The 230,686-nt window shown below is 72.1% G+C and carries 209 protein-coding genes and 6 tRNA genes (2 of these 215 cut by a window edge); 83 read left to right on the top strand and 132 right to left on the bottom strand.

What is annotated here, in order from left to right; all coding sequences use genetic code 11:
* A protein-coding gene (locus J2X26_RS13175; RefSeq protein ID WP_307492904.1) for an aspartate aminotransferase family protein crosses the window boundary here: on the top strand, nt 1-483 show its final stretch. It extends 894 nt beyond the left edge of the window; only the last 483 of its 1,377 coding nucleotides appear in the window; its start codon lies beyond the left edge, outside the window; it ends in the stop codon at nt 481-483.
* Entirely contained in the window at nt 480-1,835 is a 1,356-nt protein-coding gene (locus J2X26_RS13170) for an NAD(P)/FAD-dependent oxidoreductase (RefSeq protein WP_307492902.1), read from the top strand. Before J2X26_RS13175 ends, J2X26_RS13170 begins: the two co-directional genes overlap by 4 nt.
* Nucleotides 1,836-1,839: 4 nt before the next feature.
* Here the strand turns inward: J2X26_RS13170 and dxr are convergent, their stop codons facing one another.
* Nucleotides 1,840-3,006, bottom strand: coding sequence for a 1-deoxy-D-xylulose-5-phosphate reductoisomerase (gene dxr / locus J2X26_RS13165; RefSeq protein ID WP_307492901.1), 1,167 nt, complete (start codon nt 3,004-3,006; stop codon nt 1,840-1,842).
* A 31-nt stretch (nt 3,007-3,037) separates the two neighbouring features.
* Between dxr and J2X26_RS13160 the strand changes: the two genes are divergently transcribed.
* The 3 genes from J2X26_RS13160 (at nt 3,038) to J2X26_RS13150 (ending at nt 5,579) form a co-directional block, all read left to right on the top strand.
* Complete coding sequence (locus J2X26_RS13160; protein WP_307492899.1) at nt 3,038-3,715, top strand: PadR family transcriptional regulator; 678 nt, start codon at nt 3,038-3,040, stop codon at nt 3,713-3,715.
* A gap of 65 nt (nt 3,716-3,780) precedes the next feature.
* The gene (locus tag J2X26_RS13155) at nt 3,781-4,767 is read left to right on the top strand and encodes an ATP-binding cassette domain-containing protein (protein WP_307492898.1); all 987 of its coding nucleotides are present in this window, start codon (nt 3,781-3,783) and stop codon (nt 4,765-4,767) included.
* A complete protein-coding gene (locus J2X26_RS13150; RefSeq protein ID WP_307492896.1) occupies nt 4,764-5,579 on the top strand; it encodes an ABC transporter permease in 816 nt (271 codons plus the stop codon). Before J2X26_RS13155 ends, J2X26_RS13150 begins: the two co-directional genes overlap by 4 nt.
* Nucleotides 5,580-5,730: 151 nt before the next feature.
* Here J2X26_RS13150 and J2X26_RS13145 read toward each other — a convergent pair whose 3' ends face one another.
* The 7 genes from J2X26_RS13145 to rpsB form a co-directional block, all read right to left on the bottom strand.
* The gene (locus tag J2X26_RS13145) at nt 5,731-6,285 is read right to left on the bottom strand and encodes a DivIVA domain-containing protein (protein ID WP_307492895.1); all 555 of its coding nucleotides are present in this window, start codon (nt 6,283-6,285) and stop codon (nt 5,731-5,733) included.
* A complete protein-coding gene (gene rlmN / locus J2X26_RS13140; protein ID WP_307492893.1) occupies nt 6,282-7,409 on the bottom strand; it encodes a 23S rRNA (adenine(2503)-C(2))-methyltransferase RlmN in 1,128 nt (375 codons plus the stop codon). Before rlmN ends, J2X26_RS13145 begins: the two co-directional genes overlap by 4 nt.
* A gap of 44 nt (nt 7,410-7,453) precedes the next feature.
* A complete protein-coding gene (locus tag J2X26_RS13135) occupies nt 7,454-8,296 on the bottom strand; it encodes a phosphatidate cytidylyltransferase (RefSeq protein WP_307492891.1) in 843 nt (280 codons plus the stop codon).
* Nucleotides 8,296-8,853: a ribosome recycling factor gene (gene frr / locus J2X26_RS13130; RefSeq protein WP_307492889.1), complete on the bottom strand. Its 558-nt coding sequence runs from the start codon at nt 8,851-8,853 to the stop codon at nt 8,296-8,298. The genes J2X26_RS13135 and frr overlap by 1 nt, the downstream gene beginning before the upstream one ends.
* A gap of 54 nt (nt 8,854-8,907) precedes the next feature.
* Complete coding sequence (gene pyrH / locus J2X26_RS13125) at nt 8,908-9,651, bottom strand: UMP kinase (protein WP_055922247.1); 744 nt, start codon at nt 9,649-9,651, stop codon at nt 8,908-8,910.
* Between the two features lie 84 nt (nt 9,652-9,735).
* Nucleotides 9,736-10,581, bottom strand: coding sequence for a translation elongation factor Ts (tsf, locus tag J2X26_RS13120; RefSeq protein WP_307492888.1), 846 nt, complete (start codon nt 10,579-10,581; stop codon nt 9,736-9,738).
* A gap of 109 nt (nt 10,582-10,690) precedes the next feature.
* On the bottom strand, nt 10,691-11,716 hold the full coding sequence (rpsB, locus tag J2X26_RS13115) for a 30S ribosomal protein S2 (protein ID WP_307492887.1): 1,026 nt from the start codon (nt 11,714-11,716) through the stop codon (nt 10,691-10,693).
* A 428-nt stretch (nt 11,717-12,144) separates the two neighbouring features.
* Between rpsB and J2X26_RS13110 the strand changes: the two genes are divergently transcribed.
* Nucleotides 12,145-12,696 (top strand): peptidoglycan DD-metalloendopeptidase family protein, encoded by a 552-nt coding sequence (locus tag J2X26_RS13110; protein ID WP_307492886.1) that lies wholly within the window; start codon nt 12,145-12,147, stop codon nt 12,694-12,696.
* 185 nt (nt 12,697-12,881) lie between these two features.
* On the opposite strand, the gene whiG is transcribed toward J2X26_RS13110, so the two are convergent.
* The 32 genes from whiG to J2X26_RS12950 form a co-directional block, all read right to left on the bottom strand.
* On the bottom strand, nt 12,882-13,820 hold the full coding sequence (gene whiG, locus J2X26_RS13105; RefSeq protein WP_307492884.1) for an RNA polymerase sigma factor WhiG: 939 nt from the start codon (nt 13,818-13,820) through the stop codon (nt 12,882-12,884).
* Nucleotides 13,821-13,840: 20 nt separating this feature from the next.
* Nucleotides 13,841-14,089 carry a hypothetical protein gene (locus J2X26_RS13100; protein WP_307492883.1) on the bottom strand — a complete coding sequence of 83 codons (249 nt, stop codon included), beginning with the start codon at nt 14,087-14,089 and terminating at the stop codon, nt 13,841-13,843.
* Nucleotides 14,090-14,287: 198 nt separating this feature from the next.
* A complete protein-coding gene (gene dprA / locus J2X26_RS13095) occupies nt 14,288-15,493 on the bottom strand; it encodes a DNA-processing protein DprA (protein WP_307492882.1) in 1,206 nt (401 codons plus the stop codon).
* Nucleotides 15,490-17,013, bottom strand: coding sequence for a YifB family Mg chelatase-like AAA ATPase (locus J2X26_RS13090; RefSeq protein WP_307492880.1), 1,524 nt, complete (start codon nt 17,011-17,013; stop codon nt 15,490-15,492). The genes dprA and J2X26_RS13090 overlap by 4 nt, the downstream gene beginning before the upstream one ends.
* On the bottom strand, nt 17,014-17,370 hold the full coding sequence (locus J2X26_RS13085) for a YraN family protein (RefSeq protein WP_307492878.1): 357 nt from the start codon (nt 17,368-17,370) through the stop codon (nt 17,014-17,016). It lies immediately after the preceding gene.
* Between the two features lie 145 nt (nt 17,371-17,515).
* Nucleotides 17,516-17,839, bottom strand: coding sequence for a DUF2469 domain-containing protein (locus tag J2X26_RS13080; RefSeq protein ID WP_055922267.1), 324 nt, complete (start codon nt 17,837-17,839; stop codon nt 17,516-17,518).
* 58 nt (nt 17,840-17,897) lie between these two features.
* Nucleotides 17,898-18,683: a ribonuclease HII gene (locus J2X26_RS13075; protein WP_307492875.1), complete on the bottom strand. Its 786-nt coding sequence runs from the start codon at nt 18,681-18,683 to the stop codon at nt 17,898-17,900.
* Entirely contained in the window at nt 18,680-19,525 is an 846-nt protein-coding gene (lepB, locus tag J2X26_RS13070) for a signal peptidase I (RefSeq protein ID WP_307492873.1), read from the bottom strand. The genes J2X26_RS13075 and lepB overlap by 4 nt, the downstream gene beginning before the upstream one ends.
* Nucleotides 19,526-19,722: 197 nt before the next feature.
* On the bottom strand, nt 19,723-20,091 hold the full coding sequence (rplS, locus tag J2X26_RS13065; RefSeq protein ID WP_307492871.1) for a 50S ribosomal protein L19: 369 nt from the start codon (nt 20,089-20,091) through the stop codon (nt 19,723-19,725).
* Nucleotides 20,092-20,329: 238 nt separating this feature from the next.
* Nucleotides 20,330-21,100 carry a tRNA (guanosine(37)-N1)-methyltransferase TrmD gene (trmD, locus tag J2X26_RS13060; protein ID WP_307492869.1) on the bottom strand — a complete coding sequence of 257 codons (771 nt, stop codon included), beginning with the start codon at nt 21,098-21,100 and terminating at the stop codon, nt 20,330-20,332.
* Nucleotides 21,101-21,102: 2 nt separating this feature from the next.
* The gene (gene rimM / locus J2X26_RS13055; RefSeq protein ID WP_307492868.1) at nt 21,103-21,651 is read right to left on the bottom strand and encodes a ribosome maturation factor RimM; all 549 of its coding nucleotides are present in this window, start codon (nt 21,649-21,651) and stop codon (nt 21,103-21,105) included.
* Nucleotides 21,652-21,737: 86 nt separating this feature from the next.
* Nucleotides 21,738-21,977 (bottom strand): RNA-binding protein, encoded by a 240-nt coding sequence (locus J2X26_RS13050; protein ID WP_055922281.1) that lies wholly within the window; start codon nt 21,975-21,977, stop codon nt 21,738-21,740.
* On the bottom strand, nt 21,977-22,402 hold the full coding sequence (gene rpsP / locus J2X26_RS13045) for a 30S ribosomal protein S16 (RefSeq protein WP_055922285.1): 426 nt from the start codon (nt 22,400-22,402) through the stop codon (nt 21,977-21,979). The genes J2X26_RS13050 and rpsP overlap by 1 nt, the downstream gene beginning before the upstream one ends.
* Before the next feature lie 174 nt (nt 22,403-22,576).
* Nucleotides 22,577-23,680: an amidohydrolase family protein gene (locus J2X26_RS13040; RefSeq protein ID WP_307492864.1), complete on the bottom strand. Its 1,104-nt coding sequence runs from the start codon at nt 23,678-23,680 to the stop codon at nt 22,577-22,579.
* A gap of 6 nt (nt 23,681-23,686) precedes the next feature.
* On the bottom strand, nt 23,687-25,279 hold the full coding sequence (ffh, locus tag J2X26_RS13035) for a signal recognition particle protein (protein WP_307492863.1): 1,593 nt from the start codon (nt 25,277-25,279) through the stop codon (nt 23,687-23,689).
* A 24-nt stretch (nt 25,280-25,303) separates the two neighbouring features.
* Nucleotides 25,304-27,100: a [protein-PII] uridylyltransferase gene (locus J2X26_RS13030; protein WP_307492862.1), complete on the bottom strand. Its 1,797-nt coding sequence runs from the start codon at nt 27,098-27,100 to the stop codon at nt 25,304-25,306.
* Nucleotides 27,101-27,122: 22 nt separating this feature from the next.
* Nucleotides 27,123-27,464 (bottom strand): P-II family nitrogen regulator, encoded by a 342-nt coding sequence (locus J2X26_RS13025; protein ID WP_307492861.1) that lies wholly within the window; start codon nt 27,462-27,464, stop codon nt 27,123-27,125.
* Nucleotides 27,464-28,771, bottom strand: coding sequence for an ammonium transporter (locus tag J2X26_RS13020; protein WP_307492860.1), 1,308 nt, complete (start codon nt 28,769-28,771; stop codon nt 27,464-27,466). Before J2X26_RS13020 ends, J2X26_RS13025 begins: the two co-directional genes overlap by 1 nt.
* A 270-nt stretch (nt 28,772-29,041) precedes the next feature.
* On the bottom strand, nt 29,042-30,223 hold the full coding sequence (gene ftsY / locus J2X26_RS13015; protein ID WP_307492858.1) for a signal recognition particle-docking protein FtsY: 1,182 nt from the start codon (nt 30,221-30,223) through the stop codon (nt 29,042-29,044).
* Nucleotides 30,224-30,306: 83 nt separating this feature from the next.
* A complete protein-coding gene (locus J2X26_RS13010; protein WP_307492856.1) occupies nt 30,307-30,636 on the bottom strand; it encodes a hypothetical protein in 330 nt (109 codons plus the stop codon).
* A gap of 100 nt (nt 30,637-30,736) precedes the next feature.
* Nucleotides 30,737-34,303 (bottom strand): chromosome segregation protein SMC, encoded by a 3,567-nt coding sequence (gene smc / locus J2X26_RS13005; RefSeq protein WP_307492854.1) that lies wholly within the window; start codon nt 34,301-34,303, stop codon nt 30,737-30,739.
* Nucleotides 34,304-34,365: 62 nt separating this feature from the next.
* Nucleotides 34,366-34,923, bottom strand: coding sequence for a HEAT repeat domain-containing protein (locus J2X26_RS13000; protein ID WP_307492852.1), 558 nt, complete (start codon nt 34,921-34,923; stop codon nt 34,366-34,368).
* A gap of 4 nt (nt 34,924-34,927) precedes the next feature.
* Complete coding sequence (ndk, locus tag J2X26_RS12995; RefSeq protein ID WP_307492851.1) at nt 34,928-35,362, bottom strand: nucleoside-diphosphate kinase; 435 nt, start codon at nt 35,360-35,362, stop codon at nt 34,928-34,930.
* 22 nt (nt 35,363-35,384) lie between these two features.
* Nucleotides 35,385-35,789, bottom strand: a complete 405-nt coding sequence (locus J2X26_RS12990; RefSeq protein WP_307492849.1) for a DUF4233 domain-containing protein — start codon at nt 35,787-35,789, stop codon at nt 35,385-35,387.
* A 9-nt stretch (nt 35,790-35,798) separates the two neighbouring features.
* On the bottom strand, nt 35,799-37,499 hold the full coding sequence (locus J2X26_RS12985) for an MDR family MFS transporter (RefSeq protein ID WP_307492848.1): 1,701 nt from the start codon (nt 37,497-37,499) through the stop codon (nt 35,799-35,801).
* Between the two features lie 49 nt (nt 37,500-37,548).
* Entirely contained in the window at nt 37,549-38,160 is a 612-nt protein-coding gene (locus J2X26_RS12980) for a TetR/AcrR family transcriptional regulator (protein WP_307492846.1), read from the bottom strand.
* A 71-nt stretch (nt 38,161-38,231) separates the two neighbouring features.
* Nucleotides 38,232-38,936 (bottom strand): dihydroxyacetone kinase phosphoryl donor subunit DhaM, encoded by a 705-nt coding sequence (gene dhaM / locus J2X26_RS12975; protein ID WP_307492845.1) that lies wholly within the window; start codon nt 38,934-38,936, stop codon nt 38,232-38,234.
* Complete coding sequence (dhaL, locus tag J2X26_RS12970; RefSeq protein WP_307492844.1) at nt 38,933-39,565, bottom strand: dihydroxyacetone kinase subunit DhaL; 633 nt, start codon at nt 39,563-39,565, stop codon at nt 38,933-38,935. Before dhaL ends, dhaM begins: the two co-directional genes overlap by 4 nt.
* A 52-nt stretch (nt 39,566-39,617) precedes the next feature.
* A complete protein-coding gene (dhaK, locus tag J2X26_RS12965; protein ID WP_307493175.1) occupies nt 39,618-40,607 on the bottom strand; it encodes a dihydroxyacetone kinase subunit DhaK in 990 nt (329 codons plus the stop codon).
* A 187-nt stretch (nt 40,608-40,794) separates the two neighbouring features.
* Entirely contained in the window at nt 40,795-42,183 is a 1,389-nt protein-coding gene (locus tag J2X26_RS12960) for a bifunctional folylpolyglutamate synthase/dihydrofolate synthase (RefSeq protein ID WP_307492842.1), read from the bottom strand.
* Nucleotides 42,180-45,413, bottom strand: a complete 3,234-nt coding sequence (gene ileS, locus J2X26_RS12955; RefSeq protein ID WP_307492839.1) for an isoleucine--tRNA ligase — start codon at nt 45,411-45,413, stop codon at nt 42,180-42,182. The genes J2X26_RS12960 and ileS overlap by 4 nt, the downstream gene beginning before the upstream one ends.
* A 235-nt stretch (nt 45,414-45,648) precedes the next feature.
* Nucleotides 45,649-47,397, bottom strand: a complete 1,749-nt coding sequence (locus J2X26_RS12950) for a glycoside hydrolase family 9 protein (RefSeq protein WP_307492838.1) — start codon at nt 47,395-47,397, stop codon at nt 45,649-45,651.
* 65 nt (nt 47,398-47,462) lie between these two features.
* On the opposite strand from J2X26_RS12950, the gene J2X26_RS12945 reads away from it, so the two are divergent.
* The 6 genes from J2X26_RS12945 (at nt 47,463) to J2X26_RS12920 (ending at nt 54,612) form a co-directional block, all read left to right on the top strand.
* Complete coding sequence (locus J2X26_RS12945) at nt 47,463-48,134, top strand: HAD hydrolase-like protein (RefSeq protein WP_307492836.1); 672 nt, start codon at nt 47,463-47,465, stop codon at nt 48,132-48,134.
* Between the two features lie 52 nt (nt 48,135-48,186).
* Complete coding sequence (locus J2X26_RS12940) at nt 48,187-48,942, top strand: MerR family transcriptional regulator (RefSeq protein WP_307492834.1); 756 nt, start codon at nt 48,187-48,189, stop codon at nt 48,940-48,942.
* 125 nt (nt 48,943-49,067) lie between these two features.
* Entirely contained in the window at nt 49,068-51,131 is a 2,064-nt protein-coding gene (locus J2X26_RS12935) for a PQQ-dependent sugar dehydrogenase (protein WP_307492832.1), read from the top strand.
* Nucleotides 51,132-51,243: 112 nt separating this feature from the next.
* A complete protein-coding gene (locus J2X26_RS12930) occupies nt 51,244-51,927 on the top strand; it encodes a hypothetical protein (protein WP_307492830.1) in 684 nt (227 codons plus the stop codon).
* 82 nt (nt 51,928-52,009) lie between these two features.
* On the top strand, nt 52,010-53,965 hold the full coding sequence (locus J2X26_RS12925) for a sensor histidine kinase (RefSeq protein WP_307492828.1): 1,956 nt from the start codon (nt 52,010-52,012) through the stop codon (nt 53,963-53,965).
* Complete coding sequence (locus J2X26_RS12920) at nt 53,962-54,612, top strand: response regulator (RefSeq protein WP_307492827.1); 651 nt, start codon at nt 53,962-53,964, stop codon at nt 54,610-54,612. The genes J2X26_RS12925 and J2X26_RS12920 overlap by 4 nt, the downstream gene beginning before the upstream one ends.
* Nucleotides 54,613-54,618: 6 nt before the next feature.
* Here J2X26_RS12920 and J2X26_RS12915 read toward each other — a convergent pair whose 3' ends face one another.
* From J2X26_RS12915 to J2X26_RS12865, 11 genes are all read right to left on the bottom strand, one after another.
* Nucleotides 54,619-56,442: an ABC transporter ATP-binding protein gene (locus tag J2X26_RS12915; protein ID WP_307492825.1), complete on the bottom strand. Its 1,824-nt coding sequence runs from the start codon at nt 56,440-56,442 to the stop codon at nt 54,619-54,621.
* The gene (locus J2X26_RS12910) at nt 56,439-58,304 is read right to left on the bottom strand and encodes an ABC transporter ATP-binding protein (protein WP_307492824.1); all 1,866 of its coding nucleotides are present in this window, start codon (nt 58,302-58,304) and stop codon (nt 56,439-56,441) included. Before J2X26_RS12910 ends, J2X26_RS12915 begins: the two co-directional genes overlap by 4 nt.
* Nucleotides 58,305-58,347: 43 nt before the next feature.
* Complete coding sequence (locus J2X26_RS12905) at nt 58,348-59,106, bottom strand: SDR family oxidoreductase (protein WP_307492822.1); 759 nt, start codon at nt 59,104-59,106, stop codon at nt 58,348-58,350.
* 39 nt (nt 59,107-59,145) lie between these two features.
* Nucleotides 59,146-60,450, bottom strand: a complete 1,305-nt coding sequence (locus J2X26_RS12900; RefSeq protein ID WP_307492820.1) for an aspartate aminotransferase family protein — start codon at nt 60,448-60,450, stop codon at nt 59,146-59,148.
* 68 nt (nt 60,451-60,518) lie between these two features.
* Complete coding sequence (locus J2X26_RS12895) at nt 60,519-61,682, bottom strand: ABC transporter substrate-binding protein (RefSeq protein WP_307492818.1); 1,164 nt, start codon at nt 61,680-61,682, stop codon at nt 60,519-60,521.
* Between the two features lie 66 nt (nt 61,683-61,748).
* On the bottom strand, nt 61,749-62,510 hold the full coding sequence (locus J2X26_RS12890; protein ID WP_307492816.1) for an ABC transporter permease: 762 nt from the start codon (nt 62,508-62,510) through the stop codon (nt 61,749-61,751).
* Nucleotides 62,507-63,301 (bottom strand): ABC transporter ATP-binding protein, encoded by a 795-nt coding sequence (locus tag J2X26_RS12885; protein WP_307492814.1) that lies wholly within the window; start codon nt 63,299-63,301, stop codon nt 62,507-62,509. Before J2X26_RS12885 ends, J2X26_RS12890 begins: the two co-directional genes overlap by 4 nt.
* Nucleotides 63,298-64,233: an ABC transporter permease gene (locus tag J2X26_RS12880; RefSeq protein ID WP_307492813.1), complete on the bottom strand. Its 936-nt coding sequence runs from the start codon at nt 64,231-64,233 to the stop codon at nt 63,298-63,300. The genes J2X26_RS12885 and J2X26_RS12880 overlap by 4 nt, the downstream gene beginning before the upstream one ends.
* Nucleotides 64,230-65,246: a TIGR03842 family LLM class F420-dependent oxidoreductase gene (locus J2X26_RS12875; protein WP_307492811.1), complete on the bottom strand. Its 1,017-nt coding sequence runs from the start codon at nt 65,244-65,246 to the stop codon at nt 64,230-64,232. The genes J2X26_RS12880 and J2X26_RS12875 overlap by 4 nt, the downstream gene beginning before the upstream one ends.
* A 13-nt stretch (nt 65,247-65,259) precedes the next feature.
* Nucleotides 65,260-66,678 carry a dihydropyrimidinase gene (gene hydA, locus J2X26_RS12870; RefSeq protein WP_307492809.1) on the bottom strand — a complete coding sequence of 473 codons (1,419 nt, stop codon included), beginning with the start codon at nt 66,676-66,678 and terminating at the stop codon, nt 65,260-65,262.
* Between the two features lie 16 nt (nt 66,679-66,694).
* Complete coding sequence (locus J2X26_RS12865) at nt 66,695-67,543, bottom strand: nitrilase-related carbon-nitrogen hydrolase (protein WP_055922380.1); 849 nt, start codon at nt 67,541-67,543, stop codon at nt 66,695-66,697.
* A 224-nt stretch (nt 67,544-67,767) separates the two neighbouring features.
* Here J2X26_RS12865 and J2X26_RS12860 point away from each other — a divergent pair, with 224 nt between their 5' ends.
* On the top strand, nt 67,768-69,141 hold the full coding sequence (locus J2X26_RS12860; protein WP_307492805.1) for a PLP-dependent aminotransferase family protein: 1,374 nt from the start codon (nt 67,768-67,770) through the stop codon (nt 69,139-69,141).
* A gap of 26 nt (nt 69,142-69,167) precedes the next feature.
* Here J2X26_RS12860 and J2X26_RS12855 read toward each other — a convergent pair whose 3' ends face one another.
* A complete protein-coding gene (locus J2X26_RS12855) occupies nt 69,168-69,644 on the bottom strand; it encodes a DUF6223 family protein (protein ID WP_307492804.1) in 477 nt (158 codons plus the stop codon).
* 190 nt (nt 69,645-69,834) lie between these two features.
* On the opposite strand from J2X26_RS12855, the gene J2X26_RS12850 reads away from it, so the two are divergent.
* From J2X26_RS12850 to cofD, 7 genes are all read left to right on the top strand, one after another.
* Nucleotides 69,835-70,959, top strand: a complete 1,125-nt coding sequence (locus J2X26_RS12850; RefSeq protein ID WP_307492801.1) for a sensor histidine kinase — start codon at nt 69,835-69,837, stop codon at nt 70,957-70,959.
* Nucleotides 70,956-71,618, top strand: a complete 663-nt coding sequence (locus tag J2X26_RS12845; protein ID WP_307492800.1) for a response regulator — start codon at nt 70,956-70,958, stop codon at nt 71,616-71,618. Before J2X26_RS12850 ends, J2X26_RS12845 begins: the two co-directional genes overlap by 4 nt.
* Before the next feature lie 219 nt (nt 71,619-71,837).
* Complete coding sequence (locus J2X26_RS12840) at nt 71,838-72,260, top strand: HIT family protein (RefSeq protein ID WP_307492798.1); 423 nt, start codon at nt 71,838-71,840, stop codon at nt 72,258-72,260.
* Nucleotides 72,261-72,468: 208 nt separating this feature from the next.
* A complete protein-coding gene (locus tag J2X26_RS12835; protein WP_307492796.1) occupies nt 72,469-73,452 on the top strand; it encodes a putative F420-0 ABC transporter substrate-binding protein in 984 nt (327 codons plus the stop codon).
* Nucleotides 73,449-74,468 carry a putative F420-0 ABC transporter permease subunit gene (locus tag J2X26_RS12830; protein WP_307492795.1) on the top strand — a complete coding sequence of 340 codons (1,020 nt, stop codon included), beginning with the start codon at nt 73,449-73,451 and terminating at the stop codon, nt 74,466-74,468. Before J2X26_RS12835 ends, J2X26_RS12830 begins: the two co-directional genes overlap by 4 nt.
* On the top strand, nt 74,459-75,229 hold the full coding sequence (locus tag J2X26_RS12825; RefSeq protein WP_307492793.1) for a putative F420-0 ABC transporter ATP-binding protein: 771 nt from the start codon (nt 74,459-74,461) through the stop codon (nt 75,227-75,229). The genes J2X26_RS12830 and J2X26_RS12825 overlap by 10 nt, the downstream gene beginning before the upstream one ends.
* On the top strand, nt 75,226-76,182 hold the full coding sequence (gene cofD, locus J2X26_RS12820) for a 2-phospho-L-lactate transferase (protein WP_307492792.1): 957 nt from the start codon (nt 75,226-75,228) through the stop codon (nt 76,180-76,182). Before J2X26_RS12825 ends, cofD begins: the two co-directional genes overlap by 4 nt.
* Here cofD and J2X26_RS12815 read toward each other — a convergent pair.
* Together J2X26_RS12815 and cofC are read right to left on the bottom strand one after the other, a co-directional pair.
* The gene (locus tag J2X26_RS12815) at nt 76,179-77,228 is read right to left on the bottom strand and encodes a zinc-binding metallopeptidase family protein (protein WP_307492791.1); all 1,050 of its coding nucleotides are present in this window, start codon (nt 77,226-77,228) and stop codon (nt 76,179-76,181) included. The genes cofD and J2X26_RS12815 overlap by 4 nt on opposite strands.
* A 9-nt stretch (nt 77,229-77,237) precedes the next feature.
* Nucleotides 77,238-77,840: a 2-phospho-L-lactate guanylyltransferase gene (cofC, locus tag J2X26_RS12810; RefSeq protein WP_307492790.1), complete on the bottom strand. Its 603-nt coding sequence runs from the start codon at nt 77,838-77,840 to the stop codon at nt 77,238-77,240.
* Nucleotides 77,841-77,876: 36 nt separating this feature from the next.
* Here cofC and J2X26_RS12805 point away from each other — a divergent pair, with 36 nt between their 5' ends.
* The gene (locus tag J2X26_RS12805; RefSeq protein ID WP_307492789.1) at nt 77,877-78,455 is read left to right on the top strand and encodes an HhH-GPD-type base excision DNA repair protein; all 579 of its coding nucleotides are present in this window, start codon (nt 77,877-77,879) and stop codon (nt 78,453-78,455) included.
* Here the strand turns inward: J2X26_RS12805 and J2X26_RS12800 are convergent.
* Genes J2X26_RS12800 through J2X26_RS12785 form a run of 4 tightly spaced genes read right to left on the bottom strand, consistent with a single transcriptional unit; the run spans nt 78,439 to nt 85,432 of the window.
* Complete coding sequence (locus tag J2X26_RS12800) at nt 78,439-79,206, bottom strand: coenzyme F420-0:L-glutamate ligase (protein WP_307492786.1); 768 nt, start codon at nt 79,204-79,206, stop codon at nt 78,439-78,441. The genes J2X26_RS12805 and J2X26_RS12800 overlap by 17 nt on opposite strands.
* Nucleotides 79,203-80,219 carry a TIGR03557 family F420-dependent LLM class oxidoreductase gene (locus tag J2X26_RS12795; protein WP_307492784.1) on the bottom strand — a complete coding sequence of 339 codons (1,017 nt, stop codon included), beginning with the start codon at nt 80,217-80,219 and terminating at the stop codon, nt 79,203-79,205. The genes J2X26_RS12800 and J2X26_RS12795 overlap by 4 nt, the downstream gene beginning before the upstream one ends.
* Nucleotides 80,220-80,273: 54 nt before the next feature.
* On the bottom strand, nt 80,274-81,596 hold the full coding sequence (locus J2X26_RS12790; protein WP_307492782.1) for a M1 family metallopeptidase: 1,323 nt from the start codon (nt 81,594-81,596) through the stop codon (nt 80,274-80,276).
* On the bottom strand, nt 81,593-85,432 hold the full coding sequence (locus tag J2X26_RS12785) for a Pls/PosA family non-ribosomal peptide synthetase (RefSeq protein ID WP_307492781.1): 3,840 nt from the start codon (nt 85,430-85,432) through the stop codon (nt 81,593-81,595). Before J2X26_RS12785 ends, J2X26_RS12790 begins: the two co-directional genes overlap by 4 nt.
* Nucleotides 85,433-85,605: 173 nt before the next feature.
* On the opposite strand from J2X26_RS12785, the gene valS reads away from it, so the two are divergent.
* A complete protein-coding gene (valS, locus tag J2X26_RS12780; protein ID WP_307492779.1) occupies nt 85,606-88,233 on the top strand; it encodes a valine--tRNA ligase in 2,628 nt (875 codons plus the stop codon).
* 1 nt (nt 88,234) lies between these two features.
* Complete coding sequence (locus J2X26_RS12775) at nt 88,235-90,037, top strand: AMP-dependent synthetase/ligase (RefSeq protein WP_307492777.1); 1,803 nt, start codon at nt 88,235-88,237, stop codon at nt 90,035-90,037.
* Nucleotides 90,038-90,176: 139 nt separating this feature from the next.
* Here the strand turns inward: J2X26_RS12775 and J2X26_RS12770 are convergent, their stop codons facing one another.
* The 6 genes from J2X26_RS12770 to tig form a co-directional block, all read right to left on the bottom strand.
* Entirely contained in the window at nt 90,177-91,373 is a 1,197-nt protein-coding gene (locus J2X26_RS12770; protein WP_307492776.1) for a baeRF2 domain-containing protein, read from the bottom strand.
* Between the two features lie 203 nt (nt 91,374-91,576).
* Nucleotides 91,577-91,891 (bottom strand): chorismate mutase, encoded by a 315-nt coding sequence (locus J2X26_RS12765; RefSeq protein ID WP_307492774.1) that lies wholly within the window; start codon nt 91,889-91,891, stop codon nt 91,577-91,579.
* A 31-nt stretch (nt 91,892-91,922) separates the two neighbouring features.
* Nucleotides 91,923-93,203 carry an ATP-dependent Clp protease ATP-binding subunit ClpX gene (gene clpX, locus J2X26_RS12760; protein ID WP_307492772.1) on the bottom strand — a complete coding sequence of 427 codons (1,281 nt, stop codon included), beginning with the start codon at nt 93,201-93,203 and terminating at the stop codon, nt 91,923-91,925.
* Nucleotides 93,204-93,436: 233 nt separating this feature from the next.
* Nucleotides 93,437-94,138, bottom strand: coding sequence for an ATP-dependent Clp protease proteolytic subunit (locus J2X26_RS12755; RefSeq protein ID WP_307492770.1), 702 nt, complete (start codon nt 94,136-94,138; stop codon nt 93,437-93,439).
* A 36-nt stretch (nt 94,139-94,174) separates the two neighbouring features.
* On the bottom strand, nt 94,175-94,774 hold the full coding sequence (locus J2X26_RS12750; protein WP_307493173.1) for an ATP-dependent Clp protease proteolytic subunit: 600 nt from the start codon (nt 94,772-94,774) through the stop codon (nt 94,175-94,177).
* Between the two features lie 223 nt (nt 94,775-94,997).
* On the bottom strand, nt 94,998-96,407 hold the full coding sequence (gene tig, locus J2X26_RS12745) for a trigger factor (RefSeq protein WP_307492768.1): 1,410 nt from the start codon (nt 96,405-96,407) through the stop codon (nt 94,998-95,000).
* A gap of 456 nt (nt 96,408-96,863) precedes the next feature.
* Here tig and J2X26_RS12740 point away from each other — a divergent pair, with 456 nt between their 5' ends.
* Complete coding sequence (locus J2X26_RS12740) at nt 96,864-97,889, top strand: O-antigen ligase family protein (RefSeq protein ID WP_307492767.1); 1,026 nt, start codon at nt 96,864-96,866, stop codon at nt 97,887-97,889.
* Here the strand turns inward: J2X26_RS12740 and J2X26_RS12735 are convergent.
* The gene (locus J2X26_RS12735) at nt 97,876-99,666 is read right to left on the bottom strand and encodes a DUF4012 domain-containing protein (RefSeq protein WP_307492765.1); all 1,791 of its coding nucleotides are present in this window, start codon (nt 99,664-99,666) and stop codon (nt 97,876-97,878) included. The two genes, J2X26_RS12740 and J2X26_RS12735, sit on opposite strands and share 14 nt — an antisense overlap.
* A 146-nt stretch (nt 99,667-99,812) precedes the next feature.
* On the bottom strand, nt 99,813-100,613 hold the full coding sequence (locus tag J2X26_RS12730) for a glycosyltransferase (protein WP_307492764.1): 801 nt from the start codon (nt 100,611-100,613) through the stop codon (nt 99,813-99,815).
* An 805-nt stretch (nt 100,614-101,418) separates the two neighbouring features.
* Here J2X26_RS12730 and J2X26_RS12725 point away from each other — a divergent pair.
* Nucleotides 101,419-102,594 carry a hypothetical protein gene (locus tag J2X26_RS12725; RefSeq protein WP_307492763.1) on the top strand — a complete coding sequence of 392 codons (1,176 nt, stop codon included), beginning with the start codon at nt 101,419-101,421 and terminating at the stop codon, nt 102,592-102,594.
* Here J2X26_RS12725 and J2X26_RS12720 read toward each other — a convergent pair.
* From J2X26_RS12720 to J2X26_RS12665, 12 genes are all read right to left on the bottom strand, one after another.
* Nucleotides 102,585-103,832 (bottom strand): lipopolysaccharide biosynthesis protein, encoded by a 1,248-nt coding sequence (locus J2X26_RS12720; protein ID WP_307492761.1) that lies wholly within the window; start codon nt 103,830-103,832, stop codon nt 102,585-102,587. The genes J2X26_RS12725 and J2X26_RS12720 overlap by 10 nt on opposite strands.
* Nucleotides 103,829-104,980 (bottom strand): non-hydrolyzing UDP-N-acetylglucosamine 2-epimerase, encoded by a 1,152-nt coding sequence (gene wecB / locus J2X26_RS12715; RefSeq protein ID WP_307492760.1) that lies wholly within the window; start codon nt 104,978-104,980, stop codon nt 103,829-103,831. The genes J2X26_RS12720 and wecB overlap by 4 nt, the downstream gene beginning before the upstream one ends.
* Nucleotides 104,980-106,071 (bottom strand): polysaccharide biosynthesis C-terminal domain-containing protein, encoded by a 1,092-nt coding sequence (locus J2X26_RS12710; RefSeq protein WP_368671706.1) that lies wholly within the window; start codon nt 106,069-106,071, stop codon nt 104,980-104,982. The genes wecB and J2X26_RS12710 overlap by 1 nt, the downstream gene beginning before the upstream one ends.
* The gene (locus tag J2X26_RS12705) at nt 106,068-107,102 is read right to left on the bottom strand and encodes an SDR family NAD(P)-dependent oxidoreductase (RefSeq protein ID WP_307492757.1); all 1,035 of its coding nucleotides are present in this window, start codon (nt 107,100-107,102) and stop codon (nt 106,068-106,070) included. The genes J2X26_RS12710 and J2X26_RS12705 overlap by 4 nt, the downstream gene beginning before the upstream one ends.
* Nucleotides 107,099-108,265, bottom strand: coding sequence for a glycosyltransferase family 4 protein (locus J2X26_RS12700; RefSeq protein WP_307493171.1), 1,167 nt, complete (start codon nt 108,263-108,265; stop codon nt 107,099-107,101). The genes J2X26_RS12705 and J2X26_RS12700 overlap by 4 nt, the downstream gene beginning before the upstream one ends.
* A 62-nt stretch (nt 108,266-108,327) precedes the next feature.
* A complete protein-coding gene (locus J2X26_RS12695) occupies nt 108,328-108,966 on the bottom strand; it encodes an acetyltransferase (RefSeq protein WP_307492756.1) in 639 nt (212 codons plus the stop codon).
* Nucleotides 108,963-109,589, bottom strand: a complete 627-nt coding sequence (locus J2X26_RS12690) for a sugar transferase (RefSeq protein WP_307492755.1) — start codon at nt 109,587-109,589, stop codon at nt 108,963-108,965. The genes J2X26_RS12695 and J2X26_RS12690 overlap by 4 nt, the downstream gene beginning before the upstream one ends.
* On the bottom strand, nt 109,586-110,665 hold the full coding sequence (locus J2X26_RS12685; protein ID WP_307493170.1) for an aminotransferase class I/II-fold pyridoxal phosphate-dependent enzyme: 1,080 nt from the start codon (nt 110,663-110,665) through the stop codon (nt 109,586-109,588). Before J2X26_RS12685 ends, J2X26_RS12690 begins: the two co-directional genes overlap by 4 nt.
* Nucleotides 110,666-110,676: 11 nt before the next feature.
* A complete protein-coding gene (locus J2X26_RS12680; protein ID WP_307492754.1) occupies nt 110,677-112,443 on the bottom strand; it encodes a polysaccharide biosynthesis protein in 1,767 nt (588 codons plus the stop codon).
* Between the two features lie 180 nt (nt 112,444-112,623).
* Nucleotides 112,624-113,916: a glycosyltransferase gene (locus J2X26_RS12675; RefSeq protein WP_307492752.1), complete on the bottom strand. Its 1,293-nt coding sequence runs from the start codon at nt 113,914-113,916 to the stop codon at nt 112,624-112,626.
* A gap of 75 nt (nt 113,917-113,991) precedes the next feature.
* Nucleotides 113,992-114,954, bottom strand: a complete 963-nt coding sequence (locus tag J2X26_RS12670; protein ID WP_307492751.1) for a DUF389 domain-containing protein — start codon at nt 114,952-114,954, stop codon at nt 113,992-113,994.
* A gap of 63 nt (nt 114,955-115,017) precedes the next feature.
* Nucleotides 115,018-115,091: transfer RNA gene (locus tag J2X26_RS12665), tRNA-Pro, on the bottom strand.
* A 106-nt stretch (nt 115,092-115,197) separates the two neighbouring features.
* Here J2X26_RS12665 and J2X26_RS12660 point away from each other — a divergent pair.
* From J2X26_RS12660 to J2X26_RS12620, 9 genes are all read left to right on the top strand, one after another.
* Nucleotides 115,198-115,268 (top strand) — tRNA-Gly (locus J2X26_RS12660).
* A 420-nt stretch (nt 115,269-115,688) separates the two neighbouring features.
* Nucleotides 115,689-116,681 (top strand): LacI family DNA-binding transcriptional regulator, encoded by a 993-nt coding sequence (locus J2X26_RS12655; protein WP_307492749.1) that lies wholly within the window; start codon nt 115,689-115,691, stop codon nt 116,679-116,681.
* 89 nt (nt 116,682-116,770) lie between these two features.
* Entirely contained in the window at nt 116,771-118,438 is a 1,668-nt protein-coding gene (locus tag J2X26_RS12650) for an ABC transporter substrate-binding protein (RefSeq protein WP_307492748.1), read from the top strand.
* Between the two features lie 100 nt (nt 118,439-118,538).
* Entirely contained in the window at nt 118,539-119,516 is a 978-nt protein-coding gene (locus J2X26_RS12645; protein ID WP_055921620.1) for an ABC transporter permease, read from the top strand.
* A 19-nt stretch (nt 119,517-119,535) separates the two neighbouring features.
* Nucleotides 119,536-120,549 carry an ABC transporter permease gene (locus J2X26_RS12640; RefSeq protein WP_307492746.1) on the top strand — a complete coding sequence of 338 codons (1,014 nt, stop codon included), beginning with the start codon at nt 119,536-119,538 and terminating at the stop codon, nt 120,547-120,549.
* Complete coding sequence (locus J2X26_RS12635) at nt 120,546-121,487, top strand: ABC transporter ATP-binding protein (RefSeq protein WP_307492745.1); 942 nt, start codon at nt 120,546-120,548, stop codon at nt 121,485-121,487. The genes J2X26_RS12640 and J2X26_RS12635 overlap by 4 nt, the downstream gene beginning before the upstream one ends.
* On the top strand, nt 121,484-122,545 hold the full coding sequence (locus J2X26_RS12630; protein ID WP_307492743.1) for an ATP-binding cassette domain-containing protein: 1,062 nt from the start codon (nt 121,484-121,486) through the stop codon (nt 122,543-122,545). The genes J2X26_RS12635 and J2X26_RS12630 overlap by 4 nt, the downstream gene beginning before the upstream one ends.
* Before the next feature lie 63 nt (nt 122,546-122,608).
* Entirely contained in the window at nt 122,609-124,015 is a 1,407-nt protein-coding gene (locus J2X26_RS12625) for a glycoside hydrolase family 32 protein (RefSeq protein WP_439897859.1), read from the top strand.
* Nucleotides 124,016-124,149: 134 nt separating this feature from the next.
* Entirely contained in the window at nt 124,150-125,097 is a 948-nt protein-coding gene (locus tag J2X26_RS12620; protein ID WP_307492740.1) for a PfkB family carbohydrate kinase, read from the top strand.
* A gap of 278 nt (nt 125,098-125,375) precedes the next feature.
* Here the strand turns inward: J2X26_RS12620 and J2X26_RS12615 are convergent, their stop codons facing one another.
* Nucleotides 125,376-126,584 (bottom strand): vanadium-dependent haloperoxidase, encoded by a 1,209-nt coding sequence (locus J2X26_RS12615; protein ID WP_307492739.1) that lies wholly within the window; start codon nt 126,582-126,584, stop codon nt 125,376-125,378.
* A gap of 172 nt (nt 126,585-126,756) precedes the next feature.
* On the opposite strand from J2X26_RS12615, the gene J2X26_RS12610 reads away from it, so the two are divergent.
* Nucleotides 126,757-127,443 carry a helix-turn-helix domain-containing protein gene (locus tag J2X26_RS12610; protein ID WP_307492738.1) on the top strand — a complete coding sequence of 229 codons (687 nt, stop codon included), beginning with the start codon at nt 126,757-126,759 and terminating at the stop codon, nt 127,441-127,443.
* Nucleotides 127,444-127,602: 159 nt separating this feature from the next.
* Here the strand turns inward: J2X26_RS12610 and pflA are convergent, their stop codons facing one another.
* On the bottom strand, nt 127,603-128,487 hold the full coding sequence (gene pflA, locus J2X26_RS12605) for a pyruvate formate-lyase-activating protein (RefSeq protein WP_307492737.1): 885 nt from the start codon (nt 128,485-128,487) through the stop codon (nt 127,603-127,605).
* Nucleotides 128,488-128,503: 16 nt separating this feature from the next.
* Complete coding sequence (gene pflB, locus J2X26_RS12600; protein WP_439897852.1) at nt 128,504-130,759, bottom strand: formate C-acetyltransferase; 2,256 nt, start codon at nt 130,757-130,759, stop codon at nt 128,504-128,506.
* Between the two features lie 171 nt (nt 130,760-130,930).
* On the opposite strand from pflB, the gene J2X26_RS12595 reads away from it, so the two are divergent.
* Both J2X26_RS12595 and J2X26_RS12590 read left to right on the top strand, forming a co-directional pair.
* The gene (locus tag J2X26_RS12595; RefSeq protein WP_307492736.1) at nt 130,931-131,713 is read left to right on the top strand and encodes an SDR family NAD(P)-dependent oxidoreductase; all 783 of its coding nucleotides are present in this window, start codon (nt 130,931-130,933) and stop codon (nt 131,711-131,713) included.
* Between the two features lie 57 nt (nt 131,714-131,770).
* The gene (locus J2X26_RS12590) at nt 131,771-132,769 is read left to right on the top strand and encodes a tetratricopeptide repeat protein (RefSeq protein WP_307492734.1); all 999 of its coding nucleotides are present in this window, start codon (nt 131,771-131,773) and stop codon (nt 132,767-132,769) included.
* A gap of 2 nt (nt 132,770-132,771) precedes the next feature.
* On the opposite strand, the gene J2X26_RS12585 is transcribed toward J2X26_RS12590, so the two are convergent.
* Both J2X26_RS12585 and J2X26_RS12580 read right to left on the bottom strand, forming a co-directional pair.
* Nucleotides 132,772-134,301: an alpha-N-arabinofuranosidase gene (locus J2X26_RS12585; protein WP_307492733.1), complete on the bottom strand. Its 1,530-nt coding sequence runs from the start codon at nt 134,299-134,301 to the stop codon at nt 132,772-132,774.
* 85 nt (nt 134,302-134,386) lie between these two features.
* Nucleotides 134,387-135,385 (bottom strand): LacI family DNA-binding transcriptional regulator, encoded by a 999-nt coding sequence (locus J2X26_RS12580; protein WP_307492732.1) that lies wholly within the window; start codon nt 135,383-135,385, stop codon nt 134,387-134,389.
* Nucleotides 135,386-135,705: 320 nt separating this feature from the next.
* On the opposite strand from J2X26_RS12580, the gene J2X26_RS12575 reads away from it, so the two are divergent.
* The 5 genes from J2X26_RS12575 (at nt 135,706) to J2X26_RS12555 (ending at nt 141,361) form a co-directional block, all read left to right on the top strand.
* Nucleotides 135,706-137,376: an ABC transporter substrate-binding protein gene (locus J2X26_RS12575; protein WP_307492731.1), complete on the top strand. Its 1,671-nt coding sequence runs from the start codon at nt 135,706-135,708 to the stop codon at nt 137,374-137,376.
* A gap of 68 nt (nt 137,377-137,444) precedes the next feature.
* Complete coding sequence (locus J2X26_RS12570) at nt 137,445-138,479, top strand: ABC transporter permease (protein ID WP_307492730.1); 1,035 nt, start codon at nt 137,445-137,447, stop codon at nt 138,477-138,479.
* Nucleotides 138,473-139,405: a carbohydrate ABC transporter permease gene (locus tag J2X26_RS12565; RefSeq protein ID WP_439897851.1), complete on the top strand. Its 933-nt coding sequence runs from the start codon at nt 138,473-138,475 to the stop codon at nt 139,403-139,405. The genes J2X26_RS12570 and J2X26_RS12565 overlap by 7 nt, the downstream gene beginning before the upstream one ends.
* A 133-nt stretch (nt 139,406-139,538) precedes the next feature.
* Nucleotides 139,539-140,669: an ABC transporter permease gene (locus J2X26_RS12560; RefSeq protein ID WP_307492728.1), complete on the top strand. Its 1,131-nt coding sequence runs from the start codon at nt 139,539-139,541 to the stop codon at nt 140,667-140,669.
* Nucleotides 140,666-141,361, top strand: a complete 696-nt coding sequence (locus J2X26_RS12555; protein ID WP_307492727.1) for an ABC transporter ATP-binding protein — start codon at nt 140,666-140,668, stop codon at nt 141,359-141,361. Before J2X26_RS12560 ends, J2X26_RS12555 begins: the two co-directional genes overlap by 4 nt.
* A gap of 42 nt (nt 141,362-141,403) precedes the next feature.
* Here the strand turns inward: J2X26_RS12555 and J2X26_RS12550 are convergent, their stop codons facing one another.
* The gene (locus J2X26_RS12550) at nt 141,404-141,991 is read right to left on the bottom strand and encodes a TetR/AcrR family transcriptional regulator (RefSeq protein WP_307492725.1); all 588 of its coding nucleotides are present in this window, start codon (nt 141,989-141,991) and stop codon (nt 141,404-141,406) included.
* A gap of 120 nt (nt 141,992-142,111) precedes the next feature.
* Nucleotides 142,112-143,740 carry a GH39 family glycosyl hydrolase gene (locus J2X26_RS12545; protein ID WP_307492723.1) on the bottom strand — a complete coding sequence of 543 codons (1,629 nt, stop codon included), beginning with the start codon at nt 143,738-143,740 and terminating at the stop codon, nt 142,112-142,114.
* Nucleotides 143,741-143,873: 133 nt separating this feature from the next.
* On the opposite strand from J2X26_RS12545, the gene J2X26_RS12540 reads away from it, so the two are divergent.
* The 5 genes from J2X26_RS12540 to J2X26_RS12520 all read left to right on the top strand — a co-directional run bounded on the left by J2X26_RS12540 (nt 143,874) and on the right by J2X26_RS12520 (nt 148,197).
* A complete protein-coding gene (locus J2X26_RS12540; RefSeq protein WP_307492721.1) occupies nt 143,874-144,914 on the top strand; it encodes a LacI family DNA-binding transcriptional regulator in 1,041 nt (346 codons plus the stop codon).
* 27 nt (nt 144,915-144,941) lie between these two features.
* A complete protein-coding gene (locus tag J2X26_RS12535; protein WP_307492719.1) occupies nt 144,942-145,358 on the top strand; it encodes a nitroreductase/quinone reductase family protein in 417 nt (138 codons plus the stop codon).
* A gap of 53 nt (nt 145,359-145,411) precedes the next feature.
* The gene (locus J2X26_RS12530) at nt 145,412-146,152 is read left to right on the top strand and encodes a GH25 family lysozyme (protein WP_307492718.1); all 741 of its coding nucleotides are present in this window, start codon (nt 145,412-145,414) and stop codon (nt 146,150-146,152) included.
* Between the two features lie 389 nt (nt 146,153-146,541).
* The gene (locus J2X26_RS12525) at nt 146,542-146,781 is read left to right on the top strand and encodes a VOC family protein (protein ID WP_307492716.1); all 240 of its coding nucleotides are present in this window, start codon (nt 146,542-146,544) and stop codon (nt 146,779-146,781) included.
* 423 nt (nt 146,782-147,204) lie between these two features.
* Nucleotides 147,205-148,197, top strand: coding sequence for a hypothetical protein (locus J2X26_RS12520; protein WP_307492714.1), 993 nt, complete (start codon nt 147,205-147,207; stop codon nt 148,195-148,197).
* Nucleotides 148,198-148,344: 147 nt separating this feature from the next.
* Here the strand turns inward: J2X26_RS12520 and J2X26_RS12515 are convergent, their stop codons facing one another.
* Nucleotides 148,345-148,545: a hypothetical protein gene (locus tag J2X26_RS12515; RefSeq protein WP_307492712.1), complete on the bottom strand. Its 201-nt coding sequence runs from the start codon at nt 148,543-148,545 to the stop codon at nt 148,345-148,347.
* A gap of 345 nt (nt 148,546-148,890) precedes the next feature.
* The gene (locus J2X26_RS12510) at nt 148,891-149,973 is read right to left on the bottom strand and encodes a winged helix DNA-binding domain-containing protein (RefSeq protein ID WP_307492710.1); all 1,083 of its coding nucleotides are present in this window, start codon (nt 149,971-149,973) and stop codon (nt 148,891-148,893) included.
* Nucleotides 149,974-150,048: 75 nt separating this feature from the next.
* Between J2X26_RS12510 and J2X26_RS12505 the strand changes: the two genes are divergently transcribed.
* From J2X26_RS12505 to J2X26_RS12470, 8 genes are all read left to right on the top strand, one after another.
* Nucleotides 150,049-150,465 carry a VOC family protein gene (locus J2X26_RS12505; RefSeq protein WP_307492708.1) on the top strand — a complete coding sequence of 139 codons (417 nt, stop codon included), beginning with the start codon at nt 150,049-150,051 and terminating at the stop codon, nt 150,463-150,465.
* A gap of 59 nt (nt 150,466-150,524) precedes the next feature.
* Nucleotides 150,525-150,749 (top strand): hypothetical protein, encoded by a 225-nt coding sequence (locus tag J2X26_RS12500; protein ID WP_307492707.1) that lies wholly within the window; start codon nt 150,525-150,527, stop codon nt 150,747-150,749.
* 392 nt (nt 150,750-151,141) lie between these two features.
* The gene (cysK, locus tag J2X26_RS12495) at nt 151,142-152,077 is read left to right on the top strand and encodes a cysteine synthase A (protein ID WP_307492705.1); all 936 of its coding nucleotides are present in this window, start codon (nt 151,142-151,144) and stop codon (nt 152,075-152,077) included.
* A gap of 49 nt (nt 152,078-152,126) precedes the next feature.
* Nucleotides 152,127-152,714 carry a serine O-acetyltransferase EpsC gene (gene epsC, locus J2X26_RS12490; protein WP_307492704.1) on the top strand — a complete coding sequence of 196 codons (588 nt, stop codon included), beginning with the start codon at nt 152,127-152,129 and terminating at the stop codon, nt 152,712-152,714.
* A 44-nt stretch (nt 152,715-152,758) separates the two neighbouring features.
* The gene (locus J2X26_RS12485; protein ID WP_307492702.1) at nt 152,759-153,109 is read left to right on the top strand and encodes a GntR family transcriptional regulator; all 351 of its coding nucleotides are present in this window, start codon (nt 152,759-152,761) and stop codon (nt 153,107-153,109) included.
* A gap of 93 nt (nt 153,110-153,202) precedes the next feature.
* A complete protein-coding gene (locus J2X26_RS12480; RefSeq protein ID WP_307492700.1) occupies nt 153,203-154,246 on the top strand; it encodes an LLM class F420-dependent oxidoreductase in 1,044 nt (347 codons plus the stop codon).
* Nucleotides 154,247-154,253: 7 nt separating this feature from the next.
* Complete coding sequence (locus J2X26_RS12475; protein ID WP_307492698.1) at nt 154,254-154,586, top strand: MGMT family protein; 333 nt, start codon at nt 154,254-154,256, stop codon at nt 154,584-154,586.
* 104 nt (nt 154,587-154,690) lie between these two features.
* Nucleotides 154,691-156,595, top strand: coding sequence for an acyltransferase family protein (locus J2X26_RS12470; protein ID WP_307492696.1), 1,905 nt, complete (start codon nt 154,691-154,693; stop codon nt 156,593-156,595).
* 2 nt (nt 156,596-156,597) lie between these two features.
* On the opposite strand, the gene J2X26_RS12465 is transcribed toward J2X26_RS12470, so the two are convergent.
* Nucleotides 156,598-157,689 carry a PP2C family protein-serine/threonine phosphatase gene (locus J2X26_RS12465; protein ID WP_307492695.1) on the bottom strand — a complete coding sequence of 364 codons (1,092 nt, stop codon included), beginning with the start codon at nt 157,687-157,689 and terminating at the stop codon, nt 156,598-156,600.
* Nucleotides 157,690-157,796: 107 nt separating this feature from the next.
* On the opposite strand from J2X26_RS12465, the gene J2X26_RS12460 reads away from it, so the two are divergent.
* Complete coding sequence (locus J2X26_RS12460) at nt 157,797-159,065, top strand: GNAT family N-acetyltransferase (protein WP_307492694.1); 1,269 nt, start codon at nt 157,797-157,799, stop codon at nt 159,063-159,065.
* Nucleotides 159,066-159,072: 7 nt separating this feature from the next.
* On the opposite strand, the gene J2X26_RS12455 is transcribed toward J2X26_RS12460, so the two are convergent.
* Nucleotides 159,073-159,522, bottom strand: a complete 450-nt coding sequence (locus J2X26_RS12455; protein WP_307492692.1) for a ribose-5-phosphate isomerase — start codon at nt 159,520-159,522, stop codon at nt 159,073-159,075.
* A 114-nt stretch (nt 159,523-159,636) separates the two neighbouring features.
* Between J2X26_RS12455 and J2X26_RS12450 the strand changes: the two genes are divergently transcribed.
* On the top strand, nt 159,637-161,625 hold the full coding sequence (locus tag J2X26_RS12450; RefSeq protein ID WP_307492691.1) for a M13 family metallopeptidase: 1,989 nt from the start codon (nt 159,637-159,639) through the stop codon (nt 161,623-161,625).
* Nucleotides 161,626-161,656: 31 nt separating this feature from the next.
* Here the strand turns inward: J2X26_RS12450 and J2X26_RS12445 are convergent, their stop codons facing one another.
* The 3 genes from J2X26_RS12445 to J2X26_RS12435 all read right to left on the bottom strand — a co-directional run bounded on the left by J2X26_RS12445 (nt 161,657) and on the right by J2X26_RS12435 (nt 164,542).
* Complete coding sequence (locus tag J2X26_RS12445) at nt 161,657-162,187, bottom strand: DUF6636 domain-containing protein (RefSeq protein ID WP_307492689.1); 531 nt, start codon at nt 162,185-162,187, stop codon at nt 161,657-161,659.
* A 122-nt stretch (nt 162,188-162,309) separates the two neighbouring features.
* Nucleotides 162,310-162,930 (bottom strand): mycothiol-dependent nitroreductase Rv2466c family protein, encoded by a 621-nt coding sequence (locus J2X26_RS12440; protein ID WP_307492688.1) that lies wholly within the window; start codon nt 162,928-162,930, stop codon nt 162,310-162,312.
* Nucleotides 162,931-162,997: 67 nt separating this feature from the next.
* On the bottom strand, nt 162,998-164,542 hold the full coding sequence (locus J2X26_RS12435; protein ID WP_307492686.1) for a phytoene desaturase family protein: 1,545 nt from the start codon (nt 164,540-164,542) through the stop codon (nt 162,998-163,000).
* An 84-nt stretch (nt 164,543-164,626) separates the two neighbouring features.
* Here J2X26_RS12435 and pepN point away from each other — a divergent pair, with 84 nt between their 5' ends.
* Nucleotides 164,627-167,227, top strand: a complete 2,601-nt coding sequence (gene pepN, locus J2X26_RS12430) for an aminopeptidase N (protein WP_307492685.1) — start codon at nt 164,627-164,629, stop codon at nt 167,225-167,227.
* 52 nt (nt 167,228-167,279) lie between these two features.
* On the opposite strand, the gene J2X26_RS12425 is transcribed toward pepN, so the two are convergent.
* Both J2X26_RS12425 and malQ read right to left on the bottom strand, forming a co-directional pair.
* Nucleotides 167,280-167,822 (bottom strand): toxin, encoded by a 543-nt coding sequence (locus tag J2X26_RS12425; protein ID WP_307492683.1) that lies wholly within the window; start codon nt 167,820-167,822, stop codon nt 167,280-167,282.
* Nucleotides 167,819-169,957, bottom strand: a complete 2,139-nt coding sequence (gene malQ, locus J2X26_RS12420) for a 4-alpha-glucanotransferase (RefSeq protein ID WP_307492681.1) — start codon at nt 169,955-169,957, stop codon at nt 167,819-167,821. The genes J2X26_RS12425 and malQ overlap by 4 nt, the downstream gene beginning before the upstream one ends.
* A 100-nt stretch (nt 169,958-170,057) precedes the next feature.
* Here malQ and J2X26_RS12415 point away from each other — a divergent pair, with 100 nt between their 5' ends.
* Nucleotides 170,058-172,199, top strand: coding sequence for a prolyl oligopeptidase family serine peptidase (locus tag J2X26_RS12415; RefSeq protein ID WP_307492679.1), 2,142 nt, complete (start codon nt 170,058-170,060; stop codon nt 172,197-172,199).
* Entirely contained in the window at nt 172,196-173,323 is a 1,128-nt protein-coding gene (locus J2X26_RS12410; RefSeq protein WP_307492678.1) for a mechanosensitive ion channel family protein, read from the top strand. Before J2X26_RS12415 ends, J2X26_RS12410 begins: the two co-directional genes overlap by 4 nt.
* A gap of 4 nt (nt 173,324-173,327) precedes the next feature.
* Here the strand turns inward: J2X26_RS12410 and J2X26_RS12405 are convergent, their stop codons facing one another.
* From J2X26_RS12405 to J2X26_RS12395, 3 genes are read right to left on the bottom strand one after another with little or no spacing between them, the layout of a single operon-like run.
* The gene (locus J2X26_RS12405) at nt 173,328-173,897 is read right to left on the bottom strand and encodes a dihydrofolate reductase family protein (protein WP_307492677.1); all 570 of its coding nucleotides are present in this window, start codon (nt 173,895-173,897) and stop codon (nt 173,328-173,330) included.
* Nucleotides 173,898-173,957: 60 nt separating this feature from the next.
* On the bottom strand, nt 173,958-174,419 hold the full coding sequence (locus J2X26_RS12400; protein WP_307492675.1) for a PTS sugar transporter subunit IIA: 462 nt from the start codon (nt 174,417-174,419) through the stop codon (nt 173,958-173,960).
* A 28-nt stretch (nt 174,420-174,447) separates the two neighbouring features.
* Nucleotides 174,448-174,678: a glucose PTS transporter subunit EIIB gene (locus J2X26_RS12395; RefSeq protein ID WP_055921493.1), complete on the bottom strand. Its 231-nt coding sequence runs from the start codon at nt 174,676-174,678 to the stop codon at nt 174,448-174,450.
* 151 nt (nt 174,679-174,829) lie between these two features.
* Between J2X26_RS12395 and ptsP the strand changes: the two genes are divergently transcribed.
* From ptsP to J2X26_RS12370, 5 genes are all read left to right on the top strand, one after another.
* Complete coding sequence (gene ptsP / locus J2X26_RS12390; RefSeq protein ID WP_307492674.1) at nt 174,830-176,521, top strand: phosphoenolpyruvate--protein phosphotransferase; 1,692 nt, start codon at nt 174,830-174,832, stop codon at nt 176,519-176,521.
* Between the two features lie 21 nt (nt 176,522-176,542).
* Nucleotides 176,543-176,926 carry a globin gene (locus J2X26_RS12385; protein ID WP_055921487.1) on the top strand — a complete coding sequence of 128 codons (384 nt, stop codon included), beginning with the start codon at nt 176,543-176,545 and terminating at the stop codon, nt 176,924-176,926.
* Between the two features lie 62 nt (nt 176,927-176,988).
* Nucleotides 176,989-177,858 carry an acyl-CoA thioesterase gene (locus J2X26_RS12380; protein WP_307492671.1) on the top strand — a complete coding sequence of 290 codons (870 nt, stop codon included), beginning with the start codon at nt 176,989-176,991 and terminating at the stop codon, nt 177,856-177,858.
* 46 nt (nt 177,859-177,904) lie between these two features.
* Nucleotides 177,905-178,909: a DNA topoisomerase IB gene (locus J2X26_RS12375; protein ID WP_307492669.1), complete on the top strand. Its 1,005-nt coding sequence runs from the start codon at nt 177,905-177,907 to the stop codon at nt 178,907-178,909.
* Between the two features lie 52 nt (nt 178,910-178,961).
* Nucleotides 178,962-180,575, top strand: coding sequence for an SDR family oxidoreductase (locus J2X26_RS12370; RefSeq protein WP_307492667.1), 1,614 nt, complete (start codon nt 178,962-178,964; stop codon nt 180,573-180,575).
* On the opposite strand, the gene J2X26_RS12365 is transcribed toward J2X26_RS12370, so the two are convergent.
* The 7 genes from J2X26_RS12365 to J2X26_RS12335 form a co-directional block, all read right to left on the bottom strand.
* Nucleotides 180,553-181,047, bottom strand: coding sequence for an acyl-CoA thioesterase (locus J2X26_RS12365; protein ID WP_307492665.1), 495 nt, complete (start codon nt 181,045-181,047; stop codon nt 180,553-180,555). The two genes, J2X26_RS12370 and J2X26_RS12365, sit on opposite strands and share 23 nt — an antisense overlap.
* Nucleotides 181,048-181,067: 20 nt before the next feature.
* Nucleotides 181,068-182,717, bottom strand: a complete 1,650-nt coding sequence (locus J2X26_RS12360) for a GTPase (protein ID WP_307492664.1) — start codon at nt 182,715-182,717, stop codon at nt 181,068-181,070.
* Complete coding sequence (locus J2X26_RS12355; RefSeq protein WP_307492662.1) at nt 182,693-184,540, bottom strand: dynamin family protein; 1,848 nt, start codon at nt 184,538-184,540, stop codon at nt 182,693-182,695. Before J2X26_RS12355 ends, J2X26_RS12360 begins: the two co-directional genes overlap by 25 nt.
* 110 nt (nt 184,541-184,650) lie before the next feature.
* Nucleotides 184,651-186,333 (bottom strand): energy-dependent translational throttle protein EttA, encoded by a 1,683-nt coding sequence (gene ettA / locus J2X26_RS12350; RefSeq protein ID WP_307492661.1) that lies wholly within the window; start codon nt 186,331-186,333, stop codon nt 184,651-184,653.
* A gap of 175 nt (nt 186,334-186,508) precedes the next feature.
* Entirely contained in the window at nt 186,509-187,024 is a 516-nt protein-coding gene (locus tag J2X26_RS12345) for a single-stranded DNA-binding protein (protein ID WP_307492660.1), read from the bottom strand.
* 131 nt (nt 187,025-187,155) lie between these two features.
* Nucleotides 187,156-188,643 carry a GTPase gene (locus J2X26_RS12340; RefSeq protein ID WP_307492659.1) on the bottom strand — a complete coding sequence of 496 codons (1,488 nt, stop codon included), beginning with the start codon at nt 188,641-188,643 and terminating at the stop codon, nt 187,156-187,158.
* Nucleotides 188,640-190,406, bottom strand: a complete 1,767-nt coding sequence (locus J2X26_RS12335) for a GTPase (protein WP_307492657.1) — start codon at nt 190,404-190,406, stop codon at nt 188,640-188,642. Before J2X26_RS12335 ends, J2X26_RS12340 begins: the two co-directional genes overlap by 4 nt.
* 119 nt (nt 190,407-190,525) lie before the next feature.
* On the opposite strand from J2X26_RS12335, the gene J2X26_RS12330 reads away from it, so the two are divergent.
* A tRNA-Arg gene (locus J2X26_RS12330) sits at nt 190,526-190,598 on the top strand.
* Nucleotides 190,599-190,790: 192 nt separating this feature from the next.
* On the opposite strand, the gene J2X26_RS12325 is transcribed toward J2X26_RS12330, so the two are convergent.
* The 3 genes from J2X26_RS12325 to J2X26_RS12315 form a co-directional block, all read right to left on the bottom strand.
* Nucleotides 190,791-191,330, bottom strand: a complete 540-nt coding sequence (locus J2X26_RS12325; protein ID WP_307492655.1) for a hypothetical protein — start codon at nt 191,328-191,330, stop codon at nt 190,791-190,793.
* Nucleotides 191,331-191,710: 380 nt separating this feature from the next.
* Complete coding sequence (locus tag J2X26_RS12320; RefSeq protein ID WP_307492653.1) at nt 191,711-192,292, bottom strand: DUF6318 family protein; 582 nt, start codon at nt 192,290-192,292, stop codon at nt 191,711-191,713.
* 105 nt (nt 192,293-192,397) lie between these two features.
* Complete coding sequence (locus J2X26_RS12315) at nt 192,398-193,693, bottom strand: APC family permease (RefSeq protein ID WP_307492651.1); 1,296 nt, start codon at nt 193,691-193,693, stop codon at nt 192,398-192,400.
* Between the two features lie 209 nt (nt 193,694-193,902).
* Between J2X26_RS12315 and J2X26_RS12310 the strand changes: the two genes are divergently transcribed.
* Both J2X26_RS12310 and J2X26_RS12305 read left to right on the top strand, forming a co-directional pair.
* Nucleotides 193,903-194,094 (top strand): hypothetical protein, encoded by a 192-nt coding sequence (locus J2X26_RS12310; protein WP_307492650.1) that lies wholly within the window; start codon nt 193,903-193,905, stop codon nt 194,092-194,094.
* Nucleotides 194,095-194,220: 126 nt separating this feature from the next.
* Nucleotides 194,221-194,469, top strand: a complete 249-nt coding sequence (locus tag J2X26_RS12305) for a hypothetical protein (protein ID WP_307492649.1) — start codon at nt 194,221-194,223, stop codon at nt 194,467-194,469.
* Here the strand turns inward: J2X26_RS12305 and J2X26_RS12300 are convergent.
* On the bottom strand, nt 194,466-195,179 hold the full coding sequence (locus J2X26_RS12300; protein WP_307492646.1) for a phosphatase PAP2 family protein: 714 nt from the start codon (nt 195,177-195,179) through the stop codon (nt 194,466-194,468). The genes J2X26_RS12305 and J2X26_RS12300 overlap by 4 nt on opposite strands.
* Before the next feature lie 71 nt (nt 195,180-195,250).
* Here J2X26_RS12300 and orn point away from each other — a divergent pair, with 71 nt between their 5' ends.
* On the top strand, nt 195,251-195,922 hold the full coding sequence (gene orn, locus J2X26_RS12295; protein WP_307492644.1) for an oligoribonuclease: 672 nt from the start codon (nt 195,251-195,253) through the stop codon (nt 195,920-195,922).
* A gap of 21 nt (nt 195,923-195,943) precedes the next feature.
* A complete protein-coding gene (locus tag J2X26_RS12290) occupies nt 195,944-198,190 on the top strand; it encodes an FUSC family protein (protein WP_307492642.1) in 2,247 nt (748 codons plus the stop codon).
* Here J2X26_RS12290 and J2X26_RS12285 read toward each other — a convergent pair.
* The 3 genes from J2X26_RS12285 to J2X26_RS12275 all read right to left on the bottom strand — a co-directional run bounded on the left by J2X26_RS12285 (nt 198,169) and on the right by J2X26_RS12275 (nt 200,307).
* A tRNA-His gene (locus tag J2X26_RS12285) sits at nt 198,169-198,244 on the bottom strand. The two genes, J2X26_RS12290 and J2X26_RS12285, sit on opposite strands and share 22 nt — an antisense overlap.
* 102 nt (nt 198,245-198,346) lie before the next feature.
* On the bottom strand, nt 198,347-199,270 hold the full coding sequence (locus tag J2X26_RS12280; protein WP_307492641.1) for an ATP-grasp domain-containing protein: 924 nt from the start codon (nt 199,268-199,270) through the stop codon (nt 198,347-198,349).
* Complete coding sequence (locus J2X26_RS12275; protein ID WP_439897850.1) at nt 199,267-200,307, bottom strand: ABC transporter ATP-binding protein; 1,041 nt, start codon at nt 200,305-200,307, stop codon at nt 199,267-199,269. The genes J2X26_RS12280 and J2X26_RS12275 overlap by 4 nt, the downstream gene beginning before the upstream one ends.
* A 75-nt stretch (nt 200,308-200,382) precedes the next feature.
* Here J2X26_RS12275 and J2X26_RS12270 point away from each other — a divergent pair, with 75 nt between their 5' ends.
* From J2X26_RS12270 to J2X26_RS12260, 3 genes are all read left to right on the top strand, one after another.
* Nucleotides 200,383-201,057: an ABC transporter permease gene (locus tag J2X26_RS12270; protein ID WP_307492639.1), complete on the top strand. Its 675-nt coding sequence runs from the start codon at nt 200,383-200,385 to the stop codon at nt 201,055-201,057.
* Nucleotide 201,058: 1 nt separating this feature from the next.
* Nucleotides 201,059-201,835: an ABC transporter permease gene (locus J2X26_RS12265; RefSeq protein ID WP_307492638.1), complete on the top strand. Its 777-nt coding sequence runs from the start codon at nt 201,059-201,061 to the stop codon at nt 201,833-201,835.
* 66 nt (nt 201,836-201,901) lie between these two features.
* Nucleotides 201,902-202,909 (top strand): glycine betaine ABC transporter substrate-binding protein, encoded by a 1,008-nt coding sequence (locus J2X26_RS12260; protein ID WP_307492636.1) that lies wholly within the window; start codon nt 201,902-201,904, stop codon nt 202,907-202,909.
* Between the two features lie 49 nt (nt 202,910-202,958).
* Here J2X26_RS12260 and J2X26_RS12255 read toward each other — a convergent pair whose 3' ends face one another.
* The 4 genes from J2X26_RS12255 to J2X26_RS12240 form a co-directional block, all read right to left on the bottom strand.
* Entirely contained in the window at nt 202,959-204,443 is a 1,485-nt protein-coding gene (locus tag J2X26_RS12255) for a dihydrolipoyl dehydrogenase family protein (RefSeq protein WP_439897849.1), read from the bottom strand.
* A 141-nt stretch (nt 204,444-204,584) separates the two neighbouring features.
* A tRNA-Lys gene (locus tag J2X26_RS12250) sits at nt 204,585-204,660 on the bottom strand.
* Nucleotides 204,661-204,726: 66 nt separating this feature from the next.
* A complete protein-coding gene (locus J2X26_RS12245) occupies nt 204,727-204,942 on the bottom strand; it encodes a hypothetical protein (RefSeq protein WP_307492633.1) in 216 nt (71 codons plus the stop codon).
* Nucleotides 204,943-205,053: 111 nt separating this feature from the next.
* Nucleotides 205,054-205,350 (bottom strand): GroES family chaperonin, encoded by a 297-nt coding sequence (locus J2X26_RS12240; protein WP_307493164.1) that lies wholly within the window; start codon nt 205,348-205,350, stop codon nt 205,054-205,056.
* 87 nt (nt 205,351-205,437) lie between these two features.
* Here J2X26_RS12240 and bcp point away from each other — a divergent pair, with 87 nt between their 5' ends.
* The 5 genes from bcp (at nt 205,438) to J2X26_RS12215 (ending at nt 211,464) form a co-directional block, all read left to right on the top strand.
* The gene (bcp, locus tag J2X26_RS12235; protein WP_307492632.1) at nt 205,438-205,905 is read left to right on the top strand and encodes a thioredoxin-dependent thiol peroxidase; all 468 of its coding nucleotides are present in this window, start codon (nt 205,438-205,440) and stop codon (nt 205,903-205,905) included.
* A gap of 22 nt (nt 205,906-205,927) precedes the next feature.
* Nucleotides 205,928-206,010, top strand: a tRNA-Leu gene (locus J2X26_RS12230).
* A gap of 287 nt (nt 206,011-206,297) precedes the next feature.
* Nucleotides 206,298-208,346, top strand: coding sequence for a family 43 glycosylhydrolase (locus tag J2X26_RS12225; protein ID WP_307492630.1), 2,049 nt, complete (start codon nt 206,298-206,300; stop codon nt 208,344-208,346).
* Between the two features lie 68 nt (nt 208,347-208,414).
* Nucleotides 208,415-209,902 carry an endo-1,4-beta-xylanase gene (locus J2X26_RS12220; RefSeq protein WP_307492628.1) on the top strand — a complete coding sequence of 496 codons (1,488 nt, stop codon included), beginning with the start codon at nt 208,415-208,417 and terminating at the stop codon, nt 209,900-209,902.
* A 71-nt stretch (nt 209,903-209,973) separates the two neighbouring features.
* Nucleotides 209,974-211,464, top strand: coding sequence for a non-reducing end alpha-L-arabinofuranosidase family hydrolase (locus J2X26_RS12215; protein ID WP_307492627.1), 1,491 nt, complete (start codon nt 209,974-209,976; stop codon nt 211,462-211,464).
* A gap of 58 nt (nt 211,465-211,522) precedes the next feature.
* Here the strand turns inward: J2X26_RS12215 and trxA are convergent, their stop codons facing one another.
* A complete protein-coding gene (gene trxA, locus J2X26_RS12210) occupies nt 211,523-211,894 on the bottom strand; it encodes a thioredoxin (RefSeq protein ID WP_056591845.1) in 372 nt (123 codons plus the stop codon).
* 146 nt (nt 211,895-212,040) lie between these two features.
* On the opposite strand from trxA, the gene J2X26_RS12205 reads away from it, so the two are divergent.
* Together J2X26_RS12205 and J2X26_RS12200 are read left to right on the top strand one after the other, a co-directional pair.
* Nucleotides 212,041-212,595 carry an NUDIX hydrolase family protein gene (locus tag J2X26_RS12205; RefSeq protein ID WP_307492625.1) on the top strand — a complete coding sequence of 185 codons (555 nt, stop codon included), beginning with the start codon at nt 212,041-212,043 and terminating at the stop codon, nt 212,593-212,595.
* Nucleotides 212,592-213,236 carry a Pr6Pr family membrane protein gene (locus tag J2X26_RS12200; RefSeq protein WP_307492624.1) on the top strand — a complete coding sequence of 215 codons (645 nt, stop codon included), beginning with the start codon at nt 212,592-212,594 and terminating at the stop codon, nt 213,234-213,236. Before J2X26_RS12205 ends, J2X26_RS12200 begins: the two co-directional genes overlap by 4 nt.
* Here the strand turns inward: J2X26_RS12200 and J2X26_RS12195 are convergent.
* From J2X26_RS12195 to clpS, 7 genes are read right to left on the bottom strand one after another with little or no spacing between them, the layout of a single operon-like run.
* Nucleotides 213,226-214,872, bottom strand: coding sequence for an ABC-F family ATP-binding cassette domain-containing protein (locus J2X26_RS12195; protein WP_368671707.1), 1,647 nt, complete (start codon nt 214,870-214,872; stop codon nt 213,226-213,228). The genes J2X26_RS12200 and J2X26_RS12195 overlap by 11 nt on opposite strands.
* A 30-nt stretch (nt 214,873-214,902) precedes the next feature.
* Nucleotides 214,903-215,517, bottom strand: a complete 615-nt coding sequence (gene rdgB / locus J2X26_RS12190) for an RdgB/HAM1 family non-canonical purine NTP pyrophosphatase (protein ID WP_307492621.1) — start codon at nt 215,515-215,517, stop codon at nt 214,903-214,905.
* On the bottom strand, nt 215,514-216,308 hold the full coding sequence (rph, locus tag J2X26_RS12185) for a ribonuclease PH (RefSeq protein WP_307492619.1): 795 nt from the start codon (nt 216,306-216,308) through the stop codon (nt 215,514-215,516). Before rph ends, rdgB begins: the two co-directional genes overlap by 4 nt.
* Nucleotides 216,309-216,366: 58 nt before the next feature.
* Nucleotides 216,367-217,155, bottom strand: coding sequence for an MBL fold metallo-hydrolase (locus J2X26_RS12180; RefSeq protein ID WP_307492617.1), 789 nt, complete (start codon nt 217,153-217,155; stop codon nt 216,367-216,369).
* A complete protein-coding gene (murI, locus tag J2X26_RS12175; RefSeq protein WP_307492616.1) occupies nt 217,152-217,967 on the bottom strand; it encodes a glutamate racemase in 816 nt (271 codons plus the stop codon). The genes J2X26_RS12180 and murI overlap by 4 nt, the downstream gene beginning before the upstream one ends.
* 25 nt (nt 217,968-217,992) lie before the next feature.
* A complete protein-coding gene (locus J2X26_RS12170) occupies nt 217,993-218,643 on the bottom strand; it encodes a DUF2017 domain-containing protein (RefSeq protein WP_307492615.1) in 651 nt (216 codons plus the stop codon).
* Nucleotides 218,643-218,936, bottom strand: a complete 294-nt coding sequence (clpS, locus tag J2X26_RS12165) for an ATP-dependent Clp protease adapter ClpS (RefSeq protein ID WP_307492614.1) — start codon at nt 218,934-218,936, stop codon at nt 218,643-218,645. The genes J2X26_RS12170 and clpS overlap by 1 nt, the downstream gene beginning before the upstream one ends.
* Nucleotides 218,937-219,175: 239 nt before the next feature.
* Between clpS and J2X26_RS12160 the strand changes: the two genes are divergently transcribed.
* Entirely contained in the window at nt 219,176-220,519 is a 1,344-nt protein-coding gene (locus tag J2X26_RS12160) for a nicotinate phosphoribosyltransferase (RefSeq protein WP_307492613.1), read from the top strand.
* Between the two features lie 39 nt (nt 220,520-220,558).
* On the opposite strand, the gene J2X26_RS12155 is transcribed toward J2X26_RS12160, so the two are convergent.
* The 3 genes from J2X26_RS12155 to J2X26_RS12145 all read right to left on the bottom strand — a co-directional run bounded on the left by J2X26_RS12155 (nt 220,559) and on the right by J2X26_RS12145 (nt 223,174).
* Nucleotides 220,559-220,714 carry a hypothetical protein gene (locus J2X26_RS12155; protein ID WP_307492611.1) on the bottom strand — a complete coding sequence of 52 codons (156 nt, stop codon included), beginning with the start codon at nt 220,712-220,714 and terminating at the stop codon, nt 220,559-220,561.
* Between the two features lie 262 nt (nt 220,715-220,976).
* Entirely contained in the window at nt 220,977-222,833 is a 1,857-nt protein-coding gene (locus tag J2X26_RS12150; protein WP_439897848.1) for a DEAD/DEAH box helicase, read from the bottom strand.
* Complete coding sequence (locus J2X26_RS12145) at nt 222,794-223,174, bottom strand: DUF3039 domain-containing protein (RefSeq protein ID WP_307492607.1); 381 nt, start codon at nt 223,172-223,174, stop codon at nt 222,794-222,796. Before J2X26_RS12145 ends, J2X26_RS12150 begins: the two co-directional genes overlap by 40 nt.
* A 110-nt stretch (nt 223,175-223,284) precedes the next feature.
* Between J2X26_RS12145 and J2X26_RS12140 the strand changes: the two genes are divergently transcribed.
* A complete protein-coding gene (locus J2X26_RS12140) occupies nt 223,285-223,689 on the top strand; it encodes a PadR family transcriptional regulator (RefSeq protein WP_307492605.1) in 405 nt (134 codons plus the stop codon).
* A complete protein-coding gene (locus tag J2X26_RS12135; protein ID WP_307492603.1) occupies nt 223,689-224,441 on the top strand; it encodes a hypothetical protein in 753 nt (250 codons plus the stop codon). Before J2X26_RS12140 ends, J2X26_RS12135 begins: the two co-directional genes overlap by 1 nt.
* A gap of 4 nt (nt 224,442-224,445) precedes the next feature.
* Here the strand turns inward: J2X26_RS12135 and nagB are convergent, their stop codons facing one another.
* The 6 genes from nagB to J2X26_RS12105 form a co-directional block, all read right to left on the bottom strand.
* Nucleotides 224,446-225,228, bottom strand: coding sequence for a glucosamine-6-phosphate deaminase (nagB, locus tag J2X26_RS12130; RefSeq protein ID WP_307492601.1), 783 nt, complete (start codon nt 225,226-225,228; stop codon nt 224,446-224,448).
* Nucleotides 225,228-226,217, bottom strand: a complete 990-nt coding sequence (locus J2X26_RS12125) for an ROK family protein (protein ID WP_307492599.1) — start codon at nt 226,215-226,217, stop codon at nt 225,228-225,230. The genes nagB and J2X26_RS12125 overlap by 1 nt, the downstream gene beginning before the upstream one ends.
* A 1-nt stretch (nt 226,218) precedes the next feature.
* The gene (locus J2X26_RS12120) at nt 226,219-227,037 is read right to left on the bottom strand and encodes a carbohydrate ABC transporter permease (RefSeq protein ID WP_439897858.1); all 819 of its coding nucleotides are present in this window, start codon (nt 227,035-227,037) and stop codon (nt 226,219-226,221) included.
* 101 nt (nt 227,038-227,138) lie between these two features.
* On the bottom strand, nt 227,139-228,077 hold the full coding sequence (locus J2X26_RS12115) for a carbohydrate ABC transporter permease (RefSeq protein ID WP_307492595.1): 939 nt from the start codon (nt 228,075-228,077) through the stop codon (nt 227,139-227,141).
* Between the two features lie 156 nt (nt 228,078-228,233).
* Nucleotides 228,234-229,559, bottom strand: coding sequence for an extracellular solute-binding protein (locus tag J2X26_RS12110; RefSeq protein WP_307492593.1), 1,326 nt, complete (start codon nt 229,557-229,559; stop codon nt 228,234-228,236).
* 86 nt (nt 229,560-229,645) lie between these two features.
* Nucleotides 229,646-230,686, bottom strand: the 3' portion of a protein-coding gene (locus J2X26_RS12105; RefSeq protein WP_307492592.1) for an ROK family transcriptional regulator. The gene runs 135 nt beyond the window's last position; 1,041 of the gene's 1,176 nt are visible here — the last part of the coding sequence; its start codon lies beyond the right edge, outside the window; its stop codon occupies nt 229,646-229,648.

Below are 230,686 nucleotides of genomic sequence, written 5' to 3'. Positions count from 1 at the left end.
GCCCTGATCGCCAGCGACAAGCTCTACGAGCCGTTCGCGACGGGCAACGCGTCGTTCGCGCACGGCTACACGTTCGGCGGTCACCCGGTGTCCGCGGCCGTCGCCAACGCGAACCTGGACCTGTTCGAGCGCGAGGGCATCACCACGCACGTCAAGGAGTCGGCCCCCGCGTTCCGCCGCACCCTCGAAGGGCTGCTCGACCTGCCGATCGTCGGCGACGTCCGCGGCGAGGGGTTCTTCTACGGGATCGAGCTGGTCAAGGACAAGGTCACGCGGGAGACGTTCGACGACGACGAGAGCGAGCGCCTGCTGCGCGGGTTCCTGTCGGGTGCCCTGTTCGAGGCCGGGCTGTACTGCCGCGCCGACGACCGCGGCGACCCGGTCATCCAGCTCGCCCCGCCGCTGACGTGCGGGCAGGCCGAGTTCGACGAGATCACGGGCATCCTGCGCAGCGTGCTCACCGAGGCCTGGGCGCGTCTGTGACGGGACGGTCGCTCTGGTCCGACCAGGTCGAGGAGCGGGCAGCGCTCGACCCGCTCGACGGGGACGCGCAGGCCGACGTCGTCATCGTCGGCGCGGGCCTGACCGGGCTCTGGACCGCGTACTACCTGCTCGAGGCCGACCCGTCGCTCGACGTCCTCCTCGTCGAGGCGCAGGTCGCGGGCTTCGGGGCGAGCGGACGCAACGGCGGCTGGTGCTCTGCCCTGCTGCCGGTCTCGGCCGACGAGCTGGCCCGCCGGCACGGTCGCGACGCCGCCCTGGCGATGCGCGCCGCGATGCGCGACACGGTCGTCGAGGTGGGCGGGGTCGCCGCCGCGGAGCTGATCGACTGCGGGTTCGCCTTCGGTGGGACGGTCACCGTCGCCCGCAACCGCCCGCAACTGGAGCGCGTGGCCGACGACGTCGCCGCCGACGCCCGGTGGGGCGACGAGTCGCACCTGCTCGACGCCCCCGGGGTGGCCGAGCACGTCCGCGCCGACGGTGCGGTCGGCGGCTCGTTCACGCCCGACTGCGCCCGCGTGCACCCGGCACGGCTGGTCCGCGGGCTGCTGGACGTCGTCCTGTCCCGCGGCGCCCGGCTGGCCGAGGGGACGCGCGCCCTGCGCCTGTCCCCCCGTGCGGTCGTCACCGACCACGGCATCGTCCGCGCCCGCTGGGTGGTCCGTGCGACAGAGGCCTGGACCGCGCACCTGCCCGGGTCGCGCCGCGACGTCGCCCCCGTGTACTCCCACATGATCGCCACCGAGCCACTACCGCCGGAGGTCTGGGCGCAGATCGGGCTCGACCGCGCACAGACGTTCACCGACGCGCGCAACCTCGTCGTCTACGGCCAGCGGACCACCGACGACCGCCTCGCGTTCGGCGGGCGGGGTGCGCCGTACCACCTGGGCTCCGCCATCCGGCCCGCGTACGACCAGGCCGACGCCACCGCCGCACACCTCGGGCACGCGCTCGTCGACCTGTTCCCGGTGCTCGAACGGGCCGAGATCACGCACCACTGGGGAGGTCCGCTCGGGGTACCGCGCGACTGGCACCCGTCCGTCGGGCTCGACCCCGAGACCGGGATCGCCTGGGCGGGCGGGTACGTCGGCGACGGCGTCGCGCTCACCAACCTCGCGGGCCGGACCCTCGCGGACCTGATCACGGGGGCGGACAGCGCCCTGGTCCACCTGCCGTGGGTGGACCATCGCTCCCCCGCCTGGGAGCCGGAGCCGATCCGGTGGGCCGGCATCACGGCGACCCGGCGGGCGACCGCGTGGGCCGACCGCACCGAGTCCCGGACCGGTCACCCCAGCCGTGTGGGCGGCCTCCTGAGCCAGGTCCTCGGGCACTGAGCCGTCAGGCGCGCGCGAGGATCTCCTGCGCGCGGGCCCGCGCCCAGACCTCGGCGGCCAGCACCGCGTCGAGGCTCAGGTCCTCCGGCGTCGTGCCGTCGTGCTCGCCCAGCACCCGCTCGACCGTGGTCACGATGTCGAGGAACCCGATCCGGCCGGTCAGGAACGCCTCGACGCACTCCTCGTTCGCCGCGTTGTAGACCGCCGGGTGCGTCGCGGAGGTCGCGACCGCCTCACGCGCCAGCCGGACCGCCGCGAAGACGACCTCGTCCAGGGGCTCGAACGTCCAGGCCGTGGCCTGCGTCCAGTCGCACGGCGGCGCGACCTGCGGCACCCGGTCCGGCCAGGACAGCCCGAGCGCGATCGGCAGCCGCATGTCCGGCGGCGACGCCTGCGCCAGCGTGGAGCCGTCGACGAACTCGACCATCGAGTGCACCACCGACTGCGGGTGCACCACCACGGTGATGTCCTCGACCGCCACGTCGAACAGCAGGTGGGCCTCGATCAGCTCCAGGCCCTTGTTCATCAGCGTCGAGGAGTTGATGGTCACCACCGGCCCCATCGACCACGTCGGGTGCGCCAGGGCCTGCTGCGGCGTGACCGTCTTGACGTCGTCGTGGGACCAGCCGCGGAACGGCCCCCCGGAGGCGGTCAGGATCAGCCGTCGGACCTCGGGGTGGGTGCCGCCGCGCAGCGCCTGGGCGATGGCCGAGTGCTCCGAGTCGACCGGCACGATCTGGTCCGGGCGCTGCCGCGCGGCGTGCACCAGCCGGCCGCCGACGACGAGCGACTCCTTGTTGGCCAGCGCGAGCGTGCTGCCCGCGCCCAGCGCAGCGAGCGTCGGCCCCAGCCCGACCGAGCCCGTGACGCCGTTGAGCACGACGTCGGCGCCGCGCCCGGCGAGCTCGGTCGACGCCTGCGGTCCGACCAGCACCTCGACCCCCGGCAGGGCCTCGCGCAACGGCGTCGCCGCGCGCGGGTCGGCGACGGCCACCGTCGACACGCCGAGCTCGCGGGCCTGCCGGACCAGCAGGTCGACGTCCCGGCCGCCTGCGGACAGACCCGTCACGGTGAACCGGTCGGGGTTGCGGGTGATCACGTCGACGGCCTGGGTGCCGATGGACCCGGTGGACCCGAGGAGGACGACGCTGCGCTGTGTCACGCTGCCCATCTTCGTGCATCGCCCGTGGCAGGATCGCCGCATGTCCGCTCCTGCGACGCCCCAGGGGTCCTCGACGCGCCTGCTCGTGCTCGGCTGCGTGCGGATCTTCCAGCCCGTGCACGGCTATTTCCTGCGCCGTGAGCTCGTCAGCTGGGAGGTCGACCAGTGGGCGCACGTGCACCCCGGGTCGATCTACAACGCGCTCAAGTCCCTCACGCGTTCCGGGCTGCTGGAGGAGGTGGGGGTCGTCGCCGCCGGTCCCCGACCGCCGCGCACCACCTACCGGCTCACCGACGCCGGCGAGGACGAGTTCCTGACGCTGGTCCGCGCCGGCCTGCTCACCATCGACGACCCGACGCTCTTCCTCACGGCCGTGAACATGGCGTTCGCCCTCCCCCGCGCCGAGGTCGTGCAGGCGGTGCGCACACGCGTCGCCCTGCTGGAGGAGTACCTCGTCGTCCTCGCGACGCAGATCGAGCAGATCCTCGGGACCAAGGACACCCCGGACACCGCGACGGAGGTCCCGCGCCTGATCAGCGCGAGGACCCGGGGTGAGCTGGAGTGGGCCCGCGACTACCTCGACCGGCTGGCGGCCGGCGCCTACGCGTTCCAGGACGAGGCACCGCTCTGGACGCCGACGCCCGAGCAGGTCGAGATCGCGCGCGCCGCCGGGGTCGGGCCGGGCGTGGTCCTCGCCATGGCCGAGGAGAACACGTAATAGTCAAGGTTGACGAGTAATAGTCCATCTTGAATACTGGGGTCTCCACTCGAAGGAGACCCCGCATGATCCATGCCCGCGGCCTGGCCCGCACCTACAAGACCCGACGCGGAGACGTCGACGCCGTGCGCGGCGTGGACCTCGACGTCGACGCCGGCGAGATCGTCGGCTTCCTCGGCCCCAACGGCGCCGGCAAGACGACCACGCTCCGCATGCTCACCACCCTCCTGCGGCCCACCCGCGGCGAGGCCACGGTCGCCGGCGCCGACCTGCGCCGGGACCCCGGCGCCGTCCGCCGCCGCATCGGCTACGTCGCCCAGTCCGGCTCCACGTCGGGCGAAGCGCGCGCCGGCGAGGAGGTCGTCGACCACGCCCTGCTCTACGGCGTCGAGCGCTCGGTCGCCACCGCCCGTGGCCGCGTCCTGTTCGAGCAGCTCGAGCTCGACGGCCTCTGGGACCGCAAGTGCTCGTCCCTGTCCGGTGGCCAGCGCCGCCGGCTGGACATCGTCACCGGCCTGATCCACACGCCGCGGCTCGTGTTCCTCGACGAGCCCACCACCGGTCTCGACCCGCAGGCGCGCGCCAACCTCTGGACGCACGTGCGCGGCCTGCGCGACGAGCGCGGCAGCACCGTGTTCCTCACCACGCACTACCTCGACGAGGCCGACGCCCTGTGCGACCGCATCCTCGTCATCGACCACGGGCAGATCGTCGCCCAGGGCTCGCCCGAGGAGCTCAAGCAGCGGGTCAGCGGCGACGCGGTCCTGCTCAGCGCCTCCCAGCCGACGGACGTCGCCCGCATCGCCGCCATCGCCGCGCAGCTCCCCGGCGCGGACGTCCCGACCGTCGACGGCCACCTCGTCGAGGTCCGCGTCCCCGCCGGTCGCACCCTCCTCGCCGGCCTCCTGCGCTCGCTCGACGCCGAAGGCATCGAGCTGGCCGGCGTCGAGCTGCGTCGCCCCACGCTCGACGACGTCTTCCTCACGCTCACCGGCCGGTCCCTCCGCGACGGCGAGAGCCCGGCGCAGCCCTCCGAAGGAGCCGCAGCATGACCGCCGCCACCGCCACCCCGTCCACGTTCACCGACGAGCAGAGCGGCCGGAGCACGTTCGTCCGCGACGCGCTCACCGTCTTCCGCCGCGCCATGCGGATCTCGCTCCGGAACCCCGTCTGGGCCGTCATGGGTCTGCTCCAGCCCGTGCTGTACCTCTCGCTGTTCGGGCCCCTGCTCGAGCCGCTCGCCCCGCAGCTGGGAGCGACGAACGCCTACCAGCTCTTCGTCCCGGGCCTGCTGGTGCAGCTCGGCATGTTCGGCGCGCTGTTCGTCGGCTTCGGGCTCATCGGCGAGTGGCGCGACGGCGTCATCGAGGCCGAGCGGGTCAGTCCCGCACCCCGGTCGGCCCTCGTGGTCGGACGCGTGCTCCGCGACGTCATCGTCGTCGCGGTGCAGGGTGTCGTCCTGGTGTCCGTGGCGTTCCTGTTCGGGCTCGAGGCGCCCTTCTGGGGCATCGTGCTCGGCATCGTCACCGCCGCGCTGCTCGCCGCCGCGTTCGCCTCGGCGTCCTACGCCGTGGCGCTCACGCTCAAGAGCGAGGACGCCCTGGCTCCCCTGATGAACGGGGTCGCCCTGCCGCTGCTGCTGCTGTCCGGGATCCTGCTGCCCATCACGGCCGCCTCGGCACCTGCCTGGCTCAACACGCTGTCCAACCTCAACCCGATCAAGCACGTGGTCTCCGGCATCCGCGCGCAGTTCGACGGCGACATCGGCAGCGCCACGGCCCTGTGGGGCTCCGCGCTGACCATCGTGCTCGCGGCCGTCGGCCTCTGGTTCGGCGCCCGCACCTTCAAGCGCGAGGACGGCTGAGGCATCCGTGAGCGCTGGGCTGTAGCGCAGCGGAGGGTGGGGGCGCGCCAGGGCACCCGCCCGCAGCGCAACGCAAGGCCAGCGCGAACAGAGGGCTCAGACAGCGACGGCCGCGCTCCAGGTGGGAGCGCGGCCGTCGTGCCGTCTGTCCCTACTCGACGCCGAGGAGCACCTCGACCGCGCGGGACAGGAAGGCGTCGACGGGCCCCTCGGCGTACGCGTTGTGACCCTTGCGGCGGCGGAACGTCGCGGACCGGACCTCGGCGGCGGACAGCGGGGTGCCCTTGTCGAAGTAGGCGACGAGGCGCTGGCACAGCTCGTCGACGTCGGCCGGCTCGTAGCCCTGCTGTCGACCGTGCGGAGCGGCGAACCGGTCCCCGTCGGGGCGACCCAGGCGGCCGTAGAGCGTGCGGGCCTGCTCGCTGAGGTGATCCATCCACCCCTGCTGGCCCTGCGTCGCGACGAACTCCGCGCGGGACCGGGCCACGAACGCGGCCTCCAACCGGTCGAGCGCCGCGTCGACCGCGGCGGTGACGTACCCGCCCCGCACCATGTCGAACGCGACGCTGCGGACGTCCTTGCTGGCCAGCGCGGCGGCGGGGCCCTGCTCGTAGACGGCTCGTGCGTGGGAGAAGAAGTCGTCGACCTCGTCCGGGTCGTATCCCTGCTTCAGACCTGAGACGGTCCGGAACATCCCGTCACTCACTCGTCCTCCTCCGCTGCCAGCTGTCCGCAGGCGCCGTCGATCTCACTTCCGCGGGTGTCCCGGATCGTCGTCGGGATCCCGTGCGCACGCAAGCGTGCCACGAACTCCTGCTCGACCCGGGGATCGCTCGCGGTCCACTTCGAGCCCGGCGTCGGGTTCAGCGGGATCGGGTTGCAGTGCACCCAGCCGCGGCCCCGGGCGTTGAGCTTCTCCCCGAGGAGGTCCGCGCGCCAGGCGTGGTCGTTGATGTCCCGGATGAGCGCGTACTCGATGGAGACGCGCCGGCCGGTGACCTCGAAGTAGCGGTGTGCGGAGTCGAGCGCCTCGTCGACGCTCCACCGCGTGTTCACCGGGACCAGCTCGCTGCGCAGCTCGTCGTCCGGTGCGTGCAGGGACAGCGCGAGGGTCACCGGGATGCCCTCCTTGGCGAGGCGGTCCATCGCCGGCACCATCCCGACGGTCGAGACCGTGACGTTCCGCGCGGACATGCCGAGGCCGTCGGGCGCGGGGGCCACCAGGCGCCGGACCGTCTCCATCACGGACTTGTAGTTGGCGAGCGGCTCACCCATGCCCATGAAGACGACGTTGCTCAGGCGGGTCGGCCCGCCCGGCACCTCACCGTCGGCCAGCGAGCGCGCGGCGGCGCGGACCTGCTCGACGATCTCCGCCGTGGACAGGTTCCGCGTCAGGCCGAGCTGGCCCGTCGCGCAGAACGAGCACGCGAGCCCGCAGCCCGCCTGGCTGGAGACGCAGAGCGTGGTGCGGTTGGCGTACCGCATGAGGACGGACTCGACCTTGGCGCCGTCGAACAGGTGCCACAGCGTCTTGACCGTCGTGCCCTTGTCCGCCGTCTGCGTGCGGTGCGCCGTGAGCAGCTGCGGGAAGAGCCCCTCGACCAGCTTGTCCCGCGTCGCCTTCGGCAGGTCGGTCATCAGGGCCGGGTCGTTGGTGAGGTGCGTGAAGTAGTGCGTCGCCAGCTGCTTGGCGCGGAACGGCTTCTCACCGAGCTCGGTGACGGCCTCGATCCGCTGCTCGGGCGTGAGGTCGACGAAGTGCTTGGGCGGCTTGCCCCGAGGTCCCCGGCTGGGCGAGGACAGGTCGAGGCGCACGGGTGTACCGGTCATGGCCGTATACCCCCTCTCGGGTCGGGCTGCCATGAGAAGCAGGGTCAGGCGGGCTGGAACACCGTGAGGACCACGTACACGGCGGGGGCGGTCAGGACGAGCGAGTCGAGCCGGTCCAGCAGGCCGCCGTGGCCCGGCACCAGCCGGCCCATGTCCTTGAGCTCGAGGTCACGCTTGAGCATCGACTCGGCGAGATCCCCGAGCGTGGCGGTCACGACGGTGGCCAGGCCGAGGATGACGCCGACGAGCGGCTCCCCGTCGAACGCGAGCTGCACACCCACCACGCCCACGACGCACGCGAGGACCAGCGAGCCGGCGAGACCCTCCCAGGTCTTCTTCGGGCTCACCGACGGGGCGAGGGGATGCCTGCCGAGCAGGACGCCCACGGTGTAGCCACCGACGTCGCTGGCGACGCACAGGAGGATGAAGAGCATCACGCGGGCCGCGCCGTCAGGCTCGGCGAGCATCATCATCACGAACCCGCCGAGGAACGGCAGGTACGCCGCAGCGAACGCACCCGCGGTCGCATCCCGCAGAGCCGGCTGGCCGCTCCCGTCGAGCACGCGCCAGACGACGACACCGCCGACGGTCAGCATGAACGCGACGAACAGCGCCTCCGGGCCCGCCGTGTAGGCGGACACGAGGATGCCGATCGAGCCGACCAGCAGCGGGAGGAGCGGCAGGTGGATGTTGCGGCGCGTGAACGCCTGCGCCAGCTCCCAGAGCCCCGCACTCACCGCCAGGACGGCGACGACCGCGAAGGCTTCCTTGCGGATGAACAGCGACGCGACCACCGCGACGAGCATGGCGACGCCGACGACGATCGCGACCGGAAGGTCACGACCGGGGCGAGGGGTCCGGGTGGCGGCGATGGCAGTCTGGCTCATCAGACCTCGAGGAGCTCGTTCTCCTTGGACGCGAGCAGGTGGTCGATGAGGTCCACGTGCTTCTTCGTCAAGGACTCGAGCTCCTTCTCCGCACGACCGACCTCGTCCTCGCCGGCCTCACCGTCCTTGACGATGCGGTCCAGCTCCTCCTTGGCCCGGCGCCGGACGTTGCGCACCGACACGCGGGCGTCCTCCGCCTTGCTCTTGGCGAGCTTGACGAAGTCCTTGCGGCGCTCCTGCGTGAGGGCGGGCAGGACGATGCGGATGACGTTGCCGTCGTTCGTCGGGTTCACGCCCAGGTCGGATTCGCGCAGCGCCTTCTCGATCGCGGCGGTCGACGACTTGTCGAACGGCGAGACCAGGATCGTGCGCGCCTCGGTGACGTTGAACGACGCCAGCTGCTGCAGGGGCGTCGGGCTGCCGTAGTAGTCGACGAACACCTTGGAGAACATCGCGGCGTTGGCCCGACCGGTACGGATCGTCGAGAAGTCCTCCTTGGCGACCTCGACGGCCTTGTCCATCTTCTCTTCAGCCTCGAAGAGGGTCTCGTCGATCACCGGAGCTCCTTCGTGCGTGGGTCGTGTTCCTGCAGGGTCGTGCGGACAGGCCGTTCAGCTGGCTGTGATCAGCGTGCCGATCTTCTCACCCCGGAGCGCCCGCGTGACGTTGCCGGCCTCCTCGAGCCCGAAGACGCGCATCCGCACGTCGTTGTCACGGCAGAGGCTGAGCGCCGAGCCGTCCATCACGCCCAGGTCGTTGACGAGTGCGTCCGTGTACGTCAGGTGGTCCAGCTTCACGGCGTCCGGGTTGGTGCGCGGGTCCGCGGAGTACACCCCGTCGACACCGTTCTTGCCCATGAGGACCTCGTGGCAGTGCGTCTCGAGGGCGCGCTGCACGCTCACGGTGTCCGTCGAGAAGTACGGCATGCCGGCGCCGGCGCCGAAGATGACGACGCGGCCCTTCTCCAGGTGCCGGATGGCGCGCAGCGGGATGTAGGGCTCCGCCACCTGGCCCATCGCGATCGCCGTCTGCACGCGGGTGCTCACGCCGGCCTGCTCGAGGAAGTCCTGGAGCGCCAGGCAGTTCATGACCGTGCCGAGCATGCCCATGTAGTCGGCACGCGCCCGGTCCAGGCCGCGCTGCGAGAGCTCGGCGCCACGGAAGAAGTTGCCGCCGCCGACGACGATCGCGACCTGCACTCCGGCCCGGACCGCGACGGCGATCTCGGCGGCGACGCGCTGGACGACGTCCGCCGCGAGGCCCACGTCACCGCCACCGAACGTCTCGCCGGACAGCTTGAGCAGGACGCGCCGGTCCGGCACCGCTCCGCGGGTCGACTCGGGGTCCAGGGTCACGGTGCCTCCACGAGAGTTGGATCGGGCTGGTTGCGACGGTGGCCCCGACCCCGCAGGGCCGGGGCCACCGTCGATCACCTGAGGTCAGGCTCCCACGCGGTAACGGACGAAGCCCGTCAGCGTGCCGCCGGCCTCGGCGAGGACCTGCGCGACCGTCTTCTTGTTGTCCTTGGCGAACGCCTGCTCGAGCAGCACGTTCTCCTTGAAGAAGCCGTTCAGGCGGCCCTCGATGATCTTCGGCAGAGCAGCCTCGGGCTTGCCCTCGTTGCGGGCCGTCTCCTCGGCGATGTGGCGCTCGTTCGCGACGACGTCGGCCGAGACCTCCTCGCGCGTGAGGTACGTGGGCGAGAACGCCGCGATGTGCGTCGCGATGTCCCGGGCCACGCCGGCGCCTGCGGCGTCGGTGGCGACCAGCACGCCGACCTGCGGGGGCAGGTCCTTGCTGACCTTGTGCAGGTAGACCTCGACGTGCTCGCCGGCCACGCGGGCCAGGCGGCGCACGACCACGCGCTCACCCAGGGTGGCAGCGGTCTCGTCGACGATCGTCTGGACGCTCGTGCCGTCGACCTCGGTGGCCAGCAGCGCGTCCGCGTCGCGGGCCGGGGAGTCGACCGCGGCCGCGAGGACGCGGGCGGCCAGGGCCACGAAGTTCGGGCTCTTCGCGACGAAGTCGGTCTCCGAGTTGATCTCGACGAGCACGCCCGTCTGGCCCTCGCCGTCGGCCGTCGGGGCGACGTGGGCGGCGACGAGGCCGTCCGAGGCCGAGCGGCCCTCGCGCTTGCCGACGCCCTTGAGGCCCTTGACGCGAATGAGCTCGAGCGCCTTGTCGGTGTCGCCCTCAGCCTCCTCGAGCGCCTTCTTGACGTCCATCATTCCGGCACCGGTCTTCTCGCGCAGCGCCTTGATGTCTGCGAGCGAGTAGTTCGCCATCAGTCGTGTCCGTTCCTCGTGTGTCGTGACGTTGATGCGGGACCTCAACGGTCCGGTGACGTGCCGCGGTGCCGACGGCCCCGTCGAGGGGCCGCCGGCACCGGCAGGATCACTTGGAGTCGGCGTCGCCCTCGGCGACAGCCTCGTCGGCGGCAACCTCGGTCGCGGCCTCCTCGGCGACGACCTCCTCGGCCGCAGCCTCGGCGACGACCTCCTCGGCAACGGCCTCGGCGACGACCTCCTCGGCAACGGTCTCGGTGGCGGCCTCGTCGGCTGCGACCTCCTCGGCGATCTCGGTCTTCGCCTCGGCGACGGCCTCGGTCGCGTCGGCCGCGACCTCGGCACCGGCCAGGTCGGCCTCGGCGCCGGCGAGCAGCTCGCGCTCCCACTCGGCGAGCGGCTCGGCGTCGGCCGGGGCGCCCTCGGCGGCCGCGGTGCGACCCGAGTGACGCTTGAGCAGACCGTCGGCAGCGGCGTCGGCGATGACGCGGGTCAGCAGCTGGACGGCGCGGATCGCGTCGTCGTTGCCCGGGATCGGGTAGTCGACGACGTCGGGGTCGCAGTTGGTGTCCAGGATCGCGACGACCGGGATGCCGAGCTTGCGCGCCTCGTTGACCGCGAGGTGCTCCTTGTTCGTGTCGACGATCCAGACGGCCGAGGGAACCTTGGCCATGTCACGGATGCCACCGAGCGTCTTGGCCAGCTTGTCCTTCTCGCGGCGCAGGACGAGCAGCTCCTTCTTCGTGAGGTTCGAGCCCGCCACGTCGTCGAAGTCGATCTGCTCGAGCTCCTTGAGGCGCTGGAGACGCTTGTGCACCGTGCTGAAGTTGGTGAGCATGCCACCGAGCCAGCGCTGGTTGACGTACGGCATGCCGACGCGGGCGGCCTGGTCCGCGACCGGCTCCTGCGCCTGCTTCTTGGTGCCGACGAAGAGAATGGTGCCGCCGTGCGCGACGGTCTGGCTCACGAAGTCGTAGGCGTTGTCGATGTACGACAGCGACTGCTGCAGGTCGACGATGTAGATGCCGTTGCGCTCGGTGAAGATGAAGCGCTTCATCTTGGGGTTCCAGCGGCGGGTCTGGTGTCCGAAGTGGACACCGCTCTCGAGCAGCTGGCGCATGGTCACGACGGCCATGGCACGTCCTTCCGGCGCGCACCGCGAGGTGCACGCGTCAAGGCGGACCCATCCGTGCGGGCCCGCATCTCGGTTGTCGGCTCCGACCAGCTGGCCGGCGCCCCTGGCGTCATGTCGTCGTCCGCTCCGGTACCTGCCACGTGGGCAGATGCTCGGACCGCTGCGGAGATCGACCCCGTCCTGGAGCTCGCCGGCGCTGGGCCGAAGGTCCGGTGATCGGGTGGATGACGCGCGAAGTCGACCGGTACGGACCGGTCGCACTCGAAGTCTAGCCGATCGCCGCCCCTGCTCCGACCGCGGCCGACCGTTCGCACGCCCACACCCGCGTCTCCCGCGGCGACCCGACCACAGCCCGGTGTTCGGCAGGGTCGTCCACAGAGCTGCCCAGGCCGCCCACCACCACCTTCGGCTCCGCCCACCATCACGGCATGACTCGAGGAACCCGCACCGCTCGCCTCGTCACCGCGCTGGGCACCGTCGTGGTGCTGCTCAGCCTGATGGTCGTCGCTGCCGGACCGGCTGGATCCGCCGGTCCACCCGGCTCCCCGTCACCTGCCGGGACCTACCGACTGCCGCTGGCGGGGTCGGCGGACGTGGTGCGCGCGTTCGAGCCACCGCCTGCGCGCTGGGCCGCCGGCCACCGCGGGATCGACCTGCGATCTGCACCCGGCACCGAGGTCGTCTCCCCGGTCGACGGTGTGGTGACCTATGCCGGCGCCGTCGGCGGTCGACCCGTCGTGACCGTGACCGACGTCGAGGGGCGCCGCTCGAGCGTCGAACCGCTGGTGCCTGCCGTCGGGATCGGCACCCTCGTCACGGCGGGCGCGCGCCTCGGCACGCTCGTCGCCGAGGGCTCCCACTGCGCGCCGAGCGCGTGCCTGCACTGGGGCGTGCGCGTCGGGGACGACTACGTCGACCCGCTCGGCCTGCTCGCCGGTGCGGGACCGGCGGTCCTGCTCCCCCTCGACACCGCGGGGTGAGCTCGGTCGGACCCGCCGCAGGCAGCGCTCCGAGCATGTCGCGAAGCTCGGGGCAGGGTCAGACGAGGCGGCCCGGCATCGGTCCGCGTTGGCCGCGGTCAGGCAGAATCGAACGGTCGCACCCGGACGACGTCAGCCCGACATCGGGCCCAGCGTCGGGTCGGCGCCCGGCCGGGCCGGATCGGTCAGGCGCGCTCGGCCTCGACCAGGCGAGTGCGGAGCCGGACCATCGCTGCGGTGTGCATCTGCGAGATGCGCGACTCGGTGACACCGAGGACGCGACCGATCTCGGCGAGCGTCATGCCCTCGTAGTAGTAGAGGACGACGACGATGCGCTCGCGCTCACCGAGGCACTCGATCGCGCGGGCCAGGAGGAACTTGGTCTCCGCTGCCTCGATCGAGCTGGCGGGGTCGAGCGTGCGCTCGTCGCCGAGCGTGTCGCCGAGCGAGACGCCGCCGGGGCGGTCGTCGCCGCCGCCGAGCAGCTCGTCGAGCGCCGCGACGTTCACGGTCGAGAGCTGCGAGTAGATCGCGCGCAGGTCCTCGACGGGCATCTCGAGGTGCTGGGCGACCTCGTCCTCGGTCGGGGTGCGGTGCAGCTTGGCCTCGAGCTCGGCGTACGCGCGGTCGACGGAGCGGGCCTTCGTGCGGACCGAGCGCGGGACCCAGTCCATCGCGCGCAGCTCGTCGATGATCGCGCCGCGGATGCGGGACGAGGCGTAGGACTCGAACTTCACCGAGCGGTCCGTCTGGTACTTCTCGATGGCGTCGATCAGGCCGAACATCCCGTAGGAGACGAGGTCGGCCTGCTCGACGGTGCTCGGCAGGCGCATCCCGACACGGCCGGCGACGGCCGACACGAGCGGGGCGTAGTGGAGGATCAGGCCCTCACGAGCACGTGCCGACGGCGCCGCCTTGTAGTCCTCCCACAGGGCCTCGACCTCCTCGACCGAACGGCTCGGCGCCACCGGGGTCCGGGGGGCAGGCACACCGCGCGTGATCGGGACCGACGCGGGTGCCAGCACGTCCACCTCGGCCGACCGGGGCTGCGGGATGACGCCCTCGGGCGCCGTGCTGGTCAGACGGGTGTGCACCGGGAAGGCGGCGTCCAGCTGCGTCGTCATCGTCGACTCCATTGTCTTCGTCATGCCTCGGGGTGCACGTGCTGAAACGTCGAGCGGACGCGCTCGGCGGAAACGTGGATGGAACGCTGCGTCGTGGCGAGGCTCGCGTCACCGTGCCGGAAGCCATCCTCGAGAAGCAGGAACAGATCGCCGAGATATGCACGGTTCGTGCATGTCGACATTCCCCGCCGGACGCCCCCGCGCACCGAGAACTCCGACTGCAGGAGCGCCCGACCGGGCGTCCTCGTCTCGATCTCGGTGGTGTTCATGTGAGTACGGTGACCTGAAACACAGCAGGTCACAAGCAGCACTTTCACCTACCCGGCCTAACGCTGGGCGAATCCCGGCACAATGTCCGATTCGCCGACGAACAATGGCCCGATTGCGCGAGTTTTTCACCCGCGCATCCCCTCACCCCAACTCATCCCTGAGCCCTTCCGGCGCGCCTTCTGGACACGGGCGCGCGGTCATGATGTGGCGATTCTCACCGCGACCCAGCCGGTACCCCGGCGGACCACCCACCCGGAGAGCTCGAGGAGGCCCACGACACCGCGCGCCTCGGCGACGGTGACACCGGCGAGGCTCGCGACCCGGTCGACGTCCGTGGGCACGCGACGTGAGAGGGCGTCGAGGACGCGCGACGACACCGGGTCGAGCGAGTCCTGGTGCCGGGCAGCCCGACCGTCGGCCGAGCGGGCTGCGTCCGCCGCGGCCTCCAGCCCGGAGCCGATGACTCCTGCGAGCTCTCGCACCTCGGCCGCATCGGTGACGCACACCGCGACGCCCTCCCGCAGCAGCCGGTGACAGCCGGCCGAGGCCATCGAGGTCACCGGACCCGGCACGGCCCCGACGGGTCGCAAGAGCCGGGCCGCATGGTGCGCGGTGCTCATCGCGCCCGAACGCCACGCGGCCTCGACCACCACCGTGGCCCGACCGGCCGCGGCGATCAGCCGGTTCCGCTGCAGGAATCGGCTCTTGGTGGGCAGGCTGCCCGGTGGCACCTCCGACACGAGCGCTCCCCCGGCCCCCACGACCGCCTCCAGCAGTCGCGCGTTCCCCGCCGGATAGGCGCGGTCGACCCCGCCCGCGAGGACCACGAGCGTCCGCCCGCCGCGCGCGACGGCCCCGCGGTGCGCCGCCGCGTCGATGCCGTAGGCGCCGCCCGAGACCACGCACAGGCCCTCTGCCGTCAGTCCGTCGGCGAGGTCGAACGCGACGCGCTCCCCGTAGGACGTCGCCGCCCGCGACCCGACGACGGCAACCGACGGCGCGAGCACGGCTCCGAGATCCGGCTCGCCACGGACCCACACACAGAACGGCGCCTCGGACCCGAGATCGTCGAGCGCGGACGGCCATCGAGCATCTCCCGGCACCAGCAGCGTGCCGCCCAGTCGGTCGAGGTGCTCGAGGTCACGGCGAGCGTCACAGTCGGGCAACCGGACGGCCCACCGCGCGACTGCCTTGGCGACACGCCTCCGGTCGGCGTCGTCGAGCGGACCATGGCGTTCCTCGAGCCCGGCGAGGTCAGGCCCGCTCCGGACAGCCGCCCGGACCCACTCAAGGGCTCCCACGGCACCCAGCAGGTCCACGACCGTCCCGGCGACGACGTCGCCCGGCTCCACCAGGGCGCTCCACGTCGCGCGTGCCAGCATCTCGGCGCCGTCGCCGCTCATGCGCCGTTCCCCCGCGTCCGCAGCAGGAGAGCGCGCCCCACGTCGGCGCGCACCGGCGCCGCCCGCCCGGCCAGGTCGGCCAACGTCCACGCGACCCGGAGCACCCGATCGACCCCGCGCAGGCTCAGGGTGCCGCGATCGAGCGCGCGGTCCAGGTCCGCGACGAGACTGCGATCGGGCCCCAGCCGCTCCCGCAGCCAGCTGCCCGGGACGTCACCGTTGGTGCGCCACGGCGTCCCCACGAGCCGGAGCGCCTGCGCGGCACGTGCGTCGAGCACCCGCGCAGCCACGACGGCCGACGACTCCCCCGCGCCGCCGCCCGCCCGCGCCGGGCTCAGCTCGACCTGGAGGTCCACCCGGTCCAGCAGCGGCCCCGACAGCTTGCCGAAGTACCGGCGCCGCTGCTCGCTGCGGCACGTGCACGCGAGCCCCTTCCCGACCGCCTGACCGCACGGGCACGGGTTCGCGGCGAGGACCAGCTGGAAGCGGGCCGGGTACCGGGCCGTCCCCGCGGCCCGGTGCAGCACGAGCTCACCGTGCTCCAGCGGCTGCCGCAGCGTCTGCAGCACGGCCGTCGAGAACTCCGGTGCCTCGTCGAGGAACAGGACGCCGCGGTGCGCCCGCGAGGCCGCCCCCGGTCGCGGGACGCCCGACCCGCCACCCACGACGCTCGCCGGTGTCGCCGTGTGGTGCGGGTCCTCGAACGGCGGACGACGGAGCAGGCCGTCGCCGGGGTCGAACGCGCCCGCCACCGAGTGGACCGCGGTGACCTCGACGGCGTCGGCCTCGGACAGGTCGGGCAGCAGGCCCGGCAGGCGGGCCGCGAGCATCGTCTTGCCGGTGCCGGGCGGCCCGACCATCAGCAGGTGGTGCCCACCCGCGGCGGCCACCTCGAGGCACGCCCGGGCGTCGTCCTGACCCACGACGTCCGCCAGGTCCAGCGCCGAGACCCCGGGAGTGCGCGGCACGGCCTCCGGGGCCACCGGCGCGACCTCGGGCACGTCGACGGTCGCCCCGTAGCCCGCTGCGACCTCGGCCAGGCTCGTCGCTCCCACGACCTGGGCACCGGGCACGAGCCGCGCCTCCGCCGCGTTGGCCTCCGCGACGACCACCCGGCACCACCCTGCGGCGACGGCGGCCGCGACGGCGGGCAGCACCCCGCGCACGGGGCGGAGCCGGCCGTCGAGGCCCAGCTCACCGAGGTGGACGACACCGCGCGGCGCGGCCGAGTCGATGGCCTCGGCACCTGCCAGCGTCGCGACGGCGATCGCCAGGTCGAAGCCCGAGCCGGACTTCGGCAGCGTGGCCGGCGAGAGGTTCACGGTGATGCGCCGGTTGGGCCACGCGAGCCCGGACGACGTCACCGCGGCCCGCACCCGGTCACGCGACTCGGCCAAGGAGGCGTCCGGGAGCCCCACGAGCGTGAACGCCGGCAGCGAGGGCGCCAGGTGCGCCTCCACGTCGACCACGTGCCCGGTCAGCCCCACGAGCGCGACCCCGAGCGTCCGGCCGAGGACCATCTAGAGCACCCCCACGAGGTGGTCCACCTGTGCAGCGCCCCGGGCGGGCAGCAGCACCGCGATCACGTCGACCCGCACCGACCGCGGGTGCACGTCGTGCGCGGCGAGCCACTGCGCCGCAAGCCGGCGCACGCGTGCGAGCTTGCGGGCGGTCACCGCCTCGGCGGGATGCCCGTACGCGACCGACCGACGCGTCTTGACCTCGACGACGACCAGCTCGTCGCCGTCGAGCGCCACGAGGTCGAGCTCACCGTCCCGGGTCCGCCAGTTCCGGTCCAGGACGTCCCATCCGCGGTCCCGGACATGGGCTTCTGCCACGTCCTCCCCGTACCGCCCCACTGCGTCCTTCGCGCGCACCGGACCACCTCCGGGCACGACGCTGCCAGCGGGGTGCGGTGAGAGGGACCACAGCGGACGTCCTCGTGGACGCCGTCACGTCTGTGCGGGCTGTGGGCGGCTCGACACGAACCGCGCTGCGCCGAGGCCTGCCGGGCTCGAGCCGTCAGCGGGCGAAGCCTGCGCTGCCGCCCAGGTCGAGCTCTGCCTTCGCCAGCTCCTCGACGTTCACGTCCTTGAACGTCACGACGCGCACGGACTTCACGAACCGGGCGGAGCGGTAGACGTCCCACACCCATGCGTCGGCGAGCGTCAGCTCGAAGTAGACCTCGCCGGCCGCCGAACGGACCTGCAGGTCCACCTGGTTGGCGAGGTAGAACCGCCGCTCGGTCTCCACGACGTAGGAGAAGAGCCCCACGACATCGCGGTACTCGCGGTACAGCGCGAGCTCCATGTCGGTCTCGTAGTTCTCCAGGTCCTCCGCGCTCACCGGGACATCATCCCCCATGCGTGCAGCCGGGGCCGCGCGACGCCACGAGAGCGAACGGTCAGACCACCCCGTCGAGAGCAGTCGCCTGCTCGAGGAGTACCTCGTCGACGATGTCGTCCTCGTCGACCACCAGCACCTCGCCCGTCCCCGGCAGCCGCCAGGAGCGGCGATGCAGCACGCTCGGACCGAGCTCGCGCAGCGCCGCCATGTGCTCGGGCGACGCGTACCCCTTGTTCTCGTCCCAGCGGTAGGCGGGGTGCTCCGCGGCCAGGTCGACCATCATCGCGTCCCGCTCGCACTTGGCGAGGACGCTCGCCGCCGCGACGGAGGCGCACGTCCGGTCCGCCTTGACGCGCATGTGCACGCGCGGCGCGGGCACGGCGGGGTCGTCGTCGACCGTGAAGAGATCGGCCTGTGCTGGGCGGCTGAGCCAGTCGTGCGACCCGTCCAGCAGCACGACGTCGACGGGTCCGACGGTCGCGGCGACGGCAGCCAGGGCGCGCGTACCCGCGAGGCGTAGGGCCGCGATGATGCCGACCTCGTCGATCTCCGCAGCGCTCGCGTGCCCGACGGCACGGGCGAGCCCCCAGCGACCGAGGGCGGGCAGCAGGCGGGTGCGCGCCGCGGGTGCGAGCAGCTTGGAGTCGGCGACGCCCTTCGGCGCGGACTTCGTCGTGACGTCCACGACGACGACACCGACGCTGACCGGACCCGCGAGCGAGCCTCGACCCACCTCGTCCATGCCGGCCAGGAGCCGTGCACCGTCCCGCAGGAGCACCCGTTCGTGGCGCAGGTGCGGTGCGACGCGCGGCGCGGTCGCCCTCGGTGCGGCGAGCAGGGTCACGGCTGGTCGGGCACGTCCGCGAACGTGCTGGTCGGGTTGCGGAGCAGTCCCATGCGCTCGATGGGCCACACCGTCACGAACGCCATGCCGACGACGTTGTCGATGGGCACCGACCCGCCGCCGGGGTTGCCCTGGTTGTAGCGCGAGTCCGACGAGTGGGACCGGTTGTCACCCATCACCCAGATGCTGTTCGGGGGCACCGTGATGTCGAACGCGATGTCGCTGGGCTGCACCCCCGCCGCCAGGTACGGCTCGTCGAGCGGCTCGCCGTTGACCACCACGGGCCCACCAGCCACGGCGGAGACGTGGTCGCCGGGAAGCCCGATGAGGCGCTTCACCAGGTGCTCGTTGGCGTCGGCCGGGTAGAGCCCGATGAACGTGAGGGCAGAGTTGATCGCACCCCGCACCGGACCCGGGTCCGGGGCGGCGTCGGACGGGAGCCAGCCGCCGGGGTCCTTGAACACGACGATGTCACCGCGGCGCAGGTCGAACGGGCCGGGTGTGAGCTTGCTGACCAGGATCCGGTCGTGCTCGATGAGCGTGTCGTGCATCGACTGGCTCGGGATGAAGAACGCCTGCACCAGGAACGTCTTGACCAGCAGCGAGAGGACGATCGCGCTGACGAGGATGATCGCCGTCTCACGCAGCAGGGACCCTGCGCCGCTCGGGCGGCGGCCGGCGGCGTGCCGGCGGGTGGCCGAGTGGTGCGCGGACTGGTCGTCGTCAGGCACGGTCACGTCCGGCATCCGGGGCCCGGCACCGGCTCCGTCGGGCGACTCCTGGCCCGGCCACGACGTGGGCGACGAGTCTTCGTCGAGGTCGCGGGGAGGTCGGTCGATCACTCGCACACTCTCGCACGCGCCAGGCCCGGACGCGCACACGACCAGCCCCCGAGATCGCGCGTCGTGACCGGGTCATCGTCGCCGTGACCCGACGCTGTGACCGCCACGCCTCTGACCAGCACGTGGGCCTCCCGGGGACGCCGACGGGCGGCCACCGGAATCGGTGACCGCCCGTCGGGACAGCTGTGCGAGGAGGCTCAGGCCTTCTTCGCGGCGGGGGTGAAGTCGCGCTTCTCCTTGATCTTGGCCTTCTTGCCACGGAGCTTGCGCAGGTAGTACAGCTTCGCGCGGCGCACGTCACCGCGCGTCACGACCTCGATCGACTCCAGGCTCGGGGAGTGCACGGGGAACGTGCGCTCGACGCCGACCTGGAAGCTGACCTTGCGGACGGTGAACGTCTCGCGGATGCCGTCACCCTGGCGACCGATGACGACACCCTGGAACGCCTGGATGCGAGAGCGGTTGCCCTCGACGACCTTGACGTTGACCTTGAGCGTGTCGCCGGCGCGGAACTCCGGGATGTCGGACCGCAGCGATGCTGCGTCGACCTGGTCCAGCGTGTGCATGTGATGTCACTTCCCCGCCCTGCCACAGGTCAGGAACGTCGTCGAGGGCGTCACGGCCGCCCTGTGCAGGGCAGGACCGGCGTCCTTGGTCTGATGGTCCGGTGCGTCCGGGTCCGAAAGCCCGGGTGGTCGTGAGTCGTCTCCCCTGTGGCAGAGACGCAACCTGCGCGCACCAACGGGCAAGTCTGCCACACCGGCCGCACCCACGGTAAATCGCGTGCTGAACCTCACGCGGCCGTCACGCTCGCGCGAGACGTCCGTCCACGGGCTGCCAGCCGAGCGTCGCGAGCAGGGCGAGGTCGTGCTTGTCCAGCTCATCGACGGGCAGCGCCTCGATGAGGTCGGGCCGACGGGCCGCCGTCCGCTCGAGCGCGGTGTCCCGGCGCCACCGGGCGATCCGTGCGTGGTGCCCGGACAGGAGAACCTCGGGGACCTCCAGCCCGGCCCAGGCCGGCGGCTTGGTGTAGACGGGGTACTCCAGCAGCCCGGCGGCCCCGTGCGACTCCTCGACCAGCGACTCCGGGTTGCCGACGACGCCGGGCAGCAGGCGCGCGACAGCCTCGACCACGACCAGCGCAGCCACCTCGCCGCCGTTGAGCACGTAGTCGCCGAGGGAGAACTCGGTGACGCGTCCCCGCGCGCGGTAGTGCTCGGCCACCCGGGCGTCGATCCCCTCGTACCGACCACAGGCGAGCACCAGGTGGCGCTCTCCGGCGAGCGCCTCGGCGGTGCGCTGCGTGAACGGCTCCCCCGACGGCGTCGGCACCAGCAGGTGGGCGTCGTCATCGAGCAGCTCGTCCAGCGCGGTCCCCCACACGTCGGGGCGCATCACCATGCCCGCGCCGCCGCCGAACGGGGTGTCGTCGACGGTCCGGTGCCGGTCCGAGGTCCAGTCCCGCAGGTCGTGCACGCGCAGGTCGAGCAGCCCGCTCGTGCGCGCCTTGCCCACGAGCGAGAGCTCGAGCGGTGCGAGGTACTCGGGGAAGATCGAGACGACGTCGATGCGCACGGTCAGTCGTCGTCCCCGACGGTCTCCTCGGACACGACCAGGTTGGCGGCGTCGGAGGCGAGCAGCCCACCGGGCGGGTCGAGGACCACGCGACCGCCGGCCACGTCGACGACCGGCACGATGACCTTGACGAACGGGATCAGCGTGCGGGCGCCGTCGGGCTCTCGCAGGACCAGCATGTCGTGGGCCGGCAGGTGCTCGAGGCCGATGATCTCGCCGAGCACCCGACCGTCCACGTGCTCCGCGCGCAGCCCGGCGAGCTCGTGCGGGTACCAGGCGTCGTCCTCGTCGGACGTGTCCTCCTCGACCACCAGCTCGGTGCCGCGCATCGCCTCGGCCGTCGTCCGGTCGGTGATCTGCGCGAACGTCACGTACCAGCGGTCCTGCTGGGTGCGCGTGCTCACCACGGTGAGGGGTCCGCGCGCCGCCGGCTCGGTGGCGAGCACCGCGCCGACGCCGAACCGGTCCTCGGGGTTGTCGGTGCGCAGGTCGAGGGCGACCTCTCCGCGCAGGCCGTGTGCACGGCCGATCCGCGCGACGGTCAGCTGCATGAAGGGTTCCTCACATCGGGGCACGGTTGTTTGGTCATGGCGAAGGCCCGGTCCCCAGGTTAGGGGACCGGGCCTTGCGCGATCGTTCAGCGTCGGTCGACGTCCACGACGTCGACGCGGACGGCGCCGTCCGTCGAGAGCGCGCCGACGACGGTGCGCAGCGCACGAGCGGTCCGACCGCCACGGCCGATGACGCGGCCGAGGTCGTCGGGGTGCACGCGCACCTCGAGGAGGTCACCACGGCGCAGCGTCGACGCGTTCACGCGGACGTCGTCCGGGTGGTCGACGATGCCACGCACCAGGTGCTCGAGAGCGTCGGCGAGCATCAGGCCTGCTCGTCCTCGGCGGGAGCCTCGGCAGCAGCGGCCTTCTGCGAGGCAGCCTTCTCGGACGCCTTCGCCTTGGCCTTCTCGGCGTCGAGCGCGACGGCGTCGATGGCGGCCTTCGGGTCGACCTTGTCGGCCTTGGTGCGCAGGGTGCCCTCCTGGCCGGGGAGGTTCTTGAACTTCTGCCAGTCACCCGTGATCTTGAGGAGCACGGCGACCTGCTCGGTCGGCTGCGCGCCGACGCCGAGCCAGTACTGCGCACGCTCGGAGTTGACCTCGATGAACGAGGGCTCCTCGGTGGGGTGGTACTTGCCGATCTCCTCGATCACGCGGCCGTCGCGCTTGGTGCGCGAGTCGGCGACGACGATGCGGTAGTACGGAGCGCGGATCTTGCCGAGACGCTTGAGGCGGATCTTGGTGGCCACGGTGTGGTCTTCTCCTGATGTCTGCTGTGGGTGACCTCTCCGCGCATTGCCCGTGGGGTGGGCGCGCCGGGAAGGTCGGGGACACGACGAACGCAGGTAGAGGGGCTGCGGACGCCGGGTACAGCCGACCATTGTGCCAGATGTGCACGGTCGGTCCCAACCATGTCGCACACGTCACCGACGCCCGGCGACGACCTCTCCTCGCAGCACCACGGCACGCGGAGCGGCGAGCGCCTCGATGTCCTGCCGCGGGTCCGCTCCGAAGACGACCAGGTCCGCCGACGCACCCTCGTCGAGGCCCTCGGCGCCGAGCCACGCACGGGTGCGCCAGCTGGCCGCGGCCACCACGTCGAGGGCGGGGATGCCGGCGCGGACCAGCTCCGCGGCCTCGTCGGCGATCTTGCCGTGGGCGATGGTTCCGCCGGCGTCCGTGCCGACGAGCACCGGCACGCCGGCCTCGTGCAACTCCCGGACGAGTGCGTAGCGGTGGGCGTGCAGCGCGCGCATCCGTGCGGCGAACACCGGATAGCGCGAACCCTGAGCGGCGATGGCCTCGAACTGCCCGATCTGGAGCAGCGTCGCGGTGACCGGGATCCCGGCGGCGGCGATCCGGTCGATGTGGTCGGGTGTCGCACCCGTGGCGTGCTCGAGGCAGTCGATGCCGGCGTCGAGGAGCGCGTCGAGAGACTCCGTCGCGAAGGTGTGGGCGGTGACCCGGGCGCCCGCCGCGTGCGCCTCGGCCACGGCGGCGGCCAGGACGTCCGCGGGCCACAGCGGGCGCAGGTCACCCTCGTCACCCAGGTCGCGGTCGATCCAGTCCGCGACGAGCTTGACCCAGCCGTCACCTCGGGCCGCCTCCTCGCGGACTGCCGCAGGAAGCTGGTCGACGGACTCGAGCTCGCGCCCGTAGTGCCGCAGGTACCGCTTGGGACGGGCGAGGTGCTGTCCGGCGCGGATCAGGCGCGGCAGGTCGTCGCGGTCGTGCACCCACCCGGTGTCCGCCGGTGATCCGGCGTCCCGGACGAGCAGCACCCCCGAGTCGCGGTCCGCGAGGGCCTGCTTCTCGGCCGTGCCGTCGTCCACGGGGCCGTCCGACGCCAGGCCGATGTGGCAGTGCACGTCGACCAGCCCGGGCAGGACCCAGCCCTCGAGCACCGTGTCCTGCGCGTCCCGCGCGGACGACGGGCGCTCGAACGTGATCCGGCCGCCGACGACCCACGCCTCGCCGACCTCACGCTCGTCGTCCAGGACGATCGTGCCGCGCAGGTGCAGGACCACGAGGGCTCAGCGTCCGCCGAGGAAGCGGTCCAGACCGGCGGGGAGCTCGATCTCCGTGGGCGCAGCAGGCTCAGCCTTGGGCGCGATCCCGAACGCCGAGCCCTGCGGTGCGGCCGGCTTGCTCGTGATGCCGCGTTCCTGCTCGGCGCGCTTCGCCGGGTTGCCCGACTTGCCCTTGACCTTGCGCACCGGCGCCGCAGAGCGGCCGCGCGACTTCTTGCCACCCATGCCGGGCAGGTTCCCCATGCCGGGAGGCATGCCGGGCACGCCGCCGCCCTTGGCCATCTGGCGCATCATCTTCTGCGCGCCGTCGAAACGCTCCAGGAGCTGGTTGACGTCGCTGGGCTTGGTGCCCGATCCCGCGGCGATGCGCGAGCGGCGCGAGCCGTTGATGATCTTCGGCGTGCGGCGCTCCGCGGGCGTCATCGAGCGGATGATCGCCTCGATGCGGTCCACCTCGCGCTCGTCGAAGTTGTCGAGCGCCTCCCGCATCTGCCCCATGCCGGGCAGCATTCCCATCATCTTCTTCAGCGGTCCGGCGTTGCGCAGCTGCTGCATCTGCGTCAGGAAGTCCTCGAGCGTGAGGTCCTTCCCGGACGCCAGCTTGTCCACCATCTCCTCGGCCTGGCCGGCGTCGAACGCCTTCTCGGCCTGCTCGATGAGCGTGAGGATGTCGCCCATGTCGAGGATCCGCGACGCCATGCGGTCGGGGTGGAACACCTCGAACTCGGTGAGCTTCTCACCGGTGGACGCGTACATGATCGGCTTGCCGGTCACGCTGGCGACCGACAGCGCCGCGCCACCGCGGGCGTCACCGTCGAGCTTGGACAGCACCACGCCGGTGAACCCGACACCGTCCGCGAACGCCTGCGCGGTGGTGACCGCGTCCTGGCCGATCATCGCGTCGATCACGAAGAGGATCTCGTCCGGGTCGAGTGCGTCGCGGATGTCGGAGGCCTGCTGCATGAGCTCGGCGTCGACACCGAGACGGCCGGCGGTGTCGACGATGAGGACGTCGTGCAGCTTCGTCTTGGCCGTCGCCAGACCCTCGCGCGCGACCGCGACGGGGTCCGCGCCGAACGGCAGGAGGTCCTCGCTGCCTTGGTTGCCGGGGTGCGGGGCGAACACGGGCACGCCCGCGCGCTCCCCCACCACCTGGAGCTGCGTGACGGCGTTCGGCCGCTGGAGGTCCGCCGCGACGAGCAACGGCGTGTGGCCCTGACCCTTCAGGTGCAGCGCGAGCTTGCCGGCGAGTGTCGTCTTGCCCGCACCCTGCAGACCCGCGAGCAGGATCACCGTCGGCGGGTTCTTGGCGAGGTTCAGCGTGCGCGTCTGGCCACCGAGGATGGCGACGAGCTCCTCGTTGACGATCTTGACGACCTGCTGCGCCGGGTTCAGCGCTCCGGACACCTCGGCGGACAGCGCGCGCTCGCGGACGGCACCGGTGAACGAGCGCACGACCGGGACGGCGACGTCGGCGTCGAGCAGGGCCCGGCGGATCTCGCGCACGGTGGCGTCGATGTCCGCCTCGGACAGCCGCCCCTTGGTGCGCAGGTTCTTGAAGGTCGACGTCAGTCGGTCGGACAGGGTGGCGAACACCTGCGGGTCCTCACGCTTCGGGTTTCACGGACGTCCTAGGGTACCTGCCAGCTCCCGGGTGGCCCGTGCCGTCAGGTCGTCGACGAGGGTGGCGCGCCACGTGCTCCACGCCTGCGGGCCGGCCGCGCCGGCGTCCGCCTCGGTCAGGGCACGCAGCAGCGAGAGCAGGTCCGGGCGGTGGTCGACGGCGTCGAGCAGCCGGGTCAGCGTCGCGGGATCGTCGTGGTCTGCCGTCGTGGCCAGCTCGGCCAGCGTCAGGTGCTCCCGCACGAGGCGCACGACATCGGCCGCCACCTGCTCGTCGAACCCCATCCGCAGGACGATCGGACCCGCCAGCCGGGCCCCCTCGGTCGAGTGGTCGCCGGCGCCCGCCCGCTTGCCGATGTCGTGCAGCAGCGCCGCGAGCAGGAGCGTGTCGCCGTGCTCGACGACCCGCTTGTCGCGTCCGGCACGCGCGACGGTCTCCACCAGGTGACGGTCGACGGTGTGCCGGTGGATCGCCGACCGCTGCGGCCGGTTGCGCACGCCCGCCCACTCGGGGATCCACGTGGTCACGACGCCCGCCAGGTCGAGGGCCTCCCAGATGGGCACCTGCGCCGGGCCGGAGCCCAGGAGTTGCAGCAGGTAGCCGCGCGCGGCCTTGGGCCAGGGAGTCGGCAGCGGCGGGGTGGCCGTCAGGCTCGCGACGGTGACGGGCGAGAGGCTCAGCCCCGTCCGGGCGGCCGTGGCCGCCGCCCGCAGCGACAGCAGCGGGTCCTCGGCCGGTCGCGCCTCGACGGCGAGCACGATCTCGCCGTCGTGCTCGACCAGGTCCTCGGCGATCGTCCGCAGCCGCGGGGCCGTGCGCCGGCCGCGCACGAGCATGGTCGTGCGGGCCGGTCGCTGCAGGGCCTGCCGCGCGTTGCGCACGGTGGTGTCGAGCGCGTAGGAGATGACGCGCGCGGCCTCGGCGATGCTCGCCAGCAGGTCGTCACGGTCGTCGAAGCCGACGAGTGCCGCGACCTCGTCCTGGTCGGCGAGCAGCAGCCGGTTGGTGTGCCGGCGCGTCACCACCTGGACCGTGTCGCGCACGTCGAGGAGGTGGGCGTAGGCCATGTCGACCGCGCCGTGCGGGCGGTCGGTGAGCCAGGTGGCGGCGAGAGCGCTGAGCACGACCGCGTCGCGGATGCCGCCGCGCGACTCCTTGAGCTCCGGCTCGATGAGGTAGGCCAGCTCACCGTGGCGCTCGGCGCGCTGACGCGTGGAGGCCAGGAGCTCCGGCAGGCGACGGCGCGCGGCCGACCGCCAGTCCTCCAGCAGCGCGGACTTGGCGCGGGCGATGACGACGGCGTCGCCCGAGACCGGCTGCAGGTCGAGGAGCCCGACGGCTGCCGGGAGGTCCTTCGACGCGACCTGACGGCACTGCGCGAGCGAGCGGACCGAGTGGTCCAGGTCGAGGCCCGCGTCCCAGATGGGGTACCAGAGCTTCTGCGCGAGCGCCGAGAGCGCCTCGGTCGAGTGGCCGCGGCCCTCGTGCACGAGCAGCAGGTCGAGGTCGCTGACCGGGCTCGCGTCGCCGCGCCCGACGCTGCCGACGGCCCCGAGCGCGATGCCCGAGACGTCCTCACCGTCGGTCGCGAGCTCCCACTGCTCGCGGAGCCGACCCACGACGAGCTCGACGATCGCAGCCCGCCGGGCGATGCCGTCGGAGCCGGGCCCGGTCAGGCCGGCGGCGAGCTCGAGCCGCTCAGAGCGGAGGTCCCGCACCCCGATCGCGGGGTGCGGGACCTCGGGCGACCCGTTCGCGGCCGCGCCCCCCGCGGGCGGCCGTTCCTGTGTCATGTGTGTCTGGTGACCGTCCTGATCAGAGGGCGTCGTCGCCGTGCTCACCGGTGCGGACGCGAGCCACGTCCTCGACCGGCACGACCCAGACCTTGCCGTCGCCGATCTTGCCGGTCTGCGCCGCCTTGACGATGACCTCGGTCACGCTGGCCGCGTCCTCGTCGCTCACGAGCACGTCGATCTTGACCTTGGGGACCAGGTCGACCGTGTACTCCGCGCCGCGGTAGACCTCGGTGTGACCGCGCTGACGGCCGTAGCCGCTGGCCTCGCTCACGGTCAGACCACGGACACCCGCGGCCTCGAGGGCCGACTTGACGTCGTCCAGCCGGTGCGGCTGGATGACCGCCGTCACGAGCTTTGTCATCACTTCACCTCCGTCACGACGCGGGCGCCGACGCCCAGCGTCTCGTATGCGGTCTCAGCGTGGACAGCCAGGTCGATACCGCCGACCTCGGCCTCGTCGGACACCCGCAGACCGATGGTGGCCTTGAGGATGAGCGCGATGACGTACGTCGCCGTGAAGCTGAACAGCACCGCGGCGAGCGCCACGATCGTCTGCGTGGCCAGCTGAGTGACGCCCCCACCGTAGAACAGACCGTTCTGGGCCCCGTCCGGGTACCAGGCGCTGTTCGTGTCGGTGGCGAAGAAGCCGATGAGGATCGTGCCGACCAGACCACCGACGAGGTGGACACCGACGACGTCGAGCGAGTCGTCGTAGCCGAACTTGAACTTCAGGCCGACGGCGAGGGCGCAGAGCACACCCGCGACGACGCCGATCCCGATCGCACCCCAGGTGTCGACCGCGGCAGCGGCCGGCGTGATGGCGACGAGGCCCGCGACGACGCCGGAGGCGGCACCGAGCGACGTGGCGTGACCGTCACGCACCTTCTCCGTGGCGAGCCAGGCGAGCATCGCGATGCCCGTGGCGAGGAGCGTGTTGAGCCAGGCGCGACCGGCCGTGCTGTCCGCGGCGAACTCCGAGCCCGCGTTGAAGCCGAACCAGCCGAACCACAGGAGCGCGGCACCGAGCATGACGAACGGCAGGTTGTGCGGCCGCATGGCCTCCTTGCCGAAGCCGCGGCGCTTGCCGAGCACGAGCGCCAGCACCAGGCCGGCGGTACCGGCGTTGATGTGGACGACCGTTCCACCGGCGAAGTCGATGGGGGTCGACAGCCCTTCGGTGAGGCCGGTCGCGCTGAGCAGACCGCCGCCCCACACCCAGTGGGCGAGCGGCAGGTAGACCACGGTGACCCAGACGGCCGTGAACGTCAGCCACGCACCGAACTTCATGCGGTCGGCCACAGCACCGGAGATCAGCGCGACCGTGATGATCGCGAACGTCGCCTGGTAGCCCGCAGCCACCAGGAACGGCACACCCGACGCGGCCATCAGGCTCTGGTCGTCGGTGGCGCCCTGCAGGCCGAAGAACTCGAACGGGTTGCCGAGCCACCCGCCGCCGAGGTCTCCGCCGAAGACGGCCGAGTAGCCGTACAGCACCCAGATGAGCCCGGCGACGCCGATCGCACCGAAGCTCATCATCATCATGTTGAGCACGCTCTTGCCGCGCACCATGCCGCCGTAGAAGAACGCCAGCCCCGGCGTCATCAGCAGCACGAGCGACGCGGCGGTGAGCATAAACGCCGTGTTCCCGCTGTCCAGCTCGAATTCCATCGAGATCGCCTCTCCACTCGCCAGCCGGGGGTGGCTGGTCCGGGGATCACAGTCGACGAACGGCGTTTCCGTCAGGGGCGAAGCACGTTACGTCGGTGTGACAAGCCTCACCCGCACGTAAACGTTCGGTTTCGTGGTGAGCGGACGTCCAGGTCGATCAGCCCTGGTTCCCACGGTCGGGGCGGGCCTGCGCTCCGCTACGAGCGCGTGCCGCTGGCGCGTCGGGCCTGCCATCGCTGGCGCGACCCACACCCTCCGCTGCGCTCCGGCTCACCCCTCCAGAAGGGCGTCGACGAAGGCCTCCGGGTCGAACGGCGCCAGGTCGTCCGGGCCCTCGCCGAGGCCGACCAGCTTGACCGGGACGCCCAGCTCGCGCTGCACGGCGACCACGATCCCGCCCTTGGCGGTGCCGTCGAGCTTGGTCAGCACGATGCCGGTGACGCCGGCCACCTCGCTGAACACACGCGCCTGGTTCAGACCGTTCTGGCCCGTGGTCGCGTCGAGGACCAGCAGCACCTCGGACAGGGGCGCCTCGCGCGTGATGACCCGCGTGATCTTGCCCAGCTCGTCCATCAGGCCGGCCTTGTTCTGCAGGCGTCCGGCGGTGTCGACGAGCACCACGTCGATCCCCTCGGCGCGGCCCGTGCGGACCGCGTCGAACGCGACTGCGGCCGGGTCGGCGCCGTCGCGGTCCGAGCGGACGGTGTGCACGCCGACGCGCGAGCCCCAGGTCTGGAGCTGGTCGGCGGCGGCGGCGCGGAACGTGTCCGCGGCACCGAGCACGACGGTCCGGCCGTCGGCGACGAGCACGCGCGCGAGCTTGCCGACCGTTGTCGTCTTCCCGGTCCCGTTGACGCCGACGACGAGCACGACCGCGGGGAGGCGAGAGCCGTCCGCCGCGGCACCGGGCGCGGTGTGCAGGCTGCGGTCCAGCGTCGGGTCGACGAGCGCGATCAGCTGCTCGCGCAGGAGCGCGCGGACCTGGGCCGGGTCCTTGAGGCCCTCGACGCGGACGCGGGTGCGCAGCGCGTCGATGAGCTCGCCGGTCGGGCCGGCGCCGACGTCGGCGAGCAGGAGCGTCTCCTCCAGCTCGTCCCAGTCGTCCTCGGTGAGGTGGTCCTTGGACAGCACCGCGAGCAGCCGCGCACCGAGCGGCGAGCCGGACTTGGAGAGCCGGTCGCGCAACCGGGCGAGCCGACCGGCGACCGGCGCGGGCACCTCGAGGACGGACGGGGCCTCGGCCTCCTCGGGGAGCACCTCCACCGGGGGCGCGGGCGCCTCGACGGTCTGCTCGACCTCCGGTGCGGGCACGACGACCGGCTCGTCGAGGGCGGTGGGGGCCTCGTCCGTGTCCGGACCGCGGCGCCGCCGGACGAGCAGCGTCGTCACGGCGACGACGATGGCCAGCGGGATGCCGGCCGCCAGGAGGATCTCGAGCGTCTCGTTGGTCACCGGGACAGTCTGTCTGGCGGCGGGCTCACGACGCGAATGGGCGCGTCAGCGCGGGAGGTCGAGCGCGTCAGGGAATCGAGCCGTCAGCGGTCGCGATGCCCGGGCAGGACGCCGGTGGCCTTGTCCTTGGCGCGCTGGAGGGTGGCTGCCAGGTCGTCCACCTGGAGGTACGCCTCGCCCTCGTCGACGGTCTCCCGCAGGAACTGGGCGAGCGAGAGGTCGATGGGCTCGACGGCGGCCCACGCAGCCGCGGCCCGCTGGTCGGCATCGGGGTTCTTGCGGCCCGCCCACCCGCTGCGGAACGTGGCGAGCGGCGACTCCCACTTGTCCTTCGCTGACGAGAACACGCTGGCGGCGACCAGGACGGCTGCGGCGACGAGGACGGCAAGGAGGATCGCGACGAGGACAGCCATGGCACCAGTGTCCGTGCCCGTCGGCGGTCAGTCGTCGCTCGACGCACAGGGAGCGGTAAACGGCACACAATCTCCACAGGCGCACCCCGGGACGGCCAGGTCAGACGGCGACGTCCTCGCGCATGCGCTGGCTGATGACCGTGGTGACGCCGTCGCCGCGCATCGTCACGCCGTAGAGGGCGTCGGCGATCTCCATGGTGCGCTTCTGGTGGGTGACGACGATGAGCTGGGAGTCCTCCTGCAGCTCGCGGAAGATCTCGAGCAGCCGGCCGAGGTTGGCGTCGTCGAGGGCTGCCTCGACCTCGTCCATCACGTAGAACGGGCTGGGCCGCGCCTTGAAGATGGCCACCAGCAGGGCCACCGCGGTCAGCGACCGCTCGCCACCCGACAGCAGCGACAGGCGCTTGACCTTCTTGCCGGCCGGCCGCGCCTCGACGTCGATGCCGGTGGTGAGCATGTTGTCGGGGTCGGTGAGGACGAGCCGGCCCTCGCCGCCGGGGAACAGCCGCGGGAACACGACGTCGAACGCGGCGGCGGTGTCGCGGTAGGCCTCGGCGAACACCTGCTCGACGCGCTCGTCGATCTCCTTGACGATCTCGAGGAGGTCCGCGCGGGACTTCTTCAGGTCCGCGAGCTGCTCGACCAGGAACTGGTGGCGCTCCTCGAGGGCAGCGAACTCCTCGAGCGCGAGCGGGTTGACGCGACCGAGCAGCGACAGCGCCCGCTCCGCTGCCCGCAGGCGCTTCTCCTGCTGCTCGCGCACGTACGGGACCGCGGTCGGGGCCTCCGGGTCGACCTCGGCACCCGGGAGCGGGATCACGGGCACGTCCTGGTGCGGGCCGTACTCCTCGAGCAGGACGGCCGGGTCGAGACCCAGGTCGTCGACGGCGCGCGACTCGAGCGCCTCGATCCGCAGGCGCTGCTGCGTGCGGGCGACCTCGTCACGGTGGGCGACGTCGGTGAGCTGGGCCAGCTCGGCGGCGCGGACGTCGACCTCGGCACGGGCGGCCGCGACGTCGCGGTCCCGTTCGCCGCGGGCCATCTCGGCAGCGTCGCGCTCGGCCGACGCGCGGCGCAGCGACTCGTCGAGCACGACCAGCGCGCGGGTGGCGCCGTCGCGGACGGCCTGGGCGACCGTCGCCTGGCGCGACCGGGCACGCTCGCGCTCGGCGGCCCGCTCGCGCGCGACCCGCTCGGTCTGGGCGGCTCGCTCGAGGGACTCGGCGCGGCCGGACAGCGCCCGGGCCCGCTCCTCGCCGGTGCGCAGGGTCAGCCGCGCCTCGGTCTCCCGGGCGCGCGCGCCGGTGGCGAGCTCGGCGAGCCGGTCCCGGCGGGCGCTGCCCTCGACGATCGCGGCCTCGCTCTCGGCGGGCTCCACCTCGGCTGCCGCGAGGCGCTCGGCGAGCTCGGTGAGCTCGGCCGTGTCGGCCTCCAGCGTCCGCGACGCGGCTTCCAGCGACTGCTGCAGCCGTGCGGCCTCGGCGTTGGCGGCCCGGGCCGCGGAGCCGAGGTGGCCCAGCTGCTCGGCCACCGCGGCGAGCGCGGCGTCGGACTCGTTGAGCCGGTCGAGGGTGCGCTCGTGCGCGTCACGCGCGTCGGTCAGGGCCTGCGTGGCACCCGTGAGCTCGAACCGGACGCGCTCGCCGTCCGCGGTCGCCTTCGCCGCTCCGGAGCGGGCCTGGTCGAGCGCCGACTGCAGGTGCAGGGCGCTCGGCGCCGTGGCGGACCCGCCCGACGCGCGGTGCCGGGACAGCACGTCACCGGTGCGCGTAGCGACGACGAGGTCGGGGCGAGCGGCGACGATCGCGCGCGCTGCCGCGAGGTCGTCGACGACGACCACGTCGGCGAGCAGGGTCTCGACGGCCGCCCGGACGTGCTCGGGCGCGCGGACGAGGTCGACCGCGCGTGCGGCGCCGGCCGGGAGGTCAGTCAGGGGCGAAGAAGGGCTGGACGAACCGCTGACCAGCAGCGTCGCGCGGCCGGCGTCCTCGGTGCGCAGGTAGCGGATCGCGTCGACGGCCGCGTCGACGGAGTCGACGGCCACGGCGTCGGCCACGGCGCCCAGGGCGGCGACGATCGCCTCCTCGTTCTCCGGGTCGACGGCGAGCAGCGCCGCGACCGACCCGACGAGGCCGGGCTGGCCGTCCGCGGCGAGCAGCGCACCGACACCGTCCTTCCGCGTGAGGCTGAGCTCGAGCGTCTCGGCGCGGGACTCCAGGGCGGCGCGCTCGCGCTCGGCGGCGCTCAGCTGCTCCTGCAGTGCGGTGAGCCGCTCGGTCGCGCGCTCGAGGGCCTCGACGGCGGCCTCGTGCTCGGCGTCCAGCCCCTCCTCGCCCTCCTCGACACCCGCGACCTGCGACTCGAGGACCGCGAACTGCGTCGTCGCCTCCTGGCCACGCTGCTCGGCGGCGGCCAGGGACTCACGCAGACGTCCGAGCTCGGCCTGCGTCGCCTCGACCCGGCTGCGGCGGGCTGCCACCTGACCGGCGAGCCGGGCGACGCCCTCGCGGCGGTCGGCGGCTCCGCGCAGGGCGGTGGCGACCTCCTTCTCCGCGGTCGTCGCTTCGGTCTCGGCCTCCTGCCGGGCGGTCACGGCCGCCTCGAGGGCGGCACGGGACAGCTCGACCTCGCTGGCCAGCTCGGCCTCGGCCGAGCGGACGCGCTCGGCCTGGGCGGCCAGGTCGTCGGGGTCGGAGCCGCCGGTGCGCTCCTGCCCGGCGCTGCCGAGCAGGCGGACCCGGTCGGCGGCCAGGGACGCGGTGCCCCGCAGGCGCTCGCGCAGGGACGAGAGCCGGTACCAGACCTCGCTGGCCTCACTCAGGGCCGGTGCCGCCTCGGCGGCCTCGCGCTCGAGCGTGGCCAGGCGGGCGCGGGTGGCGGCCAGGGCGCCCTCGACCTCCTCGCGACGGACGCGCAGCGCGCTCTCGTCGGCGATCTCCTGCTCGAGGGTGGAGGTGAGCTGCGCGAGGTCGTCGGCGAGCAGCCGGGCGCGGGAGTCGCGCAGGTCCGCCTGGACGACCGCGGCCTTGCGGGCGACCTCCGCCTGCCGGCCGAGCGGGCCGAGCTGACGTCGGATCTCCCCCGTCAGGTCACCGAGACGGGTGAGGTTGGCCTGCATCGCCTCGAGCTTGCGGAGCGCCTTCTCCTTGCGCTTGCGGTGCTTGAGGACGCCCGCGGCCTCCTCGATGAACCCGCGGCGCTCCTCGGGCGTCGCGCGCAGCACCGCGTCGAGCTGGCCCTGCCCGACGATGACGTGCATCTCGCGGCCCAGGCCGGAGTCCGACAGCAGGTCCTGGATGTCGAGGAGCCGGCAGCCCTGCCCGTTGATCGCGTACTCGGACCCGCCGTTGCGGAACAGCGTCCGCGAGATGGTGACCTCGGAGTACTCGATCGGCAGGGCGCCGTCGGAGTTGTCGATGGTCAGCGCGACCTCGGCGCGGCCCAGCGGCGGGCGGCCGGCGGTGCCCGCGAAGATGACGTCCTCCATCTTGCCGCCGCGCAGCGACTTGGCGCCCTGCTCCCCCATCACCCAGGCCAGGGCGTCGACGACGTTGGACTTGCCCGAGCCGTTGGGCCCGACCACGCAGGTGACGCCCGGCTCGAAGTTCAGGGTCGTCGCCGAGGCGAACGACTTGAACCCCCGCAGGGTGAGGGTCTTGAGGTGCACCCACGAAGCGTAAGGCGCGCGCGACGCACCCCCGGGGACGTCCACCCGCTCGGCGGTGCGGCTCAGCGCTCCCCGGCGGCGGGGTCGGGCAGGTCGAGACGCTCGGCGAGGTGTCGTCGTGCGACGTCGCGGGCACGCCGGACGGACGCGTCAGGCTCGTCCCCGGTCGCGAGGGCCTCCAGGTCGTCGTGCTCGCCGACGACGGCCAACGCGCGCGCGGCGGCGATGCGCACGCGCGGCACGTCGTCGTCGAGCAGCCCGCGCAGCGCGCCCGCAGCCTCCCCCAGCTCGTGCACCCGGGTCAGGGCAGCGGCCGTCTCCCGCACCCTCCACGCGGGGTCCGACAGCGCGGAGACCACCGCCGCGTGCACCCCGGGGCCGTCGTGCCAGGCGTACCGCAGCGCGCGCGCCGCCCACACCCTCGGCCAGTAGTCGGGCGTGCCCGGGGTGTGCACGTAGCCGTCGACGAGCGCCGCTGCGCCCGGCCCACCGATGCGGTCGAGCGACGGACCGTCCTCTACCGGAGCTCCGCCGAGCAGCCCGACGCACCAGGCGACGACCGCGTCCGCGCCCAGGTCGGCGCAGGCGTCGGCCACCCAGTCGGCGGGGCGCCCGGTCATCTGCTCAGAGCGCGGGGAACCAGAGGGCGATCTCGCGGGCGGCCGACTCCTCGGAGTCCGAGCCGTGCACGAGGTTCTGGATGACCTTCAGGCCCCAGTCGCGCCCGAGGTCGCCGCGGATGGTGCCGGGTGCGGCGACGGTGGGGTCGGTGGCGCCGGCCAGCGAGCGGAAGCCCTCGATGGCCCGGTGGCCCTCGGCGACGACCGCGAGGACCGGGCCGGACCGCATGAACTCGATCAGCGGCGTGACGAACGGCTTGCCGGCGTGCTCGGCGTAGTGCTCGGCGAGCAGGGCCTCGGACGGCTCGCGGAGCTCGACCGCGACGAGCGTGTAGCCCTTGGCCTCGATGCGGCGGACGATCTCGCCCGACAGTCCGCGGCGGACGCCGTCGGGCTTGACCAGGACGAGGGTGCGCTGCGTGGTGGGTGCGTCAGTCATGGGCGCAACCCTAACGTCGGACCTACGGCCCGACCGCCCCCGGGTGGGCAGCGTCGTACTCGGCCCGCTCGCGGTCGATCCGGCCCCCGAGTCGCAGCGCGACGACCCACAGGACGACGAAGATCCCGCCCACGACGAACATCATCGGCACGAAGAACCCCACCGCCAGCACGAGGCCTTGCACCACGCTGCCGGCGATGTAGCCACCGGGGCGGGTCATAAGACCCGAGAGGACGATCAAGGTCAGGGAGAGGGTCCCACCGACCCACCAGATGGCAGCGGGCTCGGCGAGCCGCAGACCGTACGCCACGAGCGTCGCGAAGAACACCAGGACGGCCTCGAGGACGAGGATCGTCTGGGTGAACTGGGGCTTCGCGGGGCGCTTGCGGCGTACGGTCTGGCCGCCGTCCGGGACGGTGGAGCTCATGGGTGAAGGTTACCGGCGGGCGCCGGCGTCCACGTCCTCGCGCGCGCTGTCGCGCTGCGTCGGGAGCTCCCCGGCCGAGAGGTCGTCGACGACGATCGCCCCGTCCACGGTCTCCGAGGCGATCCCGGAGCCGTCGGCCGCGAGGGCCTCGCCGCGGGCGACCATGCCGGCCACGTCGGACAGCTTGACCTCGCGCAGGAACAGCGCGAGGACGAAGCCGACGGCGATCACGGGCACGAGGTACCAGAACGACGGTGCGAGCGCGTTGGTGAACGCGTCGATGACGCCGGTCTTCAGCGGCTCGGGCAGGGCCTGGACCGCGGCCGGGGTGAGGCTGGACGCCTCGCCGCCCGAGCCGGCGGGAGCCCCGGCGAAGACGCCGGCCAGGTTCTCGGCCAGCTTCGTGGTGAACATGGTGCTGAACAGCGCCGTGCCGACCGCCGCGCCGATCTCGCGGAAGAAGTTGTTCGTGCTGGTGGCCGTCCCGATCTCGTGCGGGTCGACCGAGTTCTGCACGGCCAGCACGATCGTCTGCATGACCAGGCCCATGCCCGCACCGAGCACGAAGATCATGGCGCCGAAGAGCCACATCGACATGTCGCCGGTGATCTGCGTGAGCCACGCGACGCCGCCCGTGGTGATGGCCAGGCCGACCACCGGGAAGATCTTGTAGCGGCCGGTCTTGGTGATCGCGATACCCGAGCCGATCGCGGTGATCATGACACCGACCATCATCGGGAGCAGGAGGAAGCCGGACTCGGTGACGCCCGCGCCCGTCGACATCTGCAGGAACGTCGGCAGGAACGCCAGGGCGGCGAACATGCCCATGCCGAGGATGAGGCCGATCGCCGTGGCGATGGTGAACGTCGGGTTCTTGAAGAGGCGCAGCGGCAGGAGCGGCTCCTCGGCACGCAGCTCGACCATGATGAACGCCGCGATCGAGAGGACCGTGCCGATCACGAGGGCGAGCAGGGCCGGGTCGGTCCAGTCGTAGCCGGACTTGCCTGTCCAGCTGCTCCAGCTGGTGGCCAGCACGAGGCCGGACGTGGCGACGACCATGAAGAAGATGCCGGCGACGTCGATCCTCTTGCCGGAGCGGTGCGTCGGGAGCTTGAGCGTGAACCACGCGATGGCGAAGGCCGCCAGGCCGATGGGGATGTTCAGCCAGAAGCACCAGCGCCAGTCGGCGTGCTGCGTGAAGAACCCACCCAGGAGCGGGCCGATGACGGCCGAGATGCCGAACAGCGCACCCATCGGGCCCATGTACTTGCCGCGGTCCTTGGCGGGCACGATGTCCGCGATGATCGCCTGCGACAGGATCATCAGACCGCCGCCGCCGAGGCCCTGCACGCCGCGCCAGAGCACGAGCTCGCCGAACGACTGGGCGAACCCGGCACCGGCGGAGGCGACCGTGAACAGGCCGATGGCGATGAGGAACGGCCACCGCCGGCCGAAGAGGTCACCGAACTTGCCGTAGAGCGGCATGACGATCGCGATCGCGAGGATGTAGGCCGTCACGACCCAGCCCTGGTGCTCGACCCCGTTGAGCTCGCCGACGATGGTGGGCATCGCGGTGCCGACGATCGACTGGTCGAGCGAGGACATGAACATGCCCGCCATGAGCGCGCCGAAGATGAGCCAGACGGTCTTGGGGGTCAGGTGGATCAGCGGCTTGTCGACCGCTGGTGCCTGAGGTGTTGCGGTGGCCATGCGAGAGGACCTCGTTCTGGGGGTGGGGACGGGGGCGTTGGTTCGGGGGTCAGTCGGCGAGGATGGAGCGCAGGTCGGCGACGACGGCGGTGATGTGCTCGTCCGCGCTGCCGGTCCCGCCGGCGGCGTCCCAGCGCATGAACGTCGCGTGGGTCAGGAAGAGCAGGGTCGCGCCGACGATCTCGGAGGAGTACGGAGCGTCCTCACCCAGGCGCCGCTCGACCAGTGCCGAGAGCTGGCCCTTGTGCTGCTCCATCCACGCGAGGTGGCGGGCGAGCAGACGCGGCTCCTTGGCGGCGAGCTCGAGGGCGCGCGTCAGTCGCTGCCGACCGATCGGTGCGTCGGTGAGGAACGAGGTCACGAGCGTCTGGAGGTCGGCGAGCAGGTGACCCGTGGGTCCCCCGGTCGCGAACGTCTCGGCGGCGTCCGAGTCGAGCGGCCACGGGGTGTGGCCGAGCACGGCGTCGTCCTTCGTCTCGAAGTAGTTGAAGAACGTGCGTGCGGAGACTCCGGCCTCCTCGCAGATGGCCTCGACCGTGACGGCGTCGAGGCCGTGCTCGGCGACGAGGCGGTGGGTCGCGTCGATCAGCGCCTCGCGCCGGGCGCGCTTCTTGCGCTCACGCAGCCCGAGGGCGGGCTCGTCGACCACTGAGTTCTGCACGAGGTGCAACTTTACACACACTGCAACTTTGCACTGGACGCACGTTCATGTGCAGTTGATCACAGCAACGATCAGACTTCGCCGAATCCGCCCTCGACCGCCGCGACGAGCGCGTCCCGGGCCTCGGCGGCCTGCGGTCCCTCGGTCTCGATCTGCAGCTCGACGCCCTGCTTGGCCCCGAGCTTCATCAGCTCGAGCACGCTCGCCGCGTTCGCCCCGTTGACCCGTACCTTCGCGTCGTACGCCGCCAGCATCCGGGCGACGACCGCCGCGGGCCGAGCGTGCAGGCCGAGCGGGTTGCGCAGCACGGCGGTCGCCCGCAGCACGCCGTCGTCCGACGCCGCTGCGACCGTCGGCTCGCCGTCCGCGCTGCCGAACGTCGAGCCCGCGTGCACCGCGGACGCCAGGACCGCCGCGAGGTCGGCGCCGCCGTGCGCCGTGACGGCCGCCGCGACCGCCCCCTCGACGAACGGCGCGTCCGCGATCCGCACGCGCGCCGCCATGTCCTCGTCGAGCAGGTCGAGCACCGACTCGGCCGTGAGCACCGCCGAGCCGAGGTCCGTGAGCACGACCGCGGAACGGCCGTCCTGCGTCGCCTCGACGACGGCCTCCTCGACCGTGTCGTAGCTGGTCCCGAGACCGCCGTCCTGCATCCCGCCGGCCGCGATCAGCAGCACCCCCGGCGCCATCTGGGCCGCCAGCTCGACCGCGCCCAGCGCGAGCCCGCGCGAGTGGGACACCAGGACGAGCGCGACGGGGGCAACCTCGCGCGTCACGCCGCCGCCTGGGCGGCAGCCCGCAGGATCAGCTCGGTCGACCGGGCGCCCGGGTCGAGGTGCCCGGCGGACCGCTCCCCCAGATAGCTCGCGCGGCCCTTCGTCGCGACGAGCGGGATGGTGGCCTCGGCCCCCACGCGCGCGGCGTCGGCCGCGGCGACGAGCACCTCTGCCGGCGACGCTCCCCCGTCGGCAGCCGCCACGGCCGCCTCGGTGGCGGGTGTCCAGGCGTCGACCATCGTCTTCTCGCCGGTGGTGGCCTTGCCGCGGGCGACGATGCCCTCGAGCGCCGCCTCGAGCAGTGCGACCACGCCCTGGCTGTCGAGCTGCGCGACGCCCGTGGCCTTGGCGGCGCGCAGGTAGGCCGTGCCGTACAGCGGGCCGGCGGCACCGCCGACGGTCGACATCAGCGTCGTCGCGACGAGCTTGAGGACCTCACCGATGTCGGCCGGCTCGGCGGGAAGCGCATCGAGCTTGGCGATGACGGCCGAGAAGCCGCGGAACAGGTTCTCGCCGTGGTCACCGTCGCCGATCTGCCGGTCCAGCTCGATGAGCTCCTGCCGGTGCTCGGTCACGGTCTGCGCCGACAGGCGCACCCAACCGATCGCCCACGCGACGTCCAGCGTCATGCCCACGCTCCCTCGACCTGTTGGATCCCCGTTCCGGCCGCGACCCTCGCAGTCACCACCGCAGGGCGGTCGTGTGCACAGGTGCGTCCCAGAGCGCGGTCAGCTCATCGTCCAGACGGAGGACGGTGACCGACGCGCCCTGCATCTCCAGCGATGTCACATAGTTGCCGACGAGCGACCGGGTCACCTCGACCCCCCGCTCCTCCAGCAACGCGCGGGCCCGACGATAGACCACGTAGAGCTCGGAGGCGGGCGTGCCGCCCATGCCGTTGACGAACAGGAGCACCTTCTCGCCGCCGGTCAGTCCCAGGTCGTCGGCGACCGGGGTGAGCAGCATCTCCGTGATCTCGTCGGCGCCCGCGAGCGGGATGCGGCGACGACCCGGCTCGCCGTGGATGCCGATGCCGATCTCGATCTCGTCGTCGGGCAGGTCGAAGCTCGGCTTGCCCGCGTGCGGGACCGTGCACGCCGTGAGCGCGACGCCCATCGACCGCACGTTCGCGATGACCTTCTCGGCGACGGCCACGACCGCGTCGAGGTCGTCCCCGCGCTCCGCGGCCGCGCCCGCGATCTTCTCGACGGCGACCGTGCCGGCCACGCCGCGGCGCCCCGCCGTGTACAGCGAGTCCTCGACGGCGACGTCGTCGTTGACCACGACGGTCCGCACGGACGTGTCGTCGGCCACCTCCGCGGCCATCTCGAAGTTCAGCACGTCGCCCGTGTAGTTCTTCACGATCGCGAGCACACCGGCGCCCGCGTCGGCCGCCTGCAGCGCGGGGGCGATCTGGTCCGGGGTGGGCGACGTGAACATCGCGCCAGGGACGGCCGCATCGAGCATGCCGACGCCGACGAACCCCCCGTGCAGCGGCTCGTGCCCGCTGCCGCCCCCGCTGACGAGCCCGACCTTGCCGGCCGTCGCGCCACCGGCGCGCGTGACGAACCAGGGGTCGCTATGGATCGCCACCACGTCCGGATGGGCCGCCCCGAACCCCTCGAGCGACTCGGCCACGACGGTCTGCGGGTCGTTGATGAGCTTCTTCACTGCAGCCATCCCTTCCACCGGGCACCCACGGCGGGCCCCGCACGTCCGTCGCGACCTCGACGTCCCGACAGGTCTCACCATGTTGTTGCTGCGAGGGGTCGTCAAGGGGAGGACGTGCGCCGTCGGTGCACGTTCGTGCAGAGGGCCCGCGCGCCTCGCGGGCCTCACCCGGACGGGTGACCAGGAGTCAGGGGCGACCGAGCAGCCGGCGCGCCTCCGCGACGAGCAGGATGGAGCCGGTGACGAGGACGCCGGACCCGCGCTCGACCTCGCTCTCCGCACGGGCGACCGCGAGGTCGAGGGCGTCGTTCAGGCGCTCCGCCACGTGCACCCGGTCCTCACCGAAGATGTCGATCGCCACCTCCGCGAGGTCCTCGACCTCGAGAGCGCGGGTGTTCGACGCACGGGTGATCACCACCTCGGCGAGCATCGGCTCGAGCAGCGAGAGCATCCCCTCGGGGTCCTTGTCCGCCATCACGCCGACGATGCCGACGAGCCGGTGGAACTCGAACGCCTCCTCGACCGCGGCGACGAGCGCCTCGACGCCCGCCGGGTTGTGCGCGCCGTCGACGATGATCGTCGGGCTGGAGCGCACCACCTCGAGCCGGCCCGGGGAGTCGACGTCGGCGAACGCGACCTCGACGACCCCGGGGTCGAGCGCCCGGCCTCCCGTGAGGAGCGCCTCGGTCGCCGTGAGGGCGAGCAGGGCGTTGTGCGCCTGGAACTCGCCGTGCAGGGGCAGGAAGATCTCGGTGTACGTGCCACCCAGCGTCTGCAACGTGATCAGCTGGCCGCCGACCGCCACCTGCCGCTCGCCCACCTCGATGTCGACGCCCTCGCGCACCACGCGGGCGCCCTTCTCCGCCGCCGCGGCCAGGACCACACCCTCGACGTCCTCCTGCTGGGCGGCCAGGACCAGCGTCGCGCCGTCCTTCACGATCCCCGCCTTGACCGACGCGATGTCGAGCAGCGTGTCGCCCAGGTAACGCTCGTGGTCCATCGAGATCGGCGTGATGATCGCGACCTCGCCGTCGGCGACGTTGGTCGAGTCCCACAGCCCACCCATGCCGACCTCGACCACCGCGACGTCCACCGGTGCGTCCGCGAACGCCGCGAACGCCATCACCGTGAAGACCTCGAAGAACGACAGCTGCGGCTTGCCCTCCTGCGCGGAGCGCTGGTCGACCAGGTGGATGTACGGAGCGACGTCCTGCCACACCTCGACGAACCGCTCGTCGCTGATGGGCTCGCCGTCGATGACGATGCGCTCGTTGACGCGCGACAGGTGCGGGCTGGTGAACCGGCCCGTGCGCAGGCCGTGCTCGCGGACCAGCCGCTCGACCATGCGCGACGTCGACGTCTTGCCGTTGGTGCCCGTGACGTGGACGACCCGGTACGCCTTCTGCGGGTCGCCCAGCAGCTCCATGACGGCGAGCGTCCGGTCGAACGACGGGTCGATCTCGTGCTCGGGCGCGCGCGCGAGGATCCCGCGGTAGACCTCGTCGGCGGCCGCCCTGGCCTCCTTCTCGGCCTGCTTGCGCAGGTGCTCGGACCCTCCGTGCTCGTGCGGGCTCATGCCTCGTACCCTCCGGCGTCGACGGCTTCCACGGTCGCCTGCAGCGCGGGCCCCGTCTCGATCTCGACCGACAGCGCCAACGTCTCGCGCGCGATCGTGTCGCGGTGCTGCTCGACGGCGGCCACGTGCTCCGTCGGGACGTCCAGCGTGAGCAGGATCCGGTCCCCCACCTGCAGGCCGGCGGCCTTGCGGGCGTCCTGGACGACGCGGACGACGTCCCGGGCGTAGCCCTCGGCGCGCAGCTCGTCGTCGAGGGTCAGGTCCAGCACGACGAATCCGCCGCCCGGCAGGACCGCGGCCGCTCCACCCTCGGCACCGACCACCGTCGTCAGCTCGTACTCGCTGGGCTCGAGCGCCACGTCGCCGTCGTCGGTGGTGACCACGACCGTGTCCCCGTCGACGCGCCAGGCCTCGGCACGCGCGGCCTTGATGACCGCCTGCACCCCGCGACCCAGCCGCGGGCCTGCCGCCCGGGCGTTGACCGCCAGGCGCTGCGTGATGCCGAAGCGCTCCGCGGTGCCGGCGTCGGCCGTGACCAGGTCCACGCGCTTGACGTTGAGCTCGGCAGCGAGCAGGTCGCTGTACGGCGCCAGGGCGTCCGCGTCGTCGACCGCGACCGTCAGCGTGTGCAGCGGCTGCCGGACGCGCACGCCCGCGGCCTTGCGCAGACCGAGCGCCGTCGACGTCACGGCTCGGACCTGGTCCATCGCGGCGACGAGCGCCTCGTCCGCAGCCTCGTCCTGCGCCGTCGGCCAGTCGGTGAGGTGCACGCTGCGACCGCCCGTCAGCCCGCGCCAGACCTCCTCGGTGACCAGCGGCGCGAGCGGCGCCATCACGCGCGTGAGCACCTCGAGCGAGGTCCACAGCGTGTCGAAGGCGTCGGCGTCCTCGGCCCAGAACCGGTCGCGCTGCGTGCGCACGTACCAGTTGGTCAGGACGTCGAGGTGCTCGCGCACGCTCTCGCACGCCGCCGAGATGTCGTAGGCGTCCAGCTGCTCCGTGGTGCGCGCCACCAGATCCCGCGTGCGCGCCAGGACGTATCGGTCCATCGGCGCGAGCGTCGCCGCACGTGCGGCGTCGACCGGCTTCGCGAGGTACCCGGCACCGCTGTCCGCGGCGCCGGCGTAGAGCGAGAAGAAGTAGTACGTGCTCCACAGCGGCAGCAGCACCTGGCGGACGCCGTCGCGGATGCCCTCCTCGCCGACGATGAGGTTGCCCCCACGCAGGATCGAGCTCGACATGAGGAACCAGCGCACGGCGTCGGAGCCGTACAGGTCCCACATCTCCGCGGGGTCGGGGAAGTTCCGCAGCGACTTGCTGGCCTTGCGGCCGTCGTCGCCCAGCACGATGCCGTGGCACAGGACGTTGCGGAACGACGGGCGGTCGAACAGCGCCGTGGCCAGCACGTGCAGCGTGTAGAACCAGCCGCGGGTCTGGCCGATGTACTCGACGATGAAGTCGCCCGGGTAGTGGTGCTCGAACCAGTCGGCGTTCTCGAACGGGTAGTGCACCTGGGCGAACGGCATCGAGCCCGAGTCGAACCAGACGTCCAGCACGTCCGGGATCCGGCGCATGGTGGAGGCACCCGTCGGGTCGTCCGGGTTCGGGCGCGTCAGCTCGTCGATGAACGGTCGGTGCAGGTCCGGCTCGCCCACCTCGTTCGTCGGCACCCGGCCGAAGTCGGCCTCCAGCTCGGCCAGCGAGCCGTACACGTCGACGCGCGGGTGCGCCGGGTCGTCCGACACCCACACGGGGATGGGCGTTCCCCAGTAGCGGTTGCGGCTGATCGACCAGTCGCGCGCGCCCGCCAGCCACTTGCCGAACTGGCCGTCCTTGATGTGCTCCGGTGTCCAGGCGATGTCCTGGTTGAGCTCGACCATGCGGTCGCGGAAGTCGCTCACGCGCACGAACCAGCTGGTCACCGCCTTGTAGATCAGCGGGTTCCGGCAGCGCCAGCAGTGCGGGTAGGAGTGCTCGTACGTCTCATGGCGCACCAGGACGCTGCGCTGGTCGTCGGCGACGCGGGCGAGCGGGCCGGTGCCGGCCTTGAGGTCCGCGATGATCGGCTTGTTGGCGTCGAACACGAGCTGGCCGACGTAGTCCGGCACCTCGGTGGTGAACTTGCCCTGCGAGTCGACGGGCACGACGGGTGCGATGCCGACGGCCTCGCACGCGACCATGTCGTCCTCACCGAATGCGGGCGCCAGGTGCACGATGCCCGAGCCGTCCTCGGTGGTCACGAAGTCGCCGAGCAGCACCTGGTGGGCGTTCTCCCGGCCGGCGAAGTAGTCGAACGGCGGCGTGTAGCGACGGCCCGCGAGGTCGCGGCCCTTGACCGTGGCGACGACGGTCGCCTCGCCGAGCTCCTTGGCGTAGGCGCCCAGGCGTGCGGCGGCGAGGACCACCAGCTCGCCCTCCAGAAGGCTTCCCGGCCCCGGCTCCACGGTGACGTAGTCGACGTCCGGTCCTACTGCGATCGCGAGGTTGCTCGGCAGCGTCCACGGGGTCGTCGTCCAGATGAGGGCCAGCTCGCCGGTCTCCAGGCGCAGTCCGACCGTCAGCGCGGGGTCCTGGCGCGACTGGTAGACGTCGTCGTCCATCCGCAGCTCGTGGTTGGACAGCGGGGTCTCGTCGCGCCAGCAGTACGGCAGCACGCGGTAGCCCTCGTACGCCATGTCCTGGTCGTAGAGGCGCTTGAACGCCCAGATGACCGACTCCATGAACGTGACGTCGAGCGTCTTGTAGTCGTGGTCGAAGTCTACCCAGCGGGCCTGGCGCGTCACGTACTCGCGCCACTCACCCGTGTACCGCAGCACCGACTCGCGGCACGCCCGGTTGAACGCGGCGAGCCCCATCTCCTCGATCTGCGACGTGTCCGTGATGCCGAGCAGGCGCTGCGCCTCGAGCTCGGCGGGCAGCCCGTGCGTGTCCCAGCCGAACCGGCGCTCGACGCGGTGGCCGCGCATCGTCTGGTAGCGCGGCACGACGTCCTTGGCGTACCCGGTGAGCAGGTGGCCGTAGTGCGGCAGGCCGTTGGCGAACGGGGGGCCGTCGTAGAAGACGTACTCGTTGCTGCCGTGCTCGCCGGCCTCGCGCGCGTCGATCGACGCCTGGAACGTGCCGTCCTCCTCCCAGAAGGCGAGGACGTCCTTCTCGAGGGCGGGCAGGTCCGGCGACGCGGGCACGGACGAGGCGGGGCGGTGCAGCGGGTAGCGCGGTGCGGCAGTCACCGTCGGTTCTCCTGGTCGATCTCGCTCACGGCCGCGAGGACGACCAGCCCCGGGACGGGGACGACCGCGGTACCACCTCGCTTGCCGGCGTCCCCGGGGGGTCGTCGACCACTCTCTGCGGCTGTGACGGGCCTGCCCCGTCCGGTTCTACTGAGGCCCGTTGCGCGGCCCGTTCTTCCGGAGGCTCACCGGTGATGGCCGGGTCGACGCCTGTGCGCCCAGGATACCCGGACGTCTAGCTGTTTCCCGTCGAGAGGTAGGACGCGACCCACGCGAGCGCCGAGTTCCAGTTGATCGTCATCTCGTTCACGCCGTACGCGCCGATGTCGTCGACGAAGCAGCACTGCGCCGGGCTGCCCGCGAGCGCCGCCGAGACGGGGTCCGGGCAGTCGGAGTTCGGGCCTCCGGAGACCGTGCCGCGCGGCGGGTGCGGCAGGGTCGGGTCGAGCTGGTGGGCGTACCAGCGGCTGTGCTGGTTCCGGACGTCACGCGTGCCGTAGCCGGTCACGTACGAGACGCCGAGGGCGTTGCGGCCGAACAGGTAGTCGACGCCGGAGAGGACCGCGTCGCGGTACGCCTGGTCTCCGGTGATCTCGTGCGCTGCTGCCAGCACCGCGAGGTTGTTGAGGAGCAGCCCGTTGGAGCCCCAGTCGTACCGGCCGGACGTCGGCACGTACGGGTGGCCGAAGGGCTGCGTGGCCTGCTGTGCCCGGAGCGCGTCGGCGGCCTCGACGACGGAGGCACGGACGGTGTCCCGCTCCGGCAGCGCGCTCGCGACCGTGGCCAGCTGGAGGCGCGACCACGCCGCGACGTGGTTCCAGTCGAACCCTTCGGGCCGGAACAGGGGCGCGTACCGGTTGGCCCGCAGGTCGTCGGCGTACCGGTCGTCGCCCGTGGTCAGGTACAGCTCGGTGGCCGCCCACAGGCGGTCGTCCTCGATGTCGGCGTCGTCGTAGGGCCCGGACCCTGCGTTCGCGAGGACGTTCGTGTCGGGCGCGAGGAGCACCGGGTGCTCCTGGGCGGCGTCGTACGCGTCGCGTGCCGCGGTCCGCAGTAGTGCCGCGAAGGCCTCGTCGTGCGGCGCGAACAGCCGGGCGCCCTGGGCCGCGACGGCCGCGAGGTTGAGCGTCGCCGCGGTCGACGGCCGGTGCAGGTAGCGCGGCTGCGGGTCGTCGGTGGGCAGCATCGGCAGCGGCACCCACCGCTCGTCGGACACCTTGTGGTGCACCAGCCCTGCGAACGGCTCCCCTGCCGGGACGCGCATGCGCAGCATCCACTCCAGCTCCCAGCGCACCTCGTCGAGCACGTCCGGCACGCCGTTGCCCCGCTCGGGGACGCGCAGCGAGCCGTCCCCCAGCGCGCCCGCCGTCCCCGTGCGCAGCGCGCGCTCGTACAGGCCGAGCAGCTGCGCGACGGCGATGCCGCCGTTCACCACGTACTTGCCCTGGTCGCCCGCGTCGTACCAGCCGCCCGTCGCGTCGAGGGTGTAGCCGCCGGTCCAGCCGTCGTACAGGTCGACGCCGTCCGCCGTCGTCGCGTGCACGGCCGGGAGGCACCGGACCGCGCCGTCGCCGCGGTTGGGGACGACGTCGACGTGACCGGCGGCGCGCCCGTACCCGGGGCCGAGCAGCGCCTCGTCGATCGCGATGCCGCTGCGCTGGCCGTAGAACACGACGAGGGAGTCGACGCGCAGGTCGTCGTAGAGGTCCTGTGCCAGAGCGAACGGGTCGGACATCGCACCGTCGGCCTCCAGCACGAATCCGTGGCCCGTCGCCCGCACCTCGTCGAACGAGACGACGTGGACGTCCAGCCCCGCCGACGGGTCGTGGCCGCGCGGCTGCGACTCCCCCTCCGCGACGACCGTCCCGCCCTGGTGCAGCCGCCACCGCACCGGAGCGGTCGCGTCAGTGACGAGCGTGGCCGTCTTGGGGCCGTCGGTCAGGTAGCCGACCTGGTTCACGCGAACCCGAGGTGCGTCGGTCATCGATCCTCCCAGCGGGCCCTGGCTCACGAGCGCACACCCTACGGCCGTGGGAGAGGATCGAGGGCGTGACCTCACCCCTCGTCCTCCTCGACCTCGACGGCACGCTCATCGACTCCATCCCTGGCATCACCGCGTCCCTGGCCGTCGCGTTCCGCCGGTGCGGCCTGCCCGTCCCGACGGCCGCCGAGCTCCGGTCGTTCGTCGGGCCACCGATCGGCGACAGCATGCGCGCGCACGGCGTCCCCGAGGACCGCATCGAGGAGGTCGTCCGGGCGTACCGCGAGGACTTCGGGGCGACAGGCATGCACGACGCGACGGTCTTCGACGGCGTCCCCACGCTGCTCGCCGACCTGCGTGCCGCGGGGTGCCGCCTGGTCGTGGCGACCTCCAAGCCGGAGGTCTTCGCGGTGCCGATCTGCGCCGACCACGGGCTCACCCCGCTCCTCGACGGGATCTTCGGGGCGCAGCTCGACGAGTCCGGCACCAAGGCGGACGTGATCGCCCGGGCTCTGAGCGCCGAGCCGCACCCACCCGTGGCCGCCCTGATGGTCGGGGACCGCGAGCACGACGTGCACGGCGCCCGCGAGAACGGCCTCGACTGCGTCGGGGTGACCTGGGGGTACGCGGCACCCGGCGAGCTGGCGACCGCCGGCGCGGTCGTCGTCGTCGACACCGTGGACGAGCTGCGGCACACCGTTCTCGCGCGCCTCGACGGGTTGGTCTCGCGCCGGGCTTGACCTTGACGCTGCGTCAACTCCTACCGTGGATCAGGAACGAGAGGAGGGGCGCATGGAGGCCTCGATCCAGGAGGTGGCCCGGCTGACGGGCACCACCAGCCGCACCCTTCGGCACTACGACGCGATCGGGCTGCTCGAGCCCAGCCGCGTCGGCGACAACGGGTACCGCTGGTACGACGACCGCGCGCTGGTGCGGTTGCAGCGGATCCTGCTGCTGCGCGGGCTCGGGCTCGGCCTGCCGGACATCCGGCGCGTGCTCGAGCGCGAGCAGGACGAGACCGCCGCCCTGCGTCACCACCTCGACTGGCTGCGCAGCGAGCAGCGACGACTGGAGCGGCAGGCCGCCTCGGTCGAACGAACGATCACCGCACGGGAGAACGGAGGGCCACTCGTGGCCGAGAACATGTTCGACGGGTTCGACCACAGCCAGTACAAGGACGAGGTCGAGCAGCGCTGGGGCGCGGACGCGTACGCGTCGTCCGATGCCTGGTGGCGCGGGATGAGTGACGACGAGCGCGCCGCGTGGAAGGCGACGACCGCGCGGCTCGCCACCGAGTGGGGCGAGGCGGCCGCGGCCGGCACGGACCCCGTGTCCGACGAGGCGCAGGAGCTCGCCCGGCGGCACGTCGCGTGGCTGAGCGGCATCCCGGGAACGCCTGGGCACGGCGCGACGCCGGTGAAGGAGTACGTGCTCGGCCTGGCCGACATGTACGTCGCCGACGAGCGGTTCGCGGCGAACTACGGCGGCGTCGGCGGTGCGACGTTCGTGCGTGACGCGCTGCACGAGTACGCAGCCCGGCACCTGTAGGAGGCGTGGGGAGGCCCGTCGGGGCCTCCCCACGTGCGTGTTGTCCCGGTGTGCGACAGAGTGACACCCGGCGATGACTGGACCGTCGCCCAGCACCTCCCCGACGGCGCGGCAGGAGCAGACCCATGCGATGGAACCCCCTACGGATCCCCGCGGCGGTCGTCGCCGCGCTCGTGCTCGTCATCACCCTGGCAGGACCCGCCCCGGCCGCGGTCGTCGCCGGGCCGGCCGCCATCACCGGCGTCGGGTCGGGCCGTTGTCTCGACGTCAACGGTGGGGCGCGGACCGCGAGGACGGGCGTCGCGATCCGCGACTGCACCGGCGCCGCCAACCAGGCGTGGACGCTCACGACGAACGGCGAGCTGCAGGTCTACGACGCCGCCACGTGCCTGGACGTCGCGGGCCAGGACACCACCGCACCCGCGGTCGTGCAGATCTACCCCTGCAACGGCGGCGCCAACCAGAAGTGGCGGCTGCAGACCAACGGCACGATCGTCGGCGTGCAGTCCGGGCTGTGCCTCGACGTCACCGGACGCGGCACCGCGAACGGGACCGTGGTCGGGATGTGGACCTGCAACGGCCAGACGAACCAGAGCTGGACCACGTCGCTGCGCACCGCCGACACGACCGCGCCGACGGTGCCGGGCAACCCGCGGGTCAGCAACCTGACGTGCAGCACCGTGACGTTCGCCTGGAACGCGTCGACGGACGCGGTCGGCGTGGCGTTCTACGACATCTACCACGACGGCCAGCTCATGACGTCGGTGAGCGGCAGCACGCTCTCGACCAGCCTGCCGGTCGTCGCGGGCGCCGTGTGGGGCCTGTACGTCAACGCCCGCGACGCGGCCGGCAACGTGTCGCAGGCCAGCACGACCGTGACGATCACGGTCCCGCAGTGCCAGGCGGACACGCAGGCACCGACGGCACCGGGCAAGCCCACCGCCGCGGTGTCCGGCACGACGGTCACGCTCACCTGGGCGGCGTCGACCGACAACGTCGGCGTGCGCACGTACGAGGTCCGGCGCGGCGGCACGGCCGTCGGCACCGTGACCGGCACTCCCCCTGTCACCACGTTCATCGACAGCGGGCTGGCCGCGGCCACCACGTACTCGTACGCGATCGTCGCGCGGGACGCCCAGGGCAACACGTCGGCCGCGAGCGCGTCGACGTCCGTGACCACGGGCGCGGCCTGCGGGACCGCCGTCTGCGGCGTCACCCAGGTGGGCACCGAGACGGACATCCCGTGGGGCCTCGACACGCTCCCCGACGGGACGGTCCTGTACACCCGGCGTGACGCGCACGACGTGATCCGGCTCGACCCGGCCACGGGCGCGAAGAAGAACGTCGGCACCGTGCCCAACGTGCAGAGCACCGACGGCGAGGGTGGGCTGCTCGGTCTGGCCCTCTCCCCCACGTTCGCCACCGACCAGTGGGTGTACCTGATGCACACGTCCCCCACGGACAACCGGATCGTGCGGATCAAGCTGGTGGACAACGCGCTCGTCACCGGCACCGAGCAGGTGCTGCTCAGCGGGATCCCGCGCAACAAGTTCCACGACGGCGGGCGCCTCCGCTTCGGCCCGGACGGGAAGCTCTACGCAGCCACCGGCGACGCCCAGAACGGCGACTACGCGCAGAACACGTCGAACCTCGCCGGCAAGATCCTGCGGCTCAACCCGGACGGGACCGTGCCGTCGGACAACCCCTTCGGCAACTACGTGTGGAGCTACGGTCACCGCAACCCGCAGGGCATCGCGTTCGACTCCCAGGGCCGGCTGTGGGAGCAGGAGTTCGGCAACTCCGTGATGGACGAGACCAACCTCATCGTCAAGGGCGGCAACTACGGCTGGCCCGCGTGCGAGGGCACGTCCGGCACGTGCGGCACCGCGGGGTTCATCGCCCCCAAGCGCACCTACCCGACGTCGGAGGGGTCGTGCTCCGGCATCGCGATCGTCCGCGACGCCCTCTACGTGGCCTGCGCCCGCGGCGCCCGGATGTACCGCGCCGTCATCAGCGGGAGCTCGCTGACCAACGTGCAGACGTTCTTCAGCGGGACGTACGGGCGGCTGCGGACCGTCGAGCCCGCGCCCGGCGGCGGGCTGTGGCTGACCACGACGACCACCGGCGACAAGGACAGCGTCCCGAACAACAGCAACGAGCGGATCTTCCGGGTCACGCTCGGCGGCTGAGCATCTGCCCGGCTCGGCGGGCGCGGGGCCCTGGTGCCCGGGACGCGCGCCCGCCGACGCTCGTCGGGAGATCGCCGGTGACCACCACCGGCGCCGACCCGAAGGAGCACCGATGTCCAGCACCACCGTCGAGCCGTCAGCCGGCCAGACCCGCCGATCCGTCCCCGGCACCAGCCGCGCCTGGGCCTGGACCGGCGTCGCCGCCGGCGCGCTCGGCCTCGCCACCATCCAGGCGTCGCTCGCCGCGTCCGTCGACTGGGAGAACACCCAGGGCGACGCCGCCGCGATGCTCGCCGACGCCGCCGGCAAGCAGTCCTCGTTCCTCGTCTTCCACCTGCTCGCCGCCGCGTGCGCCGTGGTGATCCCCGTGTTCGCCGCCGGACTCAAGCGCCGGATCGACCAGCGCACCCCGGACGCGTCCCTGCTCGGGACCGTGGCGGCCTGGGGGCTCGTCCTCGTGTCCGTCGCGCTCCTGCTCGGCAGCGGCCTCGACACGCAGTTCTCGCTGGCCCTGTCCGACCCGGACGTGCTGGTGCCCGAGTCCGCGGCGTTCTACACCGACTGGGTGGCGACCATCCCATGGCTCTGGCTCGGTGCCGGGCTGTCGGGCATCGCGCTGGCCGTCGCCGCGTTCCGGCACTCGGCCACGCCGCGCTGGATCGGCGCCGTCAGCGTCGTCCTCGGCGGGCTCACCCTGATCGCCGGGCTGTCGCCGCTGCAGTACATGGCGGGCTTCACCGGGCCGGTCTGGCTGCTGGTCGTCGCGCTCGGGTTCGCCCTCGGCGACCGTCGCTGAGGTGGACGCGAGGCACGCCCCCGCGAGGTTCACCCTCGCGGGGGCGTACCGCGTCGGCGGGGGCAGCCCCTACGGTGGCGCCATGACGGTGGCCGCCGACGACGCCCGGCGCACCGGGCACCCTCGGCTCGCCATGGTCGTCGCCGTCGTGACCTGGGTGGTCACGCTCGCCTCCGTCGTCCTGCGGGTCGCGGCGCGCGTGCCGATGGACCCCGACCTGCTGTTCTTCGTCGTCGACGCGATGGTCGGCGTGGTCTACGGGACCGTGGGCGCCGTCATCCTGGCCCGTCGCTCGCACCCCGTCGGCTGGCTGGTCGCGCTGGCGGGTGCCGGTGGCGCGCTCGCCGCGCTGGGCAGCGCCTGGGGGACGTACCAGTCCGGGCACCCGACGCTTCCTGCGCTGCCGGTGCTGACCGCGACCGTCAGCTGGGCCTGGGTGCCCGGCACGCTCGCGCTCTTCCTTGTCGTGCCGTGGCTGGTGCGCGACTCCCGACTGTCCGGCGGCGCCTGGGCGGGGGTGGTCGCGGGGTCCCTGCTGACCCTCGCCCTGACCGCGCAGAGGCTGTTCGTGCCCATGGCCGACAACACCGCGCTCCTGGCGGTGGTCGTCGTCCTCGGCCTCGTCACCGCAGCCGCGACCGGGTGGCGGTACCGGCACGGACCCGTGCGCGAGCGTCCCGGGCTGGGACTGCTGACGGTCGGCACCGCACTGATGGCCCTCTCGTTCGTGCCGCTGCTGCTCGTCGACTCGCCGCCGGAGATGATCTTCGCCGTCCCCCTCACGCACCTCGCGTGCCAGGCACTGTTCCCGGTCGCGCTGCTGGTCACCGTGCTGCGGAACCGGCTCTGGGGCATCGACCTCGCGGTCAGCCGGGCGGCCGTCGCCGGGCTGCTCACGCTCGGGCTCGCCCTCGTGTACGCGCTCGTCGTCCTCGCCGCGACGGTCGTCGTGGGCGGCGGGGCGGTCGCGCAGGTGATCGCGACCGTCGGCGTCGCGGTCGCGGTGCAGCCCGTGCACGCCTGGCTCGGCCGACGCGTCCACGCCCTCGTGTACGGCGAGTCGAGCAGCCGGGCGGCGCTCCGGGTGGGCAGCCAGCTGTCCGGTGGCACGGGCACCGAGGAGCTTCTCGACGGGCTGACGGCCGCGGTGGCCGAGGCGCTGCGCCTCGAGTCGGTGACGGTGGTCGGCGACGAGCACACCGCGCAGTGGGGCACGCCGACGTCGACACCGGCACGGCGCACGCTCGAGCACGCGGGCCGCTCGATCGGGTCGCTCGCCGTCACGGTGCGCCCGGGCGAACGGCTCGACGCCCGGACCGGCGAGTCGCTGGACCACCTGCTGCCCGTCGTGGCCGCCGGGCTCGCCCTGGTGCAGGGCGCCGCGGACCTCGAGCGCGCCCGGGACGCCGCGACCCGTGCCCGGCTGGCCGAACGCCGGCTGATCCGCCGCGAGCTGCACGACGGCATCGGGCCGTGGCTGTCGGGGCTGCGGCTCGGGCTGCAAGGGGCGCGGAACACCCTGACCCGTGACCCGGCGGCGGCCGACGCGATCCTGGACGCCCTCCAGGCCGAGGTGGAGCAGCGCGTGCAGGACGTGCGGCTGCTCTCGCGCAGCCTGCTGCCGCCGCTGCTGGACGAGGAAGGGCTCGGACCGGCCCTCCGCGAGCTGGCCCGACGCAGCAGCGAGGGCGGCTTCGACGTGCGAATGCAGCTGGACGACCCCGCCGACCTCGACCCCCGGCTGCGGGCCGCCGCCTACGCGATCGTGAGCGAGGCCGTGGTCAACGCCTCCCGCTACAGCGGCGCCGAGGGCTGCGCCGTGAGCGTGAGCGTCCAGGACGCCGCGCTCGTGGTCACCGTGCTCGACCTCGGCAGCGGGATCCCCGTCGGCGCACCCTCCGGCGTGGGTCTGCGGTCCATGCGGGAGCGTGCCGACGAGCTCGGCGGCGTCGTCACGGTCGAGCCGCACGCACCCGGCGGCACCCGCGTGCACGCGATCCTGCCCCTCGATCCCGTCCTCGTCCGGAGCCGCTCGTGACCATCTCCGTCGTGCTCGTGGACGACCACCCCGTGTTCCGGATCGGCATGGCCGCGCTGCTCGACTCGCTGGCCGGCATCCGCGTGACCGGTCAGGCCGCCAGCGCCGCCGAGGCCGGTCCGCTGCTCGCCTCCGGCATCGCCACGGACGTCGTGCTCATGGACCTCGACCTCGGGGACGGCTCCGGCATCGACCTCACGCGCGACCTCCAGCGCGAGCACCCCGGCCTGCGCGTCCTCGTGGTCACCATGCACGAGGACGACGACGCCGTGGTCGCGGCCGTCCGCGCCGGGGCGCGCGGGTACCTGGTGAAGTCCGCGCCCCCCGACGCCGTGGAACGGGCGGTCCGTGCCGTCGCGGCCGGCGAGATGATCCTGTCCCCCGCCGTGGCGCAGCGGGCGATGAGCTACGTGCTCGGCGGGCGGACCGCTGCGCGGCTCCCGTTCCCCCAGCTCACCGACCGTGAGCGCGAGGTCCTCGACCTCGTCGCCGCCGGGCTGGACAACGAGACGATCGCCCGGCGCCTCGGGCTCAGCCCCAAGACCGTGCGGAACCACCTGGCCAACGTGCTGGCCCGGCTGGCGCTCCCCGACCGGTCGGCCGCGATCGTGCGTGCCCGCGAGGAAGGGCTCGGCACCAGCGGCTGAGCTGCATCAGGTCGTGCGGCGCAGCGAGCGCTGCCAGTCGGCGTGCAGGTCCGCGAACCGGCCACCGGCGGCCACCAGCGCGAAGGGCGAGCCGTCCTCGACGATGCGCCCGTCCTCGATGACCAGCACCCGGTCCGACCCCATCACCGTGGACAGCCGGTGCGCGATGACGACGGACGTGCGGTCGGCGAGCAGGGTCTGCAGCCCGACCTGCACGAGCGCCTCCCCCGGGACGTCCAGCGAGCTGGTCGCCTCGTCGAGGATCAGCAGCACCGGGTCCGCCAGGAACGCGCGCGCGAACGACACCAGCTGCCGCTGTCCGGCCGAGAGCCGCACCCCGCGCTTGTCGGCCTCGGTGTCGTAGCCGTCGGGCATGGCCGCGATGAGGTCGTGCACGCCGACCGCACGCGCGGCAGCCTCGATCTCCTGGGGCGTGGCCTCCGGCTTGCCCAGCGCGATGTTCGCCCCGATCGAGCCGGAGAACAGGTACGCCTCCTGGGTCACCATCACGACGGCCCGCCGCAGGTCGACCGGGTCGATCTCACGCAGGTCCAGCCCGTCGAGGCGGACGGCCCCCGCCCGGACGTCGTAGAACCGGGCGAGCAGCTTGGCGATGGTCGACTTGCCCGCACCCGTCTCGCCGACGAGCGCGATCGACTGGCCGGCCGGGATGTGCAGGTCGACGTGCGGGAGCACCGTGGGACCCGTGCCGTAGCCGAACTCGACGTCGTCGAACCGGACGTCCCCGCGGGCCTCGGCGAGCCGCTTCGGGCGCTCCGGGTCGGGCACCGTGGGCTCCTCGGCGAGCAGCGACGCGAGCTTCTCGAGGGCGGCCGTGGCGGACTGGAAGGAGTTGTAGAACATGCCGATCTGCTGGAGCGGGTTGAAGAAGCGACGCGAGTAGAGGACAGCCGCGACGAGCACCCCGACCTCGATCCCGCCGTCCAGCGCCCGCAGACCGCCGACGAGCAGGACCGCGGCCACCGTGACGTTCCCGATCAGGGTCAGGCCCGTGTCGAAGACGCCGTTGAGCCGGATCGACGTGGCGCTGGAGCCGCGGTAGTCCTCCGCCAGGTCCCCGTAGACCTCGCGCACCTGCGGCTCCCGGCGGAAGGCCTGCACCGCGCGGATGCCCGTCATGGTCTCGACGAACCGCACGATGAGGCGGGCCGCCGCCGTCCGCTGCTTGCGGTACTGCACCTGCGTGCGCACCTGGAACCAGCGCGTGAGGATGACGCCGGGCACGACGGCGATGAGGAGCACGAGCCCGCTGCGCCAGTCCAGCAGCACCAGCGAGACCGCGGTGAACACCATCGCCAGGACGCCCGACGCGAGCGTGGTCACGCCGCCGTCGAGGAGCTCGCGCAGCGCGTCGACGTCCGACGTCTGCCGCGAGATGATCCGGCCCGACGTGTAGCTCTCGTGGAACTCCAGGCTGAGCCGCTGCGTGTGCCGGAACACCCGGCGGCGCAGGTCGAGCAGCATCGTCTGGCTCACGCGGGCCGACGCCCGGACGGTCGCGGCGGTCAGCACCCCACCGAGCAGCGCTGCCGCGAGGTAGGCGGCGGTCGCCAGCGTGATCGGTCCCGCGTCGCCGTCCGTGAGCGCGGGGAGCGCCTGGTCGATGCCGTAGGCCACCAGCGCAGGCCCTGCGACGGCGGCCAGCTGCGCGCCGACGACGAGCGCGGCGGTCCCCCACGCGGCACCGGCGACGGGCCGCAGCAGCGAGCGGAGCAGGCCGAGCGACCGTCGGCGGATGCGGCGGGACTCGGCGGCGGTGCTCTGCTCCTCGAAGCTCTCGGAGGTCGCAGACGTGACAGGCGCGCTCACGGTCGGACCTCCGCGAGCTCGTCGGCCTGTGCGTCGTCAGCGCCACCGGGGTCGTCCAGCGCCGACAGCGCGGTGAGCACGTACCGGTAGTGCGGATGGGTGGACAGCAGGTCGGCGTGCCGGCCGACGCCCGTGATCCGGCCGTCCTCGAGAACTGCGACCCGGTCGGCCAGCGCGACCGTCGACGGCCGGTGCGCGACGACGAGCGTGGTGGTGCCGGTGAGCATCTCGCGCAGCCGACCGGTGACCGCGGCCTCGGTGGTGACGTCGAGCGCCGAGAGCGGGTCGTCGAGCAGCAGCACCCGCGGCCGGACGGCGATCGCACGGGCCAGGGCGATCCGCTGCCGCTGCCCGCCCGAGAGGCTCAGCCCCTCCTCGCCGATGATCGTGTCGAGCCCGTCGGGCAGCCCGTAGGCGAACCCGGCGCGGGCGACGTCCAGTGCCTCGGCCACCAGGTCGTCGGCGGCCTGCCCGGACAGGTCGGTGCCGAGCAGCACGTTCTCCCGCACGGATGCCGAGAACAGGATCGGGTCCTCGAACGCGATCGACACGGCTGCGCGCAGGTCCGCTCGGCTCAGGTCGCGCACGTCCACGCCGTCGATCCGAACGCTGCCCGCGGTGACGTCGTAGAGCCGCGGCACCAGCTGGAGCAGGGTCGTCTTGCCGCTGCCCGTGAGGCCGACGAGCGCCATCGTCTCCCCCGGCTCGAGCACCAGGTCGATCCCCGCGAGGATGTCCGACCCACCCCGCAGCTCCCCGTCCGCCGAGGCGCTGCGCGGGTGGGCGAAGTGCACGCCCGACAGCTCGACCCGCGAGCCGGCCGGGTCCGCGACGGGGAGCGCGACCGCCTCCGCGGGGTCGCGCACGGCCGACCCCGTGTCCATGACCTGCAGGTACCGGTCGGTCGCGGCCTTGGCGTCGAGCGTCATCGCGAGCAGCATGCCGAGGCGCTCGACCGGGCTGTTGACCACGGCCGCGGTGGCGAAGAACGCGACCAGCGCGCCCACGCTCAGCTCCCCGCGCGAGGTCAGGACCACCCCGAACCCGAGCGACACCGCGAGGATCGCCTCCGGGATGGCGCTCAGGGCGAACGAGACCCGTGACTGCGTCTTGGCCTTGTGCACCTCGGTGGTGCGCAGCTCGTCGGCCTGCCGCGCGAAGTCGTCGAGCGCGTCGGCGCCTCGCCCGAACGCCTTGAGCACGCGGATCCCGTGCACGGACTCCTCGACCGTGGTGGCGAGGTCCCCCGCCTGGTCCCGGGCGCGGCGGGCGACCACCTTGTAGTCCTCGCGGAACCGGAAGCCGAGCCAGATCATGGGCACCGCACCGACGAGGTACACCAGCCCGAGCACCCAGCTGGTCGCGAGCATCAGGCCGATGCCGACGACGACTGTCGTGGCGCTGACCAGCAGCATCACCAGACCGAAGACGGTCCACCGCCGGATGGTGCCCAGGTCCGACATGATCCGCGACAGCAGCTGACCCCCCGACCAGCGGTCGTGGAACTCCACCGGCAGGTCGAGCAGGTGCCGGAACAGGTCCGTGCGCATGTCCCGCTCGACGGTGGTGCCCGGCGTGAGTATCAGCGCGCGGCGGCACCAGACGAGGAACGCCTCGAGCACGCCGAGTGCCAGGACGACGGCCGCACCGAGGATCACGCCACGCTGCGAGCCCTCCGACAGCAGCGGACCGTTGACGATCACGCGCAGGACCTGCGGGACCGCCAGGGCGAGCAGGCTGGCGCCGAGAGCGGTCAGGCCGCCGAGTGCGATCCGCGGGAGCGCCGGCCGCGCCCAGCGGCGGAGGCGCAGCAGCACCCGGGTGGTGGACTCGGGGGGTGACGCGGGTGGAGCAGAAGGCACGCCTCCACCCTACGTACGCCCTCCGACAGTTGCCCGGTCGATCTCAGGGGGCGGTCCGCACGATCCGGTTGTTGCTCGCCTGCGCGCGCGGTCGGACCACGAGCAGGTCGATGTTCACGTGCGCGGGCCGGCTGAGCGACCACGCGATGGCGTCGGCGATGTCGTCCGCGACGAGGGGCTCGTACCCGGCGTACACGGCCGCGGCCCGCTCGCTGTCCCCGTCGAACCGGACCATCGAGAACTCCTCGGTGGCCACGGCGCCCGGCGCGATCTCGATGATGCGGATCGGCTCGCCGAGGATCTCCCAGCGCAGCGTCGTCGCGAGCATCCGCTCCGCGTGCTTGGCACCGACGTAACCGGCGCCACCCTCGTACGTCCCGTGCGCCGCGGTCGAGGTCACCACGACGATGTCGCCTCCGTCGCCCTTGCGCAGGTGCGGGAGCAGCGCCTGCGTGACCCGCAGGGTGCCCAGGACGTTGAGCTCGTACATCTGGCGCCAGTGGTCCAGGTCCGCCGACTCGACGGGGTCGAGCCCGAAGGCGCCGCCCGCGTTGTTGACCAGCGCGTCGAGCGGCCCGCCCTCGGCCACCTCGTCGGCCAGCCGCGCGACATCGGCGTCGTCCGTGACGTCGGCGACGATCGTCGTCGCGCCGGTCTCCTGGGCCAGCGCGGTCAGCCGGTCGGCCCGACGCGCGGTCGCGACGACGTCCCAGCCCTCCGCACGCAGGCGGCGGACGGTCGCGGCACCGATCCCGGAGGACGCACCCGTCACCAGGGCGCGTCGGGGCGTGCTCGTGCTCATGCGGACTCCCAAGAACGTGGTGGTGAACAGCGAGACAGGCTAGGCGACCTCGGCGAGGACCTCGGTCAGCAGCCCGAGGCCCGTCGCGGCCTCGTCGGGCGTGACGACGCAGGGCGGCACGACGTGCACCCGGTTGTCGGCGAGGAACGGGAGCAGCCCACGGGCCAGCGCACCGGCCTTGATGCGGCCCATGAGCGCGGCGTCGACGGGCTCGCGCGTGGCCTGGTCCTTGACCAGCTCTACGGCCCAGAACACCCCGAGCCCACGCACCTCGCCGACCAGCGGGTTGGTCGCGGCCAGCTCGGCCAGCCCGGGACCGAGCACGTCGCGGCCGATCGCGGCGGCGTTCTCGACGATCCCCTCGTCGGCCATCGCGTCGAGCGCGGCGACGATCGACCCCATCGCCAGCGGGTGGCCCGAGTACGTCAGCCCGCCGGGGAAGACGCGGTCGTCGAACGTCTTCGCGATCGGCTCGCTGAGGATCACGCCGCCCGCCGGGACGTAGCCGGAGTTGACCCCCTTGGCGAACGTGATGAGGTCCGGCACGACGTCGAACGAGTCGAACGCGAACCACTGCCCCGTGCGGCCGAACCCGGCCATGACCTCGTCGAGGATCAGCAGGATGCCGTACCGGTCGGCGATCGCGCGGACGCCGGCCAGGTAGCCGGGCGGCGGGACGAGGACGCCCGCGGTGCCGGGGATGGTCTCCAGCAGGATGGCCGCGACCGACGTCGGACCCTCCGCCTGGACAACGCGCTCCAGATGGTGCAGCGCGCGCTCGGACTCCTGCTCGGGCGTGGTCGCCCAGAACTCCGAGCGGTACAGGTACGGACCGAAGTGGTGCACGTGCGCGCGGGCGTACTCGTTGGGCACCCGCCGCCAATCCCCCGTCGCCACCACGGCCGCACCGGTGTTCCCGTGGTACGAGCGGTACGCGGACACCACCTTGTCGCGGCCGGTGTGCAGGCGGGCCATCCGGATCGCGTTCTCGTTGGCGTCGGCCCCGCCGTTGGTGAAGAAGACGCTGCTGAACCCGTCGGGAGCATGGCTGAGCACCCGCTCGGCGGCGCGGCCGCGCGTCAGGTTCGCCGTCGCCGGGGCGACCGTCGTGAGCGTGGCCGCCTGCTCCTGGATCGCCGCCACCACGCGCGGGTGCTGGTGGCCGATGTTGGTGTTGACCAGCTGGCTGGAGAAGTCCAGGTACCGACGACCCGCGTGGTCCCACACGGTCGACCCCAGCCCGCCCGCGATGACCAGCGGGTTCAGATGAGCCTGCGCCGACCACGAGTGGAAGACGTGGTCGCGGTCGAGACGCAGCGCGATGGCGTCGTCGTCGGTGGTCATGGTGCCTCTCCTTCGGTGGTGCGGGACCGCGCGCGGGCGCCGTCGTCGACGCCCGCGCGCGGCGGTGCTCAGTTGCCGCCGGCCTCGAGTGTGACCTCGATGGGCTCGAAGTCCTCGCCGGACACGTCGACGCCCTCGTCCTTCAGCTCCGCCAGCGCCTTCTCCACGTACTCGTTCGTGTACGCGTCGGCGTCGGGCTCGGCCGTGATGACGGTCGCGCCCTGGTCGTTCTTCGTCTCCAGGGCGATGTCGACCGTCTGGTTCCAGGCGTCCTCGTCGATCCAGCCGATGCCCTCCGGCGACGGCCAGACCAGCTTGTTGATCTCGTTCATCTGCCACAGCTGGTGGCTGTTGCCCAGCTGCGAACCCTGGGCCACGACGATGTCACGAGCCTCCTCCGGGTTGTCGCGCGCGTAGATCCAGCCCTTGAGGCTGGCCTTGATGAACTTGACCGTCGTCTCCTGGTACGCCTCGTCGTCCGCGAGCTTCTCGGAGTTCGCCCAGATGGCGTCCTGGAGCATCGCGGTGCCCTCGTCGTTCCAGTTGACCGCGGTGAAGTCGTCGGCCGTGTACAGCTCGCCCGTCTCCGGGTTCTCCGCCTCGAGCAGCTGCGCGTACTCGTTGTAGGTCATCGCCTGGGCCGCGTCGATGTCGCCCGCGAGGAACGCGTTCATGTCGAACTGCTGCTGGACCAGCGTCACGTCTGTCGCGGGGTCGAGGCCGGCCTTCGACATCCCCGCGAACAGCTCGAACTCGTTGCCGTAGCCCCAGTTGCCCACGGTCTTGCCCGCGAGGTCCGCGGCGGACGTGATGCCCTTGTCCGCGAACGAGACCTGGAGCGTGCCGGACCGCTGGAAGATCTGCGCGACGTCGGTGATCCCCGCGCCCTGCTCGCGCGACGCCAGCGCCTTGGGCACCCAGGCGATCGCGTAGTCGACCGAGCCGTCCGCCAGGACCGACTGCGGCACGATGTCGGTGCCGCCCTCGACGATCTCGACGTCGAGGCCCTCCTCCTCGTAGTAGCCCTGGTCCACCGCGGCGTAGTAGCCGGCGAACTGGGCCTGCGTGAACCACTGGAGCTGGAGCTTGACGGGGGTCAGCTCGCCGCCGGCCGACTCGCTCGCCGCGGGCTCGTCGGAACCGCCGTCGTCGGAGCTGCATCCCGACAGGACGAGCGCAGCGGTGACGCCGACCGCGGCCGCGCCCCACGCAGTACGCCTGGTGAGTCTCATCGTCATCCCTCTCGTTGGCTGTGCGTTGCGGATATCGGCCGACTGGCTGCGGTGGCAGGCGGACGTCTAGCCCCCTTGGCGCCTCGCGACGGCGCGCTCGAGCGCGAGGGTCGCGAGGTAGAACACGAGTCCGAGCAGGATGGCCCCGAGCACGAAGGCCCAGGCCCGGGCGTACGCGCTGTTCGACGCGGCGGACGTGATGCGCGACCCGAGGCCGTTCTGCAGCCCGCCGAAGTACTCCGCGACGATCGCCGCGATCACGGCCGTCGACGACGCGATCCGCAGGCCCGTGAACAGGTAGGGCAGCGCACCGGGGATCGTCACCGTCCGCGTGATCTGGCGGGGCGTCGCGGCGTAGGCCTTGAGCAGGTCGCGGTGCACCGGCTGCACCTGCCGCAGCCCGCGGAGCATGTTGACGAACACGGGCGCGAAGACGACCACGGACACGACGAGCCGCCGCGGGGTGGTCGACGTGGTGCCGAACATCGTGTTCAGCGCGGGCGCCAGCGCGACGATCGGCATGACCGACAGGGCCGCCGCGGTCGGCGACAGGAGCGTGTCCGCCATCCGGCTGCGTGCGGCGACGATCGCGGCGCCGACGGCCACCACGCTGCCGACCACGAGCCCGACCAGCACGTTCATGCCCGTGGCCAGCGCCGCGGACCAGACCAGCGGCAGGACCAGCACGAGCTGCTCGACGATCGCCGTCGGGCTCGGCAGCAGGTACGGCTTGATGCCCGCGCCCACGACGAACGCCTGCCAGAGCACCAGCGCGACCACGCCCAGCAGGATCGGCGCGACCCAGCGACGGACGACGGCGGCGGTCATCGCAGGTCCACCCCGCGCGCGGTGACCGGGGTGCCGTGCAGCGCCTCGCGGACGGCGGTGACCGCGGCGAAGAAGGCGGCGTCCTCGCGCAGCCCCTCGCCGCGCACGTCGCCGAGCGTGATGGGCACCACCGCGCTGATCCGCCCCGGCCGCGGCGACATCACGACCACGCGCTGGGACAGGAACACGGCCTCGGGGATCGAGTGCGTGACGAACACGACCGCCGCCCCGCTCTCCGCGCAGATCCGCACCAGCTCGGTCTGCATCCGCTCGCGGGTCATCTCGTCGAGCGCCCCGAACGGCTCGTCCATGAGCAGCAGGCTGGGACGCTCCGCCAACGACCGCGCGATCGCGACGCGCTGCTGCATGCCGCCGGAGAGCTGGTGCGGGAAGTGGCCGGCGAACTCGTCGAGCCCCACGAGCGAGAGCAGCTCCGTGGCGCGGACCGCCCGCTCGGCCTTGCCGATGCCGTGCAGCTCCAGCGGCAGCTCGACGTTCGCCGTCACCGTGCGCCACGGCAGCAGACCGGCCTGCTGGAACGCGATGCCGTAGTCCTGCGCCTCACGGGCCTGCTGCGGGGTCTTGCCGAACACCGTGAGCTCGCCGGAGGTGGGCGTGTCGAGGTCCGCGATCAGGCGCAGCAGCGTCGACTTGCCGCAGCCCGACGGGCCGATGAGCGAGACGAACTCGCCGTCGGCGACGCTGAGGTCGATGCCCTCCAGCGCACTCACATCCCCCGAGCGCGAGGAGAAGACCTTCCCGACGCCTCGGGCTTCCACGGCGTTCGTCATCTGACCTCCGCATAGCGGTAGCGGCCCAGGCCGAGCCCGAGCAGGGACACCAGGGCGGCGGCGACCAGCCCGAGCAGTGCGGCCGCGATGATCGCGGCCCAGGGCTTGGCGGGGTCGCCGCTCGCGGACTGGGCGTAGCTGATGATCAGGCGGCCGATGCCGCCCTTCGTGCCCGTCGACACCTCGGCGACGATCGCGCCGACCACCGCGGTCGCCGCCCCGAGCCGCAGCGCCGGCAGCAGGTACGGGACGCTCGCGGGCAGCCGCAGCGACAGCATCGTGCGGTTCCAGCTGGCTGCCTGCGCCCGGAAGAGCTCCACCTGGGCGGCGGGCGGCGACTGGAACCCCCGCAGCGCGCCGATGGTCACCGGGAAGAACGCCAGGTAGCTCGCGATGAGCGCCACGGACATCCACCGCTGCCACTCGAACGTCCCGATGTGGATGCGGCCGCCCCAGCCGACGACCAGCGGCGCGAGCGCGATGAGCGGCACGGTCTGGCTGAGCACCACCCACGGCACCAGCGCGGACTCCGCCAGCTGCCAGCGCTGCATGAGCGCGGCGAGCAGCAGCCCTCCGATCGACCCCACCAGCCAGCCCGCGAGCGCGACCCGCAGCGTGAACCAGCACGCCGAGAGCATCGCGCTCAGCACGGTCGGCGAGCCGGTGGCGGACGTCTCCGGCTGGAGCACCCGGTCGACGACGTCCCACACGTGCGGCATCGCGAGGTCGTCGGTCCGCGGCAGGACGCTCGCCTCGCCGATGTACCCGCCCGCGTCGGGCACTACGACCTTGACCAGCTCCCACAGCGCGGCGAGCAGGAGCACCGCCAGCACGCCCACGAGGATCCGTCGGCCCGCGGTCGACCGCTCGCGCGGGCCGACGGGCACCGGTGCCGTGCGCTCCGGCGCGAGCGTGGTGGCCAGATCGGTCATGCGGTGGCCACGACCGGGGTCGCCAGCGCGGGGATGACGTGCTCGCCGTAGACGCGCATCGTCTCCTCCTTGTTGTCGTGCTGGAGGTAGCCGGCGAACTGCGTGACGCCGAGCTCACGCAGGGCCTCGAGCTTCTCGACGTGCTCCTGCGCGCTGCCCAGCAGGCAGAACCGCTCGACGATCTCGTCGGGGACGAATGCGGCGTGAGTGTTCCCCGCGCGACCGTGCTGGTTGTAGTCGTAGCCCTGCCGCCCGGCGATGTAGTCGGTCAGGGCCTTCGGCACCGACGAGTCGGCGCCGTACCGGGAGACGATGTCGGCCACGTGGTTGCCGACCATGCCGCCGAACCACCGGCACTGTTCACGCATGTGCTCCCGGTCGTCACCGATGTACATCGGGGCGGCGATGCAGAACTGGATCGCGTCGGGATCCCGGCCCGCCTGCTCGGCGGCGTCCCGCACCACCTTGATGGTCCAGGCCGCGATGTCGGGGTCGGCCAGCTGCAGGATGAACCCGTCGCCCACCTCCCCCGTGAGCTTCAGCGCCAGCGGGCCGTACGCGGCCACCCAGATGTCGAGCGCCGACCCCTTCGACCACGGGAACCGCACCTCGGCCCCGTGCAGGTAGGCGGGCCGGTCGTTGGCCAGCTCGCGGATCACCTCGATCGACTGCCGCAGGGTCGCCAGGTTGGACGGCTTGCCGTGCAGGGTCCGCACCGCCGAGTCGCCGCGCCCGATCCCGCAGATGGTCCGGTTGCCGTACATCTCGTTGAGCGTGGCGAACAGCGAGGCGATCACCGACCAGTCCCGCGTCGCAGGGTTGGTCACCATGGGACCGACCATCACCTTGCGGGTGGCCGCCAGGATCGCCGAGTAGATGACGAACGGCTCCTGCCAGAGGAGGTGCGAGTCGAAGGTCCACACGTGGCTGAACCCGTGGGTCTCCGCCAGGCGGGCCAGCTCGACGGTGCGCGAGGCGGGCGGGTTCGTCTGCAGCACGACGCCGAAGTCCATGTGGTGAGCCCTTCTACAGGAGGTACTGGGACAGGCCGCGCGGCACGTACTTCCCGTGCCCGGCGCGTCCGCGGTAGCCGGTCTCGTCCACCACGACGGACCCCCGCGAGAGGACGACGTCGACGTGCCCGTCGATCTCGTAGCCCTCCCACGCCGAGTGGTCCATGTTCATGTGGTGCGTCTTGCCCAGGCCGATCGACGTGTGCCCGGCCGGGTCGTAGATGACGACGTCGGCATCGGCCCCGGGCGCGATCACGCCCTTCTTCCCGTACAGCCCGAACATCCGCGCCGGAGTCGTCGAGGTGAGCTCCACCCAGCGCTCCAGCGTGATCTGCCCCGTGACGACCCCCTGGTACATGAGGTCCATCCGGTGCTCGATGGAGCCGATCCCGTTGGGGATGGCCCGGAAGTCACCGACGCCTAGGTCCTTCTGACCCTTCATGCAGAAGGGGCAGTGGTCGGTGGACACCATCTGCAGGTCGTTGGTCCGCAGCGCCTGCCACATGTGCTCCTGGTGACCCTCGGCCCGCGAGCGCAGCGGCGTCGAGCACACCCACTTGGCACCCTCGAAGCCTGGTGCTCCCAGCTGCTCCTCGAGGCTGAGGTACAGGTACTGCGGACACGTCTCGCCGAACACGTTCTTGCCGTTGTCCCGCGCCCACGCGAGCTGCGCGACGGCCTGCTTGGCGCTCACGTGCACCACGTACAGCGGGGCGTTCGTGACGTCGGCCAGCATGATCGCGCGGTGCGTGGCCTCCTCCTCGAGCTGCCAGGCGCGCGCGATGCCGTGGTAGTACGGGTCGGTCTTGCCCTGCGCGACGAGCTGCGCGGCGAGCACGTCGATGGCCGGTCCGTTCTCCGCGTGCATCATCGTGAGCAGCCCGAGATCGGCTGCCTTCTGCATGGCCCGCAGGATCTGCGCGTCGTCCGAGTAGAAGACCCCCGGGTAGGCCATGAACAGCTTGTAGCTGGTCACGCCCTCGGCGACGAGCCCCTCCATCGCCTTGAGGGAGTCCTCGTCGACGCCGCCGACGATCTGGTGGAACCCGTAGTCGATCGCGCAGTTCCCGGCGGCCTTGTCGTGCCACGCACCGAGCCCGTCCATGACGCGCTCGCCCGTGCGCTGGACGGCGAAGTCGATGATCGTCGTCGTCCCGCCCCAGGCCGCGGCACGGGTGCCCGTCTCGAACGTGTCGGAGGCGTTGGTGCCGCCGAACGGCAGCTCCATGTGGGTGTGCGCGTCGATGCCGCCGGGGATCACGTACTTGCCGCCTGCGTCGATGACCTGGTCGACGCTCGCCGCGAGGTCGTGGCCCAGCAGCGTCGAACCGGGTGCGAGCACCGCGGCGATGGTCTCGCCGTCGATGAGCACGTCGGCGGCCGTCCGCCCGGTCGCGCTGACCAGGGTGCCGCCGCTGATGAGGGTCGTCATGACTGGACCTCCTGGCTCACGGAGCCACGATCGGGCCGTAGGCGTCCGGCCGGCGATCCCGGAAGAACTGCCACCGCTCGCGCACGACGCGGATCTGGTCGAGGTCCAGGTCGCGGATGATCAGCTGGTTCTCGCTGGAGGAGCCGACCTCGCCGACGTAGTTGCCGTCCGGGCCGACCGCGTACGACGAGCCGTAGAAGTTGACTGCCTCGTCGCCGTACTCGTTGTCCTCGAGCCCCACACGGTTGTTCGCGACGACGAAGTAGCCGTTGGCCACTGCCGCGGCCGGCTGCTCGATCTCCCAGAGCTTGTTCGAGATGCCCGGGGCCGTGGCGTTCGGGTTGAACACGATCTGCGCCCCGTTGAGGGCCAGCACCCGCCACCCCTCCGGGAAGTGCCGGTCGTAGCAGATGTTCACGCCGATCGTGCCGACGGCCGTCTCGAACACCGGGTACCCGAGGTTGCCCGGACGGAAGTAGAACTTCTCCCAGAACTTGGGCAGGTTCGGGATGTGGTGCTTGCGGTACTTGCCGAGGTAGCTGCCGTCGGCGTCGATCACCGCGGCCGTGTTGTAGAGGACGCCGGGCTGCTCCTCCTCGTACACGGGGAGCACCATGACGATGCCGAGCTCCTTGGCCAGCGCCGCGAACCGCTCGGTCGTCGGCCCCGGCACGGACTCCGCGTAGTCGTAGTAGGCGGTGTCCTGCGTGATCCCGAAGTACGGGCCGTAGAACAGCTCCTGGAACGCGATGATCTGCGCACCCTGCGAGGCGGCCTCGCGGGTCCACGCCTCGTGGAGCGCGATCATCGACTCCTTGTCGCCCGTCCAGGTGGCCTGGGTGAACGCGACGCGTACGACGGTCATAGGGCTCCTCCGCATCTCTGATCTCGACCGGCCTCGGAGCCCTACGCGGCGCCTGAGTGCCCGTTCTTGGCACCGTAGCCTGGAATGTGACTGTCCGGGTTGAACATTTCTGCGCTGTTACGGACGGGTGCCCGGACGCGAACATCGGCGCCGCCCACGTAAACATCTGAGCCTTCTCCGGGACGGCCTCCGCGGGCCCGGCTCGGACGTGCATCCTGACCCGCATGGACCTCGCCGCCCACGTCGACGACCGCAGCCCACGCGGCATCGCGGCGACCGTGGCGCGCCTCGTCCGGGGGGGCGACCTGCGGCCCGGCGACCGGCTCCCGACCGTCCGCACCCTCGCCGCCGACCTCGGCGTCAGCCCCGCGACCGTGAGCGGCGCCTGGCAGGCGCTCTCGGCCGTCGGCATCGTGATCTCCCGCGGTCGCGCCGGGACCGTCGTGCTGCCCCCGCCCGCCAGCTGGCTGCCGCCCCGCTACCGCGACCTCGCCGGCGGAGCGCCCGCGCGACTCGACCTGTCGACCGGCACCCCGGACCCCGAGCTGCTGCCCCTGATCGGTCCTGCCCTGTCACGGGTCGCCCTCCAGCGGCCCGCCGCCGACACGGGCGCCTACGTCACGTCTCCCGTCGTGCCCGCCCTCGAGGTGCTCCTGCGGGACTCGTGGCCGTTCGCGCCGCAGCGCATCACCGTCGTCGACGGCGCCCTCGACGCCATCAGCCGCACCCTCGAACGTGTCGCCGGCTACGGCTCGCGCGTCGCGGTCGAGGACCCCGGCTTCCCACCCCTGTTCGACCTCCTGGACCAGCTCGGGCTGGAGCGCGTCCCCGTGACGCTCGACCGGCACGGCATGCGTCCCGACGCGCTCGAGGCCGCGCTCGACGCCGGGGCGGGCGTCGTCGTCCTGCAGCCCCGCGCCCACAACCCGACGGGCGTGAGCATGACGTCGACCCGCGCCCGCGAGCTCGCCGCCGTCCTGCGCCGGCACGACGCCCTCGTCGTCGAGGACGACCACTCGGGCGAGATCGCGTCCGCCCGTGACGTCACCCTCGGGCCTCTCCTGCCCGACCGGGTCGTGCACGTCCGCTCCTACTCCAAGTCCCACGGCCCCGACCTGCGTATCGCCGCCGTCGGCGGACCCGCCTCCGTGCTCGACGGGCTGGTCGCCCGCCGCATGCTGGGCCCCGGCTGGACCAGCCGCCTGCTGCAGCACGTCCTCGTCGACCTCCTCACCGACAGCAGCGCCATCGAGGCCGTCGCCCACGCCCGTCGCGTCTACCACGCCCGCCGCCGAGCCCTGCGCGACGCGCTCGCCACGCACGGCATCGCGATCGACCCCGGCGACGGCATCAACGTCTGGCTCCCGGTCCACGACGAACGCACCGCCCTGGTCCGTCTGGAGGCCGCCGGCATCCGCGTCGCCCCGGGCGCCCCGTTCTCGGCCGACGGCGGGACCAGCCCGTCGAACGTCGTGGGCGAGGACAGCGGGTCACCGGCCGGCTCCGTCGGGCGTGCCCACGTCCGCGTCACCGTCGGACTCCTCGGCTCCGAGGTCGAGGACGTCGCCCGAGCACTGGCTCTCGCCGCGGCAGAGTGAGGGCTCCCCTGCCGGGAGATCGCCGACTACCGGTCGTCGACCGTGACGGACGGCCGCGGCCCGGCGCCGCGCGACGGATCGGGAGGAGTGCGCCGGGACCGTGCCAGGGCGAGCCCACCGAGGACGACGGCGACCGCCCCGAGCACCGTGGCCACGATGGCTCCACCGAGGCCGTTGCCAGTGCCCAGGCCGCCGTCGGCCGTGACCGCGAACACCACACCGAGCGCCGTGCCGACCAACCCCAGCGCCACGGCCCAGAGGGCGCCGGGCCGGCCTGCCCTGCGCGTGAGAGCGAGGACGCCGAGGACCGCTCCGACCAGCGCGAGGACGGCGACGAGCGTGGGACCGACGCGCCCGGAGGTCAGGCCGGACGGGGTGCCGCCTGCTGCCTGGACGTGGTCGTACGCGGCCGCCGGCGTGGCGAGAACGTACGTGGCGACGACGGCCGGTCCGGCTGCGGCAAGCACTCGCCGGACCAGCGTCAGGGCTGGAGGTGTTCGCATGGTGGCTCTCCTTGGTCGTCTGATGTCACCTGCAGCCTCTCGCCGGACGGACCGCCGGTCGTCCCCCAGACGCGGGCACTCTGGCTGCCGCAGACGCTGCAGGAGCGCGACGAGGTACCGCGCCCGCGGTAGGTGCCCGTCGTCCCCGAGCAGGATCCGGGCGCCGGCAGCACCGGACTACGGTGCCCGTATGAGCCCAGGGCGGATGCACGTGCCTGCGCCCGTCAGAGACGCAGCGATCGCCGTCGGGGTGGCGGTGTCGCTCGTGCTCGCCGGACTGTCGGGCGACCGACCACCCGGCGGCAGTGACCTGCTCGGTCTCGCGCTGCTGGCGTCCGGCGGGCTGGCGCTCGCCGTCGGTCGCCGGGCTCCGGTTGCGGTCCTGGCGGTCACGGGGCTGTGTGCGGTGGGCTACCAGGCCGCCGGCTACGACGTCCCGGCGGTGGCCTTCCTGTTCGCGGTGTTCATCGCGATGCGGGCAGGGCACCGCACCGCCACCGTGATCGCGAGCGTGGCGATGCTGGCCGCACTCCCGCTGGTGGCCCTGGTCTCCGGGAGCGATGCGGGGGCTGCGTTCGTGCACGCCCGGGACGCGCTCGAGCTGGCGTGGCTGATCGCGGCGGCCGCCGCGGGCGAGGCGCTGCGGCAGGCGGAGCGGCGAGCCTACGAGGCGGAGCGCACCCGGGAGGAGGTCGCGAAGCGTCGTGCCGACGAGGAGCGGCTGCACCTCGCGCGGGAGCTGCACGACTCGCTCACGCACCAGATCTCGATCATCAAGGTGCAGTCCGAGGTCGCCGTCCACGTCGCGCGCCGGCGCGGGGAGGAGGTGCCGGAGGCCTTGTTGGCCATCCAGGAGGCCGGCCGCGAGGCCACCCGTGAGCTGCGCGCGACCCTGACGGCGCTGCGTGACGACGACCTGACCCCGGCACGTGGGCTCGACCACGTCCCCGAGCTCGTGCAGGGTGCCCGCTCGATCGGGCTGGACGCGACGCTGACCATGAACGGTGAGGACGGCGACGTGCCGGCCGCGGTGGGCCGGACCGTCTACCGGATCGTTCAGGAGTCGCTCACCAACGTCGCCCGGCACGCCGGCGCCACGACGGCAGCGGTCACGATCGACTGCCGGCCCGACCTGCTCACGGTCCAGGTCGACGACGACGGCCGCGCAGCGCCGGACACCGTCCCGGTGCCCGGTGTGGGACTGCTCGGGATGCAGGAGCGCGTCAGCGCGCTCGGCGGTCGCCTGCGCGCGCGAGCCCGCAGCGAGGGCGGGTTCACCGTCCGGGTCGAGCTGCCCGTGGACCGCACGTCGTGATCCGCGTCCTGCTGGTCGACGACCAGCCGCTCCTGCGCAGCGGGTTCCGCGCACTCCTGGACCTGGAGGACGACATCGCCGTGGTCGGCGAGGCTGCGGACGGGGAGCAGGGCGTCGCACTAGCGGGCGAGCTCCGCCCGGACGTCGCGCTGATCGACGTCCAGATGCCGGGCGTCGACGGCATCGAGGCGACACGGCGCATCGCCCTCGACCCCGACCTCGCCGGGGTGCACGTCGTCATCCTCACCAACTACGGGCTCGACGAGTACGTCTTCGAGGCGCTCCGCGCCGGTGCGGCGGGGTTCCTGGTCAAGGACATCGTCCCCGAGGACCTGCTGCACGCTGTCCGCGTCGCGGCACGCGGGGACGCCCTCCTGGCACCGTCGATCACTCGCCGGCTGATCGACCGGTACGTCGCCAGGCCACCCCACCCGGCTCGCGGCGCGGCGCTGCGCCACCTGACCACGCGTGAGCGCGAAGCCGTGACCCTGGTCGCCGAGGGACTGACGAACGACGAGATCGCAGCACGCATGGTGATCACCCCGATGACCGCCAAGACCCATGTGAACCGGGCCATGACGAAGCTCCACGCTCGTGACCGGGGCCAGCTGGTGGTGCTCGCCTACGAGTCCGGGCTCGTGGTTCCGGGCAGTCGTTGACGTCCGCCACTGACGGCCGCGCCTGGTCGGTACAGGCATGAACGGCGATCCGGGACCTCCCCGAGCCCCGGATCACCGCTCAGCCATCGTCGAACATGTGTTCGATCCTAGGCCAGGGCTGCCCCCACAGCAAGGCCTGCAACCACGTGAACAGCTGGGCAGACGCCCAAGCCTGGCCCCCGCCGGGCCGGAGGGCGCGACCGCTGCCATCATCGGCGGATGACGACCGCGGACTGCCCCTTCTGCCGGATCATCACGCGCGAGCTGGACGCCTCGGTCGTGCACGAGTCGGCGACGGTCCTGGCGTTCATGGACATCGACCCGGTGACCGCGGGCCACGTCCTCGTTGTGCCGAAGTCGCACCTGCCGACCCTGGCGGACCTGGACGACGACGTCGCCGCCGAGATGTTCGCCGTCGCCCGGGCGGTCGCCGGGGCGTTGCGGAGGTCGCCGCTGCCCAGCGAGGGCGTCAACCTCTTCTACGCCGACGGCGAGGCGGCCTTCCAGGAGGTCTTCCACTCGCACCTGCACGTCTTCCCCCGCACCGCCGGCGACGGCTTCCGCATCAGCGCGCGCTGGGGCTCGAACCCGGCACGGGCGGAGCTCGACAGCCAGGCGGAGGCGATCCGCGCAGCACTCTGACCTGCGTGGGGGTGAGCATCGTCTCCAGGCTGCCCACTTGCCGACACGCCACCCCCCAGGCCTACTCTGTGCCCGGAACCTGACCAGCTGTGGCCGGGTCGTGCCGCCCGGTCCTGGGCGGCCCTCCGGAGGTGCGACGTGCACCCCACCCCCGCGTGCGAGCGACGTGCTCGCGCGCCCCGCCACCGCCCCGGAGCCCCTCATCCCGATGCCCAGGATCCGTCCCGTCCTCGTCCTCACCGCTGTCGCGCTCACCTTGACGGCCTGCTCCACCGGGAGCACCCCGCAGGCGTCACCGAGCGCCACGACGAGCGCCGCGTTCGCCCCCGTCACCCTCGACAACTGCGGCACCGAGGTCACGGTCACCGCGCCGCCCACCAAGGTCGTCACCATCAAGTCGACCGCGACGGAGATGCTCCTGGCGCTGGGGCTCCAGGACGCGCTGATCGGCACGGCGTTCGCGGACGGCCCCGTCCCGGCGGAGTACGAGGCTGCGTACGACGCCGTCCCGGTCGTCTCGGACAAGGTGCCCGGCCAGGAGGCGCTGCTCGGGCTGGAGCCGGACTTCGTCTACGGCGGCTGGGAGTCCAACTTCTCGGCGGACGGAGCCGGCGACCGCGCGGCCCTGCAGAACCTCGGGATCACGACGTACGTCTCCCCCGCGGCGTGCAAGGAGGCGGGCTACATGCCCGACCCGCTGACGTTCGACGAGGTCGCGGACGAGATCCGCGAGGTCGCGGCGATCTTCGGGGTCCCCGAGCGGGCGGAGGAGCTGATCGCCGAGCAGGACGCCACGCTGGAGGCCGTGCAGAAGCCCACCACGGAGACGACCGCGCTCTGGTACAGCTCCGGGACGGACACCCCGTACGTCGGGGCGGGCATCGGCGCCCCGCAGATGATCATGGACGCGGCGGGGCTCACCAACATCTTCGCGGACGTGCACGACACCTGGACGTCGGCCGGCTGGGAGCAGGTCGTGGCCGCGGACCCGGACGTCATCGTGCTCGTCGACGCCGCCTGGAACACCGCGGACAAGAAGATCGAGCTGCTCGAGGGCAACCCGGCGACCAGCCAGCTCACGGCCGTCCGGGAGAAGAAGTACCTCCTCGTCCCGTTCGCGGCCGGCGAGGCCGGGGTCCGGAACGCCGACGCGGTCGCGTCCCTCAGCGACCAGCTGACCGAGCTGGGGTGAGAGCCCGCACGCCCCTGACGCTGCTGGTCCTTGCGGGGGTGGCGGCGCTCGTCGTGACGGTCCTGGTCACGGTCACGATCGGCCCGGCAGACCTCGACGTCGCCGAGGTCGCGCGCAGCATCGCGGGGCACCTCGGCCTGCCGGTCGAGGCCGTCCCGCGCCTGCACGACGCGATCGTGTGGGACCTGCGTCTCCCCCGCGTGCTGACGGCCGCGGCGGTGGGTGCCGGGCTCGCGCTCGCCGGTGCCGTCATGCAGAGCCTGACGCGCAACCCGCTGGCCGACCCGTACCTGCTCGGCCTCTCCTCGGGTGCGTCCCTCGGTGCGGTCGCCGTGCTCATCGTCGGCGTGAGCCTCCTGCTGCCGGTCGCGGCGTTCGCCGGTGCGCTGCTGGCCCTCGTCGCGACCCTGGCCCTCGCCCGCTCGGGGAGCACCCTGTCGCCGGGACGCACGGTCCTGGCCGGCCTCGCGGTGTCCCAGATGGCCGCGGCGGGGACCAGCTTCGTCATCTTCTGGAGCTCCACGGGGGACTCCTACCGCGAGATCCTCAACTGGCTGCTCGGCTCGCTGGCGGGTGCGACGTGGGCGTCGGTCGCGATCGCCGGCATCGCGGTGGTGGCGGTCGGCACGGTCCTGCTGCTGAGCGCGACGCGGCTGGACGCGTTCGCGTTCGGGGACACGTCTGCGGCAGCTCTGGGGATCGACGTGGACCGCACGCGCTGGACCCTGATGACGGTCGTCGCGCTGCTCACGGGCGCGATGGTCGCGGTCAGCGGCGCGATCGGGTTCGTCGGCCTGATCCTCCCGCACGCGGTCTCGTCGCTGACCGGTCCCGCGCACCGCCGGCTGCTGCCCGTCGCGGCACTGAGCGGCGCGGTGTTCCTGATCTGGGCGGACACGCTCGCCCGCACGGTGTTCGACCCGCGCGAGCTGCCCGTCGGCATCGTCACCGCCCTCATCGGCGTCCCGGTGTTCGCGTTCCTGCTCCGTCGCGGGAAGGGGTCGGCATGGACCTGACCCTCGACGGCGTCGGCACCCGCCTCGGAGGGCGCTGGGTGGTGGACGGGATCGACGCCACCCCGCCGACCGGTCACCTGACCGGGCTGCTGGGCCCGAACGGTGCGGGCAAGACGACCCTGCTGCGCCTGGTCGCCGGGCTGCTCCCGCCCGAGAAGGGCGCGGTGCTCATCCGCGACGTCCCCGTGCACGAGCTGTCGCGCCGGACGCGTGCGCGCCAGATCGCCCTGCTCGAGCAGGAGTCGACGAGCACCGTGCCGTTGACGGTCCGCGAGGTCGTGTCGCTGGGCCGGATCCCGTACCGGAGCCTGTGGGGCACCGATCCCGACGACGCCGCGGTCGACCGCGCGCTCGTCAGCGCGCAGGCGGACCACCTGGCCGACCGCCCCTGGTCCTCGCTGTCCGGCGGGGAGCGCCAGCGCGTGCAGATCGCCCGGGCGCTGGCCCAGGAACCGGAGCTCCTGCTCCTCGACGAGCCCACCAACCACCTCGACGTCAGCGCGCAGCTGAGCCTGCTGGCGTTCGTCCGGGACCTGGGCACCACGACGGTCGCCGCGCTGCACGACCTCAACCTCGCGGCCGCGTTCTGCGAGCACGTCCTCGTGCTCGCCGACGGGCACCTGGCGGCGGCGGGCCACCCGCGTGAGGTCCTCACACCGGCCCTGCTGCGGCGGGTCTACGGCGTCGAGGCCGACATCCTCGAGCACCCGCGCACCGGCCGACCGGTCATCGCGTTCCACGAGCCGACGAGGTCCGAATGAAGATCACCGTCCTGTCCGGCGGCGTCGGCGGCGCGCGCTTCACCCGCGGCCTGCTGAGCCTCGTCGGCGAACGGGCCGAGGTCACCGTGATCGCGAACACCGGCGACGACATGTGGCTGCACGGCGTCCGCGTCTGCCCCGATCTCGACACCCTGATGTACACCCTCGGCGGCGCGGTGCACGAGGAGCAGGGCTGGGGCCGTCTCGACGAGAGCCGACGGACCAGCGACGACCTCGCCGCGTACGGCCTCGGCTGGGAGTGGTTCACGCTCGGGGACCTGGACCTGGCCACCCATCTGGCCCGGACCGCGCTGCTCCGGGACGGGCTTCCGCTGTCGCAGGTCACGGCCCGCCTCGCCGAGCGGTGGGCGCCGGGCGTGACCCTGCTGCCGATGACCGACGACGAGGTCGAGACGCACGTCATCACCGCCGACGGCCGTGACCTGCACTTCGAGGAGTGGTGGGTCCGGCACCGCGCGGGGCTCCCGGCAGCGCGCTTCGAGCAGACGAACCTCGCGACGGCCACCCCAGCGCCCGGTGTGCTCGCGGCGATCGCCGACGCGGACGTGGTCGTCGTCCCACCGTCGAACCCCGTCGTCTCGGTCGGCACGATCCTCGCGATCCCCGGCGTCCGCGACGCCCTGCGCACGACGGCGGCCCCGGTGGTCGGGATCAGCCCGGTGATCGGCGGTGCCCCCGTGCGCGGCATGGCCGACGCGTGCCTGACGGCGATCGGCGTCGAGACGAGCGCGGTCGCCGTGGCGCGGCACTACGGCCGGCGGCCCGACGGGGTGCTGGACGCGTGGCTCGTCGACGACCGGGACGCGGACGCGGCCGACGCGCTGCGGTCCGAGGGCTGGCTGGCGGGCTCCGCGAACACCCTCATGACCGACGTCGCGACGACGGCCCGCATCGCCGCCGACGCGCTCGCCTTGGTGGGCCGGCTCCCTTAGCCGAGCGGCTGCTCGACGCGGGACGCCGTGACCACGCGGTGCACGAAGTCCAGCTTGCGGGCGACCGGCTCAGCGATCGTGAACGGGTACAGGTCACTCTTGCCCATCGCACGGTTGACGCGGTTGAGGAACGTCGAGACCGGGAGCCAGTCGGCGAGGATCTCCGTCATCGTCGCGTCCGCGTAGCTGTGACGGGGGCTGACCTCGCCGTCGGCGATCTGCGGCACACCCTCGACCCGGATGCTCATCTCTCCGCCCGCCGCGGTCTGCAGGGTGCTGGTCAGGTGCAGGTAGTGCGCGAAGCACTCCGCGAAGTCCTCCCAGGGGTGCATCGTCGCGTACTCGGAGATGAAGCTCTCCGACCAGTCGCGCGGGGCCCCGGTCTTGTAGTGGCGGGAGATCGCGTCCCGGTACGACGTGCGCTCGTCGCCGAAGATCGTCCGGCACTCGTCGATCCAGCCCGTCTGCTCGACCAGGATCCACTCGTAGTAGTGCCCCACCTCGTGCCGGAAGTGGCCCAGCATGGTCCGGTAGGGCTCGCCGAGACTGATCCGCAGCGCCTCGCGGTGCGCGTCGAGGGACTCCGCCAGGTCGATCGTGACGATCCCGTTGGCGTGCCCGATGGTGACGCGGGCGCCGTTCGACCGCGACGAGAGCAGGTCGAACCCGAGCCCGCCCTTCTGGTCGTACCAGGGCGTGATCGGCAGCCCGAGGTCGGCGAGCTGGACGAGCAGCCGGCGCTTGTCGCCCGACGCGGTCGCGAGCTTCTCCAGCGCGAGCGTGTCGTCGTTGCTCGGCCGGGTGCGCGTGAGCCGGCACGAGACGCACTGCCCGGAACCGGAGTCGGCCGCCGCGAGCCAGTTGCACTCCCAGAGCCGGTTGGCGCACGGGAACCACCACGAGCCGTCGACCTCGGTGCCCTGCGCGGGTGCCGCACGCATCGTCAGCGTCGGGGGGTGCAGGCCCAGCTCCAGGCCGCAGCCGTCGCAGGACAGGGACTCGATGAATGCCACGTCTCCGCAGCGGGGGCAACGGAAGAGGCGCACGCGTCGACGCTAGAGCACGGCACGGGTCGCGGGGCCCACGCCGAGCCGTTGCACCTCGACCAGGTCGTCCGGGACGTCGACGTCGCGACGGACCGTGGACGTGGCGACCACCGCCAGGCGCACGTGCCCCGCCAGCTCGTGCGCTGCCGCCGACCCCGGCCCGAACTGCGGATCGAGCGCGACGCCGGCCAGTGCGGCGAGCAGGGTGGTCCCCGTCCCGTCGGCGTCGGCCACGAACGCCCGCTCGTGGGCGCTCGCCATGCTCAGGGCGTCCGCCAGGTCGTCGGGCCGCAGGGCAGGGAGGTCACCCAGCAGGACGGCGATGCCCGCGTCGAACCCCGCCGCTCGCTCGATCCCCGCGCGGACCGCACCGTTCAGCCCGCCGCCGGGCTCGTCGACGAGGTCCACCGACCCGGCCAGCAGCGTCCGCAGCGGCACGTCCGCCGTCACCACGACCACGCGGACCACGCCGAGGGCCTCGCCGGCCGCCGCGATCGTGTCCAGCGCCATCGCCCGGACCAACGCCTCCCTGGCCGACGCGGACAGCACGCCGGCCAGCCGCGTCTTCCCGTCCGCCGCAGGCTTCACCGGCACCACCACGACCCATCGCACGGGCGCATCCTCCCCCACTCGCGAGAGGATGCCGTCATGACTCTCTGGCTCACCGGCGACCCGACCGCCGACCAGCTCCTGACCGACGACCCGTTCGCCCTGCTCATCGGCATGCTCCTGGACCAGCAGGTCACCATGGAGTCCGCCTTCGCGGGGCCCGCCAAGATCGCGGCGCGCATGGACGGTCTCGACGTCCACCGCATCGCGGAGGCCGACCCGGAGACGTTCGCAGCCCTGTGCGCGACTCCCCCGGCCGTCCACCGCTACCCCGGCTCGATGGCCGGCCGGATCCAGGCCGTGGCCGCCGCCGTGGTCGAGGACTACGACGGCGACGTCACGCGGCTGTGGACCGACGACGACCCCGACGGGAAGACCGTCCTGAAGCGCCTCAAGGCGCTGCCGGGCTTCGGCGACCAGAAGGCCCGGATCTTCCTGGCCCTCCTCGGCAAGCAGCGCGGCGTGCAGCCGGCGGGCTGGGCCGAGGTGGCCGGCGCCTACGGCGAGCCCGGCTCACGACGCTCGATCGCCGACGTCACCGACCCGACGTCGCTGGCCGAGGTCCGCGCCACCAAGCAGGCCGCCAAGGCCGCCGCGAAGGCTACGGCTGGTCCCTGAGCGCGTCCTTCCAGCCCTGCGAGTACGCCTCCGCGCTGCCCTGCGCGAACATGTCCTCGGCCCCGAGCCGCACGAGCGCCCGCGCACCGGGACCGTCCTCGTCGGTGACCAGGTGCCCCAGGCCGCGGATGACCGCCAGCGGTCGCCCCTCGGCCTTGCCCTTGACCAGCTCACCGGCTGACGCGATCTCGTCGGCGACGGCTGCCTGCGTCATGACCAGCGGGCGGCCGAACGAGTCGACCTGACCGCGCAGGTCGTCGAGCACGACGAGCCCGGCGGCGCCGATCGCGATGTCGGTGACGCCCTGCCGCCACGGCCGCCCCGCGGTGTCGGTGACGACCACGCCGATCCGGACGCCGAAGGCCGCGGAGAGCCCGGCCCGGAGCGCCCGGGCGGACGCGTCCGGGTCGACGGGCAGCAGCAGCACGGTGCCCTCGGGGGTGTTCGACGCGTCGACGCCGGCCGCGGCCATGACGAGCCCGAGCCGGTTCTCGACGATCCGGGTGATCCCGGTGGAGTGCTCGCGGGTGGCGACCACGCGGACGGTCTCGTCGGTGATCGCCTGCTCGCGGTCGTCGGCGGAGATCACCCGGCCCTCGGCCTTGGACACGACCTTGCTGGTCAGGACCAGGACGTCACCGTCGACCAGCGGGTCGTCGCGGAGCAGCTCGGTCAGCAGTTCCACGAGGTCGTCGCCGGGCGCGATCTCGGGCAGCCCGTCCGGCGCCCAGACCTCCAGGCGCGTGCTCATCGCACCAGCTTGGGCAGCACGTCCGCCCCGAACGTCTCGATCCACTCGCGCTGGTTGCGCCCGACGTTGTGCAGGTAGATCCGGTCGAACCCGAGGTCGACGTACTTCTGGATCTCGGCGCGGTGCTTGTCGGGGTCCGCCGAGATGACCATGCGGCCCTCGAAGTCCTCGGGGCGCACCAGCTTGGCCATCTGCTCGAAGTCGAACGGCGAGCGGATGTCGGCCTTCGGGAACTTCATGCCGCCGTTGGGCCACTCGTGCATCGCGTGCGCGAGGGCCAGCTCGTCGGTCTCCGCCCACGACAGGTGCAGCTGGAGGACCTTCGGCATCGCGTCCGGGTCCTTGCCGGCCTCGCGCGCGCCCTCGTCGAACTTGCCGAACAACCCGGAGATCTTCTCCAGCGGCGCCCCGACGGTGATGAGCCCGTCGGCCAGGCGCCCCGCGCGCTTGGCGGTCACGGGGCCGGCGGTGGCGACGAGGATCTCGGGTGCGACCTCAGGCATGGTCCACAGCCGCGTGGACTCGACCTTGTAGAACTGGCCGGCGTGCTTGACGTCCTTGCCGGCGATCGACGCGGTGAACAGCTTCTTGATGATCTCGATGGCCTCGAACATGCGGTTGATCCGCTCGGGGGCCTCGGGCCAGTAGTTGGCCACGATGTGCTCGTTGAGCGCCTCGCCGGAGCCGAGCCCGAGCCAGTGCCGCCCCGGGTACATCGCCGCGAGCGTGGCGGACGCCTGCGCGACCATCGCGGGGTGCCAGCGGAAGGTCGGTGCGGTCACGCCGGGTCCGATGTCACCGGTGGTCCGCTCGCCGAGCGCGGTCAGCACGTTCCAGACGAATGCCGCCTGCCCCTGCGCGGGGACCCACGGCTGGTAGTGGTCGGCCGCCATCACGCCGGAGAACCCGTGGGCCTCCGCGTGGACGGACAGCGCGACCGCCTCGGTCGGGTGGAACTGCTCGAGCATCGCCGCGTACCCGACCGTGAGGCCGTCCGCCGTGACCTGTGCCATCTACTGACTCCTGTGAGCGCGGGGTCCGCGGTGCTCCGCGAGGTCGTCCCCGAATCACCCTAACTGCGGGACCAGGCCGAATGATCCCGGCGGCAGCTCCGGCAGGGCGGCCCGGTACACCCAGGACTCGACGAGGAGCGCGAGGGGGGCGCCGGCCACCTCGGAGGCGCACGCGACGAACTGCTCGGTGCTGACGGTCCCGTGCCGGTACCGCGCGGTCCACGTCCGCAGGATCTCGAAGAACACGTCGTCGCCCACGGTCAGCCGCACGGCGTGCAGGGTGAGCGCTCCGCGCTTGTAGAGCCGGTCGTCGAACATCGCGGCCGCGCCGGGATCACCGATGACCAGGTCCTGCGGCAGCAGGGACAGGCGGGCGCGCTGCGAGCGCGCCAGGCGGTGGGCCGTCCACCCCCCGGACCGCTCCGACCACAACCACTCCGCGTAGCAGGCGAAGCCCTCGTGCAGCCAGATGTCCCGCCACCGCCCGACGGTCAGGCTGTTGCCGAACCACTGGTGCGCGAGCTCGTGCGCCACCAGCCGCTCCGACCCGCGCCTACCGTCCATGTGGTTGGCGCCGAACACGGACAGACCCTGCGCCTCCAGCGGGATCTCGAGATCGTCGTCCGTGACCACGACCGTGTACCCGGCGGCGAACGGGTAGGGCCCGAACTTCTCCTCGAAGAGCGCCATCATCGCCGGCTGACGAGCGAGGTCGTGCTCGGCCGCTGCCAGCAGCCGTGGGGGGACGAGCAGCTGGGTGCCGTGCAGCAGTCGCTGGTAGCGCCCGATCTGCACCGTGGCGAGGTACGGCGCCATGGGCTCGGCCTGCTCGTAGGCCCACCGGACCCGCCCGGCCCGGGGTGTGCGCGAGACCAGCCGCCCGTTGGCGAGCACCTCGTACCCGGCCTCCGCGGTCACGACGATGGAGAAGGCCGCCTTGTCCGCGGGGCTGTCGTGGCACGGGAACCACGTGGGCGCGCCGTCGGGCTGACCGGCGACGATGAGCCCGTCCTCCAGCTCCTCCCAGCCCACCTCGCCCCACGGTCCACGTGCGGGCCGCGGCTGCCCGCCGTAGTGCACCTCGACGACCAGGCTGGTGCCCGCGAGCACCTCCCGGCCGAGGCGGACGGTGAGCCGCCCGTCGTGGAGCGCCCACCGCTCGGGCCGCTTCCCGCCGACCAGCACCTGCCTGACCCGGAGCCCGTGCAGGGACAGCGAGAACCGGTCCAGCGGGCGCGACGCCCGAGCATGGACCACGGCGCGCGCGTCGAGCCGGTTCGTGGCCACCCGGTAGTCGAGCTCGAGCTCGTACCGGTCCACCGACAGGCCGCCCTCGGGTCGGCCGGGCAGGTACGGGTCCTCTGGCGGTTGCGTCACGCCGGGGACACCGGGTTGCCCGTCCAACGGGACCCGGCGGGGATGGTGTCGCCGCGCAGCACGAGCGACGCCGGTCCGACGCGGGCGCCGTCGTCGAGGCTCGCCGCGGGCAGCACCACGCCGTGCGGGCCCAGGCTCGCGCCCCGTCCGAGCTCCACGGTGTCCATGCTCATGACCCGATCATGGAACAAGTGTGTCTGCAGCACACACCCGCGGTTGACGGTGGCCGCGTCGCCGAGCGTCACGAGGTCCGCCTCGGGCAGCCAGTACGTCTCGCACCAGACGCCCCGACCGATGCGGGCGCCGAGCGTCCGCAGCCACACGGTCAGCGCCGGTGAGCCGTTCGTGGCCGGTCCCAACCACGGGACGGCCACGACCTCGAGGAACGTGTCGGCGAGCTCGTTGCGCCAGATGAACGAGCTCCACAGCGGGTGGTCGCCGGGTCGGAGCCGGCCGACGAGCAGCCACTTGGCCGCCGTCGCGAGGGCGCACGCGACGCCCGCGGCCGCCAGCACGACCAGCGGGGAGAGCGCGGCGGCAGTTCCGAGACCCCACGCGTCGAGCGCGGCCTGCAGCACCAGGAGCACGACGACGCCGAGCCCGAACGTGCAGATCACGGGCACGATCCGGCAGAGCTCGACGAGTGCGCGGGCCACCCGCAGCCGCATCGGGGGCGCGAACGTGCGGGCGTCGTCCGACTCCCCGGCCACCCTGCGCAGCTTCACCGGCGGAGACCCGAGCCAGCTGGTGCCGGCCCGCGCGACCTCGGGGGTGGCCGACAGCACGGCGACGAGGCCACGCTTGGGCACCGCGCGGCCCGGCGCGATCATCCCCGAGTTGCCGAGGAACGCGCGCTTGCCCACCTTGCTGCGCTCCACCCGGAGCCAGCCGTGCCCCAGCTCGTAGGAGCCGATGAGGGTGTCGTCGGCGAGGAACGCCCCGTCCCCGACCGTGGTGAGCGTGGGCAGCATGAGGGCGGTCGACGCCTCCACGTCCTTGCCGATGTCCGCCCCGAGCGCCCGCAGCCACACCGGGGTCGCCAGGCTCGAGTAGAGCGGGAACAGCGTCGTGCGCGCGTCGTCCATGAGCCGCAGCGTCGCCCACACCTGCCAGCCCGCCCGGCTGCGCACCGCGTGGTACCCCTCGCGGAACCCGAGCCCGAGCAGCCGCACCGAGACGAGCGTGACCACGACCAGCACGACGCCCGTCGTGACGGCGCCGAGCGGCACGGCGCGCAGGGCGTCCGCGAACGCCTCGGACCACGTCGACGCGTCGCGCAGCCCGACGCCGACCACCAGGAGCCCGCACGCGGCGGCCACCACGGGCAACGCCGCCAGCGCCGCGGCGGTCGCTCCGTACGCCGCCACCCAGCGGCCGCCGCGGGGCGCCTTGTCGCGGGGCCAGTGCCGCCGCGACGGCCCGTCGAACACCGCGGGCGACCCCACCCAGAGCTCGCCGGGCGGCACCGAGTCGAGCACCGCGGAACCCGGCGCCACCTCGGCCCACGCCCCCACGCGGGTGCCGGGCGCCAGCGTGCTGCGCGTCCCGACGGTCGCGCGCTTGTCGATCCGCACGCGTCCCACCCGCAGCACGTCCCCGTCCAGCCAGTGCCCGCGCAGGTCGACCTCCGGCTCGACGGCGCACCCGTTGCCGAGCGTGAGCAGGCCGGTGACGGGCGGCAGCGCGTGCAGGTCGACGTCGCGCCCGATCGTCGCGCCGAGCGCCCGCGCGTACTGCACGGTCCACGGCGAGCAGGACAGGTTCTCCGCACCCGCTGCTGCCGCCCAGGACTCGGTGAACCAGAGCCGCAGGTGGGTCGACCCGCCGCGCGGGTACCGGCCGGGCGTCAGCCCACGCAGGAGGGTCCGCGCGACGAGCACCGTGGTGCCCATGCGGCCGAGCGGGCTGATGAGCACCAGCCACCCGAGCGCCACCCACCACCAGACCCCGGGCACGACGGGCACCCACGGGGCACCGGTCGTCGCGACGAGCACCGCGTCGGCCGCCAGCAACCAGGTCAGCCACCGCAGTCCGACGAGGGCGGCGAGCGGGAGCGCCAGCACGGTCTGGACCAGCTGGGCCCGGACCGGCGTGGGCGTGACGACCCGTGCCTCGGCCACGACGGTGGGCTCGAACTCGTCGAGCCGGCGTGCCAGGTCCCCGATCCGCGGGTACTCGTACACGTCGGCGACGGTCACCGTCGGGAACCTCGCGCGCAGCGCGCTCACCAGCTGCGCGGCGACCAGGCTCCCACCGCCGGACGCGAAGAAGTCGTCGCGCGGACCGGCCACGGCGACCCCCAGCGCCGCGGTCCACCGCTCCGCCACCCACTCGCCCGTCGGCGTCAGACCGACGGCGGGCGCGGACTCCTCGTCGGGACGCGCGAGCGGCCACGGCAGCGCGTCGCGGTCGACCTTCCCGGACCCGCGGGTCGGGATGGAGTCCACCGGGGCGAGCAGCGGGACCAGTGCGGCCGGGAGCGAACCGGTGAGGCGGTGGCGGGCGTCGGCGAGGTCCAGCTCGACCCCGGGCTCGGGCACGAGGTAGCCGACGAGGACCGACGTGCCCGCCGGGGTCCGCCGCACCGCCGCGGCCGCTCCCGCGACCCCCGGGAGTCCGAGCAGCGCGGAGTCGACCTCGCCCAGCTCGATGCGCCGACCACCCACCTTGACCTGGTCGTCGGCCCGCCCGACGAACACCAGGCCCTCGGGCTCGTAGCGCACCAGGTCGCCGCTGCGGTACGCCCGCTCCCACCCGAGGCCGTCGGCGGGCGCGTACTTCTCGGCGTCCTTGGCCGGGTCGAGGTACCGCGCGAGGCCGACCCCGCCGATGATCAGCTCGCCCAGGCCACCCGCGTCGACCGGCGACCCGTCGGGCGCGACGACGGCGAGGTCCCACCCGTCGAGCGCGTGCCCGATCCGCACAGGCCCGTCGCCGGTCAGCAGCGCCGCACAGGCGACGACGGTCGCCTCCGTGGGCCCGTAGGTGTTCCAGACCTCGCGCCGGTCCCCCACCAGCCGCGCGACCAGCTCCGGCGGGCACGCCTCGCCGCCGAAGATGAGCAGCCGGACGCCGGCCAGCTCCTCGGCGCGCCACAGCCCCGCGAGCGTCGGCACGGTCGAGATGACGGTGATGCCCTGCGCGACCAGCCACGGCCCGAGGTCCATCCCGGTGCGCACCAGCGCGCGAGGCGCCGGGACCAGGCAGGCGCCGTGCCCCCAGGCGAGCCACATCTCCTCGCAGCTCGCGTCGAACGCCACCGAGAGCCCCGCCAGCACTCGGTCACCCGGACCGAGCGGCGCCTGCTGGAGGAACAGGCGGGCCTCCGCGTCGACGAACGCGGCTGCCGACCGGTGCGTGACCGCGACGCCCTTGGGGGCGCCCGTGGAGCCCGAGGTGAAGATGATCCACGCGTCGTCGTCGAGCGCGGGCCGTCGAGGCTCGGCGGTTCGGCGGAGCCCGGCGAGGTCGCCCTCGGTGAGCACCAGGGCGACGCCCGCCTCCCGGAACACCGTCTGCGCGCGCTCGTCGGGGTCGTCCACGTCCACCGGGACGTAGGCGGCGCCGGCGGCGAGCACCGCGAGGATCGCCGTGTACAGCTCGGCCGTCCCCGACGGGATCCGGACCCCGACGCGGTCGCCGGGTCCGATGCCTGCACCGGCGAGGCCCGCTGCGGCTGCCCGGACGGCCACCAGCAGCTCGCCGTAGGTCAGGACCGTGCTGCCGTCGTCGATCGCGGGGGCGTCGCCGTGCGCCAGGGCGGTCGCCTCGAGGACGTCCACGAGGGTGCGTGCGGCGGGCGCGAGGTCGGACCGGAGGAACCCCTCGGCCGCCATCGCCAGCCTCCCCGTCCGCTCGTGTCCCCCCGATCATGCGCTCACGACCCGGCGACTGGCGATCCTTGCACCCGAGCCACGCCGGACCGCGCGATGTCCGCGCCCGTTCACCGAGTGTTCGCCTGATCGTCGACGGAGCCTCGACGCCCGCCGATCTGGGAAGATGTCGACCCATGAGCTCTGAGTCCCCGCACACGCCCGACGCACCCCTGACCACCACGGGCACGCGGCAGGTACCGGACCGGGTCTCCCTCGACGGTGTCGAGACCCGCTGGGACGACGCGTGGACCGCGCAGGACCTGTACGCGTTCGACCGTTCGGCCACCCGCGAGCAGGTGTACTCGATCGACACACCTCCCCCGACGGTCTCCGGGTCGCTGCACGTCGGCCACGTCTTCTCCTACACGCACACCGACGTCGTCGCCCGGTTCCAGCGCATGCGCGGCCGCGAGGTCTTCTACCCGATGGGCTGGGACGACAACGGCCTGCCCACCGAGCGTCGCGTGCAGAACTACTACGGCGTGCGCTGCGACCCGTCGCTGCCGTACGAGACCGACTTCACGCCGCCGTTCGAGGGTGGCGAGGGCAAGTCGGGTCCGCAGGTGCCGGTCAGCCGCAAGAACTTCGTCGAGCTGTGCGAGCGCCTGACGGTCGAGGACGAGCGGCTGTTCGAGGCCCTCTGGCGTCGGCTCGGGCTGTCCGTCGACTGGTCGCGGACCTACCAGACGGTCTCCGCGGAGTCCCGCGCCGTCGCGCAGCAGGCGTTCCTGCGCAACCTCGCACGCGGCGAGGCGTACCAGGCCGAGGCTCCCGGCCTGTGGGACGTCACGTTCCAGACGGCGGTCGCGCAGGCCGAGCTCGAGGCCCGCGACTACCCGGGCGCGTTCCACCGGGTCGCGTTCCACGGCGAGGGCGGTCCGGTCTACATCGAGACCACCCGCCCCGAGCTGCTGCCCGCGTGCGTCGCGCTCATCGCGCACCCCGACGACGAGCGGTACCAGCACCTGTTCGGCACCACGGTCCGCTCGCCGTTGTTCGACGTCGAGATCCCCGTCCTGGCGCACACCCTGGCCGAGCCCGACAAGGGCGCCGGCATCGCGATGTGCTGCACCTTCGGCGACCTCACCGACGTGCAGTGGTGGCGCGAGCTGCAGCTGCCGACGCGGTCCGTGGTGGGCCGCGACGGCCGCATCCTGCGCGAGACGCCCGACTGGCTCGCGTCCGAGGCCGCACGTGCCCGCTACGAGGAGCTCGCAGGCAAGACCACGTTCTCGGCACGCGAGGCCGTCGTGGCCGGGTTGCGCGAGACGGGTGACCTCGACGGCGAGCCGGTGAACACGCAGCGCAAGGCGAACTTCTACGAGAAGGGCGACAAGCCCCTCGAGATCGTCACCAGCCGCCAGTGGTACATCCGCAACGGCGGTCGCGACGAGGCGCTGCGCGAGTCGCTCCTGGCTCGCGGCGCCGAGCTCGGGTTCAACCCGGACTTCATGAAGGTCCGCTACGAGAACTGGGTCAGCGGCCTGAACGGCGACTGGCTGGTGTCGCGGCAGCGCTTCTTCGGCGTGCCGTTCCCGGTCTGGTACCCGCTGGACCAGGACGGTGAGCCGCTGCACGACAAGCCGCTCCTGCCGACCGAGGACCAGCTCCCCATCGACCCGTCCTCCGACGTGCCGGCCGGCTACACCGCCGACCAGCGGGGCGTCCCCGGCGGGTTCGTCGCGGACCCCGACATCATGGACACCTGGGCCACCAGCTCGCTGACCCCGCAGATCGTCGGCGGCTGGCGCACGGACCCCGACCTCTTCAGCCGCGTGTTCCCCATGGACCTGCGCCCCCAGGGCCAGGACATCATCCGCACCTGGCTGTTCTCGACCGTGGTCCGCTCGCACCTGGAGCACGGCTCGCTGCCGTGGTCGTCGGCGGCGATCAGCGGCTGGATCCTGGACCCCGACCGCAAGAAGATGTCGAAGTCCAAGGGCAACGTGGTCACGCCCATGGGCCTGCTCGAGGAGCACGGCTCCGACGCCGTCCGGTACTGGGCCGCCTCGGCACGCCTGGGCACGGACGCGGCGTTCGAGATCGGCCAGATGAAGATCGGCCGCCGCCTGGCCATCAAGGTGCTCAACGCCTCGAAGTTCGCGCTCTCGTTCGGCGCCGCCGACGAGCCGCTCTCGCTCGACCCCGCGCTGGTCACCTCCGAGATCGACCGCGCGATGCTGGCCGGCCTGGCGGACGTCGTCGACAAGGCCACGGCCGCGCTCGTCGCCTACGACCACACCCGGGCACTCGAGCTGTCGGAGACGTTCTTCTGGACGTTCTGCGACGACTACCTGGAGCTGGTCAAGGACCGCGCCTACGGCGACCCGTCCCCGGAGACCGCCTCGGCCCGCGCCGCGCTGGCGATCGCGCTCGACGTGCTGCTGCGCCTGTTCGCCCCGGTGCTGCCGTTCGCCACGGAGGAGGTCTGGTCGTGGTGGCGCGAGGGTTCGGTGCACCGCGCGTCGTGGCCGGTGGCCGAGCCGCTGCGCACCGCGGCGGACCCCACGGTCGTCGTGGCCGCCGGCTCAGCGCTCGCCGCGCTGCGCAAGGTGAAGTCCGAGGCCAAGCTGTCGATGCGGACGGAGATCACCGCGGTCGTCCTGGCCGTGCCTGCCGCGCTGCGTCCTGGCGTCGACGCCGCTCTGGACGACATCCGCGCCGCGGGCCGGGTCACCGGCACGCTCACGCTGGTGGACGGCGACGGCGAGACCTGTGTCGCCCGCGACGCCGAGCTGGTGCCCCCCGAGCCGAAGGCCTGACATGCGCGAGATCCGGTCCGAGACCCTCGTCGAGGTCGACCCCGCCGACAGCATCCCCGGGATGCTCGCCGAACGGCTGCTGCAGGACCCCACGGGGACGTTCGCCGAGCGGCAGGTCGGCGGCACGTGGACCGCGGTCACCGTCGCGGAGTTCGTCACCGAGGTGACCGCCGTCGCCAAGGGCCTCGTCGCGCACGGCATCGAGCCGGGCGATCGAGTCGCCATCATGTCCCGCACGCGCTACGAGTGGACCCTGCTCGACTTCGCGTGCTGGGCGGCCGGAGCCCTCGGCGTGCCCGTCTACGAGACCTCGTCGGCCGAGCAGGTCCGCTGGATCATGGCTGATGCCGGGGTCCGGCTCGCCCTAGTCGAGAACGCGAAGCACGCCACGGTCGTCGCGCAGGTCCGCGACGACCTGCCCGGCCTCACCGAGGTTCTCGTGATCGACGACGGCGCCGTCGCGGCCCTCGTCGGGTCGGGGACCGCCGTCTCGGACGCCGAGATCCGCCGTCGCAGCGCCATCGCTCGCGCCGACGACCTTGCGACCGTCATCTACACGTCCGGCACCACCGGCCGACCCAAGGGCGTGGAGCTCACGCACGGGAACTTCGTCGCGATCACCCGCAACGGGGTGGCCGGTCTGGGCGACGTCGTCGCGATGCCGCACTCGCGCACGTTGCTGTTCATGCCGCTCGCGCACGTGTTCGCGCGGTTCATCCAGGTGCTCTGCGTGCCCTCGGGGGCGGTGCTGGGCCACACCCCGGACACGAAGTCCCTGGTCCCGGACCTCGGGACGTTCCAGCCGACGTTCATCCTCGCGGTGCCCCGCGTCTTCGAGAAGGTCTACAACTCCGCGGAGCAGAAGGCCGGCTCCGGGACCAAGCTCAAGCTCTTCCGCTGGGCCGCCCGAGCTGCCGAGGACTACTCACGCTCGCTGGAGACCGGCGGCCCCGGCGCCGCCCTGCGTGCCCGTCATGCCCTGGCCGGCAGGCTCGTGCACGCGAAGCTGCGCGCGGCGCTGGGCGGCCACGCGGAGTTCGCGATCTCCGGCGGTGCCCCGCTGGGCGAGCGGCTCGGCCACTTCTACCGCGGCATCGGCGTCGAGGTCCTCGAGGGCTACGGCCTGACGGAGACCACTGCTGCGACGGCCGTGACCCGTCCCGGGGCGACGACCATCGGCACCGTGGGCCCCCCGTACCCCGGCACGGCGCTGCGGGTCGACGACGAGGGACAGATCTTCATCTCCGGCCCGCACGTGTTCCGCGGCTACCGGCACGACGCCGAGGCGACCGCCGAGGTGCTCGTCGACGGCTGGTTCCGCACCGGCGACCTGGGCTCCTTGGACGAGCTGGGCAACCTGCGGATCACCGGCCGCACCAAGGAGCTCATCGTCACCGCGGGCGGCAAGAACGTCGCCCCCGCCGTGCTGGAGGACCGGCTGCGCGGGCATCCGCTGGTCAGCCAGGTCGTCGTCGTGGGCGACCAGCGCCCGTTCATCGGCGCACTGGTCACCCTGGACGCGGAGATGCTCCCGGGCTGGCTGGCCAACCACGGGCTGCCGGCCATGTCTGTCGACCAGGCAGCGACCGCCCCCGCGGTCCTCGAGGCGCTCGACCGCGCCGCCGACCGCGCCAACGAGGCCGTCTCCCGCGCCGAGTCGATCCGCAAGCTCCGCGTGCTCACCACCGACTTCACCGAGGCGAACGGCTACCTCACCCCGTCCCTGAAGGTGAAGCGCGCTCTGATCCTCAAGGACTTCGCCACCGACATCGACACGCTGTACACGGACACCCGAGGCGACTGACCTCCATCCCCCGCGACGTCCGCGCTCCGGCAGGTTCGACCCCGCACGAGTGCGGACGCAACGCGTGGGTGCACAGCAACGTCCGCACCCGAGGGGGCTCAGACCCCTTCGAGTGCGGACGTCAGGGAGTCGGCAGTGGCTACACCACCGAGCGGAGGCGAGCCTGGTCCGCCGACTGCGTCGGGACCGCCTCGCTCGGGGTCGAGTCGTCGGACCAGCGCAGCACCGCGCCGATGCCGTCGACGAGGTCCACCGTGCCGTCCTCGGCGAACGTGAGGCCGGCGTCCTGACCCAGCGCGGCGCGTACGAGCGCCACGTTGGCGTCCATCTCCTCGGCCCCGCCGGTCACCCCGATCGAGGCCAGGTCTCCGGCGCTCGTCGCCACCTGCAGCGGCTCCGGACCGACCCACAGGGTGCGGTCCGCCAGGCCGGACGTCAGGGAGTCGACGTGCAGCACCAGCTCGGCCACCTGACCGCGCCGGAGCACCTCGATCACGTCCTCCAGCGTCGTGACCGCCCCGCCACCGCGTCCCTGCGCCTCCCGGAACCGGTCGAGCACCGCGTCGCTGCGCTTCTTCCGGTACGCGGCCAACGTCTCGGCGACGTGCGCCTCGAACGACCCCTTCTTCAGGCCCTCGCCCCGACCGCCCCCCGGCACGTCGACGAGAAGCTCGCGCGTGGGCTGCCCGACGGCCTCCCGCACGAGCGCGACCGCGCGCACGTCTCCCGTGATGAGCACCAGGTTGGGGCCACGCTCGGCGACGCGCTTGTCGAGGACCGCGGCGACCGCCTCGGCGTTGCGACCCCAGGAGTCCTCCGCACGCGTCTGGCTGCGCCGGTCCAGACCCCCCTCACGCGTCTTGTGCACGTCGTCGTGCCCGCCGTCGACGGTCTCGGTCTCGGGGCCGCCCTCGGTCCGGACGGTGCCACCTGCCGCCCAGGTGAGGTCCGCACCATTGCGGTCCACTGCCACCAGGAGGTAGGTCACCGTCTCGTCGGCTGCGCGCACCGCCGGGAGGAGCGCCGGTGCGGGTCCGAACATCGCGTGCGACTGGGCCGGCGGCTCGGAGAGCACGCGGTCGACGACCACGCCGTCGGCGTCGGCGACGACGACCCGGCCGTGCGGGCCTCGCACCCCGGTGGGCACCGAGACGAGCTCGGCGATGTCGTCGAGCACGCCCGCGGACGCGCCGTCACGCTCCAGAGAGCGCCGGACGGCCCTCCAGCGGTCCGCTGCCTCGGCGTCAGCGTTGGCGCCGGTCCTGGTCGCGTCCAGGTAGACGGTCGTGAACGGCGACGGCCGTCCGAGCAGCGGCTTGAGCCAGTGCAGGTCCATGGGCATCCCTCCGGGATCGAGATCCCCGGCAGCCGCTTCCTCACCCCCGCGGCCGGCCAGGGCTGACCCCACCTACCTTCCGCCCCTGCGGCACGCGGCGCCACCCCATCTTGTGGTCGGACCGAGCCTGCGCTCCGCTGCAGGCGAGTGACGCTCCGCGCCCCTCACCCTGCGCTGCGCTCCGGCTCACTCCTTCGGACTTCTCAGTCGCGCTGCGCGTGCCCCTGCGCGATGGCCTCGTGGTGCTGGATGACCTCTTCGACGATGAACGCGAGGAACTTCTCCGCGAACACCGGGTCGAGCTCAGCGGTGTGGGCGAGCTCGCGCAGCCGGGCAACCTGCTGCTCCTCGCGCGCGGGGTCCGACGGCGGCAGCCCCGTGGTCGCCTTGAGCACGCCCACCTGCTGCGTGGCCTTGAAGCGCTCCGCCAGCAGGTACACCAGCGCGGCGTCGATGTTGTCGATGCTGCCGCGCAGGCGGGCCAGCTCGGCGGGGATCGGGGTCGGCAGGTCGCTCACGGACGCGATCCTAGGCGCGATCCTGCGACGGTCAGGCGCTCTTCTCGCGGGGTGTGCGCTTCTCCTCGCCGCTGTCCCGCGGGATGAGCGTCGGGTTGACGTTCTCGAGCACCACGTCCCGGGTGATGACGACCCGGCCCACGTCGTCGCGGCTGGGCACCTCGAACATCACCTGCTGGAGGACCTCCTCCATGATGGCGCGCAGCCCACGGGCACCCGTGCCGCGCAGCAGCGCCTGGTCCGCGATGGAGGCCACGGCCTCGTCGTCGAACTCGAGCTCGACGCCGTCGATCTGGAACATGCGCTGGTACTGCTTGACCAGGGCGTTCTTGGGCTCCGTGAGGATGCGCACGAGCGCGTCCTGGTCGAGGCGGGAGACCGCGGCGACGACCGGCAGGCGGCCGATGAACTCGGGGATCAGGCCGTACTTCTGCAGGTCCTCGGGACGGACCTCGGCGAACAGGTCGCCCTCGTCCACCGAGTCCAGCAGCGGGGCGCCGAACCCGACGACGCGCTTGCGGGCGCGGGCCGCGATGATGTCGTCCAGCCCGGAGAACGCGCCGGCCACGATGAACAGCACGTTCGTCGTGTCGATCTGGATGAACTCCTGGTGCGGGTGCTTGCGACCGCCCTGCGGCGGGACCGAGGCCGTGGTGCCCTCGATGATCTTCAGCAGCGCCTGCTGGACGCCCTCACCGGAGACGTCGCGCGTGATCGACGGGTTCTCGCTCTTGCGGGCGATCTTGTCGATCTCGTCGATGTAGATGATCCCCGACTCGGCCTTCTTGACGTCGTAGTCGGCGGCCTGGATGAGCTTGAGGAGGATGTTCTCGACGTCCTCGCCGACGTAGCCGGCCTCGGTCAGGGCCGTGGCGTCGGCGATCGCGAACGGGACGTTCAGCATGCGGGCGAGGGTCTGCGCGAGGTACGTCTTGCCGGTGCCCGTGGGGCCGACCAGCAGGATGTTCGACTTCGCGATCTCGATGTGGTCGTCCGTCGTGGACGTGCGCGCCTCACCGGCCTGGACCCGCTTGTAGTGGTTGTAGACCGCTACCGCGAGGGCCCGCTTCGCGGACTCCTGGCCGATGATGTACTGCTCGAGGAACTCGAAGATCTCCTTCGGCTTCGGCAGCTCGACCAGGCCGACCTCGGTGGCCTCCGCCAGCTCTTCCTCGATGATCTCGTTGCAGAGCTCGATGCACTCGTCGCAGATGTAGACCCCGGGCCCGGCGATCAGCTTCTTGACCTGCTTCTGCGACTTGCCGCAGAACGAACACTTCAGGAGATCGGCCCCGTCCCCGATACGAGCCACGTCGATCCCCTTCCTCGTGTCGCCCTCCGCCCGACGGGCGGTGCGTCGTCAGTGCGTCACCCCGCGGGGTGCGCGTCCTCCCCCATTGCACACCACCCGGGCCGGGATGTCAGCCGAACACACGGCTCGGCGAGTCTCGGCGTGTTCTCGATCTGTACCGGGCGTGTCGCGGCTCGTCGAGCCCGACGCGCTCGAGCCGGACCCGCAGCGGCGGGTCCGGCTCGAGGAAAGTGCTACTTGGGCTGCACGGTCGTCGCGACGACGCCCTTGCGGCTGGCGAGCACCTGGTCGACGATCCCGTACTCCAGCGCCTGCTGGGCGGTGAGGATCTTGTCGCGCTCGATGTCCTTGCGGACCAGCTCGATGTCCCGCCCGGTGTGGTGGGCGATCGTCAGCTCGAGCCACTCGCGCATGCGGATGAGCTCGTTGGCGTGGATCTCGATGTCGGACGCCTGGGCGTAGCCGCCACCCTCCATCGCGGGCTGGTGGATGAGCACGCGTGCGTTGGGCAGCGCCAGACGCTTGCCGGGCGAGCCCGCCGCGAGCAGCACCGCGGCCGCCGACGCAGCCTGCCCGAGGCAGACGGTCGTGATGTGCGGCTTGATGTACTGCATCGTGTCGTAGATCGCCGTGAGCGCCGTGAACGAGCCGCCGGGCGAGTTGATGTACAGGACGATGTCGCGGTCCGGGTCGGTGCTCTCCAGCACCAGCAGCTGGGCCATGACGTCGTCGGCCGAGGCGTCGTCCACCTGCACGCCGAGGAAGATGATGCGGTCCTCGAACAGCTTGGTGTACGGGTCCTGGCGCTTGAAGCCGTAGGCCGTGCGCTCCTCGAACTGCGGCAGCACGTACCGGGCGGCGGGCGAGGACGGCGCGAGGCCGCCCGGCCCCGCCAGCATCCCGGCGCGCGCCATGAACTGGGACTCCATGCTCATGAGCTTCTCCTCAAAGACAGTAAAGGTGGGAGGCCGTCAGGCCGTGCCGCCGCCGCCGGCGACCGAGTCGGCCTTCGTGACGACCTTGTCCACAAAGCCGTACTCGAGCGCCTCGGGGGCGGTGAACCAGCGGTCGCGGTCGGCGTCGGAGTTGATCTGGTCGATGCTCTTGCCCGTCTGGGCGGCGGTGAGCTCGGCGAGCACGTTCTTCATGTGGAGGATCAGCTGGGCGTTGATCCGCACGTCGGTCGCGGTGCCGCCGATGCCGCCCGAGGGCTGGTGCATCATCACGCGGGCGTGCGGCAGGGCGTAGCGCTTGCCCTTGGCGCCCGAGGAGAGCAGGAACTGCCCCATCGACGCGGCCATGCCCATCGCGATCGTCGCGACGTCCGGCTGGATGTACTGCATCGTGTCGTAGATCGCCATGCCGGCGGTGATCGAGCCACCGGGCGAGTTGATGTACAGCCAGATGTCCTTGTCCGGGTCCTCTGCGGCCAGCAGCATCATCTGCGCGCAGATCGCGTTGGCGTTCTCGTCGCGCACCTCGGAGCCGAGCCAGATGATGCGCTCGCGCAGCAGCCGGTTGTAGATGGAGTCATTGAGGCCGAAGGCCGGGCTGTCGGCCCGGGCCATCATCGGCGCTAGCTCGTTCACGAAGGCTCCCTCGTCTGACGGTGACGTCTGTCCTGCACCGCGCGGTCGTCCCCGGTCCGGGTACCCGTGCGATGCAGTGACCCTAACGCGCACCCCCACCCGCCCATGTCCCGCCACCGAGCGTTTTCGCTGACGGCAGAGCACGGCGACCGGGCAGACGGGAGGCCCCGCACCGGTGATCGGTGCGGGGCCTCCCGGTGCTGCCTCAGGCCTTGGTGTCCTCGGCGGTCTCGTCGTCGAACACGTCGAACGCAGCGATGTCGGTCGCGGCGTCGGACGGAGCCGCAGCGGCCCCGGCGATCTCGGCCTCCTCCGCGGCGTCCTCGGCGTCGGAGCCGATGAACTCCGAGAGGTCGACGGCCTGGCCGGAGCCGTCGGTCACCGCGACGCGACGCAGCGCGACGGCGAGCGCCTTGGACCGCGCGACCTCGGCGACCATCGTCGGGATCTGGCCCTGCTTGTCGATGGTCTGGATGAACGTGTTCGGGTCCATGCCGTACTGGCGCGACGCGTTCACCAGGTAGTCCAGCAGCTCGTTCTGGCTGACCTTGATCTCCAGCTGCTCGGCGAGCGTGTCGAGGAGGATCTGGTTGCGCAGCGCGGTGGTGGCCTGCTCGCCGACCTCGGCACGGTGCTCGTCGTCCTCGAGCCGGCCCTCACCCTCGAGGTGACGGTGCACCTCGGCCTCGACGACGCCCGCCGGGACGGGGATCTCGGTCGCGGCCAGCAGCTGCTCGAGCAGGAGGTCGCGGGCCTGCACGGCCTGGTTCGACGCCTTGATGCTGGACGCCTGCGTGCGCAGGTCCGCCGTGAGCTCCTCGAGCGTGTCGAACTCGCTGGCCAGCTGCGCGAAGTCGTCGTCGGCGTCGGGGAGCTGGCGCTCCTTGACGGTCGTAGCGGTGACGTTGACCAGAGCCGTCTCGCCGGCGTGGTCGCCGCCCGCAAGGGCCGTCTCGAACGTGGTCGCCTCGCCCGCCGAGAGGCCCGTGAGCGCCTCGTCGAGACCCTCGAGCATGTTGCCCGAGCCGATCTGGTAGCTGACGCCGGAGACGTTGTCGACCTGCTCGTCGCCGATGGTGGCGGTCAGGTCGATGACGACGAAGTCGCCCTCGGCGGCCGGTCGGTCGACGCCGACCAGCGTGCCGAAGCGCTCGCGCAGCGCGTCGAGACGGGCGGCGACGTCCTCGTCGGACACCTCGACGTCGTCGACCGTGACGGCAATGCCGTCGAGCGCCGGGACGGTGATCTCGGGGCGGACCTCGACCTCGGCGGTGAAGTGCAGCTCACCCTCCTCGCCGGCGGGAGCAGCGGTCAGGCCGGGGACCTTGGTGACCTCGACCTCGGGCTGACCCAGGGGGCGCAGCTTGTTCTCGCGGACGGCCTCGGCGTAGAAGCCGGACAGGCCCTCGTTGATCGCGTGCTCGAGGACCGCGGGGCGACCGACGCGCTGGTCGATGATGCGCGGCGGCACCTTGCCCTTGCGGAAGCCGGGGACGACGACGTCCTGGGCGATGTGCTCGTACGCGTGATCGATGCTCGGCTTGAGCTCGTCGTACGTCACCTCGACGGTCAGCTTGACCTTGGTGGGCTCCAGGGTCTCGACGGCGCTCTTCACTTCGATGGTCTCCAACTGATCGGGGCGGGCGCCGGCGACTCCGGCGATCTCCGTTGGTTCAGGGCCGCACGCCGTCGCCCGCACCCCGAAGAGGGGCCCGACGACCGCACGCTGGCGACCCTCGACCTTACGCCACGGGGAGCGGCGGTCCCAAGCCGAGAGGCTGTGTCGGACAGCCCACACCTTCGACGCAGCAGAACGAGGGCCCCCCGAACCGGTAGCATCGGTCCACTGCCACCGGTCCCGGTGCCCGTCCGACACTGTCGACCGCGCGGCCGCGGGCTTCTCTCCAGGGGACGACGACCGACCGTGATCCGAGCCGCTCGCGCCCTCGCGCTTGCCCCTCTGCCGTGGCGCGTGATGGTACCGATCACCCTCACGGCGACGATGCTGGGAGAGTCTCCGCTCGGGAACCGGATACCTGGGATCGTCGTGGAGCTCGCGACGTTTACCCCCATGCTGTTCTTAGCCGTCGTGCTCGCCGTCGCATGGGTGCCGGCCCGACCCGACCGGCCCGACCTGCTCGTCCAGGTAGGCGCCCTGGGTCTGGCTGCCGCCGCGCTCGTGAGCTCGCTGCCGAGCCCGCACCGGGGTACGAGCTTGGCCCAGACGGCCGTCCTGCTGGTGATGCTCGTCATGGTCGTCGGCACGGGCTACTCCCGCTGGCGGCCGGCACCGGGGCTGCTGCGTGGAGACCTGGTGGCGATGACGGTGACGGGATCCTTCTGGTCGCTCACATCCACCGCACTCGTGCTCGCGAAGGAACCCTGGGCCATCGGACCGTATGGTCGCGCGGTCGGCGTCTTCTCGAACGCCAACTACCTAGGCATGGTTTCGGCCACGTCGCTCGTGACGGCGCTCGCGCTAACGCTGGGTGTCACCGACGTACGGCGACGTCGATGGGCGTTCGCAGCGACATTCGTGCTGCTCGTCCCCGTCGCGCTGTCGCAGTCCCGAGGGGCCGCGCTCGCAGCTGCGGCCGGCGTCATCGTCACCCTCCTAGCCCTGGGGCGCTCAAGGGCAGCGCTCGCTGCGCTGGTGGCCGGCCTCGCGGCAGCCGTCGGAGCCGCACTCCTGGTGCCGGATCTCCTGAGCCGCCTCCCCACGGACGACGTGACGTCGGGACGCTGGGCGCTGTGGCGCACCCTGCTCGAGTTGTGGGCACAGCACCCCGTCGTCGGGATCGGCTACCGGACGACCGAGCTCGTCGCCGGAATGTCGGCTCACAACATCCTGCTCGCCACGCTGGTCGAGACCGGCGTCATCGGGCTGCTGGCCCTCCTCGCTGTGATGGTCGGCGCCCTGTGGTCGGGCCGCCGGTCGCCACTGCTGGGTGCCGTGGTGTGCGTGCTCGTCGCCGAGCAGAGCGAGTCGACCCTGTTCGGATGGGCCGGTCCGACGGCCCTCACAGCCTGGCTCGTCCTCATCGCACACGGTCGATGGGGTCAAGCCCAGAAGGTCGCAAAGCTCAGCGCAGTATGACGGAGTCGCACGACAGCGGCTCCGCCTGGCGCAGCGTGCCGTCCGAGGTCGGCGTCACCGCCGTGACGAGCTGCCGCTGACCGGGCTCGTCCATGAGGAAATCCACGGTTACCTCTTGCGTCTCTCCCGGCGGGACCTGGACGGAGAGCGCCAGGACCTCTCGCCCCTCGTCGTAAATCGGCTCCACAAGCTCGACAGGACTCCCGTCGACCCTGGCACCGACTGTCGCCGCCTTCACCGGCAGGTAGAAGAAGAGCAGCAGCCGCTGCGTCCCCGTCGGGATGCCGAGATCCGCGTGCCCCAGCCCCGCGATCGACGGGCTCAAACCGGCCACCGCCTCCGGGGGGAGCTTGTTGGTGAGCGTCAGGGTCTCCCGGTGAACCACCCGGCCGTCCGGGGTGCAGACAGCACTGCCGGTGGTGAGAGAGCTGCCGAGGTAGAAGTTGAGCTTCGAACCCACCTGGTCGTTGATGTAGACGCCCGCGGCATCGGTCGTCGGCGTGCTCACGGGGAGTCCGACGGCACCCGCGCCAGTCCGCTCGAGCGCCGCGCGCTCGTCGCCGTCGGCCAGCCAGACGGTCAGGTTGGCGCCCTGCACTGCGGACGCCAAGCCACTGAACAAGGTGGCAGGGTCGAACTGCCCGGACGTCAGCCTGGCGAACGTCAGCAGGACCGTCTCGGCGTACACGGCACCTTGAGCGGCGTCATCGGCCAGGATGTCGCCGGAGTTGTAGCGCACATAGACCTGGTTGAACAGCAGGCTGACCACGTTGTCCGACGTGACGACGTCCCCGGTGGACAACGTGATCGGACCAAGCGCGGTCAGCGCGTACGCGAGCGCCCGGCCGTCCATCGAGACGACACCGTCGATCTCCTTGCCGAACGCCGATCGCCACTCCGCCTGGACTACCTGTGCGGCGGTCTCCGCGCTCGGGCGCGTCGTCGCGTTCGCGATGAACCGGCCGACCGCACCCGGGTACACGCTGTCGTCGAACCCGCCGCGGATAGGGATGATCGACGCGGTGTGCTGAAGGAACGCCGGGTCCGTCGCCGGGACCACGCGGGCCAACGAGATCGCACCGTCCGCCACGTCGATCTCAGCGAAGGACAGTGCCGTGCCGCCGAGCGACCGCAGCTCGGCGTTGTTGAGGAACATCACGACGTAGGTCCGGCTACCGCCCGCGGCAAGCATCGCCGGGATGCGCTTCACCACAGGCGCCGCGTCCTGCAGTGCCGGTGCCAGCTGGTTGAGGACCTCGCTCAGCTGCGTATGCGCGGCACCCAGCTGAGGCACCGTTCCCGCGGTGTCGATGCCGGCCAGATCCTCCTGCGCCGCCGTCACGCCGTCAGCCACGCCGGTGACGACCTCTGCGGCGTGCGTCAGCGGCCCTAGCGGGATCTTGCCGTCCTGCGGCGCCAACGATTCCGCGCTGAACTTCGGGACCAAGTCGGCCATCGGTTCGGCCGCGGCGAGCGTGTCGTCGACGACCTCGGTCAGTTCTCGCAGCACGGCCAAGTTGCGGCCCAGTAGCGGCACACGCTCGGCGAGTCGGAGCACCGGGTCCTGCGTCGCCGCACGCGCGGAAGCGGCGTGCCGACGGATCTCCGAAAAGGTGGCTGGGACCGCGTCGTAGTCGCCCGTGACCACCTGCTCCTTGGCGATGGCGACCGCGGCAGCCGCCTGACGCATCTGGTTGGTCGCCTGCCAGGCCTGCGCGATCGCCCACGACGCGACGAACACCAGAGCTGCGAGCCCGGCGAGCAGGCACGGGCGCAACGCGCTCCTCCGCCGGATGACATGGCGGGGCGCCAGACCGCGCACCTGCCGCCCGGTGCGACCCCCGCGCGGCCCGGCGGGCTCGACCGACGGACTCGCCGACACGGGCGCGTGCGTGGACGGCCGGCGTTGTGCCCGGGTTCCCGTCATCGGGGCAGTGCCCCAGGCAACCCCGCGCCGTCCAGTGAGGACTCGACGAGCCTCGTGGCCGCGGCGTCCGCGGAGAGCTCGTCGTCGTAGAGCTTCCTAGCGCTCCGGGCGCGCCGTGCGAGAGCGCCGTCGACCTGCTCGGACCGCAGTGCTCGAAGGGCGCTTGCGAGCGCCGGAGCGTCGTCCACGGGGATCACAAGCCCGGCCCCCCGCGACTCGACCATGGCGCCGGCGTCCGATGTCGGCTCGACGGCCACGACCACGGGGACACCCAGACCGCAGTACTCCACGATCTTGGACGGGAAGGACGGCACACTCACCCCGCCGACGGTCACCGCCACGCCCACGTCCACCGTACGGAGCAGTGCCCGGTAGTCTGCACGCGCCAGCATCCCGAGGAACTCGATCCCGTCGATCCCGGCCGCGCGATGCTCGAGGCCTTCCCGCTCGGGCCCGTCCCCCGCAATGAGAATGTCGATCGGATCCTCGCGCAGGAGCGCGGCGGCGTCCACGATCGTCTCGACCCCCCGGCCGCGGACGAGCTGACCGCCGAACATGACGCGGAGGCGGTCACCGTCTGGGTGCGCGGCGCCCACGGGCTCGTCACCCGACGAGGACCACGGCGGCACAACGACGGTGCGCGCGTTGACTCCAGGAAAGTATCGCCGGAAGAACGCCACGTTTGCCGGACTCATCAGCGCCACGACGTCGGCGGAGCGGATCGCCGCCGCCTCGGTCGCCTTCATCAACCCGGCGGCCCACCTGGCGCGAATGCGGCCGATCTCCAGCTGGTGCACGGGGAAGAAGTCCCACAGGACGAGGGTGAGCCTACGGACGACACCGCTTCGCCGCAGGTGCCCTGGCACACCCCAGGTGAAGCAGGCGATCGACGTGTACAGGCCGAGGTCATACGTCTCCCGCCGGGTCCAGCGTCGCGCGGTCCACCACAGACCCAGCCCGGAGAGGAGGTAGGCGACCAGCTTGGCCGGCGCGGACCGGACCTCGAAGTGTGGTCCGACGCTCAGGACTCGAAGCCCCGCCGACGTCTCGGGCTGGAGTCCTCGCGGCCGGGGGCGCGTGGTGTCGGCGACAACGACATCGACCAGATTTCCCGCGCGCAGCAGCGAGTCCACGAGGTCGTCCACCAGCCACGCCTCGCGAGGCGACCTGGCGAAGACGCTCGTGAAGATGAGGATCCTTCGGCCGCCCAGCACCCCGGAAGTGTACGGGCCCCGCCTGTGCGGTCGGTGCAGACAACCTGGGAATTCGCTGGGCGCCCCCCGCCGACGACATGCCAGACCACTGCCCGGAAGTCCGTAGACTCCGCGGGTGGACGGCAGCCTCCCGGATGCCATGAACCACGACGGAGATCGCCCGATGGCCCGCCGCCCTGACGCCCATTCGACAACCCGACCGTGGCGGGCGCGCCTCGGTCTCGAGACGCCGGGGGTAGTTGTTGCCCGGACGGGTCGCGAGCCGTGGCCCGTCCTCCTTGTGCCCATCTTGTCGATCACCGCCTGGTGGGCGCTGAGCCTCCTGGTATGGGCCACAGGTTTTCCCATCCCTTACGTCCGCTCCAACCTGTGGCCGACGGTCGCGTTCGTGACGGTGGTCGTGCTGCTGGCCACGGCAGGGTTCGTGCTCGTCGGAGCGCGTATGGCCGGCGAGGTGAGACCGGCGGTGCTCGGGCGGATACCACCGGTGCCGGTGCTCGTCGGGACCATCGCGGCGCTCGTTCTCCTGGTGCCGTGGGCGTCGAGCTATTCGGGCTTCCAGGCCTGGCAGGTTCTCGACGCGCTGAGTGACCAGGGTGGCGCTTTCGCGGCAGCTGCGGAGAAGGTGGCCGACGGGACGGCGGGTCGGATGGGCGTCGTGGTCGTGCAGACCATCGCGGCTCCCTTCACCCTGGCCGCAGTCCCGTGCACGGCCTGGGCATGGTTCGAGCACCGGAGATACCCGGTGCTGTTCGGGCTCGCGCTCGTGACGCAGCTCACCATGAGCGTCTTGGTGGGCCGGGACTATTACATGACCTCTGCCGTGCTGCTCGTCCTGGCAGCATGGGTGCTCTCCCGCGTCCGCCGCGGCATTCGCCCATCCTGGCGGACGGCCGCCGTCGCGACAGTCGTCCTCGTGCTGTTCACCTTGTCTTTCATCGCCCGCAAGATCACCCGGCAGGGCGCCGTCCAGCCACTGTGCGCGCCCGGCATCGCCGAGTGCACGTCCACCCGCCCGCCGACCGCGTGGGAGGCGCTGACGACCTACGTCGCCAGCTACGTCAGCCAGTCGATGGAAGGACTGAGTCGCGCCCTGTCCGGCACATGGTCGTTCGGTGGCGGCTACAGGCACTCCCCCGCGCTCTCAGGGCTGCTCAGCGAGGGCGGCACGTCGGACGCGACGGTCATCACCGACCAGCTCGCCGCCCGCGGGTGGTCGGACACGGCCTACTGGAGCACCGCGTGGTCGTGGATGGCGAACGACCTGCCGTGGGTCGTAGTTCCGCTCGTCGTGGGCCTGTTCGCGGCCGCGCTAGCTGTCTTCTGGCGGCGCGCCGTTCGCGATGCCGACTGGCTGTCCGTGACCGTCTTCTGCCAGGGGTGGCTGACGATGTTCTTCATGGCCCAGAACAATGTGCTGACGAGCAATGGGCCTGCCTACCTCGGCTTCCTCGCCCTTGTGGTGCTGTTCGCGGTGCGGGAGGTTCGACGCGCTCTCGCTCGACGTGGCACTGGCACGGAGCTGGATCCCGAACCGACGTCCGGTCCCGAGGCTCAGAAGTAGGAGCGGACGCGCCGCCGCCGCTGCAGGATGACCGCGGCGGCCAGGGAGTAGACGGCGCCCAGAACAGCAGCCAGGGCGACCGTCGCCAGTGCCCCGCTGTGGAGGGCGAGCCACAGCCCGAGGGTCAACCAGACCGAGGCGATCGCCATCGACAGCACAAGGGCCCGGTGTTCTAGGTCGCACAGAAGCATGAGCGGGTTCACCTGACCGAGAGCCACCACGACGAGCGCGCCGACGGCCAGGATCCGCAGCATGTCCGCGGCGGGCTCGAATCCCGGTCCGTAGAGCAGCGAGATCAGAGGCGCGGCGGCCACGATCAGCACGAGGCTCGGCAGCACGACCAGCGCCAGGGCCTGCGCGGTGCTTCGCCGCGTGAGGTGGTTGAGGTCGTCGAGCCGCCCCGAGTGATAGAGCTCAGAGAATCGCGGTGTCAGATAGCTCACCTGGATCGCCGGGACCAGGGTCACAAAGTTGGCCAGCCGCGTGGCGACGCTGACCCAAGCGACCGAGTCGGGCCTGCCTGCGACGGTGAGCACGAGGACGGGCGCCCAGGCGACCGCGTAGAACACGAGGGACGTACCCATCATCGACGAGAGCGTCGCGCCCCGGCGCCGGACGAATTCGCGTAGCCCGTCACCCGCTGGGCCGTTGGGCCGCTCGCGGGTTGAGCGGACGGCCAGCGCGACCGACCACGTGGCCGTGATCAGCGCGGCGACAGCGAACGCGACGATCGCCCTCGTCAGCGTCAGCCCGGGGCCCGCCGTGGCGGCGACGACGAGGACAGTCGACAGGATCGGCACCGAGCCGAGCTCGGCGAGCACGCCCGAGACCATCCGCCCCTGGCCGCGCAGAATGGAGCCTGCGACGACGGCGAGGGCCTGTGGAGGCACCGCGACGGCGGCCCAGACCACGGCCGTGCCGTCGAGCCCGTCGACGTCCAGGAACTCGAGCGCCACGCCGAGCAGCAGGCCGGCGGCGAGCCCGGCGATCGTCACGACCTTCCAGCCCTGCCGCAGCTCGCCCCGGACGGGGCCGGTCCCGCCGAGCAGCTTGATCGCGAGGTTGTCGACGCCGAACCGTCCGAGCGTCGCCGCCACGGCGCCAACGGTGTACACCACGAAGAACGAGCCGGCCGCGGGGACCGTCAGGTTCCGCGCGACCGCGATCGTCAGGGCGAACGAGGCGACGATCGACGCCGCGCGCGCCAAGAGCGCACGGACCGTCGGCGACAGGTTCACCGAGCCGAGCGCTCCGCAGGACGGATCCCGACCCGCGCATGGTGGGTGTGGAAAGTAGACCGGATGAAGTTGACCACCCGCCGCGACGTGTCGGCAATCTGGTAGTCCGCCGGCACCGCGGCCGGGCCCTCGTCGTCGAACTGCCGGATCGTCGCGGCGAGGCCGTCGAGCACGGCGGGTCCCTGTACGCCGGTCGTGATGGTCACACCGGTGTCCAGGGCCTCTGGCCGCTCGATGGCGTCCCGCAGCGAGATCGCGGGGAAGCCGAGCAGCGACGACTCCTCGCTGATCGTCCCGCTATCGGAGAGCACGGCCCGGGCCGTGGTCTGCAGCCGGAGGTAGTCGTGGAACCCGAAGGGGCGGTGGAAGACGATCCCCTCCTTGAGGTCGGCAGGCTGGGCCTCGAGGCGCGCCCTGGTGCGCGGGTGCGTTGACACCAGCACGGGCAGACCGTACGCGTCGCGCAGCTGCGTGAGCGTGGCCAGGAGGGCGCCCAGGCGCGCCGGGTCGTCGACGGTCTCTTCGCGGTGGCTGCTCACGAGGAAGAAGCCGCCCGCGCTGAGACCCTCGCGTTCGAGCACGTCGCTCCCGGCGATCCCGTCCCGGTTCGCCTCCAGCACCTCGCGCATGGGCGAGCCCGTCAGGAGGATCCGCGACGGATGGATGCCCTCAGCCAGGAGGTTGCGACGGGCATGCTCGGTGTAGACGAGATTGTAATCGGACACGTGGTCGACCAGCCGACGGTTGGTCTCTTCCGGGACGTTGAGGTCGAACGACCGGTTGCCCGCCTCCATGTGGTAGGTCGGGATGCGGAGGCGACGGGCCATCAGTGCGGCGATGCAGCTGTTGGTGTCCCCGAGGACGAGGACCGCGTCCGGTCTCTCCTGCAGCAGGACGGCCTCGACCTTCATCAGGATCGAGCCCAGCACCGCGCCGAGGGAGCGTGTGTCCGCCTCGAGGAAGTGGTCAGGTCGACGCAGACCGAGGTCGTCGAAGAACACCTCGTTCAGCTCGTAGTCGTAGTTCTGTCCGGTGTGCACCAGGACGTGGTCGACCTCGCGGTCGAGCCGGTGCATCACGGCGGCGAGCCGGATGATCTCGGGGCGGGTGCCGACGACCGTCAGCACCTTGGGCCGGTGGGGGGCCATCACACCACCTCTGCGATCGTGTCGGGTCGGGTCGGGTCGAAGATGTCGTCCGTCCAGAACGACGTGTACAGCAGCTCGTCACCGACGTTCTGGATGTTGTGGGCCCATAGCGTCGGCATGTCGACCGCGAGCGGGTGCTCGCCGTCGACCTCGACGTGGACCACCTCCGTGCCGAACAGACGGCGTAGCGAGATGACCGCGCGGCCGGACAGGACCGTGAACCGTTCGATCTTGCGCCTGTGGAAATGCTCACCACGCACGATCCCAGGCTTGGTGGTTGAGAATGACGACTGCCCGGGACCGCCGTGCGTCCGCGCAATCTCGAAGAACGACCCTCGTGCGTCGGAGTGCCGAACGAGGGGAACCGCAGGGCGCAACTCAGTGACGTACGAGCGGTATGTGTTGAACAGGTCGCGGTCCACTTTCTGGGCCACGTCCGGGATGTCGCCGGTGGAGTACGTGGCGGCCATCGCCGTAAGCCGCTCGAGCAGCTCGACGACGCTGAGCTCCTGGACCAGGGTTTCCAGGTCGGAGGACGGGAATGTGCCCACCAGCAAGTCTGCGGCGTCCTGTGCGTGCAGCAGCCGCAGACCGCGGTCGACGTCGACCCTCGGGCGCTCGCCACGCGCCAGCAGGTGACAGAACGTGGCGGTGACGGCATTGTAGAACGGCCGGCCGTGCTCGCCGAACAGGTTGGGCAGTCGGAGATCATGGAACTCGGCACCCACGCGGTTCGCAGCGCCAGTGAGCCGCGTCGCGGCGTCCGCCTTCGCCTGCCCGTAGATGCCGCCGACGTCGGACTGCACGGAGCCCGCGTACGCGACCCGGCGGGCGGTGGTGCCCTGCTCGAGCACGGACGCGAGCTGCTCCGCGAAGAGCGCGTTGCCGTCGCGAACCTCACCGTCGGTCCCTCGGTTGACCCCTGCCAGGTGGATCACCAAGTCGCTGTTCTCCACAGCCCGCCGGGCGGCGTCCGCGTCGAACGCGTGACCGACGGCCAGCGTGGTGACCTCGTCGCCCCGCTCGCGCAGCGCCGCTCGGACGTGCAGGCCGAGGAAGCCACCACCGCCGGTGAGTACCGTCCGCGTCACGGGACCGTGATCCCGGCCGCCGCGAGCTCGGCCCGCACCGGCTGGAGGAGCAGGAGCATGTCCTTGATCTCGTTGAGGCTCATCCGCTCGACGCTCTGGGAGTCGTAGTCGTCGAACTGGCTCTGGCTGCGGTCCCCCTCGTCGACGTAGATCGCGTAGTTCAGGTCGCGGTTGTCCGCGCGGATCCGGAAGTACGTGCCCTCGTCAACCGCGCGCGCGAGCTCCTCACGGCTCGCCAACGCCTCGAACCGCTTCTCGGCGTGCCGGATGCCGATGACGTCCACGCGCGACGACGACTCGAAAAGCTCCGTGATGGCCGTCGCAAGGTCCCCGATCGTGCACGCCGGGGCCTTGCGGATGAACAAGTCACCTTGCTGGGCGTGCATGAAGGCGAACTCCACGAGCTCGACCGACTGCTGCAGAGACATCATGAACCGCGTCATTCCGGGGTCCGTCACGGTGAGGTTCTTGCCCGCTCGGACCTGCTTGATGAACAGCGGGATCACCGAGCCGCGCGAGTACATGACGTTGCCGTAACGGACGCACGACACCACGGTGCCGGCATCCGGGTCGTTGAGACCGTGGGACTGGGCGACCTTCTCCATGAGAGCCTTGCTCATCCCCATCGCGTTCACGGGGTACACGGCCTTGTCGGTGGACAGGCACACCACGGAGCTGACGCCAGCGGCCTCGGACAGTCGGACCACGTTCTCGCTCCCCAGAACATTGGTGCGAACGGCCTCGAGCGGGAAGAACTCGCAGGAAGGCACCTGCTTGAGGGCAGCGGCGTGGAATACGTAGTCGACACCGCGCACAGCGCGCTCGACGCTCAGAGCGTCGCGGACGTCTCCGACGTAGAAGCGGGCGCGCCCATCCCGGAGCTCGTGCCGCATTGCATCCTGCTTCTCCTCGTCGCGGCTGAGGACCCGGACCTCGTCGACGCCCAACGTGAGCATACGCTGGGCCACGGTGCGCCCGAACGACCCGGTGCCCCCCGTGACCAGGACCTTCTTACCCTCGTAGGCACTCATCGTGCGGACTCCATGTGTTCGTGGACGAGCACCTTCAGCAGGGCGTGCTCGATGGTGTCGATGCCCGCGCGGGCGGACATCTTGGACTCGTAGGTCTGCCGGGCGTTCCGGCCCCAGGACCCGCGTTGCTCGGCGGTCGACCTCGCGGCCGACCGCAATGCCTCGACGAGCGCGTCGTCGTCGCCCGGCGCAACGACGAGGCCGCAGTCGCCGTCGCGGACCAGCTGGCCCGCATCCCCAGCGACGGCGACGACGACGGGGACTCCGCACGCGAGGCTCGCCGCGAGCTTCGACGGCACCGTGACCCGAAACAGGGGCAGGTCGGCGAGGGACACCAGCTGAAAGTCAGAGCGGAGGTACACGTCTCTCATCCCGGCCGCGTCGACGCGGCCGAGGAAGCGGACGTTGTCCGCACCGAGTTCCTGGGCGAGGTCGCGCAAGCGCTCCTCGGCGACGCCGGAGCCGACGATCTCGACGACGAGGCCAGGCACGTCACGCACCCGGGAAGCGGCCCGGATCAGGACGTCCAGGGCCTGGACCTCGCCGAGATTACCGGCGAATGTGACCGTAGTCCTGCGGTCCTGCGGTGTGCGGGCGGCAGCCACCTCCGCCGACATCTCTTCGTTCACAGACCAGTTGAGCGCGTGGCTCGTCCGGTCGGCCGACGCTCCTCTTTCTACGAGGAGCTGGGCCATCGAGGGAGCGATGGCCACGACGGCTCCGGCCGAGCGGTACACCGACCGGATCCACGGGCCGAGTAGCGCACCCACCCCGCGTCCGAGCCACGCGCCGAGCATCCCCGAACCGACGATCGAGTCGGGCCACACGTCCTGGACGTGCAGGACGTAGGGCAGCGCGTACCGGCGCGACCAAGTGCGCGGTCCGATCGCGGCAGTGAGCTGCGGGGCGTAGACGTACACAGCGTCGAACCGGTCCGCGTTCCGGACCAGCCGCCGCGACGAGAGGCCGAAACTCACGTAGTTGAGGATCCGACCGAGCGGGTTGCGGGAATGGCTCACGATCATCGGCACAGTCCGCACCGCGACGCCGTCGACCTCGCGCACTTCACCGCGCCGGGCGTATCCGGGGTAAAGGCGACCCTCCGGGTAGTTGGGCAGCCCAGTCACCACCCGAACGTCGTGCCCTCGCGCCCGGAGCCCCATAGCGATCGACGCGGGGATCGGGACAGGCTCCGGCGCATAGTACTGCGACACGACCAACACCCTCACCGCGCTGGTACCCCCTTCACGACGACGGCCTCCGGCACGTCGCGCGTCACGCAGGCGGCGGCGCCGACCGTGGACCATGCCCCGAGAGACAGCCCTTGCAGGATGACGGCACCGGCGCCGACCAGCACCCCGTCACCCACGTGCACGGACCCGGACAGGATCGCGCCGGGGTTGACGGACACGAAGTCGCCGAGCACAGTGTCGTGCCCGACGATGCTGCCAGAATTGAGGTGGCACCACGCCCCGAGGACGGCCTCGGTGGAAACCTGGACGCCGGCACACAGGACCGCGCCGGGGCCGATGCGCACTTGCTCACCAATCACAGCCGACGGATGCAAGAGCGTGACGGGCTCGACGCCTGTGACCGCGAGCCGGGCCACCAGCCGGCCGCGGGACTGCGGCGCGCCGACCGCCAGAACGCAGCCCGCCTCCGGGCGCGTGGACAGCCACTCGTCGAGCGGCCCTAAGTACGGCGCCCCGCGGCGAGTCAGCCGGGCGAGTGCGTCTTCGGACGGCGAGTCGTCGACGACACCGACGAGTTGCAGATCCGAGCCGGCACGCACCATCGCCGCGAGCACGTCGAGCGCCTCGCGCCCGAACCCGCCCGCTCCGACGACCACCACTGGGCGGGTCATGTGCGACCCCCGGCGTCTGAGCCCCGGAATTCGATCGCACTGACGGTCCCGGGGGCGACGATGCCGTGCCGACGCACGACCGCCGAGACGCTCTCGAGGAGGATCCCGAGGTCGAGCCCAAAGGAGCACGTGTCCACGTACTCGACGTCGAGGGAAAGTCGCGTGTCCCAGTCAAGGGCGTTGCGGCCGCGAACCTGTGCCAGCCCAGTCACACCGGGCTTGACCTCGTGCCGGCGGGCCTGCTCCGGTGTGTAGCGGTCCAGGTACTGCACGAGCAGCGGGCGGGGACCTACGAGACTCATCTCCCCGCGGACGACGTTGACCAGCGACGGGAGCTCGTCCAAGCTCGTGGCGCGCAGTGCGGCACCGACGCGAGTGATCCGTGCGGCGTCGCTCCCGACGCCCGTCGACCCGTCACCACGCATGGTGCGGAACTTCAGAAGAGTGAACGGGCGCGCCCCGCGTCCCGGCCGGACCTGTCGAAAGAGGATGGGAGAGCCGACGCCTACCCGCACGACGACTGCTACGACAAGTAGCAAAGGCGACAGCAGGACCAGCCCGCCGCCGGCGACAACGACGTCCAGCGTGCGCTTGCTCCAGCGATAGGCAACGGTGTCGCTCATGCGCGCCCGACCAGGAAGTCCGCTATCGCCATCTGCACGCGATACAACTGTCCGTCGTCGAGTGCCGAGCCGCTGGGCAGGGTCACGCCTCGGGAGAAGATGACCTCAGCGGTCCCCGTTCGGAACGAGCGCGTGCCGTCGAAGACGGGCTGCAGATGCATCGGCTTCCACAGGGGTCGACTCTCGATGTTGCATTGCTGCAGATGGTCCACGAGGTCGCCGGACGACCAGCCTGCCTCAGCGGGGTCGACGAGCAGGGCGGTCAGCCAGGAGTTGTCATCGTCGTCGTCGACACCCTGGAAGATCTGGACGCCTCCAACGGCCGCGAACTGGTCGCGGTAGCGCTGCCGGATTGCCCTGCGTCGGGCGATCATGGTGTCGAGCCGCTCGAGTTGGGCCAGGCCCACGGCGGCCAGGAGGTTGCTCAGGCGATAGTTGTACCCGACCTCGTCGTGCTCGTAGTGGAGGACCGGGAGTCGCGCCTGGGTGGATAGGTGCCGGACCCGCCGGGCGAGTTCGCCATCGTCGGAGAGGAGCATCCCGCCGCCGGACGTGGTCATGATCTTGTTCCCGTTGAACGACAGCACCGCCGCAGCGCCGAACGACCCCGCCGCTCGCCCTGCGTGTGACGCGCCCATCGCCTCCGCCGCGTCTGCCAGCACGGGGACGCCGTGCCGCAACGCGATCGGCTCTAGGGTCGTGTAATCGGCGGCGCGCCCGAGCAGATCGACCGGCACGACCGCGGCGACTCGCCGACCGTCGCGAGCCAGCGCCGTGAGCGCCTCGTCCAGAAGCTCGGCGTCGAGGTTGCCCGAGACCGGATCGACGTCCACGAACACCGGCTCCGCGCCCGTATACGTGATGGCGTTCGCGGTCGCCACGAACGTCAGGGTGGACGTCACGACTACATCTCCCGGGCCGACTCCGAGCGTCAAGAGACCGAGGTGCAACGCGGCTGTCCCTGAGGAGAGGGCGACAGCGTGGTCGACTCCGACGCGCTGCGCGACGGCTGACTCGAAGGCCGTGAGGTAGGGACCGGTCGGCGCGACCCAACCCGACCTCACGGCGTCGAGCATGTACTGCTCCTCTAGCGCGCCGACGTCGGGGGGCGAGAGGTAGATCCTGTCGGTCTGCACCATGTCCTCTCCAGCTCGAGGTCGCCCGGGTCCAGAGGGTCGACGCACGCGTGCGAGATCAGCGGGTGGACCGGCCGACGGCCCACCTCGTCCGACCCAACCAGCTCTTCGTGCACCTTTTCGCCGTGGCGCAGACCAGTGAACACGATCGCGATGTCTCGTCCAGACATCTCGATCATGCGGTTTGCGATGTCCAGGATGCGCACGGGCTCGCCCATGTCGAGAATCAGGACCTCGCCGGGGTTGCCGATCGCGCCGGCCTGGATGACCAGCTGACACGACTCGGGAATCGTCATGAAATAGCGAGTCGCCTCGGCGTGCGTGACGGTCAGGGGGCCGCCTGAGTCGATGAGGGACGCGAAAGTGGGCACAAGAGAGCCGCGGCTGCCGAGCACGTTGCCAAAGCGGACCGAGAGGTAACGACCTTCCGACTGCAGCGCCGCCCACGCCGTGAGCCGCTCCGCAGCCCGCTTCGACATGCCCAGGACGCTGATCGGGTTGGCAGCCTTGTCCGTCGAGATGGTCACAAAGACGCCGACGTCGACCGCGAGCGCCGCTTCGAGCACGTTGAGGGTCCCGACGACGTTCGTCTGCCACGCCTCCTCCGGATACCGCTCAAGGACGGGTAGGTGCTTCAGTGCAGCCGCGTGGAAGACCACTTCGGGGCGCCGCTGCTCAAACACCTCCCGGATCGTCGCGGCGTCGCGAATGCTCGCCAGCACCACGTCATCGCCGTCGAGCAGACCCTGGCCCGTCAAGGAGATCTGTGTCGCCTGGAGTCCTGTCTCATCGTGGTCCAGCATGATGAGCTCGGCGGGCGAGAACTGGAACAACTGACGGCACAGCTCGGAGCCGATGGAGCCACCAGCACCCGTGACCAGCACGCGCTTGCCCTCGACGTAACCGGCCACTAGTTCGAATTGGGTGTCGATTGGCCGACGACCCACGAGGTCTTCGATCGAGACGTCGCGAAGGTCCCGTAGCCGTGACTTACCACTAAGGATCTCTTCCAGCGGCGGGAGCACCTTGACGTTGAGACCGGCCAGACGTGCGCCGTCGGAGATCTGCCGCAACAGGATTGCGTCCGCTCGAGCGATCGCGACGACGAGTTCCGTCGCACCGGTCCGCCGCGTGACGGCCTCGAGGTCCGCCCCCGTGCCGAGAACTCGGACGCCGTCGACCCAGGTGTTGCGGCGCTCCGGCGCATCGTCGATCAGGCCCACCGGCATCAGATTCGCGGAGGGATCAGTGAGCATCCGCCGCACGAGGGTAGATCCGAGGTAGCCGGCGCCGTAGACGAGCACTCGGGCCGAACCCTCGGGCGGGCGTGTCGCCAGCTCCGTGAACCGGCGGTCGAGGTACCGCACCCCACCCATGATCACGAAGGCGATCGGGAAGGCAATCAGGATCGAACTGCGCGGGACCATTACCGACTGCCCGACGAGCACCACGACGGCGCCGACTACGAGCCCTGTTGTCAACGTGACCCAGAAGATGCTGTTGACCTCGGCGAGCGTGCCGATCCGGTGCCGCGTGCCGTACGCGTGCCCGAGGCGACCGATGACCGCCTGCAGCAACGCCGCGAGCAGCCAGACCGCCACAAGCGGGTCGACATGGATCTGGTCCAGCTGGAAGTCGTAGCGAAATGCGACAGCGCCGAAGATGCCGATGGCCCAGGCAACTGAGTCGAGGACATGCCGAACGGCGATCCTGCCCACGTCGGCTCCAGTCTCCTCAATTGCTCCCGCAACGCACGGACGTCGACCGAGTCTGTCGCGGCCCGTGGTTACCGCCCCGGGTAGGTTCCCATACGGAGGCCCATCGGCCCAAACTCATCCGAAGTCGAGGCGCTATCACTCTTGCGGCATCCTTCGCAGGAATGGACAATCCGCATCCACTCACCGACCGGCGCCCGCGACCTCCGTGACGACCGAGACGGTCCGCGCGATTCCGTCGTACTCCGCGTACTCCTGGGCCAGCTCCGCGGCCCGGCGGGCGAACGACGGGTTGTCCAGCACCCGGCTCACCCCGTCGCGGACGGCCTGCGACGTCGTGCCGTCCGTGACCTTGTCGGTGGGCAGCGCCAGACCGACGCCGGACCAGACCACCCGCGCACCGACCTCCGCCTTGTCCTCGGACCGACCGGCGACGACGACGGGCACCCCCGCGGCGAGCGCCTGCTGGACCCCGCCGAAGCCGCCGTTGGTGACCAGGACGTCGACGAGCGGAAGGAGCCGGTCGAACGGCACGAACGACGCGGCGCGCACGTTCGGCGGGAACGCGTCGAGCGGCTCGGTGGTCGCCACGACGAGGACGTCCTCGTCGGCGAGGCCGTCGATCGTCGGCCAGAGGAGCCGCTCGGGGTCGGTCGCGACCGTGCCCTGCGTGACCAGCACGACGGGCACACCCGTCGCGCGCGCCTCCAGCACGTCGTCCCACCAGGCGGGCGCGTCGAACCGGTCGATGCCGGCCGGCAGGTAGGGGCCGACGAGCTCGACGTGCTCCGGCAGGTCGCTGCGCGGGTACTCGAACGACGGGACCGACGGGTGCAGCACCCGGGTGACGTCGGTCTGGGCCCAGTCGAGGAAGAAGCCGTCCGGCACCGGCTGGCCGGCATCCGCGACGATCCGCTCGGCCGCCTTCTGCACGTCCCGGAACACGACCTTGCGCGTGAACCAGTCGAGGAGGGAATACCGCAGGCCGTCGAGGCCGGTCCGCGGCGGCTGGAGGCCCATGCCGAACGGCGCGGTGTCCTTGCTCGAGATGGCCAGCGGAGAGACCGAGAACAGCACCGACGGCAGGTCGTGCCGGCGTGCGGCGATCGCCCCGGCCATGAACCCGTTGTCCATGACGATCACGTCGGGACGCTCGGCGGCGACGAGGCTGTCGATGTCGGACAGGAACCCGGGCACCGTGGCGACGAAGTGGTGGAGCACGTCCCACTGCAGCCGCTTGATACCCGGTGCCGGCGCACCGTGCGCCAGCGACCAGGCGTCGAAGTCGGCGTCGTCGAGGTCGCGGCCCTGCACGATCGGCGCGTGCTTGGCGCCGGTCGCGGTGATGGCCTGCGCGAACTTGCGGCCCGTGTAGACGACGACGTCGTGGCCCTCCTCGACGAGGGCGCGGGCCAGCGGGAGGGCGGGTCGCACGTGGCCGGTGACGGGCGTGAGGGCGAACAGGATCCTGCTCATGGGGTTCTCCGAGAGGTGACGGGGGCATTCCCCGACGAAGACCCTGGGCGATTCGCCCTGATACATCCCCCCGCGTCAGCTCCTGCGCAGGATCTTCTCCCGCAGACGCTCGCGCCGTTCCGCGAACCGGTTCCACACCGTCTTCTGGAACACCAGCGTGAGCCAGCCCGCGATGGCCATGCCCACGATGTTGACGCCCAGCTGCAGCGCGCTTCCGCGGACCTCGGTCAGCTGCCCGAACGCCAGACCGAGCGCGATGTTGCCCGCGGCGGGCACGGTGGTCACCGAGATGAACGCACCGGCCAGCCCACCGACGCGCGCCGACGTCAACGACAGCACCCCGGCAGCTCCTGCGATGACCGCGACGATGAACGACCACTTGTCGGGCGAGTAGATGAACGCCGTGTCCGGACGCGGGGCCGTGACCTGCTCGAGCGTCACCCAGCCGAGCTGCTTGGCCACCAGTGCCGCGACGCACGTGACGAGGATGGCGATGAGGAACCCGACCACGATCGTCCAGAGCGCCATCCGGAGCAGGTGGAACCGGCGGCGGACCAGCGCGATGCCGAGGGCGGCGATGGGGACGAACTCCGGCCCGAGCACCATCGCGCCGATGATGAGGATCTGCGAGTCGAGCACGATGGCGATCCCGGCGATGAGCGTCGCGAAGCACATGAAGCTCAGGTAGGTCCAGTTCAGCTCCGACTCGGCGTACGCACGTCTCGTGACGTCGATCCAGACGACGGCGTCCGCGCTGCTGCCCGGCGCGAGCTGCTCGGCGTCGAACCCCGGCCGCGACACCCACGTGTCCACCGGCTCGATCTTCAGCGTGCCCTCGCGCTGCACGCCGAGCTCCAGCAGCTCGTCGAGGACTCCGTTGGCGGCCTCCCTCGCGATGTCGGCCAGCACGACGTCGCCCACGGGCCGCCGCGACGCACCGTCGAAGACCGCCAGGCTGCTCACCGCGGGCGCGCGCTCGAGCACGTCGACGACGCCGCTCGTGAGGTCCGCCGGGACCGAGATCCGCAGGTGCAGCACGGGGTCAGTGTGTCGCCGTCAGGCGGGCGACGGTGGGAGCCGCTCCGCCGTCGTCGAACTCTGTCGGGATGGCGGGATTCGAACCCACGACCTTCCGCTCCCAAAGCGGACGCGCTACCAACCTGCGCCACATCCCGGCGCACCCACCAGGCCCTTGGGCCGAGGGCGGTGCACGTTGCGCCCTCACGCACCCGGTACCCTGGGTGCCGCGGTCCAGGCTGAGCATGCAGCAGCCGGACCTGTGCGGACGTAGCTCAATGGTAGAGCCCCAGTCTTCCAAACTGGCTACGCGGGTTCGATTCCCGTCGTCCGCTCCGAGGTCTTGCCGGGCCAACGGCCGTTCGTACTGCTGCCTGGTCCCCACTACGAGAGCCGATCACGCACCGGCGATCACCGCCCCCGGACCCGCTTGTTGCCGAAACGAGTCATCGTCCGTTCCCTTCCTGCCCCGCTCGCCCGGGACAGTCGCGGTCGGCGGCATCCACGACGCGTGGATCGGGTGAGCCGTGACCGGCGGGGAGATCGGCGTCGTGTGACGGCTCTCGGCGAGGACCAGTACTGCTGGGGATCTTGGCCGTTGACATTCCGGAACTAACGCGCGTAAGGTCCCCGCCAAGCGATCGTCCTAACGCGCGTTAGTTCTCGACTGACTGCGCCCCACGGATGCCGCTGACCAAGAGTCAACGTCGACAGGATGGTGTGCCGTGGCCGGCGATGGATCAAAGGCAGTCCGTATGGGGGACATCGCCCAGCGGGTCGGGGTGTCCAGGACAGCGGTGTCGTTCGTCCTGAACAACCGCGACGACGGCAGCGTCTCGCCCGCGACCCGAGAGCGGATCCTGCGGGCCGCCGAGGAGCTCGGGTATCGGCCGCACGCCGCCGCCCGGGCGCTGGCCGCTCAGCGGTCCGGCCTGCTGGGACTGGTGACGGAGATCGTGACCAGTCCGTTCGGGATGGAGACGGTGAAGGGAGCACAGGACCGGTCGTGGCAGGAAGGGAAGTTCCTTCTCATCGCGGCGACCGACGGCAATCCCGGACTCGAGCGCGCGGCCATCGAGAAGCTGCTGGAGCAGCGTGTCGAGGGGCTGATCTACGCCTCAGGCTTCCATCGCGAGGTCACGCTGCCGTCGATCGCCTTCGACGTGCCGACGGTCCTTGTCCACTGCTTCGACGCAGACGGTCGCCTGCCGTCGATCGTGCCCGACGAGGAGGGTGGAGGACACAGCGCGACGCGTCACCTGATCGAGGCTGGTCACCGACGCATCGGATTCATCAACCTCCAGCCCGACACGACGGCAGCGCGCGGCCGGCTCGCCGGCTACCGCCGGGCCCTGGCCGAAGCGGGTATCGAGCCCGTGGACGACCTCGTGATGTCGTCGGACGACTCGTCCGCCGATGGCGGCCACACGGCCGCGAGCGCCCTGTTGAACCTCGCCGACCGTCCCACCGCGATCTTCTGCGGCACCGACCGCATCGCGATGGGCGCGTACGACGCCATCAAGGAGCACGGGTTGTCCATCCCGTCCGACGTCGCCGTCGTCGGGTTCGACAACCAGGAGCTGATCGCCGCGTACCTGCGGCCGAAGCTCACCACGGTCGCGCTGCCCTTCCACGAGATGGGCACACGCGGTGTCGAGATGCTCGGCGCCGCTCTGGCAGCCGGGCAGCCGATCGCACCCGAACAGGTGACGGTCGGCTGCCCGCTGGTCGAACGCTCGTCGGTCTGAGGTCCAGTCAGCCGATCGAGCCCATTCCCACACCTTCGCTCGCAGCCGAGAAGCAGCAGAGAAGCAGCAGAGAAATGGAGAGCAACATGATGACACGACCGACAACGTCCCGACGGGGACTCGCGCTGGGCGCGATCGCCCTTGCGGGAGCCCTCGCCCTGACCGGGTGCGCCGGAGGCGGTACGTCCGGTGCGCTCGACGGCACCCAGCTCCTGCAGATCCCCCGGGAGGACACGGCGACCTTCAGCCGCAACTTCAACCCGTTCTCGCCCAATGCCGCACCGATGACGCAGCAGGCGATCTACGAGTCCCTGCTGGTCTTCAACCCCAACGACGGCACGACGACGCCGTGGCTCGCGACCGAGTGGACTCCCGCACCCGACGGGACGGGGCTCACGTTCACCCTGCGCGAGGGCGTCCAGTGGTCGGACGGGGAGCCGTTCACGGCTGCGGACGTGGCCTTCACGTTCGAGCTGCAGAAGGAGGTCGCCGGCGGCTACGAGTACCTCGAGACGGTCACGGCCGAGGACGACGACACGGTGACCTTCACCTTCACCACCCCCTTCGCCCCGGCGCTGTACGAGCTCGGCCGGCAGGTGATCGTGCCGAAGCACATCTGGGAGAGCATCGACGATGCGGCTCTCGAGACGAACGAGACGCCGGTCGGCACCGGCCCGTACACGGAGATCGTCAGCTTCGAGAGCCAGGCCTTCAGCCTCGGGAAGAACCCGAGCTACTGGCAGCCCGACAAGCAGAAGATCGAGGGCATCCAGATGCTGGCCTTCGCCGGCAACGACCCCGCGAACCTGGCGACCACCAACGGGGAGACGGACTGGGCCGACCAGTTCATCCCCGACATCGAGAACGCGTTCGTCGCCGACGACCCGGACCACCGGCACTTCTGGTTCCCGGCGACCGACGGCGTGATCAACTGGCAGCTGAACACGACCAAGCCGCCCTTCGACGACGTGCAGGTCCGCAAGGCGCTGAGCATGGCGATCGACCGTGAGTCCATCACCGAGGTCGCGATGCAGGGCTACACCCACCCGGCCGACTGCACAGGGTTGTCCGACGGGTACGACGCCTGGCGCAACGAGGCCGTGGCGGGAGGCTGCGACTGGACCGACCGTGACGTCGACGGTGCCAACGCGATCCTCGACGAGGCCGGGTACACCCGCGGAGCCGACGGGACCCGGACGATGCCCGACGGCTCGCCGTTGGCGTTCGACATCTCCGTCGGCGCGACGTCGTCCGACTGGCTGTCGGCGGCGAACATCATCGACCAGAACCTCGACGACGTCGGCATCGACGCGACGGTGGACGCGCCGGACTGGTCCGCAGTGGTCGCCGGTTACGAGGACGGCAGCTTCGACACGGGCATCGTGTGGAGCAACATGGAGGCGACGCCGTACCAGTTCTTCCGCGGCGTGATGTCCACCGAGACGGTCAAGCCCGTCGGTGAGCAGGCGACGCAGAACTACCACCGGTTCGGGGTGCCCGAGGCGGACGCGCTCCTGGCGCAGTTCGCGGGGTCCACCGACGAAGCGAGCCAGCAGCAGGCGATCGACGAGCTGCAGGTGCTCTTCGACGAGCTCGCGCCGGTCGTCCCGCTGTTCCCCGGTCCGCGGTGGGGTGCGTTCAACACGACGCGCTTCACAGGCTTCCCGACCGAGGACGACCCGTACGCGACCCTGTCGACCCGCGGCCCCACCACGGTCCTGGTGCTGACCACGCTCGAGCCGGTCGTCTCCGAGTAACCCTCGCCCGCCTTCTCCCGCAGCTGCACACCCGACGGCGCACGCGCTGTCCCGCGCAGGCGCCGTCGGGTGCGCAGCACAACACAACGGAGTGAATGCCATGCGATTCGTCGTCAGCCGCCTGGGCTTCTACCTGGTCGCCTTCTGGGTCTCGGTCACCCTCAACTTCCTGCTCCCCCGCTTCATGCCCGGAGACCCGGTCTCCCGGATGCTCAGCCAGTCCCAGGGACGGATGACCCCGGAGCAGGTGGACCAGATGCGCGTCCTGTTCGGGCTGGACGAGCGCCCGATCTGGCAGCAGTACCTCAGCTACTGGCAGAGCATCTTCACGGGCGACATGGGGGTCTCCATCTCCCGGTTCCCCACCCCGGTGACCGAGGTCATCGCCAGCCAGATCGGTTGGACGCTGCTGCTCGGCGGCACCGCGCTGATCATCGCCGTGGTGGTCGGGAACTCCCTGGGGATCCTCGCCGCCTGGCGGCGGGGCGGCGTGCTGGACTCGATCCTGCCGCCGGTCCTGGTCTTCATCGGGTCCTTCCCCTACTTCTGGCTCGCCATGGGTGCGCTGTACCTGTTCGGGGTCACGCTCGGCTGGTTCCCCCTCCGGCACGCCTACAGCGCGGGGATGACCCCGTCCTGGTCGCCGGAGTTCATCGCCGACGTCGCTGCACACCTCGTCCTGCCCGTCACGACGATCGTGCTGGTGTCCATCGGCGGCTGGATGCTCGGCATGCGGAACACCATGATCGCCACCAACTCCGAGGACTACATCGTCATGGCGGAGGCCAAGGGGTTGCGACCGTCGCGCGTCATGCTCCGGTACGGCGCCCGCAACGCGACCCTGCCGGCCACCACCTCGTTCGGCATGGCCATCGGGTTCGTCGTCGGCGGCGCCCTGCTCACCGAGGTCGTCTTCGCCTACCCCGGCCTGGGATACCAGCTCCTCGCGGCCGTCTCCGCCCTGGACTACCCGCTGATGCAGGGCATCTTCCTGACCATCACCGCCGCCGTCCTGGCCGCGAACTTCCTCGTCGACGTCGTCTACGTCCGCCTCGACCCGCGCGTGCGGGTCTCCTGAACCGGAAGGAGGAACACTCGTGTCTGCTACCGACCCATCCGAGGTGCAGCTCCTCGTCGCCACGGATCACCGCGAGATCCTGAGCGGCCCCACCGAACCGGCGGCGCTCGACCGCCCCCCGCGACACCCGGTCCGTCAGGGCCTCGGGCACAGCCTCGTCGCCAACCGCAAGGCGCTGACCGGGATGATCATCCTCGCGCTCTTCGTCGCCGTGGCGCTGCTCGCCCCGGTCCTCGCCCCCGGCGACCCGTCGACCATCACCTCGCTCGGAGCGCAACCGCCCTCGGCGGAGCACCTGTTCGGCACCACCGCGAAGGGACAGGACGTCCTTGCCCTGACCATGTGGGGGGCGCGCAGCTCTCTGCTCGTGGGCTTCGTCGTCGGCATCGCGGCCACGTTCATCGGACTGCTGGTGGGCCTGTCCTCTGCCTACCTCGGAGGCCGAGCCGACAACTCGTTGTCCCTGCTCACCAACGTGTTCCTCCTCATCCCGGGCCTTCCGCTCCTGGTGATCCTGGCCGCGTTCCTGCCGACGGGGATGACCACGGTGATCCTCGTCCTCACGTTCACCGGCTGGGCGGGTTCGGCCCGCGTCCTGCGGTCCCAGGCGCTCTCCATCCGCGGGAAGGACTTCGTCGCCGCCGCGATCGTCACCGGTGAGCGTGCGGGCTGGATCATGTTCCGGGAGATCCTGCCCAACATGGCCTCGATCGTGATGATCACCCTGATCGGGTCCGTGATCTTCGGCATCGGTGCCCAGGCCGGCCTGGAGTTCCTCGGGCTCGGCGACGTCAGCGTGGTCAGCTGGGGCACCAACCTGTACTGGGCCAGCAACGACGGAGCCCTGATGTCGGGCACGTGGTGGGCCTTCGTGCCCTCAGGTGCTGCCATCGCCCTCGTGGCCTTCGCCCTGGCGCTGATCAACTACGGCGTCGACGAGGTCACCAACCCCCGACTGCGATCCACCCGCCGGCGCAGGACCAGCCGCCGTGCGGCGCCCGGCTCGGCAACCCACCAGGAGGTGAACCGATGAGCACGAACCCGTCGTCACGAGACGACGCGCCGGTCCTGGAGGTCGTGGACCTGTCCGTCGAGTACCACGGCGAGTACCGCACGGTGCGCGCCGTCGACCGGGTCAGCTTCCAGATCGGCAGAGGCGAGATCTTCGGGCTGGCCGGCGAGTCCGGCTGCGGCAAGAGCACCGCTGCCAACGCGATCATGCGGCTGCTGCGCCCGCCGGCCGTGATCACGGGCGGGTCCATCCGGTTCCGGGGACGAGACATCCTCACCCTCGACGCCGAGGAGCTGCGCGCGCTCCGGTGGCGGGAGGTCGCGATGGTCTTCCAGTCGGCCATGAACTCCCTGAACCCCGTCATGACCGTCGGAGACCAGATCGTCGACATCTTCACCACCCACGAGGGCCTGTCGAAGAGCAAGGCCCGGGCCCGGGCGGCCGAGCTGCTCGAGCTCGTGCGCATCGACCCGGCACGTCTGCGGTCCTACCCGCACCAGCTGTCCGGCGGCATGCGGCAGCGCGTGGTCATCGCCATGGCGGTCGCCCTGCGGCCCCACCTGCTGATCATGGACGAGCCGACGACCGCGCTCGACGTCGTCGTCCAGCAGGAGATCATGGCGCAGATCGCCGAGCTGCAGCGCGAGCTCGGGTTCTCCGTCCTGTTCATCACGCACGACATGTCGCTGATGATCGAGCTCTCCCACCGGATGGCCGTCATGTACGCCGGCCGGTTCGTCGAGACGGCCGACGCGAAGACCATGTTCGCCGACCCGCGCCACCCCTACACCCGCGCGCTCATCAACGCATTCCCGCCGCTGTCCGGACCCGTCACCCCCCTGGTGGGCCTGGGCGAGGGGGTGCGGTTCACCGACATCCCGGACCTGCGCGAGGAACAGCCCGGCCACTGGGTCGCACCCGTGCCGGTGGGCACCGTCATCGATGGAGGACGATCATGAGCATCTCAGCGCCGGCGACCGGTACCCGTGCGGACACCGAGGCGGTGCCGGACGCCGTGATCAGCCTGCGAGGACTCAGCGTCGACTTCCCGGTCGGAGGCCTCTTCTCGCGCACTGTCGTGCGTGCGCTCCGCTCGGTCGACCTGGACCTCGAGCGCGGGGAGATCCTGGCACTGGTGGGTGAGTCGGGCAGCGGCAAGAGCACGATCGCGCGCTGCATCGCCCGGCTGGAGCGGCCGACCGCGGGACAGATCTTCGTCGACGGCGTCGACGTGCTCCGCAGCGAGCCGCGACGCGCGTCCCGGGAGTTCCGCAGCAAGGTGCAGATGATCTTCCAGGATCCCTTCGGCTCCCTGAATCCGGCCCATCGGGTCCAGCAGTTCCTCGAGCGGGCTGCCCGGCTGCACGGCCGGGCGAAGGGAGCCGACCAGATGCGAGAGCTCGTCGCGGAGCTGATGGCGACGGTCGACCTGCCGGTGGACATGCTGGACTCGCGCGCGTTCGAGCTCTCCGGGGGCCAGCGTCAGCGTGTCTCCATCGCCCGGGCGCTCGCCATGGAACCCGAGGTGATCCTCGCCGACGAGCCCACGTCGATGCTCGACGTGTCGGTCCGGATCGGCGTCCTCAACCTCATGCGCCGACTGCGTGACGAGCGCGGCATCTCGATGCTCTTCATCACGCACGACCTGGCCTCGGCGCGGTACGTCGCGGACAGGACGACGGTGATGTTCGCCGGTGAGCTCGTCGAGAGCGGCGCGTCCACGGCCCTCATGGCCCGGCCGGCTCACCCGTACACCCAGCTGCTGCTGTCCGCCGTACCGGACCCCTTGCGGGCCGGCAGCTACGACCCCGCCGAACGGGCGAGGCTGCGCGCCGCCGTGCTCGAGTCGGAGTCCTGTCCCTTCGACGGGGACCCGAACCAGGTCTGCAGCCGTACCGAACCCGTCCGGCACGACGTCGGGCCGGCCGCGGACCGGCACTGGGTCCGCTGCCACCTGTACCGGCCGGCCGCGGACGTCGCCTCGCGTGCTCTGGCCGTGGACACGGTCGAGGGGTAGTCACCGACGCCGCCGCCCGCCGATCCGCTCGCCGCCGAACCTCTAGGACTTCTCGTGAACCCGATCCCCACCGTGCCCACGGCCGACGTCGCCCCGCCCGCGCCGGCCGCCACCCCGCACCTGCGGCCGTCCGCCCACTTCACCGCCCGGGACACCTGGCTCAACGACCCCAACGGCCTGCTCCACCACGCCGGCGTCTACCACCTGTTCTTCCAGAACAACTCCGAGGGCAACATCTGGGGCCCGATGTCCTGGGGTCACGCCACCTCCACCGACCTGGTCACGTGGTCGGAGCATGACGTGGCCATCGCGCACACACCCGAGGAGAACGTGTTCTCGGGCAGCGCCGTGGCCGACGTGCGCAACACCGCCGGCTTCGCCGGAGCCGGCGAGACCGCGCTCGTCGCCGTGTACACCAGCGCGTACACCAGCGCGTCACGCCGTCCGGGAGTCCAGGCCCAGTCCCTGGCGTACAGCCTGGACGGCGGGGTCACGTGGACCCGGTACGCCGGCAACCCCGTGCTCGACACCGGGTCCTCGGACTTCCGCGACCCGAAGGTGTTCTGGCACGGCGGCGACGAGGGCCGCTGGATCATGGTCGCGGTCGAGGCCCAGGACCGCCAGGTCGTCATCTACAGCTCGCCGAACCTCCTCGACTGGACCCTGGAGTCGCGCTTCGGGCCTGCCCATGCCGTGGGGGGGATGTGGGAGTGCCCTGACCTGTTCCCCCTCGAGGTCCGCGGCACCGGCGAGACCAGGTGGGTCCTGGTGGTCAGCCTGAACCCCGGCGCCATCGCCGGCGGATCCGGGACGCAGTACTTCGTCGGCGACTTCGACGGCTCGACCTTCGTCCCGGAGCGACAGTCGGACTCCCCTCACCTCGCCGACTACGACTGGCTGGACTACGGGCGCGACTACTACGCGGCCGTGTCGTTCAACGACGCCCCGGAAGGCCGACGGCTGATGATCGGCTGGGCAAGCAACTGGGACTACGCCAACGACACCCCCACCCACCCGTGGCGGTCCGCGATGTCTCTCGTCCGCGAGCTCGAGCTGGTCCGGTGCTCGGACGGGGTCCTGCGCGTCACACAGGAGCCACAGCTCCCCACCGACGCGACCCGTCTCCAGGTCTTCGACGTCCAGGTGCCGTCCGCGCCGGGAGACCGCACCGACGTCGTCCTCGGATCCGACGATCCCCACGGCGGCAGGATCACCATCACCGTCGACGGGGACGAACGCACCATCACGTGCGACCGGAGCCGCAGCGGCGCCGTCGACTTCCATCCCGCTTTTTCGTCGGCCGACACCGCCCCGCTGCTCAGCGCCGGAACCCCCACCCACCTCAAGATCGTCGTCGACGCCAGCATCCTCGAGGTCTACGTCGACGAGGGACTCGTCACGCTCACCCAGCAGATCTTCCCCCACGTGCCACTGACCACCGTGCGGCTGGAACCGTCGTCACCCAGCTGAAGCATCGGTCGGGCCGGGATGGCGACGTCCACGTCAGGCGTCCGGCTCACCCGAGGATCGCCGGACGTCTCTCTCCTCGACCGCCCCGGAGATCGTGATGCAGCGACACCTCTCGACGCAGACCCAGGAGCAGCATGCCGTCGCCTTCCCCCACCCGTCGCTACCTCGTCATCGGCGAGGCCGTGGCTGACGTCGTCCACCCGCTGTCCGGCCCTGCCTCCACCCACCCCGGGGGAAGCCCCGCGAACGTCGCCTTCGGCCTGGCCCAGCTCGGGGCCGAGGTGTCCTTGATGACCCAGCTCGGCGACGACGACCACGGCCGCCTCATCCGTGCCCACCTCGCCGGAGCCGGTGTGCAAGTCCTCGCCGTGCCGGACCCAGCGGCGAGCGGTACCACTACGCCGTTCGCAGCGGCGTACCTCGACCACACCGGCGCAGCGACGTACACGTTCGACATCAGCTGGACATTGCCGCAGGTCGATCCGCCCCGCACGCCGCTGCACGTCCACACAGGATCCATCGCTGCCCTGATGGCTCCTGGCGCCAGCTCCGTCCGAGCACTGGTCGAAGACATGCGTGGCCGGTCGAGCATCAGCTTCGATCCCAACATCCGTCCCGCCCTCGTCCCCGACCACGACGAAGCTGCCGCCCGCGTCGAGCAGATGGTGGAGCTGAGCGACGTGGTCAAGGCCAACATCGCCTACCTCTACCCCGGAGCCGATCCGGTGCAGATCGCCCAGAACTGGGTGCATCGTGGACCCGCGGTGGTCGTGGTGACCCTCGGCAGAGAAGGGTCCTGGTGCGCCACCCGGGACGGCGTCGTGCGCATCGAGCCGACCGTCGTCACGGTGGTGGACACCGTCGGCGCAGGTGACGCCTTCATGTCCGCCCTGATCGACGGTCTCGGTCGGGAGCAGCTGCTGGGAGCCGCGGGCCGCCCAGGACTGTCCGCCAACCGCGCCCACGCCGTCCAGCTCGCAGCACGCCGAGCATCCCGAGCGGCCGCGATCACAGTCTCCCGCCCGGGCGCCGCGCCACCCCGCCTCCACGAGCTCGACGGGGCCGAGTCCGGCGATCCCTAGACCGGACGCACGCAGACCCGACAAAGCGCCGGACAGGATGGGTTCCTGTTCCCGAGCCAGTCGACGAGCTTCGGTGCAGGTGTTGATCTCGTAGGCCCGGCGGCCATCTGTCGGTTCCGAGTCAGTTCCAACCAGCGATGTACCGGAGTTACCACCGCAGTTCAGCGCGGTGCGACGTGCAGTCGCCCACACTGGCTGCGCGGGTTCGATTCCCGTCGTCCGCTCGGGACCTCGCGGTCGACCCGGGTCAGATCGTGCCGGCGTCGTCGACCCGGCCGTCAGTGGACGGCCCGCATCACGCGGTCGGCCGTTGTGTGGCCGAGGTAGTAGCCGTCGTCCATGGCGTCTCGGAAGTGGAGGCCGCCCCAGATCCGGGCGTTGAGGGCGTCGTGCTCCAGCGCGGTCAGCGTGGCATAGCTGCGCGTGATGGCCCCGGCCTTGAGAACCAGCGCGGTGTCGTCACCGAGCGTTCGGCGCAGCACCTGTGCGAAAGGCGACGTCGCGTTGGCGTGCCCGCTCGTATAGTCGGCGTACGCCGGGTTGGCCACCAAGGGCACCCAGTTGTCCTGGGGCGTGGTCGCGGGGTTGTCGTCCGTGTCCGCGCCAGCAATGGCCTGGAACGGCCGCCAATACCCGATCTCGTACTTGAGCCGCCAGGTCGCGATGAACGAGGTCACGACGGCCGCGTCGATCCGGGCGAAGAGGCGGGTCGTCGGCAGCAGACCCAGCGGCTCGGCGGCGAGCAGGTCGCACACCGCCGTGCGGTACATGAACATCGGGTTGTTCCCGAAGAACTGCGCGATCGCCGTCTGGTCGCCGGTGCGGGTCGTCGAGCCGACGTTGCCGACCGCGCGGACCTCGTCGTAGTCCCGCGCGTAGGCGGCACTGGTGATGGGGTCCGGCCCGTCGAGGACGACGGGTCGGATGTGCACGACCGGGTCGACGTAGCCCAGCCAGGGCAGGGCCATCGCGCCCCCCGGCGCAGGCTGCCAGACCCCAGGAGCGGGCGGCTTGCTGTAGACGTACGCGGGGTCGAAACGGCCGTCGTCGACGCGGGAGGCAATCATCCTGTCCGCGGCGGCGGCACCGATGGCCACACCGGCGTCCTGCTTCGCGCCGTCGCGGACCCTCGCCAGGCTGTTGGCCAGGTCGGTGTCGAGCGCCACCGCGGATGCCGGGAAGTACTCGACGAGCACGTCGTGCGCGGCCGTCGCTACCGCGGCCGCCGCTGCGTGCATGCCGTGCCGCTGCGCCTTCTTCGCAGCGTCGTGGACAGCGAGCGACGTGAAGGCGAGGTAGAGCGCGCCGAGCGGCGGCGCACTGCCTGCCTCGGTGTAGATGGTCCGGTTCGCCGTCCGCTGCCAGTCGACGGCGATCGATGATCCGAGCGGCTCGGCGCTCGCCGCCGATCCGACGACCGGCACCGCGATCAGCGGCGCGAGCAGGACGGCAGCGGCAGCCGCGACGATGCGACGACGTGGGTGCATGAGACGCACCTTCCCTCGAGGTTTCGTCCCAGTCTCGAACCGGCGGCGGCGTGACGGCCATGCGCATTTTCCGCGAATCTTCGCGGCGCTCCACCGGCGCTGGACGCCGGGGGGCATGGGGACGAGACTCGGGACGTCGCCCGTCGGGGCCGGTGGGCACGGAGAGCGAGCCATGGCCGACCTGCTGCTGCGCGAGAGGGAGCAGGCCGTCGTGCGCGCACTGCTCGCCTCCGAGCCGGCGCCCGGCGCGGCCCTTCCGGGAGAGTGCGTCCTGCCCCACCTCGCCCGGCTGGTCGACTGCGACGCGCTCGGCATCACGCTGCTCGACGGGACGGGTGCGATCGTCGGCGCGGTGGGCATGCTCCACGACTGGACGAAGGGATATGCCCTGCGTGCCGGCACCGCTCCGGTCCCGCTCGGCGAAGACGATCTCCTGGGAGCACCTCCACGCGACAGCTCGTCCGTGGGTTGGACCCCCCACCTGCTGACGGTCGGGGTCCGAGACGGCACAGGCCACGTCGTCCGGCTGTGGCTGGTTCGCCGGAGGAGTCGGTTCTCGGCTCGGGACCGAGCCCTGCTCGGCCTCGTCGCCCCGGCGCTCGAGCGACTGCTGCGCGAGCGTCCGACGCCGGCGGCGCCGCTCTCGCTCACCGCGCAGGAGAGGCGCGTCCTGCGGATGGTGGCGGCAGGTCTCCCCAACGCCGAGATCGCCGAGCGGCTCGTCGTGGCACCGGCCACCGTCCGCAAGCACCTCGAGAACGCGTACCGGAAGCTCGGGGTCACCAACCGCCTCGCAGCGGTGTGCGCGCTCGAGGGCCGCCGCCCGGCCGACCTCGACCGCGTCGACGTCCTTCTTTGACTCGTTGGGCGTGACACTCCGAGTGTGGAGGGACCGAACGATGTCACGGTCTTGGCAGGTCAGAGACCTTTCCGGAGCCACCGCTCCGTCCGTGCGCTCCGTCCGTCCCTGGGTGGTTCGGGTTCTGAGGCCGTCCGACGTACCCGGACGGGCGACGGGTCAGTACGTGGTCAGCCCGTGTGCACGGAACTGGCCCCGAACCCGGTCCAGCAGCTCGGGTTCCGGCGAGCGGACACCGTCCAGCTCGTACGTCATGCCGAGCTCGGCCCACTTGTCGCGGCCCATCTGGTGGAAGGGCAGCACCTCGACCCGGGTGACGACCGAGCCCAGCGAGGCGACGTACTGCGCCACCGCCTCGACGTTCTCGACCGCGTCGGTCAGGTCCGGGACGAGCACGAAGCGGACCCACACCTCCTCCGTGCCGCGCGCTGCCAGGCGACGGCCGAACGCCAGCGTCGGGGCCAGCTCCTGACCGGTGACCCGCTTGTACGTCTCGGGCAGGCCGGACTTCACGTCCAGCAGCACCAGGTCGACGTCGTCGAGCATCTCGTCGGTGCACGATGCTCCGAGGAAGCCGGAGGTGTCGATCGCGGTGTGGACGCCCATCGCCTTGGCGCCGCGCAGCAGCGTGCGGACATAGGCCGGCTGCACCATCGGCTCGCCGCCGGAGAGGGTCAGTCCCCCGCCGGTCGCCCTCATGACGCCGCGGTAGCGCTTGACCCGGCGGAGCAGCTCCTTGGAGGTCACGCTCTTGCCCCGTCGGATCTCGAGCGTGTCGGGATTGTGGCAGTACAGGCACCGCAGCAGGCAGCCGGCCAGGAACACGGTCAGGCGCGTGCCTGGGCCGTCGACGGCCGTCACCAGCTCCCAGGAGTGCACCGACCCGAGCTCGCCCGCGCGCACCGCTGCGAGCCGTCCACCGTGGTCGTACTCGACGTCCTCCAGCCCGGCGGTGCCGTGACCTACCGGGCGCTCGTTCGAACCACCGACGACAGGTTGCCCCAGAGGCACCACCTGTGCGCCCTTGGTCTCGTTGCTGACCATCGTTCGCCCGACCAGGTCAGATGGAGCCGTGGAAGGTCCGCGACAGCACGTCGAGCTGCTGCTCACGGGTGAGGCGGACGAAGTTCACCGCGTAGCCGGACACCCGGATGGTGAGCTGCGGGTAGTTCTCCGGGTGCTCCATCGCGTCCAGCAACGTGTCCTCGTTCAGCACGTTGACGTTCATGTGGTAGCCCTCGGAGATCATCTGCGCGTCCAGCAGGCCGACCAGGTTGGTCACCTGCTCCCCCCGCGACCGGCCGAGGCCCGGAGGGGTGACCGTGTTCGTCAGCGAGATGCCGTCCTGCGCCTCGTCGAACGGCAGCTTCGCGACGGACAGGGCGGAGGCGAGCATGCCGTGCGAGTCGCGACCGCTCATCGGGTTGGCACCCGGCGCGAACGGCTGACCCGCCCGGCGGCCGTCGGGGGTGTTGCCTGTGGCCTTGCCGTAGACGACGTTCGAGGTGATCGTCAGCACCGACTGGGTGTGCACCGCGCCACGGTAGGTTGCCAGCGTGCGGAGCTTCGCCATGAACGTGCGGACCAGCTCGACGGCGATCTCGTCGACCGCGTCGTCGTCGTTGCCGTAGGTGGGGTAGTCGCCCTCGATCGTGTAGTCGACGACCAGGCCCGACTCGTCGCGCACCGGGTGGACCGTGGCGAACTTGATGGCCGACAGCGAGTCGGTCACGACCGAGAGCCCGGCGATGCCGCACGCCAGGGTCCGCAGGACCTGGCTGTCGTGCAGCGCCATCTCGATGCGCTCGTAGGCGTACTTGTCGTGCATGAAGTGGACGACGTTGAGCGCGTCGATGTAGGTCTGCGCCAGCCAGTCCATGGTCGCGTCGAACTTGGCCACGACGTCGTCGTAGGACAGGACGTCGCCCTCGACCGGCGCGGTGACCGGCGCGACCTGCTTGCCGGACACCTCGTCGCGGCCGCCGTTGATGGCGTAGAGCAGGGCCTTGGCGAGGTTGACCCGCGCGCCGAAGAACTGCATCTGCTTGCCGACCCGCATCGGGGAGACACAGCAGGCGATGGCGCCGTCGTCGCCGCAGACCGACGTGATGTGCGCGTCGGACTCGTACTGGATGGCCGACGTGTCGATCGAGACCTTCGCGCAGAACTCCTTGAAGCCCGTCGGGAGCTTCTCGCTCCAGAAGACGGTCATGTTCGGCTCCGGCGCCGGGCCCAGGTTGTACAGCGTCTGCAGGAGTCGGAACGAGTTCTTCGTGACGAGGGTGCGCCCGTCCTCCCCCATGCCGCCGATCGACTCGGTCACCCACGTCGGGTCGCCCGAGAAGAGCTCGTCGTACTCCGGGGTGCGCAGGAAGCGCACGATCCGCAGCTTGATGACGAAGTCGTCGATGAGCTCCTGCGCCTGCTCCTCGGTGAGGAGGCCGGCGTCGAGGTCGCGCTGCAGGTAGATGTCCAGGAACGTCGACGTGCGGCCGAGCGACATCGCGGCGCCGTTCTGCTCCTTCACCGCGGCCAGGTAGGCGAAGTACAGCCACTGCACGGCTTCGCGGCCACTGGTCGCCGGGCCGGAGATGTCGTACCCGTAGGACGCGGCCATGACCTTGAGCTCACCGAGCGCTCGGGTCTGCTCGGCCAGCTCCTCGCGGTCGCGGATGACGTTCTCGACCGAGCGCTCCATGTCGAGCATCGAGCGGTCGCGTTGCTTGGCCGCGATCAGTGCGTCGACGCCGTACAGCGCGACCCGACGGTAGTCGCCGATGATCCGGCCGCGACCGTAGGCGTCCGGAAGGCCGGTGATGAGGTGCGCGGACCGCGCCTTGCGCACGTCCGACGGGTAGGCGTCGAAGACGCCGTCGTTGTGGGTCTTGCGGTACTTGGTGAAGATGTCCCGCACGAGCTCGTCCGGCTCGTAGCCGTAGGTCGTCAGGGCGTTCTCGACCATCCGATACCCGCCGTTCGGCATGATCGCGCGCTTGAGCGGGGCGTCGGTCTGGAGCCCGACGATCAGGTCCTTGTCCTTGTCGATGTAGCCCGGCGCGTGCGACGTGATGGTCGACGGGGTGTGCGCATCGACGTCGTAGATGCCTTTGGCGCGCTCCTCGGGGAACATCGCAGCGATCTGCGCCCAGACAGCAGACGTGCGCGCCGTCGGACCGGCCAGGAACCTGTCATCACCCTCGTACGGCGTGTAGTTGCGCTGGATGAAGTCACGGACGTCGATGCCGTCCGCCCAGGGCCCGGTGGTGAACCCAGCCCACGCCTCCGGGGCGACAGGGTCGATGGTGGAGATGTTCACGGTGGCTCCCTTGAGGGTCGTTCACCGACCGCACCCGCCTGAACAGCCACGGGACCTCAGAACCGTCGATGAAGAGCAGACCTTCACCGTAGACCTCGAACGAACCCGACCGACTGCGTCCCGCGCGTCCGCCCCGGCGGTCGCCCCGACGGCCGGCTCTACGGTGGTGCCGTGGGTACCGCACTGATCACCGGGGCAGCCGCCGGGCTGGGGTCCGAGTTCGCCTGGCAGCTCGCCACCGCGCGCCATGACCTGGTCCTCGTCGACCGGGACTCCGAGCAGCTCGAGCGGCTCGCCGGTCAGCTGGCAGGCGCCGCAGGCATCCACGTCGAGACCCTCGTCGCAGACCTGTCGGTCCGCAGCGACATCGAGCGCGTCGCCGAGCGGCTCCGGTCGACCGAGCGCCCGGTCGGGTTGCTGGTCAACAACGCCGGCGCTGCTCCCGGGCAGCGGTTCGTGGGCGGCGACGCCGGGCGCGAGGAGGCCGTGCTCGACGTCATGGTCCGCGCCGTCCTGGTGCTCTCGCAGGCCGCCGTCGGGCAGATGACCGCGCGCGGGCGCGGCGCCATCCTCAACGTCGCGTCGGTCGCCGCGCTCATCACCCTCGGCACCTACTCCGCGCACAAGGCGTGGGTCCGGACGTTCACCGAGGGCCTGGCGGTCGAGCTGCGGGGCACCGGCGTGACCGCGACCGTCGTGTGCCCCGGCTTCGTCCACACCTCGTTCCACGACAGCGCAGGCATCGACATGACGTGGCTGCCCGAGATCGCCTGGCTACGCGCCGAGGACGTAGTCGCCGCCGCCCTTGCCGACGTGCGGCGCGGCGCCGTCATCTCCACGCCGAGCCTGCGGTACCGGCTGGGGTCCGGCGCGGCCCGGGTGATGCCCCGCTCGGTGGTGCGGGCGATCGGGGCGCCGCGGTCGGGAGCGCGTTCTCGCGGCCTCCCGGGCTGACCACCGCCGCCCGGGAGGCGATGGCGTCCGGGTCGTGCGGGCTCGTACGCTCCGATCGTGGACGCCGCCACCGCCGCCGCACTGCTCGAGATCGCCGAGGACGCGCGCGCACGTGCTCGGCAGCAGGATCCGGACGCGAACCGGCCGGTGGAGGATCGCTACCCCGAGCTGCTCGAGGCGCTCGACTGGCACCTCGCCGTCGGGCAGCCGGACGCGGCGTACCGCCTGGCGTCGGCGCTCGTGCCGTTCTGGATCTCGACCGGGCGGATCGACGAGGGCGACAGCTGGTTCGAGCGGGCGCTGCGGACGGGCGACGGGACGGCGCGGGCGCTCTACGACCACGGCTACCTCGTCTTCTTCGCGGGTCGGTACGAGCTGGCCGACCAGCGGTTCACCAGCGCCCTCGCTCTGGCGCAGACGATCGGTGACCGCTCGCTCCAGGCCCTCGTCCTCGCCGGGTCGGCCCGCGTGGCGCTGAACACCGAGGTGGACGACGCCGTGCGCCTGCTGCGTCTGGCGCTCACGGTCACCGAGGGACTTCCCGACAGCGACCCCGGGCGGTCCAGCAGCCTGCACGTGCTGGGTGTGGCGCTGCAGATGTCGGGTGACCTCGAGGGGGCGCGAGAGGTCATGTCGGCGCGGCTGTCGATGGGACGGTCCTCGGGTGACGAGTTCGTCGTCTGGACGGAGTCGGCCAACCTGAGCATGGTCGAGCGACGGCTCGGCAACCTGGACCGCGCCGAGGAGCTCGCCCTCCAGGCGCTGCGGGTCAGCGCGGCCCGCGGCTCGGAGATGATGGTCGCCTGGACCATCAACGGCCTCGCCGCGGTGACCGCAGCCGCGGGCGACCACGAGCGCGCGGCCACCTTGCTCGGGACGGCGGCGGAGATGCTCCGGCGTGCCGGCGGTGGGTGGCCCCCCGACGAGCGCGAGCAGTACGACCAGTCGCTCGCCGAGGTGTCGGCCGCTCTCGGTCCGGACGCGCTCGCCGGGGCGCTCGCTCGCGGTGCAGGACTCTCGCTCACCGACGGCGTCGCCTACGCGCTCCGCGGCTGACGTCAGCCCAGCTCGAGCGCGACCGTGACGTACGAGTGCGCCGGCAGGTCGACCTCCAGGCCACGCGGGTGCGCGCGCACCCCGGCATGCGACGTCGGCGCGACGGCGTCGCCTCGCTCAGGGGTGTTGTGCGCATCGAGCGTGGGCGCCGTCAGCACGCGTGCGGTGTGCCCGACGACGTCACGGCCGCGCAGGTCCAGGACGAGGGTGCACGGGGCGTCGGCGTCCAGGTTCGACAACGACACCAGCGCGGTGTCCTCCTTGACGGACGCGGACGCGGAGAGCAGCGGCAGCTCGGCGGCGCCCTCGACCTGGCGGGTCGGCACGTCGCGCAGGTGCACGGTGAGTGCGCCGGCGTCGTGATGGCCGACGTTCATCGCGAACACGTGGTACGTCGGGGTGAGGACCAGCGCGCCGGTGTCCGGGTCCGTGAGGATCATCGCCTGCAGGACGTTGACCGTCTGGGCGATGTTCGCCATCACCACCCGGTCGGCGTGGGCGTGGAACGCGTCGAAGTGGAGCGAGGCGACGAGGGCGTCGCGCAGGGTGTTCTGCTGGTACAGGAACCCGGGGTTCGTCCCCCGCTCGACGTTCCACCACGTGCCCCACTCGTCCACGACGAGACCGACCTTGCGGTGCGGGTCGTGACGGTCCATGACCGTCGAGTGCCGCGTGAGCAGCTCGTCCATGTAGCGGGCACGCGCCATCGTCACGTACCACTCGTCGGTCGTGAAGTCCGTCGCGTCGCCCTTGTCGGCCCACGGGCCGCTCATCGTGTAGTAGTGCAGGGACACGGCCTGGAACGGCCCCGCGGGGGTCGCCGGGTCGGCGGCGAGGTCGCCCAGCGACCGCATCAACGTCTCGGTCCAGTGGTAGTCCGCGTCGCTCGCCCCGGCCGCGATCCGCACGAGCGTGTTGCCGCCCTGGTTGCGCGCGTACGTCGCGTACTGGCGCGCGAGCGAGGCGAACTGCTCGGCGCGCAGGTTCCCGCCGCAGCCCCACGCCTCGTTGCCGAGACCCCAGAACGGCACCCGCCACGGGTCCTGGCGGCCGTTCGCCCGCCGGAGGGCCGCCATCGGCGAGTCGTCCGCCCGCGTCAGGTACTCGACCCACTCGCTCATCTCACGCACGGTGCCGGAGCCGATGTTCGCCGACACGTACGGGTCGGCCCCGAGCAGCTCGCACAGGTCCATGAACTCGTGCGTGCCGAACGCGTTGTCCTCGACCACGTCGCCCCAGTGCGAGTTCACCATCCGGGGCCGGGCCTCCCGCGGGCCGATGCCGTCGCGCCAGTGGTAGTCGTCGGCGAAGCAGCCGCCCGGCCACCGCAGGTTGGGGATCGCGATCGCGCGCAGGGCGTCCACGACGTCGGTGCGGATGCCTCGCACGTGGGGCTCCGCGGAGTCCTCACCCACCCAGAACCCGCCGTAGATGCACCGGCCCAGGTGCTCGGCGAAGTGCCCGTAGACGTGCCGGGAGATCGTCGCGCCCGGCAGGTCGAGGTCGATGACGGCGGTCGGGGTGGTGCTCACGGTGGTCCTCTCGATGACAGGTGGACGGAGCCCGCCGCGGCGTGCGGTCGCTCCGGGTGGCGCCGTGCGCCCGGGGTACGCCGGCCTACCGACGGGTCGAGCCGCGCACCACCAGGCTGACCGGTGCCACGACGTGCTCGGCCGGCCCGTCGCCGCCCGCCATCCGCCGGTGCAGCAGGCCGACGGCGTGCTGGGCGACCCCCCGGTGGTTCGGGTCCACTGACGTGATCCCCGGGGGGACGAAGCTCGACACCTCGAGGTTGTCGAACCCCGCGAGCTGGACGTCGTCGGGCACGTGCAGCCCGCGTTCGGCCAGCGCCGCCACCGCGCCGAGCGCGATGACGTCCGTCGCGGCGAAGATGCCGTCGAACGGCAGGCCCGACGCGATGACGTCGAGGAGGGTGCCGCGGGCGGCGGCCGAGGAGTAGGTCGAGATCGGCACGACGTACCGCTCATCGACGGGGAGGCCGGCGTCCCGGTGGGCCACCTCCCAGCCGACCCGGCGGTCCGAGGTCATCAGGTGGGTCCGGTCGAGCGTGCAGCCGAGCGCCAGGATGCGGCGCGAGCCGCGCTCGATCATGTGCGCGGTGGCCAGCCGTGCACCTTCCTCGTTCGCGAGCCGCACGTGGTCGAAGTGGACGGGCACGTCGCGCTCCCCCAGGAGCACGATCGGCTTCGACGTCCGCACGCGGCTCAGCTGCTCCGGGTCGAGCCCGGCCACGGAGAGCAGGACGCCGTCGTACAGCTGGAGCCGGGCGACGCTGACCGCCTCCATCTCGTTCTGGGGGCTGGCGCTCGTCCGTTCCAGGACGAGGTGGCGGCCGTGGGCCTCGACCAGAGGGGCGATCTCGTCCGCGACCTCGCCGAAGTAGTCGTGGAAGCTGGGCACGATCAGCGCGACCGTGTCGGTCCTCCCCGCCCGCAGGTGCCGGGCGGTCAGGTTCACCTCGTACCCGAGCGCCTCCACCGCGGCCAGGACCCGGGCACGGGTCGGCTCGCCCACCGGCAGGCGTTCGTTGAGCACGTTCGACACGGTCATGACCGAGACGCCCGCTTCGCGCGCGACGTCAGACATCGTCACCATCGGCATCCTCCTGCGGGGATTGTGTCAGGCGGGAGACCCCGCGAGGCCTCGACCGTCCGACCGCCGCTGCGCGAGTTCGCAGACAATATCGTTAAAACGCGCCGTTTCGGAACCATCCGAGCCCGGTGGCCACCCGGCGACCGGCGCACCTGCGAGCCGAGTCGGCAACGAGGTCACGATTGTCGCGCACGGGTTGACTCAGCGGGTGGTTGCTCCTATTTTAACGCTAAAATCGCAGACGCGACCGGTGTGGACCCCCTCGCACCTCAAGGCGGCATGGATCTCGGGCGACACGCCCGCGACGTTCTCAAAGGAGAGACATGAAGCTTGACCTGGCACCACGCCTGACCCACCGTGCACGGCAGCGCGCGACGGCGCTCGTCGCGGCCACGGCCCTGATCAGCCTGGCTGCGTGCAGCTCCGGCGGCTCGGGCGACGACGACGCGGGCGAGAACGACGCGGCCTCGATGAGCAGCTACGCCGCTGACACGACCTTCAAGGCGACCGAGCCCGTGACCTTCTCGATGCTCTGGACCGACTGGCCCGAGACTCCGATCACGGACTCGTGGGAGGTCTTCGACGAGATCGAGAAGCGCACCAACGTCTCCCTCGACCTGACGAACATCCCCTTCAGCGACGCCGTCGAGAAGCGCAGCCTCCTCATCAGCTCCGGTGACGCGCCCGACATCATCCCCCTCATCTACACGGGCGACGAGCAGCAGTTCGCGGCGTCCGGAGCGGTCCTGCCCCTCAGCGACTACGAGGAGCACATGCCCAACTTCCGCAAGTACGTGGAGGAGTGGGACCTGGGCGACATGGTCGACAACCTGCGCCAGGCGGACGGCAAGTACTACATGACGCCCGGTCTGCAGGAGGTCTCCGTCCCGACGTTCACGATCCTCATCCGCAAGGACATCTTCGACGAGGTCGGCGCCAAGGTCCCCGAGACGTGGGACGAGCTGCGGGACGGCCTGGAGAAGATCAAGGCGAAGTACCCCGACAGCACCCCGCTGGCTGACGGCTTCGAGGGGGCGTCGATGCTCAACTACGCCGCGCACGCCTTCGGCACGGTCGCCGGCTGGGGCTTCGGCAACGGCACGTTCTACGACGAGGACAAGGGCGAGTTCGTCTACGCCGCCACCAACGACGGCTACAAGGACATGGTCGAGTACTTCCACGGCCTGGTCGAGGACGGCCTGCTCGACACCGAGTCCTTCACCGCAGCGAACGACGGCAGTGGCACGGTCACCGAGAAGTTCGCCGCCGGGCAGGTCTTCGCCGCGTCCGGTGCGAACGGCACGGTCAACGACTTCTCCACGGCGCTCGACGCCACCGTCGGCAAGGGGAACTACGAGGTCGTGCAGATCGCCCCGCCGGGCGGCGAGGCCGGACAGGTCGTCGAGCCGCGCAACTTCTGGAACGGCTTCATGCTCACGGCCGATGCCAAGAACCACCCGAACTTCATCGCGATGCTGCAGTTCCTCGACTGGCTCTACTACAGCCCCGAGGCTCGCGACCTGCTGCGTTGGGGCGTGGAGGGCGAGACCTACACGAAGACCGACGGCACGTACACGCTGAACCCGGAGTACTCGCTGGACGCCTTCAGCATCAACCCGGACGCACCGACCGACATCCTCAAGGACCTCGGGTACTCGAACGACGTCCTCGCCGGCTCGACCGAGTCGCGCGCGCTCAAGGAGTCGTACAACGCGCCCCAGTACGTCGAGTACATCGACTCGGTCCTGTCCACCCGCACGCCGCGTGACCCGTTCCCGCCGGCACCTCTGGACGAGGCCGAGCTCGAGCAGGCCTCGCTCCTCGCCACCCCGCTCAAGGACACCGTGGACACCAACACGCTCAGGTTCATCCTCGGCGAGCGCCCGCTGAGCGAGTGGGACACCTACGTCGGCGAGCTCGAGTCGCAGAACCTGCAGGGCTACCTGGACCTGATCAACGGCGCTCGCGAGCGCTACGCCGACGAGAACGGCTGACCGGTCCGAGCCCGAGGTCCGGTGGGGCGGCGATGGCGCCGCCCCACCGGCTGCCGTGGAGGTGAGAGATGACCATCCCGCGCGAACGCACGGACGCCGTGCTCGTCGCTGACGGCCCCGACGGGGTCGGCGCGACGCCTGCGGCGCCTCCGGTCGACCCGGTGCGGCGACCACCACGCCCGACGCGCCAGAAGGTCGCGAAGGTGTCGTGGCGCCTTGCGCTGCGGCGCGACGGTGCGCTGTACGCCATGGCGCTCCTGCCGCTGCTGTTCCTCCTGGTCTTCCGCTACCTGCCGATGGTGGGGAACGTCATCGCGTTCCGTCGGTTCCGCCCGGGGGGCAGCATCTTCGGCGAGGAGTGGGTCGGGCTGCGCTACGTGCGCATGTTCATCGAGGACCCGACGTTCTGGCACGTCTTCGCCAACACGGTGATCCTCGGGGGCCTCACCCTCCTCGTCTGCTTCCCGCTGCCGATCATCCTGGCGCTCCTCCTCAACGAGGTGCGCACGAAGTGGTTCAAGGGCGCCATCCAGTCGATCTCGTACCTGCCGCACTTCCTGTCGGTCGTGATCGTGGCGGGCATGGTCATGCAGCTGACCTCCCTGCAGGGCACCGTGAACCAGATCGTGGAGGGGTTCGGCGGCGAGGCGATCCCGTTCCTGCAGCGGCCGGAGTGGTTCCGGGCGATCTACGTCGGCTCCGAGGCGTGGCAGACCGTCGGCTGGGGCACGATCCTCTACCTCGCCGCTCTCACGACGGTCGACAGCTCGCTCTACGAGGCGGCCCGCATCGACGGCGCCAACCGGTGGCGGCAGACGTGGCACGTGACCCTCCCGGGCATCCGGCCGACGATGATCACGCTGCTGATCCTCAACATCGGCCTGTTCCTCAACGTGGGCTTCGAGAAGGTGCTGCTCCTCTACACGCCCCTGACGTACTCGACGGCCGACGTCATCTCGACGTACCTCTACCGGGTCGGCCTCGTGTCCAACAACCTGAGCTACGCCGCAGCCATCGGGCTGTTCCAGGCCGTCATCGGCCTCGTCATGGTCCTGTCCGCGAACTTCATCTCGCGGCGAGTGGTGGGAGCAAGCCTGTGGTGAGCACGGACCTGGCGCCTCCGGTCGACGCGCGAGCGGGCGTCCCGGTCGGCCCGCGCGACTCGAAGGGCTACCGCCTGTTCACCGGGCTCAACGCGACCGCCCTGGTGCTGATCACCCTCCTGATCCTGTACCCCTTCGTCACGCTGCTCGCACAGTCGTTCTCGAGCTCGGGAGCGATCAAGGCCGGCCTGGTGAACGCCCTGCCGGTCGGCTTCAACCTCGAGACGTATCGCGTGGTGGCGGGCGACGACCGGTTCTGGACCAGCTACGGCAACACGGTGCTGTACACGGTGGTCGGGACGGTCATCGCGATGGTGCTCACGACGACCTTCGCCTACGCGATCTCGAAGCCGCACCTGCGGGGCCGCAACGCGTTGATCGGGATCGCCGTCTTCACGATGTTCTTCAACGGCGGGATCATCCCCAACTACGTCCTCATCTCCTCGCTCGGCATGAAGAACACCATGTGGGCCCTCGTCCTGCCGGGGGCGCTGTCGGTGTTCAACCTGCTCGTGATGAAGTCGTTCTTCGAGAACATCCCCCGCGAGCTCGAGGAGGCCGCCCAGATCGACGGCCTGGGGTGGTTCGCGATCTTCACCCGGATCGTGCTGCCGCTGTCCAAGGCCGTCATCGCGACGATGATCCTGTTCTACTCGGTCGCCTACTGGAACGACTGGTTCACCGCGTTCCTCTACCTCGACGAGGACAACCTCTTCCCGCTGTCGCTGTTCCTGCGCAACCTCATCGCGGGTGCGACGACGACCACCGCAGCGAGCGCAGCGGCGGCCGGGACCACGTCATCGGCCATCTCGGCGAACATCCAGGCCGTGACGATGATCCTGGCGATCATCCCGATCCTGTGCGTCTACCCGTTCGTCCAGCGGCACTTCGTCTCCGGCGTGATGCTCGGCTCGGTCAAGGGCTGACGGAGGGACCTCAGCGACGCGTCGTCGTGTGACCGACGCCTCCCGATCCCCACGGGGTATCCCGACATGGTGTCGGTAAGATGTCGACATCATGTCGGGAAAGACATGCTCCCGTGGCCCCTGGAGGTCTTCCGTGTTCCTCGCTCTGCGCGAGCTCGCCTTCGCGCGCACCCGCTTCGGCCTGATGGGCGCCGTCATCGCTCTCATCGCCGTCCTCATGGTCCTGCTGTCCGGCCTGTCCTCCGGCTTGGTGGTGGACGGCGTCTCCGGGCTGATGCGCAGCCCGATCGGCGCCATCGCCTTCTCCGAGGGGACGAAGACCGACTCGGCCTTCACGCGCTCCGAGGTGACCCGCGACCAGTCGGAGGCCTGGGCGGCGCAGGACGGTGTCGCCGACGCCGAGCTGCTCGGCACCGCGATCGTCAACGCCAGGAACGCCGACGGGAGCGCGCTCGACCTCACGCTGTTCGGCGTCGAGCCGGACGGATTCGTGGCACCGGCCGCCGCGCAGGGGCGCGAGATCGCAGCAGAGGGCGAGGCCGTGCTCAGCTCGTCGGCACGCGACGAGGGCGTAGGGCTCGGCGACGTCATCACCCTCGACCGCCTGGGGACCGAGCTGACCGTGGTCGGTTTCACGGCCGACCAGCGGACCTTCGGGCACGTCGACATCGCGTTCATCCCGCTGACCACCTGGCAGGAGGTGCACGCGGGAGCGCTGGCAGGCGAGCAGGTCGACGCCGCGGCGTACGACGTCGCGAGCGCGGTCGCCGTGCGCGGGCTCAACGGCCACGTCCCGGGCCTGGCCGCGGGCGACGCCGCGGCGGGCACCTCCGCACGCACGATCACGGCCGCGTTCGACTCCTCGCCCGGCTACACCGCCGAGCTGATGACCATGGAGATGATCAAGGCCTTCCTCTACGCCATCTCGGCGCTCGTCGTCGGAGCGTTCTTCACGCTCTGGACCGTGCAGCGCACCCGCGAGCTCGCCGTGATGCGCGCCATGGGTGCCTCCACGCGCTTCCTCCTCACCGACGGCGTGCTGCAGGCCGCCGTCCTGCTGCTCGGCGCCCTCGTCGTGGGCGTGGCCGTCGGCCTCGGCTTCGGCACTCTCCTGCAGGGCACCGGCATGCCGTTCGCCCTGGAGTCCGGTCCCATCGTGACCGGCGCGGCACTGCTGCTCGGGCTCGGCCTGGCCGGCGCGGCCATCGCCACGGCTCGCATCGCCTCCATCGACCCCGTCACCGCGCTGGGAGAGAACCGATGACCACCACCACCTCGAGCACCCGCACGCGCACCGGCCTGGACCTCACCGACGTCACCCTGACGTTCGGTGACGGCGACGACCAGGTCGCCGCGCTGGACCACGTCGACCTGACCGTCGCACCGGGCGAGCTCATCGCGATCGTCGGACCCTCCGGCGCCGGCAAGTCCAGCCTCCTGGCCGTCGCCGGTGGCCTGACCCGGCCCACCTCCGGGTCGGTCGTGGTCGACGACACCGACCTGATCGGGCTGTCGCCGCGCGCGCTGGCGACCTTCCGCCGGGACCACCTCGGCTTCGTGTTCCAGTCCGGCAACCTGGTGCCCGCCCTCACGGCGCTCGACCAGCTCCGGCTGGTCGAGAAGATCACCGGCCGGCGTGCGGCCACGCCGCCGGAGGAGCTGCTGCGAGCCGTCGGCATGGACCAGCACGCCGGACGCCGTCCGGGTCGCCTGTCCGGTGGTGAGCGCCAGCGTGTCGGGATCGCCCGGGCGCTTGTCGCGTCCCCGTCGGTGCTCCTGGTCGACGAGCCCACGGCCGCCCTGGACCGGCGCCGCAGCCACGAGATCGTCGAGGTGCTCGCGCACCAGACGCACGAGTTCTCAGTTGCGACCGTCATGGTCACCCACGACCACGACGTGCTCGAGCACTGCGACCGCGTCCTGGAGATGGTCGACGGCCGGCTCCGGCCGGCCTGACCGGTGGCTGCCCGGCGTCCGGGAGACCGGACGCCGGTCGGCTCAGCCGCTCTCGACCTCCCGCAGGTACGCGTCCAGGAGCGACGCGGCGGCAGCGTAGGCGCGCTCCAGGTCCCCGTCCTGCTCCACGCGGCGCGACGCGGCGTGCACGAGCGCGTTGACCAGCTCGGTCGTGGTCGCCGGGTCCGGCACGCCGATCTCGACGAGCGCGTCGACCACGGGCAGCAGGAGCTGGTCGTGGAACTCGCGCGACTGCCGGGCCAGGTCCTCCGACGGAGCCACGACCGCGAGGGTGCGGGCCAAGGCGTGCTCGCCGTCCGCCACGAGCTCGAGGTTCGCGCGCAGGAACGCCAGCACGCGCGCCCGCGGGCCGTCCGCCGAGGCCACCGCGGCGTCGAGACGCTGCTGCCACCGCGGGAACGAGTCGGCGACGACAGCCGCCAGCAGGTCCTCGCGCGACGCGTAGTACTGGTACACGCTCGACCGGGAGAGCCCGGCCAGCGCGCCCACCTCGGCGAGGGACGGCACCGTGTCCGGCTGCGCGGTGAGCAGCCCGCGGGCCGCCTCGAGCAGCGCCTGCTCGCGCGCGGCCCGGTGCTGGACCAGTGTCGGGGCATCGATCCGCGGCACGCCCTGTCCTCTCGGTCGCCGGGAGCAGCAGCCCGGTGGGGCCGCGCACGACGCCCGGTTGGGCGCCTGGGAAGGATCCCACGCCGGCTGCGCAGGTGTCCCCTCAACGGGGACCGACGGTCACCGCTCCTGCACGAGCGACGCCACGGCCCACGGACGCAGCTCCAGCCGCAGCTCCAGGACCCCGGTCTGCGGGACCACGAGGGTCTCGCGGTGCAACGCGTCCGCGACGTCGCGCAGCCGGTCCGTCTGCTGCGGCGTGAGGTTCAGTGGCTCCCCCAGCTGGTGCCACGCCTCGGCGACGTTGCCGTGGTCCCAGTCGAGCACCTCCAGGGTGAGGCGCGTCCCCGGTTCGAGTCCCTCGACGGTGTGCCGGACGGTGCGACTGGGACCCAGGTCCCGCAGCGGACGCGTCGCCTCGTAGGTGATCCGTGAGCCGATGCCCCTCGTCCCCATGTCGTCCGGGTAGTTGAGGAAGACGGCGGCCAGCGACCCGTCCCCGCTGCGACGCGTGATCACCCCGTCGGGCGTCGACAGCAGGACGCGGTCGCCGAGCCGCCCCAGCATCGCCATCGCGTGGAAGGTCGGCTTGTGGATGCCCTGCTCGTTGACCAGGCCGAACCCGCCGTGGAACGGGCCGACGCCGCCGCCTCCCTCCTCGAACACGTCGGTGAAGGTCCAGTACGAGATGGAGTCCGCCAGGGCAGCACCCTTGAGAAACGCGCGCGTGATGTAGGTGGCGGCGAAGAGCGTGTCGTGCATCCGGTCGCGGCTGGACGGCGAGCTGGACCACTCGGAGATGTGCAGCTCGGCGTCGGGGAAGGGGCCCTCGTCGATGATCGCTCGCATCACGACCAGGTCGTCGTAGGTCGCATCGACGTGCCGCTGGATGGGTCGCCCCTGTCCGTCGGCGCCGAACGCGTAGTCCGTCGGGTAGAGGTGGGTCGACAGGAAGTCGACCGGGACGTCACGGGTCGCGCACCAGTCGACGAACTCGTGGATCCACACCGGCTGCCAGTCGAGCGCGTCCGGGTCGGCCGCCTCGGCAGTGGCGACCTCGGCCGACCTGTCCTGCGTCTCCCCCGCGTACCGGGCGTCCGGGACGAAGACGCTCGTGGACGGTCCGCCGACGAGGAGCCCGGCGTCGATGTCCTTGAGCGCCCGGGCCGTCGCCTCGTACAGCTCGAAGTACTGCGTCCGGGTCCCGGTCCAGAAGTGCGGCACCAGGTTCGGCTCGTTCCAGACCTCGAACCGCCACCGGCGGACCTCGTCGATGCCGTACCGCTCGATCCAGTGCCGCACGGTTGTGGTGACCAGCTCCACCCACCGCCACATGTCCTGCGGCGGGCTGCAGTGTGCCTTCCACCAGAACACGGTCTCGGTCTGCGTGGCGAGCTCGCAGGGCAGGAAGCCGAGCTCCACGAAAGGCCGCGCCCCGGTGGCGAGGACGGCGTCGAACACCTTGTCGACGTAGGCGAAGGTGTAGACGGGCTCGGGCAGCGGCGTGGGCGGACCGAAGCCACCACCGTCGGCGACGCGGTACACGAACATGTCGTCGTGGAAGACGCCGTGGAAGCGGACGAACCGCGCCCCCAGCACGTCGACCGCCTCGCGGAAGTGGGCCTGCCAGTCGGCACGCAGGGCCTCGTTCGCGCGCCCTGCGCCGACGCACGCGTTCCACACGTGCCGAAGGTCGGTCTCGGTCGGCACCCGTCCGTCGATCAGGAGGGTGGCGGCGTCAGAAGGCATGATGGCTCCGATCAGCGTCGAAAGGTTTTCGACCAGCATCGGTCGCCCGGCTAGGCTAACGATCTGGCACGGCGTGCGAAAGTGCGCCCTGACCATCCAGCACAGCGAAAACATTTCGAGACGAGGGACCCCCATGGTCGGCCACAGCAAGCCCACGCTGGCTGACGTGGCGCGGGTGGCGGAGGTCTCCCCGGCCACCGCGTCCAAAGCGCTCCACGGTCGCCCCGACGTGGCGGCGACCACGCGGGAACGCGTTCTCGCCGCCGTGGCGGAGCTCGGGTACCGGTCCAGCACCTCGCCGGGCACGTCCCGCCGGGCGCTCGCGGTGGTCTTCGACATCCCCGCGTCCCCCTACATCCTCAACGTGTTGCAGGGCGTGCTCGCGTCGGCCACCGACGCGCACCTCGACCTGCTCACCCGCCTCGCCCCCGAGCGGGCGACGCGCACGCAGCACGCCACCGCCCGGGCATGGATCGCGGACCAGCGGTCCGCCGGCGCGGTCGGCATCGTGGGCCTGACCTTGTCCGAGCCCGACGGGCTGCTGGCCGCCGCCGCGGACGCCGGGCTGCCGTTCGTCATGGTCGACCCCGTCGACGCTCAGCACCGACCGATGATGAGCGTCAGGTCGAGCAACTGGGCGGGGGCCCGCGCCGCCGCGGACCACCTGATCGCGCTCGGCCACCGACGGATCGCGTGGGTCGGCGGCCCGGATGCCTCGACCCCCGCCCGGGACCGCTTCTACGGGTACCGCGCAGCTCTCGAGTCGGCGGGGATCGAGCTGGACCCGGAGTTGGTGCGCACCGACCGGTTCGACGTCGACGCGGGCGCGCGGCACGCCCGAGACCTGCTCACCACGGCGCTCCCACCGACCGCCATCATGGCGGCCGACGACGAGATCGCCGTCGGGGTGCTCGCCGCGGCGCACGAGCTCGGGGTGCAGGTTCCGGCGCAGGTCAGCGTCGTGGGCTTCGACGACACGCCACAAGCCGTCTGGACCACCCCCGCACTGACCACCGTCCGTCAGGACCTGGACGGGATGGGGCGGCTGGCCGTCCAGACAGTCATTGCCATGTCCTCCGGAGAGCAGCCGCGGTCGCGGCACATCGAGCTGGCGACGTCGCTGACGGTGCGGGACACCACGGGACCGCCTCCGACGCCGCCCGACGAGCGGTAGCCCGCCAGGGACGACGACACTGGGCGCATGAGCGACTGGAACCAGCAGATCATCGACGAGTTCCGAGCGAACGGCGGCGACGTCCGGACGAACGGCTTCGGCAAGGGGCTCGTCCTGCTCCACCACCGAGGCGCGAAGACCGGCGTCGAACGCATCAGCCCCGTGGCCGGCATCCGGGTCGACGAGGACACGTGGCTCACGGCCGCGTCCAAGGGTGGCGCGCCGGACAACCCCGCCTGGTTCCACAACCTGCTGGCGCACCCGGACGTCGAGATCGAGACCCCCGACGACGGGACCGTGCGGGTGCACGCGACGCAGCTCGTCGACGCCGAGCGCGACGCGGCCTGGGCGCGGTTCACCGCCCGGTCCGAGGGATTCCGCTCCTACGAGAAGCGCACGGCGCGCACGATCCCCGTGCTGCAGCTCACGCGCCGCGACGCCTGACCCCTCGCGGACGTCGTCGACACCTCCGCCCGCGCGTCCGACACACTTCCGGGGTGCACACCCGGAGCAAGGCGATCGTCGCTGCCACGGTCGCCGTCGTCGTCGTCGCGCTCGTGGCGGTGCTCGTCGTGCGCGGGGTGATCTGGCCCAACCGTCTGCTGGCTGCGCAGTACGAGGTGCGCGGCGTCGACGTGTCCTCGTACCAGGGGGTCGTCGACTGGCCCGTGCTCGCGGGACAGGACGTCGACTTCGCGTACGTGAAGGCGACGGAGGGGTCCGGGTTCGTCGACGACCGGTTCGCGGAGAACCTGCAGGGCGCCCGCGACGCGGGGCTGCTCGTCGGCGCGTACCACTTCTTCAGCTTCGAGAGCCCGGGCCGCTCGCAGGCGGAGCAGGTCATCGCGACCGTGCCGGCCGACGAGGGCCTGCTCCCGGTCGCGGTCGACGTCGAGCACTACGGGACGTTCTTCCGCGATCCCCCGGACCCTGACAAGGTCCGCGCGGAGCTCGAGGTGCTCGTCGCGACGCTGCGCGAGCACTACGGCGTCGAGCCCGTGATCTACGCGACGCAGGCCGCGTACAGCCGCTACATCGTCGGTGGGTTCCCCGACTCGCCCCTCTGGATCCGCGCGGTGTACCTGCCGCCGCGCGTGTCCGACGGGCGCGACTGGGCCTTCTGGCAGTACTCCCACCGCGACCGTCTCGACGGTTACGACGGCGAGGAGCCCTTCATCGACGTGAACGTGTTCCGGGGAGACCTCGCCGATCTGCGCGAGCTCCGATCCGACGGCTGACCCTCGGGTCGCCCGAGGGTCCAGAGTTCTGCTGTGGGCACCGACGAGACCACCATCGGCAGGTTCGGACGGCTCTGCGGGCTGTCCGTGCACACGCCGCGGCGCTACGACGACGTCGGGCTGCTGACCCCGGCGCGGGTCGACGTGGTGCTCGCCGCCCACCGCGACAGGCTGGTGCGCGAGCGCGCACGCCCCTCGGCGAGCCTCGGCGACACACCGACCGGTCCGCGGACGACTTACTCCGCAACGTCGCCGCCCACGGGCGCGCGCCCCGTGCAGGTCAGGCCGCACGTCGCCGACCTGGACGCGGCGGCGGCCTTCTACATCGACGTGTTCGGGTCGGGTACGAGGTCACGCAGCGCACCGCCGACGAGGACTTCTCCGGCTTCGTGTTCGGCCGCTACGGCGAGAGCGACTTCTTCCTCGTTCACCTGCAGACGGCCGACTGCCCGGGTGCGGCGGGGCCGGCGACGATCGGGGGGCTCGTGGACGATCTCGACGTCGCGCACCGTCGTGCGCTCGACGCCGGTGCTACGGAGGTCCTCGGTCCGCACGACACGATGGGCATGCCGCGTTCGTCGGCCGTGCGGGACCCCGACTCGAACGAGGTGTGGCTCTACCAGGGCTGACGAGTCAGTCCTTCGCACGCCCCCGGTGACCGGTCTGTGGCGACCGCGACTGACCGGCCGGCCCTGAAGCGCCACGTGCTGTGCCGCGGTCTGCGTGGCCTCATCACCGCTGGGTCAGCGCCCGCCTATACCGCACCTGCCGACGCTGACGTCGACGAAACGTCGTGACGGATCGCTCCCGAGCCAGACATTCAGGGCGCCGGACGGAATTTCACCCGGTGCACTTGCTGGACGTTTGTCCAATTGCCGCCCCGTTTGTGGAGGCGGGCGTGTCCTATCGGCCATTTCAGCGGGGCTGCGACGCAGGTAGCGTCCCCCCGACCGGTTGCGCCCCGAGGCGCCTGGCGAGATGGTGCGGCCGCTTCGGTGCGGTCACCGAAGACGGCGGCGGTCGACACGGCCCCGCGGAAATGCGAGAACACAATGCGAACAAGCCGAGTCACCGGCCTCATCCTCGGCGGGGTCATCGTCGCCGCTGCGACCTTCTGCGCCACGCAGGCATCCGCCGCGGAGCCACCCGAGACTGTCTACTCGGCTGTCCCGGCGACTCTCCCCGGCAACCTCGTCAGCCACGCCTTCACAGCGACGCAGACGTCCGAGTTCGGCGACCACGTCGGGCTCACCGGTGCCGCCCGCCGACTCGCAGGCGTCGACGTCGTCCTGTCCAGCTGGGCGTGCGAGTCAGGCGCTTGGACCGCATCGTGCGTGACGACGCCGGGGGCCACCTTCGAGCACGAGATCACGGTCAACGTCTACGCGGTGGACACCACCGGCACCATCCCCGCTCCGGGCGCGCTGCTGGCGTCGGCGACCGAGCTCTTCGACATCCCGTACCGGCCGACGGCCGACCCGACATGCCCCTCTCCGACGCAGTGGCGGTCCCCCACCGCCTGCTTCAACGGCTTCGCCACGATGGTCTCCTTCGACGGCCTCGAAGCGCTCGCCGTTGACCTGCCGTCGGAAGTCATCGTCTCGGTGGCATTCGAGACGAGCGTGGACGGCCTGATGGTCGGCGGCCCGTACGACTCGCTCAACGTCGCCGTGACGACGGATCTGCCGTCGGGAAGCGACGTCGAGCCCACCGTGGGCTTCCTCGACTCCGCCCTGGCGAGCGAGTACGACCCGACCGACGGCGGCACGCCCGGCACGTTCCGCCGCGCCAGCACGTTCGACGTCCAGGGGGTCTCGTACACCCCCGTCGTCGCCCTCCGGGCGATCACCCCGCAGCAGGCGGTCGTCGCCCCGCCGGTCACGGCGCCGGCCGCCACGACGCCCCCGGCTGCCGCGACGCCGACGGCCAACCAGCTTGCGGTCACGGGCACTGACCCCGCCGGGATCGCCGTGTCGACGCTCGTTCTCCTGTCGGGTGTCGCGCTGGTCGTCGTGGCCCGTCGTGGCCGAGCGGTCCGCAGCTGACGGACGCGTACGACGGGCGCCTGCGCGGGTTCACACCCGGGCAGGCGCCCGTCGTCCTGTTGATCGCGCCATCGAAGAGGCGTGCGAGGCTGGATCGGTCCCGAAGCCCTCTCGGATACGACCGCCGGCGAGACGCTCCTCGCACCCTCAGTACGACAGCCGGCCCCGCTCGGCGTCGAAGATGTGCCGGCAGCCGGTGCACTCGCCGCGGTCGGGCCCGTCGTCCTCGGGGAAGTGGGTGGTCGGCGTGACGAACCGCCCGCAGACGCTCATGCCGTCGCGGAAGAAGTGCTGCCGCCGGTCGTTCCTGGTGAGTCGGAGCCAACCCTCGGCGTACGTGGTGACCATGAGGTCAAGTCTTGTTCCGCCGCCCTCGCCTCGGCAGGGTCGAAAGACCCGACGGGACGACAACGGCCCCGGTGCTGCGCCGCGACTCTCGTCGCGGGCTGCACCGGGGCCGCATGTCCGTCAGCACCTGTTGGCCTTCGCCCACCGCGCCCGCTTGTCCTTGTTGCGCGCGGCTTGAACCGCCCCCAGCGCCATTGGGGGCTGTCGAAGATCAGCCACCCGGACCATGGCCGTCTGCCGCTCTCGTAGCGGCGCGTTCCACATCCGGGCCGATCCATCGCGATGGGATGCTGACACCATCGCGCAGACCGGGAGATCCAAAGTTGAACTATACACAGATTCTGGTCAGGTGTCTAGTTCGAGCCGGTGCGGCGTCCCGGTGAACCGCGCGAGCCTCTCGAACGACACCCTGATCGCGTCGCGCTGAGCGTCGTCCAGCGACACCGCCAGGTGCGGCTCGGCGACGACCTCGTCCCGCTCGACCACCCTGCGCCACCAGCCGATGACCTGGCTGTCGAGGACGAGCGGCTGGATCACCTGGTTCGTGCCGGCCGGCGCGACCGTCAGCTCCGCGATGTTCGCCGCCGTCCGGCCCTCCGTGTAGGCGACGCCGTACTCGTCGTACCCCTGCAGGACGTGGACCGTCGGCGACGGGTCCCGGGTCGGGGCCGTGGCCGGCGCGAACCAGTAGGTGAGGCCGTCGACGTCGACGGACGTCAGGTCGTCCCCGACTATCGCCAGGCCGCGGCGGATCTGCGTGAGAGTGAGGCTCGACCACCAGCGGAAGTCCTTGACGGTCGCCGGGCCGTGGCTGACGAAGTACCGGCGGGTCAGCTCGGCGAGCGCCGCGTCCGCATCGAGCGCCGGCGTCGGCGGCACCCGCTCGTCGAGCAGGGCGTAGGTGCGCTGCTTGCCGCGCAGCACCCCGCTGACCACGACCGCTGCCAGCTCTGCCGCCATCACCAGGTAGGCCAGCCGGACCCCGCTCGCCTCGATCCCCCGCCGCGCCAGCGCGTCCTGCACCTGCGGGCGCGTCAGGTGGTTGCCGCCCTGGAGCGCCTCGCCCATGACGGCCGTCGCGCGGTCCACGAGGTCGGCGTCGATCCCCGACCGGCGCTCGTAGTAGCTGCTCATCTGCCGCACCCGCGGGCCGGTGAGCGCCAGCATCCAGCGGATGTCCTCGGGGGCCACGAAGTGCCACGTCGGGCGCAGGACGTGCGTGCGCAGGATCGCCCCCGCGTCCAGCGCCGCCTGGACCGCGGCGTCGTCGGCGCCCGCGCTGCGCTGGCCGAGCGACCACCTCGCCATCGCGTACTCCTGCGCCTGCGACGCGCCGAGGTGCCGGACCACGGCCGCCGGGTCGGGCAGCGGCGGGCCGGACAGGTGGTGGTTGTGGAGCCGGCGGTGCGCCACCTCGAGGCGGTCCATGGGGCTCGATCCTGTTGCGTGTGGGCGGGCGGTGACAAGGTGGTCGCGTCGGAACCCAGTCGAAGGAGACCACCCGTGGCCACGTACCTGAACCCGTACCTCAGCTTCCGGGACAACGCCCGCGAGGCCATGGAGTTCTACCAGTCCGTCTTCGGCGGCGAGCTGGTCCTCAGCACGTTCGGCGATTTCCACGCCAGCGACGACCCCGCCGAGGTCGACAAGATCATGCACGGCCAGCTCGAGACGCCCGGCGGGCTCGTGCTCATGGGTGCGGACACGCCGGCCTCCATGGAGCTGGCGACGCAGACCAGCATCTCCGTCTCGGTGAGCGGCCAGGACCTCGCGGAGCTGCAGGGCTACTGGGACAAGCTCGCGGAGGGTGGCACGGTTCTCCAGCCGTTCGCGGACGCACCGTGGGGTGCCAGGTTCGGGATGCTCAACGACAAGTTCGGCACCCCGTGGCTGGTGAACTGCGGACCCGAGATGTCCTAGCCCCGCACCCGGCGCCGCGCGGTGAACGACTCCTCCACGACCGGGGGTGCCGTGATGGGGTGACCCCCCAGCACGCCTGGCGCGAGGACCTGGACCCGCGGATCGCGGTCGTGCGCCGCATCGCCACCGAGCGGCGTGCCGTGCTCGTCCCGGCCGACGGGCTGTTCGCCGCTGCGGCTGCCCGCACGGGGGCGGTGACGTGGGCCGACGACGGGGTGCACCCGACGGCCGCCGGTCACGGACTGCTCGCAGAGGCCTGGCTGGACGCGGTCGGCCTCGGCTGAGCGTCCGCCTGGTGGGGATGCTTTGCGCGCGTGCGGGCGTTGACGCTAGCGTCGTGGCCGATCGTGTCCCGTGTCTCGCGGGCGCGACCCGACCTACCCGGTCCTGGAGGACGTAGCGATGCGCGTGCAGACTGCCGCCCCCGCCGTCCTCGGGCGTGCCTGCGTGGCGCTGCCCTGTTGTCGCTGTCTGTAGAGCGCTGGCTGCTCCTTCGCGCGAGAACCCCTGAACGAGGGGCCGACTCCCGCGCCAGCGCTCGCCCCGCACCGGGACGGACAGCCCCGCACTGATCCGTCCCTCCCGTCCGGCGCCCGCGCCGGACGGACCCCAGACGCATCGCTAGTCAGTCCCCCACCAGCTGCCGGCCGGCCGGCAGCTCGACCAAAGAGGAACCATGGCACGCATCTACGACGACGCCACCGCGCTCATCGGCAACACCCCGCTCGTCCGCATCAACAAGATCACCGACGGCGCCCCCGCGACCGTCGTCGCGAAGCTCGAGTTCTACAACCCGGCCAACTCGGTCAAGGACCGCATCGGCGTCGCGATCATCAACGCGGCGGAGGCGTCCGGCGAGCTCAAGCCCGGTGGCACGATCGTCGAGGCCACCAGCGGCAACACGGGCATCGCGCTCGCGTTCGTCGGCGCGGCCCGCGGCTACAACGTCGTCCTGACCATGCCGGAGACCATGTCCAAGGAGCGCAAGCTCCTGCTGCGCGCGTTCGGCGCCGAGCTCATCCTGACGCCGGGCTCCGAGGGCATGCGCGGCGCGGTCAACCGTGCCGACGAGGTCGTCGCCGAGCGCCCGGGTGCCATCCTGGCCCGCCAGTTCGCCAACGAGGCCAACCCGGAGATCCACCGCACGACGACCGCCGAGGAGATCTGGGCAGACACCGACGGCGAGATCGACATCCTCGTCGCCGGCATCGGCACCGGCGGCACCATCACGGGCGTCGGCCAGGTGCTCAAGGCCCGCAAGCCCGGCGTGAAGATCGTCGGCGTCGAGCCGGCCGAGTCGCCCATCCTCAACGGTGGCGCGCCCGGCCCGCACAAGATCCAGGGCATCGGCGCCAACTTCGTGCCGGAGATCCTCGACACCACGGTCTACGACGAGATCATCGACGTCGACGCTGAGACCGCCGTGAAGGTCGCCCGCCGCGCCGCCGCCGAGGAGGGTCTGCTGGTCGGCATCTCGTCCGGCGCCGCCCTGCACGCCGCGACGCTCCTGGCCCAGCGCCCGGAGAACGCCGGCAAGCTCATCGTCGCCATCGTCCCGTCGTTCGGTGAGCGCTACCTGTCGACCGTGCTCTACGCGGACCTCGTCGACTGACCGCAGGGCACGCTCGCACGACCACCCCCACCGACAGGACGAAGGCACCGTGTCCGACCACCACCTGCACTTCTTCGCCACCCTCGGGGAAGATCTCGAGGCTGCCCGGCACCGCGACCCCGCGGCCCGGTCGCTCGCCGAGGTCGCCCTGGGGTACCCGGGGGTGCACGCGGTGTGGGTGTACCGGCTGACGCACAGGATGTGGCACCAGCCCGGCCTGCGGCTGCCCGCGCGACTGATCTCTCAGCTCGCGCGGGCAGTCACCGGCATCGAGATCCATCCCGGTGCCCGGCTGGGTCGCCGCCTGTTCATCGACCACGGCATGGGCGTCGTCGTCGGTGAGACCGCCGAGGTCGGGGACGACGTGGTCCTGTTCCACGGCTCGACGCTGGGCGGCAAGTCGATGCGCCACGGCAAGCGGCACCCGACGCTCGGCGACAACGTCGTCGTCGGGGCGGGGGCCAAGATCCTCGGGCCGGTGTGGGTGGGCGAGGGCGCGCAGATCGGCGCGAACGCCGTCGTCATCCACGACGTGCCGCCCGGCGCGATCGCGGTCGGGGTGCCGGCGACGATCCGGCTGCGCCCCGCTGCCGCACCGTTCGACATCGAGATCGACGACCCGGCGATCTACATCTGAGGCATCCGCTGTTCTAGTTGTCCTCAAACAACTATGATCGCCGCATGCTCTTCCGCATCGATGCCGCGTCGCCCGACCCGCTGTTCACGCAGCTGGCCGGGCAGGTGCGTGCCGCCGTCGCGCACGGCGAGCTCGTCGACGGCGAGCGGCTGCCGGGGGCCAGGGAGCTCGCCGCCTCGCTCGACATCAACCTGCACACGGTGCTGCGCGCCTATCAGGAGCTGCGCGACGAAGGCGTGATCGAGCTCCGCCGCGGTCGGGGCGCCGTGGTCACCGCCCCCGAGCAGGACAACTCCGAGCTGCACGCCGCCATCGAGACGCTGGTGCGCGTCGCCCGGTCCCTCGGCGTCGCCCCGCAGACCACCACCGCGCTGGTCAAGGAAGCACTGCGCTGACAGACGGATCTGCAGCGCGCGACACGCGATACCCCGGGTAGCAGGTAGCCTGGCGCGGGCGTCGACGACGACGCCGGACCTGGAGGACTGACGATGCGGCTGGGCTACCACACGGGCTACTGGTCGGCGGGTCCCCCGCCCGGTGCGCAGGAGGCCGTCCTCGGCGCGGAGCAGCTCGGGTTCGACTCGGTGTGGACGGCCGAGGCCTACGGCTCCGACGCCCTGACCCCCCTCGCCTGGTGGGGTGCGCGCACCACGCGCATCCGGCTCGGCACGGCGATCGCGCAGATCTCCGCCCGCACGCCGACGGCCGCCGCGATGGCGGCCCTCACGCTCGACCACCTCTCCGGCGGCCGGTTCGTCCTGGGCCTCGGTGCCTCGGGCCCGCAGGTGGTGGAGGGCTGGTACGGCCAGCCCTACCCGAAGCCGCTCGCCCGCACCCGCGAGTACGTGTCCATCGTCCGGCAGGTCCTGGCCCGCGAGGCTCCCGTCACGTTCGACGGCCAGTTCTACCGGCTCCCCCTGCCCGCCGACGAGGGGTCCGGCCTGGGCAAGGCGCTGCGCTCGACCGTGCACCCCCTGCGGTCGGACCTGCCCATCCACCTGGCCGCCGAGGGCCCGCGCAACATCGCGATGTCGGCGGAGATCGCCGACGGCTGGCTGCCGCTGTTCTACTCGCCGCGCATGGACGGCGAGTATCGGACGCTCCTGGCGGAGGGCTTCGCCAAGCGCACCGCCGGGCTCAGCGCCGTCGAGGACTTCGAGGTCGTCGCCACCGTCCCGGTCGTCCTGGGCGCCGACGTCGAGTCCGCCGCCGACAGCGTCCGGCCGTTCATCGCGCTGTACGCAGGCGGCATGGGGGCCAAGGGCGCCAACTTCCACCGCGACGTGCTGGACCGGCTCGGGTACGCCGAGGCGTGCGACGAGATCCAGGCGCACTACCTCGCCGGCGACCGCGCGCGTGCGACCGCCGCCGTCCCGCTCGAGCTGGTCCAGGACATCGCGCTGGTCGGCACGGTCGACGACATCCGGGCCCAGCTCCCCGCGTGGGAGAGCACGGCCGTCACGACGATGCTGGTCCAGGCCGACCCGCGGACGCTCCCGGCGATCGCGGACGCCCTGCGCGCACCGGCCTGACCGCGGCATGAACGACGACTACGCGGAGGCGGTGCTCGACCTGGTCGCCGCCATCCCCGCCGGCCGCGCGATGACGTACGGGACGGTCGCGGAGGTCGTCGGGGACCTGCTCGAGGCCCGCGACGGCGTCCGGCGCGGCGGACCGCGACAGGTCGGTCAGGTCATGAGCCACGCCGGCTCCGGGGTGCCGTGGTGGCGCGTCGTCAATGCAGCGGGAAGACCCCCGGCCCGGCACACGACGCGCGCACTGGCCCTCCTGGGCGACGAGGGCACGCCGCTCAGCGCCGACGGGACGCGTGTCGCGCTGCGTCGCGCCATCTGGTTCCCCGACGAGGACTGACCGCCCCGCGTGTCCCCCGCCGGATCGCGCGTCGACCCGACCTACCCTGGCCGCACGGGAGCGCCCGCACGTCTCCCGCGCACGTGCACCGACCCGGGGGATCCATGACCGTCACCGCCCAGCGCCCCGCGCTCGCGGAGCAGCGGTCGCCCCGACCGGCCCCTCCGGCACGCATGCCCTACCTGGGCGGGCTCGACGGGGTCCGTGCGGTCGCCGTCGCCGGGGTCGTGGTCTACCACCTGGGCGCGCCGTGGATGCGCGGCGGCTTCCTGGGTGTCGACGTCTTCTTCGTCCTGTCCGGCTACCTCATCACCACGATCGTGCTCGACGAGGTGGAACGCACCGGCGCCTTCTCGTTCCGCCGCTTCTACGCCCGACGGGCACGCCGCCTGCTGCCGGCGCTCGGCCTGCTCTTGGTCGCGATGGCCGGTGTCGCCGTCGCGATGCCCAGCGAGGCGGCGGAGCTGCGCGGCGACATCGCGGCCGCCGCGACGTACGTGTCGAACTGGTGGCAGATCTTCGCCGAGCGCTCCTACTTCGAGATGGTCAGCCGACCACCCCTGCTCCAGCACCTGTGGTCCCTGGCCATCGAGGAGCAGTTCTACCTGGTGTTCCCGCTGGTCGTCGTGGTGGCGCTGCGAGCCGGTCGGGCGCGCGTCGGGCAGGTCGCCGGGAGCCTCGCGCTGCTGTCGACGGTGGCGATGGCGGTCCTGGCCATCCGCACCTCCTCCCCCGTCCCGAACGACCCCAGCCGCGTGTACTTCGGCACCGACACCCACTCCATGGGGCTTCTGGTCGGCGCGGCCATGGCGGCCACGTGGACGCCGTGGCGGACCTGGGGCCTGGCCGGGTCGTGGTTCCGAGAACGCGGCCGGGCGGTTCGTCGCTTCGAGGCGGGCGTCACCGACGTCCTCGGGGTTCTCGCGCTGTTCGGGGTCGTGGCGGCGTTCGTCTGGGTCGACGAGTTCAGCGACGCGCTGTACCGCGGCGGCTTCCTGGCGTTCTCGTTGCTGGCGGCGGTGCTCGTCGGCGCGGTCGCGGACCCCGCCGGGCTGCTGGGGCGCGCGCTCGGCCGCCAGCCGTGGCGCTGGCTCGGTGAGCGGTCCTACGGCATCTACCTGTGGCACTGGCCCGTCTTCATGCTCAGCCGCCCCGGGGTGGACCTCGACCTGTCCCCGTGGCTGGCCACGATCCTGCGGCTGGCCGCCGTGCTGGGCCTCGCCGAGCTGTCCTACCGGTTCGTCGAGCTCCCCGTCCGCCGGGGAGCGGTGGGTCGGGCGGTCGCGCGCGTGCGCCGGCCGCACGAGGACCGCGCGCGCACGATGCTGCGCGTGGTCGCCGCGGCGGTCGGTCTCGCGGTCGTCGGCGGGGTCGCGACGGCCGCCCTCGCGCAGGTGCCGCGGGTGGGTGCGGAGGGCGGGTCCTGGCAGCCCGAGCCCGTGCCCGTGGTGACGTCGCAGCGGTCGACCCCGACCCCGACACCCACCCCGACCGTGACGCCGACGCCCACTCCGGTCGAGACGACCCCGCCACCACCGCCGCCCGAGGAGGTCGGCGCCATCTCGAGCATCGGGGACTCGGTCATGCTCGGCGCCGCCGCGGACCTGGCCGCCCGCGGGGTCACCGTCGACGCCGTGGAGTCACGGCAGTTCGGCGCCATGCTCGAGCTGGTCCGCGCCGGGGTCGCGGCGGGAACCCTGGGCCACACGCTGATCGTGCACGGCGGGACCAACGGGCCGATCGATGAGGCGAGCCTGCGGGAGCTGCTCGAGCTCACCCGGGACCGGCGCGTGTACCTGGTCAACGTCCACGTGCCGCGGACCTGGGCCGACTACAACAACGAGCTCCTCGCGCGCGTCACCCCCGAGTACCCGCACGCGCACCTGCTCGACTGGAACACGCTCGGCACCGCCAACCGCGCGTGGTTCTACAGCGACGACATCCACCTGCAGGCCGGCGGCGGGCGTGAGGGGTACGCGGACTGGCTGGTCACGTCCGTGCAGCCCTGACGTCAGTCGCGGTGGACCAGGACGACCGCGCGGTCGTCGTCGTCGCCCGCCTTCACCCCGGCCAGCACCGCCGCCGCGGTGCCGCGACCGGGTGCCAGGACGCGGTCCGCCACCCCCATGAACCGGTCGATGCCCTGGTCGAGGTCTCCCCCGCGCATCTCGACCAGCCCGTCCGTGTAGAGCAGGAGGACGTCACCGCGCTCCATGCGTCCCGCGCGTGACTCGCACCGGATGTCGGCCACGACCCCGAGCGCAGGGCTGCCGACCGTGTCGATCAGCTCGAGGCGCCCCGAGCCGGCGTGCAGGTGCACCGCGGGCGGGTGCCCGGCCGACGACACCCAGAAGTCGCCTGTCCGCAGGTCGAGCGCCACGTGGATCGCCGTCGCGAAGCCCTCGTCCCACGCCTGCGCGAGCAGGTACTGGTTGGCGGCCCGGAGGAACTTGTCGCGCGGCATGGCCCCGAGCAGGCCACCGAACGCACCGGACAGCTGCAGCGAGCGCACCCCCGCGTCGAGTCCCTTGCCGGAGACGTCGACCAGGACGATCTCGAGCGCGTTCTCGTCGGACCGGGTGCCCGCCACCATGAAGTCCCCGGAGAAGCCGTCGGCGTGCGCCGAGCGGATCTCGCTGTCCACCCGCCACCCGGCGGGCAGCGGGGGGACGCGGCCGTGCGCAGCGAGCCGGTCGCGCAGGTCGACGAGCATGAGGTCACCGGGCGCTCCCTGGAGCCCGAGCCGTTCCCGCTCGCGCGCGAAGGCGATGGTCGCGCCCACGGAGACGGTGATCACGACGAGGATGCCGGGGATCATCGACGCCGCTCCCCACCACCACAACCACCACGAGCACCCGAGGATCGCGACGCCGAGCACGATGATGTTGCGCAGCCGCAGCAGGAACACCGCGACGAGCTCGATGAGCAGGAAGGTCGACGGCGGGACCCACTCGGGCTGCTGCGCTATACCCAGCGCCAGGAGTCCCACGCTGAGCACGAGGGCCGCCGTGAGCGTGACCTGCGAGCGCCCGCTCCACCGGCGCAGCACGAGGGTCGCGCGGGTGAGCAGGCCCTGCGCCGGCACCCATCGGACTCCCCACATCTGGCGAGCGTATCCGCAGGTCACCGGCACGAGATACTGGGCTCCGCGGCGCCGTGCCGATGCAAAATGGAGGTGCCGTCGGGCGTGCCATGCCGGACGATGGCGACATGAGCCCGCTTCCCGACGGATACCGCCTCGTCGACGTGCCCGAGAGCCGCAAGGACGAGTACCTCGAGGTCGACCGCCTGGCGTTCGCGTTCGACTCGAGCCCCGAGACCGACGCCCTCGTCCCGATCACCTTCGAGTGGGACCGGGCGCAGGCCGTCGAGGATCCCGACGGGGTGCTCGCGGCCGTGCACGCGTCCTACGCGCACGCGATGCCGGTACCGGGCGGCACGATCGCGTGCTCGGGGCTCACCTGGGTGGGCGCCCGGCCGGACCAGCGCCGCCGCGGCCTGCTGACCGCGATGATCGACTCCCACTTCGCCCGGTCGCTCGCACGTGACGAGCCGATCTCCGCCCTGTTCGCCGCCGAGCACGCGATCTACGGGCGGTACGGCTACGGCTCGGCCGCCGACGACGTACGAGTGAAGATCGCCCGCGGCGCCGCCCTGCGTGACGTCCCCGGGACGGACGAGCTCACGGTGAAGCTGGCGACCGCCGACGTCGCGCGCCACAGCGCTCTGGTGGACGCCGTGCACCGCGCGGCGGGCGCGGGCAGGCCCGGCTGGACCACCCGCGACAGCGACGCGTGGCGCACCCGGGTCCTGGTCGACCCGCCGGCCTGGCGCGAGGGCGCCGAACCGCTGCGGATCGTCACGGTGCACGACTCCGCGGGCGAGGTCCGGGCCTTCGCGCTGTTCCGGCGCAAGGAGAACTGGGCGGAGGGCGGCCCCGCCGGGACCGTCAAGGTGCGCGAGGCGGTCGCCGTCGACGCGGCTGCGACGCATCGCCTCTGGTCGTTCCTGCTGGACCTCGACCTCACCGCCACCGTCGACGGACCGATGCTGCCCGTCGACGACACCCTCCTGCACCTGCTGGTGGACCCCCGCGCGGTGGTGCCCAAGGTCAACGACAACCTCTGGATCCGGATCCTCGACCTGCCCGTGGCTCTCGCCGGACGCCGGTACGCGGCCCCCGTCGACGTCGTGCTCGACGTGACCGACACCCGCCTGACCGCGAACGCGGGCCGGTGGCGCCTGACCACGGGCGCCCGGCAGGACGACGGCACGTACCCGGCCGAGGTCACCCGCACGCAGGACGCCGCCGACGTGACGCTCGACGTCCGCGAGCTCGGGGCCGTCTACCTCGGCGGCCGGTCGCTGCTGGCGCAGGCCCGCGCCGGCCTGGTGACGGAGCAGACGCCCGGTGCGCTGCAGTCCGCGGCCGTCGCGTTCCTGTGGCCGGTCGCCCCGATGTGCAACTACGTCTGGTGACCGGCGGCTAGCGCCCGGCCTCGTAGGCCGCGAGGAGGTCGATCCGGCGCTGGTGGCGCGCGTCGTGGCTGAACGGCTCGGCCACGAACGCGTCCACCAGCTCCAGGGCCTCGTCGACGGAGTGCTGACGTGCACCGATCGCGACGACGTTGGCGTCGTTGTGCTGGCGACCCAGCTGCGCGGTCGTGAGGTTCCACGCGAGGGCGGCTCGCACGCCGGTGACCTTGTTCGCGGCGATCTGCTCGCCGTTGCCCGAGCCGCCGATGACGACGCCGAGCGACCCCGGGTCGGCCACGACGGCCTCGCCGGCCGCGAAGCAGAAGGGCGGGTAGTCGTCGAGCGCGTCGTAGGTGTCGGCGCCGTGGTCGACGACGTCGTGGCCCGCGGCGCGCAGGTGCTCGATCAGGGCGACCTTCAGCTCGAATCCGGCGTGGTCGGAGGCGACGTGGATGCGCATGGGGCCATCCTGCCGCACCACCCCCGGGGCGCCGCGTCGGGAGTCCGGCAGGCGGTCGTCAGCCCTGGGCGTAAGCCACGGCGCACAGGACGCACCCGTCCGTAGGCTGTGCGCATGACGCGCAGTGGCATCGACCTGACCGCACTCGACCCCGACGTCCGTCCCCAGGACGACCTCTACGCCCACGTGAACGGCCGCTGGCTCGCGGCCCACGTGATCCCCGCGGACCGCGCGATGGACGGCGCGTTCCGCGCCCTGCACGACCGGGCGGAGGAACAGGTCCGCGACATCATCACGGACGCCGGCGAGTCCGCTGCGGCGGGGACGTCCACGGACCCCGTGGAGGCGAAGGTCGGCGCCGTCTACGCGTCGTTCATGGACACCGACGTCGTCGAGGCCGCCGGCGTCGCGCCGCTGCGCACCGACCTCGCGCTCGTCGAGGCGGCGACCACGCAGGCAGAGCTCACCGGGGCGCTCGGCGCCCTGCAGCGCACCGGGGCCGGCGGTGCCGTCGGGTTCTACGTCGACAACGACGCCAAGGAGCCCACCCGCTACGTCGTGCACCTCGCGCAGGGCGGTCTGGGCCTGCCCGACGAGGCCTACTACCGCGACGCGCAGTACGCGCCGGTGCTCGCGGCCTACCGCCCGCACGTCGCCCGCATGCTGCGCCTCGGTGGTGCCGCGGCGGACGAGACGCAGGCCGACGAGCTCGCCGGTCGGGTCCTGGCCCTCGAGACCGCGCTGGCCGCCGGGCACTGGGACGTCGTCAAGGACCGGGACGCCGACCTCACCTACAACGCCCTGACCCTCACCGCCCTCGCCGAGCGTGCCCCCGGGTTCGACTGGCACTCCTGGGTGCTGGCGCTCGGCGCACCGGCCACGGCGTTCGACCACCTCGTCGTGCGCGAGCCCTCGTTCGCCGAGGCCTTCGCCACCCTGTGGGAGAGCGAGCCGCTCGAGGACTGGAAGGCGTGGCTCAGCTACCACGTCATCTCCGACCGGGCGCCGTACCTGAACGACGAGCTGGTCGAGGCGAACTTCGACTTCTACGGCCGGACGCTCACGGGTGCGCAGGAGCTGCGCGACCGCTGGAAGCGCGGTGTCTCGCTGGTGCAGGGCGTGCTCGGCGAGGCCGTCGGCAAGGTCTACGTCGACCGGCACTTCCCGGCGGCGCACAAGGCGCGGATGGAGGGGCTGGTGGCCAACCTGGTCGCCGCGTACCGCGAGTCCATCTCGCAGCTGGACTGGATGGGTGAGGAGACGCGCGCGAAGGCGCTCGCCAAGCTCGAGGCGTTCACCCCCAAGATCGGCTACCCCGCCCGCTGGCGCGACTACTCGACGCTCGAGGTGTCCGCGGACGACCTGCTGGGCAACGTGCGCCGCGCCTACGCGTTCGAGCAGGACCGCGAGCTGGGCAAGATCGGCAAGCCGATCGACCGCGACGAGTGGTTCATGACCCCGCAGACGGTCAACGCCTACTACAACCCCGGACTGAACGAGATCGTGTTCCCGGCCGCCATCCTGCAGCCGCCGTTCTTCGACGCCGACGCCGACGACGCCGTCAACTACGGCGGAATCGGTGCCGTCATCGGCCACGAGATCGGCCACGGGTTCGACGACCAGGGGTCCAAGTACGACGGCGACGGGCGCCTCGAGGACTGGTGGACGGCCGACGACCGCGCGGAGTTCGAGTCGCGCACCAAGGCGCTGATCGACCAGTACTCGGTGTTCTCCCCGGTGCAGCTGAACGGGTCGCACCACGTGAACGGCGAGCTCACCATCGGCGAGAACATCGGCGACCTCGGTGGGCTCTCCATCGCGTTCACCGCCTACCGCATCGCGCTCGGCACCCCGCTCGAGGACGCCCCCGTGATCGACGGGCTGACGGCCGCTCAGCGCGTGCTGCTCGGCTGGGCGCAGGTGTGGCAGGCGAAGGGTCGCGACGAGGAGATCATCCGCCGGATCGCCACCGACCCGCACTCCCCCAACGAGTTCCGCTGCAACGGCGTGGTGCGCAACGTCGACGAGTTCTACCTCGCCTACGACGTCCAGCCGGGCGACGCCCTGTACCTCGCACCCGAGGAGCGCGTCCGTATCTGGTGACGCACGACGCCCCTGGTCCGGGCGGTCGGCGTCAGGCCGGCAGCTCGGACCAGGTGGCGCGGGCGAGCTGGAACCCGGTGCCCGACCCGTCCGTGCACTGCACGCCGTCGGTCGCGCTGCGGCACGTGTAGTCGCCCACGCTCGTGGTCAGCCCGTACTCGAGCACGGGGACGTCGTCGCCGGCCACCGCGGGCGGCGGTCCGCTCACGCAGTCGAACGCGACGCCGTCCGTGTTCAGGACGATCACGTGCCCGGTCACCTCGGTGCACCCCGCCACGACCGGCGGTGCGTAGGTGTAGCTGGCGATGGTGCAGGTCACGCCGTCGACGGACATGGTGCACGCGATGTTCCCGCTGGGCAGCGCGAACGCGACCGGCTCGGTGGAGGTGGCCGACGCGCTCGACGACGGGGTGCTCGACGCGCTCGCCCCGGTGGTCGCGTCCGCGGTGCCGTCCTCGCCTCCGCCATCACCGCTCACGAAGACGATCGCGAGGATCAGCAGGAGCACCACCAGCACCGCGTCGACGATGACGAAGAGCCGGATGGTGCGCGCCGAGGTCATGCTGCTCCGTTCCTCCCCGTGGGGGTCACCGACCCGCCCGGTCTGGGGCGGAGTCGGCGACCAGGATCACACGGGACGAACCGGACGGGCCACTCGCCCTGGTCAGATGCCCAGAACAGTCCTCAGAACGACGGGCCGGCCGTCCGCGAGCGCTTGAGCTCGTAGAAGCCGGGGACGCTCGTCATGAGGGCGAGACCGTCGAACAGGCGACCGGCGGCGTCGCCGGTGGGGGCGGGCGTCATGACGGGGCCGAAGAACCCGACGCCGTCGATGGCGACGACCGGGGTGCCGACGTCGTCGCCGACGAGCGAGATCCCCTCACCGTGCGACTCGCGCAGCAGCGCGTCGACCTCGTCGGTGCCGGCGACCGCCGCCAGCCCGGCCGGCAGGCCCACCTCGGCCAGGGACTCGGCGATGATCGCGGCGTTGTCGGTGCGACCGCCGGGGTGGCGGCGCGTGCCCATCGCGTCGTACAGCGGCTTGATGACCTGCTCACCGTGGTCGCGCGCGGCGGCGATGATGACGCGCACCGGTCCCCAGCCCTCGTCCATGAGGTCGCGGTACCGCTGCGGCAGGTCGTCCCGCTTCTCGTTCAGCACGGACAGGCTCATGACGTGCCAGCGGACGTCCACGTCGCGGATCGCGGCGACCTCGTCCATCCAGCGGGACGTCATCCATGCCCACGGACAGGCCGGGTCGAACCAGAAGTCGACGACGGGGCGGGCGGTGGGCGTGCTCGTCACAGAGTCCTCCAGAGATGTCGGTGCCTGGCGCAACCATCTCGCCGCGCCGCGCTATTCCCGCAGGTCGTCAGGCCGTGCCCAGGACGGCGAACGCCGCGGCGCGACCGGGGATGCCGCTGACACCGCCGCCGCGCCGGGCGCCCGCACCGGCGATCAGGATGCGCGGGTCCGCCGTCTCGACGCCCCAGCCGCCCACCTCGTCGTCGTGCTCCGCCCAGGGCCACGCGAGGTCGCGGTGGAAGATGTGGCCGCCCGGCAGGCCGACGTCGGCCTCCAGGTCGACGGGGCTGCGGGCCTCCAGGCAGGGCGCTCCGGTCGCGTCGCGGGCGAGGCAGTCCTCGAGCGGTTCCGCCAGGACGCTGTCGATGGACCGCAGGGTGGCGGTCAGGGCGCGCTCGCGGGCACCGTCCGGGTCGGCCGCGAACAGCCGCGCGGGCATGTGCAGGCCGAACGCCGTGAGCGTGTGGTGACCGGTGGCGCGCAGGTCGGCGCCGAGGATCGAGTCGTCCGTGAGCGAGTGGCAGTACGTCTCGACGGGCGGCACGTCCGGGATCACGCCGGCGGCGGCCTGCTGGTAGGCCGTCTCGAGCTCGGTGGCGGACTCGTGCACGTGGAACGTACCGGCGAACGCCGTGGCCGGGTCCACCCCCGAGCGCAGCCGCGGCAGGCGCGTGAGCAGCATGTTCAGCTTGAGCTGCGCCCCCTCGGGCGCCGCGCCGGGAGACCGGCCGAGCAGCCGGTCCAGCACGGCCGGCGCGCACGCGGCGAGCACGTGCCGCGCGCCCACGCGATGCTGCGTCCCGTCGGCATCGGTCCACGTCACCTCGGCAGCTGCGCTCGGGCCGCCGGGGTCGACCGCGGTGACCTCGGCCGAGGTGACCAGCTCCGCACCACCGGCGCGAGCCGCACTCTCGAGCGCACCCGCGACGGCGCCCATGCCCCCCACGGGCACGTCCCAGTCCCCGGTTCCCCCGCCGATCACGTGGTAGAGGAAGCACCGGTTGGCCCGCCCTCCGGGCTCGTGCGCGCGGGCGAAGGTACCGATGAGGGCGTCCGTGAGCACGATCCCCCGGACCAGGTCGGAACCGAAGGTCGCGTCCACGACCTCGCCCACGGGCCGCTCGACCAGGTCGCGCCAGTCGGCCGCACCGAGCAGCCGCCGCGCGTCGTCGCGCGACAGCAGCGGCTCGGTCATCGTCGGCCAGAGCCGTGCGGCGAGCGCGCCGGTGCGGGCGCCGAACGCTCGCCACGCGGCGACGTCGCCACCCGCCCCGACCGAGGCGAACGACTCGGCGGTCGCGGCCTCGTCGGCCGTGTCGACGAGCAGTCCCCCGCTGCCGGCGGGCGTGTAGGAGGAGATGCGCCGGCGGCGGAGCTCCACCCGCAGCCCGAGCTCGTCGCGGACCTGCCGGGGCATCAGCGAGACCAGGTAGGAGTAGCGCGACACGTTGGCGTCGACCCCCGGGAACGCCCGCGCCGACTGCGTCGCGCCGCCCACGTGGTCCGCCCGTTCGAGCAGCAGGACGGTCCGTCCGGCGCGGGCCAGATAGGCGGCAGCGGTCAGGCCGTTGTGGCCGCCGCCGACGATGACCGCGTCGTAGGTCGCATGCACGCGTCGACCTTAGGGCGCACACGGCTGCGTGCGATGATCGACCCGGCCAAGAGCCCACCCGATCGCGTCCCGAGGAGTACCTGCGTGCCTGGAGAGAACCTCACCCGTGCAGAGGCGCGCGAGCGCGCCGCAGTCGTCGCCACCGAGTCGTACGACGTCACCCTGGACCTCACCACCGGTCCGACGACGTTCGAGTCCCGCACCGTGGTGCGGTTCACGGCGACCCCGGGTGCCTCGACGTTCATCGACCTGATCGCACCGACCGTGCACGAGGTCACGCTCAACGGCCGGTCGCTGGACGTCGCGGCCGTCGTCACCGACGCGCGCATCCAGCTGGACGGCCTCGCCGCGACCAATGAGCTCGTCGTCGTCGCCGACGCCGCATACATGAACACCGGCGAGGGCCTGCACCGGTTCGTCGACCCCGTGGACGACGAGGTCTACCTGTACTCGCAGTTCGAGGTGGCCGACTCCCGGCGCGTGTTCGCCGTGTTCGAGCAGCCCGACCTCAAGGCCGCGTTCACCTTCACGGTGACCGCTCCGGCTCACTGGACCGTCGTGTCCAACTACCCGCAGGTCGGCATGCCCGTCGTCGTCGAGGGCGGCACCAACCGCAACGGCGGCGCCGACAAGGGCACCGCCACGTGGACGTTCGAGACGACCCCGCGCATCTCGTCGTACATCACGGCCGTCATCGCCGGGCCGTACCACGCCGAGCACCGCGAGCTCACCAGCCAGGACGGCCGCATCATCCCGCTGGGCGTCTACTGCCGTGGGTCGCTGGCCGAGCACCTGGACACCGACAACATCGTCGACCTCACGCGCGCCGGCTTCGACTTCTACGAGCGGGCGTTCGGGGTCCCGTACCCGTTCACCAAGTACGACCAGCTGTTCGTGCCGGAGTTCAACGCCGGCGCGATGGAGAACGCCGGCGCGGTGACGTTCCTCGAGTCCTACGTGTTCCGGTCCAAGGTCCCCGAGGCCACGATCGAGCGCCGCGCCGTCACGATCCTGCACGAGCTGGCACACATGTGGTTCGGCGACCTGGTGACCATGCGATGGTGGGACGACCTGTGGCTGAACGAGTCGTTCGCCGAGTACATGTCGACCCTCGCCACCGCCCAGGCCACCCGCTGGACCAGCGCCTGGACCACGTTCTCCTCGATGGAGAAGAACTGGGCCTACCGGCAGGACCAGCTGCCCTCGACGCACCCGATCGTCGCGGACATGCGCGACCTGGAGGACGTCGAGGTCAACTTCGACGGCATCACCTACGCCAAGGGCGCGAGCGTGCTCAAGCAGCTGGTGTCCTGGGTGGGTCAGGACGAGTTCTTCGCGGGCGTCCGCGCCTACTTCGCCAAGCACGCGTGGGGCAACACCGAGCTGCGCGACTTCCTCACCGAGCTCGAGGCAACCAGCGGACGCGACCTGTCCGCCTGGTCCGGCCTCTGGCTGGAGAAGGCGGGCGTCACGCTGCTGCGGCCCGAGATCACGGTGGACGACGCCGGCGTCATCACGTCGTTCGCGGTCCTGCAGGAGGTGCCCGACGAGCACCCGGTGCAGCGCCCGCACCGCCTCGCGATCGGCGGCTACGACCTCGACGCGACGACCGGCCGGCTGGTCCGGACGGCCCACGTCGAGCTGGACGTCGCCGGTCCGCGCACCGAGGTCCCTCAGCTGGTCGGCGTGCAGCGCCCCGCGCTCGTGCTGGTCAACGACGACGACCTCGCCTACGCCAAGGTCCGTCTCGACGAGCAGTCGCTGGCCGCCTCGATCGAGCACCTCGGCAAGTTCGACGACTCGCTGCCGCGCACGCTCGTCTGGACCGCCGCCTGGGACGCCACCCGCGACGGCGAGACGCCCGCCCGCGACTTCGTCGACCTGGTCCTGAACAACATCGCGCAGGAGACGGACTCCTCCGTGGTGCTGGTCCTGCTGCGCCAGCTGTCCACCGCGCTCGACCTGTACGCGGCACCGGAGCACCGGTCCGCCACCGAGATCGCGGCGGCCGACCGGCTGCTCGCGCTCGCCCGTGCGGCCGAGGCCGGCTCCGACACGCAGCTGCAGCTGGTGAAGTCCTTCGCCGGCCGGGCCGCGACCACCGAGCAGCTGGACGCCGTCCGTGACCTGCTGGACGGTCAGGCGACCCTCGAGGGTCTGTCCATCGACACCGACCTGCGCTGGGAGCTGCTCACCTCCCTGGTGACGGGCGGCCGCGCGGGCGACCCGGACATCGCCGCCCAGCTCGCCGCCGACGCCACCGCGACCGGTCAGCGCGCCGCTGCCGCCGCACGTGCCGCCGTGCCCACCGCTGCCGCCAAGGCGACGGCCTGGGAGTCCGTGGTGGACCAGGACGGTCTACCGAACGCCATCCAGGCCGCGACGATCGCCGGCTTCGGCCGCGTGCACGACCGCTCCCTGCTCGTGCCGTTCGTCGAGCCCTACTTCGCGGGGCTCGAGTCCGTGTGGGCGGACAAGACCAGCGAGATGGCGCAGAACATCGTCGTCGGCCTGTACCCGACCGAGCTGGCCGACGACGCCTCCGTGGACGTGCTGGGTGCGACCGACGCCTGGCTCGACGGCCACCCGGACGCGCCCTCGGCGCTGCGCCGCCTGGTGCTGGAGTCCCGCGACGGTGTCCGTCGCGCGCTCGCGGCACAGAAGGCGGACCTCCGCCGCTCCTGATCGGCTGACCCGACGGGGCCCGCACTCCTCACGGGGTGCGGGCCTCGTCGCGTCAGGGTGCCAGCGTCCCCAGCCACCGCTGCGCCTCGCGTGGGCTGCGCAGGCGGATGACCGGGATCGGGGAGTCGGCGGCGAGCGTCGAGTAGCGGGTGCGAGTGCGGGTGTGCGACGTCCACGACCACAGCACCACGTTCTGCTCCGGGTCGGCGTTCAGCACGTTGCGCAGGTTCTCGCGGTTGCCGTGCCACAGCTCCGTGCGCAGCACCCCGCGGCGCAGGGTCCGTCGGACCACCCGCGCCATGACCGTCCGGCGCGGGTAGTCGAGCCAGACGAACGCTTCTGCGTCGGTGAGGAGGCCCTGCGTGCCCGCGGTCCAGTTGCCGTCGGTCACCCAGCCGCGGTCCGCCGACTCCACGAACGCGCGGATCAGCGCTCGTGCCTCTTCCGGGTCCCGCTTCGTCCATCCGGCGTCCCAGAACACCTCGTCGAGCTCCAGGTGCGGCACGTCGAGCCGCGCGGCGAGCCGACCGGCGAACGTGGTCTTCCCGGACCCGGTGGTCCCCACGACGCGGACGCGGCGGAGCTGCCCGGTCATGCTCCGCTGTTGAGGACGGCCGCCAGCGACCGCAGCCGCTGGTTGGTGAACAGGTCCTCCACCAGCACGACCCGTCCGGAGCTGTCCGCCAGCGGCACCTTCCAGTTCGGGTACTCCTGGTCGGTCCCGGGCTGGTTCTGCGCGCGTCGCTCCCCCACCGCGTCGGCCAGCGAGACGCCGACCAGCACGGACGGGGTCGCCATGACATAGCGGTGCAGCGCCTCGACGATCTCGCGCTCCGAGGGGTCGTCGCCCACCAGGTCGCGGTCCCGCAGGACGCCGAGCATCTGGTCCTTCTCGGCCAGCGCCGCCGCGCGGACCACGGCCACCGGGTCTGTCAGCAGGCCGAGCCGCTCGCGGATGGCCACGTGCTCGCCCGCCAGGTACCCCGCGGTCGGGGGCAGGTCGTGCGTCGTCACCGTGGCCAGGACCAGCGGCCGGTAGTGCTCGGGGGCGAGCGGCGCGCCGTGCATGTCGCGCTCGAACCAGAGCACCGAGGTCCCGAGGATCCCGCGCTCGGACAGGTAGTCCCGCACCCAGGGCTCGACGACGCCGAGGTCCTCCCCGATGACGACGGCGCCGGCGCGGTGCGCCTCGAGCGCCAGGATGCCGACGAGCGCCTCGTGGTCGTAGCGGACGTAGGCACCGTCGGCGGAGTCGGCGCCCTCGGGGATCCACCAGAGCCGGAACAGCCCGATGACGTGGTCGATGCGGATGGCGCCCGCGTGCCGGAGCACGGTGCGCAGCATGTCCCGGTACGGCTTGTACGCGGCCCGCGCCAGGGCATCGGGGCGCCACGGCGGCTGCGACCAGTTCTGCCCCTGCTGGTTGTACATGTCCGGCGGCGCACCGACCGTGGCGCCCCGGGCGAGCACGTCGCCGAGCGCCCACACGTCCGCGCCCTGCGGGTGCACCCCGACGGCGAGGTCGTGCATGATGCCCAGCGCCATGCCCCCGTCGAGGGCAGCGCGCTGAGCGGCCGCCAGCTGCTCGTCGGCCACCCACTGGAGCCACAGGTGGAACTCGACGCGCTCCGCCAGCTCGGTGCGGAGCTCCGCGACCAGCGAGGACGACGGGTCGAGGGCGTCGGCGGGCCACGGCGTGACGTCGGCGTACTTCTCCGCGAGCGCGCACCACAGCGCGAAGGTCTCCAGCCCGAAGCCCTCCTGGTCGACGAACGCGTCGAACGCGGCCTGCCGGGCAGCCGACCGGGGTGCCGCGAAGACGACCTCGAGCGCAGCGCGCTTGGCGGTCCAGGCGGCGTCGCGGTCGATGGGGCCGGCGTCGTCGTCGGTGGCCAGCACCGGTTCGGACGCCCACTCCACCAGCGTGCGGTCCGCCGACGAGAGGTAGCCGGCCTCGCGGACGTCCTCGACGCGGATGTAGAGCGGGTTCACGAAGCGGCGCGTCGTCGGCAGGTACGGCGACGGCGTCAGCGGGACGGTCGGCTCGGCGGCGTGCAGCGGGTTGATGAGCAGGAAGTCGGCGTCCAGCTCGCGCGCTGCGAGCCAGCCGATCTCGGCGAGGTCCGCCAGGTCTCCGACGCCCCACGACGCCCGCGACCGCACCGAGTAGAGCTGGGCCATGAGCCCCCACGACCGGCGCTCCCGCAGGGCGCCGGGGAGCTCGAGGTGCGACGGCGTCACCACCAGCGGGCTGTGCGCGCTGGCACTCGGCCCCTCGGCGACGATCTCGTGCCAGCCGAGCGGAAGGTCCGTGGGCAGCGTGAAGGTGGCACGCCCGACCAGCCGGCCGTCGACCGTCCGGGGCTCGACGGGCACGTCGGCCTGCGAGACCTCGCGCCGGCCGCCACCGACCTCGGGGTCCAGCTCGATCCACACCTCGACGGGGTCCTCGTGCGTGACGTGCACCGGCACGTGCGCCTGCCGGCCCTCCCGGACGACGAGCACGGGCGGCAGCACGCGGCGCCACGGCATGTCCTCGACGTGGGCGATGGCCAGGTCGACACGCTCCGGGGAGGACGCGTCGACGCCGAGCGCCCCGAGCACCCCCTGGAGGGTGGCGGCGGACGCGCGGCGGCTCTGTCCGTGGAAGTCCCAGTGGTCCGGGACCACCCCGTAGGCCCCTGCGAGGCGCAGGAGGGCGTCGGACGCGGTCCCCGGGTCGTCTGCCACATGCCGATCCTGCCAGAGCATTCCGCGCACACGCAGGACAGACGCTCCCGATCGCGTCACTCGCGCACCCTCGCAGCCACCCGTCGTAGCCTTGCGGACCATGACCGCACCTGCTCTGCGCACGTACCCGGCCGCCCCTCGCACCGATCTGGTGGAGGACCTGGGTGGGCACCGCGTCGCCGACCCGTTCCGCGGGCTGGAGGACGCGGGGTCCGACGAGACCGAGGCGTGGTCGACCGCGCAGGACGTCCTGTACGCGCAGTACCGCGAGACGCTCGCGACCGTCGGCCCGTTCGGCACCGACGCCCTGACCGACCGGCTGAGCGCCCTGCTGGGCGCCGGCTTCGTGAGCCCGCCCGCCTGGCGCGGCGACCGTCGGTTCTTCTCCCGCCGGGTGGGCGACCAGGAGCACGCGGTCGTCGTGGTGGTCGACGGCGATGTCGAGCGCGTCCTGCTGGACCCCATCGCGATCGACCCCGCCGGCACCACGACGCTCGACGCGTGGCAGCCGTCCAAGGAGGGCCACCTGGTGGCGTACCAGGTGTCGTCGGGCGGCACCGAGGAGAGCGTGCTGCACGTCCTCGACGTGGCCACCGGTGAGCTGGTCGACGGGCCGATCGACCGGGCGCGGTACTCCCCCGTGGCGTGGCTGCCCGGCGGTGAGGCGTTCTACTACGTCCGCCGGCTCCCCCCGGAGGAGCTGCCGCAGGATGAGGCCCAGTACCACCGACGCATCTGGTTGCACCGCCTGGGTACCCCGGGCTCCCAGGACGTCGAGGTGTTCGGCACGGGCCTGGACCACACGAACTACTACGGCGTGTCGGTCTCTCGCGACGGGCGCTGGCTCATCGTGTCCGCCTCCGCGGGGACCGCGCCGCGTACCGACGTGTGGATCGCGGACCTGACGGCGTCGGGACTCGAGCAGCCGTCGTTCGTCGAGGTCGCCGTCGGTCTCGACGCCGAGACCGGCGCGTGGGTGGCCCGGGACGGCCGGCTGTACGTGCACACCAACCTGGACGCGCCGCGGGGCCGGATCGCGGTCACGGACCCGACCGCACCGGGCGTCGAGCACTGGACGACGCTGCTGGCGGAGGACCCGACGGCGGTCCTGGAGGACGTCGCGTTCATCGACGGCGGCGGCGCGGACACGACGCCGACGCTGCTGCTGGCGTCCTGGCGCCGGCACTCGGTGTCCGAGGTCAGCGTGCACGACCCGCGCACCGGCGAGCGCCGCCCGGACGTGTTCGCCCTGCCCGGCCTCGGCTCCATCTCGGGCCTGGCGACGCACCCCGACGGCGGCCCCGAGGTCTGGTTCTCGTACGCCGACCACACGACGCCGACGAGCGTGCACCGGTTCGACGCGCGCACGGGCGGGACGACCCTGTGGGCGGCGCCTCCCGGGCTGGTCGCCGACCTGCCCGACGTCCGCGCCCAGCAGATCGAGGTCACCAGCCCCGACGGCACGACGGTCCGCGCGTTCGTCGTCGCGCGCACCGACGCGCTCGACGACGACGGCCGACCGCTCGCTGCCGCGCCCACGATCCTCTACGGCTACGGCGGGTTCCAGATCTCGCTCGACCCCGCGTTCTCCGCGACGACGCTCGCCTGGGTCGAGGCGGGCGGCGTGTACGTCGTCGCCAACCTGCGCGGCGGCGGCGAGGAGGGCGAGCAGTGGCACCGCGCGGGCATGCGCGCGCACAAGCAGAACGTGTTCGACGACTTCCACGCCGTCGGCGACCACCTCGTCGCGCTGGGCTGGACCACCCCGGACCAGCTGGCCTGCTGGGGCGGCTCCAACGGCGGCCTGCTGGTGGGCGCGGCCCTGACGCAGCGGCCCGACCTGTTCGCGGCCGTCGTGTGCTCGGCGCCGCTGCTCGACATGGTCCGCTACCAGCGGTTCGGCCTCGGCGTGACGTGGACGGAGGAGTACGGCGACGCCGACGACCCCACCGAGCTCGGCTGGCTGCTCGGCTACTCGCCGTACCACCGGGTCGTCGACGGCACCGCGTATCCCGCCACGCTCTTCACGGTCTTCGAGGGCGACACGCGCGTCGACCCGCTGCACGCCCGCAAGCTCGCCGCGGCCCTGCAGGCGGCGACCAGCAGCGACCGGCCGGTGCTGGTCCGCCGCGAGCGCGGGGTCGGCCACGGCGGGCGGGCCCTGTCTCGGACCATCGGGCTGACGGTCGAGCAGCTGCAGTTCGTCGCGGACCGCACCGGCCTGACTGGCGGCAACGCATGAGGGCCGCGCTGCTCGCGGCCGCGACACCGGAGCCGCAGGGGACGGACGACCCGCTCAGCCCGACCGACACGACGTCGGCGCAGTCGTGGGGACAGTGGTTCCTCGGCATCCCGTTGAAGATCATCCTCATCGTCGCGATCAGCAGCATCGCGCTGTTCCTGCTCCGTCGCACGATCCGGACGATCACCAACCACGTCGCCGACGGCACGCCGTTCCTCGACCGCGGGATCCTGCGGCCCATCGGCGAGTCCGACGTGGGCGGCGTCCTGGCCAAGGCGAATCCGCTCTCCAGCGCCCGCCGTGCGCAGCGCGCCCGCACGCTCGGCTCGGTGCTGCGGTCGAGCGCCACGATCGTCGTCGGCGGGATCGCGTTCTTCCTGATCCTGGACACGCTCGGGGTCAACATCGCCCCGTTCATCGCGTCCGCCGGCGTCATCGGGGTCGCGCTCGGCTTCGGCGCGCAGAGCCTGGTCAAGGACTTCCTCACCGGCCTGTTCATGCTGCTGGAGGACCAGTACGGGGTCGGTGACGTGGTGGACGTCGGCCCGGCGAACGGGACCGTCGAGGCGGTCACCCTGCGGATCACGAAGATCCGTGACTCCGACGGCACGCTCTGGTACGTCCCCAACGGGACGATGCTGCGCGTCGGCAACAAGACCCAGGGCTGGGCGACGGCGGTCGTGGAGATCGACGTCGACTACTTCGCCGACCTGGACCAGGTCCGGGGGCTGCTGGCAGAGGCCGCGTCGCGGGTGGTCAAGGACCCGGTGGTCGGCGCGCACATCCTCGGGGAGCCGACGATCACCGGCATCGAACGGCTCAGCGCCGACGCCGTGACGCTGCGCCTGAAGGTCAAGACGTCGCCGGCCATGCAGTGGGAGGTGGCCCGCGAGCTGCGGACCGCGACCCGGGAGGCGCTCGAACGTGCGCACGTGCCGCTGGCCGGTCAGCGCGACCTCATGGCCACGCACCGAGCGGCCTTCGCGCCGCAGGACGAGGCCACTCCGCGGGACCCGCGGAACACTCCGCTCGACGACGTCGTGAGCAACCGCGACGCCCGGGTCGCCGCCACGGGCGACGAGCCGGTGCCGACGGAGGAGCCCGCCCCCGCCGAGGAGCGCTGACCGCCTACTGGCCGGGCGGCCCGGTGAGGATCGTCGGGACGTACTCGACGAGCTGGATCTTCCCGTCGAACGTCCGGCTGTCCACCATCTCCAGCCCCACGTCGGGATAGCCGTCGTAGATCCGCTCGGCTCCGGTGCGCCCCGTGATCACGGGGAACATGACGACGCGGAACCGGTCGACGAGCCCCGCCTCGAGCAGCGTCCTGCACAGCGTGAGGCTGCCGATCGTGCGCAGCCCGGGAAGATCGTCGTCGGTCTTCATGAACCGGACCGCCTCGACGGCATCTCCGTCGACGAGACGCGTGCTCGCCCAGGTCAGCGGCTCGGTCAGGGTGGAGGAGAACACGACCTTGGGCATGTCGGTCAGCACGTCGGCGCCCTCCTCGCCACCGGCGGCGAACTGCGACATCAGGCGGTACGTGGTGGCCCCCATGAGGATCGGCCAGTCGCCCTCGGGTGACTCGCCGAGCCAGGCCAGGTACTCGGGACCCTCGAGCCCCCACCAGCCGGGCCAGCCCTCTGCTGACGCGTACCCGTCGAGCGAGGTGATGAAGTCGACCAGCAGCTCTGCCATCGGAACCTCCCGTGCTCGACTCCACCGTGCCGCCGTCGCCGGCTCACGGCAAGCGGGCCGTCAGGCCCAGTCGAGCAGCGGTTGCCCCGCCTCGACGGTCTCGCCGTCGGCCACCAGGTACGTCAGCAGGTCGGGGTCGGCCTGCAGCGCGACGACGGGGCAGATCGTCGGCAGCCCGGCGGCGGACACGTCGACCGGGGACCAGGTCACCAGCCGGTCCCCCGCGCGCACCGTCTGCCCGCCGTCGACGTGCAGCGTGAAGCCCTGGCCGGCGAGGCCGACCGTGTCGATGCCGAGGTGGACCAGGATCGTCCGCCCCTCACCGACCTCGAGGGCGAAGGCGTGCGGGTGCAGGGCACCGATGACCCCGTCGGCGGGCGCGAGCACGGTCTGGTGCTGGACGTGCTGCGGCTCCAGGGCGATGCCGGGACCGACCATGCCCTCGGCGAAGACGGGATCCGGAACTGCCGACACGGGTCGGACGACCCCCGTCAGAGGGCTCAGCAGCCGCAGGGTGGTCATCCCTCACACCCCCGACCGCAGCGGCCGGTCAGCGCAGGCTGTCGAGCTCTGCGGCGAGATTGTCGGCCTCCGGGCCGACGATCACCTGGACGATACGGCCGGACCGCACCACACCGAACGCGCCGCTGGCCTTGAGGGCCACCTCGTCGACCAGGTGGGCGTCGCTCACCTCGACGCGGAGCCGGGTGATGCACGGCTCGAGGTCGACGACGTTCGCGTCGCCGCCCAGCGCTGCGAGGATCTGCTCTGCCTTGCTCAATGGAACTCCCCACTCATCCGGCGCCGTCTGCGCCCGGGGGCAAGCCTAACCCTGAGACGCCGCTCACAGTCCGTGTCCAGGTGGCGTTCCCCGACGTCGAGGGACCACACTGCCGTCAAGGTCGACGAGGAGGTCCCCCGAGGTGAGTCCGGTGCACGCACCATCCCCCACGGTCATCACCGGCATCGGAGTGAGCCCCGGTCGCGTCGTCGCGCCCGCGGTGCTCATGCCCGACCCGGTCGCCGAGCCGCCATCGGGTCGACGGCTCCCGCCGGGCACCGACTACGCGGCGGTCTCGAAGCGGATCGGTGCAGCCTCCGAGGTGGTCCGCGCCGCGCTCGACGCGGCCGCCGACCGCGCCCAGGGCGAGAGCGCCGACCTCCTGCACGCCACCGCGGCGATCGCCGCGGACCCGACGCTCGTGGCGGACGCCGAGCAGCGCGTCGTCGACGACCGGCTGGTGCCCGAGCGCGCCGTCTGGGAGGCCGCCGAGGCGGTCTCCGCGCAGTTCGAGGCGCTCGGCGGCTACTTCGCGGAGCGCACCCGGGACATCGCCGACGTCCGCGACCGGCTCGTCGCCGAGCTCACCGGCCGCCCCGCACCGGGCGTGCCCGCGCACGAGGCACCGTTCGTGCTGGTGGCGGCGGACCTGGCACCCGCGATCGTCGCGACGCTCGACACCGAGAGGGTGCTCGCGATCGTCACGGGCACGGGCGGTCCCACGTCGCACACCGCGATCCTCGCGCGTGCCCGCGGCATCCCGACGGTCGTGGCGGCCCGCGGTGCCGAGGCGGCCGTGCTGGCCGAGGGCCTGGTGCTCGTCGACGGCTCCGCGGGGACGGTGACGGTCGACCCCACCGAGGAGCAGGTGCTGGCCGCGCTGGCGCTCGCCGCGCAGGTGCGGACGTTCGACGGCCACGGGCATACCGCCGACGGCCACCACGTGGAGCTGCTGGCGAACGTCGGCGACCCGGCCGACGCGGCCCCCGCAGCCGCCGCAGGTGCGGAGGGCGTCGGACTGTTCCGGACCGAGTTCGGTTTCCTCGACCGCGACGAGGCGCCGAGCATCGACGAGCAGGTCGCCGCCTACCGCCGCGTGCTGGCCGCCTTCCCCGGTCGCAAGGTCGTGGTCCGCACGCTCGACGCGGGCGCCGACAAGCCCTTGCCGTTCCTCGCCGGGGACGCGGAGGTCAACCCCGCCCTCGGGGTCCGGGGTCTGCGCACCGCCACCCGGCACCCGGAGGTGCTCGACGACCAGCTCACGGCGATCGCGCAGGCGGCCGCCGCCGAGACCGCCGAGGTCTGGGTGATGGCGCCGATGGTCTCGACGGTCGACGAGGCCCAGCAGTTCGTCGCCGCCTGCACCGCGCACGGGCTGCCCGTCGCCGGCGTGATGATCGAGGTTCCCAGCGCGGCCCTGCTGGCGGGTCCGATCCTCGCGCACGCCGCGTTCGCGAGCATCGGCACCAACGACCTGACGCAGTACGCGATGGCGGCCGACCGCCTGCTCGGCGCCGTCGCGGAGCTGTCCGACCCGTGGCAGCCGGCCGTCCTGCACTTGGTGGCCGCGGCCTGCGGGGGCGGCGCGCAGCAGGGCCGTCCGGTCGGTGTCTGCGGCGAGGCCGCCGCCAACCCTGCGCTCGCCGCGGTCCTGGTCGGGCTCGGCGTCTCGTCGCTGTCCATGACGCCGCGAGCGCTGCCCGACGTCGCCGCGCTCCTCGCGGCGACCACGCTCGACGAGTGCCGCCGCCTGGCCCAGCTGGCGCTCGCCGCGTCCAGCGCGGCCGACGCGCGCGCGGTCGTGCGTGCGGGGCTGCCCGTGCTGGAGGAGCTCGGCCTCTGACGCGCGTGTGAGGATGGCGGCGTGAGATCCGACTCCTTCTACGCGGCGATCGGCGGGCACGAGACGTTCGTCCGGCTGGTCGACGAGTTCTACCGCGGCGTGGCCGACGACCCGGTGCTGCGGCCCATGTACCCGGAGCAGGACCTCGGCCCCGCCGCCGAACGGCTGACGCTGTTCCTCGAGCAGTACTGGGGCGGGCCGACCACCTATTCCGACGAGCGCGGGCACCCGCGCCTGCGCATGCGGCACGCGCCGTTCAAGGTGAACCCGGAGGCCCGCGACCGGTGGCTGCTGCACATGCGCGCCGCCGTCGACAGCCTCGACCTCGCCCCGATGCACCAGGCGCAGCTGTGGGACTACCTGGAGCGTGCGGCGTTCTCGATGCTCAACACGTTCGACGACTGAGCGACCGACGTCACGCCCTCTCCAGGCCCGTCGGTCGCTGGCGTCATGAGACGCTGCGGTCCATGACGACCGAGCCCGACCCGACCGCCTCCGTGCTCGACATCCTCCGGCTCGAGGACGACCCCAGCACCCCCGACCTGTTCAGCGGGCGCAGCCTGCCGCAGCCGCGCGGGCGGGTCTTCGGGGGCCAGGTGCTCGCGCAGGCGCTCCTCGCCGCAGGCCGCACCGTGCCCGACGCCCGCCTTCCGCACTCCCTGCACGGCTACTTCCTGCGGGCCGGTGACGTGCGCGAGCCCATCACCTTCGCGGTCGAGCGGTTGCGGGACGGCCGCTCGTTCAGCGCCCGCCGGACGCACGCCCTGCAGGGCGGCGACGCGATCCTGTCGATGATCGCGTCGTTCCAGGAGGACCAGCCCGGGCTCGACTACGCCGACCCGATGCCCACCGGCATCCCCGGTCCGGACGAGGTGCAGTCGGCCCTCGACCTGCTCGGGGGCATCGACCACCCCGTCGCCAAGTTCTGGACGCAGGAGGCCGCGTTCGACGTCCGGCACGTCGGCGGAGCGATCTACCTGGACCCGCCGAAGGAGGCCGTCGGCCAGCAGGCGGTGTGGTTCCGCTCGCGCGGCCCGCTGCCCGACGACCAGCTCCTGCACCGTGCGCTGCTCGCGTACGCGTGCGACCAGGTGATGCTCGAGCCGATCCTGCGGCGGGCCGGGCGGTCGTGGCGGACGCGGGGCCTGTCGATCGCCAGCCTGGACCACGCCATGTGGTGGCACCGCGACGTACGAGTCGACGACTGGTTGCTGTACGTCCAGTCGACGCCGAGCGCGCAGGGCGGTCGCGGCCTCGGCGCCGCCCGGGTGTTCACGCAGGACGGGACGCTCGTCGCATCGGTCGCGCAGGAGGGCATGGTCCGCTTCCCGGACTGACGCCCCTCGCCGCGCGGACTGGCAGAGCGCGGGCGACACTTCCCGCATGGTCCGTCTCCGCCGCGTCCGCATCGACGCCCCCGGTTGGGCGCGACGTCGCGCCGGCCGGGGGTTCGTCTATCTCGACCTGGACAAGGTCCGGATCGTCGACGAGGAGCACCTGGAACGCATCACCACGCTCGCGATCCCGCCCGCGTGGCGCGAGGTCTGGATCAGCCCGTGGCCGAACGGCCACATCCAGGCCGCCGGGCTCGACGACGCCGAGCGACGCCAGTACCTGTACCACCAGCAGTGGACGCTTCGGCGCGGCCGCCTCAAGCACGACCACGTGCTCGACGTCGCCCGCCGCCTGCCCGCGGCCCGGCGCCGGGTCCGCGCGGACCTGGGTCTCGACGGGATGCCGAGGGAGAAGGTGCTCGCGCTCGCGTTCCGGCTGCTCGACCTCGCGTACCTGCGGGTGGGCGGCGAGGGGTACGCGCTCCAGCACGGCTCGTACGGGCTGGCGACGCTCCTGCGCTCGCACGTGCGGGTCCTGGCGCCGGAGAGCGACGGTGACCCCGGTCGCGTGCACCTGAACTTCCCCGCGAAGTCCGGCCAGGTGCGGGACACCGTGGTCGAGGACGACGACGTCGCCACGATCGTGCGCAGCCTGACCCGGCGGCGCGACGACGGCCCCGAGCTGCTCGCCTGGCGCGACGACGCTGGCGCGTGGCACGACGTGACCAGCGCGGACGTCGGTGCGTACGTGAAGGCGCAGCTGGGCGACGACGCGACGCCGAAGGACTTCCGCACGTGGCACGCGACCGTGCTGGCCGCCCGCGGTCTGGCGGACGTCGGTCCGCCCCCGGCCAGTGAGCGTGCTCGCAAGCGTGCGGTGACGCAGGTGGTGCGCGACGTCGCCGAGGAGCTCGGGAACACCCCGGCCGTGTGCCGGTCGTCGTACATCGACCCGCGGGTGATCGACCTGTGGGAGCGGGGCACGATGATCCGCGCCACCCGGTCGCAGGCCGTCGCCGAGCGCGAGACCCTGGCGATGCTGAGCGGCGGCTGAGGATCCGCCGCGACCGGGTGCGCGTCGCGGGCGCGCACCGCAGACTGCCCAGATGGCCACCTCCCCCGACGACCTCCTGCCTGCGCCCGTGGCACACACCCTCGCCGGTCTCGTGCCGGGGCTCGACGACGACGGCCACCCCCGCCCCGACGCACCCCTCGTGGCGGTCACGGGCGTGACCGGGTACGTCGGCGGGCGGCTGGTCCCCGAGCTCCTCGCGGCGGGGTACCGGGTGCGCGCGATCGCCCGCCACCCCGACCGGCTGCGCGGTCGCCCCTGGTACGCCGACGTCGAGGTCGTCGCCGCCGACGCAGCCCAGCCCGACCAGATCCGCGCGGCCCTCGACGGGACGCAGGTCGCGTACTACCTCATCCACTCGCTCGGCTCCGGCCGGCGCTTCGAGTCGACCGACCGGCACACCGCGCTCGTGTTCGGGCAGGCTGCCCGCGAGGCCGGGGTGGGCCGGATCGTCTACCTCGGCGGTCTGTACCCCGAGGGCGAGGACCTCTCCCCGCACCTGGAGTCGCGCACCGAGGTCGGCGAGATCCTGCTGGCCAGCGGCGTCCCGACCACCGTGCTGCGCGCGGCGGTCATCCTGGGGTCGGGCTCCGCGTCGTTCGAGATGATGCGCTACCTCACCGAGCGGCTGCCGGCCATGACCGTTCCGCGCTGGGTGGAGAACCGCATCCAGCCCATCGCGATCCGGGACGTCCTGCGGTACCTGGTCGGCGCGGCGGCCATGCCCCCGGACGTCAGCCGCGGGTTCGACATCGGAGGGCCCGACGTCCTGACCTACCGCGACATGATGCAGCGCTACGCCGACGCGGCGGACCTGAGGCGACGGGTGATCGTCGGGGTGCCGGTGCTGACGCCGAAGCTGTCCTCCCTCTGGGTGTCGCTGGTGACCCCGGTGCCGGGTGGTCTCGCCCGCCCCCTCGTGGAGTCGCTGGTGCACGAGGTGGTGTGCGACGAGCACGACATCGCCGAGTACGTGCCCGACCCGCCCGACGGGCTGATCGGGTTCGACCGCGCCGTGCGGCTCGCGCTGCGGCGCGTCCACGACGCCGCCGTCACCACGCGCTGGTCGTCCGCGGCTGTCCCCGGCGCACCCAGCGACCCGTTGCCGGGCGACCCCGACTGGGCCGGCGGCTCGCTGTTCGTCGACGAGCGCAAGGTCACCGTCGATGCCTCCCCCGCGTCGCTGTGGCGGGTGCTGGAGGCGGTCGGCGGCGAGCGCGGCTGGTACTCGTGGGGGCTCGCGTGGCGAGTCCGCGGGCTGGCCGACCGGCTCGTCGGTGGACCGGGCCTGCGCCGCGGCCGTCGCGACCCGCTGCAGCTGCTGGTGGACGACGCCGTCGACTTCTGGCGTGTCGAGGAGATCGAGGAGGGAACCCTGATCCGGCTGCGCGCCGAGATGCGCGTCCCCGGGCTCGCGTGGCTGGAGCTGCGGGTCGAGCCGACAGGGCTTCCCGACGAGGCACCGACGGTGTTCGCGCAGCGCGCCCTGTTCCACCCGAAAGGGCTGCTCGGACAGCTCTACTGGTGGTCGGTGTACCCGTTCCACGGCATCGTCTTCGGCGGCATGCAGCGCAACATCGCCCGGGCCGCGGAGACCGCCGAACGGGCGCGCACCGACCGGCGCGTCAGCGCCGGCGGCGGATCGTGACCGGCTCCTCCAGGAACGTGGACCAGGCCTCCCGCTGCTCGGGCGCAATACGTCGCGGCGCCCCCGTCGCGTTGTCGACGAGCACGAGCGTGGTGAGCGCCCGCGCGTAGGTGACGCGCTCCGGGCCGTCCTCGCCCGCGTCGCGCACCTCGTAGCAGACGTCCAGGCTGGCTCCGCCGAGGTGCCCCAGCCACATCTCCACGATCACCGGGGTCCGGCGGTAGCCGAGCGGCTTGAGGTACTCGATCTCCTGGCGCGCGACCAGCGTGGACACCTCCGCACCGGGACCGGCGTCGATGACGGCGGTGGGGAACGCGCTCTCGACGCGCGTGCCGTCCGGGGCCACGGGATGGCTCCAGAATGCCTCGATCCGGGCCTCCTCCAGCAGCCGGAGCATCTCCACGTTGTTCACGTGCTGGTAGGCGTCCATGTCCGACCAGCGCAGCTGCACCGGGATCTCGAGGCGAGTCATGCGCTCGATCCTAGGAGCGGTCAGGCCGCAGCCTTCGACGCGGCCGCGCGGCACCGGGCCAGCGCGTCCATCTCCCCGGCCACCGGCCCGATGACGTGGTCGTTCACGGCCTGCGCCACCGAGGCGCCGAGCTTCCGGCGCGCCTTGGCCGCCCGACGTCGACCCGCGAGGACACCGAGCATCCAGCCGAGCCCGGCGACGAGCAGCCCTGCCAGCACTGCACCGAGCAGCAGGACGGTCGGCGCGGGGAACCCCCACCACATCGGCGTCTCCGGTTGCGGAAGCTGGAGCCAGCCCAGGCCGGCGAGCAGGAGGAGCCAGAGGAGCCCGGCCGCCGCCACGGTGAGCAGCACCCACTGGAGGAACGCCAGCACACGCCACGTCCACGGCACCCGGGCGTTCCCCAGCGGGACGCGCACGACGGTCCGGTCCAGCACGTCGTCCAGCTTCACCTCGGCCGCGCGGGACCGGGCGGCGAGCACCCAGTGGTCGGGTGCACCGGCCGTCGCGGCGTCGACGTACGAGCGCACCGCGCTGAGGGCGGCAGACCGCTCACCCGCCGCCGGGGCCGACCGGGACGAGCGCAGCAGGTTGTCCTGCCCCGCCTGGACGCGTTCGCGACCCAGGCCGAGGCGCCGCAGCGGGTCGGGGCGCAGCCGGGCGACCCACCGCGTCACCGGCCAGCCGGTCGCAGCGCGCGCCGACCGCTTGGTCGAGCGCCGCACGGCGTCGGCGACCTCGTCCACGCCTGCCGCGGACTCCCACGCGCGCACCAGCGCAGCGGCAGCGCCGACCTCGCGCCGCGCGTCCGGCGGCGACCCGCAGGCGTCCACCAGCGCACGCGCAGCCTGCCGCACGTCCCCGGCCACCCGCTCCGTCGCCGCGAGTCGTCGCTGCGCGGCCCGGGCCAGCAGGTCCCGCAGCTCGGTGACGCCGGCGCCGGTCGAGGCGCTGACCGCGAGCACCGGCGACGCGCCCAGCCCGTCCTCCGTCGCGAGGCGTTGCAGGTCCGCGACCATCGCACGCTGCTCGGCAGGGGCGAGCCGGTCGGCCTGGTTGAGCACGAGGACCACGACGCCCGCGTGGTCGCGAAGACCGCGCAGGTACCGGGCGTGCAGAGCCGCGTCGGCGTACTTCTGCGGGTCCACCACCCACACCAGCAGGTCGACCCGCTCGTACAGGCGCTCGGCGATCGTGCGGTGCTCCGTGACGACGGAGTCGTGGTCGGGCAGGTCGAGGAGCACGAGACCGGTGGCGGACTCCTGCAGGACGCGGCTGCCGGCCACGTGCCGGTCGCGGACGTCGAGCCAGTCGAGCAGCTCGTCGGCACCGTGCTCAGCGCCGGCGCCCGTGGCCGGGACGATCACCGCGACCGGGTGCCCCGTGGTCGGGCGACGCACCCCGGGTTCCGCGATGCGCGCGTCCGCGAGCGCGTTGAGCAGCGACGACTTCCCCGAGCCGGTCGCGCCCGCGAGCGCCACCACCGTGTACTCGCCGGACAGCGCGGCACGGTCGCGGGCACGGGCCACCACCGCCGCGGGCACCTCGAGCGTGGCGTCCGGCAGTCGTCCGCGTCCGAGCCCGACAGCCTCGTCCAGCGCCGCGACCCGTCCGCGCAGCGTGCCGGCCGCCCCGCTCACCCGGTTCACCGCCACCAGCGTGACCACCACCGGGTGCGCTCCGGCTGCTCCGTCTCGGCGACCTCGTCGGACCGCGCGACGGCGCCGGTCCCACGCAGGTGCCCGCCGCCACCGGCCGGGAGGTCGCCCTTGCCCCACGCGGCCGCGGCGGTCCGTGTCGACATCGCCGACCGCACCCGCGCGGCCGTCGCGCGCAGGTCGTCGCCGTCCCGGCCGGCGGCTCCCGTCGCGTCCAGCTGGCGGGTGAACCGTGACGACTCCTCGTCGAGCAGGGCGTCGGTGCGGAGGGCGAGCCGCTCGTGCGCCTCCTGCGTGAGCCGGCGGACGGCCTCGTCGCCGAACACCGCCTCGAGCACGCGCTGCGCGAGGAGCGCGGAGCCGCCGACGATGCCCACCTCGGCGCCCGTGAGCCCGCCGGTGGACGCGAAGACCGCGACCATCAGGACCGCGCCGAGCCCGTTGACGCCGTAGGACAGCGCCCGCGCGGTGGTCCGCCGGTCGGCGCCCTCCGTCTCCACGAGGCCCAGCACGTCGCCCTGCCACGCCCGCACCTGCTCGGCCGTCCGTGCGCGCAGGTCCGTCGACGCCCGGGACAGCGCCAGCCCGTCCAGCAGCGCCCGGCCCGCCGGGTCGTGACGCCACGCCGAGTGCGCGGTCTCGGCGGCCTCCTCGGCGGCGTCCTGGATGACCGCGGACAAGCCGTGGGCCACGGCCTCGACCAGTGCCGGTTCCGCCGGTCGGCGACCGCGCACGAAGCCCACGACCCGGTCGCGCAACCGGGACACCCCCTGCTCGAGCGACCGGAACCACTCGCTGGTGCCGACGACGTCCTGCCACCGCGCCAGCACCTCGCCGCGCAGCAGCGACCCGTCCGACGTCGCGTGGGCGATCTGGTCCGTCGCCGTCGCGTACGCCGCCGTGACCGCCGCGCGCAGCCGCACGTCCGCCGCCTGCTGCTCGTCGGCGGCGGTCGCCAGGTCGAGCGCGCGCCGGGACACGTCCGCCACGGCGCCGTCCCACGTCTCGGCCAGCGCCGCGGCTCGGAAGGCCGGGTCCGTCGCCGTTCGGGTGAGCACGTCCGCGATGGGCCCGATGGCCGCCTCGGGCAGCAGCCCGTCCTCCAGCTCGACCTCCGGGACGACGATGACCGTGGCGGACGCCAGGCCCGCGTCGGCGAGCATCTGCCGTAGGTGATCACCCACCGCGGTCTCGGCACCGGGGTCCACCCGGTCGAGCACGAGCGCGAGGTGCGTCCCCCGGCGCGCGGCGTCGGCCAGCAGCTCCCAGGGCACGGCGTCGGCGTACCGCGCGGCGGTGGTGACGAACAGCCAGACGTCCGCGGCCCCCAGCAGCTGGGCAGCCAGGATGCGGTTGCCCTCCTCGACGGAGTCCACGTCGGGTGCGTCCAACAGGGCGAGGCCCACCGGGACCGCCTCGGACGCGACCAGCCGGAGCCCCGGACGCGCGCCGGTCAGACCCTGCTCCCCCGCCGCGTCCGCGCGGGTCAGCGAGGGCAGCACCCGGTCCGAGCTGAACCAGCGCACGTCCAGCGGGTGGTGCACGAGGACCGGCCAGCGGGTGGTCGGGCGCAGCACCCCCGACGGGCTGACCTCCGCGCCGACCAGCGAGTTGACCACCGTCGACTTGCCCGCACCGGTGGAGCCGCCCACGACCACGAGCACCGGGGCGCCGGGGTCTCGCAGTCGCGGCAGCAGGTAGTCGTCGAGCTGGTCGAGGACGCGCGTGCGGTCCGCCCGCGCGTTCGGTGCAGCGGCGGTCTCGAGCGGCAGGCGCAGCTCCGCGACCCGTTCGCGCAGCGCGAGCAGCGCACCGACGAGCTCGTCGTGCTCCATTGCCGCACCGCCTCTCAGGTCGTCAGCAGCGTATCCGTGCAGGTCGCGGGCGGCTCACTGACGACGAAGGCCGCCCGCTCCCTCGGGAGCGGGCGGCTGCGGGAGTGCGCTCAGTCGCGGCGCAGCTTGCGGTACGTCACGCGGTGCGGGCGGGCCGCGTCGGGACCGAGGCGCTCGACCTTGTTCTCCTCGTAGGAGGCGAAGTTGCCCTCGAACCAGTACCAGTTGCCCGGGTTCTCCTCGGTGCCCTCGTAGGCCAGGATGTGCGTCGCCACCCGGTCGAGGAACCACCGGTCGTGGGACACCACGACGGCGCAGCCCGGGAACTCGAGCAGGGCGTTCTCCAGCGAGCCGAGCGTCTCGACGTCCAGGTCGTTGGTGGGCTCGTCGAGGAGCAGCAGGTTGCCGCCCTGCTTCAGCGTGAGCGCGAGGTTCAGACGGTTGCGCTCACCACCGGACAGGACGCCCGCGGGCTTCTGCTGGTCGGGTCCCTTGAAGCCGAACGCGGCGACGTACGCCCGCGACGGCATCTCGACGTTGCCGACCTTGAGGAAGTCCAGCCCGTCCGAGACGACCTCGAACAGGGTCTTCTTGGGGTCGATACCGCCGCGCGACTGGTCGACGTAGGAGATCGACACCGTCTCGCCGACCTTGAGGTCGCCCTTGTCCAGCGGCTCGAGCCCGACGATCGTCTTGAACAGCGTGGTCTTGCCGACGCCGTTGGGGCCGATGACGCCGACGATGCCGTTGCGCGGGAGCGTGAAGCTGAGGCCGTCGATGAGCACACGCCCGTCGAAGCCCTTCTGCAGGTCCTTCGCCTCCAGCACGATCGAGCCCAGGCGCGGACCCGGCGGGATCTGGATCTCCTCGAAGTCCAGCTTCCTGGTGCGGTCCGCCTCCGCCGCCATCTCCTCGTAGCGCGCGAGGCGCGACTTGGACTTGGTCTGCCGGCCCTTGGCGTTGGACCGGACCCACTCCAGCTCCTCCTTGAGGCGCTTGGCGAGCTTCAGGTCCTTCTTGCCCTGGATGGCGAGACGCTCGCCCTTCTTCTCCAGGTACGTCGAGTAGTTGCCCTCGTACGGGTACAGCCGTCCGCGGTCGACCTCGCAGATCCACTCGGCCACGTGGTCGAGGAAGTACCGGTCGTGGGTGACGGCCAGGATGGCGCCGGGGTAGTCCTTGAGGTGCGCCTCGAGCCAGAGCACGCTCTCGGCGTCGAGGTGGTTGGTGGGCTCGTCGAGGAGCAGCAGGTCAGGCTTCTCCAGGAGCAGCTTGCACAGGGCCACCCGGCGGCGCTCACCACCGGACAGCACGGTGACGTCCGCGTCGCCCGGAGGGCAGCGCAGCGCGTCCATCGCCTGGTCCAGCTGCGCGTCGAGGTCCCACGCGTCGGCCGCGTCGATGGCCTCCTGCAGGACACCCATCTCTGCCAGCAGGGCGTCGAAGTCGGCGTCCGGCTCGGACATGAGTTCCGAGATCTCGTTGTAGCGGTCGAGCTTGCCCTTGATCTCGGCGACGCCCTCCTCGACGTTGCCGAGCACCGTCTTGGACTCGTTCAGCGGCGGCTCCTGCTGCAGGATGCCGACCGTGTAGCCCGGGCTCAGGCGCGCCTCGCCGTTCGACGGCTGGTCGAGACCGGCCATGATCTTGAGGATCGTCGACTTGCCGGCGCCGTTGGGTCCGACGACGCCGATCTTGGCACCCGGCAAGAAGTTCAGGGTGACGTCATCGAGGATGACCTTGTCGCCGTGCGCCTTGCGCGTCTTGTACATGGAGTAGATGAACTCAGCCACTGGCTCTTCGTCCGCCTCGGTGCTCGATGGGGGTCGCCCCGCACGCTGGGTTCTCGGGGCGCGTTTCTCGGGGCACTGCTGACCGGCTCGCCCGCGAGGCTGGTCGACCGCGTTGCGCATCGCGCGCGGTCCGACCGGCCACGTCGTCGGGCTGCCGGTGCCCCAGCCTAGGCGATCACCTGGCACCGGCCAGCGCGAGCTCCTGCTCGTCGTCGGCCACCGGCGCGCGGCCGGCCTCCTCGTCCTCCGGGATCTCCTCCAGATCGGAGACGTCGGCGGGGGCGTCGTCGGTCCCGTCTCCGGTGCCGGCGGCGGCCGTCGGGCTCACCGTCCGCGCGAAGTGGCTGCTGCCGAACGCCAGGTTGGGACCGAGCGCGCTCGCGTCGAGCACGAGCGAGGTGCGGGGACCGTCGGCGCCGATCCACTCCTCGGTGGACAGCAGACCCTGCACGATCACCGGGTCACCCTTGCGCAGCGACCGCGCGGCGTTGAGCGCGGTGGTCCGCCAGACCTTCACGTTGAACCACTCGGTCTGCGCGTCCCGCCAGACGCCGGCCTGCTTGTCGAACCAGCGGCGCGTGCTGCCCAGCCGGAACGTGGTGAACGGGACGCCGCCGTCCGACTCGTGGTGGATCCGCACGTCCGTGCCGATCCACCCGACGACGGTCAGGTCCAGCGACTGCGTGCTCATGGGAAACCTCCGGTGCAGTGCCCCTGCGGCTGCGGGGCTCGTGCGACCAGGGTCGACGTGGAGCCTGCCCGGCGTGGAGGACGGCGGCGAACCGGTGGACCGTGCGCCCCGAGGAGGGGGCTGTGGGCGGGTCAGGACCGGGCGGTGGCGACGAGCTCGCGCACGGTGCGGTGCTCGGCCAGGACCGCCTCGGTGGGCACCGCGAGCCTCGCGCGCGCCACGTTCTCGAGCGCCGAGCGACCGTCCTGCAGCACGCGCGCGGTCCTCCGCCGTCCGGCCGACCGTCGGGCCGCACCGGCCCCCACGAACGCGACCACCGCCGCAACGAGCAGCACGACCGCCCCGACGGGAGCCCACACGTTCGGCTCCCCCGACCCCACCAGCGAGCCGACCGCGACCGACCCGACGAGCAGGGCCGCACCGGCGAGCAGCACGGCGGCGACCGTCAGCCCCAGCGCGAGACCGGAGCGTCGCGCGGTGAGCGTCAGCTGCGTCAGGGCGTCGGTCACGGCGAGGCGCATCTCGGCGGTCGACGCCACCCGCGAGGCGACGTCCTTGCCCCACCGGCGCGGCAGGCCGGTGGTCACGGCTTCGAGCCAGGTCGCCCGCGCCAGCTCGACCGCGTCCTCCTGGACCGCACCGAACCCGGGCGCGGAGGACGATCCGGTCCGCACGGCCGAACCGACTCCCGCGGCTACGGCCGGCAACCCGATCGCGGCAGCCAACCGGTCCACGACGTCGGTCACCGACAGGGCCGCCGGCGCGGGCTCACGGGCCGCGACCTCGGCCGCGAGCAGCGCGGCGGCGTCGTTCAGCTCGGCACTCGCGCGCCGGGCGGCCAGCGAACGCGACTCCACGTACGTGGCCAGGAGCTCGCGCAGCGCGACCAGGCCCTCGCCGGTGCGGGCGGACGCCTCCCGGACCGGGACGCCCGTGAGCCCGTCGTCGACCAGGAGGTTCTCGACGTCAGCCACCAGGTCGGGTCGCACGTCGGGCGGCACCGTGTCGACCTGGTTGAGCACCACGACCATCGACGCCTCGTGACCGACCAGCCGACGCAGGTAGCCGCTGTGCAGGGCGTCGTCGGCGTACTTCTGCGGATCGACCACCCAGGCGAGCAGGTCGGCCTGTGGCAGCAGCCGGTCGACCACCTCTCGGTGCTCCGGGGCGATCGAGTCATGGTCGGGCAGGTCGAGCAGCACCAGGCCACGCAGAGGCGCCTCGCTCTCGCCGTCGAGCAGGCTCTCGCGCTGGATGCGTCGGTCCGGCACGACACCGAGCCAGTCGAGCAGAGGGCCGCCGTCGTCGCCCCACACGCACGCCGTGATCTCCGACGTCGTCGGCCGTCGGACGCCCACGTCGGCGAAGTCGAGCCGGCAGATCGAGTTGAACAGGCTCGACTTGCCCGATCCGGTGCCGCCGACGAGCGCGACGACCGTGTGGTCCACCCCGAGGTCGAGCCGTTCACGCACGCTGTCGACCGTCGCGACGACCTTCTTCACCACGGCCGGGGCCAGTCGAGCACCGCCGATCGCCAGAGCACGGCCCAGCGCGTCGACGCGAGCCGTGAGCGCTGCCGTGTCGTCGCCGTGCAGCGTCGAGCCGATCGTCTCGGTCACGTCAGTCCCTTCAGCACGGCGAGCCGCAGCCGCAGCCGCGACGAGGCGTCCTCGGCGAGGTCCGGGTCGGAGAGCACCTCGCCGACCGCCGCACGCTCGACCGCCACCTGGCCGGCCACGCGGGCGACCAGGTCGTCCCGCAGCTCGTCGGCGGCACGCTCGCCCGCGGCGTCGATCAGGTCCACCAGGAGGTCACGGGCCTCGCGCACCCCCGAGGCTGCGGCGAGCGCGACGGCCGCCAGCCCTTCGTCTCCCAGCGCGTTCGCGGCCTTCGCCCGCCGACGAGCCTCGCGCGCCACGTCCCGGCGCGGCCGCGCGATCCCGTCGGGCGACGTCTGTGCCGGTCCGACCGTCAGCGCCGCGCGCACCACGCGCGGACCCTGCGCCGTCCACGCACGCGCAGCCTGCTCGGCGGCGCTCCGTCGACCCGTACGCAGCGTCGACGACTCCCAGGCCGCATCGACGGACGCGCCACCCACAGGCGCGTCGGGGCCGGTGAGCGCGGCCCGGAGGACACCCTCGGTGTGCGCGCCGGCAGCCGTCAGCGTGGCTGCCGCCGACCGGGTCAGGTCCTCCACCAGCGGCTCGATCGCAGCGACCCGCGCCCGGCCCTCCCGCGAGGAGCCCCGGATGCGACCCGACGGACGGACCACCCGCCCGAGCGGACCACTGTCCGCCGCAAGCTCCGACCACCGCGCCCGCACCGCACCGTCCGCGACGGCACCGCCGCGGATCGACGCCGACGCCTGCGCGGTCGGCGCCTCGATCGCCGCGTCCAGGACCGACGCGATCGTGCCGGCAGCGTCGGCCTGCGCCTGCACCGCCTCGGCCAGCTCGTCCACCCAGGGGCGAAGCGCGGCCAGCGACCCACGCAGGGTGCGGCCGATGACCGTGCGCGCGCGGTCCGGACCGGCCAGCATCGCCAGCCAACGCCGGATCGGCGCGACGACCGCGGCCGGCAGCAAGCCCTCGTGCGGCCCGAGGTCCGGGACGACGAACAGCGGCGACCCCTGCAGCCCGTGGCCGCGGAGCCGGTCCAGGAGGTCGCCGCGCACTGTCGGCAGCGACGCCGACGGGACCCGGTTGAGCACCATCGCGATGGACGCCCCACGGTCGACGGCGCCCTGCAGGACACGCCACGGCAGCGCGTCGCCGTAGCGGGCAGCGGTCGTCACGAAGAGCCACAGGTCAGCAGCCTCGAGCAGCCGATGCGCAGACTCCCGGTTCGACTCCAGCACCGAGTCGAGGTCCGGGGCGTCCAGCAGCGCGATCCCGCGCGGCACCTGCTCGTCGGCGACGACCGTCACGGACTCCAGCACCGGGTGGTGCGACAGCAGCTCCTCGTCGAGCGGGTTGTGCACCAGCACCGGTCGGCGCGTCGTCGGCCGCAGCACCCCCGCCGTGCTCACCTCGGACCCCACCAACGAGTTCACCAGCGTCGACTTGCCCGCACCGGTCGAGCCCGAGATCACCACGACCGCCGGCGCCGAGAGCTCGGTGAGGCGCGGGACCAGGTGCTCACCGAGCTGGTCGACGAGCCGCGCCCGAGACGCTCTGGCCGAGGCGATCCCGTCGATCTCCAGCGGGAACCCGGTGCGCTCCACGTCGCGGTGCAGGTCCCGGACCGCGTCGAGCAGGGACGTCGCCGCCAGCGGTCGCGCCAGGACGTCGCGCGGGTCGGAGGCGGCATGGCGCGCGTGCGGGGCCAGCGGCTGCGCGGTCGGCACAGGCTGCACTGGCGCGGTGCCGGGCTGTGCGCTCACGCGACCATTGTCGCGGTGCGATCTGACCTGGCAAAACGCGCCACGCGGTGCAGTCGTGTCCGGTTCGTGCCGAGCAGATGATCGTGCGCCTCGCCGTTACGCTTGTGGGCGCACGTCCAGCCCCCGTAGCTCAATGGATAGAGCAACGGCCTTCTAATCCGTAGGTTGCAGGTTCGAGTCCTGCCGGGGGCACCCACGCAAGGGCACCAACGCAGGTCCCGGAGAGTTGCCTGGGCCGGCCGGGTGGTCCCCACGCCACCCAGATCCGGAGCGTCGCATCTCCGCGCCCGTCCACCATCCAGCTGTGTCGCGGCTCGAAGACTCGAACCCGCCGAACCCCACACCTCCGTCCACTTGATGGGTGGCAGATCTGCCAGAGATCGATCAGCAGTCGACCGGCTTCGGGTCGTCGGTGCAGAGGCCCGAGACGAGGTGGGAGCGGCGTTCCTGGACCTCGAAGACCGGACCGGTCGCGGTGGTCGTGGCGGTGCCCGTGACATCGCGCCACTGCGGGTCGCCCTCGACCTGGTACCGGCCCGACCACTCCGTGGTGATCGTGATCGCTACCTCTCCGAGTTCCTCGTAGATGTGGAACACGTCGAACGCCGGATACGGCGCACCCGGGTCGCTGGTCCTCTCGGGGTCCGACCCGTCACCCCACCCGTACGTGTACCGCGACGGCGTCGCCTCCACCGTCACGTTCCGACCCAACAGCTGCGTCGTCAGCGTCACGGGCGCCGGGTCGGTGTAGACGATCGTCTCCTTGTTCACCAGCACCCACCCGGTGTCCGGCTGCATGTGCACCGCCGGCACCGGCAACGGCAACCGCCGGAACTCCTCCGCGGTCAGCACGGGCACGACCTCACCACCGCACGACCCGTAGTCCACCTGCACCCAGGCGCTCCAGTCGGTCGCCGGCGGCACCTGATATCGCCGCCAGCGTGGCTCGACCCACTCCTCGCCGGCACAGTCCAACGCGGGCGCTTGCGGTACCCCGCTGACGCATACACCGTCACCACCCGCCGGCACCCAGTGTCCGGGCGCATCCATGCACGCCATCGCGTTCATGTAGGACCAGATCGTCGTCGGCACGACTCCTGGCCCTGTGCCTCCAGGCGCATCGTCTGTTGCCTGTAGCAATGACCACGAACCAGCGACCTCGAAGGCCTGGCCGCGGTCAACCGTTTGTGCACCATGCGCGAAGTCACGACTGTTGGTCGTGTTTGAAGGGGGCTCATCGTCGCTCGTCACCGCTGCGAGCGCCGTCAGTGCCGAGATACCAATGGTGAGGAGCGTGGAGGGGCTCACTTCTCGATCACGGCGAGATCGACGGCCTCAACTCTCCAACTGTCACCCAGCCAGCTCAGCGCGAAGACGAAGTCCGTGAGGTTCGCCTCCGACTCCGAGACCACGGTTCCGTCGGCGGCTAGCTCTTGCGTGGAGTCCTGCGCCACCTGCAGTCGGGCGGTGAACCACTCATCCGGCCTGATCTCGGTGGACACGGCCGAGATGACTCGTACTGGAGGACCCACTGACGTATGCCCGGACACCACGAGGGCGGCGACGCTGTCGCCTACGTATTTGCAGAACTTGCATGTCTCTGCCGACATCATCGACAGGCTTTCCGCATCACGGGCGGAGAACGCGTAGTCGTACAGCGCCATGAAGTACGTCGCCGCAGCGATCGCCCCGTCGGTCGTCGGCTCGTCCATCGCCGCGGGCCTCTCGGGCTTCACGATCGGTGTCGGCGTGGGCGTCGGTGTCACCTCCGCGACAGGCGGTGGCGTCGTCGCCGCGGGTTCTGGCCCTCCACCCGTGCACCCGGCGACCAGTGCCGCGAGCACCACCCCGAGCAGCGCCGGAACTACCCGCCGCTGCCATGCCACCCACGCCCCTGCCGTGCTGCCCCGTCCACGCATGCGGGAGAACCTACCGATTCCGGGCGCACCGGAAGCGGGTTCGACCACATCTGTGGACGAAGACGGCTCGGGTCACGCGACGGGGGGGACCCTGGCCCGCCGGAGCGCCCCGACCGCCACAGCCACCAGCGCCAGCCCGAGCGGCACCACCAGGTGCCACCCCGCGAGCGCGGCGAGCCCGAGCGACAGGACGCAGGCGACGACGGCCGCCCACCAGCCGGCGCTCCCCCGGTCGAGCAGGCGCACGGCGGCGGCCATGCCCACGGCGTAGATGGCGACCATGCAGCTGGTGTGGACGAGCACGAACGGTTCGAGCTCGCCGCCGGTGGCCACGGCGATCGCGAAGTACAGCGCGGCCAGGGCGGCGGCGAGCAGCAGCGCGCGACGCGGCACGCCGCCCGGCTGCGCGCCCTGCGCCACCCAGCGCGGCAGGTCGCCGTCGCGGCCGAGCGACGCACCGAGCTTGGCGAAGGCGCCGACATAGGTGCCGAGCACGCCGAGCGTCACGATCCCCGCGACGACGGCCACCGCGACCCGGCCGACTCCTGGCAGGCCGACGTCGACCAGGTCCATCAGCGGGACGTCCGACGACGCGGCGTGGTCGCCGAGGACGGTCACCGTTACGTACTGCAGGGCCAGGTAGGCGACGCCGACGACGACGAGCGCGATCGCCGTGGCGCGCGGGATGGTCCGTCGTGGGTCCCGGAACTCGCCGGCGAGGTGCGTCACGGCTTCCCAGCCGGCGAACGCCCAGACGTACAGGCTCGCCGCGGCGCCGACGCCCGCCCACCCGTGCGGTGCGAAGGGCACGAGGTTCGCCGGGTCGGCCGCGGGCAGGGACACCAGGACCACGCCGATGACGAGGACGACGAGCGCGCCGGTGAGCGCGAGCTGGACGGGTCCGGCGAGCCGCAGGCCGACGGCGTTGGTGACCAGCGGCGGGACGAGGAACGCCGCGCCGACGAGGTAGACGTGCCACTGCGCGCCGCCGAGCATCGCGACGACGTACTGCGCCCCGAGCAGTGCCACGACCGGTGCGCCGACGCAGACGCCGAAGAAGAACCAGTAGCCGGTCATCCGTGCCGCGGTGGGTCCGAGGGCGAGCCGGACGTAGGTCGCGACGCCGCCGGAGTCGGGGTGCCGGGTGGCGAGGGCGGCGAACGCCGCGGCGAGCGGGACGGAGGCGAGCAGGACGGCGGCGACGGCCACGAGGGACGCCGGTCCGGCCGCACGGGCCGCCAGGGTGGGCAGCAGGAGGATCCCGGTGCCGAGCACCGAGGCGACGTAGAGCGCGGTGCCGAGCGCGAGCCCGATGCGTGGCTGGGCGTCGGCACTCGTGGCCGGTGCGGCGAGGGCGGGGGCGGGCACCGGCGCAGCCTCTCCCGGACGGCGCCGCCGAACCAGACGGCAGACGGGCGACGTCCGTCAAGATCCCGCCAGCGAAGAGCAGCGTCAAATCGGGCGAAAGCGGCGGAAAAATCACGTGACGACGATCGCCGACGCATGGTCGAGTACTCCCACACCACCCACATCGTCCGGGCTCCGGCCCGGACACCGTCATGCCCGAGGAGCACCCCGTGTACCCGAACCAGACCTATGAGGTCACGCGCCAGGCGAACGCCGAGCGCCTTGCCCAGTCCCACCAGGCGCGCGTCCGCGAAGCCGCACGCGACGCCAGACAGCCGGCCGCGAACACCGGTCGACCTCCGGATACGCGGCGCGTCCAGGCGCGTCCGACGAACCCCGTCGGCGTCCTCGTCGCCCGATGATCCACACCCCGGTGGGCGCGGACCAATCCTCCCCGAGGAACTGGTCCGCGCCCACCGTCATGCATGCCACCATGTCGCCATGCCGAGCCACCCCCGCCCGCGTCTCCGGACCTGCGGGCGGCGCTGATGGGTCGGCACAACACCCCGGACCCGGCTGCGCAGCTCCCCGCGCGGAGGCGTCTCGGGCGGTTCCTCGTCCGATGGGTCGAACGGATCGGGATCGGTCTCGTCGCGGGCGCGGGCACGCTCGGGGTGCTGCTTTGGGCCGGCACGTCCTGGACCGCGAGCCTGTGGATCGCGGGGACGGTGGCCGTGATCGTCCCGGTCGCCGCATGGCTGGCGTCGACGGTCCCCGGTCCGGAGTCACACCGCTAAGGGGACGGCGGTCCCGTGTGCAGCCTGTCCACCACGGTGACCAGCCCGAGCACCACGACCGCGAGCGCCACCGCCGCCACGACGTCCGTGAGGAAGTGGTAGCCGAGGTACAGCCGGCTCAGCGCGACCAGGGCGGTGCCGACGACGGTCGCGACGACCCACGCCACGATCCGCGCCACCGACGGGTTCCTGCTGCACACGAGGTAGCCGGCGACGAGCAGGAGCGTCGCCGTCCCGATGGTGTGGCCCGAGGGGAAGGACGCCGTCGTCTCGGCGCCGGGCACGAACATCGTGTCCTCCGGGGGCCGTTCGCGTCCCACCAGACCTTTGACGGCGAGACTCATCAGGGTCGACGCGACCATGGCCCCCGCGAGGAGCACCGGCCGCCACCACTCGCGCCGCACCAGGCCCCAGACCAGGCACGCGACCCCGACGACGATCGGCAGGACCGTAGGCCCGGTGACGAAGGTGATGGCCGCCAGCACAGCCGTCCAGCCGGCCGTGCGGTGCGCGACGAGCCAGTCGAGGACCGGCTGGTCGAGGTCCCACAGGTCGTCCTTCTCCTGCACCCCGTCGAGCACGGAGAGGAACACCCCGAGCCCGGCGACGACGAGCACGAGTCCTGGCAGGACGGCCCACAGCACCGGGCGAGCACGCAGCGCGGCGAAGGCGTTGGTGCTCGGTGGCGCCAGGGCAGGTTCGTCCGACATGCACCGACGCTAACCGGGACACGACGACCCCACGACCGCGCCGACGCGCGACGCCCCCTAGGCTGACCTGCGTGACCAGCACGCCGACGCCCCCGCCCGCCCCGACCGGCCAGGAGAGCGCCGACCGCATCGTCTGGATCGACTGCGAGATGACCGGGCTCGACCTCGGCGCCGACGCGCTGGTCGAGGTGGCAGTCGTGGTGACCGACTCCGAGCTGCGCGTGCTGGGTGAGGGCGTCGACGTCATCATCGCGCCGCCCGCGGAGTCGCTCGAGCAGATGAACGACTTCGTCCGCACGATGCACACCACGTCGGGCCTGCTGGACCAGCTGTCGACCGGCACGACGATCGAGGACGCCCAGGCCACGGTCCTGGAGTACATCCGCACGTGGGTGCCGGACCCCGGCAAGGCGCCGCTGGCGGGCAACTCGGTGGGCACCGACAAGGCGTTCCTCGACCGCGACATGGCCGAGCTGGTGGCGTACCTGCACTACCGCGTCATCGACGTGTCGTCGATCAAGGAGCTCGCGCGCCGCTGGTACCCGCGCGTGTACTTCGCGTCCCCCCGCAAGAACGGTGGCCACCGCGCGCTGGCCGACATCCTCGAGAGCATCGACGAGCTGCGCTACTACCGCGCGGCACTCCTGCCCGCGCAGCCCGGCCCTGACTCCGCGGCCGCGAAGAAGATCGCCGCCGAGGTCGTCGCCACGTCGGTGAAGGGCACGCTGCGTACCGAAGGCTGAGCACGCCGGGTCGGAGGTGACATGCACCGCCTCCGACGCTGGCTGCGCCGGCACGACCCCGAGAGCTACGCGCAGCACCGCGCGGTCCGGCTCACCCTGTCCGCCACGCTCGTCCTCGCGGTCACGCACCAGCTGATCGGCGATCCGCAGGTCGTCACGTTCGGCGTCTTCGGCACGTTCGCGCTCCTGCTCTTCGCCGACTTCCCGGGCGGTCCGGCCGGTCGGCTCGGCGCCTACACCGGTCTCGTCCTCGTCGGTTCCCTGCTCATCTGCCTCGGCACCGTGGTGTCCCGGTCCTGGTGGTCCGCGACGGTCGGGATGCTGGTCGTCGGCACGCTCGTCGCGTTCGCGGGGACGGTCTCCGCGGCGATCGCGTCGGCTCGCAACGCCGCGCTGCTGCTCTTCATCCTCCCGGTCACCGTGCCGAGCGCACCCGGCGAGATCGGCGCGCGACTCCTCGGCTGGGCGCTCGCCGCGGCCGTCTGCGTCCCCGCGGCGTTGCTGCTGTGGCCACCCCGCGAGCACGACCGGCTGCGCGCTGCGTCGGCCCGGGTGTGCGGGGCGCTCGGGGCGCGGCTCGGTGGCGTCGTCGGCACGGATGAGCTCGACGGCGCGTTCGGCGAGCTGCGGCGCGCGCTGCGCGGGACCGCGTACCGGCCGGTCACCCTCACCACGGGCAGCCGCCTGCTCCTGCGCCTCGCCGACGAGCTCGAGTGGCTGCACCAGCTGGTGGCCGCGCCGAGCTCCTCGGACGAGGGGTGGCCACCCTGGACCCGTCAGGTGGTGCGCGCCTGCTCCGCGGTCCTGGTCGCCGCAGGCGAGGTGCTCGGACCGGGCCCCCACACCCCTGCGGCTCGCGACGCCCGACGTCGGCTCGACGACGCCCTCACGGACCTGGACCAGGACCGCCGGACCGCAGCCGACGAGCTGGTGGACGCGCTGGTCCACGGCCGACCGCTGACCCCTGACCAGCGCGACCACCACACCCAGCGCGCACACGCCTGGGCCTACGCGGCGGAGCTCGTCGGGCGGACCGCCGCGGCCTCGGCCGAAGCCGACGCCCGGCCGCTCGTCGACCGGCTGCTCGGGCGGGGGCAGACGTCGCTCGCCGCCGGTCCCGCCACCGCGGCCGCCCACCTCGCCGCTCGACAGGTGCACCGGGACTCCGTCTGGCTGCAGAGCTCCCTGCGCACCGGCGCCGGACTCGCGATCGCGGTGCTCGTCGCCGAGCTCAGCCATGTCCAGCACGGGTTCTGGGTCGTCCTCGGCGCGATGTCGGTGCTGCGCACGTCGGCGCTGACCACGACGTCGACCGTGCTGCGCGCGTTGCTGGGAACCGCCGTGGGCTTCGTCGTCGGCGGAGGCCTGATCCTGCTCGTCGGCACGGGACCGACGACGTTGTGGGTGCTACTGCCACTCGCCATCCTCGTCGCCGGCTTCGCGCCACAGACGGTCTCGTTCGCCGCCGGCCAGGCCGCGTTCACGGTGGCCGTGGTGATCCTGTTCAACCTCCTGCAGCCGGTCGGCTGGCAGGTCGGGCTGGTCCGGGTGCAGGACGTGGCGATCGGCTGCGCGGCAGCCCTCGTCGTCGGGCTGCTCCTGTGGCCCGGCAGCGCGGCGGCCCGTGTGCGGCACGCCCTGGCGGAGGCGTACGGGTCCACGGCCGACCTGCTGGGTGACACGGTGCGCAGCTCGCTGACCGCCGACGTGCCGCGTGCCGACCGGTCGGGGGCCGCCTCGGCCGCCCTCCGGCTGGACGACGCCCTCCGGCAGTACCTCGCCGAGCGCGGCGTGCGACCCGAAGGGCTGACGACCGTCACGGCGGTGATCAACGGCGTCGGGCGGCTGCGGCTGGCCGCGGAAGCCATCGACGGCCTCGACCGACCGAGGACCGTGCCGACCGGTGCCGACGCGGAGATCTCGGCGCTGCTGCTCTCCCGCTCGGCCGGGACGACGGGGTGGTTCCACGGGGTCGCGGGTGCGCTGGTGACGCGCTCCGCACCGGTGCCGGAACAGCTACCGTCCGACACCCAGCAGCTGGTGGTCGAGCTGCTGGCCCGATATCGCGGGCCGCGGACCGAGTCAGCCGCGCACCGTGAGCTCCAGCTGGCGTGGGTGGGGCTGTTCCTCGACGACACGGCCGCTCTGGCCGCGCGGCTGGCCGACCCGGTCAAGGCGCTGTGCCTGGGCGAGACCGGTCCGGGAACGGCGACGGGCGCCGACCCGAAGGTCGACGCCCGACGCGATGGGGTGGCTAACGGGACTTGAACCCGCGACCCCCTGGACCACAACCAGGTGCTCTACCACCTGAGCTATAGCCACCACGATCACCCGACGCGGACGCCGGGCCGTCCAGAAGTGTACCCGAGGCGGGGAGCACTTCTGGAACGGAGAGGCAGTGGCCTCGGCCACTGTCCGCGAGGCTCAGAGCCGAGCGGCGATGGCGTCGGCGACGCGGGCCGCCGAGCCCTCCGCGTGCGCGAGGAACAGGGACGGCTCGGTGAGCTCGACCTCGAGGACCACGGGGTTGCCCTCGTCGTCGGGGATCAGGTCGACCCGGGCGTAGAGCAGGGGCCCGTCGGCACCGGGCGCGATCGTCGGCAGGGCTGCGACGACACGCTCGCCGAGCTCACGCTCGGCGTCGCTCGCCTCCCGCGCCGTCATGATCTCCTGCCGGTACAGCTCGTCCGCCTGCTGCTCTCGGTACGGCCCGTCGAGCAGGGCGCCCTTGCGGACGGAGTGGCTGAACTGGCCGTCGATGAAGACCAGCGCCGTCTCCCCCACCGTGTCGATCTTGCGCAGGTAGCGCTGGATCATCACGCGGCGGCCCACGCTGAGCAGGTTCTTCGCGTGCGTGATCGCCAGCGAGCGCTGCTGGGTGACCCCGGCGTCGTAGCGGCCCGTGTCGCGCGCGCCGGCGCTCACGGTCGGCTTGATGACGAAGTCGCCGAACGCCGGGAACCGGGTGTGGATGGCGCGCGAGTCGTGGTTGCGCTCCGGGTCCAGCCAGATGGTCGGCACGATCGGCAGGCCGGCCTTCTCCAGGTCCCGCAGGTACGTCTTGTCGATGTTCCAGCCCACCACCGAGGCGGGGTTGAGCAGCGTGCTGGTCCGCTCGACGCGGCGCGTCCAGTCGGCGAACTGCGCCGGCCGGTCCGTGTAGTCCCACGTGGAGCGGATCACGACGTGGTCGTACGTGCCCCAGTCGATGGTCGGGTCGTCCCAGACGACGGCGTCCGTGGCGATGCCGCGCTCGAGCAGCGCGTCGCGCAGGATCTGGTCGTCGGGGTCGAGCTCGGGCAGCTCGGCACAGGTGGCGAACGCGAGTCGGGCCGTCGTCGTGGTCACGTGCGCAGCGTACCGACGGGGGCCGCGGCGCCGTCTGTGGCGTGCGTCTCGTCGTCGGGCTCGGTGAGCCGGTCGAGGGCGCGCACGACGGAGGCGGGAGTCGCGCTGCCGACGACGCGGCCCTGCTCGTCCTGCACCGGCAGCGGGCCGTCGGCGCCGACGAGGGCCGAGAGCACGTCCCCCAGCTCGGCGCCGACGGTCAACGGCGGTCCGCCGGTCCCTGCCTGCACGCCGGGGTCCAGGTCAGCGCGCTCCAGGCGGCCGAGCGCCAGCAGCCGAGCCGTGCGCCCGCGCCCGACGAGATCCGCGACGGCGGGGGTGGCCGGCCGGGCCACGATGTCGAGCGGCGACGCCAGCTGCTCGATGTGCGCGCCGGGGCTGAGCACCGCCACGCGGTCCGCCATGCGCACCGCCTCGTCGATGTCGTGCGTGACCAGCATCACCGTGATGCCGAGCGTGCGCTGGATCCGCGCGAACTCGGTCTGCAGCCGGCGCCGGCCGACCGGGTCCACCGCTCCGAACGGCTCGTCCATCAGAAGGACCGGAGGGTCGGTGGCCAGCGCCCGGGCGACTCCGACCCGCTGGCGCTCGCCACCGGACAGCTCGTGCGGGAACCGTCGGGCGTACCGGTCCGGGGGCAGCCCGACGAGGTCGAGCAGCTCGTCGACCCGGGCGGCCGTGCGCTTGCGGTCCCAGCCGACGAGGCCCGGGACGGTGGCGACGTTCTGGGCGACCGTGCGGTGCGGGAAGAGCCCGACGTTCTGGATCACGTAGCCCATCCGGCGCCGCAGGCCCACCGGGTCGACCGTCGTGACGTCCTCACCCTGGAGCAGGATGCGTCCGGACGTGGGCTCGACGAGGCGGTTCGCCATGCGCAGGGTGGTCGTCTTGCCGCACCCCGACGGGCCGACGAGCACGAGCACCTCGTGCGGCTGCACCGCGAGGCTGAGGTCGTCGACCGCTGCGCCGGACCCACCGCGTCCGGACGCGTAGGACTTGCTGACGTGCTCGAAGGCGATCGCCGGGTCGTCTGCCACCTCCAGGACGCTAGTCGCTGCCTCCGACACCCGCAGATCCTGCGCGTGTCGGAGGCCGCGGGTACGTTTCACGCCATGCGTCTGGCCGAGGCTCCACCCAACCCGTGGTTCTCGTGGGAGTACGTCCAGCGCAACTCCCAGGACATCGCGCGCTTCCTGGAGCAGCACGCGTCACTGACGTTCCAGGCTGTCGCCATCGCGTTCGTGCTCGCGCTGCCCCTCGGTGCGCTGGCGCACCTGCGGCCCCGCCTGGCCGGTCCGGTGCTCGGCGTCGCGGGCGTCCTCTACACGGTGCCGTCCCTCGCGCTCTTCGCGATCCTCGCGCCGTACACCGGCATCGGCCGCACCACCGTTCTCATCGGGCTCGTCTCCTACGCGCTGCTCGTCCTGACCCGGAACGTGCTGGTCGGGCTCCAAGGCGTGGACCCGGCGGTCCGTGACGCCGCCCGCGGAATGGGTTACGGCCGCGCCCGGCTGCTGCTCGCGGTCGAGCTCCCGCAGGCGCTGCCCAGCATCGTGGCGGGCCTCCGGCTCGCCACCGTGACCACGGTCGCGCTGGTCACCGTCGGGGTCGTCGTCGGCTACGGCGGGCTCGGCCAGCTGATGTTCCGCGGCTTCCGCAGCAACTACCACGCGGAGATCATGACGGCGACGGTGCTGTGCCTCCTGCTCGCGCTGGTGTGCGACCTGGTGCTCGCGGGCATCGGCCGCCGGCTCACCCCGTGGGCGCGCGTCGAGAGGCCGGTGTGACGTGGACGTCCTGCACGAAGCGTTCCTGTGGCTGAACGACCCGTTGAACTGGACCGGTCGCAACGGCGTCATCGCCCTCACGCGCGACCACATCATCGTGTCGTTCCTGGCCGTCCTGCTGGCCGCCGTCGTCGCCTTGCCGACAGGCCTCTGGCTCGGCCACCGTCGCCGGGGCGCGACCGCCGGCGTCGTCGTCGCCAACACCACGCGTGCCCTGCCGACGCTCGCGCTGCTCACCCTGCTCGCCGCGAGCGGACTGTTCGGCAACACCGCGACGGTGCTCGCGTGCGCCGTGTTCGCGGTCCCACCCCTGCTCACCAACACCGTGACCGGCCTCGGCGAGGTCGACGCCGACATCCGCGACGCGGCGCGCGGCGTGGGGATGTCGGGGCGGCGCAGCCTGTGGGCGGTGGAGGTCCCGCTCGCGGTCCCGCTGATCGCCGCCGGCATCCGCACCGCGTCCGTGCAGGTGCTCGCGACCGTCCCGCTCGCGGCGCTCGTCGGCGGTCGCAGCCTCGGCACGATCGTCGTCACCGGCTTCGGGACGCAGGACTACGGGCAGGTGCTCGCCGGCGGCATCCTGGTCGCCGCGCTGTGCCTGGTCTCCGAGGGGCTGCTCGCGATCGCCCAGCACCTGCTGACGCCACGAGGGCTGCGGGCGCTCGCACGGGACACCTCCGACACGCCGTCGCGGCGCGCAAAACGGGCGCAGATCACGTCCTCAGCGCTTGCCGAGGCTCCGACAAGCGGATCGAATAGGTCGGGTTCTTCGGCCTGACATCCTCCGGCGGCCGTTTCTGCCGTCACCTGGACCACCCTCTGCCGACTCCACGAGGAGAGCACGATGCGAGCGAGACGCTCCACCACCCTGACCCTGGTCGCCATCGCCACGCTGGCGCTCGGCGCCTGTGGCAGCCCCGGCTCGGGCGGAGGCGAGGCCGACCCGACGTCGTCCGGCACGTCCGGCCTGGCCACCTGCGACCCGATCGCGGGCGAGAAGCTCGTCGTCCTCGAGGACGACAAGGGCCTGCAGCAAGCGGACAACATCATCCCCGCGGTGAACAAAGCCGCCGCGGAGGCGAACCCGGCCGTCATCGAGCTGCTGGACACGGTGTCCGCCGCACTCGACACCGAGAAGCTCATCGAGCTCAACAAGGCCGTCGACATCGACCGGCGGACGTCGAGCGACGTGGCGGAGGAGTTCGTCTCCACCGAGGGTCTGGCAGCCGAGGACGGCGCGGTCGGCGCAGGTGCGCCGCTGGTCATCGGCGCCGCGAACTTCTCTGAGAGCGCCACGCTCGCGGAGATCTACGCGGCCGTGCTGCGGACCGGCGGCTACACCGTCGAGGTCCGGACGATCGGCAACCGCGAGACCTACCTCCCGCCGCTCGCAGACGGCACGCTCACCGCGGTCCCGGAGTATGCGGCGACGCTCACGAACTTCCTCAACGCGCAGCAGAACGGCGCCGACGCCGAGTCGGTGGCGTCGGCGGACGTCGACGAGACCGTGGCCGCACTGACCCCGCTCGCCGAGGCCGCCGGCCTGACCGTCGGCGCAGCGTCCCCGGCGCAGGACCAGAACGCGTTCGCCGTGACCAGCGAGTTCGCGGCGGAGCACGACCTCACCACCCTCAGCGACCTCGCGGCCAACTGCGGTGGTCTGGTCCTGGCGGGTCCGGCCGAGTGCCCCGAGCGCCCGTTCTGCCAGCTCGGTCTCGAGGACACGTACGGCATCGAGTTCGCCGACTTCCAGTCGTACGACTTCGGTCTGATCGGCCAGGCCGTGCGTCAGGGTGAGGCGGCCATCGGTCTGGTGCTGTCGAGCGACGGGTCCCTCGCCGCCGACAGCTGAGAGTGACGACGAAGGGGCGGACCCGTCCGGGTCCGCCCCTTCGTCACGCTCAGAGTCCTGCGGTCTCCAGCAGGCGGAGCCAGACCTCGCTCACGGTCGGGTACGACGGGACCGCGTGCCAGAGCCGGTCCAGCGGGACCTCACCGACGACGGCGATCGTCGCGGCGTGCAGCATCTCCGCCACCTCGGGCCCGACGAACGTGGCGCCGACGATCACGCCGCGCGCCTCGTCGAGGACGATCTGCGCGCGCCCCGCGTAGTCCTCCGCGTGCACCGTCGCACCGGCGACGTTCTCGAGGTCGTACCCGACGACGCGCACGTCGAGGCCCTTCTTCCGCGCACCCTCCTCGCTCAGCCCGACCCACGCGACCTCGGGCCGCGTGAACACGACCTGCGGCACGGCGGCGGCGTCCGCGGTGGCCCGGTACCGGCTCCACGGGGCTGCGGCGCGCTCGGCGTCGGCGTCGAGGGAGCGATCACCGGCGGTCGCGCCCTCCGGTGAGTCCGCGGCGGAGGACCGCGGGTCGAAGCGGGCCGCGATGACGTCGCCCACCACGCGGGCGTCGTACTTGCCCTGGTGGGTGGTCGCCGTCCGCCCGGACACGTCTCCGACCGCGAACAGCCAGCCGCCGTCGGCACCGGTGACCTGGAGCGCGTCGTCCACGGTCAGGGGCTTGCCGGGCTGGAGCCCGAGCGTCTCCAGGCCCAGGTCCGAGGTCCGCGGTCGGCGGCCGGTCGCGACCAGCACCTCGTCGACCACGAGGTCAGCACCGGTGCCGGTCGACAGGTGCACGCCGTCCGCCTCACGCCGCACCGACTGGGCCTCGGTGCCGAACAGCACGGTCACGCCGAGGTCCGTCAGCGCCGCGGCGACCGCCTCGCCGGCGAACGGCTCCGCGTTGGCCAGCAGCCGGTCGCCGCGCACGACGAGCGTCACCGCACTGCCGAAGTCCGCGAACGCCGTCGCCATCTCGACACCGACCACCCCGCCTCCGAGGACGGCCAGCCGCGCCGGGACCTGCTGGGCGGAGGTCGCCTCGCGGCTGGTCCAGGGCCGCACCTCGGCCAGACCGTCGACGGGCGGGACGACGGCAGCCGACCCGGTCGCGACGACGACCGCGTGCCGGGCCGTCACCTGCACGGGCCCGTCCGCACCGTCGACCGACAGCGAACGCTCTCCGGTGAAGCGCGCGTGACCCCGCAGCAGCGTGATCCCCGTGCTCTCCACCCAACCGACCTGCGAGCTGTCGTCCCACTGGTGAGTCACCACGTCCCGACGTGCGAAGGCGGCCGCGACGTCGACGTCTCCGGTGACGGCCGCGGCAGCCCCCGGCACGCCGCGGGCGGCCGCGAGCGCCGCGCCGGGCCGCAGGAGCGCCTTCGACGGCATGCAGGCCCAGTACGAGCACTCGCCCCCGACCAGCGCGTCCTCGACGAGCGCGACGCTCAACCCGCTCCGACCGGCCCGGTCGGCGACGTTCTCCCCCACGGCACCGCCGCCGATCACCACGACGTCGAACTCGCGACCCATCATCGACCCCTTCGACCCACAGGCACCTCCCCGGCGGACGACCGGGGACCGAGGCCTATCGTGTCCCGGTCCTCGCACGGGCGCAGCACGGGGATACGACGAAGGGCCTCCCCCAACGTTTCCGCTGGTGGGAGGCCCTCCGGGTGGTGCGCCATCAGGGACTCGAACCCCGAACCCGCTGATTAAGAGTCAGCTGCTCTGCCAATTGAGCTAATGGCGCGCGGTTGAGAACGCTAGCAGGCCGGACGCCCGATCTGCCAATCGAGAACGGCCGTCGTGACGACCGTCACGCAGTGCCGCCGGCGCTCTCGCCGTCAGCCGTCTTCTTGTCCTGCTCCCACCACGCCTCGTCGGGCAGGCCCTCGGACTCGAGGATCTCGGTCGACGTCGCCTCGGGGGTCGCCAGGTCCACGATCAGGGCGAGCGGGACGTGCTCGGCGAGCAGGTCGCGGACGGCCTGGGTCTCCTCGGCAGGTACCGGGGTGCTGTCGTGCTCAGTCATCGTGATCTCCCTGGGAACGATGTCCCCCGTGCTCATGCCACCACCACGTCCCACGCGGTGCAAGGCGTCAAGGCCGACGCCGCGTCCGGTGGGCGTCGCGTGGATGAACGATCAGAGGTACAGACCGGTTCCCTCGCCCGTCCCGCGCGGCTCGGCGACTGCGTGCACATCCTTCTCGCGCAGCAGGACGTACGTCGCCCCGGCGAGCTCGACCTCGGCGCGGTCCTCCGGGTCGAACAGCACGCGGTCGCCCACCTCGACCTGCCGGACGTGCTGGCCGGCGGCCACGACGGCACCCCAGGTGAGGCGCTTGCCGACGACGGCCGTGGCCGGGATGACGATGCCCGCGGACGATCGCCGCTCCCCCGCCTCGCCGTCGAGCGAGACGAGCAGACGGTCGTTCAGCATGCGGATCGGGAGGTCGCTCACGCGTCCGACGGTACCCGTGCGACATAGGCTGACCGCATCCCCGACCACCTCGTCCCAGGAGATCACGTGCCCCGTCTCGCCGTCGGCGACCTTGCCCCCGACTTCACGCTGCCGACCGCCGACGGCAGCACCGTCACGCTGTCCGACCTGCGTGGACGCCGGGTCATCGTGTACTTCTACCCGGCCGCGATGACCCCCGGGTGCACCACGCAGGCGTGCGACTTCCGCGACTCGCTCGCGTCGCTGCAGGGTGCCGGGTTCGCCGTCGTCGGCGTCTCCCCGGATACCGTCGACAAGCTCGCCGCATTCGTCGAGCAGGAGCACCTGACGTTCCCGCTGGGCTCCGACCCGGACCACGCCGTGCTCGAGGCGTGGGGCGCCTGGGGCGAGAAGCTCAACTACGGCAAGACCGTCACCGGGGTGATCCGCTCGACCGTCGTCGTCGACGCCGAGGGTCGCGTCGAGCTCGCGCAGTACAACGTCAAGGCCACCGGGCACGTCGCCAAGCTGCGTCGGGACCTCAAGGTCGCGTGAGCCTGTGGGAAACTTCCGCTGCGCGGGAGTGGTGAAACGGCAGCCACGCCAGGTTTAGGTCCTGGTGCTCGAAAGGGCGTGCGGGTTCAAATCCCGTCTCCCGCACACGATGGTCGTAGGCCGACCATGCCTCGCAGTCCGGACAGCTCCCGGCAGGACGTGATCCTGCCGGGAGCTTCTGTGTGTGCAGACCTAAACGTTCCGGGTACCCGGAAAGCGTTGTACACCGGTGTAGATCTCGCTACTTTTCCGGCGAACCACCTCTTCCGAGCGTGGCCGGCCAGGCAGATGTGAGCGCTAACATCTGCGCCCCGCCGTATCGACGACGACACGGCACCGGGGCGATCGGCGTACCGGCCCAGCTCGCGGGACACGACGCGAAGGAGCGAACGATGAGGAAGTCCGTCGCTGCATCCGCGCTGGCGATCGCCGGCCTGCTGCTGGCCATGGTCGTGGTCGCGGCGCCGTCGGCGAGCGCGGCGTCGATCGACACCACCGCGTCGTACGTGCTGGTCAACCGCAACAGCGGCAAGGCCCTCGACGTGTACAACCTGTCCACCGCTGACGGCGCCCGCATCACCCAGTGGTCCCGCAACGACGGCGCCCAGCAGCAGTGGCAGTTCGTCGACTCCGGCAACGGCTACTACCGCCTCAAGTCACGCCTGTCCGGCAAGGTCCTCGACGTCACCGGCCGCTCCACCGCCGACGGCGCCGCCATCATCCAGTGGTCCGACGCCAACTCCACCAACCAGCAGTTCTCCATCCAGGACATCGACGGCTACATCCAGCTCATCGCCCGCCACAGCGGCAAGGCCGTCGAGGTCCAGGGCGCCTCCACCGCCGACGGCGGCAACATCGTCCAGTACGCCGACTGGAACGGCACCAACCAGCAGTGGCAGCTCGTCCGCCTCGGCGGCACCACCCCCACGACACCACCGCCCAGCGGGACGTTCACCAACCCGGTCGTCTGGCAGGACTTCGCCGACGGCGACATCATCCGCGTCGGCGACGCCTACTACTACTCCGCGTCGACGATGCACTACTCCCCCGGCGCCCCCATCCTGCGCTCGTACGACCTGGTGAACTGGGAGTACGCGGGCCACTCCGTGCCGCGCCTCGACTTCGACGACAACGGCTACGACCTCAACGGCGGCCGCAAGTACGTCAAGGGCATCTGGGCCTCCACGCTGGGGTACCGCCCGAGCAACCGCACGTACTACTGGCTGGGCTGCACGGAGTTCAACCGCACGTACGTCTACACGGCGTCGGCGGTCGACGGCACGTGGACCAAGAAGGCGCGGCTCAACCAGTGCTACTACGACGCGGGCCTGCTGGTCGACGACAACGACACGATGTACGTCGCCTACGGCAACGGCACGATCAGCGTCGCGCAGCTCAACGCCGACGGCACCGCCCAGGTGCGCGCCCAGCAGGTGTTCCAGACGCCGTCCAGCGTCGGCACCCTGGAGGGCGCCCGGTTCTACAAGCGCAACGGCTACTACTACATCTGGCTCACGCGGCCGGCGAACGGCCAGTACGTGCTGCGCTCCAGCTCGCCGTTCGGCCCGTACGAGATGCGGGAGGTGCTGCTCAACCTGCCCGGTCCGATCTCCGGCGGCGGCGTGCCGCACCAGGGCGGCCTCGTCCAGACGCAGGCCGGTGACTGGTGGTACATGGCGTTCACCGACGCCTACCCGGGCGGCCGCGTCCCGACGCTCGCGCCGATCAGGTGGACCTCCGACGGCTGGCCGACCCTGCAGACGGTCAACGGCCGCTGGGGCACCACGTACAACCGGCCGAACATCACGACCACCAAGACGGTCGCCTCGATGATCGGGAAGGACTCGTTCGCCGGAACCACGCTGGGCCAGCGGTGGGAGTGGAACCACAACCCGGACACCTCCCGGTTCAGCGTCAACAACGGCCTGCGGCTCCAGACCGCCACCGTGACCAACGACCTCTACAACGCGCGCAACACGCTGACGCACCGCATCCAGGGCCCGACGTCGACGGCGACGATCGAGCTCGACTACTCCGCGATGGCCAACGGCGACCGGTCGGGACTGGCGATGCTCCGGCAGTCGTCGGCCTGGGTCGGGGTGGTCAAGAACAACGGCACCACCCGCGTGGTGATGACCGACGGACTCACGATGAACAGCTCGTGGGCGACCACGGGCACCGGGGTCGAGCGTGCGTCGGCGGCCGTGTCCGGCGGGCGGATCTGGCTGCGGGCGACGGCGGACATCCGGCCGGGCTCCGGCCGGACGGCGACGTTCTCGTACAGCACCGACGGGACGACGTTCGTCCCCCTCGGGCCGACGTTCACGCTGAACAACGCGTGGGAGTTCTTCATGGGCTACCGGTTCGGGATCTTCAACTACGCCACGCAGGCGCTCGGCGGAGCCGTGACGGTCCGCAGCTTCGACCTCACCACGCCCTGACAGGGGTGTCGCCCGATCACCGTCGACCACGCGACCCCCGCGTGGTCCCCGACAGAGAGCGAGTCATCATGCGCACCACGCCCGAACAGATCCACCGCCACGGATGGAGGCGACAAGCAGCGGCGCTCGTCGCCGTCACCGGACTGGTCCTGACCATGCTCGTCGCTCTGGCGAACCCGGCGCAGGCAGCCTCGACGCTCGGTGCGTCGGCGGCAGAGAAGGGTCGCTACTTCGGTACGGCGATCGCGGCCGGGAGGATGAGCGACTCGACGTACATCGGGATCGCGAACCGTGAGTTCAACATGATCACGGCGGAGAACGAGATGAAGTGGGACGCGACCGAGCCGAACCAGAACTCCTTCAGCTACAGCCGCGGCGACCAGATCGCCAACTGGGCCCGCAGCAATGGCAAGCAGGTCCGCGGCCACGCGCTCCTGTGGCACGCGCAGATGCCCGGCTGGGCCCAGAACCTGTCCGGCAGCGCCCTGCGCAACGCCGCCATCAACCACGTCACCAAGGTCGCCACGTACTACCGCGGCAAGATCCACTCCTGGGACGTGGTCAACGAGGCCTTCGCCGACGACGGGCGCGGCAGCCGCCGCGACTCGAGCCTGCAGCGCACCGGCAACGACTGGATCGAGGCCGCGTTCCGTGCCGCCCGCGCCGCCGACCCCGGCGCCAAGCTCTGCTACAACGACTACAACACCGACGGCATCAACGCGAAGTCCACCGGCATCTACAACATGGTCCGCGACTTCAAGTCCCGCGGCGTCCCGATCGACTGCGTGGGCTTCCAGGCCCACCTCGGCACCAGCATGCCCGGCGACTTCCAGGCCAACCTGCAGCGCTTCGCGGACCTCGGTGTCGACGTCCAGATCACCGAGCTCGACATCCAGCAGGGCGGCAACCAGGCGAACATGTACGCCGCCGTGACCAACGCCTGCCTCGCGGTGGCGCGGTGCAACGGCATCACCGTGTGGGGCGTGCGCGACTCCGACTCCTGGCGCACGGGGGCCAACCCGCTGCTCTTCGACTCCTCGGGCAACAAGAAGGCCGCGTACACCTCCGTCCTGAACGCCCTCAACGCAGGCGGTGGCGGCGGCGGTGGTGGCGGCTCGACCTCGATCGACACGGGCGCCTGGTACGTGCTGGTCAACCGGAACAGCGGCAAGGCGCTCGACGTGTACAACCTGTCCACCGCCGACGGCGCCCGGATCACCCAGTGGTCCCGCAACGACGGCAACCAGCAGCAGTGGCAGTTCACCAGCACCGGCGACGGGTACTACGAGATCAGGTCCCGGCTCTCCGGCAAGAACCTGGACGTCTCCGGCAGGTCGACGGCCGACGGTGGCGCGATCGTGCAGTGGACCGACAACAACGGGGCCAACCAGCAGTGGCAGGCCACGATCTCGAACGGGTACGCCACGCTGATCAGCCGCAACAGCGGCAAGGCCCTCGAGGTGCAGGGCGCCTCGACGGCCGACGGCGCCAACATCGTCCAGTACAGCAGCTGGAACGGTGCCAACCAGCAGTGGCAGCTCGTCCGCGTCGGTTGACCGACACCCGTAGCGAGGGTGGGGCGCCGGTGCGGCGCCCCACCCCGCACACCCCCGAAGGAGTGGGAACCATGAGAAGAACCCCCGGAACGCTGCTGCCGCGCTGGCAGGCGCTGCTGCTCGCGCTCACCGTGGCCGTCACCGGCGCTGTCGCCGTGGTCGCGGCGCCGTCGGCGAGCGCGGCGTCGATCGACACCACCGCGTCGTACGTGCTGGTCAACCGCAACAGCGGCAAGGCCCTCGACGTGTACAACCTGTCCACCGCCGACGGCGCCCGCATCACCCAGTGGTCCCGCAACGACGGCGCCCAGCAGCAGTGGCAGTTCGTCGACTCCGGCAACGGCTACTACCGCCTCAAGTCACGCCTGTCCGGCAAGGTCCTCGACGTCACCGGCCGCTCCACCGCCGACGGCGCCGCCATCATCCAGTGGTCCGACGCCAACTCCACCAACCAGCAGTTCTCCATCCAGGACATCGACGGCTACATCCAGCTCATCGCCCGCCACAGCGGCAAGGCCGTCGAGGTCCAGGGCGCCTCCACCGCCGACGGCGGCAACATCGTCCAGTACGCCGACTGGAACGGCACCAACCAGCAGTGGCAGCTCGTCCGCCTCGGCGGCACCACCCCCACGACACCACCGCCGACCGGTGGGTGCGCCCTGCCGTCGAGCTACCGGTGGAGCTCCACGGGTTCGCTCGCGACTCCGCGGTCGGGCTGGGTCTCGCTCAAGGACTTCACGACGGCCCCGTACAACGGCAAGCAGCTCGTCTACGCCACGACGCACGACAACGGCTCGTCGTGGGGCTCGATGAACTTCAGCCTGGTGAACAACTTCTCCGAGCTGGGCTCCGCGTCGCAGAACGCCATGTCCTCCGGGACCGTGGCACCGTCGCTGTTCTACTTCGCACCGAAGAACATCTGGGTCCTGGCCTACCAGTGGGGCGGCAACGGGGCGTTCTCCTACAAGACCTCCAGCGACCCGACCAACCCCAACGGGTGGTCCTCGGCCCAGACCCTGTTCACCGGCAGCATCACCAACTCCGGGACCGGTCCGATCGACCAGGCCCTCATCGCTGACGGCTCGAACATGTACCTGTTCTTCGCCGGCGACAACGGGCGGATCTACCGCGCGAGCATGCCGATCGGGAACTTCCCGGGCAACTTCGGCTCGTCCTACACGACCATCATGACCGACACCACGAACAACCTGTTCGAGGCGCCGCAGGTCTACAAGGTCAAGGACCGCAACCAGTACCTGATGATCGTGGAAGCCATCGGCAGCAACGGCCGGTACTTCCGCTCGTTCACCGCCACCAGCCTCTCCGGCTCGTGGACACCGCAGGCCGCGTCCGAGAGCAACCCGTTCGCGGGCAAGGCCAACAGCGGTGCGACGTGGACGAACGACATCAGCCACGGTGAGCTCATCCGCACGAGTGCCGACCAGACCATGACCATCGACCCCTGCAACCTGCAGCTGCTCTACCAGGGTCGCTCGCCCAGCTCCGGCGGGGACTACGGCCTGCTGCCCTACCGGCCCGGCCTGCTGACCCTCCAGCGGTAACCGAGCACGCACACGGAAGGGCCGGCCCCGTGCGGGGGCCGGCCCTTCTGGCGTGCGGTCAGGCGTCCGTGCTGGCGGCCGCGGCGATCTTCTCGCGGACCTCGTCCATGTCGAGCGCCTTGACGGCCTCGACCACCTGCTCCAGCGCGGGGGCGGGCAGCGCGCCGGCCTGGTTGAACACCAGGATCCCGTCGCGGAACGCCATCAGGGTCGGGATCGAGAAGATCTGCAGCTCGGCGGCCAGCTCCTGCTCGGCCTCGGTGTCGACCTTCGCGTGCACGACGTCCGGGTGGTTCTCCGAGGAGTCCTCGAAGACCGGGCCGAAACGCTTGCACGGCCCACACCACTCCGCCCAGAAGTCGACAAGGACGATCTCGTTGTCCTTGATGGTCTGGCCGATCGTGCTGCCGGTCAGCTCTGTCGTCGCCATGAGTTTCCTCCAGTGCTCGGTTACCGCCAGATAGAGCGCGCAGCCACCGACGACTATTCCCGAGGGTGTCGCGACGCACACCTCGGCGGGGGGTGATCCGCGCGCCGGGGCCGACGTCAGCACCGGCGGGGCGGTAGACATGGTGGGTGACCGCATCCGCCGAGTTCCCTCGCGGCCCCGAACGTCCCGCCGGCTGGTTGAGTGCCGACGAGATCACCCGCGCCCGCACCCAGCTGCCCATCCTCTACGTGGACGCCATCCCCGTGCGCGTGGACGACTCGGGCGACGTCGTCCAGGTCGGTCTGCTGCTGCGGGTCACGCAGGAGGGTGTCATGTCCCGCGCGCTGGTCAGTGGCCGCGTGATGTACCACGAGCGGGTGCGCGACGCGCTGCTGCGGCACATCGAGAAGGACCTCGGGCCGGTCGCCCTGCCGCAGATCCCCGCGTCGCCGCAGCCGTTCACGGTCGCGGAGTACTTCCCGACGCCCGGTGTCACGCCGTACCACGACCCCCGCCAGCACGCGGTGTCGCTCGCCTACGTGGTGCCCGTCCTCGGGGACTGCCGGCCGCAGCAGGACGCGATCGACCTCGCGTGGATGACGCCCGAGGAGGCGTGCGCGCAGCAGATCCAGTTCGAGATGAACGGTGGCCAGGGACTGCTCCTGCGGCAGGCGATGGGGCACGTCGGCCGGCTCCCATGAGCGAACCCCAGCCGCGCTACCTGCTCGCCCGCACCCTGCACATCGTCGTCCTGGTCGCGGCTGTCGTGGGGTTGTCGTTGGAGCTCGTGCGGGCGCTGACGTCCGACGACGTCGGGACGCGGCTGGTGCGGCTGTTCAGCTACTTCACGATCCAGTCGAACATCCTGGCCGCCGTGGCGGCCGGGATGCTCGCGTGGCGGCCGGACCGCCGCGGACGGGTGTTCGCGGTCGTTCGGCTCGACGCGCTCCTCTGCATCGCGGTGACGGGCATCGTCTACCACACCGTGCTCGCCGGGCTGCAGGAGCTGACGCCGTCCGGTGCGCTGGCGAACCTCATGCTGCACACGATCGTGCCCGTCGGGACGGTCGTCGCGTGGCTCGTCGTCGGGCCGCGACCGCGCCTGTCCCCCGCCGTGGTCGGCTGGTCGCTGGTCTACCCGCTCGGCTGGATCGCGTACACGTTCATCCGGGGCGCGATCGTCGACTGGTACCCGTACCCGTTCCTCGACGTCTCCGAGATCGGGCTCCAGTCGGCCCTCGTGCGCACGGGCATCGTGGCGGTCATCCTCCTCGCCCTGGCGTTCGCGGTGCTGGCGCTCGAACGGGTCCTGCCACCCGTGCCCAAGCCCGTCAGAGACTGAGCTCGGGCCAGTCCGCCAGGTCCGCGCGCATCCGGCGGTCGTGCGTGGCGACGACGACGGCGGCCGACGTGGCGCGCAGCGCGGCCGTGAGCTCGTCGACCAGCCCGACGGACAGGTGGTTGGTGGGCTCGTCGAGGATCAGCACGTGCGGGGCCGCCAGGAGCGCGCACGCGAGGTCGAACCGTCGGCGCTGACCGACCGACAGCTCACGCAGCGGCCGGTCCAGGTCGTCCTCCGTCAGCAGGCCGAGCGCCGCGACCGGGACCAGCTGGTCCGGGTCGAGCAGCCGGGCCTCCAGGAGCGTCAGCGCGTGCCGGGCGTAGGCGTCGAACCCCGACAGCTGCTCGGCGGTGCCGGCGGCACGCGGGTGGGCGACGACGGCCGCGGCGTGCTCCGTCGGCCCCTCCTGCGCGAGCACCCCGAGCCGGACCCCCGGCGCGATGGAGCGGACCCCGCGGTCGAGCGCGATCGACCCGGCCAGCGCGGCGAGCAGCGTGGACTTGCCCGAGCCGTTGGGGCCGGTGACGAGCAGGCGTCCGCAGGCCGGGACCTCGATCCGGACCCCGGCCAGGTCGAGCCGGTCCCGCACGAGGGGGGCGCGCAGGTCCAGCAGCGGACCCGGCTGCGGCTCGGGGGGCAGGGACGGCAGGTCGGGGAACGTCAGGACGAGCGGCGGGGTGGGCACCTCGACGGCCTCGGCGTCGAGCTTCTGGATCAGCCGGTCGGCGGCCTTCACGTGCCCGCGCGCCCGGGTGGCCCGGCGGTGCTTCTGCGAGCCCTTGGGCGGGCGCCACTCGTCGGAGAGGTTCTCGTACGTCGAGTCCAGCCGCTCCGCCAGCTCCAGCGCGCGCTTGCGCTCGGCCCGGTACCGCGCCTGCCACCGGCGGACCATCTGGCTCTTGAGGAACCGGTAGTCGGAGTACCGCGTGGCGCCGTACAGCGCCGGGCGGCCGTCCATGGCGGGGTCCAGGTCGAGGATCGCGGTCATCACGTCGTCGAGCAGGCGCCGGTCGTGCGTCACGATGACCACCGCGCCCGGCCACTCCCGCAGGCGGGCCGTCAGGTAGTCGATGCCGGCCGCGTCGAGGTGGTTGGTGGGCTCGTCGAGCAGCAGCAGGTCCGCGCGCTCCCCGATCCGGCAGGCCAGGCGCACGCGGTAGCGCTCGCCGACGCTCAGCTGGTCGAGCCGGCGGTCCGGGTCCCGCGGCGCACCGAACCGCGTGAGCGCCTCGTCGACCCGCCGGTCGGCGTCCCAGGCCGCCAGGTGCTCGTACCGGCTGACGGCCGCGGTCAGGCGCGCGAGGTCGCCGGACTCGTGGTTGAAGCCTGCGATGGCCGCCTCCAGCTCACCGGCCGCCGCGCGGATGCCGCCGAGGGCCTCCGCGACGAACGTTCCGATGGTCGCGCCGCCGGGTGCGTCGAGCTCCTGCTCGACCGACGCCAGCGTGCCGGTCCGGCGCACCTCGCCGGTCTGCGGTGCCAGCTCGCCCGCGAGCACCCGCAGCAACGTGGTCTTGCCCGCGCCGTTCTCGCCGACGACGCCCACCCGGTCCCCCGCACTGACGACGAGGTCGACCCGGTCCAGCACAGGGTGCCCGGGGTAGCCGTAGGTGACGGCGTCGGCGACCAGCTGCACGTCGCCCGAGGGACTCTCAGTCACGACAGGTCATCCGCCGAGCACCCGGACGAGCGTCGGGACCAGCGCACGGAACGCGGTGCCGCGGTGGCTGATCGCGTTCTTCTCCTGCGGCGTCAGCTCCGCGCACGAGCGGGTCTCGCCCGTGGGCACGAGGATCGGGTCGTAGCCGAAGCCGCCGGCACCGCGCGGCTCGGTGGCCAGCACCCCCTCGAGCGTCCCGGTCTCGACGTGCTCGAAGCCGTCGGGCGTGACCAGCGCGGCGGCGCACACGAAGCGCGCGGAGCGGTGCGGCTCGGCGATGTCGGCCAGCTGCGCGAGCAGGAGCGCGAGGTTGGCGGCGTCGTCCCCGTGCGTGCCGGCCCAGCGCGCGGAGAAGATCCCGGGTGCGCCGCCGAGCACGTCGACGCTCAGCCCGGAGTCGTCGGCGACCGCGGGCAGCCCCGTGAACGCCGCCAGGGCGCGCGCCTTGATCAGCGCGTTCTCGATGAACGTGACGCCGTCCTCGACCGGCTCGGGAGCGCCGAGGTCGCGGGCGCCGACCACCGACTCCGGGTCCAGCCCGGGCAGCACCGGCGCGAGGATCGCGCGCAGCTCACCGACCTTGTGGGCGTTGTGCGTCGCGAGAACGAGGCGCGCGGTCACCGCACCAACCGCGTGGCCGAGCCGTCGCCAGGTGCCGACGCCAGCGCGGCGACCTGCAGAGCCGTCAGGTCTGCGGTGCCGGCCACGGCCAGGTCGAGCAGCGCGTCGAGCTCGGCGCGGTCGAACGGGGCGTGCTCGGCGGTGCCCTGCACCTCGACGAACGTGCCCGAGCCGGTCACCACGACGTTCATGTCCGTCTCGGCGCGCACGTCCTCGACGTACGGCAGGTCGAGCACGGGCACGCCGTCGACGATGCCGACGCTCACGGCGGCGACCGAGTCGCGCAGCACGACCTTGTTCGCGGGGATGTGCTTGTTCGCGACCGCCCACGCGACCGCGTCGGCCAGCGCGACGTACGCGCCCGTGATCGACGCGGTCCGGGTGCCACCGTCGGCCTGCAGCACGTCGCAGTCGAGCACGATCGTGTTCTCACCGAGCGCGGAGACGTCGATGATCGCGCGCAGCGACCGGCCGATCAGGCGCGAGATCTCGTGCGTGCGGCCACCGACGCGACCCTTGACCGACTCACGGTCTGAGCGGCTGGACGTGGCGCGCGGGAGCATCGAGTACTCGGCAGTGACCCAGCCCTCGCCGGACCCCTTCTTCCAGCGCGGCACCCCGGGAGTGAACGACGCCACGCAGAGCACCTTGGTGCCGCCGAACTCGACGAGCACGCTGCCCTCCCCCGCCTCCAGGAAACCGCGGGTCAGGGTGACGGGACGCAGCTGGTCGGGCGCGCGGCCGTCGGCGCGAACGCGCGCGAGAGGAGAGGTGGTGGCAGCAGAAGTCATGCGGACGAGCCTAACCGCGCCCCCGGACACCCCCGGACGCCGACGCGACGTGCGGTTCCTAGAGGACGTGGACAGCGCCCGGGTGGGCCAGGGCGATCGGGCCGGTGTAGACCGCGGCGGCCTCCGCCAGCGTCAGGGCGGGGTCGTTCCAGGCCGGGATGTGGGTGAGGACCAGCTGGCCGGCGCTCCCGCGCGCGGCTGCCTCGCCCGCCCGGCGGCCCGTCAGGTGCACGCCGCGCAGGGCGTCGTCGCGCCCCTCGAGGTACGCCGCCTCGGACAGCAGGAGGTCGACGCCGGCGGCCAGGGTGTCGAGGCCCGCGCACGCGTCGGTGTCCCCGGTGTAGGCCAGCGTCACGGTGCGCGACGGGTCCGCGTCGCTCGGCCCGGACACCCGGATCCCGAACGCCGGGACCGGGTGCTCGACGGCCACCGGCACGAGCACGAGCGGTCCGACGGTCACCGGCGAGCCCTCCTGCCACTCGACGACGTCGAACTGGCCGTCGGTGCTGGTGGCCGGGTCCTTGCCGGCCATCTGCGCGAGCCGCTCGGCCGTCCCGGTCGGACCGTGCACCGTCACCGGGTCGCAGGGGCCGGACGGGTGGTACCGCCGCAGGACGTTGAGCACCACCATGTCGGCCACGTGGTCGGCGTGCAGGTGCGACAGCCCGATCGCGTCGAGCCGGGTGGGGTCGCCGAACCGCTGCAGGGCACTCAGGGCGCCGTTGCCGAGGTCGAGCAGGACCGTCCACGTGCGCCCGTCGGCGTCGTCGGCCTGCACCAGGTAGCCCGACGCCGCCGAGTCGGGACCCGGGAACGATCCGGCGCACCCCAGGACGGTGAGCCTCACCGCAGGGCCGCGCTCGGCTCGACGACCTCGACCTCGGGGCCGAGGAACCGGCGCGCGAGGATGCGGAACTGGTCCGGGTCGCCGGTGGCGAGGAAGCGGTGCACGGGCGGTCCTGCCGCCGGGTCGCGCTCCAGGTCGTGCGCGACGAGGGTCCGGTAGACGTCCTTGGCGGTCTCCTCGGCGCTCGACACCAGGGTGACCTCCTCACCCATGACGTACGAGATCGCGCCGGTGAGCAGCGGGTAGTGCGTGCAGCCCAGCACGAGGGTGTCGACGCCGGCCTCGCGTACCGGGTCCAGGTACTCGTGGGCGGTGGCGAGCACCTCGGGCCCGGACGTGATCCCCGCCTCGACCAGCTGCACGAACCGCGGGCAGGCCTGCGTGGTCAGCTCGATGCCGGGTGCGACGGCGAACGCGTCGTCGTAGGACTTGGACTCGACCGTGGACTTGGTCGCGATCACGCCGATCCGCCCCGACCGGGTGGCCGCGACCGCGCGGCGGGCGGCCGGCAGGATCACCTCCACCACCGGGATCCCGCGCCGCAGCGTGTAGCGCTCGCGGGCGTCACGCAGCATCGCCGACGAGGCGGTGTTGCACGCGATGACCAGCAGCTTCACGCCCGCGTCGACCAGGTCGTCCATGACCTCCAGGGCGTGCGCGCGCACGGCCGCGAGCGGCTTGGACCCGTAGGGCGTGTTGAGGGTGTCCCCGATGTAGAGGGTGGACTCCTGGGGCAGCTGGTCCAGGATCGACCGGGCCACGGTGAGCCCGCCGACGCCGGAGTCGAAGATGCCGATGGGGGCGTCGTTCACGCGGACGAGCCTAACCGCTGGCGGCTCACTGGTCCGCCGGGCGCCCCGGGGCGCGCAGATCGTGCAGCAGCAGGTCGACCAGCGACTCCTGCAGCCAGCTCAGGGCGCCGTAGACGGCGACGAGGTACCGCCGCGCGGCGGGGTCGAGGACCTCGTCCACCCCTTCGAGCTCCGCCTGCGGGGAGTCCACCAGCGCGTCGTACAGGCGCTCGGCCTGCTCGTCCGTGCGGATCCCGAGACGCTCGGCGAGCACGAGCCGCAGGTCCGTGATCGCCGCGGCGACGTCCTTCGCGTCCTGCGGCGCCACGACGAACGCGTCCGCCCGCCAGCCCTCGGTGGGCGTCGTGAGGGCGTCCCAGAGGCTCGTCAGGCGGGCGATCTTGCCCGCGCGCAGGTCGTCCTCGGTCAGCCTGCGGAACTCCTCGGCGACCTGCGGGTCGTCGCGCGACGCATCGGGCAGAAGCCGGCGCACGGCGGGGTCCGACGGCGGCGGGAGCGGCTCGATCCGCATGCGCGGGTTGCCGTCGCCGACGACCACCGCCTCGGAGTCCCGCGACTCCAGGCGCCCCGCACCCAGCAGCTCGGCGACGTCGGCCACCAGAGCGGCGATGACATCGCGCTCGTCGGTGTCCAGGCGAGCGGCGTACATCCCCCGGCGACGCTTGAAGGCGCGCATCACTGACCGCTGCGCTGGAGCGTCGCCCAGAGCCCGAAGCCGTGCATGGCCTGCACGTCGACCTCCATCGCCTCGAGCGAACCGGTCGACACGACCGCCCGCCCCTGCTCGTGCACCTGCTTCATGAGTCGCTCGGCCTTCTGGCGAGGGTGACCGAAGTAGGACTCGAACACGTACGTCACGTAGCTCATCAGGTTGACGGGGTCGTTCCAGACGATCGTCACCCACGGGTCGGCGACCGCGGTCTTCTCCTCCTGCTCGACGCTGGCGTCGGGGAGGGTCTGTACAGGCACGTCGTCCACTGTAGGTGGAGCGCTGACCTGGAGTGCAGCGGAGGGTGGGGGCGCGCCAGCGCACCCGCCCGGAGCGGAACGCAAGGTCAGCGCGACCACAAGAACAAGTCGCGCTGACCTGGAGTGCAGCGGAGGGTGGGGGCGCGCCAGCGCACCCGCCCGGAGCAGAACGCAAGGTCAGCGCGACCACAAGAACAGGTCGACGGGTCCGGCGGCGCCGTCCGCCCTACGTTGAGGCTATGACCGCCCCGCAGCCGCCCAGCGCCGCGCTCCTCACCGACCGCTACGAGCTGACGATGCTCCAGGCGGCGCTGGCCGACGGGACGGCGGACCGGCGCTGCGTGTTCGAGGTGTTCACCCGGCGGCTCCCCGCGGGCCGGCGCTACGGGGTGCTGGCCGGGACCGGCCGGGTGCTCGAGTCGCTGCCGCGGTTCCGGTTCGACGCGGCCGAGCTCGACTGGCTGGCCGACGAGCGGGTGGTCGACGACGCGACGCTCGCGTACCTGGCGGACTACCGGTTCACGGGCTCGGTCGTCGGGTACGCGGAGGGTGAGGCGTTCTTCCCGTCGTCGCCGGTCATGGTCGTCGAGGGCACGTTCGCGGAGGCCGTCCTGCTGGAGACGGTCGTCCTGTCGATCCTCAACTACGACTCGGCGGTCGCGTCGGCGGCGTCCCGCATGACCAGCGCGGCGGTCGACCGCCCCTGCCTGGAGATGGGGTCGCGGCGCGCGCACGAGGAGGCGGCGGTCGCGGCGGCCCGGGCGGCCGTGGTCGCCGGCTTCGCGGGGACGTCGAACCTCGAGGCTGGGCGCCGGTACGGGCTGGCGACGATCGGGACGGCCGCGCACGCGTTCACGCTCCTGCACGACGACGAGGCGTCCGCGTTCGCGGCGCAGGTGGCGTCGCTGGGCACGGGCACGACGCTCCTGGTCGACACCTACGACGTGCGTCGTGGTGTGGAGCTCGCGCTGGCGGCGGCGGGGACGGGGCTCGGAGCGGTGCGGCTGGACTCCGGTGACCTGGGGGTCCTCGCGCACGAGGTCCGTGCGCAGCTGGACGAGGCCGGTGCCCGGAGCACGAAGATCACGGTCACGTCGGACCTGGACGAGTTCGCGATCGCGTCGCTCGCGGTGGCGCCCGTCGACTCGTACGGGGTGGGCACGTCGGTGGTGACGGGCTCCGGGGCGCCGACGTGCGGGATGGTCTACAAGCTGGTCGCCCGCGAGGGCGCCGACGGGGCGCTGGCGCCGGTGGCGAAGGCCGCCCGGGGCAAGACCAGCGTCGGGGGGCGCAAGGCGGCGGCACGACGGCTGGGGGCCGACGGGCGAGCGGTCGAGGAGGTGCTCGTCTCGGGTCCCGACGACGAGGTCCGGGGCTGGGTGTCCGACGACGCGTCGCTGCGCGCGTTGCACGTGCCCCTGGTGACCGACGGGGAGGTCGACCCGCGATGGGTCGGCGCCGACGGGGTGCGCCGGGCAACAGAACGGCACCGCGCCTCGCGCGACGAGCTGCCGCGCGGGGCGCGACGGTTGTCGGACGACGAGGCAGCGGTGCCGACCGTGGCGCTGCGGCTCGGGGACTGAGGGGCCCGAGCCGCAGCGCCGGCACTGCGGTCTGGGTGTCTAGACCCGCGAACGGCCCCGGCCGACGAGCCCGAGGATCAGGCTGACGACGAGCACGATCACACCGATCCAGATGAGCCACTGTCCGATGGACGTGGCGACGCCGAGGACGACGAGGACGACACCGACAAGGATGAGGATGAGCCAGCTAGGCATGGTTGACCCTTTCGTTCTGTGGTCACCGATACGACATCCGGGGGTACCCGGCGCCGTGTGTCACAGGACAAATGTGGCAGGGCTGGAGGGTGTCGGCACGTCGAGAGAAAAGTTGCGCGGGGCACGCGGACTGCTATGTGGTCACGCGTCCAGAGCCGTGACCTGCAGGTTTACCGCTGGGTGAGCCTGTCCGCATGGTGAGATGGCTCTTGCGACTTTACCTTCGCTTGATGTAATCGCGCGATGCTCATGGACCCGACGGCTACTTCTTGCCGACGAACCACCCGCGGACCATGGCCACCCGCGCCGTGAGCTGGTCCGGGTCCGCCAGGGCGACCTCCGGACCGCCGCACCGGCGCCGCAGCTCGTTGTGCACGGAGCCGTGCGGCTGACCGCTCTTGCGCGCCCATGCGCCCACCAGCTGCGACAGCTCCTTGCGCAGCTCCGCCTGCTTGCGGTGGTCCATCTCGGCCAGCGCCTCGGCCGTCGAGCCGGCCCTCTTGCGCCCGCTGATCTGGTCCGCCTGCCGCTGCCGGAGCAGCGCGGAGACCTGGTCGACGTCCAGCAGCCCGGGCAGGCCCAAGAAGTCCAGCTCCTCGTCGGACCCCATCTCGGCGCCCGCGCCGAACTCGCCGCCGTCGAACAGCACCCGGTCGAACGACGCCTGCGCCTCCAGTGCCTCGAACGCGCCCTGCTTGCCGTCCGGGCCGATCTCGTCGGCACCGTTGCGCTCGCGGTTCGCCTCGTCCAGCAGCCCGTCGTCCAGGCCGACGTCGACGCCCTGCTCCTCGAGCGTCTTCGGCCGGTCCAGCGCGTGGTCCCGCTCCAGCTCGAGGGTGTTGGCCAGGGCGAGCAGCTGCGGGACGCTCGGCAGGAAGACCGACGCGGTCTCGCCGCGGCGACGTGCGCGCACGAATCGGCCGACCGCCTGCGCGAAGAACAGCGGCGTCGCGGTGCTGGTCGCGTAGACGCCGACGGCCAGGCGGGGCACGTCGACACCCTCCGAGACCATCCGGACCGCGACGAGCCAGCGGGAGTCGCTCGCGGAGAACTCGTCGATCCGGTCGCTCGCCCCGTCGTCGTCGGACAGGACGATCGTCGGGGACTTCCCCGTGATCCGCGCGAGGTGGCCCGCATACGCCCGGGCATCGGTCTGGTCCGTGGCGATGACCATCGCGCCCGCGTCGGGGATGGCCCTGCGCACCTCGGACAGCCGGCGGTCGGCGGCCGCGAGCACGCTCGGGATCCACTCCCCGTTCGGGTCCAGGGCGGTCCGCCACGCCTGCGCGGTGATGTCCTTGGTCAGCGGCTCCCCCAGCCGGGCGCTGATCTCGTCGCCGGCCTTGGTGCGCCAGCGCATCGAGCCGCTGTAGGACAGGAAGATCACCGGGCGCACGACGTGGTCGCGCAGCGCGTCGCCGTAGCCGTAGGTGTAGTCGGCGACGCTGCGCCGGATCCCGTCGCGGTCGCGGTCGTACCGCACGAACGGGATCGCTGCCGTGTCGGACCGGAACGGGGTGCCGGTCAGGGCCAGCCGGCGGGTGGCACCCTCGAAGGCCTCCCGGACGGCGTCCCCCCAGGACAGCGCGTCACCGCCGTGGTGCACCTCGTCGAGGATCACCAGCGTGGGCGCGGCCGCGGTGCGGGCGGCGTGCAGCGCGGGCTTGCTGGCCACCTGCGCGTAGGTCACCGCGACGCCGTCGAAGCCGTGGCCGTGCCGACCCTGCGCGTTGCTGAAGTTGGGGTCGAGCGTGATGCCCACCCGCGCGGCCGCGTCGGCCCACTGGCGCTTGAGGTGCTCGGTGGGCGCGACGACGGTCACGCGACGGACCAGCTTCGCCTCCAGGAGCTCGGTGGCGATCCGCAGGGCGAACGTCGTCTTGCCGGCCCCCGGGGTGGCCACCGCGAGGAAGTCACGCGGGTTGGCCGTCCGGTAGTGCTCGATCGCCTCCGCCTGCCAGGCGCGCAGCTTGCCCGCCGTGCCCCAGGGCGCTCGCGCGGGGAACGCCGGCGGCAGCTGAGAGGCCGCCGACGAGGACGCGTGGGTCGAGGGGAGGGAGGACGGGCGCGGGGCGGCCGTCACGCGCCGCCGCTGCCGGGGTTGCGGCCGAAGCCCCATTTCCGACCGCCGCCGGAGCCCTTGCCGCCCGCGTTCTTGTCGCCGTCGCCGTCCTGCGGCTCGCGCAGGCCCTCGTAGATCTCCTTGCAGACGGGGCAGACGGGGAACTTGTTCGGGTCCCGGCCCGGCACCCACACCTTGCCGCAGAGCGCGATCACGGGCTTGCCGCTGATGGCGGAGTCGAGGATCTTCTCCTTGCGCACGTAGTGCGCGAACCGCTCGTGGTCCCCCGGCTCGACCTGCTCGGTGGTCTCCTCGCGCTCCAGCACGCTGGTCGACGTGCCCGGGTCCGAGGAGAACGGGTCGTCGGGTCCGGTGCTCGGAGGCAGGGGCTCGCTCATGGCGTGAAGTGTACGTCGGGAGGCCGACACGACCCGAGCCCCTCGGGGTGTCTTCCCGGGTGTCGTCGACTACATAGACAGACAGACTAGTCAGCCGTACTGTCTAGCTCGTGAGCTCCGATCCCTGGCCTGGCGAGTGGCTGCGCGGCGTTCTGGACGTCTGCGTCCTGGCCGTCCTCGCCGAGGGCAGCACCTACGGCTACGCCATCACCGCCCGGCTCGACGAGCTCGGGCTCGGCTCGGTCAAGGGCGGCACGCTCTACCCGCTGCTCGTCCGGCTCGAGCAGGCCGACCTGGTCACCACCCAGTGGCGCCCGGGCGTCGGCGGTCCGGGTCGCAAGTACTTCGCGCTCACCCCCGCGGGACGCGCGGAGCTCAGCCGTCGCGGCAGTGCCTGGCGGGCGTTCGCCGACCTCACGGTCGCGATCGTCGACCCCTCAGCGGACCCGACCGCCGCCGCCTTTGCGGCGTCGGCGCCGTCCGAGCGTCTACCCACCCCCCGGAGGACGGCCTGATGACCGACACGTGGTCCACAGCTCCGACGATCTCCCCGGGCTGGCGCGACGAGCTCGTCCTCGCCCTGCGGATGCGGGACGTCCCCGGCTCGAGGATCGGCGAGATCCTGGCGGAGGTCGACGAGTTCTGTGCGGACAGCGGCCTCGACGCCCAAGCGGCCTTCGGTGCCCCCGCAACGTACGCCGAGAGCCTCACGGCGAGCGAGGGCCGCACCCGGACCCCGCTGCGCGACGACCTCCGGACGACCGGTCGGGCTCTGGTCGGCTTCGTCGGGCTCGTGGTCGTCATGGCCTGCGTCGTCGACGACGGTCCCGACCTCGCCATCACCGTCGGCTGGCTGCTCGGGCTGGCCGTGGTGCTCGTGGGATGCGTGCTCACCGTGCGAGTGCTCGGCCGCACCGCCCCTGTCCGCTGGCGCGGGATGGCCGCCGCGGCCGGTGTCATCGTGGCGACGCTCGGAGCGGTCGTGGCCCTCGGGATGCTGCTCACCACGACCGTCGCGACGGTGCCCGACGCGGTCGCCGTGACCGTCGGGGCCCTCCTGCTCGTCGGTGACGCGATCGTCGGCACCGTGCGGGCGAGGCGTCAGCCGACGGCGGACCTGGTGAGCGCACCCGGGGCGGACCCGGAGTGGGTACGACGCCGCAACGTGCGCGCCGACATCCTCGCCGCGTGGCTGCTGCCCGCCTTCGCCGTGGTCGGCGTCGGCATCCTGCTGGGGATGAACGCGCTGCTCGACCGGCTCGCCTGACAGGTCAGAGGCCCTGCCAGTCCGGCTTCGCGGCGAACGTCTCGCGGTAGTAGTCGGCCAGCTGGAGGCGGCTCGCGGCGGCGTCGTCGACGAGCACCGTGACGTGCGGGTGGTGCTGCAGGATCGTCGCCGGCCACATCGCGCTGACCGGGCCCTCGACCAGCTGGTGCACCGCCTCGGCCTTGCCGCGGCCGGTGGCCAGGAGCACCAGGTGCCGGGCGGACATGATCGTCGCCAGCCCCTGGGTGAGGCAGTGCTGCGGCACCTGGTCGATGTCGCCGCCGAAGAAGCGTGCGTTGTCCTCGCGCGTCTGGCGCGTGAGGGTCTTGATGCGGGTGCGCGACGCGAGCGACGAGCCCGGCTCGTTGAAGGCGATGTGGCCGTCGGTACCGATGCCGAGGAGCTGCAGGTCGACTCCCCCGACGGACGCGATGGCTTCCTCGTACGCGGCGCACGCGGCCACGAGGTCCTCGGCGAGGCCGTCCGGCCCCTGCACCGCACCGGGCGCGAAGTCCACGCGCGACGCGATCTCCTTCTCGATGACGTTGCGGTAGCGCTCCGGGTGGTCGGCGGCGAGGCCGACGTACTCGTCGAGCATGAACGCGCGGACGCGGGCGAACGACAGGTCGTGCTCGGCGTGCCGCCGGGCCAGCTCGTCGTACACCGCGAGCGGGCTCGACCCCGTCGCGAGTCCGAGGACCGTGTCGGGCTGCTCACGCACCAGCTGCTCGATCGCCGAGGCGGCCAGCCGGCCCAGCTCGGGGCCCGGTGCGATGACGACCTCCATCAGACGTACTCCCCTCGACCGAGCAGTGCCGCGCCGACCGCGCCGACCGGCACGTCCGCGGGCGCGAGGCTCACGCGTCGCGCCAGTCCCATGGTGGCAAGGAACGGGGATGAGTGCGCCTCACGCTCGAGCTCGGCCGTGACCGCCCGCAGCAGCGGCTGCCCCAGCGCGCTCACGCCGCCGCCGATGACGACGAGCTCGACGTCGCAGGTCAGCACCAGGATCCGCACCGCGGCGGCCACCGCCCAGGCGAACTGGTCCCGGATCACGATCGCCTCGGCGTCGCCCGCCTCGGCCGCGGCGAACAGCTCCTCGGGCGCGGGGCGCCCGTACTTGCTGGGCCAGGCCGTGTCGAGCGCCGAGCCCGACGCGTACTGCTCCAGGCAGCCGAGCTGACCGCACTTGCACGGCAGGCCGTCGGGGACGAGCGTCAGGTGCCCGATCTCCCCGGCACCACCGGTCGATCCCCTGCGCAGGCGCCCTTCGAGGAGCAGCCCGGCGGCGAGGCCGGTACCGAGCGCGAGGAAGGCGAGGTCGTGCACGACGGCGTCCTGGGTCGACGCATGCCCTCCGTCGACCGTGTGCGCGGCGCCGACGACGGCGACGGTGAGGTCGTTCTCGACGCGGACCCGCACCCCGAGCCGCTCGGCGACGAGCGACCCGAGCGGGGTGCGCTCCTCGATGCCGAGGTTGACCGCGTGCTCGACCGTGCCGTCCGACGGGTCGACGACGCCGGGCAGGCCGATGCCGACCCCGGCCAGCTCGCCGACCGGGATGCCGGCGCCCGCGCAGAGCTCCTCGACGACCGAGACCGCGGTCTCCACCACACCGGCCGCTCCCCCGACCGTGGCCGACCGCAACTGGTGCGTCACCACGCCGTCGGCGTCGAGCAGCACGCCGAGCACCTTGGTGCCGCCGACGTCGAGCCCGACCGACCACTGACTCCCGACCGGCGCCCAGTGCGGCGTCGGGATCCCCTGCGTGTTCACGTCAGCCCTTCACCGCACCCGCGACGAGCCCGGACGTCATCTTGTTCTGCACGAACAGGAAGAAGACGATGACGGGGATCGCGATGAGAGCCGAGCCCGCCATCACGACGCCCCAGTCCGTGGCGCGGTTGGACTCGACGAGCCCCTGCAGCCACAGCGGCAGCGTGCGCTGCGCGGGGTCGGTCATCACGACGAGGGCCAGGGTGTACTCGTTCCACGCCTGGAGGAACCCGTAGACGCCGGCGGCGACCAGCCCGGGAGCCAGCAGCGGGAACGTGATGCGGAAGAAGGCGGCGGTCCGGGAGAGCCCGTCGACCATCCCGGCCTCCTCGAGCTCGATCGGCACGCCCGCGACGAACCCGCGCAGCATCCAGATCGTGAACGGCAGGATCGCCGCCGTGTAGACCAGGGAGAGCCCGGCGATCTTGTTGACCAGGTTCCAGCCGTCGAGCATCTGGTACTGCGAGATGAACAGGCCCTCGGCCGGGATCATCTGCACCACGAGGATCGTGAGGATGAAGCCCTTGCGGCCGCGGAACCGGAACCGGCTGACCGCCAGCGCGGCGAGGAACGCGAACAGCAGCGCCGCGACGAGGACGACGACCACCACTGCCAGCGAGATGCGCATCGCGGCCCAGAACGTCGGGTCGTCCAGCACGCGGCGGAAGTTCGACAGCGTGCCGCCCGCGGGGAAGAACGTCGGCTCCGGGGTCTGGAGCTTGTTCACCGGCAGGAAGGCGCTGTTGATCATCCAGTAGATGGGGAAGACCCACATGGCGGCCAGCACGACGGCGAGGACGCCGAGCGCTCGGCGCCCCATCTTCGACTGGGCGCGACCGGCCTCCGACGACCGCGTCGCCTTGCGGAGCGGGATCTCCTGCGGCGTGGCCTGCGGGGCGGGTGCCGGGACCGAGACGGCGCTCACAGCTCGTCCTCCTTCAGCATCTTCCGGATGTAGAACCCGGTGAGGGCGAGCGTGATGACCAGCATGATCGTGGCGAGCGCGCCCGCGAGCGAGAACTCGTCGGCGTAGGAGTAGATGAGGGTGCCCAGGAGGTTGGTCTCACGGGTCGGGGCGCCGGCGCGCTGGAGCACGTAGATCTGGGTGAACACCTTGAAGTCCCAGATCACCTGCAGCAGCAGGACGATCGACAGGACGGGGCGGACCATCGGCATCGTGATGTTCCAGAACCGCTGCCGGGCGGACGCACCGTCGAGCTGCGCGGCCTCCATCGTCTCCTCGGGCACCTGGAGCAGGCCCGCGTAGACGGAGAACGCCACGAACGGCACGGACATCCACACGACGATGACCGTCGCGACGAAGTAGAAGGACAGCGGCTCGATGATCCACGAGTGGCCGGCCATGTCCTCGAGCCCGAACCAGTTGGCCAGGACCCAGTTGATGACGCCGTACTGCGAGTCGAACAGCCACTGCCAGACCGTCATCGACGCGAGGACCGGCGTGCCCCAGGCGAGGAGCAACGCCACCTGCAGCGTGATGCGGGAGAGCTTCCCGATGCGGGACATGAGGACCGCGAACGCGACGCCGACGAGCATCGTCACCGCGGCGTTCACCAGGCAGAAGGCGATCGAGCGCCCGATGACCGTCCACACGTAGGGGTCGGTCAGCAGGTCGGTGTAGTTCTGCAGGCCGACCCACTCGGCGGGCTGGCCGAACTGCTGGCGCAGGCCGTACTCCTGGAAGGAGATGACGAACTGGCGGACCAGCGGGTAGCCGAGCGCGACACCCATGAGGATCGCGGCGGGGACGAGCAGGCCGTACACGCCGAGCTTGCGGCGGCGGCGGCGCGGGAAGACGACGGTGTCGTCCTGCTGCAGCGCGGGGGCAGTGGCTGCCATGTGGAGCTCCTGTCTTGTGGCGCGACCGGGCCGGCCTGCGTCGGCAGGCCCGGTCGTGCCCGGATCAGGTGGTCGGCCGATCGAGGCGGCGGACCGGTGGTTCGTGGATCACCTGGCCCGGCCGGCCGTGGTTGCGCACGGCCGGCCGGGGGGCGATCAGTTCAGCGCGTCCTCGAGGAGCTGGTCCGTCGACGCGGCAGCCTCCTTGACGTCCGCACCGGTGGCGAGCTGCTGGAAGAAGTCCTCCAGGATGCGGTCACCCTCGACGTCGGCCCACTTCTCGGCCGCCGGCGTGAGCTTCGCGTTGAGCGCGGCGGCGACGGCTGCCTTGGCATACACGTCGTCACCCATCGAGGCGGCGTACTCCGTGTTGCCCGGGATCAGGCCGTTCTCGCCGAGCATGTTCTGGAACTCCTCCGTGAACATGATCTTCAGGAGGCTCTTGGCCAGCTCAGGGTGCTTGGACTTCGCCGCGACGGCGATGTTCGAGCCGCCCGCGAAGCCGTTCGCGTACGAGCCCTCGTCGAGGCCCGGCAGCGGGAAGACGCCGGTGTGCTCCTCGTTGCAGGCCTGCTGCTCGCCGCGGAGCGCCTTGGCCTCCTCGGACGTGTCGTCCGGGTCGACGGCCTTGTTGCACTGCGGCAGGTCGATGCTCCACCGCGCCCACGTCGGAGCGGAGAACATGGCCGACTGGCCGGCGTTGAACGGGACCCACGGCTCGTTCGAGTCGCTGTCGGCCGGCGCGTTGGTCGCGTTGGCGAACAGGTCCTGGACCTCCTCGAGGCCCTTGATCGACTCGGGCGAGGAGAGCGCACCCTTCCAGCTGTCGCCGTCCTTGACCGCGAGGTCACCGCCGTTGGTGTAGATCCAGGCGGCGCCGTTGTACCAGTCCTGGCCGGGGAACCAGAAGCCGGACTGCGTGTCCGTCTGGAGCTTCTTGGCGACCTCGGTGAACTCGGCGAGCGTCGTGGGGACCTCGACACCGGCTGCGGCGAACGCGTCCTTGTTGTAGAACACGGCGCGAGCACCGGAGTAGTACGGGGCGGCGTAGAACTTGCCGTCCGCGCTACCGGCGTCGACGAAGCCGGGAAGCAGGTTGTCGCCACCCAGCTCGTCGTACATGTCCGAGATGTCGGCGAAGGCGCCGGCGTAGGTGAAGGTCGGCGACTGCGTGTTGCCGATCTCCACGACGTCGGGCGTCTGGTCGGCCGAGCCGAGCGCGGTCTGGAGACGCGGCACGAGGCCGCTCCAGTCCTGCTCCTCGATGACGAGCTTCGAGCCGGGGTTCTCCGACTCGAACGTCGTCGTGAGGTACTCACGCAGGGCGTCCGGGGTGTCGGTGCCGTTGAGCCACAGCTTGATCGTGGCGGCCTCGGGCGTACCGGCGTCGGTGGGCGTGTCGCTGGCGTCGTCGCCGTTGCCACACGCCGTGAGCGTGAGCGCGGCCGCCACGCCGACGGCCGCGAAACGTAGGATCTTCACGTTGGGGTTCCTCCCGTGAGCGAGGCGCGCGCCGGACGGCGCCGCCGGGTGGTGATTCCGACCTGCAGTGGGCCGGCTGGGGGTCGTCACGAGACCCCCAGCTGGCCTGACAGGACGAGGACAGCCGCACCAGCGAGCGCCCCGTCCTCGTCGAGGGATCCCATCCGCAGTGCCAGTCCGTGCCCGATGACGGGCATCGTTCGTGCGCGGACAGTGGCGAGCGCAGACTCGCGCAGAGCGCCGTCCAACAGCTCCGGGGGGCCGGAGAGCAGGACCTCTGCGAGGTCGAGCGCACTGACGACGGGTGCCAGGGCGATGCCCAGCAACCGTCCGACCGACGCCAGGGCGGCGTCGGAGTCTTCGGTGGACAGACCGGCGGTCCGGCGGCGCAGGGCCGGGACGCTCAGCACGGTCTCGAGGCAGCCGGAGCGGCCGCACGCGCAGTCGAGCGGCGGCTCGTCGCGCACGTCGCCGTCGACGACGGTGACGTGCCCGATCTCGCCGGCGGCGTGGTGCCGGCCGAGCACGAGCGCACCGTCGACCACGATGCCGGCGCCTACGCCCTCACCGATCGTGAGGACCATGCAGCCGGACCCGGCCGCGGAGCCGTAGGTGAACTCGCCGAGCGCGCGGGTGTTGGCGTCGTTGGCGACGTGCACCGGGACGCCCAGGCTCTCCGTGAGGCGCGCGGCCAGCGGCAGGTCGTACCAGCCCCGGTTCGGCGCCTGGACGACGGTGCCCTCGAGGTCGATGACGCCCGGGGACGCGATGCCGACGCCGATGACGGGGCGGGTCGCGTCCGCAAGCAGCTGGCGGCACAGGCTCTCCACCAGGTCGGCGGCAGCCTCTCCGGTGCGTCCTTCGAGGGCGACGGACCGGCGGACGACGACGGCGCCGACCAGGGTCATCACCGCACCGAGCAGGTGCGCGTCGTCCGTGAGGTCCACCGCGACGATCTGGAACGCCTCGGTCCGCATCCCGACGAGAGTGGCCGGCTTGCCGACCTTCCCCTCGACGCGGACGCCCAGCTCCTCGACGAGCCCTTCGGCGATCAGCGCGGCCACCAGACCGGACACGGTCACCCGGGTCAGGCCGGTGCTGCGGGCGATGTCGGCGCGGGAGGAGTG

It is taken from the genome of Cellulomonas humilata, assembly GCF_030814415.1.
Classification (GTDB): domain Bacteria; phylum Actinomycetota; class Actinomycetes; order Actinomycetales; family Cellulomonadaceae; genus Cellulomonas; species Cellulomonas humilata_A.
This window is presented reverse-complemented; position numbering and strand designations above follow the sequence as displayed.

Coding starts and splice junctions, on each gene's coding strand:
- dxr (WP_307492901.1), bottom strand. CDS start 3,006: ATGGGCAGCGTGACACAGCGCAGCGTCGTCCTCCTCGGGTCCACCGGG.
- J2X26_RS13160 (WP_307492899.1), top strand. CDS start 3,038: ATGTCCGCTCCTGCGACGCCCCAGGGGTCCTCGACGCGCCTGCTCGTG.
- J2X26_RS13155 (WP_307492898.1), top strand. CDS start 3,781: ATGATCCATGCCCGCGGCCTGGCCCGCACCTACAAGACCCGACGCGGA.
- J2X26_RS13150 (WP_307492896.1), top strand. CDS start 4,764: ATGACCGCCGCCACCGCCACCCCGTCCACGTTCACCGACGAGCAGAGC.
- rlmN (WP_307492893.1), bottom strand. CDS start 7,409: ATGACCGGTACACCCGTGCGCCTCGACCTGTCCTCGCCCAGCCGGGGA.
- J2X26_RS13135 (WP_307492891.1), bottom strand. CDS start 8,296: ATGAGCCAGACTGCCATCGCCGCCACCCGGACCCCTCGCCCCGGTCGT.
- tsf (WP_307492888.1), bottom strand. CDS start 10,581: ATGGCGAACTACTCGCTCGCAGACATCAAGGCGCTGCGCGAGAAGACC.
- rpsB (WP_307492887.1), bottom strand. CDS start 11,716: ATGGCCGTCGTGACCATGCGCCAGCTGCTCGAGAGCGGTGTCCACTTC.
- J2X26_RS13110 (WP_307492886.1), top strand. CDS start 12,145: ATGACTCGAGGAACCCGCACCGCTCGCCTCGTCACCGCGCTGGGCACC.
- whiG (WP_307492884.1), bottom strand. CDS start 13,820: ATGACGACGCAGCTGGACGCCGCCTTCCCGGTGCACACCCGTCTGACC.
- J2X26_RS13100 (WP_307492883.1), bottom strand. CDS start 14,089: ATGAACACCACCGAGATCGAGACGAGGACGCCCGGTCGGGCGCTCCTG.
- dprA (WP_307492882.1), bottom strand. CDS start 15,493: ATGAGCGGCGACGGCGCCGAGATGCTGGCACGCGCGACGTGGAGCGCC.
- J2X26_RS13090 (WP_307492880.1), bottom strand. CDS start 17,013: ATGGTCCTCGGCCGGACGCTCGGGGTCGCGCTCGTGGGGCTGACCGGG.
- rplS (WP_307492871.1), bottom strand. CDS start 20,091: ATGCACACGCTGGACCAGGTCGACGCAGCATCGCTGCGGTCCGACATC.
- rimM (WP_307492868.1), bottom strand. CDS start 21,651: ATGCAGCTGACCGTCGCGCGGATCGGCCGTGCACACGGCCTGCGCGGA.
- J2X26_RS13050 (WP_055922281.1), bottom strand. CDS start 21,977: ATGCTCGCCGACGCTCTCGAGCACCTGGTGCGTGGCATCGTCGACCAC.
- J2X26_RS13030 (WP_307492862.1), bottom strand. CDS start 27,100: ATGACACAGGAACGGCCGCCCGCGGGGGGCGCGGCCGCGAACGGGTCG.
- J2X26_RS13025 (WP_307492861.1), bottom strand. CDS start 27,464: ATGACAAAGCTCGTGACGGCGGTCATCCAGCCGCACCGGCTGGACGAC.
- J2X26_RS13020 (WP_307492860.1), bottom strand. CDS start 28,771: ATGGAATTCGAGCTGGACAGCGGGAACACGGCGTTTATGCTCACCGCC.
- J2X26_RS13010 (WP_307492856.1), bottom strand. CDS start 30,636: ATGGCTGTCCTCGTCGCGATCCTCCTTGCCGTCCTCGTCGCCGCAGCC.
- J2X26_RS13000 (WP_307492852.1), bottom strand. CDS start 34,923: ATGACCGGGCGCCCCGCCGACTGGGTGGCCGACGCCTGCGCCGACCTG.
- ndk (WP_307492851.1), bottom strand. CDS start 35,362: ATGACTGACGCACCCACCACGCAGCGCACCCTCGTCCTGGTCAAGCCC.
- J2X26_RS12990 (WP_307492849.1), bottom strand. CDS start 35,789: ATGAGCTCCACCGTCCCGGACGGCGGCCAGACCGTACGCCGCAAGCGC.
- J2X26_RS12985 (WP_307492848.1), bottom strand. CDS start 37,499: ATGGCCACCGCAACACCTCAGGCACCAGCGGTCGACAAGCCGCTGATC.
- dhaL (WP_307492844.1), bottom strand. CDS start 39,565: ATGACGCTGGACGTCGCGTGGGCGATCGGTTGGGTGCGCCTGTCGGCG.
- J2X26_RS12960 (WP_307492842.1), bottom strand. CDS start 42,183: ATGAGCCCGCACGAGCACGGAGGGTCCGAGCACCTGCGCAAGCAGGCC.
- J2X26_RS12950 (WP_307492838.1), bottom strand. CDS start 47,397: ATGACCGACGCACCTCGGGTTCGCGTGAACCAGGTCGGCTACCTGACC.
- J2X26_RS12940 (WP_307492834.1), top strand. CDS start 48,187: ATGGAGGCCTCGATCCAGGAGGTGGCCCGGCTGACGGGCACCACCAGC.
- J2X26_RS12935 (WP_307492832.1), top strand. CDS start 49,068: ATGCGATGGAACCCCCTACGGATCCCCGCGGCGGTCGTCGCCGCGCTC.
- J2X26_RS12930 (WP_307492830.1), top strand. CDS start 51,244: ATGTCCAGCACCACCGTCGAGCCGTCAGCCGGCCAGACCCGCCGATCC.
- J2X26_RS12925 (WP_307492828.1), top strand. CDS start 52,010: ATGACGGTGGCCGCCGACGACGCCCGGCGCACCGGGCACCCTCGGCTC.
- J2X26_RS12905 (WP_307492822.1), bottom strand. CDS start 59,106: ATGAGCACGAGCACGCCCCGACGCGCCCTGGTGACGGGTGCGTCCTCC.
- J2X26_RS12900 (WP_307492820.1), bottom strand. CDS start 60,450: ATGACCACCGACGACGACGCCATCGCGCTGCGTCTCGACCGCGACCAC.
- J2X26_RS12895 (WP_307492818.1), bottom strand. CDS start 61,682: ATGAGACTCACCAGGCGTACTGCGTGGGGCGCGGCCGCGGTCGGCGTC.
- J2X26_RS12890 (WP_307492816.1), bottom strand. CDS start 62,510: ATGACCGCCGCCGTCGTCCGTCGCTGGGTCGCGCCGATCCTGCTGGGC.
- J2X26_RS12885 (WP_307492814.1), bottom strand. CDS start 63,301: ATGACGAACGCCGTGGAAGCCCGAGGCGTCGGGAAGGTCTTCTCCTCG.
- J2X26_RS12880 (WP_307492813.1), bottom strand. CDS start 64,233: ATGACCGATCTGGCCACCACGCTCGCGCCGGAGCGCACGGCACCGGTG.
- J2X26_RS12875 (WP_307492811.1), bottom strand. CDS start 65,246: ATGGACTTCGGCGTCGTGCTGCAGACGAACCCGCCCGCCTCGCGCACC.
- hydA (WP_307492809.1), bottom strand. CDS start 66,678: ATGACGACCCTCATCAGCGGCGGCACCCTGGTCAGCGCGACCGGGCGG.
- J2X26_RS12865 (WP_055922380.1), bottom strand. CDS start 67,543: ATGACCGTCGTACGCGTCGCGTTCACCCAGGCCACCTGGACGGGCGAC.
- J2X26_RS12860 (WP_307492805.1), top strand. CDS start 67,768: ATGGACCTCGCCGCCCACGTCGACGACCGCAGCCCACGCGGCATCGCG.
- J2X26_RS12855 (WP_307492804.1), bottom strand. CDS start 69,644: ATGCGAACACCTCCAGCCCTGACGCTGGTCCGGCGAGTGCTTGCCGCA.
- J2X26_RS12850 (WP_307492801.1), top strand. CDS start 69,835: ATGAGCCCAGGGCGGATGCACGTGCCTGCGCCCGTCAGAGACGCAGCG.
- J2X26_RS12840 (WP_307492798.1), top strand. CDS start 71,838: ATGACGACCGCGGACTGCCCCTTCTGCCGGATCATCACGCGCGAGCTG.
- J2X26_RS12835 (WP_307492796.1), top strand. CDS start 72,469: ATGCCCAGGATCCGTCCCGTCCTCGTCCTCACCGCTGTCGCGCTCACC.
- J2X26_RS12825 (WP_307492793.1), top strand. CDS start 74,459: ATGGACCTGACCCTCGACGGCGTCGGCACCCGCCTCGGAGGGCGCTGG.
- cofD (WP_307492792.1), top strand. CDS start 75,226: ATGAAGATCACCGTCCTGTCCGGCGGCGTCGGCGGCGCGCGCTTCACC.
- J2X26_RS12805 (WP_307492789.1), top strand. CDS start 77,877: ATGACTCTCTGGCTCACCGGCGACCCGACCGCCGACCAGCTCCTGACC.
- J2X26_RS12800 (WP_307492786.1), bottom strand. CDS start 79,206: ATGAGCACGCGCCTGGAGGTCTGGGCGCCGGACGGGCTGCCCGAGATC.
- J2X26_RS12795 (WP_307492784.1), bottom strand. CDS start 80,219: ATGGCACAGGTCACGGCGGACGGCCTCACGGTCGGGTACGCGGCGATG.
- J2X26_RS12785 (WP_307492781.1), bottom strand. CDS start 85,432: ATGGCGGCCGAGGGGTTCCTCCGGTCCGACCTCGCGCCCGCCGCACGC.
- valS (WP_307492779.1), top strand. CDS start 85,606: ATGAGCTCTGAGTCCCCGCACACGCCCGACGCACCCCTGACCACCACG.
- J2X26_RS12775 (WP_307492777.1), top strand. CDS start 88,235: ATGCGCGAGATCCGGTCCGAGACCCTCGTCGAGGTCGACCCCGCCGAC.
- J2X26_RS12770 (WP_307492776.1), bottom strand. CDS start 91,373: ATGGACCTGCACTGGCTCAAGCCGCTGCTCGGACGGCCGTCGCCGTTC.
- J2X26_RS12755 (WP_307492770.1), bottom strand. CDS start 94,138: ATGAGCATGGAGTCCCAGTTCATGGCGCGCGCCGGGATGCTGGCGGGG.
- J2X26_RS12750 (WP_307493173.1), bottom strand. CDS start 94,774: ATGATGGCCCGGGCCGACAGCCCGGCCTTCGGCCTCAATGACTCCATC.
- J2X26_RS12740 (WP_307492767.1), top strand. CDS start 96,864: ATGCTGTTCTTAGCCGTCGTGCTCGCCGTCGCATGGGTGCCGGCCCGA.
- wecB (WP_307492760.1), bottom strand. CDS start 104,980: ATGGCCCCCCACCGGCCCAAGGTGCTGACGGTCGTCGGCACCCGCCCC.
- J2X26_RS12705 (WP_307492757.1), bottom strand. CDS start 107,102: ATGAGTGCCTACGAGGGTAAGAAGGTCCTGGTCACGGGGGGCACCGGG.
- J2X26_RS12700 (WP_307493171.1), bottom strand. CDS start 108,265: ATGGGGCTCCGGGCGCGAGGGCACGACGTTCGGGTGGTGACTGGGCTG.
- J2X26_RS12695 (WP_307492756.1), bottom strand. CDS start 108,966: ATGACCCGCCCAGTGGTGGTCGTCGGAGCGGGCGGGTTCGGGCGCGAG.
- J2X26_RS12690 (WP_307492755.1), bottom strand. CDS start 109,589: ATGAGCGACACCGTTGCCTATCGCTGGAGCAAGCGCACGCTGGACGTC.
- J2X26_RS12685 (WP_307493170.1), bottom strand. CDS start 110,665: ATGCTCGACGCCGTGAGGTCGGGTTGGGTCGCGCCGACCGGTCCCTAC.
- J2X26_RS12675 (WP_307492752.1), bottom strand. CDS start 113,916: ATGAGCAGGATCCTGTTCGCCCTCACGCCCGTCACCGGCCACGTGCGA.
- J2X26_RS12655 (WP_307492749.1), top strand. CDS start 115,689: ATGGGGGACATCGCCCAGCGGGTCGGGGTGTCCAGGACAGCGGTGTCG.
- J2X26_RS12650 (WP_307492748.1), top strand. CDS start 116,771: ATGACACGACCGACAACGTCCCGACGGGGACTCGCGCTGGGCGCGATC.
- J2X26_RS12645 (WP_055921620.1), top strand. CDS start 118,539: ATGCGATTCGTCGTCAGCCGCCTGGGCTTCTACCTGGTCGCCTTCTGG.
- J2X26_RS12635 (WP_307492745.1), top strand. CDS start 120,546: ATGAGCACGAACCCGTCGTCACGAGACGACGCGCCGGTCCTGGAGGTC.
- J2X26_RS12630 (WP_307492743.1), top strand. CDS start 121,484: ATGAGCATCTCAGCGCCGGCGACCGGTACCCGTGCGGACACCGAGGCG.
- J2X26_RS12620 (WP_307492740.1), top strand. CDS start 124,150: ATGCCGTCGCCTTCCCCCACCCGTCGCTACCTCGTCATCGGCGAGGCC.
- J2X26_RS12615 (WP_307492739.1), bottom strand. CDS start 126,584: ATGCACCCACGTCGTCGCATCGTCGCGGCTGCCGCTGCCGTCCTGCTC.
- J2X26_RS12610 (WP_307492738.1), top strand. CDS start 126,757: ATGGCCGACCTGCTGCTGCGCGAGAGGGAGCAGGCCGTCGTGCGCGCA.
- pflA (WP_307492737.1), bottom strand. CDS start 128,487: ATGGTCAGCAACGAGACCAAGGGCGCACAGGTGGTGCCTCTGGGGCAA.
- J2X26_RS12580 (WP_307492732.1), bottom strand. CDS start 135,385: ATGGTGACGATGTCTGACGTCGCGCGCGAAGCGGGCGTCTCGGTCATG.
- J2X26_RS12575 (WP_307492731.1), top strand. CDS start 135,706: ATGAAGCTTGACCTGGCACCACGCCTGACCCACCGTGCACGGCAGCGC.
- J2X26_RS12570 (WP_307492730.1), top strand. CDS start 137,445: ATGACCATCCCGCGCGAACGCACGGACGCCGTGCTCGTCGCTGACGGC.
- J2X26_RS12555 (WP_307492727.1), top strand. CDS start 140,666: ATGACCACCACCACCTCGAGCACCCGCACGCGCACCGGCCTGGACCTC.
- J2X26_RS12545 (WP_307492723.1), bottom strand. CDS start 143,740: ATGCCTTCTGACGCCGCCACCCTCCTGATCGACGGACGGGTGCCGACC.
- J2X26_RS12540 (WP_307492721.1), top strand. CDS start 143,874: ATGGTCGGCCACAGCAAGCCCACGCTGGCTGACGTGGCGCGGGTGGCG.
- J2X26_RS12535 (WP_307492719.1), top strand. CDS start 144,942: ATGAGCGACTGGAACCAGCAGATCATCGACGAGTTCCGAGCGAACGGC.
- J2X26_RS12520 (WP_307492714.1), top strand. CDS start 147,205: ATGCGAACAAGCCGAGTCACCGGCCTCATCCTCGGCGGGGTCATCGTC.
- J2X26_RS12515 (WP_307492712.1), bottom strand. CDS start 148,545: ATGGTCACCACGTACGCCGAGGGTTGGCTCCGACTCACCAGGAACGAC.
- J2X26_RS12510 (WP_307492710.1), bottom strand. CDS start 149,973: ATGGACCGCCTCGAGGTGGCGCACCGCCGGCTCCACAACCACCACCTG.
- cysK (WP_307492705.1), top strand. CDS start 151,142: ATGGCACGCATCTACGACGACGCCACCGCGCTCATCGGCAACACCCCG.
- J2X26_RS12485 (WP_307492702.1), top strand. CDS start 152,759: ATGCTCTTCCGCATCGATGCCGCGTCGCCCGACCCGCTGTTCACGCAG.
- J2X26_RS12480 (WP_307492700.1), top strand. CDS start 153,203: ATGCGGCTGGGCTACCACACGGGCTACTGGTCGGCGGGTCCCCCGCCC.
- J2X26_RS12475 (WP_307492698.1), top strand. CDS start 154,254: ATGAACGACGACTACGCGGAGGCGGTGCTCGACCTGGTCGCCGCCATC.
- J2X26_RS12470 (WP_307492696.1), top strand. CDS start 154,691: ATGACCGTCACCGCCCAGCGCCCCGCGCTCGCGGAGCAGCGGTCGCCC.
- J2X26_RS12465 (WP_307492695.1), bottom strand. CDS start 157,689: ATGTGGGGAGTCCGATGGGTGCCGGCGCAGGGCCTGCTCACCCGCGCG.
- J2X26_RS12460 (WP_307492694.1), top strand. CDS start 157,797: ATGAGCCCGCTTCCCGACGGATACCGCCTCGTCGACGTGCCCGAGAGC.
- J2X26_RS12455 (WP_307492692.1), bottom strand. CDS start 159,522: ATGCGCATCCACGTCGCCTCCGACCACGCCGGATTCGAGCTGAAGGTC.
- J2X26_RS12450 (WP_307492691.1), top strand. CDS start 159,637: ATGACGCGCAGTGGCATCGACCTGACCGCACTCGACCCCGACGTCCGT.
- J2X26_RS12445 (WP_307492689.1), bottom strand. CDS start 162,187: ATGACCTCGGCGCGCACCATCCGGCTCTTCGTCATCGTCGACGCGGTG.
- J2X26_RS12425 (WP_307492683.1), bottom strand. CDS start 167,822: ATGACCGGGCAGCTCCGCCGCGTCCGCGTCGTGGGGACCACCGGGTCC.
- J2X26_RS12415 (WP_307492679.1), top strand. CDS start 170,058: ATGACCGCACCTGCTCTGCGCACGTACCCGGCCGCCCCTCGCACCGAT.
- J2X26_RS12410 (WP_307492678.1), top strand. CDS start 172,196: ATGAGGGCCGCGCTGCTCGCGGCCGCGACACCGGAGCCGCAGGGGACG.
- J2X26_RS12405 (WP_307492677.1), bottom strand. CDS start 173,897: ATGGCAGAGCTGCTGGTCGACTTCATCACCTCGCTCGACGGGTACGCG.
- J2X26_RS12400 (WP_307492675.1), bottom strand. CDS start 174,419: ATGACCACCCTGCGGCTGCTGAGCCCTCTGACGGGGGTCGTCCGACCC.
- J2X26_RS12380 (WP_307492671.1), top strand. CDS start 176,989: ATGACGACCGAGCCCGACCCGACCGCCTCCGTGCTCGACATCCTCCGG.
- J2X26_RS12375 (WP_307492669.1), top strand. CDS start 177,905: ATGGTCCGTCTCCGCCGCGTCCGCATCGACGCCCCCGGTTGGGCGCGA.
- J2X26_RS12370 (WP_307492667.1), top strand. CDS start 178,962: ATGGCCACCTCCCCCGACGACCTCCTGCCTGCGCCCGTGGCACACACC.
- J2X26_RS12365 (WP_307492665.1), bottom strand. CDS start 181,047: ATGACTCGCCTCGAGATCCCGGTGCAGCTGCGCTGGTCGGACATGGAC.
- J2X26_RS12355 (WP_307492662.1), bottom strand. CDS start 184,540: ATGGAGCACGACGAGCTCGTCGGTGCGCTGCTCGCGCTGCGCGAACGG.
- J2X26_RS12345 (WP_307492660.1), bottom strand. CDS start 187,024: ATGAGCACGCAGTCGCTGGACCTGACCGTCGTCGGGTGGATCGGCACG.
- J2X26_RS12305 (WP_307492649.1), top strand. CDS start 194,221: ATGGGTCGGCACAACACCCCGGACCCGGCTGCGCAGCTCCCCGCGCGG.
- J2X26_RS12300 (WP_307492646.1), bottom strand. CDS start 195,179: ATGTCGGACGAACCTGCCCTGGCGCCACCGAGCACCAACGCCTTCGCC.
- J2X26_RS12290 (WP_307492642.1), top strand. CDS start 195,944: ATGCACCGCCTCCGACGCTGGCTGCGCCGGCACGACCCCGAGAGCTAC.
- J2X26_RS12270 (WP_307492639.1), top strand. CDS start 200,383: ATGCGTCTGGCCGAGGCTCCACCCAACCCGTGGTTCTCGTGGGAGTAC.
- J2X26_RS12260 (WP_307492636.1), top strand. CDS start 201,902: ATGCGAGCGAGACGCTCCACCACCCTGACCCTGGTCGCCATCGCCACG.
- J2X26_RS12255 (WP_439897849.1), bottom strand. CDS start 204,443: ATGATGGGTCGCGAGTTCGACGTCGTGGTGATCGGCGGCGGTGCCGTG.
- J2X26_RS12245 (WP_307492633.1), bottom strand. CDS start 204,942: ATGACTGAGCACGACAGCACCCCGGTACCTGCCGAGGAGACCCAGGCC.
- J2X26_RS12240 (WP_307493164.1), bottom strand. CDS start 205,350: ATGCTGAACGACCGTCTGCTCGTCTCGCTCGACGGCGAGGCGGGGGAG.
- J2X26_RS12225 (WP_307492630.1), top strand. CDS start 206,298: ATGAGGAAGTCCGTCGCTGCATCCGCGCTGGCGATCGCCGGCCTGCTG.
- J2X26_RS12220 (WP_307492628.1), top strand. CDS start 208,415: ATGCGCACCACGCCCGAACAGATCCACCGCCACGGATGGAGGCGACAA.
- J2X26_RS12215 (WP_307492627.1), top strand. CDS start 209,974: ATGAGAAGAACCCCCGGAACGCTGCTGCCGCGCTGGCAGGCGCTGCTG.
- trxA (WP_056591845.1), bottom strand. CDS start 211,894: ATGGCGACGACAGAGCTGACCGGCAGCACGATCGGCCAGACCATCAAG.
- J2X26_RS12200 (WP_307492624.1), top strand. CDS start 212,592: ATGAGCGAACCCCAGCCGCGCTACCTGCTCGCCCGCACCCTGCACATC.
- rph (WP_307492619.1), bottom strand. CDS start 216,308: ATGACTTCTGCTGCCACCACCTCTCCTCTCGCGCGCGTTCGCGCCGAC.
- J2X26_RS12170 (WP_307492615.1), bottom strand. CDS start 218,643: ATGCGCGCCTTCAAGCGTCGCCGGGGGATGTACGCCGCTCGCCTGGAC.
- J2X26_RS12160 (WP_307492613.1), top strand. CDS start 219,176: ATGACCGCCCCGCAGCCGCCCAGCGCCGCGCTCCTCACCGACCGCTAC.
- J2X26_RS12155 (WP_307492611.1), bottom strand. CDS start 220,714: ATGCCTAGCTGGCTCATCCTCATCCTTGTCGGTGTCGTCCTCGTCGTC.
- J2X26_RS12150 (WP_439897848.1), bottom strand. CDS start 222,833: ATGGGGCTTCGGCCGCAACCCCGGCAGCGGCGGCGCGTGACGGCCGCC.
- J2X26_RS12145 (WP_307492607.1), bottom strand. CDS start 223,174: ATGAGCGAGCCCCTGCCTCCGAGCACCGGACCCGACGACCCGTTCTCC.
- J2X26_RS12135 (WP_307492603.1), top strand. CDS start 223,689: ATGACCGACACGTGGTCCACAGCTCCGACGATCTCCCCGGGCTGGCGC.
- nagB (WP_307492601.1), bottom strand. CDS start 225,228: ATGGAGGTCGTCATCGCACCGGGCCCCGAGCTGGGCCGGCTGGCCGCC.
- J2X26_RS12120 (WP_439897858.1), bottom strand. CDS start 227,037: ATGGGGCGCCGAGCGCTCGGCGTCCTCGCCGTCGTGCTGGCCGCCATG.
- J2X26_RS12115 (WP_307492595.1), bottom strand. CDS start 228,077: ATGGCAGCCACTGCCCCCGCGCTGCAGCAGGACGACACCGTCGTCTTC.